This window comes from Rhodanobacter ginsenosidimutans, assembly GCF_042655685.1.
Taxonomy (GTDB): Bacteria; Pseudomonadota; Gammaproteobacteria; order Xanthomonadales; family Rhodanobacteraceae; genus Rhodanobacter; species Rhodanobacter ginsenosidimutans.
Genome location: NZ_JBHSMM010000002.1, coordinates 336,878 through 559,068, shown reverse-complemented (window position 1 = coordinate 559,068; position 222,191 = coordinate 336,878). Strand labels below are relative to the sequence as shown.

Sequence of the window (222,191 nt, the reverse complement as noted above, 5' to 3'; positions counted from 1 at the left end):
GCCATCACCATCGGCAGTGTCGAGCGCGGCCAGCGCTACCAGGGCCTGGTGGCGTTGCAGCATGCCGAGTTGGCGGGCGCGCTGGAAAATTACTTCGTCCAGTCGGAACAGTTGCCTGCGCGGATCGTGCTGGCTGCCGATGGCGAACATGCCGTGGGCCTGATGCTGCAGAAGCTGCCGGATGAAGGCGGCCGCGATGCCGCGCATGACGACGACGCATGGAATCGGGTGGCCCACCTCACCGCCACGCTCGGCAGCGCGGAAATGCTGGCCACGGCACCGGAGCAGTTGCTGTACCGGCTATTCCACGAGGAGTCCGTGCGGATGTTCGAGCCGCGCCCGTTGGCGTTCGGTTGCACCTGCAGCCGCGAGCGGGTCGGCGCGATGCTGCGCTCGCTCGGTCGCGACGAAGTGGAGGCGGCATTGGCCGCGCGTGATGGCGAAATCGAGGTGATCTGCGAGTTCTGCGCCCAGCAGTACCACTTTGACCGCATCGATGCCGAGCACCTGCTCAGCGAAAGCGCGGCGCCCGGCCAGTCGCAAACGCCACAATGACAGCGGTCGCAATGATTGCCGTGCTCAGCTGAGGGGCGGCGCCTGCAGCGATTTCCAGGCTTCGGCCGGCTGCGGGCGGGCAAACAGGAAGCCCTGGGCGAAACGGCAGCCGATCTTCAGCAGCGCCTGCCGTTGCGATTCTTCCTCGATGCCCTCGGCGATCACCTGCATGTGCAACGAATCGGCCAGCGCCTGGATCGCACGCACCACGGCCAGGCCCTGGGTTTCTTCGCCGTCGGTGGGCAGCGCGGTGATGAACGAGCGATCGATCTTCAATGTGGCGAACGGGTACTGGTGCAGGTAGCTGAGCGAGGAATAGCCCGTGCCGAAGTCGTCCAGCGCGATGCCCGCGCCGTGGTCGCGCAGGTTCTGCAGCATCCGTTTGACCTGCGCGGGATTCTCCAGCAGCGTGTGTTCGGTCACCTCGATTCGGATGTGCGAGGTGGGGACGTTGTATCGCTCGAACAGCTCCAGCAGGCGCTGGTCCGTATCGATGGTGCGGAAGTGCCGGCCGGACACGTTGATGCTGATGAAGCCGTGTTCGCCCACCAGGCGGTTGGCCTGTGCGCAAGCCTGTTCGAAGATCTGCCAGTCGATGAGTTCGACGCAGCCGGTCTCCTCGGCAATCAGCAGGAAATCGGCCGGAAGCAGCAGCCCGCGCTCGGGATGGTTCCAGCGCAGCAGCGCTTCGTAGCCGATGGTGCGGCCATCGGCCAGTGACACGATGGGCTGGTAATACGGCACGAATTCGTTGCGAACCAGTGCGTGGCGCAGGTCGCCCTCCATATCCAGCAGCGACAGCGCTTCGCGTCGCAGGCGGTCATCGAACACGGCGGAGCGATGGCGGCCACCGTCCTTGGCGTTGTACATCGCCGCATCGGCGTCGCGCAGCAACTCCTCCGGCTGGCGGTAATGCGCACCGGGCAGGGCGATGCCGATGGAGGCGGAGGTGAAGATCTCCTTGACGCCCAGCCGGAACGGCGTTTGCAACGCACTGATGATGCGGTCCGCGACCTGGGTGGCGGTGGCGGCGTCGTCCATGTCTTCCAGCAGTACCGCGAACTCATCGCCGCCCAGTCGGGCGACCACGTCGCGGGTCTTGAGGCAGGCGCGTACGCGGCCGCCGACCTGGAACAGCAGGTCATCACCGACCAGATGGCCGACCGAATCGTTGATGACCTTGAAGCGGTCCAGGTCGATGAACAGCACCGCGAACAGATCCTGCGGGTTGGCCAGGTTGCGTTGCAGTGCCTGCTCCAGCCGCTGCAGGAACAAGGTGCGATTGGGCAGGCCGGTGAGCGAGTCGTGCAGGGTCTCGTATTTCAGCCGGCGCTCGACGCGCTCGCGTTCGGCGATCTGCTCGCGCAGGTCGCGGTTGGCCAGGGCCAGTGCATGGGTGCGCTCGGTGACGCGGCGCTCCAGCGTGGCGTACGCCTGTTTCAGCGTGGCGCTGGCGTGCTTGCGCTGCAGCGCGGTGGCGATGTGATAGCTCACGAAGGTGAGCAATTCCTGGTCGCGCTCGGTATAGGTGTGCTGTGGCGAATAGCTCTGCACGGCCAGCACGCCCATCACTTTTTCGCTCCACACCAGCGGCACGCCGAGCCAGCATACGGCGCGGGTGCCGAAACTTTCGATCTCGCCTTCGGCGATCAGCTGGTCGATGGCGGCGCCGTCCACCAGCAGCGGCTTGCCGTGGCGCAATACGTATTCGGTGGCGCCACGCCCGTGCGTGCGCGGCGGGCGCGTGCTGTCGATCTCGTCGACCGAGTAGGGAAACACCAACTGCTTCTTGTCGCCGTCGACCAGAGCGATGTAGAAGTTTCGCGCGTACAGCAGGCCGCCCACGGCCCGGTGCACGGCGGCGTAGAAGTTTTCCAGGCTTTCGGATGCGTTGGCCAGTTCGGCGATGCGGAACAGCGCCGCCTGCAGGCGTTCGCCGCGCTGCCGCTGCAATACCTGTTGGCGCAGCACGCGGTTGGCTTCGCGCAGGGCGGTGGTACGGTCGGTGACGCGCTTTTCCAGGTCGAGATGGGCGCCGTGTCTTTCCAGCGCGGTCTGCACGTGCTGGGCCACATAGCTCAGCAGCTCCAGGTCGCGCTGCGAATAATGGATATCGGCGCGATAGCTCTGCATCACGATGCCGCCGACCACCCGGTCGTCGCGCACCAGCGGCACGCCGAGCCAGTGCTCGCAATAAGGGCCCACCGGCACGAAATGGCCGGTGAGCTGCTGCGACAATTCCTCGATCGATCCCATCAGCGGGCGACCGCCCTGCAGCAGGTTCCAGGTGAGGCTGTTGGGCATGTCGCTCAGCGGAATCTGCTCGTCGGGCGCGGGTGGTTCGGCGTCCACCGTGTCGACGTAATAAGGAAAACGGATGCTGTCGGTGGCGACGTCGTACAGCACGATGTAGAAGTTTTCCGCATACATCAGGCTGCCCAGGATGCCGTGCAGCGAGCGCATCAGTTCGGGCATGTCGTGTTCGGCGCCGGCCTGCTCGGCAATCGCGTAAAGCGCCCGCTGCAGCCGCTCCGCCTGCGCCAGCCGCGAGATCGCGTCGTAGAGGCGGCTGGTTTCAGCCAGTTGGCGCAGCCGGGTGTCGGCGATGCGCCCGAGCCAGGCAAGTTGTGCGTTGGCCGCGTCGGACAGCGGTGCCCCGTGGGACAACAGGGTCAGTGTTCGCGCGGTCTGGCTGTCTTCGGCCAGGTCGATACCGCCGGATGTGGCGCTGTTGGCGGGCTCGTTCGTCGGGTGCCAGCACAGTTGACCGTCGATGCCGAGGTCCGACAGCATAAGCTCGCAGATGCCCATGACGCTGGCCGCGTCGGGAGCTTCGAGCAGTTGCTCGAACGCGCGGCGCGACAGGTTGTGTTCCCCGAGGAGGGGAATGGGCGCGGGCAGACGGGAGGTCAACGAGGCACTCATCAGGTTTGCTGTGAATCCGGCCAATCCCGGAGCAACGACGAAAGGGGTTTTATATCCGTTCAGCAGTATGGCCGCCAGTTCCAGCGGCGGGAACCCCCGGGTCAAGGCTTGGTCTATCCGTGGATATCAAGGGATGTCGCTGTGCGCTGGTTTGCGTTTTTTGTGTTTCACGGTTGTTAGTAAAACGTAAATCACGCTATGATCCTCCGTAGCCGTTATATAGAGTTGCCGACGCCACGCCATGTATCGCTTGTTCGCCCTGTTGCTGATTTCCCTGCTGCCGTTTACGGCGGCGGGCGAGTCCGCGCCTGGCGCCGATGCACAGGCGCAGTACCTGCTGCAGCAGCAGGATGCGGTCGGTCCCGCAAACACCTCGGCCGTACCGCTGTGGCGGAACAACCACGGTCAGTGGTTGAGCCTGCGGGCGAGTCATTCGGATGCGACCATGCCGGCCTCGCTGGCGTTTCGCGGCTTGGCGCCGGGCAACGTGTTCAGCAGCGGCCTTCAGTACCAGTTGGCGCCCGGCGTGCAGGCGCATGCCGATGTCAGCCAGCGTTCGTGGGTCAACCATCCGGCACGTTTGATCGACAGTGAAGTGGGCGCCACGTACAACAACGGACGTTACAGCGTGGGCCTCAGTCTGGGTGCCAGCGAAGCACCGCAGCGCACGGTGTTGCCGCGCGTGCTGCCGGGTGTGGCGCCGGGTGTGGATGGCTTGTCCGCGTTTGACCGCAGCGAGCAATTGAATGCACACGGCCGCGTGGCCCTGGGCAGCACCACCGGTATCGACCTGGGTGCCAGCGTGGGGCGTATCCGGCTGTTGCCGGGCAACCTGTTGGGCATCGATACGCTGGACCAGAAGGCGTTGAGCTTCGGCGTGGACAGCGGCCCGCTTTCCGGCACCCTGGTCGGCCGCACCATGCAGCCGCTGGCTGGCAACGCTGGCGCGCTGAGCGCGGATCAACGCTGGAGCAGCATCGACCTCGGCGTGACCGTGCGCCTGCCGTGGCAGGGTGCGTTGAGCATCGGCGCACAGAACCTGTGGTCATCCGGCAACCCGGTGAACACGCCGGTGGGTCCGGAGCCCGATCAGTCGCGCACGCCGTACGTGCAATACCATCAGGATCTGTAAGGCGTCATTCGGTTAGTGACACCACGCATCATGCCGTCCTCGCGACGGCATTTTTGTGGGCGGCGCATCCGGTGCTCAATCCTGCTGGCGAATACGCAGGTCGCCGCTGAATGTTTCGACGGTGATACTGCCGCGACCACCGCCGATCCGCGTTTCCAGGCTGCTGCCCGGCCCGTGGCTGGCTTCATCCGGCTTGCCGAAGTCGCTGCGCAAGTCCCCGCTGAACGTGCTGGCGTGCAGCGTTGCGGAGGTGGCCGCTGGCAGTTGCAACTGCACGTCGCCGCTCATGCTGTCGATGCCCAGCTCGCCACCTTCGGCCAAAGCCCCTTTCAGGCGGACATCGCCCGATACCGTGCTGAGTGAAAAGCTTTGCCAGGGGCCGCCCGCGGCTTCGATCCCGCCGGACACGGTCTGCAGCTTCACCTTGCCGCCCAGCACCGGCGCCAGGATGTCACCACTGACGGTCTGCAGCTCGGCATCCTGCGCGTGGCCGGACAGCTCGATGTTGCCGCTGACGCTTTCCACCTTGAGTGATGGGGTCATGGCATTGATGCGGGTTTTGCCGCTGACCGTGTTCACGGCGATGGCGCCGCCGTCGATGCCTTCGATGCTCGATGTCGCGCTGACGACGTGTACATCCACGGAGGCGGAACGCGGCAGATGCACGATCAACGAGGTCGGCTCCATCGTCTTGTCACGGCCCCAGTCGAACCAGCCGCCACCGCCTTCGGGTTCGACTTTGAGCGAGAGCGTCGGCCCCTGGCCGGTGATGGCAAGCGGCTGGGCGCCATCGCCCAACTCACCGCTGACCTGCAGCTCCGGCCGATCCCAGCCGATGACGCTGACCGCGCCTTTGACATTGCTGATCTCGAGATGGGTGCGGGCGCTGGCGGCGTGGCGCAGGTCGATGGGTGTGCCGGCGAGCGCCTGGCCCACGCACAGGCACAGCAGCAGCGGAACAAGGCGAGTGGTTTGCATGGTCATTCCTGGGTGATCAGCCGGCATCGCGCATCCGCCCCTGCCATTGCGCCTGTTGCAGGCGGGTGCGCTCCAGCAGCCGCCGCAGGGCAGGGGAATCTGGCGCCTGTTGCAGGGCCTGCTGCAATTCCATCCGTGCCGCAGCGAGTTCGACGGCGGCACCGGTGAGGCGGGGGTCGGAGGGCTTCCAGACGGGCGCAGCGACGTCGGTACGGACGACATCGGGTGCGTGCCGCATGGGCCAGAGCTGCCAACCGATGCCGGCGACCAGCAGGGCCGAGGCTGCCAGGCCGGCCAGGGCGAGCCGCTGGCGTGACCGGCGCGGTGGCGCCTTCGCCGTCGTTTCAGCGGCGGCGGCAGGCCGATCGAGCGCTGCATCGATGGACGGCCAAAGGTCGTGCTGCGGCATTAAGGGTTGGCGCAAGTCGCGCAGTTGGCGTCGCCATTCGAATTCGTTCATCGCGGCTCTCCCAGAGCGTTGCGCAACAGCAGGCGGGCGCGGTGCAACTGTGCCTTTGAGGTGCCGACGGCCACACCCAGCTCGTGGCCGATATCCTCGTGTCGCCAGCCTTCGATGTCGTGCAGGACCAGCACTGCGCGTGCGCCCGGCGGCAACTTGCCGATCGCCCGTTGCAGCTCGTCGCGCTCGGCGGCGCAGAACGGGGCTTCGCCCAGATCGGGCAGGTGGTCGTCGTCGACCATGCGTACCGGGTCGGCGCCGCGCGCGCGGATATCCATCAAGGCCACATTGACGGCGAGCCGGTACAGCCAGGTGCCGAACGCGCTTTCGTGGCGAAAGCCGGGCAGCTTCTGCCAAGCGCGCACGAAGGCCTCCTGGGTCAAGTCCTCGGCCCGTGCATGGTCGTAGCCGGCCAGCCGATGCACGGCGCCGTAGATCCGGCCGATGTGCAGGCGGTATAGGCGCTCGAAGGCATGGCGGTCACCGGCGGCGGCCGCGTGTACGTCGTCCGTGTCGATGGCGTCGATCGGCGCGGGCGACATGGGTTTTCCGAGGTCGGGGCAGGCAGCGATCATATCGCCAGCATGGATGCGCCGCGTTGCGAAAACGTTTGAACGCGTCGGCCGGTTATGCGCTCAGGCGGGGATCAGCGTGGCGATCATGTGCTCGACATAGGCATCGAACTCATCGTGACTGAGCCGGGGCAGGCCCAGGGTGAAGTTCAATTGCAGGAAGCCGACGTAGGCGGCGTAGGTCAGCCGCGCCCGGTTGAGCGCATCGGCCGGTGCCAGGCCAGCCTGGCGGTAGGCGGTTTCCAGAAACTCGGTGCGACGGCTGGAGACGCGCGCCATCACCGGTACCACCAGCGGGTGGTCCAGCGCCTTCAGCAAAGCCGCGTAAACCCGGTGCGGCTGCAATTCGTGCGCCACCCGGCGGAACAGCTCGGGCAGGCGTTCGCGCGGGTCGGCGATCAGCTCGATCTGGCTGATGATCTCGCGCTCGCCATATTGCTCCCAGCGTTCCAGCGTGGCCTGCAGCAGCGCCTCGCGGGTGCGGAAGTGCCAGTAGAAACTGCCCTTGGTCACGCCCAACCGCCGTGCCAGCGCTTCCACCGCCAGGGCGCCCACGCCCTGTTCGGCGATCAATTGCAGTGCGGCCAGCTCCCAGTCTTCGGCGGAGAGGCGGTTTCGTTCCGGTTTGCTGGTCGCATTCATCCGCGTATGGTAGCCCCGACGCGGGGTTTTGTAATGGCAAAAAACGCAGGCATGGCTTGCTGACGGAGGCTCTGGACGTTCACCCGCGCCGCAGTCCATACTCAGTCGTATGGTAAATCCTGTCGAAAACACCGATCGCCTGTCATCCGTGCTTGCCGCCGACGGCCTGAAGCTGGCCGTGGAAACGGTCCATCCGGCCGGCAACCCCACCTTGTTGTTCGCGCATGGCTTCGGCCAGACACGTGGCGCCTGGACGACCACGGCAGCGGCCCTGGCGGCGCAGGGATGTCGCTGCGTGAGCTTCGATCAGCGCGGCCATGGCGACAGCGGGCGCAACCGTGATGGCGGCTACCACATCGAACAGTTTGCCGATGACCTGGTCCGCGTTGCCCGCGCACAACCCCAGCCACCGGTTCTGGTGGGCGCGTCGATGGGGGGATTGCTGGGCATGGCCACCGCCGCCGAGGTTTCGCCGCGGCCGTATCGCGCCCTGGTGTTGGTGGATATCACGCCGCGCTGGGAAGCCGAGGGCGTTGCCCGCATCGTGACCTTCATGAAGGCGTATCCCGACGGTTTTGCCGACATTGCCGAGGCTGCCGAGCGGATTGCCGCTTACCTGCCGCAGCGGCGCGAGCGCAAGAGCAGTGAGCAATTGCGCCCGTTGTTGCGGGAGGGCGCCGACGGACGGCTGCGCTGGCACTGGGACCCGATGCTGCTGGACATGGTGCACGAGAGTGAGCGCCATCAACCGCGGCTGCTGGCCGCGGCCGCGAATATCGACGTGCCGGTGCTGTTGCTGTCCGGTGGGCGCAGCGACGTCGTCTCCCGTGCCACGGTGGAGGAATTCCTGCAGGTGGCGCCGGGTGTGCAACACGTGGAATTGCCGCACGCCACCCACATGGTTGCGGGTGACGCCAACGATGCGTTCACCCGTGAAATCGCCCGCTTCGTGCAAAGTCTTGATCAACCCGTTGCCCGCCAAGCCGCAGGCAACCCCCAAGTCGTGATGAGGTAGTGAGATGACCGTGATACTGACCGTACTGGCAGCGTTGATCGCGTCGTGTGCCTGTGCCTACCACCGCAGCAGCCTGCGCACGTGGGCCATCGCCACGGTCGTGACCACCGTGATCGTGGGCCTGGTGCTGCAAACACCGTGGACGATGGTGATCCTGCTGGTGATCGAGGGCTTGATCGCGGTGCCGTTGCTGATGGTGGGTTTCCGCCGCCAGCAGATCAGCGCGCCGCTGCTGAAGATGTTCGCCAAGGTCACGCCGAAACTTTCGGAAACCGAGCAGACCGCGCTGGAGGCGGGCACCGTGGGGTTCGAGGGCGAACTGTTCTCGGGCAAACCGGACTGGTCGCAACTGCTGCGTGAGCCGAAGCCGGTGCTGAGCGCGGAGGAGCAGGCGTTTCTCGACGGCCCGGTTGAAGAACTCTGCGCGATGATCGACGACTGGCAGATCACCCACGAGCTGGCCGATCTGCCGCCGGAGGTGTGGGACTTCATCAAGAAGAACCGCTTCTTCGGCATGATCATCCCGAAGCAATACGGTGGCCTGCAATTTTCCGCGCTGGCGCACTCGGCCGTGCTGCAGAAGCTGGCCAGCATCTCGGCCACGGTGTCTTCCACCGTCGCCGTGCCGAACTCGCTGGGCCCGGCCGAGCTGCTGCTGCATTACGGCAGCGACGAGCAGAAGAACCATTACCTGCCGCGGCTGGCGGTGGGCGAGGAGATTCCCTGCTTTGCGCTGACCGGCCCGTACGCCGGCTCCGACGCCACCTCGATCACCGACCATGGCGTGGTCTGCAAGCAGATGGTCGATGGCGTCGAGACGCTGGGCATGCGGCTCACCTTCGACAAGCGCTACATCACGCTGGCGCCGATCGCCACCGTGGTCGGCCTGGCGTTCCGGCTGTACGACCCGGACAAGCTGCTGGGCGAAAACGAAGACCTGGGCATCACCCTGGCGCTGTTGCCGCGCGCCACGCCGGGCCTGGAAATCGGGCGGCGGCATTTCCCGTTGAACATCCCGTTCCAGAACGGCCCGCTGCACGGCAAGGATGTGTTCGTGCCGCTGTCGGTGCTGATCGGTGGGCCGAAAATGGCCGGCCATGGCTGGCGCATGCTGGTTGAGGTGTTGTCGGTGGGCCGCGCCATTTCGCTTCCGTCCAACGCCACCGGCGCCATGCGCACGTCCACGGCGGCCACCGGCGCGTATGCGCGCATGCGCAAGCAGTTCGGCCTGGCCATTGCGCGTTTCGAGGGCGTGGAGGAAGCGCTGGCGCGCATCGGTGGCCTCACCTACGCCACCACGGCGTTGTCGCGCGCCACGGCCGCGGCGGTCGATCGCGGCGAGAAGCCGGCGGTGACATCGGCCATCGCCAAATACCACGCCACCGAATGGGCGCGTCAGGTCGCCAGCGACACCATGGACGTGCACGGCGGCAAGGCCGTGCAATTGGGGCCGAAGAACTACGCCGGCCGCGGTTGGGCCAGCGTGCCGATCGCGATCACGGTGGAAGGCGCCAACATCATGACGCGCAGCCTGATGATCTTCGGCCAGGGTGCGATCCGCTGCCATCCCTACGTGTTGAAGGAAATGCAGGCGCTCTCGATCGCCGACCGTGGCGAGCAACTGCGCGTGTTCGATCGGGCCCTGTTCGGCCATATCGGTTTCGGCATCTCCAATGCCGTGCGCAGCCTGGTGCTTGGCTTGACCGGATCAGCCATTGGCGAGGCCGCCGGCGATGCCTACACGCGCCGCTATTACCGCAAGCTCAACCGCTATTCCGCCGCGCTGGCGTTGTGCGCCGACGTGGCCATGGGCGTGCTGGGCGGCAAGCTCAAGTTCAAGGAAAAGCTGTCGGCGCGGTTGGGCGACGTGCTGAGCTATCTGTACATCGCCAGCGCCATGCTGAAACGCTACGAGGACAACGGCCGGCCCGAGGCCGATCGGCCGCTGCTGGCTTGGGCGTTTCACGAGTGCGTGTGGCGGATGCAGATGGCGCTGGATGGCGTGATCCGCAACTTCCCGGTGCGGCCAGTAGCGTGGATGCTGCGCGTGCTGGTGTTTCCGTTCGGCCGGCGCGAAGTGCCGCCGTCCGACCGGCTGGGGCGCCGGGTGGCGGCGATCATCACGGCGCCGGGAGAGGCGCGCGACCGCCTGCTTGAATGGATCTACCTGACGCCCACGCCGAACAACACCGTCGGTCGCATGGAAGCCTTGCTGCCCCAGGTGATTGCTGCCGAGCCGGTCGAGCGGAAGTTCGGCAAGGCGCAGAAGGCGGGCCAGTTCAAGTCGCACGACTATGTCGGCCAGCTGCACGAGGCGCTGGATCAGGGCGTCATTTCGACGGCCGAACTGGAGTTGCTGAAGCGGGTGCGCGAAGGCGTGTTCGAGTTCATCTCGGTGGACGACTTCGATACGTCCGAATTGCGCGCCAAGGTGACCCGGGCCGACCGCGGGCAGCAGGCCGCGGCCGGGAGCGAGGCTGAAAACGGCACGGCCTGATCTTCGCCGTGAGGCAAGGCGCGGCCATTGCAGCATGGCCGCGCCGTCTTTGTAACGCGTTCAGTCCGTTGCCATCGCGCAGCGGTTGCGGCCGCCGTCCTTGGCCCGGTAAAGCGCGCGATCGGCAGCCTGGATCAGCTCCTCGTCGTCCGCCGTTTCCTCCCACAGCGCGATGCCGATGCTGGCGCTGATGTTCGCCTCGAAGGGGCCGTGGCGGCCTTCCAGCGGATACGGTCGGGCCAGCAGGTCGCACACTTGCTGGCAGCGTTCCAGGATTGGCGCCACGTCGGTGACGTCCTCCAGGATCAGCGCAAACTCGTCGCCGCCCAGGCGCGCCACGGTGTCGTTGGAGCGCAGGTGCCCGCGCAGGCGCATGCCGATCGCCTGCAGCAGTGCATCACCGGCGGGGTGTCCGTAGGTATCGTTTACCGCCTTGAACCCGTCGATGTCCATCAACGCCAGCGCGAACGGGTGGTGCTGGCGCGCGCCTCGTTGCATGGCGGTCTGCAGGCGGTCGTGGAACAGCACGCGGTTGGGCAGGCCGGTGAGCATGTCGTGGGTGGCCTGGTGTCGCACTTGCGCCTCGACCCGCTTGCGCTCGGTGATTTCCACCTGCAGCTGCTGGTTGCGTTCAGTCAGCTCGTCCATTGCCTGCTGCAACTGCACGCGGGCGGAATAGAGGTCGAGGAAGACCCGCACCTTCGACTGCAGGATCGCGTCGTTGATCGGCTTGGCGATGTAGTCGACCGCGCCGGAGCGGTAGCCCTTGAGGCGATTGAGATCGTCCGCGTAGGCGGCAGTGACGAAGATGATCGGCGTGTCGCGCATCTGCTCGGTCTCGCTGAGCAGCGCGGCCACTTCGAAGCCGTCCATGTCCGGCATGTTCACGTCGAGCAGGATCAGCGCGAAATCGTGGTCCAGGCACAAGGCCAGCGCCTCGTTGCCGCTGCCGGCCTCCAGCAACTGGGCGCCGCAGCGCGCCAGCAGGCGGCGCATGGCGACCAGGTTGGCCGGGGTGTCGTCCACCACCAGGATTTTCGGGGATATCGCCGTGTTCACGTCATGCACAACCGGTTGATCAGGGGAGCCATTTCATCCAGCGCCAGGCAATGGTCGGCGCCCGCCAGTTCCAGTGCCGCCCGCGGCATGGCGGGCGCTGCAGCGTCGTCGGGCTGCTGCACGATGGCGACGCCGCCCGCGCGCCGCACGCACGTCAGGCCCGCCGCGCCATCGGCGTTGGCGCCGGTCAGTATTACAGCGATCAGGCCTGCGCCGTAGGCTTCGGCGGCGCTGCTGAACAATACGTCGATCGAGGGCCGCGAGAAGCCGACGGGTTCATCGATTGACAACGCGAATCGGCGGCCGCGCTCGATCAGCAAATGGTAATCAGGCGGCGCCACCTGAACCATGCCGCCACGCACCGGCTCGCGTTCGCAAGCCTCGATCACCGGCAGGGTGCTGTGCTGCGCCAGCAGCTGGCACAAGGTGTGGGGGCTGCTGGCGGCGTGGCTGCACACGACGACGGATGCCGGCAGCCGATGGTCGAGCGCCCCGAGCAGTCGCGCGAGCGCGCCCGGCCCGCCAGTGGAGCAACCGATGACGATGGTTTCAACCGCCTTCATGATCGTGAACCGGCTCGGGGCAACGGCGGAACAGGCGCAGCGAGCTGTCCAGAGCCTCGAAGTCGCGTGCGGCGGGCGCCAGCGCCAGGTTCTCGCGCAGACCGAGGCACAGGAAGCCCCCCGGCAGCAGGCTGTCGCGGAACATCGCCAGCACGCGATTCTGCAGCGGGTTCGAAAAGTAGATCAGCACGTTGCGGCAGAGCACCAGCTGCGCCTCGCAGAACACCGCGTCGGTAACCAGGTTGTGGTCGGCGAAAACCACGTTGCGGCGCAGGCGCTGATCGAGTTTGATGAAGTCGTAGCGCGCGCTGTAATAGTCGGCCAGCGAGCAGGTTCCTCCGGCCGCCTGGTAGTTGCGCGACCACGCCTGCGCCTCCCGCGCCGGATAGATGCCTTCGCGTGCCTGGCGCAGCGCGGCGTCGTTGAAGTCGGTGGCGTAGATCTGGCAACGGTCGTACAGCCCGGCTTCTTCCAGCAGGATCGCCAGAGAGTAGATTTCCTGCCCGCGGGCGCAGCCCGCCTGCCAGATCGTGATGCGCGGATGTACCGACAGCGCAGGCAGCACCTGTTCGCGCAACGCGCGAAACACGGGCGGATCGCGGAACATGTCCGAGACCGGCACCGACAACCCCTCCAGCACCTGCGGCAGGAAGGTGGGGTCGTGCAGCAGACGCCCGGTCAGCGTGCTGATGTTGGTGGTGTGGTGCTGCTCGACCAGCTGATAGACGCGCCGCTTCAGCGAGGCGGGTGCGTATTGCGCGAAATCGTAGCCGTGGCGCTGGCGCATCGCGCTCACGAACAGGTTCAACTCGATGTCGTCGAGTTCGGGGTCGATGCCGGACAGATTCAACGCGACCGGGTTCATTGCGGCAGCCACACGCGAATCATCGAACCGAGCTTGTCGATGTCGATCGGCTTGGAAAGGTAATCGCTGGCACCGGCCTCGATGCATTTCTCGCGATCGCCGCGCATCGCCTTGGCGGTGAGCGCGATGATCGGCAACTGCGCCAACGCAGGCTGGGCGCGGATCGCCCGTATCGTCTCGTAGCCATCCATGCCCGGCATCATGATGTCCATCAACACGATGTCGGGTGGCGGGTTCTCCGCCAGCGTCTTCAAGGCCTTCTCGCCATCCTGCGCCATCGTGGCCAGCAGGCCCCAGCCGCGCAGCACCTTGGACAAGGCGAAGAGGTTGCGCATGTCGTCGTCCACCAGCAATACGCTGTGGCCTTTCAACTCGTCGCCGACCGGCGCTTTCGTGCTGGAGCGGTGGCCGTTGTGCTGGATGCTGTGCAGGAACAGGCTGACTTCATCCAGCAGGCGTTCGGGCGAGCGCGCGCCCTTGACCACGATGGAGTCGGTGTACTGGCGCAGCTTGCGGCTCTCCTCGCGGTCGAGTTCGCGCCCGGAATAGATGACCACCGGCGGCACGCCGCTGTCGCTGTCGGCCATGTGCTGCAGCATCTCCACGCCCGACATGCCGGGCAGGCCCAGGTCGAGCACGATGCAGTCGTAGCGGGTGTGGCTGGCCTTCTCCAGCGCGTCCTCGGCGGATTCGGCCTCGTCGATGTCCAGGTCGTCGCGATGCAGCATGGTGCGCACCGCCGTGCGGGAGTCGCGGTCGTCATCCACGATCAGCAGATGCCGCGTACGGCCCTCGGCAAAATGCAGCAGGCGCTCGAACGCCGCGCCGATCGCTTCGCGGCTCACCGGCTTGGTGAGGAACCCCACGGCGCCCATCTCGCGGCCGCGGTTGGCATCGCCGGAGGCGGAGATGAAATGCACTGGCAGATGGCGGGTGGCCTCGTCGGCCTTCAGGCGCTCGATCACCGTCCAGCCGTCCATCCCCGGCAGCATCACGTCGAGCAGGATGCCGGTCGGTGCGTATTCGTGCGCCAGCGCCAGGCCGGTTTCACCATCGGCGGCCGCCAGTACCTGGTAGCCCTTGCGATGGATCATGTCGGTCAGGATGCGCGCGAAGGCGGGGTCGTCCTCGATCACCAGGATCGTGGTCCGGCCCGGTACCAGGTGATGCCGGTCGTCCTCGATCGCTTCGGACCGCAAGGTCGGCAGTTGCGGCTGCGGCGCCGGCGTCCACGGTGTCGGCGACGTCGAATCGCCCGGCATGGCCGCCAGCTCCGGCGGCCGCTCCGGCAACACCACGGTGAACACGCTGCCCTTGCCGGTTTCGCTTTGCAGCACGATGTCGCCACCCAGCAGCTCGACAATGCGCAGGCAGATGGCCAGGCCCAGGCCGGTGCCGCCGTATTGGCGGCTGGTGCTGGCGTCGACCTGTTCGAAGGCGTGGAAGATGTGTTCGAATTTTTCGCTGGGAATGCCGATGCCGGTGTCGATGACGCTGATGGCCAGCAGTGGCTGGCCGGCGAATTTTTCCGACAGCGCAAGGGCGGGGTCGGGCCGCCCGATGCGGATGCTGACGCCGCCGCTCACGGTGAACTTGAACGCGTTGCCGATCAGGTTGTTGGCGACCTGCTCCAGCCGGGCGCCGTCGGTGCGCAGCACGGCCGGAAGGTCGGCGTCGATGGTGACGTCGAAATCGAGCTTCTTCTCCTGCGCCACGTGACTGAAGGTGCGCCGCAGGGAGCGTTCGAAGTCGGCCAGCGGCAGGTCGTCGATGACCAGCTCCATCTTGCCCGCTTCGATCTTGGACAGATCCAGGATGTCGTTGATCAGCCGCAGCAGGTTGCTGCCGGCGTCGTGGATGATGCGCGCCGACTCGATCTGCTCCGCATCCAGGTTGCCGGTGTCGTTGTCGGCCAGGCTGCGCGACAGGATCAGCAGGCTGTTCAGCGGCGTGCGCAGCTCGTGCGACATGTTGGCCAGGAAATCGGACTTGTACTGGCTGGCGCGGGCCAGTTCCTCGGCCTTGTGCTCGGTATCCAGTTGCAGGTCTTCCAGCACCTGGCGCTGCCGGTTCAGGCTGTCGGTCTTGTCGCGCAGCTCCTCGTTCGACGCCTGCAGCTCCTCCGCCTGCACCCGCAGCTCCTCTTCGGATACGGTCAGCCGCTGCGATTGCTCTTCCAGCTCCAGCGTCTTGATGTGCAGCGCCTCGTTGCTCTGGCGCAGTACTTCCTTTTGCTGGCGCATCAGCAATTCCGACGCGCGCAAATCGTCGGCCTGCTGCTGGCTGCGTTCCAGCAGCTCCTGCGTGTTGATGGCGCGGCTGAGGTTTTCCTGGGTCAGCGCAATCAGCGGCAGCAGTTCGGTCAGCAACTCCATCGGCGAGCCGGTGATCGGCTCGAAGCCGGCCAGCTCCAGTACGCCGGTGACCTGGCCGCGGTACAGGATGGGCTGGATCATCACGTGCGAAGGCACGGCTTCGCCACTGGCCGAATGCACCCGCACGTAAGTCTCGGGTACCCGATCGAGCACGATCGGCGCGCGCTCCTGCAGGCACTGGCCCACCAGGCCGTCACCGGAGGCATAAGTCTGGATGGGATCGGACGATGCGTGCAGGCCGTAGGCGCCGCGCAATTCGAGCCGCTCGTGGCGCGCGTCGTGGGTGTAGTACAGCGCCACGCCGGTCTTCAGCAGTGGTGCCAGATGGCTGGTCAGCGACTGGCCGAAATCCCGGTAGGTGGTGGCTTTCTGCAGGTCCTGGGCGATCGTGGCGAGATGCGATTTCACCCAGTCCTGGTCGGTGGTGGCGATCACCATCTGCTTGAACACTTGCAGCGCCCGCGACAGCTCGCCGATTTCGTCGGGGCGGCTCAGTCGCGTCACCGTCATCGAGGTGTCGCCGGAGGCCACGCGATTCATCTGCCGCGTGATCTGCAATACCGGCAGGATGATCAGCCGGTTGGTCAGGCGTATGACATACAGGCCGAACAGTACGCCGGCCAGCGCCGCCAGCAGGGTGAAGATGCGCAGCTTGTCCAGCGCGCCGACGAGGCCGTGATGCCGCTGCTCCAGCAGCTTTTGCTCGGTCTCGGACATCCGCCCGAGCAGGTTGGCGACGGTGCTTGCCTGCGCGGCATGCGACGCGAGCCGCTCGGCCGCAAGCCGGTGCCAGTTTGCGTCGGCGTCGGCCGGCCCGGCGGCGGTCATGGCGTCCATGGTCTGGTTCAGGCCATTCGCCCATTGCGTCCCGACCGTCTGCAGCTGATCGACACGGCCTTGTTGCAGCGGGTTGTCGGCAACCAGGTCACGCAACCGCGCGAGGTTTTCGTCGAATTGGCTGCGGCCGGTCTTGAAGGTGGTCAGGTCGGCCGGCGCTGCGGACAGGGCGTAGCCGCGGGCACCGGTCGCCATGGCCTGGCTGGCCTGTTGCGTGTCGGCAATGGCCAATCGGACCTCGTAGGTGTGCTTTGCCCAGCTGCGGGTGATTTCCTGGCGTTGCAGCGCACCCAGGGTCACCACGCTGGTCAGCATGAACAAGCCCAGCAGCGGAACCACCGCCAGCAGGATTTTCTTCTGGCCCGGAAGCCGGGTCAGCCATCGATTTCGTGATCTTGTCTGCATGCCCCCACCCGCCGTCTGGAAGGACGTCCCCTGCGCCCCACCTCGTGTTTCGCAGGTGGATCCGACATCGCGAAGATTAGCGTAGGCCCTGCCGGGAAAACAGCGTGGTTGCGGCTTGGATGCCTCTCAGCGGCGGCGCCATGCCGGTGGTACGAGCGTGCCGCGACGGTATGCCACGGCAAGCAGGCCCAGCGAGCACAGCAGACACAGCGTCAGCGTGACCACCGACGCCTCCGCGCCAAACACGCCGCCGCTCAGCCAGTCCGGCCCGGTCCGTTGCGACACCAGCCAGCCGTCCGCGCTGAGTCCCGATACCGGGATTCCGTAGATCGTGCCCTGCGCAAAATTCCAGGCTGCATGCACGCCCATGCATAGCGGCAGCGAGCGGGTCACGTGGTAGAGCAGGCCGAACAGCAGGCCCGCTTCAATGGCGATGGCTGACGAACTCCATGCGGTGGCGCCGGGGTTGTGGGCGTGGGCGAAGCCAAAGAACAATGCCGAAATCAGCAGTGCGGCCCAGGTGCCCAGGCCCTCCTCGGTCACGCGAAAGAGCACGCCACGAAACATGATTTCCTCGCCGATGCCGGCACCCAGGCCCGTCATCAAAAGCGCCGGCAGCCACGCGGCATGCGGGTTGAAGCCGATGACGTGGTAGCTGCCCAGCAGCCACAGCAAGCCCACCGCCGCGCTGAACAGCAAGGTGCCGGCGAGAATGCCCAGCACCCCCTGCGGCAGCAGTTTGCGCGGCGCCAGTTCGTGCAGTGGGCGATGCTCGATCAGCCTGACCAGCACGACATAGGCCAGCACCGTCGGCACCACGCGGATCAGGAACTGTGCCAGACCGAGCATCGGCGTCGTCGCGCCCTTGCCGGCCAACATGGCCTTGTCTATCCCGAACAGCAGGTGCAGCGCGATGCCGGTCAGTGCCGAAAAAACCACGAACAGCGCCACGAAAATCACGATGCGCGCCAGCGGTGAATACAGCATCCAGCGTTTCCACTTCGTTGCCGAATCCGGGGTAACGAAGGCAACGTGAGCGGTTGGCATGCCAGGTGTCTCCATGAAGTGGGTGCCGCGACAGCGTGACGAGTGGCGGTGGCCCACGGTAGTGACAGCTGTCACGCGGAATGGCTCACACGTCGACGGCCGCCGCGTGTTCGCGGGTGTTGGCGAAACGCACCTGCGGCCAGCGCTCCTGCGCCAACTGCAGGTTGACCCGCGTGGGTGCGATGTAGACCAGTTCGCCGGCGCCGTCGATGGCGAGGTTCATCGCGTTCTTCTCGCGGAACTCCTCCAGCTTCTTCTCGTCGTCGCAATGCACCCAGCGTGCGGTGCTCACGGTGACAGGTACGAAGGTGGCATCCACGTTGTATTCGTCCTTCAGCCGGTAGGCAACCACCTCGAACTGCAGCACGCCGACCGCGCCCAGGATCAGGTCGTTCGACATCAACGGGCGGAAAAACTGGGTGGCGCCTTCCTCGCTCAACTGCGCAAGGCCCTTCTGCAGCGCCTTCATCTTCAGCGGGTCGCGCAACTGGGCGCGGCGGAACAGCTCCGGCGCGAAGTTGGGGATACCGGTGAAGCGGACAGGTTCGCCCTCGGTGAAGGTGTCGCCGATGGTGATGGTGCCGTGATTGTGCAGGCCGATCACGTCGCCGGGGTAGGCGGTTTCGACGATCTCGCGATCCGATGCCATGAAAGTCAGTGCATTGGCGATGCGCACTTCCTTGCCGGTACGCGTCTGCATCATCTTCATGCCGGCGTTGTAGGTACCGGAGCAAACCCGCATGAAAGCCACGCGGTCGCGGTGCGCCGGGTCCATGTTCGCCTGGATCTTGAACACGAAGCCGGAGAGTTTCTCCTCCTCCGGCTCGATCTCGCGCGTGGTGGTGGCACGCGGCTGCGGCGACGGTGCGTTCTCGACGAAGAAATCCAGCAGCAATTGCACGCCGAAGTTGTTCACCGCCGAACCGAAGAACACGGGCGTCTGCTTGCCGGCGCGGTACTCGTCGATATCGAACGAGGGCGCCGCGCCCTGCACCAGTTCCAGCTCCTCGCGCAATTCGCGCATCGCCTCGTCGCCGATGCGCTCCAGCAGGCCGGGCGCGTCAAGGCCCTTGAAGATGGTCGAATCCTGGCGGGTGAAATTCTTGCCCGCCTCGAAGATGTGCACCTCGTCCAGCGCCAGGTGGTACACGCCCTTCAGCCGCTTGCCCATGCCGATCGGCCAGGTCAGCGGCGCGCAGGCGATGCCCAGCACCGACTCCACCTCATCCAGCAGTTCGATCGGCGAACGGCCCTCGCGGTCGAGCTTGTTGATGAAGGTCATGATCGGCGTGTCACGCAGCCGGCACACCTCCATCAGCTTGATCGTGCGCTCCTCCACGCCCTTGGCGCAGTCGATCACCATCAGCGCCGAATCCACCGCGGTCAGCACGCGATAGGTGTCCTCGGAGAAGTCCGCGTGTCCCGGCGTGTCGAGCAAGTTGATGATCTTGCCCTCGTACGGAAACTGCATCACCGACGAGGTCACCGAAATGCCGCGCTCCTTCTCCAGCGCCATCCAGTCCGAGGTGGCACTGCGCGACGTCTTGCGACTCTTCACCGAGCCAGCCATCTGGATCGCACCGCCGAACAACAGCAGCTTTTCCGTCAGCGTCGTCTTGCCCGCGTCAGGATGGCTGACGATGGCGAACGTGCGGCGGCGACGGGTTTCCTGGAGATGGGAGGGCATAAGGCGTGGGTCGATGCGATGCGAACCGGGCATTCTAGCGCGAAGCAGGCTGACCCTCGACGTGGATCGGATGCCGAAGATTGCGAAACTGGCGACGTCGCGAGCCAGTGATTGGTTGAATGTCTGCCATCGGCGGCGGAAACGGAGTTTGGCAAATCCACCTGCCGGGTAAATGAGAAAGCCCGAGGATGGCCCCGGGCTTTCTTTGCGACTGGTCGAACGAGCGCCGCTACTTCGCCTCCTTCTCCATCAACTTGTCGACCATGCTGGCGGGCACTTCCTGGTAGTGGTCGAAGATCATCGAGAAGTTGCCGCGGCCGCTGGTGGCCGAGCGCAGGAAGTTGATGTAGCCGAACATCTCCGACAGCGGCACGAAGCCCTGCACGAAGGCTGATGTGCCTTTCTGGCCCTGCTCGGTGATGTTGCCGCGGCGGCGGTTGATGTCGCCGATGACGTCGCCCAGGTAGGCCGCCTCGGTGACCACTTCCAGGCTCATGATCGGCTCCAGCAGTTTCGGCTTGCTGAGCCGCTGTGCCTCGCGGAAGCACTGGCGGGTGGCGATCTCGAATGCGAGTGCCGATGAATCGACGTCATGGTATTTGCCGTCGATCAGACGCGCCTTGAAATCCACCACTTCGTAGCCGGCGATCTGGCCTTCCTGCGATTCGGTCTTGATCGCGTGTTCGACCGCGGGGATGTACTCGCGCGGCACGCGGCCACCGACCACCTCGTCGGAGAAGACCACGCCCGAGCCCGGTTCGCCCGGCTCGAAGATGATCTTCACCTCGGCGAACTGGCCGGAGCCGCCGCTCTGCTTCTTGTGGGTGTAGGTGTGTTCGACGGCCTGGCCGAAGGCTTCGCGGAAGCTCACCCGCGGTTTGCCCATGCTCGCTTCCACGCCCAGTTCGGTGCGCATGCGGTCGATGGTGATTTCCAGGTGCAGCTCACCCATGCCCTTGAGCACGGTCTGGCCGGTTTCCTGGTCCACTTCCATGCGCAGCGACGGGTCGGCCTTGACCATCTTGTAGAGCGCGGTGGAGAGCTTGTCGACGTCGTTGCGGCTCTTCGGCTCGACCGACACGCTGATCACCGGATCGGGGAAACGCATGCGTTCGAGCAGCGCCGGGTGCGCCGGATCGCTCAGCGAGTCGCCGGTCTCGGTGTCCTTCATCGACACGAAGGCGCAGATGTCGCCGGCGCGAACCTCGTCGATCTCTTTCGTATCGTCGGCCTGCACTTCGACGATGCGGCCCACGCGCTCCCTCTTGCCGCGGGTGACGTTGAGCAGGGTGTCGCCCTTCCTGATCACGCCGGAGTAGATGCGGCAGAAGGTCAGCGTGCCGAATTGGTCGTTGATCACCTTGAACGCCAGCGCGCGCGCCGGCGCGTCGTCGGTCACCGCCTGTTCGCCGACGACGTTGCCGTCCTCGTCGACCATCGCGATGCCGCCGTTCTCGCCGGGGTAGGGCAGGTAATCGACCACGGCGTCCAGCAACTGCTGCACGCCCTTGTTCTTGTAGGACGAGCCGCACAGCACCGGTACCAGTTCACCGGTGACGGTGCCCTTGCGGATGCAGTGCTTCAGCAGCTCGGGGTCGAACTCGCCGGTGTTGAGCAGCCGCTCGAAGGCGTCGTCATCCAGCGCCAGCGCGCTTTCCAGCAGGTCCTGGCGCAGCTTGGGCAACTGCGCGATCCAGTCGTTGTCGACGGTGGAATCGAATTTCAGACGATCCTTCAGCTGTTCCAGCGGCACGCTTTCCCACGCGCTGTCCTTGTCGTCGGAGGCCCAGATGTAGCCCACGCCGGCGACCAGGTCGGCCATGCCCACGAATTCGTCACTGCTGCCCAGCGGCACCTGGCACAGCAGCGCGTTGGCGCCCAGGCGCTCGCGGATGCCCTTCACGCAATGCGCGAAGTTGGCGCCGATGCGATCCATCTTGTTGACGTAGCACAGCCGCGGCACCTTGTACTGGTCGGCCAGGCGCCAATTGGTTTCGGTCTGCGGTTCCACGCCGGCGACGCCGTCGAACACCACCACGGCGCCATCGAGCACGCGCAGCGATCGGTTCACCTCGATGGTGAAGTCGACGTGTCCCGGGGTGTCGATGACGTTGATCTGGTGGCCCTTCCACACCGCCGAAACCGCGGCCGACTGGATCGTGATGCCGCGTTTGCGCTCCTGCTCCATGTAGTCGGTGGTGGTGGAGCCCTTGCCGTCCTTGGTTTCGTGCGTGTTGACGATCTGGTGCTTCTTGCCCGTGTAGTACAGCACGCGCTCGGTGGTCGTCGTCTTGCCGGCGTCGATGTGGGCAATGATGCCGATGTTGCGATAGAGGGCGAGGGGTTTCTGGCGAGCCATGAGGTGCTCCAAAGGACGATGAACGCAGACAGACGAGTCACATGCCGCCGAGGCGCCGGGAATTCAAGAAAGGTGTGATCAGCGGCGGACGGAATGGCGTGAAGTTGCAGGATGGTTCCTCCCCTGCATGGCAGGGGAGGTCAGGAGGGGTTCGCTTGACCTTCAGATCAAGAGCGACCCCACCCCAGCCCTCCCCTGCAAACAGGGGAGGGAGTCAGGGCGGCAAGTCGCCAGTAACGCCGCGAAAGGTCACCACCAGGACGTCGCGGTGGGCCGGTTTGTCGGGATCAAGCGGGGTGACGGCGGTAACGCCGTGGAAAACCCGCGCATCGTCGACCAGCGCGGCATCCAGCGGCCGGGTGAGGGTGAAGCTGCCCAGCTCGTGGCGATCGGGCGCATGGATCGTGGTGGTGCCGCTGGCGATGTTCTGCCGGTCGATCAGCAGCACCAGCACATAGTCGACGCCGTCGCGATGCACACCCTCCGGCGTGGGTTCGCCATCCTCGCCGCGACGCGCCTCGATGCGGAACTGGTGCGTTTCGATATGCCAGTGCTTCGCGGCCGGTGCCAGCGAACCGAAGAAATCGCGGCAGAAATCCAGGATGCGATGCAGGCTGGCGCCGTCGGCCAGCGCAGGCAGGATGGGGTCGAACCAGCGCTGGATGTCGCCCTGCAGATGGTTGTAATTGCGGCTCTGGAAATGCGGCTGGGCCGGCTGCCGCCGTATCTCGCCCTCGCGTTCCGCGGCAAAGGTGGCGTAGCGGCGGCGGCGATGGCGACCGCTGGCGGCGAGGTAGGTGTCCGGCGACAGGTCGTTCCAACTGTCCGCGAAAGCGTCCCAGTCGTCGAGCGCCTCGCCGTGCAGCAGCGTGCGCATCACCTGCGCGGTGACGAACGCAAACCCCTCGTCCCGCAAGTTGGCGTGCAAGGCGGGCAGATCGAGGGGATGGTTCATCGACGTAATTTAGCAGGGCCGGGGTGACGCGGCGATGGCTGGTTTCCCCGCAAGCCCCACCCTGTCCTCAATCCTCCCCCCAACGGGGGGGAGGTCACAGCGGCTCAAGCTTCTGCGCCTGACCTCAGCTTCGAAAGATTCCGTAATCCCCTCTCCCCTGCGGGGAGAGGGCAGGGAGAGGGGGACACGCCGCGGGAAAGCCACAACGAAGCGACCCGAAAAACCAAACCAAAAGCACCACCCCCACAAACCCGCGATAATGCGGGGATGACCTCCATGCAATTCGACCTCCAGGCCACCGATGGCGCCGCCCGCCGCGGCCAACTCCGCTTCGCCCGCGGCACCGTGGAAACGCCGGCCTTCATGCCCGTGGGCACCTACGGTTCGGTCAAGGCGATGACCCCGCGCGACGTGCGCGAGACAGGCGCCGAGATCATCCTGGGCAATACTTTCCATCTGTTCCTGCGGCCGGGGCTGGAGATCGTCGAGAAGTTCGGCGGGCTGCATCGGTTCATCGGCTGGGACAAACCCATCCTCACCGATTCGGGCGGTTTCCAGGTTTTCTCGCTGGCGCACAAGCGCAAGATCACCGAGGAAGGGGTGATGTTCGCTTCGCCGGTGGATGGCTCGAAGGTGTTCCTGTCGCCCGAAGTGTCGATGCGGATCCAGACCACGCTGGATTCGGACATCGCGATGATCTTCGACGAATGCACGCCGTATCCGGCCGCAGAGAAGGTGGCCAGCGATTCGATGGAGCTGTCGCTGCGCTGGGCCGCGCGCTCGCGCCAGGCGTTCGATGACCTGCAACGTGCCAATTCAAAGCCGCCCAACGCCCTGTTCGGCATCGTGCAGGGCAGCGTGTACGAGAACCTGCGCCAGCGTTCCGCGGCGGGGTTGGTGGAGATCGGCTTCGACGGTTACGCCATCGGCGGCCTGGCGGTGGGCGAGACGGAGGACGAGCGCAACCACGCGCTGGACTTCACCGGGCCGCTGCTGCCGCGCGACAAGCCGCGCTACCTGATGGGCGTGGGTCGCCCGGAAGACATCGTGGAAGCCGTGCGTCGCGGCGTGGACATGTTCGATTGCGTGATGCCCACGCGCAACGCGCGCAACGGTTTCCTGTTCACCGCCGAGGGCACGCTGCGCATCCGCAATGCGAAGTTTGCCGACGACACGCGGGTGATCGAGGAGGGCTGCGATTGCCATGCCTGCGCCAACGGTTTCAGCCGTGCCTACCTGCGCCACCTGGATCGCTGCAACGAGATCCTGGGCAGCCAGCTGGCCACCATGCACAACCTGCGCTACTACCAGCGGCTGATGGCTGGCCTGCGCGAGGCGATCGCGAACCGGACGCTGGACGCGTTCACCGCGGAGTTTTACGCACGGCGGCAGGGCGCGGCCGCGCTGTAGGAGCGGCTTCAGCCGCGACGCTTCTGCTTTGATCCAACGAAGGGCATCGCGACTGAAGTCGCTCCTACAAAAATCTCCGTCCCCTCGGGCGGTGCGGCGAGCCCTTGCAACCGGCAATCGGCGCCCTCAGTAGGGTTCGGCGGGCCAGTTGACCGTGCCGGAAGGCGTCGTGCATGGCTCCGGGGCGCATGTCATAATCAATGATCTTTTATCAGGCGTTCAGCTGATTTGCCGGGCTGCGTCATCACTTGCGAGTTAAAACCATGAGTCTTCCGATTCCCTTCGTGATTGCCCAGGCGGCGGCGCAGCCGGCCGGTGGCGGCGCGTCCATGATCATCATGATGGTGGTGCTGTTCGGCCTGATGTATTTCATGATGATCCGGCCGCAGATGAAGCGGCAGAAAGAGCATCGCGCGCTGATTTCGGGCCTGGCCAAGGGTGACGAGGTTGTCATGAATGGCGGCATCGCCGGCCGCGTGGACGAGGTGGGCGAGACCTTCCTCACGGTGGAGATCGCTGCCAACGTGAAGGTCAAGGTGCAGAAGAGCGCCGTACAGCAGGTGTTGCCGAAGGGCTCGCTGAAATCGGCTTGACCGCTGGTCCGCAACGCGCCGGTTCGATGCCGGCGCTTTCCCAACGATAGACGCTACCGCCGCGGCCGATGCCGCGGCTTTGATGGGTGCATGGCATGAGTGATTTCCCCCGCTGGAAGTACGCGCTGGTCGCGCTGGTGATGTTGTTTGGCGTCATCTACGCGCTGCCGAACGTGTTCCAGCCGATACCGGCCGTGCAGGTCACCGCGAACCGCGATGCACCGCCGATCGACGAGGCCGTGCGGCAGAAGGCCGCGGCAGCGCTGCAGCAGAAGCATGTCGTCGCCGGCGAGGTGCTCGTGTCGGAGGATGGCCACCTGCTGGCCACGTTCGCCAACAGTGACGTGCAGAAGACCGGCGCCGACGTGATCAAGGACGCGCTGGGCGACGGCTACACGGTAGCGTTCAAGCTGCAGCCGACGGTGCCGCGCTGGCTCACCGCCATCGGCGCCAACTCGATGCCGCTGGGCCTGGACTTGCAGGGTGGCGTGCACTTCCTGATGCAGGTCGATCAGGACGACGTGATCGACAAGCAGGAAACCAGCTACGCGGACGACATCCGCAACCTGATGCGCGAAAAGAAACTGCGCTACGTGTCGGCCAACCGCAACGCCGGGCGTGGCAACGGCATTGCCGTGGCATTCCGCACCGAGGCCGAGCGCAACACCGCGGCCGACGCGATGGCCGTGGCGTTTCCCGACCTCAACGTGACCAACGGGCCGGACACGGACGGCCACTTCGTGGTCACCGCCAAGGTCAAGCCGGACAAGCTGCGCGAGCTTGCCGCCAACACCATCAAGCAGAACCTGGGCACGCTGCGCAACCGCATCAACGCGCTGGGCGTGTCCGAGCCGCTGATCCAGCAGCAGGGCGAAGACAAGATCGTGGTGGAGCTGGCCGGCGTGCAGGATCCGGCCGAGGCCAAGAAGCTGATTGGCGCCACCGCCACGCTGGAATACCGCGCCCAGGGCGGCTCCGACGCGCAGGCGGCGGAAGCGGCCCGCACCGGCAACGTACCGCCGGATGCGCGCCTGTATTACGAGCGCGGCACGGGGCGGCCGATCCTGCTGAGCAAGCGGATCATCGCCACCGGTAACGAGTTGATCAACGCCACCTCGTCCTTCGATTCGCAGAGCGGTTCGCCCTCCGTGTCGGTGACACTGAACGCGACCGGCGCCAAGAAGATGCTGGACTTCACCAGCGGCAACGTCGGCAAGCGCATGGGCGTGGTCTACGTCGAGCGCGTCGTCGACACCAAGGTGGTCGACGGCAAGGAAGTACGCGTTCCCAAGATCACCCAGGAGGTGATCAACTACGCCACCATCAACGGCGTGTTCGGCAAGGATTTCCAGACCACCGGCCTGGGCAGCGCGAAGGAAGCTTCCGATCTGGCGTTGCTGCTGAAGGGCGGCGCGCTGGCCGCGCCCACCGACATCGTCGAGGAGCGCGTGATCGGTGCCAGCCTGGGCCAGGACAACATCGAGAAGGGCTTCAAGGCGGTGATCCTGGGCCTGGCGCTGGTGCTGCTGGCCGCCGCCTTCTACTACAAGCTGTTCGGTCTGGTGGCTGACGTGGCGCTGTTCTTCAACCTGGTGGTGTTGATCGCCATCATGTCGATGATCGGCGTGACCCTGACCATGCCCGGCGTGGCCGGCATCGTGCTGACGCTGGGTATGGCGATCGACGCCAACGTGCTGATCTGCGAACGCATACGTGAGGAATTACGCAACGGCTGTACGCCGCATGCGGCCATCCGCGCGGGTTACGAGAAGGCGTGGTCCACCATTCTGGATGCGAACGTCACCCACCTGATCGCTGCACTGGCGCTGACCACGATGGGCACCGGCGCGATCAAGGGCTTCGGCGTGACGCTGATGATCGGCATTCTGACCTCGCTGTTCACCTCGGTGACGCTGACCCACGCGTTCACCGCGCTGATCCACGGCCACCGCAAGCTCAAGACGCTGTCGGTCTAAGGAATCGTCATGGAAATTTTCAATCACGACAGCAACATCCACTTCCTGGGGATGCGCAAGTACACCGTCGCCATCGCCATTTTCCTGATGGTGGCCTCGGTGGCGCTGATCGCCACCAAGGGCCTCAACTACGGCCTGGATTTCACCGGCGGCGTCTCGATGGTGGTGGACTACGACCAGCCGGTGGAGATCGCCGACGTGCGCGCGGCGCTGGAAAAGGGCGGCCTCGACCATGCCGTGGTGCAGGCCCTGGGTGGCACCCGCGAGGTGTCGATCCGCATGCAGCCCAAGGATGATCCGGCCGCCTTGCAAAGCGCCGATGGCAAGGTCAACCTGGACCGCATCGCCGCCGACGTCACCCGCACCCTGCAGGCTGCGCGCCCCGACGCCAAGCTGAAAAGCCGCGACTACGTGGGCTCGGAAGTCGGTGCCGAATTGCGCAGTGACGGCACGGTGGCCGCGATCTTCGTGATCCTGGGCATCATGGCCTACCTGTGGATCCGCTTCGAACGCCGCTTCGCGATCGCGGCGGTGATCACCGAAGTGCACGACACGCTGGTGACGCTGGGCATCCTGGCGCTGGTGCAGCGCGAGTTCGACATGACCGTGCTGGCCTCGGTGCTGGCGGTGATCGGCTACTCCATCAACGACAAGGTGGTGGTGTTTGACCGCATCCGCGAGCTGTTTCGCCTGGCGCGCAAGGCCGAGCCGGAGGAGATCCTCAACCGCTCGATCAACAACACCTTGTCGCGCACCATCATCACCTCGCTGTTCACCGGTATCACGATGGGCGCGTTGTACTTCTACGGTGGCCCGGTGGTGCACGGCTTCGCCATCACCATGCTGATCGGCATCGTGGTCGGCACGTTGTCGTCCATCTTCGTCGCCAGCCCGATCCTGCTGTGGCTGGGCGTGTCGAAGAAGGACCTGATGCCCGTCACCAAGGAAAACCCGGAGCTGGCGCGGCGCCCCTGAGGTCACCCCAATCCGCAAAAAAAACGGTACCAGCAGGTGCCGTTTTTTTTTGGGGGGTTTCCTGTAGGAGCGGCTTCAGCCGCGATGCTCTCGTTTCGAAGCCCGGGACAAGGGCATCGCGGCTGAAGCCGCTCCCACATTCAAGGTGGGGTTCATTCCAGCAAGCGCTTTCCATAGGCGAAATGATCGCCCCAGTACGGCCCGTCCAGGTCATCCAGGCGTACCGTGCCGCCGCTGTTGGGCGCGTGCACGAAGCGGCCCTTGCCGACATACACGCCGACATGGCTGATCGCGCCCCCGATGTCGAAAAACACCAGGTCGCCGCTGGCCAGCTGCGTCATGCGGTTGACCTTGCGGCCCTGCATGGTGGACATGGCATGCGACGTGCGCGGCAGGGAAATACCGGTGGCGGCGCGGTAGATGTAATCGACCAGCCCGCTGCAATCGAACCCGCTGTCGGGGGTATTCCCGCCCCAGCGGTAAGGCGTGCCGACGAGGCCGATGGCCCGGAACAGCACGTCGTTGGCCTCGCCCGCGCTGGCCGCCGACGGCGCGCGCGGCGGCAGGTCGGCGAGCGCGGAATGCGAGGTCTTGAAGGTGGGTTGGCGTTTGTGTGGTGTGCTGGCGCAGGCGACCAGCAGCAACGCCATGCCGCCCAGCAATCCGTAGCGCACGGCACGCCATGGCAATGGTGCGACAGCGTGGCAGACGTTTGGCTCAGGATTCACGGGAGCCCCTCGGTGGCGACGATCTCGAGGTTATCAAATCAACCACTTGGAAGGAAGTTGTGAGAAACAAGACGAATTTTGCGATATCGGGAACGGCAGCCACCGTCGTCATCGCTAACGCGGCCGTACTTCGACGAATTTGTCGGACAGCGTGTTGCCGTTGATGCCCCAGGCCCGCAGGCGGTAGCGACCGGGGCGCAGGTAGAGCTTGGTCACGGTGTCGCCCTGCAGGAAGGCGTAGCGATCGGCGGCGATGGCGTCGTCCGGCTCGTCCGGATAGTGCGCGTCGACGACACAGGGCACGACCGCCTTGCACAGCGCGGTGCTGATGTTCAGTGGGCGTCGCTCGCCGTCCAACGTCAGCCATGGCGGTCGCTGCGCATTGACCTCGTGCGCCAGCATCGGCAGGGCGCGCGTGGTGTTGTGGATCATCGTCCAGGTTTGGGTGTAGCCGCTTTCGACGGCGCCCATGCCCGAGGCCGGCAGGATCACGTTGAGATCGTACTGATCGGGGTGCGCGCTCCAGGCATGGCCGTCGGCGCGGTTGAGCAGCGCGGTCGGCCCGGTCGGTTCGAAGCGTGTCACCAGTTGCTGGTAGGCCTCGTCCGGTTCGGCGGGAATCTGTTCGCGAAACTGGGTCTGGTCGACTGACAGCGGCACCAGGCCGGTCAGTTTCTGCAGGCGCATCGCCATCGAATCGATCGCGCCCAGCCGCCCGCGCGCCTTGTCGATGTGGGCGTAACCCGCGTGCACGAACAACTTGGCTGCCGGATCGTGCGCAAAAACCTTCTTGTAGAGGTTTTTTGCCTGCCCGGTTTCGCGCGCCTGACCCTTGGCGCCCTCGGTGTCATAGGCGACCACGGTGAACCCGAGTCGCAGCGCCTGGCGCACGATCTCGCCGTAAAGTGGCTCATGCAGGTAGTCGCTGCCGTCGGTTTTCAGCGGGTAGCCGCGTTTGGCCAGGTCGCGGTCCTCACCCAGCGCCTCCACCGCGAAATAATCGAAGCCCAGGGCGCGCAGTCGTGGCAGCAGTGCCAGTGTCAACTCGCGCGTGTGCGCATCGTGGTGGGCTTCGTTGACCATCACGATGCGCCGGTCGGTGGCCAGCCCGGCAACCACATCGACGGCGCTGGCGGCCTTCCATGCGTCGGTCGTTGGCAGCGTGGTATCGGCCGGCACGTGGCTTTTCAGCGGAAAGTCGCGCACCGCCTCGTTGTAGAACCCCAGTTCGTTCTCGACCGAGGCGAACATCTGCATCGCCAGCTGTCGTTCGTGCGGTGCGAACTGCGGCATTACCTTGAGCACGTAGACGTAGCGGGCCAGATCGTTCGGCTGCTCGTTGAGCGTGCGGAAAAACGTGATTTCGGACGCGCTGAACGACTGCGCGAACAGCGGCGCGGCCGCCAGCAGCGCCATGCAGCCGATGGCGGATATCGAGCGTATTTGCATGCGCAAGCCTCCGGACTTTTTCGAGAGCCTGCACGCGGCACGCCCGTTGGGCAAGCTGCGCGCCAGCATTGCGCGTCGTTCCATGCGGCCGGGGTGCCCCGTGGGTGCCGGGGGGATTTTTACCGTGGCGATCGCGTTGACGCCACGATCCCGGCCGGCAGGCGACACTTCCTGCATCTTTCCAGGAAAAACATCATGGCGTCCCATCCTGACTTGATCGTGCTCGGCGCCGGCTCCGGCGGGCTGGCAACATCATTTCGCGCCGCGGAGCATGGCGCGCGCGTGGCGCTGGTCGATCCGGCCGAGCTCGGCGGCACCTGCGTGCATCGTGGTTGCGTGCCGAAGAAGGCGCTGTGGTTCGCGGCGCAATGGGAGCAGGCGCAGCGGCTCGCCGCCGCGGTGGGTTTTGCGACCCAACCCGGGCCGCTGGACTGGGCGCGTTTTCGCACGGTGCGGGCGCGCTACATCGACGGGATCGAGCAGCGCTACGGCGAGCGGCTGCAGCGGGCGAACGTGCAGCGGTTCCGCCAGCGGGCGCGGTTTGCCGGGCCGGACGTGGTCGAACTCGCCGACGGCACCCGCCTGCGGGCGCCGCACATCGTGATTGCCACCGGCGGGCGGCCACGCACGTTGTCGTTGCCGGGTTTCGATCTGGGCATGGTGTCGGACGACGTCTTTGCGCTGTCGACCTGCCCGCGCCGCGTCGCGATCGTGGGCGGCGGCTACATCGCGGTGGAGTTTGCCGGCCTGCTGCAGGCGCTGGGCAGCGAAGTGACGGTGCTGGCGCGCGAACGACTGCTGCAGGGTTTCGACGACGAACTGGTGCAGGCGCTGGCGGTGCACATGCACGCGCAGGGCATTGACGTGCACTACAACACCGACGTGACGGCGGCCCGCCGCACGGACGCCGGCATCCTGCTGGACGATGCACCGGCCGGCGTGGTCGGCCCCTTTGACGCGCTGTTGTGGGCGGTGGGCCGCGTGCCCAATACCGACGACCTGGGCCTGGCGGCCGTGGGTGTCGATACCGACGAGCGGGGCCGCGTGCGGGTCGACGCGCGGCAGAAAACCAGCGTGGAGGGCATCCTGGCGATCGGCGACGCCAGCACCGACAGGGCGCTGACGCCGGTCGCCGTGGCGGCGGGGCGCCATCTCGCGGATCGCCTGTTCGGTGGCCAGCCCGATGCGCAGTTCGATGGCGGGAACATTCCCAGCGTGCTGTTCAGCAAGCCGCCGCTGGGCACGGTGGGCATGACCGAGGCGCAGGCGCGCCGGCATCACGGCGATCAGGTGGTGGTCTATCGCAGCCGCTTCACGCCGATGCAATGGGCACTGGCCGGCGAGCAGGGGCAGAGCCTGATGAAGCTGGTCTGCGTGGGTGCCGAGGAGCGTGTGGTCGGCATCCATGCGTTGGGTCCTGGCGCGGACGAGATGCTGCAGGGATTTGCCGTGGCGTTGAAGGCGGGTTTGCGCAAACGCGACCTGGACGCCACGCTGGCGATCCATCCCACTTCGGCGGAAGAACTGGTGTTGACGCGTTGAGTACCATGGCGGCCATGGACACTTTTACCTTGCGTCGCGGCCGCGTGCCGCTGCTGATCAGCCTGCCGCACGACAGCAGTTTCATTCCCCCCGCCATCGCCGCGCGCATGCGGCCATCGGCGCACCGTTCGCCGGATACCGACTGGCACGTGGGGCGGTTGTACGAACCGCTGGCGCAGGTGCTGGAAGCCAGCGTGTTGCGCCCGCTGGCGTCGCGTTACGTGGTCGACCTCAATCGCCCCGCCGATGGCCATGCGCTGTACCCGGGTCAGCGCGAAACCGGCTTGGTGCCGTTGATCGGCTTCGATGGCGAACCGCTGTACACCGCGGCCGAGCCGGTCGATGCGGCGGAAGTGCAACAACGCATCGATGACTACTGGCGCCCCTATCACCAGGCGCTGGCCGACGAGCTGGCGCGGTTGCACGCGGCGCACGGCCGCGTGGTGCTGTGGGAAGGCCACTCGATCCGCAGCGAGGTGCCTATGCTGTTCGAAGGCCGCCTGCCGGATTTCAACCTCGGCACGGCCGCCGGCGCCAGCTGCAGTCCTGCTTTGCAGGCGCAGCTCGAAGCGTGCCTGGCCGCGCAAACGTGCTTCAGCGTGGCAGTCAACGGGCGCTTCAAGGGTGGCTACATCACCCGCCATTACGGTGCCCCGGCAAGCGGCGTGCAGGCGGTGCAACTGGAGCTGGCGCAGCGTCACTACATGGACGAGCAGACGTTCGCCTACGATGAGGCGAAGGCGCCGGCGGTGCAGCAGCTGATCGAGAAACTGCTGCGGATCTGCCTGGCGTAAGTCGTCAGCGACGGATGGTTCAGGGCGCGGATGCGCCGATCGCGGCCACGCACTTCAGTTCGATGGCGATGGGCGTGGGCAGGGAGGTGACGCCCAGCGTGGTGCGGCAGGCGTCCACGCCGGCGAAGTATTCCGCGTAGAGGCGGTTGTACGCGGCGAAGTCACGTTCCATGTCGGTGAGGAACACGGTGACGTCGACCAGGTCGGTCCAGGCTGCGCCACCGGCTTCCAGTACGGCGCGCACGTTGGCGAACACCTGGTGGCACTGCGCTTCGAAGTCGTAGCCGGTCAGCCGCCCGGCCGCATCGTGGACGTTGCCCGGTATGACATTGTCGCTTGGCTGGCGCGGGCCCACGCCGGACAGGAACAGCAGGTTGCCGACGCGTCGCGCGTGCGGGTACGCACCGACGGGCGCGGGTGCGGTGTCGGTGCGTACGATGCCGCTCACGCGGGGGCTTTCCAGCGCTCGGCCAGGTTCACCAGCGAGCGCTCGTAGGACTCCCGCGATTGCTCGTGCCCGCGCACATCGAGGCCCAGGTCCTGGATGCAGCCGTCGTCCAGGCCGTAAATCCAGGCGTGCACCGCCAGCTCCTGGCCGCGATCCCAGGCCTCGCGTACCACCGTGGTGCGGCACACGTTGAGCGCCTGCTCGATCGCGTTCAGTTCGCACAGGCGCGCATGGCGTATCGCGAAGGCCTCGGCGGAGTCGAGCTTGTCGGTGTGCTTCATCGCGATGTCGTCGATGTGTCGCAGCCAGTTGTCGATCAGGCCCAGGTGCGACTGCTTGAGCACCGCACCCACGCCACCGCAGCCGTAATGGCCCACCACCAGGATGTGCTTGACCTTGAGCACGTCCACCGCGAACTGGATGGTGCTCAGTGCGTTGAGGTCGGTGTGCACCACCACGTTGGCCACGTTGCGGTGGACAAAGATCTCGCCCGGTGGCAGGTCCACGATCTGGGTGGCCGGCACGCGCGAGTCGGAGCAGCCGATCCACAGGTATTTCGGTGCCTGCTGTTGCGCCAGCTTCTCGAAGAAGTCCGGTTCCTGGGCGGTGACGTTCGCGGCCCAGCGCCGGTTGCTGGCGAGCAGATCTTTCAGTGAGTTCATCGATGGTCCTGTGCAGTGTTCAAAAGTGTATGCAGATGTTTTTGGGCTCGGTGAAGAAGTGCAGCGCGTCGCTACCCCCTTCGCGGCCCAGGCCCGATTGGCCCATGCCGCCGAATGGCGTGCGCAGATCGCGCAACAGCCAGCAATTGATCCAGACGATGCCGAAGGCCAGCGCGCCGGCCAGCCGATGCGCGCGCGACAAATCCTGCGTCCACAGCGAGGCCGCCAGGCCGTAGCGGCTGTCGTTGGCGATCGCCATCGCCTCGGCCTCGTCCTCGAACGGGATCAGGCTGACCACCGGACCGAAGATCTCCTGCTGGTTCGTCGCCGTAGCGTTTCCCAGCCCTTCGATCACCGTGGGCGCGATGAACCAGCCTTCGGCGCAGCGGCCGGGCAGCCGCACAGCGTTACCGCCGCAAAGCACGCGGCCGCCTTCGGCGCGGGCCTGCGCGATGCAGCCCAGCACCTTGTCGTGGTGGGCCTTCGAGACCATCGCACCCAGGTCGCTGTCCGCGTCATCCGGGTCGCCCACGCGCAGCGCCTGGACGCGCGCCAGATAGCGGCTGCGGAACCCGTCGTAGATCGATCGCTGCACCAGCAAGCGCGAGCCGCACAGGCAGATTTCGCCCTGGTTGGCGAAGCCCGAGCGCACGATGGTGTCCATGTTGGCGTCGGACAGATCGGCGTCCGCGAACACGATGGCCGGATTCTTGCCGCCCATCTCCAGCGACACCTTCTTGAACTGCGGCGCCGCGGCGGCAGCGATCGCCGCGCCGGTGGCGGTGCTGCCGGTGAAGGAGATCGCGCGGACCTGCGGGTGTTCGACCAGCGCCTGGCCCACGGTGGGGCCGCGACCGTGCACGATGTTCAGCACGCCGGCAGGAAAGCCCGCCTCGATGCTCAGCTCGCCCAGAAGCGCGGCGGTGCAGGGCGTGATTTCCGAGGGTTTGGCCACCACCGTATTGCCGGCCGCCAGCGCGGGCGCGATCTTCCAGCTGAACAGGTACAGCGGCAGGTTCCACGGGCTGATGCAGGCGACCACGCCCAGTGGCTGGCGCAAGGTGTAGTTGATGGCGCCGCTGCCCGGCACGCCGCTTTCCATGGCGTGCGATTCGCTGCCCCAGCTGGTGATGGCGGCGGCGAAGTGGCGCAGGTTGCTGACCGCACGGGGGATGTCCAGGCGACGGGCCAGCGCCACGGGCTTGCCGCTGTCGCGCGATTCCAGCGCGGCGAATTCCTCCAGCCGTGCTTCGATCAATGCGGCCAGCCGCAACAGCAAGGCAGCGCGCTGCTCGATCGGGGTGGCGGCCCATGCCGGCGCAGCCGCGCTGGCCGCCGCCACGGCGGCGTCGACGTCACGCGCATCGGAATCGGGGCATCGGGCGAACACCTGGCCGGTGGCCGGCTCGTGCACATCCAGCCATCGATCGATGAGCGGTGCCTGCAGGCGACCGTCGATCAGATTGGCTAATTGCAGCGATGGCATCCGCCAAGCTTACGTCCAGCGGCCCGCAATTGCACCGAACGCGGGCGTATGCAACGGCCGTGAAGCCGCGGCATCAGGGCATTTTTCCGCTACAGCGAGCGGGTGCGACCACCGTCCACGGGCAGGTTGATACCGGTGATGTAGCTGGCGGCGGGCGAGGCCAGAAAGGCGACCGCCGCGGCGGTTTCGGCGGGGTCGGCGAAGCGACCCATCGGGATCGCCGCCGCCATCCCTTGCTGCACGTCTTGCGCGCTGCGGCCGCTGGCCTGCGCTTTTGCCGCCACGATCTGCGCAATGCGCGGCGTATCGGTGGAGCCGGGCAACACGTTGTTGACGGTGATGCCGTCGGCGGCCACTTCGCCCGCCAGCGTCTTGGCCCAGTTCGCCACCGCGCCACGCGTGGCGTTCGATACGCCGATGCCCGCGATCGGCTCCTTCACCGAGGTGGAGATGATGTTGACGATGCGGCCCCAGCCTGCCGCACGCATGCCGGGCAACACGGCCTGCGCCAGCGTGTGGTTGGCCAGCAAGTGCCGGCGGTAGGCATCGAGAAAGGCGGCCGGTTCGGCGGTGGCGATGTCGCCTGGCGGCGGACCACCGCTGTTGTTGATGAGGATGTGCACCGGATGCGCCGCCACCAGCTCGTCGGCCTGGCGGCGCAGCGTGTCGGTATCGGCCACGTCGGCGACCAGGAAACCGTGTCGTTGCGCGGCGTGGCTGCGCGGCAGTTCGTTCGCCAGCGCGGCCAGCACATTGGCGCGCCGCGCCAGCACCGTCACATCGGCGCCCAGCAGCGCCAGCTCGATGGCGCAGGCCCGGCCGATGCCTTGCGATGCGCCGCAAACCAGTGCGTGGCGTTCCGTCAGATCAAGTTGCATCGGCGTTCTCCCTCGGGCGCGGGACGCCCGTCGATTAAGGCGACGCTGATTAAGTATCGCCGCCGTCATGATGACTGGAAGGCCCGCAGGTGGTGTTGCGTGGCGCCGGCAAGACTGGCCGTCTTGCCAAGCCGTGCGGCATCGCCTGCGGGCCTTCCAGTCATCACCTCATCATTTCAAATTCAACCGGTTGAGGCCCATCCTCTCTGTCCGCACACCTTCGGCCCGCCGCCTCGACAGACGGCCAGTCTGCCTTCGCCGACGGTCCTGTGGTCTGCGAACAGAGAGGGTGGGTGACGGCGGTGATACTTAATCAGCGTCGCCTTAATGCAGCAACAGACGCATCGCCAGCGCGCCAAGCCAGCACAACCAGCCCAGCCAGGGGCTGTAACGCCAGATGGCGCGCCAGCGGTTGATGGATGCGTCTTCCAGCGCCGGCAGGGCGGGCGAGCGCAGCGCGTATTGCATGCGCATCCAGGTGCGCATCGCGCTGGCCTTGCCGTTTTCCGGTTCGGCGATGATTTTCCACTGCTGCGGGTAGCGCTGGCGCAGCAAGGCAGCCACCCGGAAATGGGCGGCGTACGAGAGCACGAACAGCGCGACGCCGGCGAGCAGCAAACCGAGATAGAGGACGATCACGGGCTGCGGGCCCGATCGCCATTGTCACCGTGGTTGCTGTCGCCAGCGTCATGGCTCCATGGCGTGGGCAACGCGGTGCGCAAGGTGCTCAACACGCCGTTGCCCTCGGGCGCCTTCTTGCAGATCGCGTTGTCTATGGCCTTGGCATAGGTGGTGTTCATCATGCCGACCCACAGCGTGCCGTCCGGCCCGTGCGGCACGCTGAAGCTGCCGGCGGAGTTCATGTTCAAGGTGGCCTTGGTGCTGAAGGCGGCGGGTGATTGTTCCCAGTAGGTCTGCCCGGACTGCTGCGCGGCAGAGCTGTAGACCAGCAGGTAGCGCGCCTTGTCGCTGCCTACTTCCAGGCTGCCAAACGCGCCGGTGGTTTCCTCGCCCCAGCCCATGTGTTCGCACAGGTCGATGTCCTTGGAGCGGATCGGCTGGAAGCCGCCATCCAGCAGCACGATGGTCGGTGCAAACAGATAGCTGCTGTGCAGCCAGCGACCGTTCAATTCGGATTTAAGCGCTACCCGGTACGGCAGCTTGGCGTCCGCTGGCAGTCGGAACGCCAGGAAATAACTGTGCGCGCCGTTGAGGTTGGCCACCATGCCGCCGCTGCCCAGCGTGAATTTCTGCGGCTGCCACGGCAGCATGCGCTGGTAGGAAAAGTCGGCAAAACTGCTGCAGCACGGGGTCGCCTGCAGCAGGCGTTGCATCGCTTCGTCACGGGTGTTGCCGGTATCCGTCGACGGCCGGAGGTTGGGCGGCAGCAGCGTTTTCACGCTGTGGCAACCGGCCAGCAGGACGCCGAGGAACAAGGCAAGCAGCAGGGGCAATCGATGGGTCATGGCCAGTCGTTACTCAGAATTCCGCCAGCCCCGCCGCACGCGGGAAGGGGATGGCATCGCGGATGTTGGCCAGGCCGCACACATACACCAGCAGGCGTTCGAAGCCGAGGCCGAAGCCCGCATGCGGCACGGTGCCGTAGCGGCGCAGGTCGCGGTACCAGCCATACGTGGTGGCATCGAGGTTGAACTTTTGCATGCGGCGGTCGAGGTAATCCAGCCGCTCCTCGCGCTGGGCGCCGCCGATGATCTCGCCGATGCCCGGCGCCAGCACGTCCATCGCCGCCACGGTTTTCTCGTCATCGTTCAAGCGCATGTAGAACGCCTTGATCGCCTCGGGGTAATTCATTACGACCACGGGGCGGCCGATATGTTTCTCGGCCAGGTAGCGCTCGTGCTCGGTCTGCAGGTCCACGCCCCATTCCACCGGGTATTCGAACTTCTGCCCGGATTTCTTCAGGATGGCAATGGCGTCGGTGTAGTCGATGCGCTCGAACGGCTGGGCGATGAATGCCTCGATGCGGCTGATCGCCTCCGGCAACACGCGCTCGGCGAAGAACGCCATGTCGTCGGCGCGCTCGTCCAGCACCGCCTTGAAGATCGCCTTCAGGAAACCCTCGGCGCAATCGGCATCGGCGTTGAGGTCGGCAAAGGCGATTTCCGGCTCCACCATCCAGAACTCGGCCAAGTGGCGCGGGGTGTTGGAGTTTTCGGCGCGGAAGGTGGGGCCGAAGGTGTAGACCTTGCTCATCGCCAGGCAATACGCCTCCACGTTGAGCTGGCCGGACACGGTGAGGAACGCCTCACGGCCGAAGAAATCCTTGCGGAAATCGATCTTGCCGTCCGGCGTGCGCGGCAGATTGGCCAGATCCAGCGTGGACAACCGGAACATGTCGCCGGCGCCTTCCGCATCCGAGGTGGTAATGATCGGCGTATTGATCCAGAAGAAGCCCTGTTCGGTGAGATGGCGGTGGATCGCCGTCATCATCGTGTGGCGCACCCGGGTCACCGCGCCGAACAGGTTGGTGCGCGGACGCAGGTGGGCGACCTCGCGCAGGAACTCCATCGAGTGCTGCTTGGGCTGGATCGGGTAGGTTTCCGGATCGTCGACCAGGCCGGTGACGATCACTTCGCTGGCCTGGATCTCGAACTTCTGCCCCTTGCCCTGCGACGGCACCAGCGTGCCGCTGACGATCACGCCCGCGCCGGCGGTGAGGTGCTTGATCTCGCTGTCGTAGTTGCCCAGCGTGGCCGGCACCACCGCCTGGATCGGGTCGAAGCAGGAGCCGTCGGTGACATTGACGAACGACAGCCCGGCCTTGGAATCGCGTCGCGTACGCACCCAGCCGCGCACGGTGACCGCGCTGCCCGCGTCGATCGCGCCGGACAGCGCCTGTTTCACGCTGCAAATGCTGGGGCTGACTGCGGCCATCGATTGAAACTCCTGGGCGGGCACCGCATCTGGGTGCAAGGGTGGAAAGCGGCGGCGCCGGCCGGCGCGCGCCAAACCACCATGATAATGTAGGCATTGCCCGGGCCGCGAATGTCCGGGCGCCAGTCCGAGGTCTTGTCGCACCATGAGCATCACCATCACCCCCGCCGCCAACGAACGCATGCGCCATTTCCTGGCCAGTACGCCCGCCGCTGCCGGCGTGCGCTTCGGGGTCAAACGCACCGGCTGCTCCGGCTTCGCCTATGTGGTGGACCTGGCCGATACCGTCGGTGACGGCGACCAGAGGGTCGAGGTGGACGGCTTGCCGCTGATCATCAACGACAGCAGCGTGGCGCTGGTCGAGGGCGTGGTGATCGATTTCCAGCGCCAGGGCCTGAACGCCAGCTTCGTGTTCCACAACCCCAACGCCACCGGCGCCTGCGGTTGCGGCGAGAGCTTCACGGTCAGCTGAGCCGGCCGCGGGCGCAGCGCGCGCCTCGTTCCCAACGACTTGCGCTTCAATGACTTGCGGGTTGCCGCTGCGCCGGCTTACAATCCCGCTTCTGTCCGCGCCCTTTCTGGCGGGCAGCACACTTGCCTCACCGCCACGGCGGGAGGCTGCGAGGCCATCCGGCCGCATCCACAAGGAGTCAACCCACAATGACCCTGCGTCATTACGAGATCGTGTTTCTGGTCCACCCTGACCAGAGCGAACAGGTTCCGGCGATGATCGAGCGCTACAAGTCGCTGATCGAAGCGGACGGCGGCAAGATCCATCGTCTCGAGGACTGGGGCCGCCGTCAGCTGGCCTATCCCATCGTGAACCTGGCCAAGGCGCACTACGTGCTGCTCAACATCGAAGTTGGCCAGAACGCGCTGAACGAACTGGAGTCGGGTTTCCGCTTCAACGATGCCGTGCTGCGCCACCTGGTGGTGCGTCGCGACGAAGCCGATACCGAGCCGTCCTTCATCCTGAAGTCGAAGGAAAAGGACGACGCCAAGACCACCCGTCGCCGTGACGACGAGGGTGAGGGCGAAGGCCGCGGCCGTGACCGCGACGACAACCATCGCGACAGCGACGACTGATAGGAACCCAGACCATGTCCAAGTTTTTCCGCCGCCGCAAGTTCTGCCGCTTCACTGCCGAAGACGTGAAGGAGATCGACTACAAGGATCTCAACACCCTGCGTCAGTACGTCACCGAGAACGGCAAGATCGTTCCCAGCCGCATCACCGGCACCAAGGCGCGCTACCAGCGCCAGCTGGCCACCGCGATCAAGCGCGCCCGCTTCCTGTCGCTGCTGCCGTACACCGACAACCACGACGTCTGATGACGTCGGGGGAATAGGGAATCGGGAATAGGGAATCGGTTGCTCCGTAGCGCCGCTTTTCCCATTCCCTATTCTCCATTCCCCATTCCCGAAATTCGGACACCCGTCCTCTGGCTGCGCCGGGCCACACCGGTGCTAACGAACAGGAATTCCCATGGAACTCATTCTTCTGCAGAAAGTCCGCAATCTCGGCAACCTTGGCGACAAGGTCACCGTGAAGCCGGGCTATGGCCGCAACTTCCTCCTGCCGCAGGGCAAGGCCGTACGCGTCAACGCCGCCAACCTGGAAGCGTTCGAGCAGCGTCGTGCCGAGTACGAGGCCAAGGCCAACACCATGTTGAGCGAAGCCGAAGCGCGCAAGGCGAAGCTGGCCGAGGCCTCGGTCACGATCGGCGCCCACGCCAGCGCCGAAGGCAAGCTGTTCGGCTCGGTCGGCCCGCGCGATATCGCCGCGGCGCTGACCGCCGCCGGCAACGACGTCCACAAGGGTGAAGTGATTCTGGGCGAAGGCCCGCTTCGCAACACCGGCGAGTACGACGTGGTGATCAGCCTGCACGCCGACGTGCAGACCACCGTCAAGGTGATTGTCGTCAGCGACAAGTAAGCGTTGTTGCTGTGAAGAAAAACGGGCGCCGCAAGGCGCCTGTTTTTTTTGGGAATGGGGAATAGGGAATCGCAAAGTGCCGCGAAACCCCACCGTTCTCCCTGAGCGTAGCCGCGCAGCGGCGGAGTCGAAGGGTATGCCTCGGCTTTCGCCGCACGCTGCGTTCAACCTGCCCGCGGAAACCGGACCACCATCCTCCCGCTCTTATCCACAACAACCCACAGGTTTTCCACAGAGTTGTTGTCTCGACGGCTGAGACGTCGCCGCGCATGATGGTAGGTATGTCCATCCGCGAGGTGTCGGCGCGTTGCGCACCGGTCGTGGGGTATTTTCCGAGGTAAATCGATGTCCTTCGTTCCCGAGCGCAAATCGCCTTCCACCGCCGTCGAGGCGCTGCGCGTGCCGCCGCATTCCATCGACGCCGAACAGGCGGTGCTGGGCGGGCTGATGCTGGCGCCCGATGCGCTGGATAAGGTGGCCGACCGGCTGGCGGAAATGGATTTCTACCGCAAGGATCATCGCCTGATCTGGCGCGCCATCAACGAATTGGCGAACAAGGGCATGCCCTGCGATGCGGTGACCCTGGGCGACTGGTTCGAGAGCAACGGGCTGGCCGAGATGGTCGGCGGCGCCAGTTACCTGATCGAACTGGCCAACAGCACGCCCAGCGCCGCCAACATCGCCGCCTACGCCGAGATCGTGCGCGAGAAGTCGGTGATGCGGCAGCTGATCGACGCGGGCACCTCGATCACCGAGGACGGCTACCGGCCCGAGGGCAAGAGCGTGCAGGAGGTACTGGAAAGCGCCGAACAGCGCGTGTTCCACATCGCCGAATCCGGTGCGCGCGGCAAGAAGGATTCCGTCTCCATGCGCGAGGCGGTGAAGGACGCCTTCCGCCTGCTCACCGAACGCTACGAGAACCGGGGCCAGCTGACCGGCATCACCACCGGCTTCACCGACCTGGACAACCTCACGTCGGGCCTGCAGCCCTCGGATCTGATCATCGTGGCCGCGCGCCCCTCGATGGGCAAGACCGCGTTTGCGCTGAACATTGCCGAGACCGCCGCGCTGCGCAGCAAGAAGGCGGTGGTGGTGTTCTCGATGGAAATGTCCGCTTCGCAGCTGGCGTTTCGCCTGATCTCCTCGATCGGCCGCATCCACCAGCAGCACCTGCGCAACGGTGACCTGGAGGAGGAGGACTGGCCGCGGGTTTCCAACGCCATCGCGATCCTGTCCGAGGCGAAGATCTTCATCGACGACACGCCCAGCCTGTCACCGGTGGAGCTGCGTTCGCGCGCGCGCCGCCTGCACCGCGAGCATGGCGGCCTGGGCCTGATCGTGATCGATTACCTGCAGTTGATGCAGGTGCCCGGCAACAAGGAAAACCGCGCCACCGAGATCTCCGAAATCTCGCGCTCGCTGAAGGGTCTGGCCAAGGAGCTGAACGTGCCGGTGATCGCCCTGTCGCAGCTGAACCGCTCGCTGGAGCAGCGCGCCGACAAGCGCCCGATGATGTCCGACCTGCGCGAATCCGGCGCCATCGAGCAGGACGCCGACGTGATCATGTTCATCTACCGCGATGACTACTACAACAAGGAATCGCCGGACAAAGGCATGGCCGAGATCATCATCGGCAAACAACGCAACGGCCCCACCGACACCTGCAAGCTGACCTTCCTGGGCCACTACACGAAGTTCGAGAACTATGCGGCGGATTCGTTCGTGGGGAGTTTTGATTAGGGCCGGGATGAGTGATTCGGGATTCGGATGGGCTGCTTCGCTCCCTCTTCCCCGGGCGCAGCGCGGGGGAGAGGGTTGGGTGAGGGGGTGCCACACCTCGAAGCGCCAGCGCCAACCACGCGCGGCGAAAACCTACAAGCATCCCCGTCATGGTGTCTCGCCGTCTGCGATGACTGCCGTCTAAGCTTCAACGCCTCACTACACCGCTGGATTCCGCATGGCCAAAGCCAAGACCGCCTACGTTTGCACCGATTGCGGTGCCGAGCACAGCAAGTGGCAGGGCCAGTGTGTGGAGTGCGGTGTGTGGAACACGCTCAGTGCGGTGGTGCTGGCGCCCTCATCGCCCGCGTCGGCCGTGTCGGCGGGCGCGCAGCGCTCCAATTACGCCGGTCATGCGGCTGGCTCCGCCAAGATCACACCGCTGACCGAGGTGGCGCTGACCACCGAGGCGCGCACGCTGACGGGCATCGGCGAGCTGGACCGGGTGTTGGGTGGTGGCCTGGTGCAGGGTTCGGTGGTGTTGATCGGCGGCGATCCGGGCATCGGCAAGTCGACCTTGCTGCTGCAGATGCTGGGCACGCTGGGCGCGCACCTGCCCAGCGTGTATGTCACCGGTGAGGAATCGCTGTCACAGGTGGCTTCCCGCGCGCAGCGGCTGGACCTGCCGCTGGCGCCGTTGCAGGCGCTGGCCGAGACCTGCATCGAGCGGATCCTGGAACAGGCGTTGACGACGCGGCCGCGGGTATTGGTGATCGATTCGATCCAGACCATCTGGACCGAGCTGCTGACCGCCGCGCCCGGTTCGGTGTCGCAGGTGCGCGAGTCGGCGGCCAAGCTCACCCGCTTCGCCAAGGAGACCGGCACCAGCGTGTTCCTGGTCGGCCACGTCACCAAGGAGGGCGGTATCGCCGGCCCGCGCGTGCTGGAGCACATGGTCGACGCGGTGCTGTATTTCGAGGGCGAATCGGGTTCGCGCTTCCGCGTGCTGCGTGCGTTCAAGAACCGCTTCGGCGCGGTCAACGAGCTGGGCGTGTTCGCGATGTCGGACAAGGGCCTGCGCGAGGTGCCCAATCCGTCGGCGATCTTCCTCTCATCGCATGCGGGTCCTACCCCGGGCAGCGCAGTGATGGTGACGCGCGAGGGCACCCGGCCGCTGCTGGTGGAAGTGCAGGCGCTGGTCGACCAATCGTCGCTGGGCAATCCGCGCCGCGTCACGCTGGGGCTGGAACAGAACCGGCTGGCGATGCTGCTGGCGGTGCTGCACCGGCACGGGGGCGTGGCCGCCTATGACCAGGACGTGTTCGTCAACGTGGTGGGCGGCATCCGCGTGCAGGAAACCGCGGCCGACCTGCCGGTGCTGTTGGCGGTGCTGTCATCCCTGCGCGACCGGCCGCTGCCGGAGCACATGATCACCTTTGGCGAAGTCGGTTTGTCGGGTGAGATCCGCCCGGTGCCCAATGGCGAGGAGCGCCTGAAGGAAGCGGCGCATCACGGCTTCCGCCAGGCGATCGTGCCCAAGGCCAACGCGCCGAAGAAGGGCAAGGTGGGCGACATGCAGGTGATCGGCGTCGAACGCCTCAGCGAAGCGATCGACGCCTGCCGCTGAAGCTTGTGTAGGAGCGACTTCAGTCGCGATGCTCTCCACCAATCCAGAGCAGAAGCATCGCGGCTGAAGCCGCTCCCACAGACATCGCGCTGGCGCACGATGCTTTGTCGAATCCCTAATCCCTAATCCCTAATCCCTAATCCCGGCTTCTTCAATACACGCCTTGATCGATCATCGCGTCGGCGACCTTGCGGAAGCCGGCGATGTTGGCGCCCAGCACCAGATTGTGCGGCTGGCCGAATTCCTCGGCGGCGGCGGTGCAGCTCTGGTAGATGCCTGACATGATCTCATGCAGCTTGCCGTCGACCCGTTCCATGGTCCATTGCTGCATGCCGCTGTTCTGCGCCATTTCCAGCTGGCTGGTGGCGACACCGCCCGCATTGGCCGCCTTGCCCGGGCCGTAGGCGATCTTGCTTGCCAGCAGCACGTCGATGGCGTCGGCGGTGGAGCCCATGTTGGCGCCTTCGGCGATGCAGGTGACGCCGTTGGCCAGCAGCGCCCTGGCATCGGCGGCGGTGACCTCGTTCTGCGTGGCCGAGGGGAACGCGGCATCCGCCTTGATCCGCCATACGGCATGGCCGTCGTCGGGGTAATCGCCGCGCGGGATATAGGTGGCGTCGGGGTGGTGTGCCGTGTACTCGCTCAACGAGGCGCGCTTGACCTCCTTCAGCAGCTTCAGCGTTTCCAGGTTGATGCCGGCCGGGTGGTGGATCGTGCCCAGCGAATCGGAGCAGGTGATCGGCCGCGCACCCAACTGGTACAGCTTCTCGATGGTGTAGATCGCCACGTTGCCGGCGCCGGACACCAGGCACACCTTGCCCTCGAAATCCTCACCGCGCGCCTGCAGCATGTGCTGCGCGAAATAGACCGTGCCGTAGCCGGTGGCTTCCTTGCGCCCCAGCGAGCCGCCCCAGTTCAGTCCCTTGCCGGTCAGCACGCCCTCGTAGTGGCCGGTGAGGCGCTTGTACTGGCCATAGAGATAGCCGATTTCGCGCGTGCCCACGCCGATGTCGCCGGCGGGTACGTCGGTGGTCGGGCCGATGTGGCGGTACAGCTCGTTCATGAAGGACTGGCAGAAGCGCATCACCTCGGCGTCGGATTTGCCCTTGGGGTCGAAATCCGAACCGCCCTTGGCGCCGCCGATGGACAAGCCGGTAAGGGCGTTCTTGAAGATCTGCTCGAAGCCCAGGAACTTGATGATGCTGGCGTTGACCGACGGGTGGAAACGCAGGCCGCCCTTGTACGGGCCCAGTGCCGAGCTGAATTGCACGCGATAGCCCTTGTTGACCTGCACCTTGCCGGCGTCGTCGGTCCAGCAAACCCGGAAGAAGATCTGCCGCTCCGGCTCCACGATGCGCTCGATGATGTTGTGCTGGCGGTAGCGCGGCTCGGCGTCCAGCAGCGGCTGCAGACATTCCAGAATTTCGCCGGCAGCCTGGTAAAACTCGGTTTGCGCCGGACTGCTCTTGCGCAGGCGCGTCAGCGTCTCATGGATGAAGGACATCAAGGATTCCCCGGGAAGAAGTGTCGGAAGGCAGGCATCGCCGAGCCGCAATGTATTAATGCGTTAGTGCGATAGCCTGCAATATAGTGCGATGCACAAACCGCGCGCAACCGGTGCGTGCAGCGGGATGACCGACCGGGCCGCGTCCGCGCCGCGCCCGGCAGGCTCCTAAGAGGTGAACACCACCGTCTTGCTGCCGTTGAGCAGGATGCGGTCGTCGAGGTAGTGACGCAGGGTGCGCGCCAGCACGCGGCGCTCGATATCGCGGCCGATGCGGATCATGTCCTCGGCGGTATCGCGATGGGTGACGCGCTCGATGTCCTGCTCGATGATCGGGCCTTCGTCCAGCTCGGCGGTGACGAAATGCGTGGTGGCGCCGATCAACTTGACCCCGCGCCGGTGCGCCTGGTGGTACGGCCGGGCGCCCTTGAAACCGGGCAGGAAGGAGTGGTGGATATTGATGCAGCGGCCGGCCAGCTTCGTGGTCAGCTCATCCGACAGCACCTGCATGTAGCGGGCAAGCACCACCAGATCGCACTGGCTCTGCTCGATCACCTGCCACAGCAACGCCTCCTGCGCGGCCTTGTGGTTGCGGTCGGCGGGCAGGTAGTGGAACGGGATGGCGTCGAGGTCGAGGTGGCGATACGTCTCGCGCGGATGGTTGGCGACGATGCCGGCGATATCCATCGACAGCTCGCCGGTGCGCCAGCGGTACAACACGTCGGCCAGGCAGTGGTCGAACTTCGACACCAGCAACAGCACGCGTCGCCGTTCGCTGCGGTCGCGCAGCTGCCACTGCATGTCGAAGCGCTCGGCGATCGGGGTGAAGGCGGCCTGCAGCCCGGCCAGCGTGGCATCGGCGGCCAGCGCCTCGAACACGATGCGCATGAAAAAGCGACCCGTGTCGGTGTCGTCGAATTGCTGCGCTTCCAGGATGTTGTTGCCCTGCGCCGCGAGATGGCCGGATACCGCCGCCACGATGCCCGGGCGATCCGGGCACGACAACGTCACCACGAATTGCGCTGCCGCCATGTCAGATATTCCGGTGCAGGACCAGCTCCAGCACCGCCTTGCTGCCGAAGAACGCCAGCGCCAGCACGGTCATGCCGATCAGGGTGAGATTGACCGCGCGGGTACCGCGCCAGCCCTGGCGCCAGCGGCCCAGCAGCAGGGTGCCGAACACCAGCCAGGCGAACACCGACAGCACTGTCGTATGGACGAGATGCTGGGCGCGGATGTTTTCGATGAACAGCGCGCCGCTGAGCAGGGCCACGGTCAACAGCGCGAAACCGCCGGCGATCAAGCGGAACATCAAGGCCTCGGTTTGCGTCAACGGCGGCAGTGCACGCAGCCAGTTGCCGAAATGCCGGGCGCGCAGCGCGCGTTCCTGCACCGCCAGCAGGATCGCCAGCACGGCCGCGATCGACAACACGCTGAAGGCCAGCAAGGCCAGCGTCACATGCAGCTTGATCGGCCAGTCCATCTGCAGCGGCGCCGTGGGCGCCGCCACGAAACCATCCAGGAACAGGAACGACGCCGCCAGCGGAAACACCACCACGCCCAGCGCCGCCACCGGGCGAGACAGGTTCACCAGCAGCGTCAGCGCGGCCACGACACAGGCCACCAGCGAGAGCGATGCGAAAAAATGCAGGTCCAGCGCGCCGCGGTGTATGCCCAGCAAGATGCCTGCGTGCAGCAGCACGGCCGCCCCCGCCAGGCACAAGGCAAGCCGGTTGAGTGGCTGTCCGCCGCTCAGCAACGGGCGCGCCAACCCGCCCGCTGCAGCGAGGTAGAGCACGACAGCAAGCAGCGCGAGCATATGGACGGACATAGCCGTGAAGTGTCGCACACGGCATGGGCGAGTGCAGCAGGGGCTCCGCGCATGCTTCCGGGCATGCGCATCGACAAGGTCGGGCCGGGAGCGGCGGACGTGTCTGGTATATTTGCGGGCTAGCCCCAGCTCGTGCCCTCATCATGTTCGAATCGCTCAGCCAACGCCTTTCCACCACCGTCAACCGTCTGCGCGGCCGTGGCCGGCTGACCGAGGAAAACATCCGCGAATCGCTGCGCGAGGTACGCATCGCCCTGCTGGAAGCAGATGTGGCGTTGCCCGTGGTGCAGGCCCTGATCCAGCGGATCAAGGTGCGCGCGGTGGGCCAGGACGTGATGAAGAGCCTGTCGCCCGGCCAGGCGCTGATCAAGGTGGTCAGCGACGAGCTGACCACGGTGATGGGCAGCGCCAACACGGAGCTGAACCTTGCCCAGCAGCCACCCGCCGTGGTGTTGCTGGCCGGCCTGCAGGGCGCGGGCAAGACCACCACGGTGGCCAAGCTGGCGCGGCTGCTGACCGAGCGCAAGAAGAAAAAGGTGATGGTGGTCAGCTGCGACGTCTACCGTCCCGCCGCCATCGAGCAGTTGCGCACCCTGGCCGGTCAGGTCGGGGTGAGCTTCTTCCCCTCCGACGCAGGCCAGGACCCGGTCGCCATCGCCAAGGCGGCGGTCGCTGCGGCTCGGCGCGAGGTGGTGGACGTGCTGATCGTCGACACCGCCGGCCGCCTGCACGTGGACGAGGCGATGATGGCCGAGATCAAGGCGCTGCACGCCGCGATCACCCCGGTCGAAACCCTGTTCGTGGTCGATTCCATGACCGGCCAGGACGCGGCCAACACCGCCAAGGCGTTCAGCGATGCCTTGCCGCTGACCGGCGTGATCCTCACCAAGACCGACGGCGATGCCCGCGGCGGTGCGGCTTTGTCGGTGCGTTATGTCACCGGCCGGCCGATCAAGTTCCTTGGCGCGGGCGAGAAGACCGACGCGCTGGAACCGTTCCACCCCGACCGCCTGGCCCAGCGCATCCTGGGCATGGGCGATGTGTTGTCGCTGGTGGAGGAGGTCGAGCGCAAGGTCGATCAGGACAAGGCGCAGAAGCTGGCCCAGAAGGTGATGAAGGGCAAGCGCTTCGACCTCAACGACATGAAGGATCAGCTGGAGCAGATGGGCAACATGGGCGGCCTGGCCGGCCTGATGGACAAGCTGCCGGGCATGGGCAACCTGCCGGACAGCGTGAAATCCAAGGTCAACGACGGCGAGATGAACCGCATGATCGCCATCATCTGCTCGATGACCAAGAAGGAGCGTCGCCATCCCGATCTGCTGAATGGCTCGCGCCGCGCCCGTGTGGCGCGCGGCTCCGGCACCCAGCCGGCTGACGTCAACCGCCTGCTGAAACAGTACATGCAGATGGAAAAGATGATGTCCAAGCTGTCCAAGGGCGGCAGCAAGGGCCTGATGCGGCAGATGCGCGGCGCGATGAAGGGCATGGGCGGGATGGGCGGTTTGCCGCCGATGCGCTGATGACGCAGGGAAGGGGCTTTTCCCGTTCCCTATTCCCTTTTCCCCATTCCCCCTCTAAAATGCCCCGTTTACCGCGCACGGTTCCCGTGCCGCTGCCGCATGGTGCGGCAACTCTGGAGTTTTACTATGGTCAAGATTCGTCTTTCGCGCGGTGGCGCCAAGGGCCGTCCGTTCTACCACGTTGTGGTGACCGATCAGCGCAACAAGCGCGACGGTCGCAACATCGAGAGCGTGGGTTTCTACAACCCGGTTGCGTCGGGCAAGGACAAGCGCCTTGAGCTGAACGTCGATCGCGTCAACGAATGGGTGGGCAAGGGCGCCCAGCTGTCCGACAAGGTCGCCGCGCTGGTCAAGGAAGCGGGCAAGCTGCAGCAGGCTGCCTGAGCGTGACGGCAGCCGGTCGGCGCGTCCTGATCGGGCGCATCGTCGGGCTGTATGGCGTGCAGGGCTGGCTCAAGATCGAATCCTGGGCTGAGCCGCGCATGCGGATCTTCGATTACCAGCCGTGGCTGCTCAGTGCAGCGCCCGGCGTGGAAACGCAGGTCAGCGGTGTCAAGGGTCGCGAACAAGGCAAGGGCATGGTGGCCCAACTGCCGGGTGTCGATGACCGTGAGCAGGCAGCGGCGTTGATCGGCAGCGACATCTACGTCAGCCGCGATCAGTTGCCGCCGCCAGCCGAAGGTGAGTATTACTGGGTCGACCTCGAAGGACTCGAGGTGGTCACCACGGAAGATGTGTCGCTGGGGCGGGTCAGTCACCTGTTCGCCACCGGTGCCAACGACGTGGTGGTGGTGAGGGACGGCACGCGCGAGCGGCTGATTCCCTTCGTCCAGGGTTCGTATGTGCGATCGGTGGACTTGTCCGCGGGCCGCATGGTGGTGGACTGGGATCCCGAATTCTGACGTCGCCGGATCGAAAGGTCGCCGGATTGAAAGCCGGGGACCGGGCGGCAGAGGGCAAGGATTCATGCGTATCGATGTCGTCAGCCTGTTTCCCGACTTCGTGCGCGAGTGTGCCGCGGTCGGTGTGGTGGGACGCGCGCAGCAGCGGCAGTTGCTGCAGGTGGAAGCCTGGAACCCGCGCGACTACACCAGCGACCGCCACCGTACCGTGGATGCCAGCTCGTACGGCGGCGGCCCCGGCATGGTGATGATGATCGAGCCGTTGCGCGCCACCCTGGCGGCTGTGCGCGGCGCGGCGCCGGAACCGGCGCATGTGATTTACCTCAGCCCGCAGGGACCGCGGCTGACGCAGGGCAGGGTGGAGGCGCTGGCCAAAATGCCGCGAATCACCCTGCTTTGTGGACGTTATGAAGGTGTGGACGAGCGGTTGCTGGCGCATGAGGTCGACGAAGAGCTTTCCATCGGCGACTATGTACTGTCCGGCGGCGAGCTGGCGGCGGCGGTCATCATCGACGCGGTGGGTCGCTTGCAGGAAGGCGCATTGAACGACGCGCTGTCAGCCGAGCAGGATTCATTCGCCAATGGCCTGCTCGACTGCCCGCACTATGCAAAACCGGTGCAGGACGCACTGGGTACCGTACCGGAGGTGCTGCTTTCCGGTGACCATGCGGCAATTGCCCGCTGGCGCCTGAAGCAGTCGCTGGGACGAACCTGGTTGCGCCGCCCCGACTTGTTGTCACGCTGCGTACTGGACAAGACCTCCCGTGCGTTGCTGGATGAATTCCGCCGCGAACACGCCAGCCAGGCGCTGTCGCGACAAAACGAAGCGGTCGATGATTGACCGCAGTTATTGAAAATACACAGGTGTTGCCATGAACAAGATCATTGAACAGTTCGAAGCCGAGCAGATTACCCGTCCCTTGCCGGAATTCGGCGCTGGCGACACCGTGGTGGTCAACGTCAAGGTGAAGGAAGGCAACCGCGAGCGCGTCCAGGCGTTCGAGGGCATCGTCATCGCCAAGCGCAGCCGCGGCCTGCATTCGGCCTTCACCGTGCGCAAGATCTCGCACGGCACCGGCGTGGAGCGCGTGTTCCAGGCGCACAGCCCGTCGATCGAGTCGGTCACGGTGAAGCGCAAGGGCAAGGTCCGCGGCGCCAAGCTGTATTACCTGCGTGGTCTGGAAGGCAAGGCCGCCCGCATCAAGGAAGACGTGGCCGCCGCCGCCGCGATCAAGGCCGCCCACAAGGCTGCCGTTGCCGCCGCTGCTGCTGCCGCCGAGTAATCGGCACGCACAGCTTCGGCTGGCGATAAAAAAACCCGCGCTCATGCGCGGGTTTTTTGTGCGCGGAAGAATGTCCTCCGCCATTCGCTCCCCGTTTGGATATCCGTTACAGCGGATGCCGCGTGGGCGATTCTGCCTTACAGCCGCTGCGGCGGCTGCAGGAAGTTGCCCTGCACGAAGTCCACGCCGCAGGCGAACAGCAGCGAGGTGCTGGTGGCGTCCTCGACCCATTCGGCAATCGTCTGGCGGTTCAGCTCGCGTGCCTGCTGGCAGATCTCGGTGACCTTCTTCTGGTTTTCCGGGTGCCGTGGCAGTTCCGCCATGTAGCTGCGGTCGATCTTCACGTAGTCGGCGTCGACGTGGTTCAGCAGCTGGAACGAATTCAGGCCCGAGCCGAACTGCTCCAGCGCGAACTTGCCGCCCAGCTTCTTCCAGCCGTTGACGAATTCCTGGGTGGGCCGCAGCAAAGTCATGACCTTGCTCTCGGTCATTTCCAGCACGATGCGACCGTGCTTCAGGTTGGCGGCGGCCAGTTGTTCGCCCAGCCACGGGAGCAGGTGCTCATCCTGCAGCGAGGCGGCAGTGAGCTTGACGAAGAACGTGGTCGGCTGGCCGTGTTTGTCGCGCTCGCGCAAGGTCTTGATCGTCTGTTTCAGCACCCAGCGGTCGATGTCGCCGTTCAAGCCATGTTTTTCGGCGATCGGCATGAAGAATCCGGGCAGCACCTCGCCCTGCGGACCGTTCATGCGCAGCAGGATTTCCGAGAAGTCGCCCTCGGCGTCCTGCAGGCTGATCGCCTGCTGGTGATAGAGCATCAGGCCATCGTTGGCCAGCGCATCCTTCAACAGCCCCAGCCAGTACTGCTCGCGCTCTTCGTCGGCCTTCTCGCGGGCGGCCGGGTCATGCAGCTCCACCTTGCCGCCGCCCTGGCTCTGCGCGTTGCGCAATGCCTGGCTGGCCTGGTTGAGCAGCAGGTCGGTGTTGGCGTTTTTCTCGCCCAGCAGGCTGCCGCCGATGCTGGTGTTGACGGTGATGGAGCGGCTGCCGGCGTCGAAGATTTCATTGCTGACGCTGTGCTGCAGCTTGCTGATCCACTCGCGGATGGCCTCGTCCTGGCGCGAATCGAGCACCACGCCGAACGTGTGCTCGGCCAGCATGCCGGCCACGTCGGTGGAGCCGAGCAGGATGCGGATGCGGTCGGCAAAGCCGGCAATCAGCTCGTCCGCCTTGCCCAGGCCGATGCTGGCCACGATCGACGACCAATTGTCCGGTTCGATCAGCAGCAATGCCTGGCCCTTCTTGCCATTGGCGGCGGCGGCGACGGCGGTGTCGATCCGCTCCAGCGTGTGGGCCCGGTTGAACAGGCCGGTGACCGGGTCCCGCTGCAGTTGCGCCAGCGTTGCCGGGTCGACCAGCTGGCGCCGGAACACGATCTGCAGGCAGGGCTCGCCCTCGAACGTGGCGGGGGCGAATTCCACCGTGGCATCGAAGTGGCTGGCGTCGGCGCGGCGTGCGCGCAGGGACAACTGGTTGGGCAGTTTCTCCTGCCCTTGCGGCCCGCGCAGGATCGCCTTGAACTCGTCGGCGTGGGTCGAGTCGATCATGTCCAGCACGGGCATGCCGAGCAGGTCGTCGAACTCGTCGTAGCCGAAGGTCTCCAGGTAGGCGCGGTTGGCGCGTACGTGCATGCCCTCGTGCACGTAGGCGATGGCGTCGGTGGAGGAGTCGAGCAGTGCGTCGCAGCGGCGTTCGGATTCGCGCAGCGAGGCTTCCAGCCGGCGCAGTTGCCGGCGCGCCTGCAGCGAATCGAACTCGCGCTGCAGCACCGCGGTGAGCTGCTTCGGATGGGTACGCGAGGCCACGCCGCGGGCGCCTCCCACAAACAGGTCCGCCACCAGCTGGTTGTCCATCGAGTTGACCAGGCCCAGCAGCGCGTAGTCGCGGCCGTAGGCGTCCATCAGTTTCACTACCTCGCGCAGCGACAGCGTGGTGATGGCCGGGTCGAACATCACGATATCGGGCCCCAGTTCATCCAGTGCGGCCTGCAACTGTTCGGCATTGGTGGCGCGGGCGGGGCGTACGGCGATACCCGAATTGCGCAGCAGGCTGATGATCTGCTCTGCCTCCTCCAGCGAGTTTTCGATGAAGAGGATCTTGATGACGAGGTCTTTTTTCATGGATGGCCGGGAAGAAGGTGGTCGTCACGAATCGTGTTGCAGGCATCAGGAATGCCCCGTGGCCCTATGTTTGTAACGGATAAAGCCCGCGGCTGCCAGAAAAAAACGCAGCCGGCGCTCAGAGCGGGCGCTTGGACGTATCGCCGCCTATTTCGCGCACCAGTCGCGGCACCAGGTAGCCCGGCAATCGCGCCCGCAACGCTTCCAGCAGTGCTATCGCCTCGACGTCGCCGACCTCGAAATGCGCGGTGCCGTGTACCCGATCGAGCTGATGCAGGTAGTACGGCAGCACCCCGGCGGCAAGCATCCGCTCGGACAGGTCGGCCAGCGTGTCGGCGTGATCGTTGATCCCTCGCAGCAGTACCGATTGATTGAGCAAGGTGGCGCCGGCGTCGCGCAGCCGCGCGCAGGCCGCGTCGACACCCGGGTCGAATTCATTGGCGTGGTTGGCGTGCAACACCACCACCTTCTGCAACGGCAGCGAAGCCAGCCACTTGAGGAAGGCGTCGTCGATCCGCTCCGGCAGCACCACCGGCAGGCGCGTGTGGATGCGCAACCGCTTCACGTGCGGGATATCGGCCAGGCCGTGGGTCAGGTCCTCCAGCTTGCTGGTGGCCAGCGACAGCGGATCGCCGCCGGAGAGGATCAGTTCGCTGATCGACGGGTCGGCCTTCAGTTGCGCCAGCGCATCGCGCCATTGCGAGGCGGCGGCAATCTCCTCGCCATAGGGGAAGTGGCGGCGGAAGCAGTAGCGGCAGTTCACCGCGCAACTGCCACTGGCGATCAGCAGGGCCCGGCCCTGGTACTTGTGCAGGAAACCCTGGCCGCTGCGCGACGCCATGTCGCCCACCGCATCCATCGTGAAGCCGGCCACCCGATCGTGCTCGGCGCGTTGCGGCAGCACCTGCAGCAGCAGCGGGTCGGCGGGATCGCCGTGGCGCATTCGCGCCACGAAACCACGCGGCACGCGCAGGGCGAAGCCGGCGTCGTCGGGTGGGATCAGGTCGGTACGATCGCCCAGGCCCACCGCCTGCAACAGCTCCAGCGGGTCGGTGATCGCGTCCCGCCACAGCGCGCGCCAGTCGGGCGCAGCAGACGATAGGCGGGAATGGGGGCTTGCGGTTATCATATCGGGCCTTGAATCGGGCGGTGACGCCCGTGACATCCATCCATTTTAGCCGCCCCTCGGGCGAAAACGACTCCGGAGCAGACAGCGCATGGCGACCCTTGGCCTCAACGACGTCAAAACGGGCAAGAAGATCCTTCACAACGGTGATCCCTGGATCATCACCGAAGCGGACTTCGTCAAACCCGGCAAGGGGCAGGCGTTCACCCGCATCCGCATCCGCAACCTGAAGGATGGCCGCACCACCGAGCAGACGTTGAAATCCAGCGATTCGTTCGAGGAAGCCGACGTCACCGATACCGACATGCAGTTGTCCTTCATCGACGGCATTGGCAAGGACCGCGTGTGGAACTTCATGAACATGGAGACCTTCGAGATGGTCCCCGCCTCGCTGGCCGCGATGGGTGATACCTGGAAGTGGCTGAAGGGCGAGGAGGAGTGCGTGGTCACCCTGTTCAACGGCAACATCGTGGCCGTGCAGGCGCCGAAGTTCGTCGAACTGAAGATCGTGGAAACCGACCCGGGCGTGCGCGGCGACACCTCGGGCGGCGGCGGCAAGCCGGCCACGCTGGAGACCGGCGCCGTGGTGCGCGTGCCGCTGTTCGTCAACCAGGACGAAGTGATCAAGGTCGATACCCGCACCGGCGAGTACGACAGTCGCGTGAAGTGACGCGTGGGCCCGCGCCTGCACACGGCGCGGCCAGCACGTCGTCGCGGGAATGACGATCCAGAGGGGGCGGCGGCCGCAAGGCTCCGCCCTTTATCGTATTTACAAGCAAGGTGAGTGAGCGATGAGCCAGATACCCCCGCAACCCGTCGACCTGATGATCGAGGCGCGCTGGGTGGTGCCGGTGGAGCCGCACGCGGTGGTGCTGGAGGACCACGCCGTGGTGGCCGATGGCGGCCAGATCGTCGCCGTGTTGCCCATTGCCGATGCCCGCGCCGCGTATGCACCGCGCGAGCGGGTCGAGCTGGGCGAGCACGCGCTGATCCCCGGCCTGGTCAACAGCCACACACACAACCCGATGACTTTGCTGCGCGGGTTGGCCGACGACCTGCCGCTGATGGTGTGGCTGCAGCAGCACATCTGGCCGGCCGAGGCGAAAGTGATCGGGCCGGAGTTCGTGCGCGACGGGGTGGAGCTGGCGGTGGCCGAGATGCTGCGCGGCGGCACCACCTGCGCCAGCGAGAACTACTTCTTTCCCGACGTGATCGGCGCCACCTACCGGCGCATGGGTTTCCGCGCCGTTGTCGGCCTGCCGGTGATCGAATTCCCCACCGCCTGGGCCACCACCCAGGACGATTATTTCGCCCGCGCCGTCGCGGTGCACGACAGCTTCCTCAGCGACAACCTGATCAGCACCGCGTTCGCGCCGCACGCGCCGTATACGGTGTCGGACGAAAGCTTCGAACGCATCCGCGTGCTGTCTGATCAGCTCGACATTCCGGTCCATCTGCACCTGCACGAAACCGCGCACGAGGTGGACGAGGCGAAGGCCAAGAGTGGCCTGCGTCCGTTCCAGCGGCTGCAGAAGCTGGGGCTCGTCAACGACCGCCTGATCGCCGTGCACATGACCCAGGTGACCGAGGGCGAGATCGCCGCCTGTGCCGCCGCCGGCGTGTCGGTGGTGCATTGCCCGGAATCCAACCTGAAGCTGGCGTCGGGCTTCTGCCCTGCGGAAAAATTGCGCCAGGCCGGCGTCAACGTGGCGCTGGGCACGGACGGCTGCGCCTCCAACAACGACCTGGACATGTTCGGCGAAATGCGTACCGCGGCCCTGCTGGCCAAGGCCGTGGCCGGCGACGCGGCGGCATTCGATGCGGCCTATGCATTGCGGGCCGCCACGTTGCATGGTGCGCGGGCGATCGGACTGGGGGCGTGCATCGGTTCGATCGAGGTGGGCAAGCAGGCCGATCTCGCCGCCGTGCGGCTCAGCGATCTGGAGACCCAGCCGCTGTTCAACGTCGTCTCGCAACTGGTTTACGCCACCGGCCGCCACCAGGTCACCGACGTGTGGATCGCCGGCCAGCGAAAACTGGCCGCGCGCGAGCTGCCCGACATCGACACCGCCGCCATCCTGGCCAAGACCCGCGCCTGGCGCGAACGCATCGCCGCCGCCTGATCACCGCATCCCACGGAGCCTTCCATGAACCGTTACCTGGTCTATCTGCTGCGCCGACCCGACGTCGATCCGGCGGTGGTGCCTTTGCACATCGCTTTCCTCGACGACTTGCGTACGCAGGGCAGGATCGAACTTTCCGGTGGCTTCAGCGACAAGTCCGGCGGCGCTTATCTGCTGCGCGCGGATGACCTTGCCGAGGCCCAGGCCATCGTGCAGCGCGACCCCGCGCACACCAGTGGCGGCTGGATCATCACCGTGCACGAATGGCAGGCGCGGTAAACTGCGCTTTCCCCGAGAGGTTTTGTGATGTCGACCGCATCCCCCGAACGCGCCGCCGATAGCCGTCACGACGGCAATGTCAGCGCCGCCGAAATCGCCCGTTTCGATACCCTGGCCGCGCGCTGGTGGGATCCCGATGGCGAGTCCCGCCCGCTGCACGATCTCAACCCGGTGCGCTTCGCCTATATCGCCGAACGCGTCGAGCTGGCGCAGGCGAAGGCGGCCGACGTGGGCTGCGGCGGCGGCCTGCTGAGCGAGGCACTGGCCCGCGCCGGCGCCCGCGTCACCGGCATCGACCTGGGCGAGAAGGTAGTCGAGATCGCGCAATTGCATCTGCACGAATCGGCGTTGTCGGTGGATTACCGCGTGCAGTCGTCCGCCGAGCTGGCCGCGGCCGAGCCGGCCTCGTTCGACGCCGTGTGCTGCATGGAACTGATCGAGCACGTACCCGATCCGGCCGCGCTGGTGACCGATCTTGCCGCGATGCTGAAACCCGGCGGCCAGTTGTTCATGTCCACCCTCAACCGCACGCCGGCCGCGTTCGGCGCCGCCATCGTGGGCGCCGAATACGTGATGCGCATGCTGCCGCGTGGCACCCATCACTACGCGCAATTCCTGAAACCGTCCGAGCTGGGGCGATTGCTGCGGCACGCCGGCCTGGAGCTGGAGGACGTCAGCGGCCTGGGCTACAACCCGCTGGCGCGCAAGGCCTGGATCAGCCGCTTCACCGCGATCAACTACGTGCTCAGCGCACGCAAGCCGCTATGACGCCGTTGCCGGAAAACATCCAGGGCGTGCTCTTCGACCTGGACGGCACCTTGCTCGACAGCGCGGCCGACCTGTACGGCGCGCTGGTCGAACAGTGCGCCGAGGAGGGCGAGGCCGCGCCCGCTTACGATGCCGTGCGCCAGGTGGTATCACGCGGTTCGACCGCGATCCTGCAGCAGGGTTTTCCGCGGCGCGACGACGCCGAACGCAAGGCGCTGCTGCCCCGCTACCTGGCGCTCTACCAGCGCATGCTGGCGCAGCAGACGCGGGCGTTCGACGGCGTGGATGCGTTGCTGCAACAACTTGAACAAGAAGGCTTGCGCTGGGGCATCGTCACCAACAAGCCGGGCTTTCTTACCGACGAGCTGGTGCAGCGGATCGGCTGGACGTCGCGCGCCGCCGCAGTGGTTTCCGGCGACACCCTGCCGGTGAAAAAGCCCGACCCCGCACCCGTGCTGCTGGCCTGCGAGCGGGCAGGGCTGCAACCGGAGCGCTGCGTCTTCGTGGGCGATGATCGTCGCGACGTGCTGGCCGGCGAGGCGGCGGGGCTGTACACGGTGGCGGTGAGCTGGGGCTATCTCGACGGCGGCGATCCGCACAGCTGGGGCGCCGACGCGGTGGTGGACCAACCCGCGCAACTGGCCGCGTTGCTGATGCCGTCATCGGTCGCCGCATGAGCGACGGAGACACAAGCAACGCAGCGTGGCAGGGCTTCATCGACAAATGGCTGGCGGCGCAACCCCAGCAGCGTGTGGCGCTGGTGTTCGTCGATGGCCATCGCCATCCCGGCCATATCGCGCTGGCCGCGCTGGAGCAGGAACTGCTTGATGCCGCCTACGGCATCCGCGAGCCGCAGGTGGCCGCTGCCAAACTGGGCTGGTGGGCGGAAGAGTTGTCCGGCGCGGCCAGCAGTGGCGGCCGTCATCCGCTGACCCAGGTATTGTTCGACGACGAGCGCGCGCACGCGATCGCCGCCGAGCAGTGGGTGGCGCCGGTGCTGGCGGCGATGGCCCAGCTCGAACAGGGCACCGCCGCGGATTTCGCCGCCCAGCTGGATGCGGCCATGCCGCTGCATGGCGCGCTGGCGGCGCTGGAAACCGCGTGGTGGTATGGCGCGGCGGCTCCGAGTGATCGTGCTGCAAGGCTGGCCACGCTCGACCACTTGCTGGATGCGCTGCTGCGCACCGAGGTCGACGCCGGTCGCGACCGCCTGCCGCTGTCGATGGCCAACCTGGCCCGTCACGGCTTGAGCCGGGCGCAGCTGGGTCAGGCCAGCGCGGCGCGGCAACAGGCGATCCAGGATCAACTGCGCGAGCTGCTGCAGAGCTGGCGCGAAGCGGCCCACCTGCCCGGACCGCTCAGCGTGTTTCGTGCGCTGGCCTCCAGCCACGGCATGCGGATGGCGCAACGCGCGGCGCGTGCGCCCGATGCGCTGGCCAGCCTCGGTGCGGAGCGTCCGCGCATCCGGCCGGTGACTACATGGCGCGCATGGCAGGCCGCGCGCGCGTGGCGCCGCAACGCGTCGTGAGCCGTGGCGAAAACGCAGCGTTTCCGCCGCGGCTATTGCACCGGGGCGCTGATGCCTCAAACTTGAACGTCGCGGCGCCATGCATCCCCGCCACGACGATCCCCAGGACAAAACCATGACCAACCAGGAAAACACCGCCCGCCTGCTACCCGATGTGGCCGTGCACGCACAGCCGCATCTCGCCGGCGCGCTGGACTGGGTCGGCATGGCCGAGATCCAGGTGCCGGTGCGTTTCGATGCCGGCGATGGCGATGTGCAGCGCGCCAGCGCGCGGGTTGGCGCCTTCGTGAACCTGAAACGGCCGGACAAGCGCGGCATCCACATGTCGCGGCTGTACCTGCAGGCCGAGCAGGCACTGAGCACGCAAACGCTCAGCGCCGAGACGCTGCAGGCGCTGCTGCGCGGTTTTCTCGACTCGCACGCCGATCTGTCCGACCGTGCCTGCCTCAGCATCCGTTTCGAGCACCTGGTGCGCCGGCCTGCGTTGCGTAGCGCCAACAGCGGCTGGCGCGCCTATCCGGTGACCATCGAGGCCAGCCTCACCGGCAGCGCGTTCCTGCTGGAGCTGGGCACCGAGGTGGTTTATTCGTCCACCTGTCCGGCGTCGGCGGCGTTGTCGCGGCAGTTGATCCAGGACCAGTTCGCCAGCGATTTCGCGGCCGACGCCACGCTCGATCGCGCCGCGGTGCTGGAATGGCTGGGCAGCGAAAAAGGCATCGTGGCCACGCCGCATGCGCAGCGCAGTGTCGCCTGTCTGCGGGTGCGTCCCGCGGCGGGTGCGCCGTTGCAACTGATCAGCCTGATCGATCGCGTCGAGGCGGCACTCGGTACGCCGGTGCAGACGGCGGTGAAGCGCCAGGACGAGCAGGCCTTCGCGCTGGCCAACGGCGGCAACCTGATGTTCTGCGAGGACGCGGCCCGCCGTATCCAGAAGGCACTCGATGCCGATGCCGCACTGGATGATTTCCACATCCGCGTGGAGCATCAGGAAAGCCTGCACCCGCACGACGCCGTGGCGTATGCCAGCAAGGGCGTCGACGGCGGCTACGGCGGCGTCAAGTTCTAGCGCTGTTTCGCCGGCGCCGCGCTACGCCGGTTGTATCTGTTTTGCGATGGGTGATGTGCCGTGGCTGGTGCCTCGTCCCTTGCGCTCTCGATCGAAGACACCATGCAGACCCGCGCCGAAAACATCCCCTTGTCCGTCGCCCCGGAAGCGTCGCCCGAGCGCACGCAGTTCGCCGTACTCGGCGGCATCAGCGTGGCGCACATGCTCAACGACATGATCCAGTCGTTGATCCTGGCGATCTATCCGCTGCTTAAAAGCGATTTCCACCTCAGTTTTGCCCAGGTCGGCCTGATCACGTTGACCTACCAGCTCACCGCCTCGCTGCTGCAGCCGCTGGTGGGCATGGTGACCGACCGCAAGCCGATGCCGTATTCGCTGCCGATCGGCATGGGCTTCACCTTGAGTGGCCTGCTGCTGCTGTCGGTGGCGCCCACCTTCCCGATCCTGCTGCTGGCGGCGGCGCTGGTCGGTACCGGCTCATCAGTGTTCCATCCGGAATCCTCGCGCGTGGCGCGGATGGCCTCGGGCGGGCGGCACGGCCTGGCGCAATCGCTGTTCCAGGTCGGCGGCAACACCGGCTCGTCGCTGGGCCCGCTACTGGCGGCATGGCTGGTTGTGCCGCACGGGCGCGGCAGCGTGGCGTGGTTCTCGCTGGCGGCGTTGCTGGCGATCGTGGTGCTGCTGCAGGTGGGCCGTTGGTACGGCCGCCACCACCTCACCCGCGGCAAATCGCGGTCGCGGCATCTGGCGGTGGTGGCGTTGCCGCGCAACAAGGTGATCGCGGCGCTGGGCGTGCTGGGCCTGCTGATCTTCTCCAAGTTCTTCTACCTGGCCAGCCTCAGCAGTTATTACACGTTCTACCTGATGCACAAGTTCGGCGTCTCGGTGCAGAGCGCGCAGGTGCATTTGTTCGTGTTCCTGTTCGCGGTGGCGATGGGCACGCTGGTGGGCGGCCCGGTGGGCGATCGCATCGGGCGCAAGTGGGTGATCTGGGTTTCGATCCTGGGCGTGGCGCCGTTCACCCTGGCGCTGCCGCACGTGGGGCTGATGTGGACCGGCGTGTTGACGGTGATCATCGGCCTGATCCTGTCCTCGGCGTTCTCGGCCATCCTGGTCTACGCGCAGGAACTGGTGCCGGGCCGCGTGGGCATGATCTCGGGCCTGTTCTTCGGCTTCGCCTTCGGCATGGGCGGCATCGGCGCCGCCGTGCTGGGCGCGCTGGCCGACGTGCACGGCATCGAATATGTCTACGGCCTGTGCGCCTTCCTGCCGCTGATGGGCCTGATCACGGTGTTCCTGCCGAACATCGAAAAGCGCGCCCACGCCTGACGCTTTTGCAGGAGCGCACCCTGTCTGTCCACAAGGGACTTCCTTCGGTCGTGCGCGATGCTCTGTCCTTCGGCGGTCTGTGGGAGCGGCTTCAGTCGCGATGCTCTAAGGCAGCACGAAACCAAAAAGTATCGCGACTGAAGTCGCTCCCACAGGGGCAGAAATCACTTTCGTTCCGCAGCGCTCTTGTCGCGGATGGCGCGGAATTCGGAATCCTTGCTCCAGTCCGGCCATGCATCGGAATTGGCCAGGTCGTTGCCTACCGTGTAGAGCAACTGCAGGTCGCGCGCCATGCCGGTGAATGACCAGTCGGCCTGCCATTCGTCGGCGGGCTGGTGGTAGCGCTTTTCGGTGTAGTCGTCTTCGGCCGCCTTGCCCGCGGCAATGCCGCCATCGACCCAGTCATTGCCCGAGCCGAACGAGACGGCGGGTACGCCGCGCTTGGCGAACGAGAAATGATCGGAGCGGAAGAAGTAGCCGGCTTCCGGTTTCGGGTCGGGCGTGTAGACCATGCCGTAGGACTTCGCCGCCGCGATCAGGTCATCCAGCAGACCCAGCCTGGCGCTGCCGGAAATGGTGAAGTTGCGGGCGGGGCCGTGAGGATCGAGTGCATCGACGTTGAGTACGCCGGCGGTTTTCGCCAGCGGGTACAGCGGATTGGCGGCGTAGTACTCGGAGCCGAGCAGGCCTTTTTCCTCGGCGGTGACGTTGAGGAAGATCACCGACCGTTGCGGTCGCGGACCATGGGCGAACGCGCGGCCCAGTTCGATCAGCGCCGCGGTGCCGGTGGCGTTGTCCACGGCGCCGTTGTAGATGCGGTCGCCCTTGGCGTCGGGTGCGCCGACGCCCAGGTGATCCCAGTGCCCGCTGTAGATCACGGTTTCGTCGGGGCGCTTGCTGCCCTCAACGCGGCCGACGATGTTGTGCGAGGTGATCACCTTGGTGTCGGCCTTGAAATGGGCCGAGAGGCTTTCGCCTTTCAGCACCACCGGGCGGAAATCGCGGGTTTGCGCTTTTTGTTTCAGCGCCTCGAAATCCAGCCCCGCGCCCTTGAACATGGTCACCGCCAGGTCGCGCTGGATCCAGCCTTCCAGCTCGGGATGCACCTCGGCCGGCTTGTCGCGCACGATGTCGAACATCGTGTTGGTGTTGGAATTCTTCACCGTGGCCCAGCCGTAGGATGCGGGCGCGGTTTCGTGGATCACCAGCATGCCCAGCGCGCCTTGCCGCGCGGCTTCCTCGTACTTGTAGGTCCAGCGGCCGTAGTAGGTCATGGCCTTGCCGCCGAAGTCCCCCTTGCCGGTTTCGAAATCGGGGTCGTTGATCAGCACCACGGCGATCTTGCCGTGCAGGTCCACGCCCTTGTAATCGTCCCACTGGCGCTCGGGTGCCTTGACGCCGTAGCCCACGAACACCAGCGGCGCATCGGCGATGGTTACGCTGTCGCTGCCGTTGGTGGGGGCGCGCACCGCGATCTGTTCACCCTGGGTCAGCGCTTGCGGCTTGCCGTCGATGGTGAGCGTCAACGCCGGCGTGCCGACGATCGCGCTGCGCAACAGCGGCACGGCCTGGGTCCAGGTGCGCTTGCCGTCGACGATGTCGCCGCCGGGCTGCACGCCGGCGGCCTTCATCTGCGCCACCACGTAGTCGATGGTGCGCGTCTCCGCCGGCGTGGCCGGGCCGCGGCCCTCGAACGCGTCGGAGGACAGCGTCTTCACTTCCGCGGACAGGCGCTGGGTGCTGAAGGTCGGCGGGGCGGCGGCGATCGCCAGCGTGCAGGTGGACAACGCCAGCGTGGAGAGGATCAGTCGTTTCACGGGCAACTGCCTGTCGGAAAGGTTCTCCGATAGTAGTCAGCGGGGCGGGGCGTATCCATGTGTCGGTGGGCATGGTCGACCCACCGGCGCGGCCTAATTCGAGGGCGATACCTGCAGCCGCAGATAGCCTTCGGCCACCAGTGCGTCCAGGTTCGCGGTCAGCGGCAGGTCGGTGGTTCCGGCCGCCGGCGTGTGCAACTGGCGCACGCCGACCCAGCTGTTGCGGCCGTTGTGCTTGGCCGCGTACAGGCACTGGTCGGCCAAGCTCACCACGTCTTCCCAGCTGAACCGCCACGGCTCGCTGGGCAGCACGGGGTAGCTGGCAAAGCCGATCGAGCAGGTGCGGCGGATGAACACGCCGTTGCCGAGGTCGAATTCGTGCTGCGCCATCAGGCGGCGGATGTGCTCGGCGATCACCGGCCCCGATTCGCTGTTGGTGCGGCGGGCGATAACCAGGAATTCCTCGCCGCCCCAGCGTACCGGTGTATCCGTTTCGCGGATGGCGGCGAGGGTGATGTCGCGCAGCTGCGCCAGCACGCGATCGCCTGCCGCGTGCCCGTAGTGATCGTTGACGTCCTTGAAGTGGTCGATGTCGATCAGCAGGAACAGCAGGTTGATGTTGGCGGCGGGGCCTTGGGCTGAGTTCGGGCCGAGCTCGCGATACAGGCGCAGTACCGAGGCGACGTCACGGCCCACGTTTTCCAGCGCATAGCGGCGGTTTTTCATGCCGGTAAGCGCATCGGTGATGGTCTGCCGCTGCAGTGCGCAGTTGGCTTCCTCGAGCGCGTGGTTCGATGCGGAAAGCTCCTCGGTACGCTGCTCGATCAGGCGCGCCAGCTCGCGGTTGCGCCGCTGCAGCACGGCGGAGCGCAGCTGGATACCCAGCGCGGCCACCAGATAAGCCAGCACGAAATAACCCAGATAGGCCCACCAGGTGCGATACCACGGTGGCAGCACCTGGAAGGCAAATTCCGCGTCCGCGCCGATGTTGCCGCGGAAATCGCGCGAACGCACGCGGAAGCGGTAATCGCCCTCGTGGATGTTGGTGTAGTCGCGATAGGTTTCCGTGCTCCAGTCCGACCAGCGCGCATCGGCGCCTTCCAGTTGCACCTGAAAGGTGTTGGCGGCGCGCGCGCGGAAATTCGGCGCGGCGTAATCGAAGCGCAGGCTGTTGTTGCCCCATGGCAACTTCAGCGTGGGCGGGGTGGTGCTTGCGCCGCCCCACAACACATGGCCGTTTCCGTCGGAAATCTTGCGCAGCAAGGTGGGCAGCGGCTTGTCCGGCGGCGGGGTGATCGAGGAGTCCAGTCGATACAGGCCGTCGCTGGAGCCGAACCAGGTGATGCCGTCGGGCTCGGCGTAGAGGGTGTACATCTCCACCCCGGACAGCGCGCGCAACGGTTGCGGCTCCCAGTGGTAGTGGCCCTTGGCATCGGCCACGGCCACGCCGGTTTCGCGGATGGTCTTGGTGCCGTCGGCGGTGTACATCCAGATGTGCCCGGGCACGCTTTCGCTGAGTCGTGAAAGCCGCCTTGCACCCTGTGGGAACAGGCTGGCGAACGCGGTATCCGGTTGCAGCCTGGCGCGCTTCTCGTCGTAGAGGTAGATGCCCTGGGCGGTAACCACGCGCAATCCGGCGGCGAGCGACATCACGAACGCATAGTTGGGGCCGGCGACCGAATCACGGTGCTGCTGGAACGACTGCGTATGCGGTGGCACGCCGTCGCCTGGCTGCCATCCGTCCGGCAGGGCAACGCGGATGGCGCCGTTGCTGAGCGTGCCCAGCCAGAGGTTGTCGTGGTCATCGTGGGCCAGGGAGCGGATGTCGCCGGAAATGCCGGGAATCCGGCCTTCGTCGATCCACTTGCCGCCATCGCGGCGCATCACCGCCAAGCCGTTGCGCAGGCCCACGAAGACGCGCGAGGGGTCGCGTACCGAACGCAGCAGCGAAAAGGCCACGTCACCGGAGGTGCATACCTGCGCCGCGCAGGGTTTGGCGGCGCCATTCCTCACTTCCACCACACCTTGCGAAGTCGCCGCCAGCAGCGAGTCGCCCATGTCCAGAAAGCTCCAGACCTGCGCGCGGACACCATCCAGCGCCGCGAACTCCGCGTTGCCGTCGACTCCGCTGTGCAGCAGGAACAGGCCCTTGGTGGTACCGACGTAGAGCTCGCCCCGGAAGCGCTGCATCGCCAGCACGGTGCCATCCAACCCGGAGTTGCGCGAAAACAGGGTCAGCGGGGATGCCACGTCGAGGCGGCTGAGGCCGTTGTCCAGTGCCAGCCACAAGCCATGCTCCCGGTCCTGGAACATCGACAGGACGGTGTCGTTGATGAGGCCTTCGTTGCGGCGTAGCCGCTCCAGCAGGTGGCCCATGCGGTCGACCAGCAGCACGCCGCCCTGCAGGGTGCCGACGGCCAAGGTGCCATTGGCAAGCCATTGCGCGTCGTACAGCTGGTCGTCGCGCAGGATCTTGTTTGTCTCGTTGGGCCAGGTGGCAAGGCGGCCGTTGTCCAGCACAAGCCAGCCCCGCTCGCGGGTGCCGACCAGCAGCGGCCCGTCGTGGTCGGCCTCGTTGCCCCAGGCCACCAGCGCGTGGATCCTTTCGTGCGCAAAACGCGCACCACCCTTGACCATCTTCAGCTGGTCACCAACGACCTCCATCAGCCCACGACCCTCGGCGCGCACGTAGAATCGGTCGCGCACCTTGAAGAAATAATCGAACGGGGTGGTGGCCGTCCAGACGTCCATATGCTTGTCGCGCAAGCGGAACAACTGGGCCACCGTGCCGAAATAGACCCCGTCGTCGGTGACGAAAATACGCCACACGTCGGCGAAATTGCGATAGGCAGGGGCGATGCGGTCGAGCAGGGAGACGTAGTGCATGCGGCCATGCACATCGGGTTCGAGGTAGCCGAACTCGCCGATGCACCCCACGTACACGCGGCCGTTGGCGTCGACCGCCAGTGAACGCACGGAGCTCTGGTTGGGCACGGGGATGCGGCGCCAGCGGGTGCCGTCGTATTCCAGCACGCCATCATCGCTGTTGCCCACGTAGATCACGCCGCGCCGGTCCTGCGTCACCGCCCAGTTCTGCGGTGCGGCGCCGTAATCGAGCGGGCTGAAGTTCTGCAGCAACGGCACGCCGGCCTCGGCGGCGTGTTTGCTCTCGATGGTGGATTCCGCGTTGGCTGGGTACGCGCAAAGCCACAGCGAGGCCAGCAAAGTGGCGATTTTCATCCACGCCATGCTGGCGCGCCTTGCACAGGGCAAGGCGCGCACAGCAGGGCCAACAACGCATGGCGCCGTCGACGGGTGGATGACCACAGTCATGCTGAACGTGACTCCGGCTGATTTTGCTCAGCCATCGTTAAAGACAAAGCTTCCCCGCGGCCCGATCCGTGCCGATAGTGAGTCGGCCATGGCCGCAGCTTCCCCATCAACGCTGTTTCTCGTCCAGCTTCCGGTTTCAAACCTGCCCCTGCCGGCTCCGGCACAAACATCCATCGGGCGATGGGTGCACGGATACCTGAGCGGCCATTATTGGCAAAACTTTAGGTGTTGGCGCAAATGGGGCGCCCCCGGAGGGTGGCTGGCGCGCCGAAGGGCAGGGTGGCCAGGGCGCGCCATCGAAGGCACTGAGGCCTCCGATGGCGACGGTTGGAGCGGGACTCAGTCCTTGCCGATGACCTGGCCGTTGCTCGGGTCCAGCCGCAGCTCCACCTTGTTGCCCGCTGCATTTTTTGCCTTGGCCTTCCAGACGCCGTCATCGAAGTCCACGTCGTGGACATCGGTATAACCCTGGGTGGACAGCGACGCGCGCACATCCGCCTCGCTCAACTTCGATACCTCGTCCTCCGGGTACACCTTGCCGGTGGCCGGGTCGATGCGCACATCCACGTCGTTGCCATCCGCGCTTTTCGCGTCGGCGTGCCACATGCCGTCCTTGAACTCCACGTCATGGATCTTCGTGTAACCCTGCTCGGTCAATTTGGCCTGCACCTGCGGTGCCGTCATCGACTGTGCGAGCGCCGCCGCGGAAACGCCCAGGCCCAGAGTAAAAGCCAGCGAGGCGGCTCCGGCTTTCAGCCAAGGCGTGGTTGGCGTGGTGTGCAAGATCGTCTGCATCATGGGGGTTTTCCTCGTGGTGGAAGAAGCGAAGAGTGTTGGGCGCTGTCCATCAAGTTGCGGTGAACAAGTGCGAACCGCCACCCAACACGTTTTGCACATCGCCAAGACACCGGGCGGGCGAGACTTGATGACGGTCGGCGTGCATGCCGACGCCTTGGGACCACTTGCATGGCCAATACCAATCTTCCGCAATTCGGCGCTGCCGGCACCGACAACAGCCGTGACACCCGATCGGGAACCGAACAGTTGACTGACCAGCAGCGCAGACAGACGCCGACGGATGTCGCTGGTTCCCAGCCACCTGCAAAGCCAGCGTCCGCATCAATACTGTCGCGCGATGCCACGGAGCCGCGGCAGGTACCCGCCACGACACCCGGCATGGACTACGCGCTTGCCTATGGCGGCCACCACAACACGGGGTATTCACCCTCCAACGCCACCTGAAACTTTCGGAGCAGCCCATGGCCAACAACAACCCATCCCATCACGCACAACCCGGCGAACGGGGGCAAGGCGGTTCCCAGGCGGGAGCCGTTTCGTCGCCGGCACCCCGCGGCGGGGGCGGTGGGCAGAGCGGTACCGGCCAAGCCACGCCACATCACGGCCTGCAACAACCCGGCGGCGACGCCGCGCTGAATCCGCCCGTCGGTGGCCGGGAGCCAGCATTGGACGGTAGCCCCGACTACCAGTCCGGCGGCACCCAGCAGGACCGCGCGCAGAAGGACGAGGAGCGCAAAGCCGACGAAAACACCAACCCCTCACCCACCAGCGGCGGCGCCGACCCCGCGCCCGGGTCGCAGGGTGGCCAGAACCCGTAAGCCACCAACATGCATCCGCAGGAGTTCCAGATGGACGACAACACCCTCAACGACCACCATCACCCCACCGCCGGCGAGAACGTGCAGAGTCAGGGCGGCATCGGGCGCAAGGCCGCTTCGGCGGCCGGCGACAGCGTGAATCCGCAAGCCGGCTCGCCACGCGGCGCCGTCGATGTCCCGGGGCCTTCGCTGGACGAGGGCGGCGGCCAGCGCCCGCACGACGGTCGCGCGGACCACGGGCTCACTGGTGATGATGGCCAACATTCATCGACCGACAGCCGTGGTACGCCAGCTGCGAGGCAGCCGGGGGATGCATCGGATCTCGGAGCCCAGGGCGACCAGCGCCGCCATGCGATACCCGGCGACCCCGCCGAGCGCGTTACCGGGGCGGACACGCCAAACGACGGCGGTATCGCCGGCTCGCCCGGAGGCCCGAAGAACGCGCCCGAACGCGTGCCGGGACAAAACCGCGACTCGGACGCCACCACTGATGGCAGCCAGAGCGGCAACGACCGCCAGCGCGATTCGCAGATCTGATTTCCCGCGCGACCCGGCAACCTGCGGCCCACGCGGATCGCCGAGCATGCCGAGCGATTCGAGAAAGCGGCCAACGCGTCGGCGCTGGAAATCAAGGCACTCCGCGACGCCAATATGCTCGCCGCTGTGGGTATGTCGCCGGCCGATGCGTCACGCGTGGCAGCCGCGTCACCGGCGAAGGCATGCAACTCGTTCGATGACTGACGGGGATAGGCGGGCGCCTATACGCCGTCGCGCCGCCCGCCGCTGCACCTGTACGCCCTGCAGCGAGCACACGGAACAGCCCCGCGCCCGACTATTTTCCTCACAGATTAGTCGCTCCCGCGGCTACGCTACACCGACGCGGGAGGGGAAAATGAATCTGATGCCTGAAGACCAAGCTGTTGAGGATGCCGCTCTTGATTTCGTGAGCCAAAATCGTCGACGGATTGCTAGGCAGTTGACGGACTTAGCGATCTATCCCGCAGAGAGGGATCCCGTAGCAGTCTTTATGGCCGGCTCGCCCGGTGCAGGGAAAACTGAGGCTTCGCAAGCTCTCATCGAAAAACTGGGCGGGCCCGTTTTAAGGATCGATCCGGACGACTATCGCAAGCTCATACCTGGGTACACCGGCAAAAACTCAAACCTCTTCCAGAGAGCTGTCGGCAGGATTGTCGAGAAGGTCCTAGACGAAGCGTTTGGAAATAGGCAAAGCTTCATCCTTGACGGAACGTTGTCGAACTATGAGGTAGCGTTCAGAAACGTGAGCCGGGCTCTGGCGAAGGGCAGGGTGGTTCAGATTTTGTATGTTTTTCAGGAACCTTGCCAAGCTTGGCGGTTCGTAAAGGATCGAGAAGCGTTAGACGGACGTAGCATTCCTGTAGACGTATTCATCAGTCAATACTTCGCGGCCCGAGATGTGGTAAACAAGTTGAAAGCGGAACTTGGAGGTAAGGTTAAGGTCGATCTCATCATCAAGAATCTTGATGGCGGCAATCGAGTGTACGAAGGCAACATTCAAGCTATTGACGGTTACGTTAAAGAAACCTACAATGTTCGGTCCCTAAGCGATGCGCTAGGGATACTCAATGGGAGCTAGCATGTTCTTCGGAAATAAGAAGCTTGCGTCGACCCCCTTATCCGATTTCATTCGGAACGCTTCCTCGGCGGACAAGAAGCGTGTTTACAAGGAAGTGATCGAGAAATCGACGCAGGAACAGAGAAAGTTGATCGATACCGTGCGTAGTACTCAGCAACGGCTTGTTCACGCCGGCTGACGCGGTGTAATGCGATTGTTCGGATGAAAGCCCCGTCTAAGAGCGGGGTTTTTTGTTGCCTGTGCCCCAGCCTTACATAGGACTTACACAACGACTTAGGCCACCCGGTGAGGGTGGCCTAAGTCGTTGATATGCATGGTGGCCGGGGACGGAATCGAACCGCCGACACGGGGATTTTCAATCCCCTGCTCTACCAACTGAGCTACCCGGCCGGAAACCTGGAACCATGGGCGAACCGTGCGGTTGCCAATGATGCGTGGGAGCCGCGCATTAGACCGAATGCGCGGGTTTTCGTCAAGACTCCGTGTCTGGCGGGACGAAGCCGGGCGGCATGGCGGACTCGCCGCCGAACAGGAATTTCTCCATTTCCCCGCTCAGGTACTTGCGCGCTTCGGCGTCGAGCGGGTTGAGTCGGTACTCGTTGATGAGGATGGTCTGGCGTGCCAGCCATTGCTGCCAGGCGGGCTTGGAGATTTCGGCGTAGATGCGCTGGCCCAGCGGGCCGGGCCAAGGGGCGAAGTCGAGGCCTTCGGCGTCGGCGTCGAGCTTGGCGCAGTGAATGGTACGGGTCATGGGGTTTCCTGGAAGCTTCGCGGAATTTTGCGGGAGTGCGCTGCGTTGTGCCCTGATCGGTATCAAGCGCATCGCGCACGGATGCGTGTCTACGCGGTGTTCTGCAGCAGGGTGCGGACTGGCGCCGGCAGGCCGAGCGCGGCCAGTTCGGTGGCGCTGCACCAGCGCAGGTCGGGATTATCGGCGATGGCGGCGTGTGCCGTCGTCCGATCGAACAGCAGCGGCTCGATCGCGAGCCGGTAGTGGCTGAAGACGTGGGTGAAGGGGGCCAGCGCCTGGGCGTCGTCGATCCGTGCGTGCCGTTGCGCGAGGCGCCAGGCGTCGTCGGTGCTGGCGGCTTCGGGCAGGCTCCACAGGCCCGACCAGACGCCTTGCGGGCCGCGTCGTTCCAGCAGCACGCGGCCATCGCGGTCGCGCAGCACGAGCATCACGGTGGCGCGGGTGGGCAGGGCTTTCGATGGTTTGCGGCTGGGCAGTTCCACGGTGAGGTTGTCGCGGTAGGCAATGCAGTCGCTGGCCAGCGGGCAAGCGTCGCAGCGCGGGCGCGAGCGCACGCAGAGCGTGGCACCCAGATCCATGATGGCTTGCGTGTAATCAGCCAGCCGCGCGGTTGGCGTGTGGCTGTCGGCGTGCAGCCACAGCAACTTTTCCACCGCGCTCTGGCCGGGGTGGCCGTGGATGCCGTGGTAGCGGGTCAGCACGCGCTTCACGTTGCCGTCGAGAATGGCGAAGCGCAGGCCATGGGCTTGCGCCAGGATCGCGCCGGCAGTGGAGCGGCCGATGCCGGGCAGGGCGCTGAGGGCGACGAAATCGCGCGGCAGTTCGCCGCCGTGCTGCTGGACGCAGATCTGTGCGGCGCGGTGCAGGAAGCGCGCGCGGCGGTAATAGCCAAGGCCGGACCACAGCGCCAGCACGGTGTCTTCGTCCGCGGCGGCCAGGTCGCGCAGCGTGGGCAAGGCTTCGGTGAAGCGCTGGAAATAACCGATGACCGTGGCGACCTGGGTCTGCTGCAGCATGATTTCCGACAGCCACACGCGGTAGGCGTCGCGGCCGTCAGCATCGCCCGACTGCCATGGCAGGTCCTTGCGGCCATGCTGGTCGAACCAGTGAAGCAGGCGCGCCGCGACGGTCGGCGCGCCTCGGGTCGTGCTGCGGGTCACCTGGAAACCGCCGGCTTTTTTCCCCGCACGGGGGCGGGTGATGCCGGGGCGGCGGCACTGGCCGCTGCGGGCACTTCGTCACCGGCACGCAATGTGAGGCCTTCGATGGTGATGCCGCCCATGTCGATTTTCGCGATGTCGGCGCGGCCGCTTCCCGGTGGCACGGTCAGCTGGGTGTTGTCGCCACTGCCCACGTGGCGCCACCAGCGTGCCAGCGCCAGCGGCGGCAGTTGCAGGTCGGCGTGGTTGTCCGGGCCGTCGAGCTTCAGCGAAAGCAGCAGCGGTTTGCTCTGGTTGGCGGGGGTCAACGCCAGCGAAATCGCGTATTGCCCGGCCGTCGCATGGTCGAGTGTGCCGGCGAGGCTGGCGGCAGCATCGGCGGCGCCATGCCAGCGTGCGCTGCCGGCCAGTTGCATGTGGGTGGCGACGCCTTGCGAAAGGTACAGGGCAATGTTTTCCAGTTGCAGCGCGTTGCCCTGGATGCGCGGCGTGGCCGAGAGGCGCAGCTGGAGCGGCATGCCGTCGGCGGTGTTGGCGGAAATGCTGAGCGGGAATGGCACGCCGGACGCGAGGCTGCCCGCTTCCAGCGAAAGATTGCCCAGCAGCAGCTGATCGCCGCGCACCACGCTGCCGTGATCGATGCTGACGCCAGTGTCGATGCGCGGAATGTCTGGCGGCGTGTCCGGGCCGCGCGCGGGCAGCGCGTTGATCCAGGCTTGCAGTGCATCGAGATCCACGCGGGGCGAGTTGATCTCCAGCCGGGTGATGACCGTGGGGCCGCCGAGCAAGGTGCGCCAGGGCAGCGCCAGGCGTCCGCCGGAAGCCAGCAGGATGGGGCGGTTCGCCCCTTGCGCGTTGATGGTGATGCCGTGCAGGTCCAGCGCTGGGCGCGGGAACAACGACGGGCTGGCCGGGCGCGAAAGGTTGAGCTCCAGCCCCGCGTTGGCGGCCTGGTTCTGCAACATCGCGGTGAAGCGATCGGGCTGCAGCAGGAAATAGACCGAGCCCACCAGCAGCAGCAACACCGCCAGGGCGCTGGCGCCGACGATCGCAAGTATCCGTCGCAACCGTGGGCTCATCGCTCAGCCTCGCGCCGGCAAGATGGCCGCCACCGGCACGTGGCGCTGGCGGCCCCGGATGGGCGCCGGCTCAATCACGACCGAGGCTGGCCGGCAGCAGGCCGTCGACATAGGCCTGGGCGTCGAAGGTGCGCAGGTCGGTGGCGCTTTCGCCCAGCCCCACGAAGCGGATGGGCAAGCCGAACTCGCGCGCCAGCGCGAACACCACGCCGCCTTTGGCGGTGCCGTCCAGCTTGGTCACCACCAGGCCGGTGACACCCACGATCTCGCGAAACTGGCGTACCTGGTTGACCGCGTTCTGGCCAGTGGTGCCGTCGATCACCATCAACACCTCGTGCGGCGCGTCGGCGTCGATCTTCTTCAGCACGCGGGCGATCTTGCCCAGCTCGTCCATCAAGCCGCCCTGCGTATGCAGCCGGCCGGCGGTATCGGCGATGAGTACATCGGCGCCGCGTGAACGCGCAGCCTGCAGGGCGTCGAAGATCACGCTGGCCGCGTCGGCGTCCTGGCCTTGCGAAATGACCGGCACCTTGTTGCGTTCGCCCCAGGTTTTCAGCTGCTCCACGGCGGCCGCGCGGAAGGTGTCGCCGGCGGCCAGCATCACCGCGTGCTTCTCGTCGCTCCAGCGGCGCGCCAGCTTGCCGATGGTGGTGGTCTTGCCGGCACCGTTGATGCCCACCACCAGCACCACGAACGGCTGCTTGCCCGATACCTGCAGCGGTTTCTCGACGGGCTGCAGCAGCGCAACCAACGCCTGGCGCAGCGCGTCGAGCAGGGCTGGCGCATCGGCGAATTCGCGCTTGTGCATGCGTTTGCGCAGGGCTTCCACCAACGCGGTGCTGGCTTCCACGCCCACGTCGGCGGTGATCAGCGTGGTTTCCAGCTCATCCAGCAGATCGTCGTCGAGCTTGGGGTTGCGCACGAACAAGGTGCCGAGGCCGCGGGCGAACGAGTTTCCCGCCAGGCGCTCGCGCCAGCTGCGTTTGGCCGGCGCCTCGGCGCTGACGGCCACGGCCGTTTCTGCGGCGGCAGCTTGTTCGTCGGACGCGGGTGCCTCGGTCAGCGCTACCGGCAAATCCTGCGGATGGCTTTCGGCGGCGACGACATCGGCCTTGGTGTCGACCTGCGGCTCCTGCGCGTCCTCCGTTGTGGCCGATGCGGTTTCGGTCGGCTTTTTCTTCCAGAATTTGAGCATTGCGGGCGCGATTCAAAGACAATGGGCGGCATGCTATCACCCCAACCTGTACTGCCCGCTGAGGATGTTTCGGCCGTCCCGCATGCCTGCCGCCGCGATGGGTGGCGCTGGTGAGCACTGCCCGCCACGGGGCCCCCGGCCGCATCCGCATCATCGGCGGCAACCTGCGCAATTCGCGGCTCGATGTGGCGGACATGCCGGGCCTGCGGCCCACGGCCGAGCGGCTGCGGGAGACCCTGTTCAACTGGCTGGCCCCCACCATCGCCGGTGCGCGTGTGCTTGATTTGTGCGCGGGTACGGGCGCGCTGGGCATCGAGGCCTTGTCGCGCGGTGCAGCCAGCGTGCAGTTCGTCGAGCGTGAGGCGCGGGCGGCGCGGGCGATCGAGCAGAATCTGGCCCGGCTCAAGCAGGCCGGCGGCGCGGTGGCGGCAATGGATGCGGAGGCTTTCCTGCGTGGGACGGGGCGGCCGCATGATCTGGTCTTGCTGGACCCACCGTTTGCGCTGGGGTTGTGGGAAGCGCTGGCGCAGCAACTGGAACAGGGTGGCTGGCTGGCCACGGCGGCGTTGATCTACGTGGAATCGCCGCGCGCGGTGACGCCGACCCTGCCGCCGAACTGGCAACTGCAACGGGAGAGCCATGCCGGCGATGCGCGCGGGGCGCTTTATCGCCGTGCCTGACCGGCACGCCGCGCCATGCCGCCGGTGCATCCGTTAAGCTAGGGCTCCGGGTGGTTTCCCCGTCCAGGCTTCAGGGCCCTGGCCTTCATTCACAGGCGTTGTTGAACTCGTGAACAAACCTTTGGGCAATCCGCGTCTGGCTGTCTATCCAGGCACGTTCGATCCGATCACCAATGGCCATGCCGACCTGGTGTCGCGCGCCGCCACGTTGTTCGATCACGTGGTGGTGGCGGTGGCCGACAGCTCCAGCAAGGGGCCGGTTTTCAGCATCGCCGAGCGGATCACCCTGGCGCGGCTGGCGCTGGCCGATCTGCCGAACGTGGAAGTGCGCGGCTTTGATTGCCTGCTGGCCACCTTCGTGCAGGACATCGGCGCCGGCGTGATCATCCGCGGTTTGCGCGCGGTGTCGGATTTCGAATACGAATTCCAGCTGGCCAGCATGAATCGCCACCTGATTCCGCAGGCTGAGACGCTGTTCCTGACGCCAGCCGAGCAATACAGTTTCATTTCGTCCTCGCTGGTGCGCGAGATCGGCCGCCTCGGCGGCGAGATTTCCGGTTTCGTGCATCCGGCGGTACAACAGGCCATGCGTCAACGCTGGCAGAAGAGCCGCACCGGCTCAAACAACCAACCCGAAAAAGAAGGTGACCACCATGCGTAAGTTCGCTCTCCTCGCCGCCGTCGCGCTGGCTGCTGCTTTGACCCTGTCCGCTTGCAGCAAGCATGAGGACGAGCAGCAGGCCGCCTCCGCCCAGGCCGCCCAGGTAACCCGCCCGGCCGACAAGAACGACACCGAAGGCTGGAACAAGTACCTGGTGCAGCTGCTGCAGAAGAACCTGCAGGGCATGAGCGCGTCGCAGCCGTACGCCTACCTGGTCACCCCCGGCGACACCGATGAGGCCAAGGCGCAGAACGACCGCCAGCTGTCCACCGTGCAGGACACCGTGGCGCGCGGCGTGCTGCCGGGCAACCTGCTGGCCTTTGCCGGCCCGGATTCGGCCAAGACCGCCGACCTGGTCGTGACCGCCTTCACCGGCGCCAAGGCTGGCTCGTTCAAGGACGTGATCGTGCTGTTCATCGGTGACCAGGCCGACCAGCAGCGGGTGGAAGAAGCGATCAAGCCCACCGGCGCCACGTTCCGTTTCGTGCAGATGTGATCAGGCGGGCGGGGACGGGCACGCGCTTTCGCGGCCCGTCCCTCGCCCGTCGGCTTTCCCATGTCCCTGAAAATCCTCGACACCTGCGTCAATTGCGATGTTTGCGAACCGGCCTGCCCCAACAAGGCGATCTCGCTGGGCGAACAGTTCTACGTGATCGACCCGGCCCTGTGCACCGAGTGCGTGGGCCATCACGACGAACCGCAGTGCATGGTGGTCTGCCCGGTCGAGTGCATCATCACCGACCCCGAGCACATCGAGTCGCATGATCAACTCGATCTCAAGTATCGCCAGCTGATGGCGATGGAGCCTGCTGCATGATTTTTTCGCCGCGTTGGTCCGTGCTGCCCTCACGCGTCTTCCTGGCCAGCCTGCTGTTTACCTGCGGCGCGGCGCTGGCCGCCGATGGCGCACCCCGAACGACGCCGGCGACAACCACTGCGGTGGCGCAGCCTGCCCAGCGCCCGGGGCATTCCGCCGTCGCCAGCGCGAACTTCCTGGCGACCGACGCGGGGCTGGAGATCCTGGCCAAGGGCGGCAACGCGTTCGACGCCGCGGTGGCGGTGGCGGCCACCCTGTCGGTGGTGGAGCCGGAAAGCTCGGGCATCGGCGGTGGCTTCATGGCCGTGCTGCATCGGGCGAAGGATGGCCACAACGTTTTCATCGACGCACGCGAGACGGCACCCGCGGCTGTCGACCCCAAGGATTACCTCAACCCCGACGGCACGCCCAATCGCGATTCGGCCTTGAAGGGGCCGCTTTCGGCGGGCATTCCCGGCGAGCCGGCCGGTCTGGTGCTGATCGCCGAGCGTTATGGAAAGCTGTCGCTGGCCCAGTCGCTGGCGCCTGCGATCCGGCTGGCCCGCGACGGCTTCAAGCCTGACCCGCGGCTGCGCGAGGCGATCGCGGGGCAGCAGAAAGACCTGCTGCGCTGGGCCGCTTCGGCGGCCAAATTCCTGCCCGACGGCAAACCGCCGGTGGAAGGGAAGCTGTGGCGCGACCCGGACCAGGCGAAGACGCTGGAAGCGATTGCCGCGCATGGCAACGACGGCTTCTATCGCGGCCCGACGGCGAAGAAGCTGGTGGACGCGGTGCGCGCCGCCGGCGGCAACTGGACCCTGGCCGACCTCGAGAGCTACCAGGCCAAGGAACGCCAGCCGATCAGCGTCGATTACCGCGGCTATCGCATCATCACGGCGCCACCACCGTCGTCCGGCGGTGTGGCGATCGCCGAGATCCTCAACATCCTGTCCGGCTTCGAGCTGGAGAAGCTGGACCAGGCCCATCGCGTGCACCTGATCGTGGAGGCGATGCGCCGCGCGTTCCGCGACCACAACGACTACCTGGGCGACCCGGATTTCGTGAAGATGCCGCTGGACATGCTGCTGTCGCCGTTCTACGCCGACGGCCTGCGCCAGAGCATCCTGCCGGGCAAGGCCACGCCTTCATCGATGTTGCCGCACCGGACCGCGCGCGATCCGGGCATGCATACCACGCACTTCTCGATCATCGACAAGGACGGCAACATGGCCGCGGTGACGTCCACCGTGAATTACATCCTCGGCTCCACCTTCGTGGCCGAGGGCACCGGCGTGCTGCTGAACGACGAGATGGACGATTTCGCGCTGGTGCCCGGCAAGCCGAACGTCTACGGCCTGCTCGGCAGCGCGGCGAACGCGCCGGAAGGCGGCAAGCGGATGCTGTCGTCGATGTCGCCGAGCCTGGTGATCGGCGCCGACCGCAGCGCGGTGATCGGTTCGCCCGGCGGTTCCACCATCATCACCCAGGTGCTGGAAGGCATCCTGCATTTCATCGATGGCGAAAGCGCGCAGCAGATCGTGGCGCACAAGCGCTTCCATCACCAGTTCCTGCCCGACGTGGTGGACGTGGAGCCGGGCATGTTCGACAAGGCGACCAGCGCCGACCTTACCGCGATGGGTTACACCTTGAACGACCGCAAGCCGTGGGGCTTCATGAACGTGGTGACGTGGGACCATCGGACCAACAAGCTCGATGCCGCCAGCGATCCGCGTCGGCCCTCCGGATCGGGCAGGGTGCAATAGGCGGCTGGCGGTCCGGAACGATCGCGCGTGGTGCGGGTGGCGATCGTCCGCGGCCTGCTTGGCCCATACCTTGCTTGAGACGGGGTCGTGGCCGCGCCCGGCGCCATTTTCGGCTGTCGGTTGTTGATCGTCCCGTGTTCGTGGCAGTGGAGTATCAATTTGTGACGGAACTGGTCCCGCCCGCAGGCAATATCGCAGCCACAGGCGTTCGAGTGTGCGTCGTTCGTCGACATGCGCGCCGGGGATGTTCGCGTCCGTTCTTTTTGCTTGGGGCGCCGGGCTGATGTTGCCGGCATGGGACGACGCCATGCGCGGGCGCCTGTTGCGGCTGGTGGGGGCGTTGCTGTTGCTGGCCGGCATCGGCTGGGCCGCGACCACCGAGCGCGGCATCATCACCTATCGCGAAGCAATGAGCCGCCATGGTGGGCAGCTGGTCGACCTGGGCGCATCCGCCCTGCCGCAAGCGGGCCAGGCCGGCTATCTCGCGCGGTTGAGCGGGGTGCCGCGGGTGGTGGTGGCGCCGCGTGATCCGGAGTTCAACCTGCGCCGGGATACGCCCGTGCTGATCCGCCACGTGGAAATGTTCCAGTGGCGCGAGGTCCGCTTCGGCGGCAATACCGACTACGAGCTGGACTGGGTGGATCAGCCGGTCGATTCCAGCAAGTTCGAGCGACCGGCCGGGCACGCCAATCCGGGCGCGTTCCCGATCGCCGCGCGCCAGTTCGACGCCGACCGGGTGCAATTGGGCGGCTTCGCGCTGGACCGCAGCCTGCTCCACGCGCTGCCCGGCGTGCAGCGGGTGGAGCCGGACGTGAAGTCATTGCCGGCCAATCTCGCGGCCACCTTCGTGCCGTACAACGGCTATCTCGTGACCAGCGCCAACCCCGGCGATCCGCACCGAGGTGATTTGCGGGTGAGCTGGGAGGAGGTTCCGCTGCAGCACGTGACCGTGGTGGCGCGCATCGATGGCGACCGCCTGGTGCCCGCGACGAAGACCACCGACGGCAAGGGCTTTGCGGTGGAAGTGGGCGACCGCTCGTTGCTGGACATGTTCCCCGACCTGCCCGAACCACCCACGTTCATCTACCTGTGGCGGGTGCTTGCCGTGCTTCTCGCCGCGCTGGGCGCGTACCTGATGCTGTCGGGCCACCGCGGGATCCAGCGTGATTTTCCGCTGTCGCTGGCGGTGGGCACGCTGGTGGTCAGCGCCACGGCGACGGTGCTGTGGCTGGGCAGCGACACGCTACCCATGCTGTGCTGGCTGCTGGTGGCGCTGCTGAGCGTGCTGGCAACGATCTGGTATTTGCGGCATACCAGTTGAGGGGCGGGATTGGGGATTGGGGATTGGGGATTCGCAAGAGCGAATGGTAGGAGCGACTTCAGTCGCGACACGCTTCGCCTCGAAGCAAAAGCGTCGCGACTGAAGTCGCTCCTACCTATCCCGCGGGGTCTCGCGGATCAGTTCTCGGTCTGGCCGTTGGCGCTGGCGTAGACCTGGTCAGCCCACTGCGCGGCTTCGAGATAGATGGTGGCCATGCGCTGGATGCGCTGCGGCTGCGCGTGTTCGCTGGTCATCTTGCCCGCTTCCCACGCCAGGATCTGATCCAGCAGCGGCCCGAACGGACCGGCGCGGCGGGTCAGCGCGTCGCTGATTTCCGGCACCAGCCGCAGGTGGGTGAGCAGGAACTCCATCGGCGCGCACATCAGCGTGTCCAGCAGCGAGAACAGGCCTACGGTGAAGGCCATTTCCTCGTGGCCGTGCGGCATGCCGCTGGCCAGCTTTTCGCACATGTGGGCGCGGATCAACGCGGCGCGCAGCAGCTCGGGCGGTCGATCGTCCATGCTGCACAACGACATCGTGTCGATCCAGTTGCGCATGCGGGTGACGCCGAAGAAGATCGCCGCCTGCTGCACCGACTTCAGTTGCCGCGGCAATGCGAAATAAGCGGAATTGACGCAGCTGAGCAGCTTGTAGCTGAGCACCGCATCGTCGCGGATGATGTTGCCAAGCTCCACCGGCCCTGGATTGTTTTCCTGCAGCGCGCGCATCAGGCGCAGCATGCTGAGGCGGCTGGCGGTGAGCACCGGCACGGCCACCGGCTGCGGAATCAGCAGGTAGCGACCCTGGATTGCCTGCAGGGGCAGTTCCAGGCAACGCTCGTAAGTGGCGTGATCGTTGACCTGATCGGCAACCACCCAGATGCCGCGGGCGTGCAGCAGTTCGGTGCGCTGGCGCAGTACTTCGGGCGACAGCAAGGTGGCGTCCAGCCGCACGAACTGCACGATCTGCATCAGCGATTCGATCGCCAGACTGCCGTCCAGCTCCAGGTCGCCGGCATCGAGCATCAGCTGGCAGCCGCGCTGCGACATCAGTTGCAGGCGCTTCATCAGCGGGGTGTTGTCGGCTACCTGCGGCTGCAGCAGCAAGCCGATGCGCGGCTGGTGCAGCAGCACGTCGGAATCTTCGGGCAGCAGTTCGGTGGGCAGGTTGAGGAAGGCACGATTGCCGCGAACCAGCCGGGTGAGCGCGCCGTCGGTCAGCGTGGAAAGTACGCGTTGCAGCAGGGTCTGTTCGTCGTCCGGTTCGCGATGGAAGGTGATTTCGTAGGCAAACAACTGCCGCTCACGGTCCAGCATGGGTACGCGCAATACCGGTAGCGGGGTGGTCATCGCTATGGGCAGGGGGATGTTGGCGGCGTCGGGCAAAGCAGACATAGGGAGAGAGCCGTTCGGGGAAACGTCGAGTTTGCTCATGCTTCTTCAATCGCGATAAATACGAAAACACGCGTGCTACGTTTTTGCGACAAGGGCGGCACAGTCTGCGATGAAGCGGACTGCATCATGGTCAGGCCTGAGCCAGCACTTGTGATCGGAGGCCGCCGCGGAGTCCGCCGGTGGGGCCATACAAGCCGGTTTCGCCGGCGTGTCCGGTCAGTACCGACAGTGCCTGGCGTACCTGGCCAAGGCGCTGGTTCACGGCGCGGCCGTTGCTCTGGTTGAGTTGCTGGCAGTGGCGCAGGGCCAGCAGCACCTGTGACCAGGTGGCGTCCAGCTTGGCCGCGGCGGCGGGCGCTTCGCGGCTCAACTGTTGCCGCTCCGCGTCGAGCTGCTCCAGCTGCAGCATGAGCTTCTGTTTGCTGGCGCCGGCTTCACCGAGCGCGTCGCTGTTGCCGGCATTCAAGGCCGTGCGCTCGTTCTCCAGCACTTGCGTCAGCTGCGTGATGGCCTGCTGCATGTCGCTGAGTACGGCACCCAGTGCATCGCTCAGTTCGCCCTGCAGCGGCCGGTTCATACGGCACCTGCGCCGATCTGGCGCTCGAATGACAGCATGCGGTCCGCGATCCGGCCGGCGTCGATCTGGTAATTGCCGTTGGCCAGTGCCTCGCGGATCTGTTCGACCCGCTTGGTGTCGATGGCGGACGACGTGTCCAGGCGCGCGGCTTCCTGCAGTGCCCGGGCTGAATCGGTCAACTTGAGTTGATCGTCCGACTGGGGCGTTACGGCGGCGCTGCTGCCGGCGGCAGCGGTGGTGGAGGCCGATGCCGATGCATTCCCGGTGGCGCCGGTTGCCTGGGGAAAATTCGGCAAACCATTGTTTTGAATGGAAGTGGTCATCGATCCTTCTCGCTGCAATATGAACCCTGTGTCTGACAGATCGGCCGGACCGGGGGAAACTTTAGTGGCGGTTGACGGTCAGGGCAGGGCGGTGACCACGCCGGGCGCGCTGACCATGGCGTCGACGATCTTGCCGGAGTTTTCGTTGCGAACGCGCAGGCGGGCGCCATTGTCGCCGCTGCCCAGCGCCACACCGTCGGCACGAACCTCAATGCTACCGAGCCGGGCTACTACCTGTACATGGTCGCCCGCGCGCACCATGCGTCGTCCGCCCAGTGCGCCGGGGCTCAGTACGGTGTCTTTTGGCAGTGCCCGCGACAAGGTTCGGCCGGCCACCTGTTGCAGGTTTTCCACGTAGCCGTAACCGAGACGGGTGATGTCGCGCTCTTCCGGGCGTACGTCGGCCAGGCTGAGGCCGTCGCCGCGTTGCAACGCGTGGCTGGTCACCAGCACGGTCCGGAACAGCTCCAGCTTCACCGGCACCCGCACGCTCCAGTGGCGTGGCTGCGTGCATTGCACCTGCACGCTCATGTGTGAGGGCGGAGTGGCGCGGTCGGGTACGGTGGCGATCAGCGGTTGCGCGCAGTCGTCCAGCTTCAATCGCATGTCCAGCGCTTCGGTGTGCACCACGACGCGGTTGCCGGGCATTGCGTAGTGTTCACGCACGGCCTGCTCGGCGGCGGCTCGTATGGCGTCGGGCGGCTGGCCCGCCCAGGCGGGAGTGGCGCAGATGCCCGCCCACGACAGCACGCACCACATGGTGGTGTGCTGGAGGCGGGAACCTGGCGCGCCTTGCTTCATGCTTCCGCCAGCAGCGTGCCCAACTGGGCCAGCAATGCCTCGCGTCCGGCTTCCAGTTGTTGCGACAGTTGCGAGGCTTCCTCCAGCTGGCCGTCGCAGACCAGGGTGATGAAGCGCTGGCTCTGTTCGCACAGCAGGGTGCCGCTTTCGTCGAGCGCCGCACTGGCCGGTTTGTCCGGGTGCTGGGCGGTCAGGCGACGGACGGTGCGGTTGAGGGAATGGGTGTCGAACCAGCGCCGGTCCAGCGCGCTGGGGTCGAGCAGGGCCAGCTCCATGGCCTGGCGCAGGCTTGCGGCGCTCTCGCGCACGGTCAGGCTGAGGCTTGCCGCGTCGTTGCCGCTTTCGCTTTCCAGCCAGTCCAGGCCCAGCCGGTGCGCCAGCAGTGCGGCGCGGTTGAGTGATTCGGCCTGGCGCCGTGCCTCGATACCGCGGCGCTGCAGCGCGCCCAGGGCGGCCTGCGCCGTGGTGGCGCGCGCATGTTGCGCGTCATGGTTTTGCAGCACGCCGGCCACGCGGCCGTGGGCCGTGCGCAGGGCTTCGCCGCCATCGTGCAGGGCGGTGGTGGCCTGGCCGACGCCGGTTTGCGCACGCTCCAGTTGTTGCAGGCCATGCTGCACGTCGCCGTCCAGTTGCAACGAGAAATCACCGATGGAGCCGGTGACGGTCTCGATCTCGGTGGTGGTAAGCGTGGTTTTTTCCGCCAGCTGCTTCACCTCGTCGGCGACCACGGCGAAGCCGCGGCCCGCCTCGCCGGCGCGGGCGGCTTCGATGGCGGCGTTAAGCGCCACCAGGTTGGTCTGGTGGGCGATTTCCTGCACCACACCAGTAAGTTTGCGGATCTGCGCCACCTGTTCGGCCAGCCGGCTCTGGTTGCGGTTCATCGCCGACAGCGCGCTGCGCAGCAGGCGCAACTGGCCGTCGAGTTCACTGACGCTGCCTTCGCCGGCCTGCCCGGCCTTGGCGGCCAGGTCCAGGTCGGTGCCGATCTGGCGCAGTGCCGTCGAGATCCCGGCGCTGCCATCCGTCAAGCGATCGACGCTGCCGCGGCTTTCGGTGGCGGCCTTGTCCAGCGCGCTCTGCTCGCGCGAAAGCTGCTGCACCGCGGCCAGCACCAGGCTTTGCTGCTCCATGGCCTGCAGCGCAACCGCTGCCGGCGGCTGGCTGGCGGCACGGGCCAGCAGCGGCGCGATCACCCGCGCGGTACGCGGATACTTGCGTCGCAACGCCGCGACCTGCTTCTCGTCGCCAGCGGCGGCTGCCTGCACCAGGGCGGTGAGGTGCGAGTTCCAAATCAAGCTCATGGGCAAACGGTGACCTTTAAATAGGCAAGGGTGCTATGGATGAATCGTCAACTGTCATCGAAACTTGAGCAAGCAAGTCATATGCCACCTTGACCCTTGGGCGTGGCGCACGGACTTTGCCTCAAGTGCGCCGCCTGATGGCCGATAGATTCAACTGGAACCGCGCGGTGCGGTTGGGCGTCGAGGAATCTGCATGAGCGGCACGCTACTGGACACGGTGGAACGGCATACCCGGCTGGCCGGGCACAACCGGGTGGCGATGCTGCTGTTCACGCTGGGCGACCAGCAACTGTTCGGCATCAATGTGTTCAAGGTGCGCGAGGTGCTGCGCCGGCCGCCGCTGGAGCGCATGCACGGCGTGCATGAATTGCTGGCCGGCAGCTGCGATTACCGCGGCCAGACCATTCCGGTGATCGACCTGGCCGCGGCGCTGGGCTATGCGCCGTTGCGCGACGTGGATTCGGCTCACCTGATGGTCACCGAGTTCAGCCGCTCGATGCAGGGCTTCCTGGTGTCCGACCTGCAACGGATGGTGCATTGCGATGGCGAATCGCTGGTGGCGCCATCTGGCGCGCTGGGGTTTGGCGCGCGGGTGAATGCGGTGACCCGCATCGACGGCGCGCTGATGGCGGTGATCGACGTGGAGCACGTGCTGGCCAGCATCGACTCGGGCCCAGCCGAGCTGTCGGCGCAGATGCAGCGCCTTTCCGACGACACCATGCTGAGCCCGCGACGGATCATGGTGGTGGACGATTCGGTGATCGCCCGGCGCCGGCTGGTGGCCTTGTTCAAGCAGATGAATATCGAATGCGTGGTGGCGCAGGATGGCCGCGAGGCGCTGGAGCGGCTGCTGGAACTGGTGGATGCCGATCCCGCCGACGGCGTGAAGCTGGTGGTATCCGATATCGAGATGCCGCGGCTCGATGGCTACGCGCTGACCCGCGCCATCCGTGAAACCCCATCCCTGCGCCAGCTCAAGGTGGTGCTGCACAGTTCGCTCAGCGGGCTGTTCAACGAGGCGATGGTGAAAGAGGTGAACGCCGACCGCTTCGTGGCGAAGTTCCAGCCTGACTTGCTGGCCAAGGCGGTGCTGGATTTGTTGCCGGAGCACGACGAAGAGGCGTAAAAGCCCCCCTTCCGCCCTGTCGGGCACCTTCCCCCGCAAGCGGGAGAAGGGAGTGGCTGGAGCTTGCGACGTTTCCCTTCTCCCGCTTGCGGGAGAAGGTGCCGACTGCGAAGGCAGGATGCCGAAGCGAACGGCGAAGCCGGCCCGAAGGGCGTGCCGCAGGAGCGGCACGTAAGGCGGATGAGGGGGCTCTTCCGACAGCGTCAACAAACCGTCTTTACCCCGGCGCCTCATTTCTGACGCGCCGTCGCAACACCCGCAAACCCAGTCCCAGCAAGGCTTTCACCGCGGTGGCATGCAATTTGCCTCCTGCTCCGTGCAGCAACAGCACGCGGAGCGAAACGATGAGCCTGACCCCCGACAACCTGTTTGGCATCCATACCCGGGCCCTGGACCTGTGGCAGAACCGTACCGAAGTTCTGGCCAACAACCTGGCCAATGCGGACACGCCGGGATTCCAGGCGCGCGACATCGATTTCCGCAAGGTGCTGGCCGCGGCCAGTGACAGCGCGGGTGCGGCGGGCAACGTGGCGTTGCAGGCGCCCACACCCGGGCAGATCGGTGCCGGTTCGACGACGGCGGCCGCCACGCAGCTGTCCTGGCGCAATCCCACCCAACCCAGCATGGACGGCAACACCGTCGACGAGCAGGTCGAGCAGGCCGCCTTTGCCGCCAATGGCGTGCATTACCAGGCGAGCCTTTCCTTCATCACTGCGCAGATCCGCATGTTGCGCACCGCCATCGAGGGCCAAGGCTGATGTCTCTTTTCTCCATATTCAACGTGGCCGGCTCCGGCATGGCCGCCCAGTCGACCCGGCTCAACACCGTGGCCAGCAACCTCGCCAACGCCGACAGCGTGGCCAGTACGCCGGAAGCGGCCTATCGCTCGCGCGAGCCGCTGTTTGCGGCGGTGCAGAAGCAGTTCGGCAGCCAGGCGGTCGACAACGGCCAGGGCGTGCAGGTGCTTGGCGTCACCGAGAGCCAGGCGGCCATTCCCAGCCGCTACGAGCCGGGCAACCCGCTGGCCAACGCCGACGGCTATGTCTTCTCCAGCAACGTCAATCCGGTCGATGAGCTGGTCAACATGATTTCCGCCTCGCGTTCGTACCAGAACAACGTCGAGGTCATGAATTCCACCCGCCAGCTGATGCAGAAGACATTGGATCTGGGCAAGTGATGCAACCCCTTTCGAGGCACATGAAATGAGCGACATGGCAATCAACGGCGTGGGTTCGGCGGCGGCCACCGCGGCGACCAGCAGCAAGGACAAGGCACTCAGCCAGTCCGATTTCCTGAGCCTGCTGGTGCAGCAGATGCGCAACCAGGACCCGACCCAGCCGATGGATTCATCGCAGATGGTCAGCCAGCTGGCGCAGATCGGCCAGGTGTCCGCGACGCAGTCGTTGAAGACTTCGTTCGATGCGCTGAGCGCCTCGATGCAGGGCAACCAGCTGTTGCAGGCCAGCAGCATGGTCGGGCGCAGCGTCACCGTGCCGTCGGCCGCGGGCAAGTTGCAGGACGGCGGCCTGGATGGCGCGGTGAACGTGCCCGATGGCGGCGGCACCGTGCTGGTGCAGATCACCGATGCGGCCGGCAACGTGCTGCGCACGTTGAACCTGGGTACGCCGGCATCGGGCCTGGCGTCGTTCCACTGGGACGGCAAGGGCGATGACGGCACCGTGCTGGCGAACGCCACGTACGGCCTCAAGGCGCAGGCGGGCAACACCGCGGTGCCGACCTACGTCAGCGGCAAGGTGGCCGGTGTGGGGATGACCGGCGCTGATGGCGCCTATCTGGATGTGGACGGTTTTGGTGGGGTCCTGCTGAGTCAGGTCGCGCAGATCAACTGACGGCCCCACGGGGCTACAACACTTAAGGAATTTCCCGATGGCTTTCAATATCGCACTGAGCGGCCTCAACGCGGCATCCGCCGATCTCGAGGTCACCGCAAACAATATCGCCAACACCGCCACCACCGGCTTCAAGGGCTCGCGTGGCCAGTTCGCCGAGCTGTTCAGCGCTGCCGGCCCCAACCTCAGCGCCACCAAGATCGGCAGCGGCGTGCGGCTGACCAATGTGGCCCAGCAGTTCACCGCCGGCAGCATCGAGACCACCGACAACAGCCTGGATTTCGCGATCAGCGGCGACGGCTTTTTCACCCTGAAGGACGGCAAGGGCTACTCCTACACCCGGGCCGGTGCGTTCCAGAAGGACCCGAGCGGCTTTGTCACCAACTCCGCCGGCCAGCGCCTGCAGATCTTTCCGGCCAACGCCAACGGCACCTTCGACAACAGCACGTTGTCCGACCTGCAACTGCTGACCTCGCAGAACGCGGCCAAGGCCACCGGCAACGTGCAGATGTCGCTGAACCTGCCCTCGGACGCTACCCCGCCGGCGGTGGCGTTCGACCCCAACGATGCAACCAGCTTCAATCAGTCGACCCCGTTCACGGCCTACGACTCGCTCGGCGCCACCCACAGCGGCACCGTGTATTTCGTCAAGGACGCGGCGGCCAATGTGTGGAACGCCAGCCTGTATATCGACGGCCAGCAGGCCGGCGCGTCGCAGCAGCTCACCTTCAACAGTAGCGGCGGGCTGGTGGCGCCGGTGGGCGGCAAGCTGAACTTCGGTGCAGTGAACGTCAGCCCCGGTTCGGACCCGATGCAGCTGAGCCTGGACCTGGCCAAGGCCACCCAGTTCGGCAACACCTACGCCGCCAGTGCGATCAATCCGGACGGCTACCCCACCGGCATCCTGTCCAGCATCGACGTGTCCGCCGAGGGCGTGGTGCAGGCGAAGTATTCCAACGGCCAGACCACCTCGCTGGGGCAGCTTGCGCTGGCGCAGTTCTCCAACCAGCAGGGCCTGCGTCAGCTGGACAACACCAACTGGGCGGCGTCCTACGACTCCGGTACGCCGGTGATGGGTGCGGCCGGCAACGGTACCTACGGCGTGGTGCAGGCCGGTGCGCTGGAGGCTTCCAACACCTCCGACCTCACCGCGCAGCTGGTCAACATGATCAAGGCGCAGCGCAACTACCAGGCCAATGCGCAGGTGATCCAGGCCGACAACAAGTTGACCCAGACCATCATCAACATCGGCAACTGAGCCCCGGCCCTTCGCTGACCCACGGAACCTGACCCATGGACCATTCCCTCTATGTAGCCATGACCGGCGCCACGCAGATGATGCGGGCGCAGTCGGAGGTGGCGCACAACCTCGCCAACGCCGACACGGTCGGTTTCAAGGCGCAGATGTCCGCGTTCCAGCCGCTGGCGGTGCAGGGGCAGGGCCTGCCCACGCGCGTCAACGGCGTGGCCTACGGGCAGGGCGTCGACATGCGCCAGGGCGGCCAGATCGACACCGGTCGCGAGCTGGACGTGGCGGTGCAGGGCGAGGGCTGGATCGCGGTGCAGGCACCCGACGGCAGCGAGGCGTACACACGCGCAGGCAGCCTGCAACTCACCGCCGATGGCCTGCTCACCGATGACCGCGGCAACCCTGTGATGGGTGACGGCGGACCGATCACCGTGCCGCAAAGCACGCAGATGTCGATCGGCGCCGACGGCACGCTGTCGGTGGTGCCGATGGGCCAGACGCCCGAAACCATCGCTGCGGTCGGCCGCCTCAAGCTGGTCAATCCCGGCGTGGATCAACTGCAGCAGGGCACCGACGGCCTGATGCACCTGGTCGGTGGCGGCAACGCCCCCGCGGACCCAGCGGTCACCTTGAAGTCGGGCGCGCTGGAGTCGAGCAACGTCAACCCTTCCGAAACGCTGGTGCAGATGATCCAGCTGTCGCGTCAGTACGAATTGCAGATCCGCTCGATCAAGAGCGCCGACGAAAACGCGCAGTCAGCCTCGCGGCTGCTGCAGATGGCCTGATCACTTTCACATAGACACCCAGACGTCCAAACGGAGTCAATGACATGTTCTCTTCCCTGTGGGTAGCCAAGACCGGCCTCGATGCGCAGCAAACGCGCATGGACGTGATTTCCAACAACCTGGCCAACGCCAACACCACCGGCTACAAGAGCGCCCGCGCCTCGTTCCAGGACCTGGTCTACCAGAACCTGCGCCAGCCCGGCGGCCAGACCACCGAGCAGACCCAGGCGCCCTCGGGCCTGATGCTGGGTACCGGCGTGCGCGTGGTCGGCAGCGAGAAGCTGTTCACCCAGGGCAACATCGAGCAGACCGGCAACGCGCTGGACGTGGCCATCCAGGGCCGCGGCTTCCTGCAGGTGACGATGCCCGACGGCACCATCGCCTACACCCGCGACGGCTCGCTGCACCAGGATGAGAACGGCCAGATCGTCACCGCCAACGGCTACTCCATCGATCCGCCGATCAGCATCCCGGCCAACGCGCAGAGCATCACCATCGGCAGCGACGGCACCGTCAGCGTGAGCCTGGCCGGCCAGGCCGCCACCCAGCAGATCGGCACCGTGCAGCTGGCCGACTTCATCAACCCGGCCGGCCTGCAGCCCAACGGCGACAACCTCTACCTGGAAACCGCGTCCAGCGGCTCGCCGCAGATCGGCCAGCCCGGACTCAACGGATTGGGCACGCTGGAGTCGGGTGCGCTGGAAAGCTCCAACGTCAACGTGGTCGAGCAGATGGTCAACATGATCCAGACCCAGCGCACCTACGAAATGAACTCCAAGGCCGTGTCGGCTGCCGACTCGATGCTGCAGTACCTGACCAACAAACTCTGAGTGATGCCGTGATGTTCACCCGCTGCCGAACCCTGACCGCTCTTTGCGCCCTGGCCCTGCTGGCCGGTTGCGCTGGTGGCCCCACCGCGCGCGACGACGCGCAATGGGCGCCCACGCCGCCGCCCGCGCAGCCGACGGTGGCGCAGGCGGACGGGTCGATCTATCACGACCAGCAGAACATGGAGTTGTTCGCCGACCCGCGCGCGCACCGCGTCGGCGACATCCTCACGGTGGCCCTGGTGGAAAGCACCCAGGCCAGCAAGAAGGCCACCACCACCACCAGCAAGAGCGACAAGGCGAACATCGCCTCGCCCACCGTCCTCGGTCATGCCTTGTCGATCGGCGGCAAGGTGGCGGACATCGGGCTGGATGGCGAGCGCACCTTCGACGGCGCCGGCTCCAGCACCCAAAGCAATCAACTGGTCGGACAACTCACCGTCACCGTGGCGCAGCGCCTCACCAACGGCAATCTGCTGATACGCGGCGAAAAGTGGCTGACCATCAACCAGGGCCAGGAGCTGGTGCGCATCTCCGGCATCGTGCGCCCGCAGGACATCGGCCAGGACAACGTGGTGCCTTCAACCCGCGTTGCCGACGCCCGCATCAGCTACACCGGCCGCGGCACGCTGGCCGACGCCAATACGCGAGGCTGGTTGTCGCGGTTCTTCAATTCCAAATGGATGCCCTTCTAAATGAACGTCCATACGTCCATAAGCCTCACGGCTGCCCCGAAGCACGAAGGCACGAACCTGCACGGCACGCTCGCCCCCTCTCCCCCCCGGGGAGAGGGTTGGGGAGAGGGTGCCCCAATCTCCCTCACCTCCATCTACAACGCGCTTTCCAAGTTCAGCCGCCGCCTCATCGGACACTTTCGCAAGCCCGCCCCCTCTCCCCAGCCCTCTCCCCGCCGGGGAGAGGGGGCAGGTCTGCGCTTCGTATTCGGCTGCACTTCCGCTCTTGCTCCCTCCCCTGCTCGCAGGGGAGGGTTGGGGAGGGGTGCTCTTGCTCTGGTGCACAAGATCAAAAGCTTCACCCCCTCCCAGCCTCCCCCTGCACGCAGGGGGAGGGGCCTCATCGCCGCCTCCCTCGCACTGTTGCTGTTGTTCATCGCCCCCGCTCACGCCGACAAGATCCGCGATCTCGCCCAGGTCGCCGGCGTGCGCAGCAACCAGCTGATCGGCTACGGCCTGGTGGTGGGCCTGGATGGCAGCGGCGACCAGACCACGCAGGCGCCGTTCACCACGCAAAGCCTGGAAAACATGTTGCAGCAGTTCGGCATCACCGTGCCGGCGAATGCGCGACCGCAGTTGAAGAACGCGGCCGCGGTGATGGTGACGGCGGAGTTGCCGCCGTTCGCCAAGCCCGGCCAGGCGATCGACGTCACCGTGGCCTCGATCGGCAACGCCAAGAGCATCCGCGGCGGCCAGCTGCTGATGACCCCGCTGCGCGGCGCCGACGGCAATGTCTACGCGATTGGGCAGGGCAGCGTGGTGGTGGGTGGCATCAGTGCGCAGGGCAAGAGCGGTTCCAGCGTGCAGGTGAACATTTCCGCCAGCGGGCGCATTCCCAATGGCGCCTCGGTGGAGCGCACCGTGCCATCGTCGTTTTCCGGTGGCGGCAATTTGACGCTGAACCTCAACACCGCCGATTTCACCACGGCCGCGCGCATCGCCACGGCGATCAACCAGGCCTACGGCGCCGGTACCGCGCAGGCGATCGATGGCGGTTCGGTATCCGTGCGCGGGCCGCAGGACCCGTCGCAGAAAGTGGCGTGGATGGGTGCGATCCAGAGTCTTGAAGTGCAGCCCGGCGATGCGCCGGCGCGGGTGGTGGTCAACTCGCGCACCGGCACCGTGGTGATCGGTTCGGACGTGCGGGTGAGTGCGGCGGCGGTATCGCATGGCGCCATCCAGGTGACCATCGGCGAGCAGCCGCTGGTCAGCCAGCCGGCGCCGTTCAGCCAGGGCCAGACCGCGATCGTGCCCAGCAGCAACGTGCAGGTCAGCGAAGACAACGGCCACATGTTCAAGTTCGGCCCGGGCGTGAGCCTGGACACCATCGTGCGCGCCGTGAACCAGGTGGGCGCCGCGCCCAGCGACCTGATCTCGATCCTGCAGGCATTGAAGCAGGCTGGCGCGCTTCATGCAGAGCTCGTGGTGATTTGATCAAACCGTCAAGATCATGACAGCCATCAACCCCAACAATCCTGCCCTCGATACCTGGACCGAAATGTCCGGCTTCCAGCAGTTGCGTGCGCAAGCGCGCAGCGATGGCGGCAAGGCGGCGTTGCCGGCGGTGGCCAAGCAGTTCGAGTCGATCTTTACGCAGATGATGTTGAAGTCGATGCGCGACGCCAACGCCTCGATCGGCGAAGGCATCGGCGACAGCAAGGCGGGCGATTCGTACCGCGACATGTTCGACCAGCAGCTGTCGTTGACCCTGGCCAATGGCCGCAACGGCCTGGGCATCGCGAAGATGCTGATCCGCCAGCTGGGCGGAAAGCCCGATGCCGCGCCGGCCGCGCTGACGCCCGCCGACCTGGCCGCCACGCAGGCGTTGAGTGCAAGCGCGCCCGGCACAAGGACGGCGCGCGACGTCAGTGAGGTGATGAACGCCAACGTGCGCGCGCTGCTGCAACTGGGCAGCGATGCCGACAACGACGCCGCCTCCAACGCCATGCCGTCCGTCACCGACACCAACCCCGGCTGGCGCGACACGCTGGACAAGCTGGCCCAGGGCGCGGCGAACGTGGCCGGCACTGCCGCCCGCTTGCTGCCTGGTGGCGACCCGGTGAATTTCGTGCGTGCGCTGGCGCCGCACGCCGCCGCGGCTGCGCAGAAGCTGGGTGTCTCCACCCGCGCGCTGCTGGCGCAGGCCGCGCTGGAAACCGGCTGGGGCAAACACCTGCCCCGCGGTGGCGACGGCAGCAGCAGCAACAACCTGTTCGGCATCAAGGCCGGCAGCAGCTGGGACGGCGACAAGGTCACCGTGCCCACGCTTGAATACGAAAACGGCGTGGCCGTACGCAAGCGCGACCAGTTCCGTGCCTACGATTCGCCGTCCGATTCGTTCGCCGACTACGCCCGCCTGATCAGCGACAGTCCACGCTACGCCCGCGCCCTGGGCCAGGGCGAAAACATCGCCGGCTTCGCCCACGCGCTGGTGCGCGGCGGCTACGCCACCGACCCGTCGTACGCGCAAAAGATCACCGCCATCGCCAACAGCCCGCAGATGCGCGAGGCCTTGGCGGCGCTGCATCTCGATGGGGTGGCGCAATGAACCGGCGCATCGCGAACGCTGTTGTAGGAGCGGCTTCAGCCGCGACGCACTTGCGCGAATCCGATGGAAGCATCGCGACTGAAGTCGCTCCTACAGCTATCGCATCTCTCGCCGTTAACGGTGGCGTGCGTTGCCGTGTATCCGGCACACCGAGGAAGATCCATGGTTGACATGCTCAACACCGGCGTCTCCGGCCTGCTCGCCGCCCAGGTTGGCCTGAGCACCGTCGGCCACAACGTGGCGAACGTCAACACCAACGGTTACAGCCGTCAGCAGGTGTCGTTCGGTACCGCGCTGCCGCAGGGTGTGGGCGGCTATTTCATCGGCAGCGGCGTCAACACGGTGGCGGTGCAGCGCGCGTACAGCCAGTTCCTCAACACCTCGCTGTGGTCGGCCACGTCCAGCTCCAGCCGCGCCGACACCATGGCCGGCCTCACCGGCCAGATCAACAACCAGTTGTCCGGCAGCAGCAACCTGCAGACCTCGCTGGACAGCTTTTTCGGCGCGGTCAACGACACCGCCAATGCGCCGTCGGATACCGCCTCGCGCCAGGTCTTGCTGGCGCGCGCAGGCGGGTTGGTGAGCACGTTCCAGTCGCTGTCCGGCCAGTTCAACCAGCTCTCCAGCCAGGTGCAGCAGCAGATCGGCGACGCCGTCAATTCGATCAACAGCTACAGCGACTCGATCGCCAAATTGAACGGCCTGATCCGCTCGTCCGTGGCCACCGGCGGCACGCCGCCCTCCGACCTGCTCGACAAGCGCGACGCCCTGGTGAAAGACCTGGCGGCGCAAGTGGGCATCACGGTGGTGCCGCAGAACGACAACACCATCAACGTGTTCGTGGGCAACGGCCAGGCGCTGGTGTCGGATACGCAGTCATACCCGCTGGCCACCGCGCCGAACGTCTACGACGCCACCCGCCAGGAAGTGGTGGGCGCGGCCTCCGGCAGCGTGCTGAGCGGGCGCATCAGCGGCGGCGCCCTGGGCGCCTTGATGGATTTCCGCAGCAGCGTGCTGGACCCGGCGCAGACCCAGTTGGGTCGCACAGCGCAGGCACTGGCCAGCGCCTTCAACGCCCAGCACATGCAGGGCGTGGATCTGAACGGCGACGTGGGCGGCCAGTTTTTCAGCGTGGCCGGCCCCACCGCGCAGGCAGCCAGCAGCAACAACGGCACCGGCAACGTGGACGCCAGCATCAGCGACATCAGCAAGCTCACCGGCGCCGATTACACCCTCAGCTACGCCGGTGGTGCCTGGTCGCTGCGCGATACCAATGGCAACAACGTGGCGATGGGCGGCACCGGTACCGCCGCCGATCCGTTCACGGCAGGCGGCCTGAGCATGGTGGTGCCGGCCGGTGCCGTTGCCGGCGACAGTTTTCGCATCCAGCCCAGCCGCAATGCGGCCGCCAGTCTCGCGGTGGTGATCACCAACCCGGACAAGGTTGCCGCCGCCGCGCCACTGGCCATCAAGAACGGCATCAACAACACCGGTACCGCCACGGCCAGCGCCAGCCTCGATGGCGGCGCGCTCAGCGGCGGTGTCGTGCAGTTCACCTCCGCCACCACGTACACCGTGGACGGCGGCGCCGTACAAACCTACACGCCGGGGCAGCCGATCAACGCCAACGGCTGGAACCTGCAACTCAGCGGCACGCCGCAGAACGGCGACAGCTTCACCCTGACGCCAAACAGCAACGCGCAGGGCGACAACACCAACGCGCTGATGCTCGGCAAGGTGGCCAACCTGGGTGTGCTCAACGGCGGCGTCACCAGCGTGGGCGGTGCCTACAGCCAGCTGGTGGGCCAGGTCGGCAGTGCCGGCGCCGTGGCCAACGACGAGAAGACCACGCAAACAGCCGTCTATAACCAGGCCTACGGATCGCAGCAAAGCGTCTCGGGCGTGAACCTGGACGAGGAGGCCGCCAACCTGGTGCGTTTCCAGCAGGCCTATCAGGCGTCGGCGCAGGTCATCACCACCGCCAACAGCATGTTCACCGCGCTGCTCAGCGCCGTGCAGGGGTAAGCCATGCGAGTTTCCACCAGCTGGATGCAGCAGCAGTCGGTCGGCAGCATGATGGATCGGCAAAGCGACCTGTCCAACCTCAGCACGCAGTTGAGCACGGGCAAGCGCATCAACCAGCCCTCCGACGATCCGGTCGGCGCGGCGCGCGCGGTAGACCTTACCCATCTCGGTGCCGACAACGCGCAGTACCAGCGCAACATCACCTCGGCCAACGCGCGACTGGGGCTGGAAGACCAGAGCCTGTCCAACGTCACCAACGTGTTGGGTCGCGTGCGCACGCTGCTGCTGCAGGCGGCCAACGGTTCGCAGACGGATGAAACCCGCGGCGACATCGCCGCCGAAATGGTGCAGCTGCGCCAGCAGTTGCTGGGCCAGGCCAACAGCAAGGATGGCCAGGGCGACTACATCTTCGCCGGCAACCGCACCGGCACCGAGCCGTTCGCCTCGCAAGGCAGCGTTACCTACGTGGGTGACGACGGGCAGCGCATGGTCGCCGCCGGTCCCGGCCTGCAGGTTGCCACGGGCGATCCGGGCAGCGCGGTGTTCGGCAATATTCCCAGCGGCAACGGCACGTTTGCCGTCAGCGCCGGCACCGCCAATACCGGCAGCGTGGTGGCGGGCAGCACCAGCGTCAGCAACCCCAACGCCAACCCTTCGGCGTGGGATGGCGGCAGCTACAGCATCGTGTTCACCGCGGCCGATACGTTTGAAGTGCAGGACGGTGTCGGCACCGTGCTGGACACCGGTACCTACGACCCGATCAAGGGCGGCAGCATCACGTTCCGCGGCGCGCAGGTTGCCTTCCAGGGCACGCCCGACGTGGGCGACAGCTTTGCGCTTGGCGCATCGCAACCGCAAAGCGTGTTCGCCACGCTCGACAACATCATCAATGTGCTGCAGACGCCCAATGGCGGCGACAGCAAGATGCAAAACGCCATCAATACCCAGTTTTCCAGCCTCGATCAGGCGATCGACAACATTTCGCGCACCCGCGGCAAGGTGGGTGCGCGGATGAATGCGCTGGATCAGCAGTCGGGGCTCAACGATGACTTGAGCCTGCAGTACAAGAGCGCGCTTTCAGACGTGCAAAGTGTCAACTACTACGACGCAATCAGCCAGCTCGGCGCGCAAACCACCGCGTTGCAGGCTGCGCAGCAGACCTTTACCAAGGTGCAAGGGTCAAAATTATTTGATTATTTGCGTTGACAAGACTCAAGTTCCGATGTGTTGAGTCGAAACACTGAACAAGGCGGAGGCATTCCCGAGTGAATCCCCGTCCGATTGTCTGGGCCGGCCATCGTCGGCACACAACCCCGATTCGGAGATACTCCCATGGTCATGAGCGTTATTACCAACATCAGCTCGCTGAATGCCCAGAAAAACCTGGCCACGTCGCAGAGCAAGCTGTCCACCGCGATCGAGCGCCTGTCGTCCGGCATGCGCATCAACAGCGCGAAAGACGATGCCGCCGGCCTCGCCATTTCCACCCGCTTCACCACCCAGATCAACGGCCTGAACCAGGCCGTGGCGAATGCCAGTGACGGCATCTCGCTGGCGCAGACCACCGAGTCGGCGCTGAACGAGGTGACCAACAACATGCAGCGTATCCGTACGCTGGCCGTGCAGTCCGCCAACGCCACCAACTCCGACAGCGACCGCGCCGCGCTCGATGCCGAAGTGCAGCAGCGTCTGGCCGAGATCACCCGCATCTCCACGCAGACCACGTTCAACGGTCGCCATGTGCTGGACGGCTCCTTTGGTACGGCGGCGTTCCAGATCGGCGCCAACGTGGGCGAGACGATTTCGGTGAACCTGGAGCAGGGCGCCGGTGCCAGCCAGATTGGCTTGATCGCCAAAACCGGCAGCAGCGCGGCATTTTCCGCCGGCGTGAAGATCGACGGCGACCTCGTCGTCAATCTGGCCGATGGTGGCGGTGTCGGTGTAGCCAAGACGGCAAACGTGGCCAAGGGCACTTACACCTCGGTGGAGGCCTTGGCGACGGCGATCAATGAGGCCGTCGTGAAGGCGGGCGGAACGGGCACCGTGGCGACCGTCGATGCGACCACCGGCAACCTTGTTCTTGCCGCGGCCACCACGGGTGGCGCCCTGACATACACCGGCGCCCAGGCTGCCGCTGGCAAGATCGGTACGGCTGCCCTGGCGACGGGTACCGTGGCGGGTTCGGCCGACAGCGTCGGTGACATCAAGCTCGCTGCGAACGATCTCACCTTCCAGGTGGGCGACGGCTCGGCGGTGGCTCTCGACGCGAAAACCTATCACGGTGTGCAGGAGCTGGCTGACGCGATCAACTCCAAGGGCCTCGACGGCTTGCACGCGTCGGTGGACGCCGACAACAAACTGCAGCTGACGTCGCAGGAGACCCTGGTCATCGGTGGTTCGGCGGCGGGTGCCACGGCAAGCAAGCTGACGGCAGGCTCCTACACGCCGGATGGTTCGCTCGCCGGTGCCAGCATCAAGACCGTGGCCGGTGCGAATGAAACCATCAGCCGCATCGACGCGGCGCTGTCCACCATCAGTGGCATGCGCAGCGACCTGGGTGCGGTACAGAACCGCTTCACCTCCACCATCGCCAACCTGCAGACCATTTCGCAGAACCTGAGCGCGTCGCGCAGCCAGATCCAGGATGCCGACTTCGCCGCGGAAACCGCGAACATGTCCAGTGCCAACATCCTGCAACAGGCCGGTGTCTCGGTGCTGGCGCAGGCCAACGCCAGCACGCAGAGCGTGTTGAAGCTCTTGCAGTAACTGCTTGACCCGAGACGGCTGCGGATGGTCCGCAGCCGTCTTCCCCATTACAGGAATCGACGTCCATGGCTATCACGGTAGGCTCCACCACACCCACCACGGGTTTGCTGACCTCCATGGGCGTGGGTTCCGGCCTGGACGTCGCCACGTTGGTGGACAAGCTGGTGGCTGCCAAGAAGGCGCCGCAGCAGGACCAGATCACCAACCAGGCCGCCCTGGCCAATACCCAGTTGTCCGGACTGGGCCAGATCGGCGCCGCGCTTTCCGCGCTGCAATCAGCCATGGCCTCCCTCACCGATGGCAGCGCCTTCAACGCGCGCACAGTGAGCACGGGCGATGCGGATGTGCTGAGCGCCATCAGCAGCGGCAGTCCGGTCAGCGGCAGCTACAAGATCGATGTGAGCCAGTTGGCTACCTCGCTCAAGGCCTCCTCGGCCGCGTTTGCCAACAGCAGTGCCGCAGTAGGCACCGGTACGCTCACCCTCACGGTGGGTGAGCAATCGATGAGCCTGGACCTCAGCGATGGCAACAACTCGCTGGCGCAGGTACGCGATGCGATCAACAAGGCCAGCGACAACCCCGGCGTCACCGCCACCATCGTCAACGGCACCGACGGCGCCCATCTGGTTCTGAGCGGCAGCCGCACCGGCGTCGCCAACGGCTTCACCGTCAGTAGTACGGGTGGCGATGGCGGCCTGGCGGCACTGAACTACGATGCGGCCGCCAGCAGCGGCAACGCGCTCAACGTGATCACCGTGGCGCAGGACGCCGAGTACACCATCGATGGCCTGGCCGGCCACAGCGCCACCAACAGCGTTGCCGGCGCCGTCGATGGACTCACGTTCAACCTGGTCAAGGCTGGCGAGACCACCGTGACCGTGGCCAACGACAACAGCAAGGCCACCAGCGCGCTGACCAATCTGGTCAATACCTACAACAGCTTCGTGGGGATCTACCAGAACCTCACCAAGTACGACGCCACCAGCAAAACCGCCGGCGCCATGATCGGCGATGCCACCATCAACGGCATCAGCAACACGTTGGCGCGACTGGTTGGCGGCAGCGCCAATGGCAGTTCGCTGTCCGAGCTGGGCATCTCGCTGCAGGTGGATGGCACGCTCAAGCTGGACAAGGATGCGCTGACCAAGGCCATGAGTGACGGTGGCAAGCTCGCCGGCAAGCTGTTCGGCGGCGACGACGGCTTTGCCGCGAAGCTCAACAGCCAGCTCGACCAGTGGGTTGGCAGCAACGGCGTGCTGAACAGCCGCACCGACAGCATCAGCCAGCAACTGAAAGACCTTTCGGTGCAACAGACCACGCTGAACACCCGCATGGCTGACCTCACCGCGCGCTACCAGGCGCAGTTCACCGCGCTGGACACGTTGATGTCCAAGCTCAACAGCACGAGCAGCTACCTGCAACAGCAGTTCGATGCATTGAACAACGTCAACAAGAAGTAACTCCAAACCTATTCGCAGGAGATGCAGTCATGGGATTCGGCTACGGCGCAGGCGCCTACCAACAGATTCGCTCGCACGGCGGTGTGGAGTCGGCTGACCCGCATGGCTTGATCACGTTGCTGATGGACGGCGCGCTGGAGCGCCTCATCAAGGCGCGCGCGCACATGATGCGTGGCGAAGTGGCCGCCAAGGGCGAAGCCATCGGCCGTTGCATCGAGATCATCGGCGGGCTGCGCGACAGCCTGGATCTCAAGGTCGACCCGGTGAACACCGGCCGGCTCGATTCGCTTTACGAATACATGAGCCGTCGCCTGTTGCAGGCCAACCTGCGCGACGACGCCAGCCTCATCGACGAAGTCAGCAAGCTGCTGCAGCAAGTGCGTGACAGCTGGGTGCAGATCGCCCCGTCCGCCACGCAGCATGCCGCCAACGCATGAGCACCCCGGCCGTGACCAACGAAATCGGCATCATCGAGCAGGCCTTGCAGCTGAGCCGCGACATGCTCAGTGCCGCCCAGGCGCAGGAATGGGAACAGCTGGCCAGCCTGGAAGCCCAGCGCGAGCCATTGCTGCGTCGCGAGCATTCCGCCGACGTGGTCGAGCAACTGGGCGAAATCCTGGCCTGCGACCGCGAGCTGCGCACCCTGGTGCGCCAGGCCCGCGACGAGGCTGCCGCACAATGGCAGCGCCAGAGCGGCCAGGCGCGCGCGATCCGCGCCTACGCGCAGGCCTAGGCGGGTATCGAAGCGTTGTTGTAGGAGCGACTTCAGTCGCGATGCTCTTGCTCGGGATCTCCAAAGCAGAAGCATCGCGACTGAAGTCGCTCCTACAGGTTCACGGTTCACAGCCGCCCCCGCAGCTGCGCCGCCGCTACACTCAGCCCACGCCACCATATGACCGGGGATCACGATGGATGCCAATAGCTGGGACGAGTTCGAGCAGCGCGTGAGCTGTGACGAGAGCCTGCATGTGGACAGCGAAGCCATGCCCTGGCCAGACGCCCAGGCGCACCAGGCGCGGCTGGCCGAGCGCAACCTCAACACTTTGTCTGCGGTCGCTGCACTGGAAGAGCGTTACGCCGAAACCGACGATGACAGTCCGCTGATGCTGGAGATCCAGCGGATGGACGCCAAGCTCACCGCACTGGTCGATATCGTCAATCACCTGCTGGTACCCGCCAGCGTGCTGCCGCCACGGCAGGCCCTGCGCTTCAACGCCGTCGGTGCGGTGCTGCCTGCGGCGCTGGTGCCGGGTGATACCTTGGTAGTGCGGTTGCGTTTCGATGTATGCCGCAGCCTGCCGCTGGAGCTGGCGGCCAGGGTGGAGCGTCGGTTGGACAACGGCCACGTGTTTGTGGTGTTCGCCGCGCCGGGTGACGTGCTGGGTGACGCGATTGAGCGACTGGTTTTTCGCCATCACCGACGCAAAGTGGCAGAAACGCGCCAACTGACGTCCTGAGGCAGTTGCGGACAGGTGTCAGGCCGTGACCACGGTCACACTTCGCCTTGCTGGCGCGAACCTTTGTTGACGCTCGCGTCACGACGACGATGTCGATCGTGTTTCCTCCCTCTATAAATTCAACGCTAATTGATTCAATCATTTAGCGCGGTTCCTGGCTGTTTCCCAGCCACTCCGGCGGCGTGCCGGAGGGATGAAAAGCTGACACACGACGTTTTGCCGTCACCAAAAAGTCGTCGTTGGCCCCCTTGTTGCAATGTGTCCATCGAGCCCGGCGACGTAAACCCGCCGCATCGATGAACGGCCTCCCGCGAGGGGTCAGGCCACAGCAAAAGGCAACAGGGGTATCACCATGCAGAAATTCGACTTCCTGGTTATCGAGTCCGACCGCTCCCGTGTGGATGCCGTGATGTCGGCACTGCATTTCCTGGGGTATCGACCACAGCAGGGTGACCAGTGCACGGATGCGGACGAGTCGATGCAGGCGTGGCGCGGCGTGTATGTCGGCCAGGTGAGCGACGAAGCGGAAGCCGAACGCCAGCTTGCCCTGCTGGGTGACACGGCGGCGCATGTGCCGATGCTGCTGGCCGACGACTCCGCCTGGCTGGGCCGCTTCACCGCCACCTCTTCACCGTTCACCACCCGCGTGGCCACGCTGGCTTTCCCACTGCGCTACGAGCAGATGGCCGAAGCGATGCGCGCCATGTATGCGCGCCTGCTGGGTGGCCAGGGCAACGGCATCCGCTTCGTGGGGCACTCCACACCGATGAACCACGTCAACGCCTTGATCCGCCAGGTGGCGCCGTTCGACTCCAGCGTACTGGTGCTGGGCGAGTCGGGCACCGGCAAGGAAATGGTGGCGCGCTCGATCCACGACAGCTCCCCGCGCCGCGACAAACCCTTTGTGGCGATCAACTGCGGCGCGATCCCCGCCGAGCTGCTGGAAAGCGAATTGTTCGGCCATGAGAAGGGCTCGTTCACCGGCGCCATCAACACCCGCAAGGGCCGTTTCGAGATGGCCGAGGGCGGCACGCTGTTCCTCGACGAGATCGGCGACATGAGCCTGCCGATGCAGGTGAAGCTGTTGCGCGTGCTGCAGGAGCGCGTGTTCGAGCGCGTCGGCGGCAACAAGACCCAGCATTGCGACGTGCGCATCATCGCCGCCACCCATCGCAACCTGGAGCAATCCATCACCGACGGGAAATTCCGCGAGGATCTGTTCTACCGCCTCAGCGTGTTCCCGCTGGAGTTGCCGGCATTGCGCGAGCGGCTGGACGACCTCTCCGTGCTGATCACCGAATTCAACCAGCGGCTGGCCCGCCGCGGCCTGGGCGTGGTGCGCTTCGGCACCACCGCGATGCATGCGTTGCAGGCTTATCCATGGCCCGGCAATGTGCGCGAGCTGTCCAACCTGGTCGAGCGCATGGCCATCCTGTTCCCCCACGGCGAAGTGCGCGCCAGCGACCTGCCCGAGAAATACCGCGGCCAGCAGGTCTGCGATGACGTACGCAGCTCCGACCTGCTGGCGATGATGGAGGGCCGCGCCCCCGTCGTTGCCGACATCAGCGAAGCCCGCCCGTCCGTGTCCACCATGGGCCTGTTGCCGGAGGACGGCCTGGACCTGAAGGATCACCTGGCCGACATCGAAGTGGGCCTGATCCGCCAGGCACTCGACGCCACCGGCGGCGTCGTCGCCCACGCCGCCCGCCTGCTGCACATGCAGCGCACCACGCTGGTGGAAAAGCTGCGCAAGTACGGGTTGCAGGGGAGCATGGCGGCGTAAGGCTGGGAATCGAGAATGGGGAATAGGGAATCGCAAGAGCGTCGCCGCGAGCGGACTCTTGTGGTTTCGCTGTCATCCCCGTTCACGCTGCGCGCGATGCACGCCGGCAGACACGCCTCGACTCCGGCCTCCGCTCAGGGCGAACGCTTGGGGAAGGCGATCTGGCTGACAAAACCGCCAACCCCACGCCTTTGCGATTCCCTATTCCCCATTCCCGATTCCCGGCAACAACTGGCACGCCTCGTGCATCCACCTCATGCAAACCCGACACGTGTCGGGATTTCGTCACCCGCCCGCTGTAGATGAGGCAGCCATGAGTACGATCGAAGTCAACAACCTGCTTGCCCAGATGCGCCAGATGACGGCGCAGGTGCGTCCGGCGGAATCCGCGTTCAAGGCGGCTCCGGCAGTGGGGCAGGCGGGCCAGCCTGATTTTTCCGCCTTGCTGAAGCAGTCGATCGCGTCGGTGGGGCAGACCCAGATGGAAGCGGGCCGCATGGCGGCAAGTTTCGAGCGCGGCGATGCCGGCGCGGATCTGGGCCGCACCATGATCGCGATGCAGAAGGCCGACTTGTCATTGCGCAGCATGGTCACCGTGCGCAACAAGCTCGTCGATGCGTACAAGGACATCATGAACATGCCGGTCTGACGCACTTCGTCCACCGCCGACTCCCTTCATAGAAAACGAGCAGCCCCATGGCCGACAACGGCATCGCGACCACCGACAACAACGGTCGCCTTGATACCTTCAAGCAGCTTTCCCGCAACCCGGCGGCGCGCCAGCTCATGTTGCTGGTGGCCGTGGCCGGCGCGGTGGCGCTGGGGGTTGCCGTGGTGCTGTGGTCGCGCGGGCCGAACTACGGCTTGCTGTATGCGGGGCTCGGGCAGAACGACGCCGCCGCGATCACGCAGCAGCTGCAATCCACCAACACGCCGTTCAAGCTCAGCAGCGATGGCTCGTCGATCATGGCGCCGGCCGCCGACCTGGCCGCGCTGCGGCTGAAACTTGCCGGCCAGGGCCTGCCTCAGGGCACGGCCTCATCCACCGCCACGGGTGGCGATTCGCCGTTCGGCATGAGCGACCTGGCCGAGCGCACCCGTTACCAGCAACTGCTGGAGACCGACCTGGGCAACACCATCGGCGGGCTGCAGTCGGTACGCTCCGCGCGCGTGCACCTGGCCTTGCCTAAGCCGTCGGCCTTCATCCGCGACAACCGCCCGGCCACCGCCTCGGTGCTGGTGACGCTGTACCCGGGCCGCCAGTTGGACGCCGGCCAGGTGGCGGCGATCGTGCACCTGGTGTCTGCCAGCGTGCCGGATCTGGATACGCGCCAGGTGTCGGTGATCGACCAGCAGGGCCAGTTGCTCACCACCGACCCGGACAGCCCCGGCGCCATCGGCGACAGCCGCCTGCGCCTTTCCACCCGTATCGAGAACACCTACGCCGAACGCATCGAACAATTGCTGACCCCGCTGGTGGGGCCGGGCAGGGTGCGGGCGCAGGTGTATGCGGATCTGGATTTCAGCCAGACCGAGAAAGCCACCGAAACCTTCGGCCACGACCACCCGGCGCTGCGCAGCGAGCAGACCAGCAGCGAACGCCGCGGCGATGGCGCCCAGGGCGGCGTGCCCGGCGCGCTGAGCAACCAGCCGCCCGCGTTGGTGGCCCAGCCGACCGCGGCCAATCCGGATGCGGGCGCCGCCAACGCCAAGCCCGATCCGAAGGCGGCCACCGGCACCACCACCACGACCACCAGCACCGCCGATACGTCCAGCAGTGCCACCCGCAATTACGAACTGGACCGCACCATCAGCCATGTCAGCGATCCGGCCGGGCGGTTGGCGCGGCTCACCGTGGCGGTGGTGCTGGACAACAAGCTGGTCAGCGGCGGCACCACCGAGGGCGGCGATCCGAAGCCGGCCACCAGCGTGCCGTTCACCGCGCAGGAGTTGCAACACCTCACCGACCTGACCAAGAACGCCGTGGGCTTCAACGCCGCGCGCGGCGACAGCGTCAGCGTGGTCAACCAGTCGTTCCAGCGCGGTCCCTCGCCCGAGGCCTTGCCGGATACGCCGTTCTGGCAACGGCCAGGCATGATGGATCTGATCAAGCAGGGCGTCGGTATCCTGCTGGCGCTTCTGGTAGCGTTCGGCGTGCTGCGACCGCTGTTGAAAGGGCTGTTGCGAGGGGAGGCTCCGGCGCGTGCATTGCCGTCGCCGATGCCGCAGATTTCCGTACGCGTCGATGACGAACCGCAGGACGCGGACGAGCCGGCGCGGTTGCACAACACACCCGCGCTTGCCTACGAGCAACGCGTGGGAGCGGCTCGCCGGATGGTGACCGAAAATCCGAAACAGGTGGCTCAGGTGGTAAAGAACTGGGTGAGCGAAGATGGCAGTTGATCAATCCAAGATTTCCGGTGCGCAGCGTGCGGCCATTCTGCTGCTGACGCTGGGCGAAGAGGACGCTGCCGAAGTGCTCAAGCACCTCAGCGCGCGCGACGTGCAGGCGGTGGGGTCGGCCATGGCCGCCCTGTCCGGTGTATCGCGCGAGCAGGTCGAGGTGGTGCTGGACAAGCTCGACGCCGACATGGGCCAGCAGACCGCGCTGGGCGTGGGCACCGAGGAGTACATCCGCAAGATCCTCGTCAACGCGTTGGGTGAGAACAAGGCTGGCGGCCTGATCGACCGCATCCTGCTGGGTCGCAGCAGCAAGGGCCTGGAATCGCTGAAGTGGATGGAGAGCCGCGCCATCGCCGAGATGATCAACCAGGAGCATCCGCAGATCATCGCGCTGGTGCTGGCGCATCTCGAACCGGACCAGGCCGCCGAGGTACTTGGCTACCTGCCCGAGCGCGTGCGCAGCGACGCGGTGATGCGCATCGCCACGCTCGACGGCGTGCAGCCGCATGCGCTGAACGAGCTCGATGAAATCATGGAGCGTCAGTTCTCCGGCACCACCAAGAAACTGAAGTCCGCCAACGTGGGCGGGCTCAAGGCCGCCGCCGACATCCTCAATGCGATGGAGTCCAGTCGCGAAACCGAGTTGATGGGTGCCATCCGTACTCACGACGAGGCCCTCAGCGGGCGTATCGAGGACTTGATGTTCGTGTTCGAGGACCTGGCCGAGCTGGACGACCGCGGCATGCAGACGCTGCTGCGCGAAGTGCCGTCGGGCACGCTGATCACCGCATTGAAGGGCGCCGAACCGGCCATCCGCGAAAAGATCTTCGCCAACATGTCCAAGCGCGCCGCCGACATGATGCGCGACGACCTGGAAGTGAAGGGTCCGGTGCGCCTGAGCGACGTCGACGCGGCGCAGAAGGAGGTGCTGGTGATCGCCCGCAAGCTGTCCGATGCCGGCCAGCTCAACCTGTCCTCCAGCGGCGATGAGTTCGTCTGATGGTCGCGGTCGTCGGCAACGGGCCTGATGTGCAGCGTTGGGAATTGCCCAACGTGGGCAACGGCGAGTTGCCGAACCGCCGCAAGGACGACCCGCCGCAGCCGACCGTGCGCGATCTCGAAGCGCTGGAGCAGCAGGCGCGCGAGGAAGGCTATGCCGCCGGCCGTGCCGAAGGGCTGGCTGCCGCGCGACAGCAATTGCAACAGAACATGGTGCGCTTCGACGCACTGTGCGAGGCCGCCGCCCGTCCGCTGCAGGCACTCGACGACCGCACCGAGCAGGAGCTGGCGCGGCTGGCGATCGTGATGGCGCGGCGCGTCGTGGCGCGCGAGCTGCAATTGTCCCCCGACCTGATCGCCAAAGCCGTGCGCCAGGCCGCCGCGGCCTTGCCCGCGGCCACGCGCGACCTGCGCGTGCATATTCACCCCGATGACCTGGCCTTGCTGCGCGAGCTGGGCGCGGTCGAAAGCCATTGGCAACTGCACGCGGACGCCAGCCTGACGCGCGGCGGCTGCCAGCTGGAAAGCGAACGTTCCCGCCTCGATGCCACCGTCGAAGCACGCCTGGCCGCGGTGGTCGATGCGGCGCTCGGTGACGATGTGGACGACGAGGCTGGCGCATGAATGCCCAGGTCGACACCGTCGCGCGGCAGCTGTCGTGGCAGCAGAAGCTGGCCCGGCGCACGGCGCGCGCGGAGACCGTGCGTACGCTGGCGGTCGAAGGCTGCCTGCGGCGGGTCGTGGGATTGACGCTGGAGGCGGAAGGTTGCGAAGCGGCGCTCGGCGCGCGCTGCCTGGTCGACACCGCCGACGGCGCGCAACTGGATACCGAAGTCGTGGGCTTTGCCGACGAACGGCTGCTGCTGATGCCGGTCGGCGACATGCACGGCGTATTGCCCAACGCCCGCGTCCGCCCCTGCGCGCACACCCGCGGCCTGCCGGTGGGTCATGCGCTGCTGGGCCGTGTGGTGGGCGCCGATGGCATACCACTGGATGGCCTGGGCCCGCTGGAATCCGATGAACATGCGGCGCTCAAGAGCGAGCCGATCAACCCGATGGCACGCAAGCCCATCGATGCGCCGCTGGACGTGGGCGTGCGTGCGATCAATGCCTTGCTCACCGTGGGCCGCGGCCAGCGGCTGGGCCTGTTCGCCGGCTCCGGCGTGGGCAAATCCACCTTGCTGGGCATGATGACGCGCTACACCAACGCCGACGTGGTGGTGGTGGGGCTGATCGGCGAGCGCGGCCGCGAGGTGAAGGAATTCGTCGAGCACACGCTGGGCGAGGAAGGCCGCCGCCGCGCCGTGATCGTGGCCGCGCCGGCCGACGCGCCGCCGCTGAAACGCTTGCGCGGCGCGCAGTACGCCACCGCCATCGCCGAGTGGTTCCGCGACCGCGGCATGCGCGTGCTGCTGCTGATGGACTCGATCACCCGCTACGCCCAAGCGCAGCGCGAGATCGCGCTGGCCATCGGCGAGCCGCCGGCCACCAAGGGTTACCCGCCCTCGGTATTCGCGATGATGCCGGCACTGGTCGAGCGCGCCGGCAACGATGCGGACGGCCGCGGTTCGATCACCGCGTTCTACACGGTGCTTACCGAGGGCGATGATTACCGCCACGATCCGATCGCGGATGCGGCGCGCGCCATTCTGGACGGCCATATCGTGCTGTCACGCGACCTGGCCGAAGCCGGGCATTACCCGGCCATCGACATCGAGGCGTCGATCAGCCGCGTGATGCCCGCCGTGGTGGCACGCGAGCATCTGCGCGCGGCGCAGCGTTTCCGCCAAGTCTATTCCGCCTATCGCCAGCAGCGCGACCTGATCGCCGTGGGCGCGTACCAGAAAGGCTCCGACCCGCAGGTCGATCTGGCCATCGACATGTGGCCGCAACTGCGCGCCTTCCTGCAGCAGGAGGTGGATGAACCGATGACGCTCGAGATGGCCATCACCAAACTCGATGAACTGGCCGAGCAGGTGCCCGGATGAGTTCGCGCGCAGTGCAATTGCAGCCGGCGGTGGACCAGGCGAAACAACGCACCGAGGAGGCGCTGGCGCAACTGGCCTTGCAACAGCAGCAGCTGGCCAAAGGCGAGCACCAGTTGGGCGAGCTGAAGCGCTACCGCCAGGAATACGCCAGCAACGGCGACGGCAGCCTGACCGTGAGCGCTCTGCTGAACCGTCAGAAATTCGTCGAGCGCATCGACCAGGCGATCGCGCAGCAGACCAGCGAGGTTGCCCGCCTGCAGCGCCTGCTCGACCAGGTGCGCGGCCGCTGGCACCAGGCGCATGCGCGCGAAAGCGCGCTCGACAGCGTGATCGAACACTGCATCGAAGAGGAGCGCCAGGCCGCCGACCGCCACGAGCAGGCCGAGATCGACGAACGCATGCAATACCGGCGGCCACGCTGATGGCGCGGATCTTGCCTTTCATTCAGGGTATGCAGGGTGCGCCGGGCGCGCACCTGCCGCCTGTTTTTCGCTACCCGGCGTGCGCACGGCCTGTTGTCGCCCACGCACGCCACTGCTGACGGAGTCACTTCGCCATGACCGCTACCGCCGCTGTTCTCCCCGCCGCCGTTCCGCGCGCCACACCGACGCCCGAGCCGCGCGACGCGGCATCCAGCCCCGGCAAGTTCGATCAGCAACTCGACGCCGCCCGCCAGAAGCAGGCCTCGCCCGCTGACGACGGCAAGAAGGCGCCGTCCGGTGATCAGGCCGGCAAGACGGCGGACACGCCGCCTGCCGCGAGCGCACCGGCGGCCGTACCCGCCAAGACCGTCGCCGGCACCGCGGTCGAGACAACCGCGATCACCAAGGACACCGACGACGACGCGCCGGCCGATGGTGACACCCCGGCCGCGGCGCTGGCCAGTGCGATGCTGGCCCTGCTCGGGCCTGCCACCACCACCTTGCGACCGCCGCTTGCTGGCCTTGCCGACGCGAAGGTCGGTCTCGCCGGCAAGGCCGTGGCTGGCGACGCCGGCGCGGCGGCCCTGCTGAAATTGAACACGGCCGCCACCGGTACCGCCGCCAACGCGACCGCAGACATCACGGCCTTGCCGCCAGGTGCCGGGATCATGCTTGCCGCGGGCGAGGCCCGGCTCGCCGCCAGCGAAACCCGGCTCGCCGCCGTCGACAAACCCGGCGATGCGGCGACCCAGCCAGCCGCCGCGCTGACGTCGCACAGCACAGGCACCCAGGCGGCGCCGACGGTGCATCAATTGCAGATTCCCACACCCGCGGGCGGCCACGGCTTTGCCCAGGAGCTTGGCCAGCAAGTGGCCTGGCTGGGTGGGCAGGACGTCAAGCAGGCACGCATCCGGTTGAATCCGGAGGATTTGGGCCAGCTCGACATCAAGGTCAGCGTCAACCACGGTCGGGTCGACGTGGTGTTCAACGCGCAACACCCCGGTGCGGTGGCGGCCGTGCAGCAAAGCCTGCCGCAGCTCGACCAGATGCTGGGCCAGCACGGACTCTCGCTGGGCCACACCGAAGTCGGCCAGCATGACCGCGGCAGCCACAACGGTGGTGAACATCAAACCGCCGAAGGCGCCGGAATCGATGACGTCGGCGACATCCATGGCCTGGCGGCATCACCCGTTTCGGTCGGCTTGCTGGATGCGTTTGCCTGAGGCGGGAATGGAAAATAGGGAATAGGGAATCGCAAAGCAGCGCCCGCCACGGGCATGCATGTTCCTGTCGCACAGTTTTGTCGTCCCTGCGAATTCCCATCCCGGCACCAAAGCGTCACGTCAACCTGCCGCCAGGCGTCAAGAAAGCGCCACGTTGCCCGCGCGTCTCCGCCAGATCCTAGCTGCCATGCGCTTTTCGCCGATGGCACACGGTTTGCTTCTGATGGGCATCGCCCGGTTGCACGGGCTTTCCCCTGAAACTGAGACCGAGGTTTTCCATGGCTGTAGCCGACGAAGGGCGGGTTGAGGCACCACCTGCACCGAAGAAGAAAAGTCCCCTCGCGATGATCATCGGCCTGGTGCTGCTGCTGTTGGCGCTTGGCGGTGGCGGCTTCGCCTACAAGACGATGCACGCCAAGGCCGAGGCCAAGAACGCCAACCCGGCGTCGAAGGCGGAGCTGTACCTGCCGCTCGATCCGCCGTTCGTGGTCAATTTTCGCGACGATGAGTCGCTGCGCTATCTGCAGGTGGGCATCACGCTGATGTCGCATGACGCCGATGCGCTGGCCGCGGCCAAGGCCGCCGACCCGGTGATCCGTGATGCGCTGGTGTCGCTTTTCAGCAGCCAGGAATACTCGATCATCAGCAATACCGCCGGTCGCGACAAGCTGCAGGCGCAGGCGCTGGCGGCGGTGCGCAAGATCGTGCAGGCGCGCCTGGGAAGGCCCGGCGTGGATGCGTTGTACTTCACCAGCTTCGTGATGCAGTGACCGGGACGCCGCGATGAGCGATCTGCTTTCCCAGGACGAAATCGATGCGTTGCTGGACGGCGTCGAAGGTGGCGATGTCACCACCGGCACCGACGAGCCGCTGCCGCCGGGCACCGTGCTTTCGTACGACTTCACCCAGCAGGACCGGCTGGTGCGCGGGCGCCTGCCCACGCTGGAAATGGTCAACGACCGTTTTGCGCGATTCTTCCGCACCGCGATCTTCAACGTGTTGCGCAAGACCTGCGAAGTGTCGGTGCTGGGCGTGAAGATGGTGAAGTTCACCGAGTACGTGCATGGCCTGGCGGTGCCCAGCAATTTGAACCTGGTGCGTATCAAGCCGCTGCGCGGCAGTGCGCTGGTGGTATTCGAGCCGCGGCTGGTGTTCACCGTGATCGACAACTTCTTCGGTGGCGATGGCCGCTACCACGCGCGCATCGAAGGCCGCGATTTCACCGCCACCGAAAACCGCGTCATCCAGATCATGCTGACCGAGCTGTTCGGCGCGATGACCGAAGCGTGGGCACCGGTGCTGGGGCTGGATTTCGAGTACATCAACTCCGAGATCAACCCGCAGTTCGCCAACATCGTCAGCCCCACCGAAACGGTGGTGGTGTCCCGCTTCCACGTCGAGCTCGATGGCGGTGGCGGCGAAATCCATCTCACCTTGCCGTACGCGATGGTCGAGCCGATTCGCACCTTGCTGGACGCCGGCGTGCAGAGCGATCGGGTCGATCGCGACGATCGCTGGGCCGAGTTCCTGCATGAGGAAGTGCTCGACGCCGAGGTGGCGCTGAGTTCGCTGCTGCTCGAAACGCGGCTCAGCATCGGCGAGTTCCTGCACCTGCGTCCGGGCGACGTCATCCCGATCCAGTTGCCCGAACTGACCACCGTCTATGCCGAGGACGTGCCGGTGTTCCGCGGCAGCTACGGCCAATCCAACGGCCGCAATGCGGTGCGTTTCCATACCCAGGCCGGGCGGCGCGAAAGGCGCATGTCCGGCGATCACCAGACAGAGAAGAAGCCAGCATGAACCAGTCCACCGAAGACAGCGCGGTTGCCGACCCGAGCGAACGCGTCCAGTTCGATTCCCTGCAGAACCTCCCCGGCGGCCTGGGCGAGGTCAACCTCGACATGATCCTGGATGTGCCGGTGACCCTGGCGATGGAAGTGGGGCGCACCCGCATCAGCATCCGCAACCTGCTGCAGCTCAACCAGGGCTCGGTGGTGGAACTGGATCGTGCCGCCGGCGAACCGCTGGATGTGTTCGTCAATGGCACCCTGGTGGCGCACGGAGAAGTGGTGGTGATCAACGAGAAGTTCGGCATCCGCCTGACCGACGTGATCAGCCCCGCGGAACGCGTGCGCAAACTGCGATGAATACCCTGGCCCTCATGCTGGCGGTGGCACCAGCCGCCGCCGAATTCGATCCCGCCAGCGAACTGGTGCGGGTGATCCTGAGCCTGTTCGGCATCATTGCGTTGATCGTGGTGGCCGGCTGGCTCACCCGCCGGTTGCAGCGCCGCCCCGGCATGGGTGGGCGCCGCATCCGCTGCGTGGAAACCTTCGCGGTGGGCGCGCGCGAGCGCCTGTTGCTGATCGATGCCGACGGCAAGCGCCTGCTGGTAAGCATGGGCGCAGGCGGTACCCGCACGCTGCACGTGTACGACGGCGAAGTGCCCGCGCCAAGCGAGCCGGATCCAATCAAGCCCCTGCCCAGTGCCAGCGACCTGCTGGCACGCTGGAAGCGCCGCTCATGAAGCGTTGGCGCTGGATCATCGCAGCACTGCTGGTGGTGCTGCCGCTGGGCGCGTGGGCGGTGACGCCGGGCATCCCGGTGTTGAACGTGCAGACCGCCGCCGACGGCGCCAAGAACTGGACGCTGTCGCTGCAGGTGCTGGCGCTGATGACGGCGCTGACGCTGTTGCCGGCGATCCTGCTGATGATGACGTCGTTCACTCGCATCATCATCGTGCTGGGTTTCCTGCGTCAGGCATTGGGCACGCAGTCCACGCCACCCAACCAGGTGCTGCTGGGGCTGGCGCTGTTTCTCACCCTGTTCGTGATGTCGCCGGTGCTGACCAAGGCCTACGACGAGGGTGTGAAGCCATACATGGATGGCAACCTCAGCGCCGAGCTGGCATTGCCGGCGGCCACCGCGCCGTTCAAGCACTTCATGCTGGACCAGACTCGCGACGCGGATCTGCAGTTGTTCACCCGCTTGGCCAAGGAAAAACCGTACGCCAGCAAGGCCGACGTGCCGTTCAAGGTGGCGATGCCGGCCTTCCTCACCAGCGAGTTGAAGACGGCGTTCCAGATGGGCTTCCTGCTGTTCGTGCCGTTCCTGATCATCGATCTGGTGGTGGCCAGCGTGCTGATGTCGATGGGCATGATGATGGTCTCACCCATGATCATCTCGCTGCCGTTCAAGATCATGCTGTTCGTGCTGGTCGATGGCTGGACGCTGCTGCTCGGCACCCTGGCGGGGAGCTTCTACACGTGACCGCGCAGGCTACGCCATCTGTAGGAGCGCACCCTGTGCGCGATGCTTTTGCTTGTGTCGCACCGATGACCTGTAGGAGCGACTTCAGTCGCGACGCTCTCTGGTCAAGCAAGAGCAAAAGCTTTCGATCGCCTTCGAGCGCCAACGGCGATCGAGAGCTCTCGCTCTTGCTCGACCAACCAAAAGCGTCGCGACTGAAGTCGCTCCTACAAAAATCCAGAGCAAGAGCATCGCGCACAGGGTGCGCTCCTACAGGGGTGTGCACACCACGGAGCAACCCATGACGCCTGAATCCATCATGGAGTTTGGCCAGCACGCGCTGTATGTGGCGATGCTGGTGGCCGCGCCGTTGTTGCTGACCGCGCTGGCCGTGGGTCTGCTGATCGGCGTGATCCAGGCGGCCACGCAGATCAACGAGATGACCCTGAGCTTCATCCCCAAGCTGATTGCGATGGCGCTGGTGGCCTTGGTCACCGGGCCGTGGATGCTGCGGGTGCTGGTTCAGTTCACCAAGCAGTTGATCGAAAGCCTGCCGAGTGCGATCAGATGACAGGGCTGGATCTGGCGCAGCTGCCGGCCTGGATGGGTAGCCTGTTCTGGGCGTTGGCGCGGGTCAGCGGGCTGTGCCTGGTGGCGCCGATTTTCAGCGCCACGGTGATCTCGGCGCGGATCCGGGTGGGCGTGGTGGTGGTGTTGACGCTGGTGCTGGCGCCGATGGCCTCGGCCACGATCGATCCGTTGAGCGCCGAAGGCGTGGCGACGATGGCGGGGCAGGTGTTGATCGGCGCGGCCATCGGTTTCGTGTTGAAGCTGGTGTTCGAGGCGGTGTCGCTGGGCGGGACCCTGATTGCGCAGAGCATGAGCCTGGGTTTCGCCGAAGTGGTGAACCCGCAGGCCGGCGGCAGCTCGCCGGTGTTGAGCCAGTTCTACCTGATACTGGTGACGCTGCTGTTTCTGGTGATGGACGGCCACTTGCGCCTGATTGCGCTGCTTGCCGACAGCTTTCATACCTTGCCGCCGGGCGTGCCGGCGATCAACGCCAATGGCCTGCACGCGGTGGCCAGTTTTGGCGCGGAGCTGTTTGCCGGCTCGGTGCGGGTGGCGTTGCCGGCGATGACGTCGCTGCTGGTGGTGAACATCGGCTTTGCGGCGATCAGCCGCGCGGCGCCGTCGATGAACCTGTTCGCGGTGGGTTTTCCGATCACCGTGTCGCTGGGTTTCGTTGCGTTGTGGTTGTCGCTGCGCAGCCTGCCCGGTGCGTTCGAGGCCTTGCAGGGCGACGCCTGGTCGCTGATGCGCAACCTCATAGGGAGCTGACGCCGTGGCTGACGACAGCGACCAGGAAAAAACCGAACAACCTACCGAAAAACGCCTTCGCGAATCCCGCGAAAAGGGCGAGGTTCCGCGATCGCGCGATCTGTCCGGCGCGATGGTGGTGCTGGCTGGCGTGGCGGCCCTGATGAGCAGCGGCCCCAGCGCGTACCTGCATGCGCAGCGGATTTTTTCGCTGGGGTTGCACTATTCGCGCGACGCGCTGTTTTCCGACGCGTTGCCCGGCCGCGCGCTGGTGGCGGCGATGCACGAGGCGATGGTGCTGTTCTGGCCGGTGGCGGCGGCGACGATGCTGGCCACGGTGGCGGCGCCCTTGTTGCTGGGCGGACTGAATTTCAGCGCCAAGGCGCTGGAGCCGAAGTTCGAGCGGCTCGACCCGATCAAGGGGCTGGGCAAGATTTTCGCCATGCGTGGCCTGGTGGAGCTGGGCAAGGCACTGCTGAAACTGTTGTTTATCGGCACGGTGCTGGCCTTGCTGCTGCGCCACTGGCAGGGCGAGCTGCAGGCGACTGGCAGCGGTTCGGTGACGGCCGGCATTGCCCAGTCGATCAGCCTGATGGGCAGGGCCGCGCTGTGGTTCGGCTCGATGCTGGCGCTGATCGGCGGCATCGACGCGCTCTACCAGAAGTACGACCACAGCAAGAACCTGCGCATGACCAAGCAGGAAATCAAGGACGAGATGAAGGAGAGCGAGGGCAACCCCGAGATGAAGGGGCGCATCCGCCAGGTGCAGCAGGCGCAGGCACGCCGCCGCATGATGGAAGACCTGCCCAAAGCCGACGTGGTGGTGGTCAACCCCACCCACTTCGCGGTGGCGCTGCGCTACGACGATGGCCACATGGGCGCGCCCCGGGTGATCGCCAAGGGCGTGGACGTGCTGGCCCAGCAAATCCGCCTGGTGGCGGGCTCCCATCACATTCCGATGGTCGAAGCGCCGCCGTTGGCACGCGCCTTGTATGCAACCACGGAAATAGGGCGGGAAATTCCTGCCGCCCTGTACGTGGCGGTGGCGCAGGTACTGGCCTACGTCTACCAGCTGAAGCAAGCAACGGCGCAGGGCGAGACACCGCCCGCGGCACCGGTCCCCGACGTCGATCCTGAACTGATGGGGCCTTATCGCGACACATGACGAGTCAAATCCATGACGGGTGCAGACGTACTAGGCAATTTCAAACACTTCGCCCGACGGGGAATTGGCGCACCAGTGATGATGCTGGTGATGCTGGCGATGCTGATGTTGCCGCTGCCGCCGTTCCTGCTCGACATGTTGTTCAGCTTCAATATCGCGCTGTCGCTGGTGATCCTGCTGGCGGTGGTCTACGTGATGCGGCCGCTGGAGTTCGCGGCGTTTCCCACCGTGGTGCTGATGGCGACCTTGCTGCGCCTGGCACTGAACATCGCCTCCACCCGCGTGGTGCTGCTGCACGGCCATGATGGCCCCGGCGCCGCCGGCAAGGTGATCGAGGCGTTCGGCGAGTTCGTCATCGGCGGCAACTTCGCCGTGGGCCTGGTGGTGTTCATCATCATCACCATCATCAACTTCGTGGTGGTGACCAAGGGCGCCACCCGCGTGTCGGAGGTGACCGCGCGGTTCACGTTGGACGCGATGCCCGGCAAGCAGATGGCGATCGACGCCGACTTGAACGCCGGCCTGCTGACCCAGGAACAGGCGCGCGATCGCCGCCAGGAAGTGCGCGAGGAGGCGGACTTCTACGGCTCGATGGACGGTGCCTCGAAATTCGTGCGCGGCGATGCCACCGCCGGCATCCTGATCCTGATCATCAACATCGTCGGTGGCTTCTTCGTCGGCGTGATGCAGCACGGCCTGTCGGCCGGTGAGGCCGCCTCCACCTACACCTTGCTGACCATCGGCGACGGCCTGGTGGCGCAGGTGCCGGCGCTGATGCTGTCGGTGGCCGCGGCGATCATCGTCACCCGCGTGTCGAAATCCCAGGACATGGGCAAGCAGGTGTTCGGCCAGGTGTTCGGCCAGCCGCGCGCGCTGGGCGTGGCCGCTGCGGTGCTGACCGTGATGGGCGTGATCCCCGGCATGCCGAACGTGGCCTTCCTGCTGCTGGGCGCGGCCTGCGCCGGTGCCGCGTGGCTGCTGCTGAAACGCGAGCGCGATAGCCGCGCCCAATTGGCCGAAGCCGTGGCCGAAGCGCCGCAAGCTACCGCGGCGCCCGAGCGTCTGGAACTGGGTTGGGAGGACGTGGCCAGCGTCGACCCGCTGGGCCTGGAGGTGGGCTACCGGTTGATTCCGCTGGTCGACACGCACCAGGGCGGCGAGCTGATGGGGCGGATCAAGTCCGTGCGCCGCAAGCTGTCGCAGGAGCTGGGCTTCCTGGTGCCGGCGGTGCATATCCGCGACAACCTGGATCTGGGCCCCAACACTTATCGCATCACCCTGATGGGCGTGCCGATGGGCGAGTCGGAGGTGCACACCGAGCGCCTGATGGCGATCAACCCCGGCCAGGTGCACGGCACCCTGCAAGGCATCGCCACGAGGGACCCGGCGTTCGGCCTGGAAGCGGTGTGGATCGACAGCGGCCAGCGCGATCTGGCCCAGAGCTACGGTTACACCGTGGTCGACCCGGCCACCGTGATCGCCACCCATCTGTCGCACATCCTGCAAAACCACGCGCACGAATTGCTCAGCCACCAGGACGTGCAGCAGCTGCTGGACCGCCTGGCTGCCACCGCACCGAAACTGGTCGAGGACCTGGTGCCGAAGCGGCTGACCCTGGGCGCCGTGGTGAAGGTGCTGCAGAACCTGCTGGCCGAGCGCGTGCCGATCCGCAATATGCGCAGCATCGTCGAATCCTTGGCGGAACATGCCACTCATAGTCAGGATCCCGGCGTTCTGACCGCCGCCGTGCGCGTGGCGCTGGGTCGCCAGATCGTGCAGGAGATCACCGGCCTGGGTACGGAGGTGCCGGTGATCACGCTGGCGCCGGAGCTCGAACAGATCCTGATGAACTCGCTGTCCGGCGGCGGCGTGGCTGGCGCCGCGGTGGAACCGGGCCTGGCCGACCGCCTGCAGCAGAGCGTCGCTGACGCTGCGCGTCGCCAGGAAGTCACCGGCGAACCGGCCGTTTTGCTGGTTGCGCCACAGTTGCGGCCATGGCTCGCACGCTTTACCCGCCATGTGGCACAAAACCTGCACGTACTCGCTTACAACGAAGTGCCTGACAACCGCCGCGTGCGGCTGGTCCAGGCACTGGGTCAATAAGAACCGGGAGCAGGCATCGTGAATCGAGAATCTTCGGCAAGGAATGGCGGCATGCGGAAACAGGAACAGCCTCACCTCTCCGCGACGGGTCGCCACGCATCGGCTCTTGCCCATTCCCGGTTCCCCATTCCCCATTCCCGTGTCCGGAGCACGCCATGAAGATCAAGCGTTTCGTTGCCAAGGACATGCGCCAGGCCATGCGCGAAGTGCGCGAGGAGCAGGGTCCCGATGCGGTGATCCTGTCCACCCGCCGGCTGGCCGAAGGCATCGAGGTCATCGCCGCCATCGACTACGACGAGGCCCTGATCCGCGAAGCCACGCGGCACAGTGTCATGCCGGCGCAGGAATCCGACGCCGTGCCCGCCGCAGTCATCCCCGAGACGGCACCGGTCGAAATGGCGCCGATAGCCGCTGTTGCCGCCGCACCGCGGCCGGTTGCGCCGCCGGTTCGTCCGCTCGCTGCGGTCAGCCCGGCTCCTTCCGCGATGCCGCCCCGGCCGTATCCGAGCCGCATGGAATCGCAGATCACGATGCCGCCGCTGGTGGCCGTGGATTCCGTCGCCGCCGCGCAGCAGGTGAACGATCGTACGGCGCAGGACACCGCCCGCCTTCGCGCCGAACTGGGCAGCATGCGCGAGATGCTGGAGATGCAGCTTTCCAGCCTGGCCTGGAACGACATGGACCGCCGCCAGCCGCAGCGCGCGCGGGTACTGCGCGAACTGACCCGGCTCGGCATCGAGGCCGACGTGGCGCGTGCGCTGGTTGCCGAACTTCCCGATCAATTGAGTGCCGAGCAGGCGCGCTACCTGCCGCTGGGCATGCTCAGCCGCAGCCTGGTGATCAGCGGGCGCGGCTTGTCCGACGCCGCCGGCGTGACCGCGCTGGTCGGCCCCACCGGCGTGGGCAAGACCACCACCATCGCCAAGCTGGCCGCGCGTGCCGTACTTCGCCATGGCGCCGACCAGGTGGCACTGATCAGCACCGACCATTACCGCATCGGCGCCGCCGCCCAACTCGAACATTACGGCCGGCTGCTCGGCGTGCGCGTGTATCCCGCGCATGACGTGGCCAGCCTGCGCAAGGTGCTCGGCCTGCTGCAGGGTCGCCAGACCGTGCTGGTGGATACTGCCGGCGTGGCCGGCAACGACCCGCGCATGGCCCAGCAGATGGACGTGCTTGCCGCCGCCGGCGGGTTGCGCGCCTGCCTGGTGCTGGCGGCGAATGCGCAGTCCGATGCGTTGGAACAAGCCATCCGCGCCTACGAACCGCTGGCGCCGCAGGCCTGCATTCTCACCAAGCTGGATGAGGCGCCCAGCCTCGGCGGCGCGCTGTCGGTGGTGATCCGCCACCGCTTGCCGCTCGACTACACCACCGATGGACAACGCGTGCCCGAGGACATTGCCGAGGCCAACGCGCGCACGCTGGTGTGCCGTGCCGCGCAATCGTTGAAAAGCAATGCGCCGGATGAGAGTCTGATGGCAGAACGGTTTGGCCTCGCGGTGGCCAGCGCATGAGTGGAGTATTTGCAATGGACCAGGCCTCCGGTCTGAAGAACCTGTTTTCCGCGATGGCAGGTGAACCCAATGGTCCGGCAGGCACGGGGCAGGGTGATGGCCTGCTCGAGATGCCGGGCAAGCCACGCCGGCGCTGCCGCGCCATCGCCGTCGCTGGTGGCAAGGGTGGCGTGGGCAAGAGCACCGTATCGGTGAACCTGGGCATGTCGCTGTCGATGGCCGGCCACGACGTGATGCTGCTGGATGCCGACATGGGCCTGGCCAATGTCGACGTGCTGCTCGGCCTCACGCCGTCGCGCCACATCGGCCACCTGCTCGATGGCGAGTGCGGGTTGGAAGACCTGATCCTGGAAGCGCCGCGCGGTTTGCGCGTGATTCCCGCCGGCTCCGGCGCACGCCGCCTGGCGCAGCTGGACAACGGCGAGCACGCGGCCGTCATCCGCGCGTTCGACGAACTGCCGCACCCGCCGCAGTACCTGCTGGTCGACACCGCCGCGGGGCTGTCCGACAGCGTGGCGATGTTTGCCGCCGCCACCGACGACGTGATGTTGGTGGTGTGCGATGAGCCCGCTTCCCTCACCGACGCTTACGCCATGATCAAGGTGCTCAGCCGCGACTTCGGCGTGCGCCGTTTCCGCATGGTCGCCAACATGGTGCGCAACGAGGGCGAGGCGCGCCAGCTGCACCAGAAGCTTTCGCGGGTGAGCGACCGTTTTCTCGACGTGGTGATCGATTTCACCGGGTGGGTGCCGCACGACGAGCGTCTGCGACAGGCCATCCGCCGCCAGTGCGCGGTGGTGGACCTGTGGCCGTCGAGCCGTTCGGCAATGGCATTCAAGCAATTGGCAGGTGCGGTCGATACATGGGCAGAACCCGAACGCGCTGGCCATGGCCGCATCGCCTTCTTTGGCGGTCAGCCTGTGTCGTCAACGGGGTGGTGAGATGAACGTGGCATCGGAGTATCTGCAACATTCCCGCGAAAGCGCCGACGAACTGGTACGTCGGCATGCACCGCTGGTGCGACGCATCGCCTATCACCTGATGGGGCGGTTGCCGACCAGCGTTGACGTGGGCGACTTGATCCAGGCGGGAATGATCGGTTTGCTGGAAGCATCGCGCAATTACGCCCTCGACCGGGGCGCCAGCTTCGAGACGTATGCGGGCATCCGTATCCGTGGCGCCATGCTGGACGAGCTGCGGCGCACCGACTGGACCCCGCGCTCGGTGCATCGCAAGACCCGCGAAGTGGCCGAGGTGGTGCGTCAGATCGAGGCCGAAACCGGCACCGAGGCGGAGGACGCCGAAGTGATGAAGCGCCTGGGCATCGGTGCCGAGGAATACCACCAGGTGCTGGCCGATGCGGCCTGCGCCCGGTTGCTGAGCCTCACCGCACCGGACGACGGCGAGGAGAGTGCCGCGCTCGACGTGGCCGACGAATCGGGCCTGAGCCCGGCGGACAGCATCGAACACCAGGGCATGCGCGATGCGCTGGCCGACGCGATCACGGGCTTGCCCGAGCGCGAGCAGCTGGTGATGTCGCTGTACTACGAGCAGGAATTGAACTTGAAGGAAATCGGCGCCGTGCTCGGCGTGAGCGAATCGCGCGTCTGCCAGATCCATGGCCAGGCGGTGATCCGGTTGCGCGCACGGCTGGGTGACTGGCGCGATTGAACACGCGATCAAGCGGGTACGACTGAACAAACGGCACCGGCGAACCAGGTCCGGTAGCTCGACCCGAAAAGCACAAACGGAGAACGTGGTTTGGACAAGAACATGAAAATCCTGGTGGTGGACGACTTCTCCACCATGCGGCGCATCGTCCGCAACCTGCTGGTCGAGCTGGGTTTCAGCAACCCGCTGATCCAGGAGGCCGACGATGGCGAGAACGCGCTGGTCATGTTGCGCAACCAGCCGTTCGACCTGGTCGTGACCGACTGGAACATGCCCAACATGACCGGCATCGACCTGTTGCGGGCGATCCGCGCCGAACCGGCCCTCAAGGGGCTGCCGGTGTTGATGGTCACCGCCGAGAACAACCGTGACCAGATCATCGCCGCCGCGCAGGCGGGCGTGAATGGCTACATCGTCAAGCCGTTCACCGCGGTCACCTTGAAAGAAAAGCTCGGCAAGATCTTCGAACGGATCGCTGCCGCCGGAGCCAATGCATGAACGCCATCCTGCCGTTGTTGAACGCGGAGAACCTGCCGCCCGAACTGCGCGACCTGCTCAACAGCCCTGACGGCCCCGCCTTCGAACAGGCGCTGGACGTGATGGTGCGCGACCGCGAGAAGCGGCTGTTCCGCGCGCTGGGCCAGCTGGCCCGTGACCTGCACGGCGCGATGAGCCGGCTCGGTGGCGAGCTGGCCAACGAAGGCATTCCGGGCAGCGTCGCCGACGCGCGCAAGCACCTCAATGACGTGCTGGAAATGAGTGCCCAGGCCGCCCATCGCAGCATCGACTTCGCCGAACGCATGCGCCCGGCCGCCGAATCGCTGGCCCACAACGCGAATGAGGTGCTGTCCTTCACCGACAGCAAGAGCGACCCGGCCGCGGTGTTGGCGCATGAGGCCCGCGATTTCGCGGTCAGCTGCAGCGAGGGCCTGACCGACATGGTGATGGCGCAGTCGTGGCAGGACCTGTCCGGCCAGCGCATCAAGAAGGTCGTCAACTTCATCGAGAGCGTGGAATCGTCCCTGCTTGAACTGGTGCGCCTCACCGGTGCGCTGGCAGGCAGCGAGGCGCCGGCCAGCGTGGTCAAGGTATCCAGCCAGGACGACGCCGATCGCCTGCTCAGCGAATTCGGGTTTTAAGGTGCGCCAGCCGTGACCGCAGAGTTCGACAACGAGCTGCGCCAGGATTTTCTGGTCGAAGCCGGTGAGCTGGTACAGGCGCTGGGCGAGCAGTTGATCGGACTGGAAGCGAACCCGCACGACAGCGAGTTGCTGAATGCGGTGTTCCGCGCCTTCCATACGGTCAAGGGCGGCGCGGGTTTCCTGGCGATCGAGCCGATGGTGCATCTGTGCCATCACGCCGAGGACCTGCTCAACGGCGCCCGCAACGGCGCCGTGATTCTCGATGCACCGTTGATGGATGCGCTGCTCGAAGCGCTGGACCTGCTCAACGACATGATGGCCGCGCTGGGCGCCGACGCGCCGCTGGCGATGCCGCCACCGGCCTTGCTGCAACGATTGAACCGCGCCGCGGCCACGCCGGTCGCCGCACCGGCACCCGTCGCGGCCCCGATCGAGGCGAGCGGTGGCAACGCCGCCATCGACGACAGCGAGTTCGAGGCGCTGCTGGACAAGATGTATGGCAGCAACGCGCCCGGCACGGTCGAGCCGGCACCGGTCGCCGTCGCTCCGGTCGTGCCCGCGCCTTCATCCGGTAGCGCCATCGACGATGACGAATTCGAAGCCTTGCTGGATGCCTTGCACGGTCAGGGCGGCCAGCCCGGCGCGGCGCCTGCATCGGCGCCACCCGTCGTCGCCGTGCCCGCCCCGGCACCCGCGGCCGTGCCTGCACCGGCACCCGCACCCGCGCGTCATGCTGCTACGGCGGAAACCACCGTGCGTGTCGATACCGCGCGGCTGGATGCGTTGGTCAATCGCGCCGGTGAACTGGTGCTGGTGCGCAACCGCCTGCTCAGCCTCGCGGCGAACAGCGCGGACGAGGCGTTGGTGATCGCCGCCAATGAACTCGATCGTGTCGCCGATGAATTGCAGACCGCCGTACTCGGCATGCGCATGCAGCCGGTGGGGCGACTGTTCCAGCGTTTTCCGCGCATCGTGCGCGACCTGGCGCGCCAGCTCGGCAAGAACGTGGAGCTGGTGCTGGAAGGCGAGGGCACCGACCTCGATCGCAGCCTGGTCGAAGCGCTGGCCGATCCGCTGATCCACCTGCTGCGCAACGCGCTCGACCATGGTGTCGAGACACCCGACGAACGCAAGCGCACCGGCAAGCCCGACAAGGCGCGCGTGTGCCTGTCCGCCAGCCAGCGCGGCGAACACATCGTGATTTCCGTCAGCGACGATGGTCGCGGCATGGATGCGAACGTGCTGCGCCGCAAGGCGATCGAGAAGGGCCTGATCAGTACCGACGAGGCGGCGCGGCTGTCCGATGTCGAGTGCTACGAGCTGGTGTTCCGCCCCGGTTTCAGCACCGCCGCGGTGGTGTCCGACATCTCCGGCCGCGGCGTGGGCATGGATGTGGTCAAGACCCGCGTGGCGGAACTGGGTGGCAGCCTGAAGGTGCAATCGCGCCTCGGCCACGGCAGCGAACTCGAATTGAGTGTGCCGCTGACGCTGGCGATCCTGCGCGTGCTGATGGTGCGCGTGGGCGAGCGCCTGCTGGCGCTGCCGATGGGCAACGTCGAGGAAGTTTTCGAATTGAGTGCCGGGCAGGACCGCATGCTCGACGGCCGCATGGTGGCCAACCACCGTGGCCGCGCCTTGCCGCTGGCCGACCTGGCCGGCTGGACCGGCTCGGCGACGACCGCCGGCCGTCACGTGGTGGTGCTGCACATCGGCCATCTAAGGCTGGGTTGCCTGGTGCATGCGGTGCTCGGTCGCGAGGATGTCATGGTCAAACCACTGGGCCCGCTGTTCGAGGACGTCCCCGGCGTAGCCGGCGCCACGGTGACCGGCGATGGCCGGTTGGCGCTGGTGCTGGACCTGGCCGGCCTCGCCGACGAACGCGGGCAATTGCTCCCCTCATTGCGCGCGGTGGGTTGATACGACATGGATATGGTCAGCCTGATAGGCACAATTCTTGGCTTCGTCGTGATCATCCTCGGCACGGTGCTGAAGGGGTCCACGGTGGCGGCATTGTGGAACCCTGCGGCGTTCGTGATCGTGTTTTTCGGCACCCTCGCGGCGCTGCTGGTGCAGAACCAGGGCAAGGTGCTGAAGCATGCGTTGAAGATGATGTCGATGGTTTACAAGCCGCCGCGGCATCAGCCCGGCGACCTGATCAGCCGCATCATCGGCTGGAGCGAAATATCGCGCCGGCAGGGTCTGCTGGGGCTGGAGCCGCAGATCGAGGCCGAGTCCGATAGCTTCATCAGCAAGGGCCTGCAACTGCTCGTCGACGGTGGTGAGCCGGAGGCGATCCGCAGCGTGCTCGAGGTCGACCTGCAGACGCGCGAGGCCGTCGACCTGGCCGGCGCCAAGGTATACGAGAACGCCGGCATCTATTCGCCCACGCTGGGCATCATCGGCGCGGTGATGGGCCTGATGGCGGTGATGCAGAACCTGGCCGACCCAAGCAAGCTGGGCCACGGCATTGCCGCGGCGTTCGTGGCCACGATCTACGGCGTGGCGCTGGCCAACATGTTCATGCTGCCGATGTCCGCGCGGCTGAAGAGCCTGATCAACAAGCAGTCGCAGATGCGCGAGATCCTCATCGAAGGCCTGGTGTCCATCGCCCAGGGCGACAACCCGCGGCAGATCGAGGCGCGGCTGCAGGGCTACCTGCCGTGAGAAGGAAGCACCACGAGGAGCACATGAATCACGAGGCGTGGGCGATCCCCTATGCCGACCTGATGACGTTGCTGCTGGCGTTCTTCGTGGTGATGTATGCCGTCTCGGTGGTCAACGAGGGCAAGTACCGGGTGATGTCCGAGTCGATCGTGGAGGCGTTCAACGGCTCCAGTCACGTGATCGCGCCGATGCCCTCGACCAAGGTGCGCCCGCACAATATCCAGCCGGCCATCGCGGCGCCCGCCGGCCAGCCCGGTTCGTCGATCGTGCCGATCGCGGTGCCCATTCCGCCCCATCCGGTGCCGATGCACGGCGAGGGCCGTGGCGCGCATGCGGGTTTCAAGCAGGCCACCGCGCAGGAAAACCTGAAAGACATCGCCGAGCAGGTGCAGAAGGCGTTGCAGCCGTTGATCGACAAGCAGCAGGTGGTGCTGCGTCGCACCGAGGACTGGCTGGAAATCGAGATCCGCACCGACATCCTGTTTCCCAGCGGCGTGGCCGAACTCGCGCCCTCGGCCAGCGCGATCCTGCGCAGCCTGTCGGGGATCCTCGCGCCGTTCGCCAACCCGTTGCGGGTGGAGGGCTACACCGACGACGTGCCCATCCGCACCATGCTCTATCCCTCCAACTGGGAGCTGTCGGCGGCGCGTGCCGCCACCGTCGCGCGGCTGTTTTCCGAGCACGGCGTCAATCCCGACCGGTTGGGCATCATCGGCTGGGGCGAGGTGCGCCCGGCGGCCGACAACAGCACGCCGGAGGGGCGCAACCTCAACCGGCGCGTGCTGGTGGTGGTCTTGAGTGATCACAATGCGCCGAGCCGGTTCTACACCGATTCGCCCAAACTCGAAGCCGCCCACGCTGACGAGCCAAGCGTTGTCATGGCCGCCTCCGCGATACCCGGCGAGCTGCCCACGGCACGCGTCACCGCCGCCAGCGACGCGGCGGCCGACGGCGAAGTCCCCGCGGCGCAGGCCGCTGGCCCTACACTGCGCCAGGTGGTGGTTGCGACCGCCGTCGAAACCCCGTCCGCTGGAGGCGCCGCAGACACGGTGGTGCCGGCACCGACGGCGGCCGGGGTGCGGGTGCCCACGGCCAGCGCCGCCCCGATGGGCGGGGCACCGCGGCGCAATCCACCGGCTGCACCTCTTCATTGATGGCGTCCCGCAACGCTGGAGTACACGCATGAATGCCGTTGCCACCACGTCCGAACCGAACTCCGGGCATTGGCTGTCGTTCCAGATCGGCAGCCAGCTGTACGCGGCGCCGCTGGTCGAGGTGAGCGAGGTGATCCGGGCCGGTGAACTGACCCCGGTGCCCGGTTCCGCACCCGATCTGCTGGGTATCCGGCATCTGCGCGGGCGCATCGTGCCGGTGCTCGATGGCCGCCTGCGGCTGGGCCTTCCCGCTTCGCCCGCCGCCGATCCGGCGCAAGTGCGCGTGGTGATGCTGTCGCACGGCAGCCATCAGGTTGGCCTGCGGGTCGATGAGGTGGGCGAATTGCTGAACACCGACGGCACCGAGATCGCACCGCCGCCGCCCGATCGCGCCAGCCGCCATGATGACCCGGTCAGCGGCATCCTCAACTGGCAGGGCGGCTTCGTGGCCCTGCTCGACGTGCGTCGCCTGTGCCGGCTCAGCGGGGAGAGCGATGATGCTGCTTGAGATCGCCGTCGTCGTACTGCTGGTGTTGGCGGTGATCCAGTGCGCGCTGCTGGTGCTGGCAAGGCGCGAGGTGCGCCAGTTGCAGCAGCAGCTTGAGCCCATGCGCCAGGACATCGCCACGCTGTCGCAACAGCTGGCGCACATCGGCCACACCGACGTGCCGACATCGATGCTGGTTACGGCGCTGGGCCGGATGGAGCGACGCATGGGCCTGCTGGAACAGAAGCAGCCCGTGGCGCCGCAAAGCACCGGCTCGTACGAATTGGCACAGCAACTGGCCCGGCAAGGCGCCGACGTCGACGAACTGGTGGCGCGCTGCGGCGTCACCCACGCCGAAGCCCTGCTGATCCGGCAAATGCAGACCGCCGGTCACTGAGGCAGGTCCCGCCGGTAGGAGCGTTCCCTGTGCGCGAGCTCTTTGCGGGATTCGGGATGACCAGACATTCGTCTGTTGAAAGCCGGGATTCGCAAAAGCATCGCCCGCAGGGTGCGCTCCTGCAAAAGTCGCGGCCGGGTGAGCTATTCCTCGGCGGCGTCGTAGACCGCGGCGAGTACTGAAGCAGCGGAGGCGTAGAGCAGCGTCGGTACGTCGTCGCGCATGCGTAGGGCGGCCAGCAGGGCCGCGATCTGCGGGTCGTGGTGAACGGGCAGGCCCAGCATGCGGGCGCGGGCGAGCAGCGTTTCCAGCGATTCGGGCGGCATCGCCCTGGTTTCGCTCGCGCTGTTGCCCAGGCGCAGGCTGACCTTGCGCTGTGGCGGCGGCAACGGCGTGTTCATGCGGTGGCCTGCAGCAGCAGGGCGCTGTGCCGACCGGGTGGTTGCGGCATGCCCACCTGGCAACTGAGCTGATCCAGCAATACGCCGCAGGCGGCCAGGCGCTGCTTCAACGGCGTGAACTGGCGTTCCAGCTTGTGCGCGGTTTCCGCGTGTTCGGCCCACAGTCGTACCGACAGGCGCGGTTCGCGCAACTGCAGTTCGCCCTGCACCGGGCCCAGCGCCGGCAGGTCCAGCGCGAAGCCCAGGGTCCAGCCCTGGCTGCCTTCGGCGGCGTCGTTGACGAACTCCAGTTGCACCTGCAGCACGTCGCGGCCGTCCTTGCCCTCCAGCGGAATCTCGATCATCCAGGCGGGCAGCGGGCCGGCGTCCAGTTGCGCCACTTCCACCCGCGCCAGCGCGGCCTTGACGTCGCCGTGCAGCCGGTTGATCAGTGGCTCGACATCGTTGTCGACGGCAAGCTGCGGCAACGGCAGCCGGGGTTGTGCCTGGACGCCGCGTTGCAGCAGCGGCGGCGCGGTGTCGCTGCGGTTGGGTGCGGGCGGTGCGGCCGCGCGCTGGTCGAGCAGGCCGGCCAGGCGCAGCAAGGCACCTTTCCAGTCATCCTGGGCCAGCGCCGGATGGTTGCCCTGCGGTTGCGCCAGCCGCGATTCGAAGAACAGCCCGCTCTGGTTGATCGCCTCGCGCAGGCCTTCGCCGCGGGTAACGTCCGCCGGCGTGCGGACGGATTGTTCAAGCAAGGCCAGCGCCGTGCGCAGGGCCGGCGGCAACTGGCGCACCACGGGCCGCTGCGCCAGTGCGCCCAGCGTGGCCAGCAGCGGTGCGTAGCCATTCTGCTGTGGCAGCCGCTCGCGCAGCGCACGTTGGACGGCGGGGTCGGCGGTCGGTTGGGATGACAATATTTCGAGCTGGGGCTGTGCCCCGAGGCTCAATACCCGTACCTGGAATTGCGGCGGCAGCTGGCCGCTCGGCACATCCGCCTGCACGGTCGCGGCGCCTACCTGCATCACCAGCAGCCCCTGCGGATCCACGCCAAGCGGCCGCGCCGACAGCACGGTGCCGATGCGCCAGCTTTGCGCGGTGGTACCGGCGGCGGCGCCGGCCCATGTGAGCGCGGCAAGGCTGGTGGGCTGGATGATCAAGAGAAGTCCTGGCAGTGGCGGACGGCATTCGGATGGAGTCGTCTCGAAGGGCATCGGCCACCTCCGGGGAAACTTGAGCTCGATTTATTGTGACGGAGCGCACTCATTGGCGCTCAAGCGATCGCCGCCACCGCCGATAAGCCAAACATCGATACGGAAGAGCGGGCGGTTCGACATGGCTGGCAAGCGGACAAGGCAGAAAGGGCAGGGCGGCGCCGCCAATCCGGGTGCTCCCGAAGCGCCGGCGGTCGAGGTGGCAGACGAGGTTGCCGCGCCGTTGACCCTGGCACTGCCGGCGGATTTCCGCATCGCGGCCCAGGCCGCGTTCAAGCAGCAACTGATCGACGCGCTGGACCATGACGCCATCGTGCTGGACGGCGCTGCGGTGGAGCGTGTGGATACCGCTGCGCTGCAGTTGCTGGTGGTGTTCCAGCGCGAGCTCGATGCACGCCAGCGCGCGCCCAGCTGGCAATCGGCCAGCACCGTCCTGACTGAAGCGGCCGAGGTGCTCGGCCTGACACAGACTTTGAAAATGCCAGCCCCCGAGCTGGCCTGAACCGAGGTAGCAGCATGGCAAAGATTCTCGCGGTAGACGATTCGGCTTCGATGCGCGGCATGGTGGCTTTCACCCTGCGTGGCGCCGGCCATGAAGTGGCCGAAGCCGAAAACGGCCAGCTGGCGCTGGACGTGGCGCGTGGCTCCAGTTTCGACCTGGTGCTGGCCGACGTGAACATGCCGGTGATGGACGGTATCGCGATGGTGCGCGAGCTGCGTGCGATGGACGCCTACAAGGGCGTGCCGATCCTGATGCTGACCACCGAATCGCATACCGAGAAGAAGATGGAAGGCAAGGCCGCCGGTGCCACCGGCTGGCTGGTCAAGCCGTTCGATCCCGAACAGCTGCTGGCTACCGTCAAGCGCGTGCTGGGCTGAAACGATGAGTTCGGTCGACCTGACACAGTTCCACAAGACCTTTTTCGAGGAGAGTCTTGAAGGGCTCGACGCGATGGAAGCGGCGTTGCTGGCGCTGGATTCGGGTTCGACCGACGGCGAGCTGGTGCACACCATCTTTCGTGCCGCCCATTCCATCAAGGGCGGCGCCGCCACGTTCGGCTTCACCGACGTGGCGGCGTTCACCCATGTGGCCGAGTCGCTGCTGGAAGAAGTACGCAGCGAACGCCGCAGCATTGATACCGAATTGATCGACCTGCTGCTTCGCTCGGTCGATTGCCTGCGCGGCATGCTGGCGCGCTCGCGTGGCGGCCAGCCCGTGGCCAACGCCGAGAGCGAAGCCTTGCGCGGCGAGCTGGTGCGCCTCGTCAGTGGCGAGACTGCGGTGGCGGTGGTTGCCGCGGCGGCGCCCAAGGCGGTGGTCACCGGCTGGGATATCGACTTCTCCGCGCTGCCGCACCTGCTGCAGACGGGCAACGAGCCGCTGCGCGTATTCCGCGAGCTGCAACAGCTCGGTCGGCTCGAAGTGCTGCGTGCTTTCCTGGTCGATGGCGCACCGGCGCAACTGGCCGATTTCGATCCCACGACGTGCTACCTGGGCTGGCAGCTGCGCCTGCATGGCGACGTGGCCCGTGCCGACGTGGATGCCGTGTTCGACTGGCTCGACGGCGACTGCGTGCTGGCGATCAAGCCGCTGGATGCGGCGCCCGTGGCGGCAACCAGCGAAGCGTCGGCACCTGCCGCGCCCGCTGCTGCGCCAGTCCCGGCGGCGGCCACGAAGGGCGCGGTTCGCGATACGGCGGTGGCATCCAGCGAAGGCAGCTCGATCCGTGTGGGCATCGACAAGGTCGATGCGCTGATCAACATGATGGGCGAGCTGGTGATCACCCAGTCCATGCTCAGCGACATCGGCGAAAAGTTCGACATGTCGCAGCTGGAGCGCCTGCGCGAAGGCCTGGTGCAACTGGAGCGCAACACGCGCGAGTTGCAGGAAAGCGTGATGCGCATCCGCATGCTGTCGATCGCGTCGGTGTTCAACCGCTTCCCGCGGCTGGTGCGCGACTTGGAGCGCAAGCTCGGCAAGCAGGTGCGGCTGGAGCTGCACGGTGAAAACACCGAGCTGGACAAGACGGTGCTGGAGAAGATCGGCGACCCGCTGGTGCACCTGGTGCGCAACGCGATCGACCACGGCCTGGAATCGCCCGAGAAGCGCAAGGCCGCAGGCAAGTCCGAAACCGGCACCCTGAAACTCAATGCGTACCACGAAGGCGGCAACATCGTGGTGCAGATCAGCGACGACGGCGCCGGACTCAACCATGCTGCCATCGTCGCCAAGGCCCAGCAGCGCGGCCTGATCGCCGCGGGGCAGGAGTTGAGCGATGCCGAAGTGGCCGAGCTGATTTTCCAGCCCGGCTTCTCCACCGCCGCCCAGGCCACCGACCTTTCCGGCCGCGGCGTCGGCATGGACGTGGTCCGCCGCAACGTGCGTGATCTGGGTGGCACCGTCGGCGTGCGCAGCGTCACTGGCAAGGGCAGCACCTTCACCATCGCCTTGCCGCTGACGTTGGCGATCATCGACGGCCTGGTCACCGCAGTGGGCGACGAACGCTACATCGTGCCGTTGATCTCCATCGTCGAATCGCTGCGCCTGAAGGCCGATACGGTGCGCAACATCGCCGGCGGTGGTGAGGTGTTCCTGTTCCGCGACGAGTACCTGCCGATGATGCGGCTGTACAAGGCATTCGGTTGCGCCGATGCCGTCAGCAGCATCGAGAACGGCATCGTGGTGGTGGTGGAAGAGGAAGGCCGTCGCGTGGGCCTGCTGGTGGACGACCTGCTCGGCCAGCAACAAGCGGTGGTGAAATCGCTGGAGGCGCATTACCAGCGCGTGCAGGGCATTTCCGGCGCCACCATCCTCAGCGATGGCTCGGTGGCGTTGATCGTGGATGTAAGTGGAGTAGTACGGCTCGGCCAGAGCCAGGGGCAGCGCCGGAAAGCAGCCTGACATTCAACCGGTGAGGGCGGACGCGCGGGGAATACCCGTCACACCGCCGGAAACGTTTCCAGATACCCGGCGCATCGGCGCCGATACCGTCAGCAGGTCGCGATGCGGCCGGCTGGCACCTTCCTTCGCGTTATTTGCTGTTTCTGAGGTTCGTGTCATGTCGTTCCTGAAACGCTGGTCGTTCAACCGCCTGAGCCTCAATGCACGGGTGGTGCTGGTGGTCGTGGTGGTGATCGCGGGATTGATCGGCCTCACCGTGATGAATGCCTTCGAGAGTCGCGCGCTGCAGATGAACGGCCTGCAGAACACGCTGCGCAGCGAGGTGCAGACGGCGATTGCGGTGGCCACCAACTTCCATGACCGGGCTGGCAAGGGCGAATTCAGCGAGACGGAGGCACAGCGCCTCGCGCTGGCCCAGATCCATCAGATGCGGTGGGACGACGGCGCGGGGTACGTGTTCGCGTTCGATGCCAACTATGTCCTGACCCTGCACCCGGTATGGCTGGACAAGCTGGGCAAGAGCGTTCGCGACGAAACCGACCCGCACGGCCATACGCTGTTCCAGTCGATGCATGACGCCGATCTGCGTGATGGCCATGGTGTCACCCGGTACGACTGGCTCAAGCCCAGTACCGGCAAAGTCGTTGGCAAGATCACCTACTCGCAGCTGTTCAAGCCCTGGGGCATGCACTTTGGTGCCGGCGCCTATTTCGACGATATCGACGCGCAGTTCCAGCACTCGTTGATGGTGAACCTGGCCAAGGCGGGCCTGGTGGCCTTGCTGGTGATCCTGCTGGTGTGGTTGTCGATGCGCAGCATCCGGCAGAGCATCGGTGGCGAGCCGGATTTCGCGGTGAAGATGGCCTCGCGCATCGCCGATGGCGACCTGGTCATCGACGATGAAAAGACCTTCGCCAGCGGCAGCCTGCTCGACGCGCTGGCGCGGATGCGGCTGCGGCTGACCACCATCGTGGGTGAAGTGCAGCACGGTTCGCAGGCAGTCAGCACGGCGGCGCACCAGATTGCCAAGGGCAATGACGACCTCAGCCAGCGCACACAGGAGCAGGCGTCCAGCCTGGAGGAAACTGCCGCCTCGATGGAGGAAATGACCTCCACCGTGAAGCAGAACGCGGAGAACGCCAGCCACGCCAACCAGCTGGCCCGCGGCGCGCGCGAGCAGGCCGAGCACGGCGGTGAGGTGGCGGCGCGGGCGGTCGAAGCCATGGGCGAGATCAACGCCTCCAGCCGCAAGATCGCCGACATCGTGGGCCTGATCGACGAGATCGCGTTCCAGACCAACCTGCTGTCCTTGAATGCTGCCGTGGAAGCGGCGCGCGCCGGCGAGCAGGGCCGCGGCTTCGCCGTGGTCGCCAGCGAGGTGCGCAATCTGTCGCAGCGCAGTGCCGCGGCGGCGAAGGAGATCAAGGGGCTGATCAGCGAAAGCGTACGCCGGGTGGAAGCGGGCAGTGCGCTGGTCGACGAGTCCGGCGCGGCGCTGACCGGCATCGTGGACAGCGTCAAGAAAGTCACCGACATCGTGGCCGAGATCGCCGCTGCCAGCCAGGAGCAATCCAGCGGCATCGACCAGGTCAACCGCGCGGTGATGCAGATGGATGAAGTCACCCAGCAGAACGCGGCCCTGGTGGAGGAAGCCTCCGCCGCCGCCCGCGCGATGCAGGAGCAGGCCAACGAATTGCGCCAGCAGATGACGTTCTTCCGGGTGGACAAAACCGAGCGGACGACACCTGAGGCAGCTCCGCCCAAGCGTGTGGCGGAAACCGCGGTACCACCGCGACGCCAAGTGGCGGCCCGCCCTGATGTGATGCGGCCGGCCATGGCCGGCGAGTGGACAGAATTTTGATGTGCGCGTTGCCGAGTGTCGTCGCTCGCCGCACCTGACTTTTTTCATCATCTTTGGATTTACAACATGTTTTCGTTGAAACGTTGGTCGTTCAATCGCATGAGCCTCAATGCACGGGTGGCTCTGGTGGTTGTCGTGGTGATCGCGGGGCTGGTTGGCCTTACCGTGATGAATGCCTTCGAGAGCCGTACGCGGCAGATGGAAGGGCTGGAGCGCACCTTGCGCAGCGAGATCGAATCGGCCATCTCGGTGGCTACGGCTTACGATAAGCGGGCAGCCGCCGGCGAGTTCAGCGCTGCCGAAGCCAAGCGTCTGGCATTGCGACAGATCGAGGACATGCAGTGGGACGAAGGCACCGGCTACATTTTTGCCTTCGATACCGGCCTGACCATGCGCATGCATCCGCTGAAGAAAAAGCTGGTCGGCCAGAGCATTGCCAAGGAAACCGATGCCAAGGGCAAGCCGCACTATCGCCTGATGGTGGAGGGCAACCTGAAGAACGGACACACCCTGATCCGCTATACCCAGATCATGCCGGACGGCAGCGGCAAGGACAAAATCACCTACAGCCAGTTGTTCAAGCCGTGGGACCTCAATTTCTCGGCCGGCGCCTATTTCGACGATATCGATGCGCAGTTCCAGCACTCGTTGATGATGAACCTGGCCAAGGCGGGCCTGGTGGCCTTGCTGGTGATCCTGCTGGTGTGGCTGTCGATGCGCAGCATCCGGCAGAGCATCGGTGGCGAGCCGGATTTCGCGGTGAAGATGGCCTCGCGCATCGCCGATGGCGACCTGGTCATCGACGATGAAAGGACCTTCGCCAGCGGCAGCCTGCTCGACGCGCTGGCGCGGATGCGGCTGCGGCTGACCACCATCGTGGGCGAAGTGCAGCACGGTTCGCAGGCAGTCAGCACGGCGGCGCACCAGATTGCCAAGGGCAACGACGACCTCAGCCAGCGCACGCAGGAGCAGGCGTCCAGCCTGGAAGAAACCGCCGCCTCGATGGAGGAAATGACCTCCACCGTGAAGCAGAACGCCGAGAACGCCAGCCACGCCAACCAGCTGGCGCGCGGCGCGCGCGAGCAGGCCGAACACGGCGGTGAAGTGGCGGCGCGGGCGGTCGAAGCCATGGGCGAGATCAACGCCTCCAGCCGCAAGATCGCCGACATCGTGGGCCTGATCGACGAGATCGCGTTCCAGACCAACCTGCTGTCCTTGAATGCCGCCGTGGAAGCGGCGCGCGCCGGCGAGCAGGGCCGCGGCTTCGCCGTGGTCGCCAGCGAGGTGCGCAACCTGTCGCAGCGCAGTGCCGCGGCGGCGAAGGAGATCAAGGGGCTGATCAGCGAAAGCGTGCGCCGGGTGGAAGCGGGCAGTGCGCTGGTCGACGAGTCCGGCGCGGCGCTGACCGGCATCGTGGACAGCGTCAAGAAAGTCACCGACATCGTGGCCGAGATCGCCGCTGCCAGCCAGGAGCAATCCAGCGGCATCGACCAGGTCAACCGCGCGGTGATGCAGATGGACGAAGTAACCCAGCAGAACGCGGCCCTGGTGGAGGAAGCCTCCGCCGCCGCCCGCGCGATGCAGGAGCAGGCCAACGAATTGCGCCAGCAGATGACGTTCTTCCACTTGACCCCGGACGAGGCGGCACCTGCCGCCCCGGCGCCCGTATCCGCTCGCCCTGCGCGGGCGCAGCCGCGTCGCGTGACCAAGGCCATGCCGGTGCGCACCGCAGCATTGGTGGCCCCGGGCGACTGGACCGAGTTCTAGGGCCTCGTCCCCGCAGCTATCCCCGGGAGCGGCACGCTGCCGCTCCCTTCTCCTTTTCCACGGAAATAACCATGAATTCTGTTTGGATGTCGGCCCGGCACGCGATGCCGGTGCTTGCGCTCGGTAGCGCATTCGCGCTGGCCACCCCAGCCGCCAGCGCCGGCGATTTCAGCTTCGGCGGCAAGGTGTTTGCCGATATCAGTCAGCTGCAGAAACAGGACCACGCGGCGGGTACCGACACCCGTGCGTGGGACGTCGATCTGAAGCGCCTGTACCTGGATGCGGATTACGCGTTCGACCCCGCGTGGTCGGTCCATGTCACCACCGACGTGAACTGGCTGCGCGGCGAGCGCGACCCGGACGTATGGCTGAAGCACGCCTACGTGCAGCGGCAGTGGGACGGCGGCACCCGCCTGCGCGTGGGCGTGGACGACATGCCCGCGCTGGCGCTGACCAGCAAGTGGTACGGCTACCGCTACATCGACCCCATCGGCACCTCGATCCAGAAGATCGACAGCGCCGCCGATTGGGGCGTGCACCTGACAGGCGTGCTGGCGCCGAAGGTGGATTACGCCGTGTCCGTGGTGACGGGCGGCGGCTACAAACACCCCACCCACGGCCGCCGCGCCGACGTCGAGGCGATGGTGACGTGGCATACCAGCGAACACACGATGCTGGCGCTGGGCGGCTTCGATGGCCAGCTTGCCGCCAGCGCGGATGCGCGGCCGCTTTACCACACCGCGCGCCGGCTCGACCTGCTGGCAGCCTATGCCAGTGACGTCTGGCGCCTGGGCATGCGCTACAGCTACGCCAGCAACTGGACCACGCTGTACAGCGTGAACAGCGAGCGCAACGGCAGCTGGTCGGCCTGGGGCAGCGTGCAGGTGGCGCCGCAATGGAGCGTGTTCGCCCGTTACGACCGGGCCCAGCCCACGCGCCTGAACGATCCCTCGCGCCGCGCGATGTACGCCAACGCCGGCGTGCAGTGGCAACCGGTGAAGCGTCTGCGGCTGGCGCTGGCGTTCAAGCGCAACGCCCTGCGTCGCGACAACGGCGAGATCCGGCGCAGCAATGAAGCCGGTATCTGGAGCGAATACTCGTTTTGAACCGGAGCGGCGCCATTCCGGCCCCGCTCAAGTTTCCCCTTCAGGCGCCGACAAAGTCAGGGCAGCAGGACGTCTGCAGGCGTCCGTCAACAGGTAGCAGGCCATGCACGAAAACAACCAGGACGCGGCAACAACGTTGCAGCAGCTCACTTTCACTCTCGCCGGCGAGGAATACGGCGTGGACATCCTGGCCGTGCGCGAGATCCGCGGCTGGTCGCGGGTGACGCGCATTCCACAGACTCCGGAGCATCTGCTGGGGGTGCTCAACCTGCGCGGCGCGATCGTGCCGATCATGGATCTGCGCCTGCGCTTCGGCCTGGAGCGGGAAAGCTTCGGCGACAACACGGTGGTGATCATCGTGGCGGTGGATGAGCGGCTGTTCGGCATCGTGGTCGACGCGGTGTCCGACGTGGTCGACATCGACCCGGCCGCGATCAAGCCCGTGCCGGACATGGGCGCCGTGGTGGATACCCGTTACCTGAAAGGTCTGGCCACCCATGTGGAACGCATGGTGATGCTGCTGGATGTGGAAAAACTGATGCGTCCTGAAGACGTTGAAACCCTGGACGCCGCCATGCCGGATGTCCGGGATGTCGAAGTTGCTGCCTGAATCGGGAACAGAAATGAAACTAAAGACATTCATGGCGCGCTTTACCAAGATGCCCACGCTGAGCGTCAAGGCCCGCCTCATCGGCGTGCTCGGCCTGCTCGGCGCGATGCTGATTGGCGGCGCGATCATCGGCCTCGGTGCCATGCAGATGCAGAACGACGGCACGCGCGAGATCTACGACGGCCAGATGGTGCCGGCCAACCTGGTGGCCACCATCACGCAGCGCTCGCTGATGTCGTACATCGCGCTGGGCGAAGCGGCCTCGCTGATGAGTCAGCCCGACCAGATGAAGCAGAAGATCGACGACTTCAACAAGGCGCAGGCCGAGATCGCCGCGCTGAAGAAGAAGTTCGCCGCGGTGCGCAAGACGCCGGAGATCGAAAAGCTCTACAAGGACTGGACCTCGACCGACGGCGACCTGGAGTCGAACAGCAAGGACCTGCTCGATGCCCTGGCCGACAAGGACGAGGCGTCGCCCGACCTGCTCAACATGCAGGTGCGTCCGCTGATGCTGATGCGCCAGGCCACCCTGGCCAAGATCATGCAGGCGCAGCAGGCCGCCGCGCTCAATATCTTCGACGAGCAGGTGAGCCGCTACCAGAAGATCCGGGCCCTGACGCTGGCTGCGCTGGCCGGTGGCCTGCTGCTGGCGCTGGTTGTCGCAGTGCTGCTGATCCGCTCGATCACCGGCACGCTGAGCCGCGCCGTGGAAGTGGCGCACGCCATCGCGGAGGGCAACCTCGGGCATGAAATCAAGGCGGGCCGCAACGACGAACTGGGCAAGCTGTTGAATGCGTTCCGCACCATGGACGATCGCCTCAGTGCGATCGTGGGTGAGGTGCGCCAGGGCTCCGAGGCGGTCAATACCGCCGCGCAGGAAATCGCCCGCGGCAACGACGACCTCAGCCAGCGTACCCAGGAGCAGGCATCCAGCCTGGAAGAAACCGCCTCGTCGATGGAGGAAATGACCTCCACCGTGAAGCAGAACGCCGAGAACGCCAGCCATGCCAACCAGTTGGCCCGCGGTGCCCGCGAGCAGGCCGAGCGCGGCGGCGAAGTGGCCAGTCGCGCGATCCTGGCGATGGGCGAAATCAATGCCTCCAGCAACAAGATCGCCGACATCGTGGGCCTGATCCAGGAAATCGCGTTCCAGACCAACCTGCTGGCGTTGAACGCCGCGGTGGAAGCGGCGCGCGCCGGTGAGCAGGGTCGCGGCTTCGCCGTGGTCGCCACCGAGGTGCGCAGCCTGGCGCAGCGCAGCGCCGGCGCCGCCAAGGAGATCAAGGGGCTGATCGCCGACAGTGCCGAGAAGGTGCGCAGCGGCTCCGAGCTGGTCGACCAGTCCGGCAAGGCGCTGGCCGAGATCGTGGACAGCGTGAAGAAGGTCACCGACATCGTGGCCGAGATTGCCGCGGCCAGCCAGGAGCAGTCGGCCGGCATCGACCAGGTCAACAACGCCGTCATGCAGATGGACGAGATGACCCAGCAGAACGCCGCGCTGGTGGAAGAGGCTTCGGCCGCCGCCCGTGCGATGCAGGAGCAGGCCGGCGAACTGAGCCGCCAGGTCGGCTTCTTCCACCTGAGCGAGGACGGCGACGACGTGGACGCCGCCGCGGCACAGGCGCGCACGCAGAAAGTGGCGGTGGCCACCGAGGCCGTGTTCGCCGCCATGCGCAATGCGCCCGCATCGAAAACGTCGCCGGCAACCGCCGACGCCGGCAATGCGAGCGGTGCCTGGAAGGAGTTCTGAGTGAGCGTGTTGTCCGCCCCGGCTAAGAATGATCCGGCTGCGGCGGGCAGCAATGGCCCCGTGCTGCAAACCGCGGAGTTCGAGTTTCTGCGCCGTTTCGTGCTGGAGCACTGCGGCATCTCGCTGGGCGACCACAAGCATCAGCTGGTGCAAGGTCGCCTGCAGCGGCGGCTTCGCGCCCTTCGCCTGAAGGGTTTTGCCGAGTATTGCGACGTGTTGCGGCATGACCCGCAGAGCGAACTGGGTGAACTGGCCAGCGCCATCAGCACCAATGTCACCAGTTTTTTTCGCGAAGTGCATCACTACGAACTGCTGGAGAACGAGCTGCTTCCCGCGTGGCTGGCACACAAGCAGCGTGCCGGTGACCGCTTGCGCATCTGGTCGGCCGGGTGTTCCAGCGGCGAGGAGCCGTACGCGCTGGCGATGGTGCTGGCCGAGGCCCTCGCGCGCAACAACAGCACGCTGGACGCGAAGATCCTGGCCACCGACCTGTCGCCGCAGGCACTGGCCACCGCCCGCAGGGGCGTCTATCCGCTGGACCGCCTCGGCGGCATCAGCGCGGAGCGCTGCCGTCGCTGGTTGCTGCGCGGCACCGGCGAGTACGAAGGCCTCGCCAGCGTGCATCCGCAGCTGCGCGAGCTGGTGACGATCCAGCCGCTGAACCTGCTGCATGACTGGCCCATGAGTGGGCCGTTCGATGCCATTTTCTGCCGCAACGTGGTGATCTATTTCGATCAGCCCACCAAGCAGCGCCTGTTCCGCCGCTACGCGCAGTTATTGCCGGTGGGTGGTTACCTTTTTCTCGGTCATTCCGAATCGCTGCATGGCATCAACGACGATTTCGAACTGATTGGCCGCACGGTCTACCGGAAACGCGGATGAATATTTCGACCTTCGCGAAACCCACGGCGCCGCCGCCGCGTGCGCTTCCCGGTTTCGAACATCTGCGTCGCTACTGGGACCCGGTCAGCGCGTGCATGACGGTGAAGGTCCTGCCCGGCGAGCTGTATGTCAGCACCCAGGAAGAGCTCGTCACCACGGTGCTGGGTTCGTGCGTATCGGCCTGCATCCACGACGCGCGCCGGGGTATCGGCGGCATGAACCATTTCATGTTGCCCGAGCCGCTGGGCGAACGCGATGGCTGGTCGTCCACCATCAGCCGCGCGGCGCGCTACGGCAGCGACGCGATGGAGCAGCTGATCAACGGTGTCCTCAATGCCGGCGGCCAGCGCGTCGACCTGCAGGTGAAGATTTTCGGCGGTGGCCGTGTGCTGGCCCAGCTCAGCGACGTGGGGCAGCGCAACATCGAGTTCGTGCAGCGCTACATCGAAGTCGAAAAGCTCAATCTGTGCGCCTCCGACCTGGGCGACATCTACCCCCGCCAGGTGCAGTTTTTTCCGCAGAGTGGCCGCGTGCGGGTACGCCAGTTGCGCCGCCGCGACGATGTGGCGCTGGTGGCCGACGAGCGCGGTTACCTCAAGCGTTTGGCAAATGATCCGATAAAGGGTGAGGTCGAGTTGTTCTAGCGACCGCGGCGGCAGGCACGCGGATTGACAGTGCTGTCGCATGCGACAGGGTTTGGATTACGGCAGGGTGATGGACAACATGGAAAGAGTGCGTGTTCTGGTGGTCGATGACTCCGCATTGGTGCGCAAGCTGATGTCGACCATGCTTGCCTGCGATCCGGCGATCGAGGTGGTCGGCACCGCTGCCGATCCGTTGATCGCGCGCGAGAAGATCAAACAGCTGAACCCGCACGTGCTCACCCTGGACGTCGAGATGCCGCGCATGGACGGCCTCACCTTCCTGGAGAACCTGATGCGGCTGCGACCGATGCCGGTGGTGATGGTGTCGTCGCTGACCGTCGAGGGCGCGGACGTGACCTTGCGCGCGCTGGAACTGGGTGCGGTGGATTTTTTCGCCAAGCCCGACAGTGACCTGGCCAGCCGTTTCGGCGAAAGCGCGCAGGAGATCTGCCACAAGGTGAAGATGGCGGCCACCACGCGGCCGCGCGCGCGCACCGCCGTGCGCAAGCTGGACGTGCCGCCACGCCTGTCGGCCGACGCCGTGCTGCCGCGCGCGCAGACCGCGGGTACCCGTGGCGGCAGCCCGCTGATCGCGGTGGGCGCATCCACCGGCGGCACCGAAGCGGTGCGCGTGCTGCTGGAAGCGATGCCACCGGATGCGCCGCCGATCCTGGTGACCCAGCACATCCCGGCGGCGTTCAGCGGCCCCTTCGCGGCGCGGATGGACCGCTGCTCGGCGATGCGCGTATGCGAGGCCCGCGACGGCCAGCCCATCCAGAGCGGCCATGTCTACATCGCGCCGGGCAGCCACCACCTGCTGGTGATGTGGGACGGCGCGCGCTACGTGTGCCGTTTGCACGACGGCCCGGCGGTGAACCGGCACAAGCCCAGCGTGGACGTGCTGTTCCGTTCGCTGGCGGCCAGCGCCGGGGCGGCCACGGTCGCGGTGCTGCTTACCGGCATGGGCGACGATGGCGCGCGCGGCCTGCTGGAATTGCATCAGGCTGGCGCCACCACCCTGGTGCAGGATGAAGAAAGCTCGGTCGTCTGGGGCATGCCCGGTTCGGCCTGGAAGCTCGGTGCGGCTAGCGAAATGCAGCCGCTGGACCATATTGCCGCGCGCCTGCTTGCGCTGACGCGCCAAACTCACGTAAGCGCCACGAGCGCCTGACCTGCGGATCGTCACTCATGCTTTTCACTGCCCCCAGCGCCACCAAATATCCCGTCTACGGCGGGCTTGCCAGTGCGGTTGCCTTGCTGCTTGCCCTGTTCGTGCGCGAAGCCTGGCTGGCGCCGTTGCTGATCGTGCTTCTCACCATCGTGTGGATCATCGAAAGCCGGACACGCAACACTGAACAGGTGCCCGCGGCGGCGCCCGGCAACATCGAGCCCGTGCGCGAGGCGCTGGATGACATGCGCGGCGCAGTGGTGGACGAGTTGGGCCACGCCACCCGCGAGCTGCACCAGGGCCTGGACCTGCTGCGCGATGCCGTGCTCGAACTCGGCGGCGGCTTCGACGGCTTGTCCAACAAGACCGCGCTGCAGCAGTCGCTGCTGAAACAGATCATCGGCGGGCAGGAGGGTGGTGTCTCGGTGCAGGATTTCGCGGCGCGCACTGCCGACCTGCTGCAGCATTTCGTGGGCATGATCGTGCAGATGTCGCGCGAGAGCCTGCGCATCGTCTACCGCATCGACGGCATGGCCAAGGAAATGGACGCCGTGTTCGGCCTGCTGCGCAACGTCAACACCATTGCCGAAGAAACCAACCTGCTGGCGCTGAACGCGGCGATCGAGGCGGCGCGCGCGGGCGAATCCGGTCGCGGTTTCGCGGTGGTCGCCGGCGAGATCCGCAACCTGGCCAGCAACTCCAACCAGTTCAACGAGCAGATCGGCAGCCACGTGGAGCGTGCGCGCGCCGCGATGGAGCAGCTGCGCGGGCTGGTGGGCACCATGGCCTCGCAGGATCTGAACGTGGCGCTGTCGGCCAAGGGCGGCATCGACGCGATGATGGCGCACGTCACCGAGAGCGACGCGCGTACCAGCGCCGTGGCCGACCAGGTCGTCGAAATCAGCCGTGGCCTGGGCAGCGACGTGTCCACCACCATCCGCTCGCTGCAGTTCGAGGACATCCTCAGCCAGCTGATCAACCAGACCCGCACGCGCCTGATGGAGCTGCAGGAAGTCACCGCCGAGTGCACCCGCGACATCGAAGAGCTGGCCTGCGGGCCGGACGACGCCGAAGTGCTGCAGGCCCACGCGCAGCGCCTGCGCAGCCGCCTGGCCATCCAGCGCGAGAAAGCCCGGCTGCGTTCGCGCGGCCCGGCCTTGCAAAGCTCGATGGACGCCGGCGAGATCGAGCTATTCTGAGGAACCCACCATGATCGTCCACCACGACAGCGACAACGATTGCCTCACCCTGCAACTGGGCGAGCGCTTCGACTTCAGTATCCACCGTGAATTCCACGACGCCTGCCTGCGCGACGGTGTCGCCCGCAGCTATGTCATCGACTTCAGCGAAGTGAGCAGCATGGACAGCTCCGCGCTGGGCATGCTGCTTCTGCTGCGCGAGCATGCCGGCGCGGACAAGGCCGACATCCGCATCGTCAACGCCGGTACCGAACTGCGCGGCACCTTGCGCGTGGCCGGCTTCGACAAGCTGTTCGTACTGCATTGAGCGGGCGCCCGCGTGGCGGGCCGCGCATCCATCCGTCAGTGGGTCATGGGATGGCGGGCATAAAAAAGGCTCCTTTCGGAGCCTTTTTCGTTTCCATCGGTGCGCTTTGAAGACTTACCAGATGCGCACGTCCGTGATCGTGGCGGTGAACGCGCTCATGCCGTCCTTGTAGCGGAACAGGCGGCCCACGTCGAAGCTGACCTTGTCGCCCGGGCCGATGTTGCCGGTGCCGGCGGGCCACACGTCCTTGCTCTGCAGGACGTTGCCCTTGTCGTCCTTGATGTCGATGCGGATCTGCCCCGCGGCTGCTTCGGCGCAATGGTTGACCAGGTCACCGCGCAGGGTGATGCGCGTGGACGAACCCACGCTGGTCATGGCCGGCGAGAAGTTGGCGATAGCGAAATCCTTGACGGCGCAGGCCGCATGCGCACCCATCGGCAGCAGAAACAAGGCAGTGGCGGCAAATAGTATTTTCATAGGTGAGTGTCCATCCGTACAAAGCCAGAACAAGTCGATATACCCATGATCGGCCACGCCGCCGGATTCTTTAGCCGCACCCACGACGATGCACGCCGCACGCCGGCACCGCCCGTTTTCAGCGGTGGCCGGGCGCAGCGAGGCGGCTCGGCGTCATCGCCGGGCGGTGTTCTTTTCTACGGAGGGATGGCGTTTACGCCGGTGCGATTGTCGCCGTTCGTATCACCGGGGGAGGCCACCGCATGCGCGGCGGCGGCCCCGGCTGGTGCTTACCAGGTGCGCACGTTGATGATGCTGACGGTGTAGGTGTCCATGTCCGACTGGTAGCGGAACAAGCGGCCGAGGTCGAACTTGGCCGTTTCGCCCGGGGCAATGTTGGACGTGCCGGCCGGCCAGCCTTCCTTGCTCTGCAGCACCTTGCCGCTGGCGTCCTTCGCTTCGATCCGGATCTGGGCTGCCGAGGCGGTGGCGCAGTGGTTGGCCAGCTCGCCGGCGAGGCGCAGGCGCATGGAGGAGCCGGAACCGGGAACCTGCGGCTTGAACTCGGTGATCGTGAAATCGGTGGGCGAGCAGGCGGCATGGGCAGCCAGCGGCGACAGCAACAGCAGAGCGGAGGCAAGCAGAATTTTCATGGGGACGGATCCATCTGTGGGGGGACGCCGATGTGGGTCGGCATACTCATGGCGGCAATCCGTCGAAAATCTTTAGCTCTTTTTGTTCGCCGCTTCGGTGGCCGGGGCGCCGTGCTCGATGAACCACAGGCCGGCGAACAGCTTGGGGTCGATCGAATAACCTTCGGCGGCGCGCGCGAACAGCCAGGCACCGGCGTCGCGCCGCGGTACTTCGTGGACGACGATGTTTTCCGTTTCGTCGCCACCGCCCGGGCCGACTTTCTCCAGCTCCCACGCCCGCACGAACGCGATCATCTCGGTACTCATGCCCGAGGACGACGGACCGGTGTGGATAAACTCCACGCGCTGGCAGCGGTAGCCGGTTTCCTCTTCCAGCTCGCGCTGGGCGGCCAGCAGCGCGCCCTCATCGGCCTGGTCCGGCAGGTCGCCGACCAGGCCGGCCGGCATCTCGATGGTGTTTTGCAGGATCGACACCCGGTACTGCTCGACGAACAGCACCTTGTCCTCCGGCGTTACCGCCAGGATGATCACTGCGCCGCCGGGGTTGTTGCGCTCGGCGTACTCCCAGCGGCCACGCTTGCGCAGGCTGAGCCAGCGGCCTTCGCACAGGGTTTCCACGGGAGCATGCGCGTCGGCCGGCACATTTTCAGCTGGGGTCATCGTTGTCGCCTGTCAAAGGGATACGGCCATGGTGATACCGCGCGGCGCGGGCAACAACCGGGCGTCAACGCAGCAGGGCACGCAGGCGGCTGCGGGTGAAGGCGCCGAACCGCAGCTGTTCGCACAGCGCTTCCAGTACGGCGGGGTCGGCGGGGCGCCGCTGCAGCGCTTCGGTCGTGGTCATGCCCGGTGCGTCCAGCGCGATCCGCGTCAGCCGCCGGTAAGTACGCGCGTTCTCCGCGTGTTCGCGCAGCTTGACGGCGCAGCTGGCCGCGCCACGCAAGCGCAGGAAGGCCACCTCGTCGATGCGGTCGAGCAGGTTGTCGAGGCTGCCGAAATGGGTGAGCAGCGCCGCGGCGGTTTTCGCACCCACGCCCGGCACGCCGGGGATGTTGTCGATCGCGTCGCCGCACAACGCCAGGTAGTCGGCGACCTGATGCGGGTGCACGCCCAGCTTTTCATGCACACCGCCCGGACCCCAGCGCAGGTTGCGCGCGTAGTCCCACTGTTCGTCGTGTTCGCCCAGCAACTGGCCGAAATCCTTGTCGGCCGACACGATGACGCTGCGCCAGCCCTGCATGCGCAGGTTCCAGGCGGTGCTGCCGATCAGGTCGTCGGCTTCGTAGGCGTGGTCGATCATCATGCAGATGCCGAGCGCCTCGGTCACCGCGCGACATTGCACGAACTGGCGCTCCAGCGACGGCGGCGGCAGTTCGCGGTTGGCCTTGTAGGCGGGGTAGATCGTGTTGCGGAACGAACTGGTCAGCGAAGCGTCGAACGCCACCGCGATGTGGTCCGGCTGCGCCCGTTCCAGCAGTTCGCACAGGAAGCGGGTGAACCCGTGCACGGCGTTGATCGATTGCCCGTCGGCATCGAAAAACTCGTCCGGCATGGAATGCCAGGCGCGAAAGACATAGAGGCTGCCGTCCACCAGGTGGACGGTGGACGGCATCACGCTGTCCATGTGCTGAGCAGGTCGTCCAACGCGGGCCGGTCGCGATCGGCGATGTCCGCCTGCGGCGTGCCGATATGGACGAAACCGATCACCTGTTCGTTGTCGGCCAGGCCCAGGATGGCGGCGGCATCGCGGTCGTAGGCAGCCCAGCCAGTGAGCCACTGCGCGCCGAAACCCAGCGCATGGGTGCCCAGCAGCAGGTTGTGCGCCACGCAGCCGGCGGACAGCTGCTGCTCGATGACGGGCACCTTGGCGTGGGTGTCGATATTCGCCACCACCACGATCACCAGCGGCGCAAAGAGGTAGCGCCGTCGATCCTTGTCGAGCTTGGCGTCGGAGATGTCCGGATGCTTGGCGAGCGACAGCGCCACCAGCTTTTCGCCGAATTGCAGCTTCGCCTCACCCTGCAACCGGATCAGGCGAAACGGCACCAGCTTGCCGTGGTCGGGCACCCGCACCGCTGCCTCAAGCAGGGTGCGCAAGGTGGCTTCATCGGGAGCGGGCGCGCCCAGTTGCGGCGCGGGGACGGAGTGGCGTTGTTGCAACAGTGTCAGTCCGGAAAGCATGGGGAACTCGATGATGCGGGAACGCCCATGCTAGGAGTGGATGCGCTGGAAGCCAAGCAATTACCGGGACAACGTGAACGCGCCCGGCAGCAGTGCATCCACCGTGGTTTCCGACATGTCGCCGCGCAGATTGGCCAGCAGCACCGGCATCCGCGCATCGCACAGTTCGGCCATCACCTGGCGGCAGGCGCCGCAGGGGCTGGCCACACCATCGGTATCGGTAACCACGGCCAACGCGGCGAAGTCGCCGGGCTGGCAGCCGGCCGCCACCGCGTTGAAAAGGGCGGTGCGCTCGGCGCAGTTGCACAGGCCGTAGGCGGCGTTTTCCACGTTGCAGCCCTGGAATGGACGGCCATCACGGGTAAGCAGCGACGCACCTACCTTGAACTTCGAATACGGCGCGTAGGCCCGGTCACGCGCCTCGCGTGCCAGGGTCAGCAGGTCTTCGGACGTTTCGCGGGGTAGCGACACCGGCTATATCCATGCAGACAGCGGGAGCGTCGGCGGCGGCAGGGACATCACACGCCAGGCAACTGCGCCCATGGGCACGCTAAGATAACCCAACTCTCCAGCAGGGAACGTCCGATGTCGATGACCGTAGCCGCCTTGAGTGAAACCGCCGCAGGGGAACGACGCGTGGCGATCACGCCGGAGATGGCCAAGAAATGGCGGGCCCGCGGTGTACGTATCCTGCTGCAGCATGATGCGGGGCGCGCCGCCGGTTTTCCCGATGCGGCCTATGCGGACGTGGAATTCGCCGACGCGGCCGCGGTGCTGGCGCAAGCGGATCTGCTGGCCTGCGTGCTGCCGCCTGACGATGCGGCGCTGGCGCAGTTGCGGCCGGGCAGTGTAGTGGTGGGTCAGTTGCGCCCGCACGGCGCATCCGCGCGCATCGCGCAACTCGTCGACGCCAAGCTGACCGCCTTTTCGCTGGAACTGCTGCCGCGAACCACGCGGGCGCAGGCGATGGACGTGCTCAGTTCGCAGGCGGCGGTGGCAGGTTACCGGGCCATGCTTATCGCAGCCGAGGCCTCGCCGAAATTCTTCCCGATGCTGACCACCGCCGCCGGCACCATCCGGCCGTCCAAAGTGCTGGTGATCGGTGCCGGCGTGGCGGGGTTGCAGGCGATCGCCACGGCACGCCGGCTGGGTGCGCAAACGGAAGGCTACGACGTGCGCCCGGAAACCCGCGAACAGGTGGAGTCGCTGGGCGCGAAGTTCCTGGAGCTGGGTGTCAGCGCCGCTGGCAGCGGCGGTTACGCGCGCGAGTTGTCGGCGGAGGAACGCGCCGCGCAGCAGCAGGCCCTGGCCGAGCACCTGAAATCCATCGACGTGATCGTGACCACCGCCGCGGTGCCGGGCCGACCGGCGCCGAAGATCCTCAGCGCGGCGATGGTCGAGGGCATGAAGCCGGGCGCGCTGATCGTGGATCTCGCCGCCGAAGGCGGTGGCAACTGCGAACTCACCCAGCCGGGCCAGCGGGTGGAGCACGCTGGCGTGGTGATCCTGGGGCCGCTCAACCTGCCGGCCGGTGCGCCTTTGCACGCCTCGGAAATGTACGCGCGCAACGTCTTCAACTTTGGCGAGCTGCTGCTGCGTGACGGCGCGCTGGCACCGGATTTCGAGGATGAGCTGGTGGCCAAGAGCTGCGTGAGCCACGCCGGCGAGGCCCGTTTCACGGCGTGAGTGTCGTGCGGTAGGCCGGGTGATTCGCCGCGACGATGAGGTCGCGGCTTCCGGTTCGGTCAGACCATCACTGCGGATGTGATGGTGGCGACGGTTGGTCCGATGAAGGCGGTTGCGCCGCGGGCGCCGTCGGTTCGCGCCATTCCAGCCGCTGTTTCGGCGTCAGCGCGCGCCACTCGCGTATGAGGCGCTCGCGCTGCGGCGGCGGCAGGCTCTGGAAATGCTCGAACGTGGCGTGCAGTTGTTCGCGCTGCTCGCGCGGCATCTTGTGGAACTCGCGCATGTTGGCGCGGGCCTGCCGGCGCTGCTCGGGTGTCATCTGCTGCCAACGGGCGATGCGCTCGCGGATTTCCGCGCGCTTTTCCGGTGGCAGCGTGGCCCAGTGTTCGGCGCGACGGAGCATGTGCGCCCGTTTGCGTGGCGACAAGCTGTCCCACTCCTGCTGCAGCGGTGCCAGCACGTCGCGCTGGGCGGCGGAAAGGCTGCTCCAGGATGGCGGCGGCGTACCCGCGTCGTCCTGCGGTGGGGCGGCAAAGGCATTGCCAAGCGCGCCGGCCAGCAGCAGGGAGAGTGCGATGCGGAGTAGTGGTTTCATGACTCAGCGCGTCGTCGGGTGGTGGTCGGCAGCAGCCAGCCAGGTGTAGAAATCGAGGTTCTGGTAGAGCACCGGATCGGTCTTGTCGGCATCCGGCGGCAACTCGTTGTCGAGGTCGGTGGCTGCCTCGACGGTGGTGGCTGGCCGGTTGCTGCCTTGCGGCAACGGTTGCCACAGCATCAGCGACGCCAGGGCGATCACCGCCACGGCGCCGGACGGAATCAGCCAGCGGCTGACCTGGTGCGATGGCTTGCCTGCCGTCTCCAGCGCCTGCCGGCGGGCCGCGCGCAAGCGCCCGGCGGTTGCCGGGTCGACGCGTCGGCCAGCTTCGCGGTAAAGCTCGCGGGCGCGCTGTTGCAGCCGCTGGTCGGACAGGTCGCCCGCCAGGCTGCCGGATCGATCACCAGGCCGGGTGGACTCGGTGTCGGGCATGTTCATCGCCAGTTCTCCAGTTGGTCGCGCAAGGTGTGCATGGCGCGCGACAGATGGGTTTTCACGCTGCCTTCGCTGCAGCCCATGGCTTGCGCCGTTTCCTTGCCGTCGAGGCCTTCCAGCATGCGCAGCATGAAAGCTTCGCGCTGGCGCCTCGGCAAGGTGTTCACCGCGGCGGCCATGTCTGCATAGGACTGCACGTCGTGCAGCCGGTCGAGCGGGCCTGGGTTCTGGTCAGCGGGCTCCCATACCGGGAGTTCGTCGCCATCCTTGTCGTGGCCGCCGCCGAGCCAGCCCACCACGATCGAGCGCACCTTGCGCCGCCGCTGCAGGTCGACCACGCGCCGCCGCAGGATGCCCCAGAACAGCGGCGCCCATTCTGCGGCGGGCTTGTCCCGGTAGTGCTTCACCAGCCGCAGCATCGCGTCCTGCACCGCGTCCATGGCGTCTTCGCGGTGACGCAACTGCATCTCGGCCATGCGGAACGCGCGGCGCTCGACCTGCGCCAGGAACGCGTCCAGCGTGGCCGGTGTCGCCTCATCGAGCACCATGTCCGCGCCAAGCGCGTCGACCGCCGTATTCATGGCTGGCGCGCCCGTGTCGTCGCGTGCTGCATTTTCGGGCTCCATCGTTCGACTCCATAGCTTGAACGCGCCAAGCTCGCGCCGGTTGACGGACAACCGTATGATGCGTGAACCAAGTTCCTGACAGGGTGGGGTCATGATCGACGGTTTCCTGGCACTTTACATCTTCATGCTGGCCGCGTTCTGCGGTTACGAAATCATCGCGCGGGTGCCGGTGATCCTGCATACGCCGTTGATGTCCGGCTCCAACTTCATCCACGGCATCGTGCTGGTGGGCGCGATGATCGCGCTCGGTCATGCACAGACCCCGTTCGAGATAACCATCGGCTTCGTGGGCGTGCTGCTTGGCGCCGGCAATGCCGCGGGTGGCTACGTGGTGACCGAGCGCATGCTGGAGATGTTCAAGTCGAGCAAGCCGGGCGCCGGCAAGGGAGATCAGGGATGAGCCTGCTGCCGACCTTGATCAAGGCGTGTTATTTCCTCGCCGCGCTGCTGTTCATCCTGGGGCTGAAACGCATGAGCTCGCCGCGCACGGCGCGCGGCGGCATCGTGTGGGCCGGTGTGGGCATGCTGCTGGCGGTGCTGGCGACGTTCTTCCTGCCAGACATGCACAACCGCAGCCTGATTGTTGCCGCCGTGCTTATTGGCGTCAGCGCCGCGTGGTGGACCGGTCGGCGCGTGGCGATGACGGCGATGCCGCAGATGGTGGCTCTGTACAACGGCATGGGCGGCGGCGCGGCGGCGGCCATCGGCGCGGTCGAGCTGATCGGCTACGCGCGTGCGTTGGGGCTGCTGCACGTGGTGCCGAATACCTCGCCGCTGCAGCCGGAGAGCTGGGCGATAAACGGTCTGCCGCCGATGCTGTCGCCGGTGGAGCTGTCGCTGGGCGTGCTGGGTGCCTTGATCGGCACGGTGAGTTTTTCCGGTTCGCTGGTCGCTTTCGCCAAGCTGCAAGGGTGGATGGACAAGCGCTTCGTGTTCCCCGGCCAGCGCGTGGTGAACATGCTGCTGCTGGCCGCCGCGGTTGTGGTGGGCGTGGTACTGGCGTCCGGCCATGTCAGCGGGCCTCTGATCGCACTTTTCTTCGTGCTGGCGTTGCTGTTCGGCCTGCTGATGACGTTGCCGATCGGCGGCGCCGATATGCCGGTGGTGATCTCGCTGTACAACGCGTTCACCGGCCTGGCCGTGTCGTTCGAGGGTTTTGTGCTGGGCAACGAGGCGATGATCATCGCCGGCATGGTGGTCGGCGCGGCCGGCACCTTGCTGACCCAGTTGATGGCCAAGGCGATGAACCGTTCGATCGGCAATGTGCTGTTCGGCAGTTTCGGTGCGGCCGGTGGCGAGGCGCAGGCGATCGAGGGCGCGCAAAAGCCGGTCGAGGCCAGCGATGCGGCGGTGATGATGGCCTACGCCGAGCGCGTGGTGATCGTGCCCGGCTACGGCCTGGCGGTGGCGCAGGCGCAGCATAAGGTATGGGAGTTCGCCCAGTTGCTGATCAAGCGCGGGGTGAAGGTGAAATTCGCCATTCACCCGGTGGCCGGCCGCATGCCCGGGCACATGAACGTGCTGCTGGCCGAGGCGGGCGTGCCCTACGACCTGATTGCCGACATGGACGAGATCAACCCGGAATTCCCCGCTACCGACGTGGCGCTGGTGATCGGCGCGAACGACGTGGTGAATCCGCTGGCCAAGACCGACCCGGCTTCGCCGATCTATGGCATGCCGATTCTCGACGTCAGCGCCGCGAAACACGTGATCGTGATCAAGCGTGGCAAGGGCACCGGCTTTGCCGGCATCGAGAATGCGCTGTTCTACGCTGACAACACCCGCATGCTGTACGGCGATGGCCAGGCTGCCGCGGGCCAGCTGGTGAACGAGCTGAAATCGCTGGACGACTGAGCGCGCGTGATGCGATCGAGGAAAACCACGGAAAGTGGTTTTCCTCGACAGTGCCGACGCGTCAGTTGCTCCGCCGGGGCCGGCTTGCGAGTACCGCAGCCAGCCCGGCGGCGACCAGGTACCAGCCGGCATCAGCCGCCGAGAAGCCCATCCGCGCCAGTTGCAGCAGCATGCCGGCGCCCGCCGTGCGCAGCGCGTCGACGATACCCATGCCCATGTTGGCGGCAACCAGCGCACCAGCCATCAGCACATTGACGTACAGCGCCGCCAGCAGTGCGGCGAGCGCGGCAAGTAACGCCGCGAAGCGGCCCGGCGACTGCACCCAGTGCCGTATGGTCCATGCCAGCACCACGGCAAACGGCAACGCCAGCCAGGACGTGGCGTGGCCCGCGTAGAGAGCGGCCACCATCCACACGGCGCCAGCCGCGAGTCCCAGCATGGCAGCGCAGACGAGGGCGAACAGCGCGCGGAAAACGGAATGCACGCTCATGAATGCGACGGGCGCGAAAGAATGGCGGTCACATTGATTCCCCGGATAAAGCCCCGATCATAACGCGAGCGCGAAGAGCCACGCCCGTCGCGGGCGGCTGACTGGCTCTCGCTTGATCTGGAACAAGCAGCCCGGGGCGACGGGCGGCATAATAGAGCGCCGGCGCGGTGTCTTGTCGCGCCCATTGATTCGGGTTGGACAGTGGTATGAGTGGTTTCAGTTTGAGCAGCGAACCTTTCACCCTGTTGCGTGATTGCAACGCGGTGATGGTGCCGCAAGGTGAGGTGATCACCTTGCCGGCCGGTCAGATCGGCTACATCACGCAGGCGCTGGGCGGCAGTTTCACGGTCTATGTCGACGGCAACCTGTTCCGTATTGCGGGCGACGATGCCGATGCACTGGGCAAGCCGCCACCGGAGGCGATCGAAGTGGCTGCCGATGCCACCAACGAGGACGTTGAAAAACTGGCCTGGGACCAGTTGCGCACCGTGTTCGATCCGGAAATCCCGGTAAACGTGGTCGACCTTGGGCTGGTTTACGACCTCAGCCTGGAGCAGACCGCCGAAGGCGATCGCAAGGTCTACGTGAAACTCACCCTGACCGCACCCGGCTGCGGCATGGGCGACATCCTGGTGGACGACGCGCGCACCAAGCTGGAGATGATCCCCACCATTATCGAGGCGGACGTGGATCTGGTATTCGATCCGCCATGGAGTCACTCGATGATGTCGGACGCGGCGAAACTCGAAACCGGCATGCTCTGACCCAAGCGTGCAACCCCGGCCGGCGACCTGGCCAGGCCTCAGCGCTCAACAAACACCGTAATTCCTCTCCCCCAAGGGAGAGGTAGCTTTTTTGGCTGGCCGGAGTGCTCAGCTCCACATATCGCGCCCAAAGAAAAAGCCCGCAGGCGTCCAGGACACCTACGGGCTTGATACTTTTCAATCGGTGCGGCATGGATCACTGCACGCCCGTTGCAACACGCAAGCGCTAAATCAGATCGCCAGATCCTTTTCCTTCTTGCCCGCCTTCAAGGCATCGTTGTACCAGCGCGGGCGCTTGCCGCGGCCGGACCAGGTCTGGGCCGGGTCGGCGGGGTTGCGGTATTTCGGTGCCACCGGACCGGTGCGACGGGACTTGCCGCGGCTCTGGCCGAAAATGTCCTCGAAGCTGTAACCCTCGGCCTTGATCAGCGCGTGGACTTTCTCGCGCAGCTTGACCACCTTTTCCTTGCGCAGCTCCGTCTGGCGCGTTTGTGCCTTGCTGATCAGTTCGTTGAGCTGGTTATGGTTGAGGTTCTTGATATCGACGGCCATGGGGAACTCCGGGAGTGGTTATCAGTAATGTGGAATTGGCTGCAACGGGGTGGAACAAACGAAGTGCCACTGCATGATTCTCCACGAAAAGAAAATTGAATGCAAAGCAGGCGCCCATTAGCTACACGCGTCCCCTGTGACGATTAACTCGATCACATCGGTTTCACGTGGTCCGGGGGCGCCGTAATGCATTGCCGTGTAGTTAATTTGCGGCCGCCGCCCGATAACGGGGCGGCATTCGTGTGCTGTCGTGACAGGTACTTTGTACCCGCTGCGCGAATCAGACAAGCAGGTCGAATAGCTGTTCCTGGGTAATGGCCCGGCTCTCGGTTTCGGTACGCCCGCGATATTCAAGCGTGCCCGCGGTGAGGCCGCGGTCGCTGATCACCACCCGGTGCGGAATGCCGATCAATTCCATGTCGGCGAACATGCCGCCGGGACGCAGGCCGCGGTCATCCAGCACGGTTTCGATACCGCGTGCATTGAGTGCTTCATAGAGTGCCTGCGCTGCTTCGCTTACCGCCGGCAGGTGCTTCGGGTTGATTACGCAAACCGCGACACGCCATGGCGCCATCGCTTCGGGCCACACGATGCCGGCGTCGTCGTGGCGCTGCTCGATGGCCGCCGCCACGATGCGGCTCACGCCAATGCCGTAGCAGCCCATGGTCATTACCTGCGTCTTGCCCTGGTCATTCAGCACCACGGCGTCGAGTGCTTCGGCGTATTTCGTACCGAGCTGGAATACGTGGCCTACTTCGATACCCCGCGCAATATGCAGGATGCCTTCGCCATCGGGTGAACGATCGCCCTCGACCACATTGCGGATATCGGCGATGCGGGTGACGCGCACATCACGCTCCCAGTTGGCGCCCGTGTAATGGGTGCCGTCGGCATTGCCGCCGCAAACGAAATCGGCGAGCACGGCGGCGTCGCGATCGACAATGACCGGAATCGAATCAGGCAGTTTCACCGGCCCGATGGAGCCCGGGCGGGTTCCGACGGCGGCGAGGATTTCTTCCTCGCTCGCCAGTATCGATTCGCCACCCAGCTCGTCGAGCTTCGCCGCCTTGACCTCGTTGACCTGGTGGTCGCCACGCAGGCACAGCGCGACGAGCCCGTCGCGTCCGCGCAGCAGCAGGGTCTTCACACAACGGTCGGGTGAGACGCCGAGGAATGCAGCGACGTCCTCGATGGTTTTCTGGGTGGGCGTAGCCACTTGCTGCAACGCCGTCGTGGCGGCCGGGCGCTCACTGGTGGGCGCCAGCGCTTCTGCTTTCTCGATATTGGCCGCGTAATCGGAACCGTCGGAAAACGCGATGGCGTCCTCGCCCGAATCGGCCAGCACCTGGAACTCGTGGCTGGCATTGCCGCCAATCGCGCCGGTATCCGCCTGCACCGCGCGGAAGCTCAGCCCAAGGCGGGTGAAAATGCGGGTGTAGGCCTGATACATCACCGCATAGGTGGCGGCCAGCGATTCCTGCGTGAGGTGGAAGGAATAAGCGTCCTTCATCAGGAATTCGCGCGCGCGCATTACACCGAAGCGTGGGCGGATCTCGTCGCGGAACTTCGTCTGGATCTGGTAGAAATTGACCGGCAGCTGCTTGTAGCTTTTCAGCTCGTTGCGGGCAAAGTCGGTAATGACTTCCTCGTGCGTGGGGCCGTAGCAGAACTCCTGCTGCTTGCGATCCTTGATTTTCAGCAGCTGTCCGCCGAATTTCTCCCAGCGGCCGGTTTCTTCCCAGAGTTCACGCGGCTGCACCGACGGCATCAGCAGTTCGATCGCGCCGGCGCGGTTCATTTCCTCGCGCACCACGTTTTCGACCTTGCGCAACACGCGCAGCCCCAGCGGCGACCAGGTGTACAGGCCGGAGGCCAGCCGCCGGATCATGCCGGCGCGAAGCATCAGCTTGTGGCTGGCGATTTCGGCGTCGGCAGGGATTTCCTTGACGGTGGCCAGGTGGAATTGGCTGAGGCGCATGCGAGTGGATCCGGCGGAGGGGAAAGGCGCCGATTATAGCCGTCAGACCGCGCTGGAAGCCGCTATGCAGCGTGAATGCGGGTTTTTCGCCGGCGCGTTTGAAAGGCGCGCCGATGGGGGTGAACGTAAATCAGTTGGCCTGGCAATATTGCTGATATTGCGCTTCGTCCGCCGCGATCTGCTGCTTGCGCTGGGTATCGTCCAGCGCCGTCGATTTTCCGGCCTGCTGCATCACCACCGGGCCGGTGCCCTTGAGCATCTTCAGATTGTTCTGCAGGGAGTCGCAAAGCGTCTTGCGGTTGGCGGGTGTGTCCGCGATCGGCTGGCTGGACGCCGGGGCGGGCTGTGCTTCGGTGGTAGCTGCCGGCGTTTGCGCCTGCGGGTCTTGCGCGGGCGCCGCGGCGGATTCGACCGTCTTTATCCTTTTGAAATCGACACCGGAGGCCGGTGCGGTCTGCGAGTAATGCACGGTGCCTTGGCTGTCGGTCCATTTGTAGACCTGCGCCACGGCCAGCGGCGTTAGCAGCATCAGCGCCACGGCGATCAACGAACGTTGCATGGAGTGTCCCCTGGATGAGATACGCAGGCCGTCCTTGTTATCACTCCGGCGATCGGGACTCAAGCGATGGTTTACACTTCGCGCATCCTGTCACGGTTTGATTCATGAGCGAGCAAATGCCAGTCCGCGCGCCTCGGCACCGGGGTATCTACCTGTTGCCCAACCTGTTCACCACCGGGGCAATGTTTGCCGGGTTCTACGCGATCATCGCCAGCATCAGCGGCTTCTATTCCGATGCGGCAGTGGCGGTGTTCTTCGCCGCCGTGCTCGATGGCATGGATGGCCGGGTGGCAAGAATGACCGGCACCCAGAGCGAATTCGGCGTGCAGTACGACTCGCTGTCCGACTTGATCAGCTTCGGTCTGGCGCCTTCGCTGGTGCTGTACACGTGGTCGTTGTCCGCGCTGAAGGATTTCGGCCCGCTGTGGGGCAAGCTGGGCTGGGCCGCTGCCTTCATCTACGCCGCCTGCGCCGCCTTGCGGTTGGCGCGGTTCAATACCCAGGTCAGCGTGATCGACAAGCGCTATTTCCAGGGGCTGGCCAGCCCCGCTGCGGCCGGTGTCTGCATGTCATTCGTGTGGAGCATGGAGAAATTCGACGTGCCGGGTGCCGAGCTGTGCTTCGTGGTGCCGTTCATCGCCGTGATTACCGGTTTGTTGATGGTGAGCCGGTTTCGCTATTACAGCTTCAAGTCGCTGCCGACCGGCGATCGCCAGCGGGTACCGTTCGGCTGGATGGTCGGTGCGGTGCTGTTGCTGGCGCTGCTGATTCTGGACACGCCGCGGGTATTGCTGGCGGGGTTCACGATTTACCTGTTGTCCGGCCCGGTAATGACGCTGTGGGGTTTGGCCGAGCACCGGCGGCGGGGACGCCGCGGCAACGCATGAACGCGGCCGCGAGCCATGTCGACGCCGTCCATCGTGCGCGGGTGTTGCGCGCGCTGGGCATGGTGCCGTGGGTACGCCGCGCCGCGCCCACGCCGCTGGCTACGCAAGAAGACATCACGGCTGCGCCGCCGGTGCAGGGCGACGATGCGCCAGGCGCCTGCGTGGTGGTCTTGCCGGGCGGCTGCGCCATGCGCGAGCTCGACCTGCTGGGACGCACGTTCGGTGCCTGTGGTGCCTGGCTGGCGCGTGCCGCGCGGGTCAGCGTGAATGCGGCAGGCGAACTGGCGGAGGCACCGCCAGCGGCGCGCGCGTATTTGGTGTTCGGTGAAACCCAGGCCCACGCGCTGGGTCGGAGCCTGCCGGCCGAGGTGATGCAGCGCGCGCAGATCGTGCTGGTCGACGAGCCGTCGCAGGTGCTGTCGCACGCAGCCTCCAAGCGGCGCTTGTGGACCGCAGTGCGCACGCTGCACCGTGCGCTGGCTGGCGTCACGGGCTGACGTCGTGGTCGCGCTCGCTCATCCCTCGGCCCGGATGCGCACGATGACGGCGGACGATCTTGTCGCTGTTGGCGAGATCGAGCTGGCCTCGTATGAATTCCCCTGGTCGCCGGGCGTCTTTGCCGATTGCCTCAAGGCTGGCTATCCGTGCTGGGTGCTGGTCGTGGACGACGTCACTGCGGGCTACGGCATCCTTTCGATGGGCGCGGGCGAGGCGCATGTGCTGAACATCTGCATAAGCCCGCAACGGCGCGGCCAGGGCCTGGGCCGTTACCTGTTGCGCAGGCTGCTGGACAGCGCGCGCTGGAACGGCGCCGAGCGCGTGTTTCTGGAAGTGCGGCCGTCCAATGCCGATGCCCGGGCACTGTACGCGTCGATCGGGTTTCGCGAGATCGGTCGGCGGCCGCGCTACTACCCGGCACGTAACGGACGCGAAGAGGCGATCGTGATGGCGCTCGATCTGGCTGCAAGCCATATCGAGAAATAGGCGAGGGCGCTTCCGCTCCTGCTGCCTGGCGCGAAAAGCCCCTCTCCCCCAGCCCCTCCCCCGCAAGCGGGGGAGGGGAGCTCAGCCGCCCAGCTTCTGCGCCTGCTCGCGCAGAGCGCCCAGCGTGGTGTTCCAGTCGGTGATGCGCTGGCGCTCCTGGGCGACGACTTCGGCCGGGGCGTTGGCCACGAAGTTGGCATTGCCCAGCTTGCCCTCGCACTTCCTGATTTCGACTTCGATGCGGCTGATCTCCTTGGCCAGGCGCACCTTCTCCGCTTCCAGATCGATCAGCCCGGCCAGCGGAATCATCACCCGCAGCGCGCCCACCACAGCGGCAGCCGAAGCCGGTTCGTCGGCGCCGGCTTCGATCCATTGCGGCGTTTCGGTACGGGCGAGGAAGCTGATCTGCGCCGCGAACTTGGTCACCCGCGCGTGGTCGCTGGCGTCACCGTCGGCGAACAGCAGCGGGATGGTCTTGGCCGGCGAGATGTTCATTTCCGAACGGATCTTGCGGATGCCGGACAACACGTTCTTGAACCACTCGATCTCGCCCGTCGCCGCGTGATCCGCCGCGATGTCGTCGGCCTTCGGCCACGGCCGGTGGATCAGGCTTTCCTCGGTGAGGCCGAGCTTTGGTCCCACATCCTTCCAGATTTCTTCAGTGATGAACGGGATCACCGGATGCAGCGCGCGCAACACCGATTCCAGCACCACCAGCAAGGTGTGGCGGGTGGAAGCGGCGGCAGCGGCATCATCGCCATTCAACGCAGGCTTGGACAGCTCCAGGAACCAGTCGCAGTACTCGTTCCACACGAACTCGTACAACGCCTGCGCCAGATGGTCGAAGCGATAGCTGACGAAGTGCTGCTCGACCTCGGCCAGCGTCTGCTTCAGGCGGGTGAGAATCCACCGCTCCGCCTCGGTAGCGGGCAGGCCTTGGGGAGCGGCGATCTGGCCCTCGGGCAGATTCATCAACACGAATCGCGCCGCATTCCACAACTTGTTGCAGAACGCCTTGTAGCCTTCGGCGCGCTTGATGTCGAAGTTGATCGTGCGGCTGTAGCTGGCCAGCGCGGCGAAGGTGAAGCGCAGCGCGTCGGTGCCGATCGCGGGGATGCCGTCGGGGTAGTCCTTGCGGATGCGCTTCTCGACCTTGGCGCGCACCTGCGGGATCAACAGCGATTTGGTGGATTTGGCCACCAACGGCTCCAGCGCGATACCGTCGATCAGGTCCAGCGGATCCAGCGTGTTGCCCTTGGACTTGGACATCTTCTGGCCTTCCGCATCACGCACGATGGCGTTGATGTAGACCTCGCGGAACGGAATCTGCCCAGTGAAATACTTGGTCGCCATCACCATGCGGGCGACCCAGAAGAAGATGATGTCGAAGCCGGTGACCAGCACCGCGCTGGGCAGGAAGATCTTGTCCTGTTCCCAGTTGGCGACGATTTCGCCGCGCTCGTTCTTCACCGGGCCATCGGCCGGCCAGCCCAGGGTGGAGAACGGCCACAGCGCCGAGGAGAACCAGGTGTCCAGCACGTCCTCGTCCTGGCGCAGCGCACCAACCGGTGCGGTCGTGGCGCTGGCGCGCGCGTCGGCCTCGTCCTCGCCCACGAAGATGTTGCCGGCCTCGTCGTACCACGCCGGGATGCGGTGGCCCCACCACAGCTGGCGGCTGATGCACCAGTCCTGGATGTTGCCCAGCCATTGCGTGTAGGTGGTGCTCCAGTTCTCGGGCACGAACTTGATTTCGCCCGAGCGCACGGCATCCAGCGCAGGTTCGGTGATCGCCTTGCGGCCGCCTGGACGTCCATCGGCCAGCATCTCCGAGGTGAGATCGACGAACCACTGGTCGGTCAGCATCGGCTCGATCACCGCGTCGGAACGCTGGCTCACCGGCACCTGCAGCTTGTGCGGCTTGGTCTCGACCAGCAGGCCGGCGGCTTCGAGATCGGCCAGCACGGCCTTGCGCGCGTCGTAGCGATCCAGACCGCGGTATTTCTCCGGCGCGTTGTCGTTGACCTTCGCGTCGAGCGTGAAGATTTCGATCGGCGCCAGCTTGTGGCGCTGGCCGACCGCGTAATCGTTGAAGTCGTGCGCCGGCGTGATCTTCACGCAGCCGGTACCGAAATCCTTGTCCACGTAGTCGTCGGCAATCACCGGAATCTGCCGGCCGGTCAGGGGCAGGTGCAGCATCTGGCCGATCAGGTGCGCGTAACGCTCATCCTCCGGGTGCACCGCCACGGCCACGTCGCCCAGCATGGTTTCCGGACGCGTGGTGGCCACCACGAGCGAGGCTGCGCCGTCGGCGGTCATGTAGCGGATCGACCACATGTGGCCGTCCCGCTCGACATTGTTCACTTCAAGATCCGACACCGCCGTGCCAAGCACGGGGTCCCAGTTCACCAGCCGGTTGCCGCGATAGATCAGGCCGGCGCGATACCAGTCGATGAACACCTTGCGCACCGCGGCCGAGAGGCCTTCATCCATGGTGAAGCGTTCGCGCGACCAGTCGGCGGCGGCACCGATGCGGCGCATCTGGTTGGTGATGGTGGAGCCGGACTCTTCCTTCCATTTCCACACCCGCTCGATAAAGGCCTCGCGGCCCAGGTCGTGCCGGGTCTTTTCCTCGACGGCGAGCTGGTTCTCCACGATCTTCTGGGTGGCGATGCCGGCGTGATCGGTGCCCACCTGCCACAGCGTGTTCATGCCGCGCATGCGCTGATAGCGCACCAGCATGTCCATCACCGTCTGCTGGAATGCATGGCCCATGTGCAGCGTGCCGGTGACGTTCGGCGGCGGCAGCAGGATGCAATAGGGCTCGCCCTGGCCCGACGGCTTGAACGCGCCGCTGGCTTCCCAGCGGGCATACCAGGTGGACTCGATCTGGGCAGGCTCGAAACTCTTTTCCATCAGGTTGGGCTCGGTGGCGCGGGCAGAGCCGGCGCTTGGATCAGTGGGGAAAACGATGATTGTACGGGGCGGGAGCGAGGCTGCCAAAAGGCGACTCACTCAAAGCCGCCTTACACGCGCCAGGCGTGGTGAGCGGCGAGCCTGCGATGGGGAATCCCCACGATGCCAGTCAGGTCTTAAAGCAGTTCGATGCCGAACCGCCGCACCAGCAGCGCAAACAGCCAGAAGCACACCAGCGTGATCACCACGCACGACAGCAGCGTTGGCCAGAAACCGAGCCGTGGCAACAACACTGGAAACGCCAGGAACATCGGCAACGTCGGCACCACGTACCAGAAGGTGTACCAGGCGTGGTTCGCGATTTTCACCTGCGGCTGGCGCTCGACCTGCAACCAGATCAGCGCCAGCACGGTGACCAGTGGCAGCGCGGCGATCAGGCCGCCGAGGCGGTCGCTGCGTTTGGCGACTTCGGAGACGAGCACCACGACGGCGGCGGTGATCAGGTATTTGGTGACCAGCCACACCATGGTGTGCTCCCTGGAAGATGTTCAGCGGCGCAGCGTGCGTCCGTAAGCGTGCACTTCATCGACCAGTACTTTGACGTGCTCGGGCTCGACCTCGGGCGTGATGCCGTGGCCCAGGTTGAACACATGGCCGGGGTGGTTGCCGTAGCTGTCCATCACGGCGCGTACCTCGCGGCGGATCACCTCGGGGCTGGCGCGCATCACGGCCGGATCGAGGTTGCCCTGCAGCGCGACCTTGCCGGCTACGGCACGGCGTGCGTCGGCCAGGTCCATCGTCCAGTCGACGCCGAGCGCGGCGCAGCCGCTGTCGGCCATTTCCGCGAGATGCTGGCCGGCGCCCTTGGAAAACAGCGTCACGGGCAAGTCGCGCGAGGCCGGGTCGGCTTTCAATGCGGCCACGATCGAGGTCATGTAGCGCAGCGAAAATTCGCGGAACGGGGCCGGGCCGAGCAGGCCGCCCCAGGTGTCGAAAATCATCAACGCCTGCGCGCCCGCGTGAGCCTGCGCGATCAGGTAGGCGGCAACGGAGCGGGCCAGGGTGTCGAGCAGTTGGTGGGCGAGTTTCGGCTCGTTCCAGCACAGGCTCTTGAGCGTGGCGAAGTCCTTCGAGCCACGGCCTTCGACCATGTAGCAGGCCAGCGTCCACGGGCTGCCGGAGAAGCCGATCAGCGGCACGCGGCCGTGCAGCTCCTGCCGGATCAGCCGCACGGCGTCCATCACGTAGCGCAGTTCGCCGTCCATGTCGGGCACCGCGAGTTTCGCGATATCGGCCGCCGTGCGCACGGGATGCGCGAACTGCGGGCCTTCCCCTTGCGCAAACGACAGGCCCAGGCCCATCGCGTCGGGAATGGTGAGGATGTCGGAGAACAGGATCGCCGCATCGAGCTCGAACCGCTCCAGCGGCTGCAGTGTCACTTCGCAGGCGTATTCGGGGTTCTGCGCCAGCCCCATGAAGCTGCCGGCGCGTTCGCGGGTGGCGCGGTATTCGGGCAGGTAGCGGCCGGCCTGGCGCATCACCCAGATGGGCGTGGTGTCGGTGGCTTCGCGGCGCAGCGCGCGCAGGAAGCGGTCGTTTTTCAACGCGTCGGTCATTTCAACGTCCGTAGGGGCCTTCCTGGCCTTGGCTGAACATCAGGCGGAAGCCGCGCTTGAGTTGCGCGTCGCGGGTTTTCTCGAAGGCGGCAATGGCCTCGTCGCGCTCCAGGTATTGCTCGCGCTTGAGCGTGGCGCGGCCACCCTGCGTGCCGGATTCGCGGTACAGCGTCCAGCCGCCGAGCAGGTCCTGCTCCAGCGTGATCTGGACATAGCGTGGCGCGTCGGCGTTGACGGGCACGGTTTGCAGGTAGAGGCGCATGGTTTCCAGAATGGAGCAAGGCGCGTTGCCGGACCGCGGAGTTTATCGCACTGCCGACCTGCCCGATGCCGCGCTAGGCCGGCATGGCCGCCTGCAGCACGGCCAGTACCTCGGTTTCATCCACGCCACCGACGATTTCGGCCTTGCCGATACCGCGCCACAGGATCAGGCGCAGCTGGCCGTTGGCGTTCTTCTTGTCCAGCCGCATCAGCTCCAGCAGGTGCTGCGGGTCCATGCCGGCGGGCACCGTCGTGGGCAACCCCAGTCGCTGCAGCAGGCGCTGCAGCCGTTCGCGGTCGACCGCCTCGCTCATGCCCAGCCGCTCGGACATCTTCGCGGCCAGCACCATGCCCACCGCCACGCCTTCGCCGTGCAGCAGGGTGGTGTAGTGGCCGGCGGTTTCCAGCGCATGGCCGAAGGTGTGGCCCCAGTTGAGCAAGGCGCGCTCGCCCTGTTCGGTTTCGTCGCGGGACACCACGCCGGCCTTGTAGCGCACCTTGCGGGCGATGGCTTCGATCACCAGCGCGGTGTCGTGGGCCATCAAGGCGTCGGCGTGTTCTTCCAGCCATTCGAAGAAAGGTACATCGCCGATCGCGGCACCTTTCACCACTTCGGCCAGGCCGGCACTGTATTCGCGCTCGGGCAGGCTGGCCAGGGTGTCGATATCGGCTACCACGGCGCGCGGCTGATGGAAGGCGCCGACCAGGTTCTTGCCCGCGGGCAGGTTGACGCCGGTCTTCCCGCCCACCGAGGAATCCACCATCGCCAGCAGCGTGGTCGGCATCTGGATGAAGTCGATGCCGCGCATCCAGCACGCGGCGCTGAAGCCGGCCAGGTCACCCACCACGCCGCCGCCCAGCGCGATCACGCAGGCGTCGCGGGTGGCGCCCAGGTCGGCCAGCGCCTGCAGTGCGCGCTCCACGTTGGAAAACGATTTGTGCGACTCGCCGTCGTCCAGCAGGAACGATGACCACTCCAACCCCTCCAACCCCTGCGTCACGCGCTGCAGGTACAACGGCGCGACGGTGGTGTTGCTGATCACCAGCGCATGCCGGCCGCGCAGCATGGCGCGCCAGCGGTCGCGGTCGGCGAGCAGGTTGTGCCCGATCCAGACCGGGTAGCGGCGCTCGCCGAGGGCAACGTCAATCGTGGTGGTGGGGTGCGAATCGTTCATGCGGTTTGCGATGGCCTGATGGGTTGGCGCTGCCAATGGTGGTTGATCAGATCGATGCAGCGGTCGCCCGCCGTGGCGACGGTGGTGCTGCCGCCGGGGATGGCGAGGTCGGCCATCTGGCGATACAGCGGCTCGCGGATTTCCGCCATTGACTGCAGCCGTGCGCGGCGATCCGTGCGGGCCAGCAGGGGGCGATGGGTGTCGCGCTCCAGCCGTTCCAGTTGTTGCCCGATGCTGGCCTGCAGCCACACCACAAAGCCACGCGTGGCCAGCCTGTCGGCGTTTGCCGGGTCCAGCACGGCACCGGCGCCGGTGGCCAGCAAGATGTCGCCGCGGGCGGTGATGGCATCCAGCAGCAGGCTCTCGCGCTGGCGGAAACCCGCCTCGCCCTCGATCTCGAAGATGGTGGGGATGTCCACGCCGGTCTGTCGCTCGATCTCCTGATCCAGGTCGATGAACGAGAGGCCATAATGACTGGCCAGCCGCCGTCCGACGGAGGTTTTTCCCGCTCCGGTGGGGCCGATGAGAAAGAGGCTGGACGACGGATTCATCCGTGAACTTTAGCAGCAGAAGCTGATATGACCGAACGCGTTTTACTGGCTGGTTGTGGCGATCTGGGCTTGCGTGTGGCGCGGCAACTGCTGGGCCGTGGCGACCGTGTCTGGGCGCTGCGGCGGACGCCGCCGGTCGGTGACACCAGCGGCATCCATTGGCTGCGCGCCGACTTGCGCCATGCCGAAACGCTGCGCGACCTGCCGCCCGGAATCACCCGGCTGGTCTACCTGCCCACGCCCGACCGGCGCGATGAGGCGGCCTATCGCGCCACCTTCGTCGACGGCTTGCGGCATCTGCTGCAGGCGCTGGACGCCGACGCGCTGCGGCGGGTGCTGTTTGTTTCGTCCACGGCGGTTTATGGCGCGCACGGCGGCGAGTGGGTGGATGAAACCACCGCGCCGGCTCCGCCGGGTTTCAATGGAAAGGCCTTGATGGACGCCGAGCATTGGCTCGCGGCGCAGCCCGTTTCGTCGGTAACGCTGCGGTTGGCTGGTTTGTACGGGCCGGGTCGGCTGCAACTGGTCGAACGGCTGCGCGCCGGGCAGGTGCAGGTGCCGCGTGAGCATCCGCACTGGGCCAACCGCATCCACGTCGACGATGCCGCAGCCGCGATCACGCATCTGCTGACGCTCCCCGCGGCGCAGTCGCTGTACCTGGGCGTGGACGACACACCGTTGCCGCTGGCTGTGCTTTACGATCATCTGGCCCGCCTGGCCGGCGCACCCTTGCCGGCCGAGGGGCCGGCGCCGGCCGGTGTCGGTAGCAAGCGGCTCGGCAATGCCCGCTTGCGCGCCAGCGGCTGGGTGCCGCAATGGCCGGATTCGCGTGCCGGCTACGCTGCGTTGCTCGACAAGTGACCCACTACGGAGAACCGTCATGGCCAGCACCGTTCCGCATCATCAGGTCAGTACCACCAACGACATTCCCGGCTACCGCATCGTGCGTTCGCTGGGCATCGTGCGCGGCATCACGGTGCGTTCGCGCAGCGTGGTCGGCAATATCGGTGCGGCATTGCAGACCATCGTGGGCGGCAATATCTCGATCTATACCGAGCTGTGCGAGAAGGCACGCGAGGAAGCGTACGAGCTGATGCTGCAGCACGCCGCGGCGATGGGTGCCAACGGCGTGGTGGGGATGCGCTATGACGCCAACGACGTGGGCCAGGGTGTTACCGAAGTGCTTGCCTACGGCACCGCCGTGCAGGTTGAAGCGTCAACGTAAGGTGATTTTGCAATGCGGCTTGTCACCCGCACGGAGCGCGGGCCAGACTCGGGCTTCAGGATGGGGGAGCGCATCGTGCCGCTTGCACGATTCAATCGGAGATTGACGCCATGTCGGTAGCCAAGGTCATTGAAATCAACGCTTCGTCCAGCAAGGGCGTGGAAGACGCCGTGCAGCACGGTTTGAAGAAGGCGGCGGAGTCGGTCAAGAACATCAAGGGCGCCTGGGTCAACGAGATCAAGGTGGTTACCAGGGACGACGGCACGGTGACCGAGTGGCGCGTCAACATGAAGGTCAACTTCGTCGTCGACTGATTCGGCGGGATGTTCGGGGCGGGGCAGGCAACCCTGTCCCGAACCCCGAAAGCGCGGGCTCAATCGTGGCTGAGGCCGGTGACGTGGCGCTCGTCGTCGTACTCCACGCAGCTGTCGGCCAGCGCGGGCAGGGTGGCCAGGGCGTGGCGGCTCAGTCGTTCGAAGTGCGACAGGAAGCGATCCATGGCGTCCGCATCCATCGCCAGTGGCGCATGGCGGGCCATCAAATCCTCCTCCTGCTGGCCGCGCCAGCGGCGCACGATGTTCCAGTCCGGTGCCTGCAGCACGATCAGCGCGTCGAACTTGCGCCATAGCGGCTGGTAACTGCGCAATTGCTTGTTCACCCAGCGGCGCCAGCTTCCGTCGGCGTCTTCACGGCGCTCCAGGTCGTTGATCGGGGGGAGCAGCGCCGATTGCGCCTGCGGCCGGATGCCCAGCGCCCAGCCTTCCACGATCACCAACTTCGGCGCGCGCTTGATGCGCGGCCAGCGCGACGGTGGAAAACGGGTGTCGCGGCCCTTGTCGAAACGCGGATGGGTTACCGGCAGCTTGTCCGACGCATGCGGCAGCGCCGCCAGCACCGACATCAGCAACTCGATCTCGTGGGTGCCCGGCACGCCGCGCGTGCGGAGCAGCGGATGCACCTGTTGGGACAACGCCTCGCGTTCGCTGCGGGCGTAGTAGAAATCGTCCAGCGAAAGCACTTCGGTGGCCCAGCCGCGCGCCTCGGCCTGTGCCTTCATCACCCGCGCCAGGGTGCTCTTGCCGCTGCCCTGCAGGCCGGAAAGCGCAAGCACGTATGGCCGCCGCGAACGGGCGATGCGGCCGGCGTAGTGATCCAGCAAGTGGCCGGCAAGTGCCTCGTTCTGGGTGTCCGCGAGAGCCTTCATTCGTACCGCGCCGTGACGTGCGGCTGCACCGTGCAGCGGGCGGCGGATCCCCGCCGTGTGGCGCGGGCTGGGGGGGGGATTGAGCTAATATGTGAGGTATCCATCTGCCCCATGATGGCGCGCGCGGGCCACGATTCAAGGAAAAGTTTCAAAAGCCATGCTTAATTCCGAGATGTTGCACATTTTCCAGCAGTTGCTGGAGGAGGCCCGGGCCAGCGGCGACCCCGAGCCGACCGCGATGAACCTTGCCACGGTGGATGCTTCCGGCCGCGTGGCTTCACGCATCGTGCTGCTCAAGGGCGTGGATGAGCGCGGGTTCCGCTTCTTCACCAATTACGCGAGCGACAAGGGCTCCCAACTGGAAGCGCACCCGCAGGTGGCGTTGTGCTTTCACTGGAAGCAGATCCGCCACGGTGTGCAGGTGCGCGTGGAAGGCCATGCCCGCAAATTGCAGGACGAAGAATCCGACGCCTATTTCGCCACCCGCGCGCGCGGCAGCCAGATCGGTGCCTGGGCGTCGCTGCAATCGCAAACGCTGCCTGATCGACAGACTTTCGAGCAGCGGGTGGAACGCTACGAACAGGAATTCGCCGGCCGCGACGTCAGCCGCCCGCCGCACTGGGGCGGCTTCGTGGTCGAGCCCGACACGCTGGAGTTCTGGTACGGCGCGGAATTCCGCCTGCACGAACGCGTGCGCTGGAACCGCCACGGCCAGACCTGGACCCATCGCCTGTTGTACCCATGAACGGCGGCGCCCAACCCGGTCGGCTGGTCGACCAGAACGGCTTCACGGTCGCCACCCGTGGCCGCGGCTTCAGCGAGATCACCCGCGACGTAGCCGACCTGGTGGCCGCCAGCGGCGTGCAGACGGGTATCGCGCAGGTGTTCACGGCGCACACCAGTTGCTCGTTGCTGATCTGCGAAAACGCCGATCCCTCGGTACGCGGCGACCTGGAGCGCTGGATGGCGCGCGTCGTACCCGATGGTGATCCGATGTTCCGTCACGACACGGAGGGCCCGGACGACATGCCCGCGCATATCCGTTCGATCCTCAGCGGGGTAAGCCTCACTGTGCCCGTCGGTGGCGGTCGCCTGCGGTTGGGCACCTGGCAGGGCATTTACCTGTGGGAGCATCGGACGCACCCGCATCAGCGCAAGGTCACCGTGACGGTCCTGGGATGCTGACGACCCGGGCCATGCCGCTGCACGCCATGTGTCTGACGCCATACATGCCCGACGCCTACCCCCAACGCATCGTCTGCCTTACCGAGGAACCTACCGAGGTGCTCTACGCGTTGGGCGAGGCGCACCGCATCGTCGGCATCTCCGGTTTCACCGTGCGTCCACCGCAGGCGCGGCGGGAAAAGCCCAAGGTTTCGGCTTTCACCAGCGCGAAAATCGGTGAGATCCTGAAGCTGGAGCCCGACCTGGCGATCGGCTTCTCCGACATCCAGGCCGACATCGCGCGCGAGCTGATCAAGGCGGGTGTCGAGGTGTGGATCAGCAACCATCGCAGCGTGGACGGCATCCTCGCCTATATCCGCCGGCTGGGCGCGATGGTGGGTGCGGCCGCCAAAGCCGAGGCGTATGCGCAGCAGGCGGAGCAGCACCTGGCCGATATCCGCGCTGCCGTCGCCAGCTTGCCGCGGCGGCCGAAAGTGTATTTCGAGGAATGGGACGAGCCCATCATCACCGGCATCCGTTGGGTCACCGAGATCATCGGCATCGCCGGCGGTGACGACTGTTTCCCCGAGCTGGCCCGCGAGCCGCTGGCCAAACAGCGCATCCTGCCCAACGGCGACGAGGTGGTGCGGCGCGCGCCGGACATCATCCTCGGCTCATGGTGCGGCAAGCGTTTCCGGCCGCAGAAAGTCGCGGCACGAGCGGGCTGGGACGCGATTCCCGCGGTGCAGACCGGCGACCTGTACGAGATCAAGTCGCCGATCATCCTGCAGCCGGGGCCGGCCGCGTTGTTCGATGGACTGGACGAAATCCATCGCATCATCGCCGCATGGGCGCTCCGCTGAACCGGCTTCAATCAGGCGCCGGCCTCAGGTAAAAGCTCAACGCGCCAATGCCAGCCGCATGCCCAGATCCAGCAGCGGCGCGGCGATCAGCATGCGCGCCAGCAGCAGAGCGATCATCACCGCCATCGGCGCGAAATCGATCATGCCCACCACCAGCCGCCCGCGCAGCGGCCGCATCAACGGCGCCACGATGGTATCCAGCAACCGCAGCACCGGATGGCGCTGGTCGACCGCGAACATGCTCAGCAACGACCACGCGAAAACCAGGATCAGGTAGAACATCAGCGCGAAATCGAGCAGCTCGGCCAGCGACAAAACCAGCAACCCGGCCACTCCGGGCATCATGCCCGTCACCGCGAACAACACCCAGCGTTTCAGCAGCATCGCCAGCCATGCCAGCAGCAGGGCGGCCAGGTTGATCCGCCGCCAGTTGGGGATCACCCGCCGCACTGGCGCCAGTACCGGGTTGGTGTAGCGATAGACGAACTGGCTCAGCGGATTGTGGAAATCCGCCCGGCAGGCTTCGGCCAGCACTCGTAGCAGGAGCAGGGTGACGGCGGCATTGAAGGCCAGTTCGATCAGCAGGCCCAGGGCATTCAGCAGGTAGCTCACGTTGGCTCATCCAGGCTGGCGGCAAGTTCGACGCCGCGCTTCCTGGCCGCGCCCATGGCATTGGCCACAATGAGGGGCAGACCGTCGGCGGCAAAGCTCTCCAGCGCGGCCTGCGTGGTGCCGTTGGGTGAGGTGACGCGCTGGCGCAAGGTGGCCGCGTCTTCGCCGCCTTCCGTCAGCATGCGGCCGGCGCCCAGGCAGGTCTGTGCGGCCAGCGCGCGCGCTGCGTCGCGCGGCAGGCCCTGCGCCACGGCCGCGGCTTCCATCGCCTCGACCATGGCAAAGAAATACGCGGGGCCCGAGCCGGACAATGCCGTGACCGTATCCATCAGGGCCTCATCATCGATCCAGCGGGTGACGCCGGCGGTACCCAGAACTTCCTGCGCCTTGGCCTTTTGCGCCGCGCTGACCGCCGCATTGGCGCACAGCCCGGTGGCGCCTGCGCCGATCAACGCGGGCGTATTGGGCATGCAGCGCACAATCGGCAAGGCGCCAAACCAGCGTTCAAGCTGGTCGATGCGCACGCCGGCGGCGATCGAGATGAGCAGGGGCGATTTGGCCTGCAGGATATCGCGCAGGTCGCCCTGGATGGCCGGCATGACCTGGGGCTTTACTGCCAGCACGACCACATCGGCGCCGGCTGCGGCGGCCTTGTTGTCACCATGGCAGGTCACGCCCAAGTCGCGCGTCAACGCCTCGCGGGCCGCGGCCATGGGCTCGGCAACGTTGATGTCGCCCGGGGCAGCGCCATGCTTCAACAATCCGCCGATCAGGCTGCGCGCCATGTTGCCGCCGCCGATGAAAGCAATCTGTGTCATGAAAATCCTCGTTGATGGGCCTTGCCGCGATGCCTGCTGCAGGCGCTTTTTTGCCTTGTTGCCGATGACCGCTCCCGGCGGTGCGTCGCGCCGAAAGTGAGATCTGTACATCTATACCGAAACGCTTGAAGTGGCGGCTGCCCGGTTTTGCACGCCGGGCTGCCTAGCCTAACCGAGCCGGCCATGGCGGGGAAAACGGCCGGCATGCCGGCGTCGTCGGACGGCTACCCTGGCGCCACGTGCAAACTGCGTCGAAAGTTTGCAATGTCCGCCCGGGAAACAGTGGCCGCGCAGCGGCTTGCGCGAGTAGTATCGAAGCGGTCGCAAGGGGAAGGGGTACCCGGTTGTCGGATCGCGCCGGCGTCTGCGCTGGCGAGGGTCGCCCCGGTGAACTTCGCCCCCGTTTCATGCGGCACCAATCCATGCATCCAGACGATCGGTTTTGAGGGGAACGATAGATGGACATTGCCGAACTGCTTGCGTTCTCGGTGAAAAACAAGGCTTCGGATTTGCACCTTTCCGCGGGCCTGCCGCCGATGATTCGCGTCGACGGCGACGTCCGCCGCATCAACATCCCGGCACTGGAACACAAGGAAGTGCACTCGCTGATCTACGACATCATGTCGGACAAGCAGCGGCGCGATTACGAGGAGTTCTACGAGACCGACTTCTCGTTCGAGATTCCCGGCCTGGCGCGTTTCCGCGTCAACGCGTTCACCCAGAACCGCGGCGCCGGCGCCGTGTTCCGCACCATTCCGTCCGAAGTGCTGACGCTGGAGGACCTGGGCTGCCCGCGCATCTTCAAGGAGCTGATCGAGCAGCCGCAGGGCCTGATCCTGGTGACCGGGCCGACCGGCTCGGGCAAGTCCACCACGCTGGCGGCGATGGTCGACCACATCAACAAGACCGAATACGGCCACATGCTGACGGTCGAGGACCCGATCGAGTTCGTGCATACCTCGCAGAAGTGCCTGGTCAACCAGCGCGAGGTGCATCGCGACACGCACGGTTTCAACGAGGCGCTGCGCTCGGCGCTGCGCGAGGATCCCGACTACATCCTGGTCGGCGAATTGCGCGATCTGGAAACCATCCGGCTGGCGCTGACCGCGGCGGAAACCGGCCACTTGGTGTTTGCCACCGTGCACACGAGTTCCGCGGCCAAGACCATCGACCGCATCATCGACGTGTTCCCCGCGGGCGAAAAACCCATGGTGCGCTCGATGCTGTCGGAGAGCCTTCGCGCGGTGATCTCGCAGTCGCTGCTGAAGAAGGTGGGTGGAGGCCGTATCGCGGCGCACGAGATCATGGTGGGCATCCCGGCCATCCGCAACCTGATCCGCGAGGACAAGGTGGCGCAGATGTATTCGTCGATCCAGACCGGCCAGCAGTTCGGCATGCAGACCCTCGACCAGTGCCTGCTCGACCTGGTCAAGCGCGGCGTGGTGTCACGCCAGCAGGCGCAGGGGTATGCGAAGAACAAGGACAGTTTCAAGTGAGGCCGGGAATCGGGAATCGGGAATGGGGAATCGTTGAAAGGCCCCGCGCCTTGCGCGCTTGTGGCTTGAACGTTCCTGCGTCCCGACGCCGATTCGTGCTGGATGCCGGTTTTCCGATTCCCCATTCCCGATTCCCGATTCCCGGGGTACAGCCATGAGCGATTTCGATTTCACCTCGTTCCTGAAACTGATGGTGCACAAGAAGGCATCGGACCTTTTCATTACCGCCGGTGTGGCGCCGTCGATGAAGGTGCAGGGCCGTATCGTGCCGATCACGCAGAGCCCGCTGTCGGTGCAGCAGGCGCGCGACATGGTGTTGAACGTGATGACGCCGGGGCAGCGCGAGGAGTTCGAGAAAACCCACGAATGCCAGTTCGCGATTTCCGCGCAGGGCGTGGGCCGCTTCCGTGTCTCGTGTTTCTACCAGCGCAATTGCGTGGGCATGGTGCTGCGCCGGATCGAGTCGAAGATCCCCACGCCGGAGGAATTGAACCTGCCGCCGGTGATCAAGCAATTGGCAATGACCAAGCGCGGCATCATCGTTTTCGTGGGCGCCACCGGCTCGGGCAAATCGACCTCGCTGGCCGCGATGATCGGCTACCGCAATGCCAACTCGACCGGCCACATCATCACCATCGAGGACCCGATCGAATACGTGCACAAGCACGAGGGCTGCATCATCACCCAGCGAGAAGTCGGCATCGATACCGACAGCTGGGACAACGCGCTGAAGAACACGCTGCGCCAGGCGCCGGACGTGATCATGATCGGCGAAATCCGCACGCGCGAAGGCATGGACCACGCGATCGCGTTCGCCGAAACCGGCCATCTGGTGCTGTGCACCCTGCACGCCAACAACGCCAACCAGGCGATGGATCGCATCCTGCATTTTTTCTCGGAAGACCGCCGCCAGCAGTTGCTGATGGATCTTTCGCTCAACCTGAAAGGCATCGTGGCGCAGATGCTGATTCCCACGCCCGACGGCAAGTCGCGGCGGGTGGCGGTGGAGATACTGCTGGGTACGCCACTGGTGCAGGACTACATCCGCCAGGGCGACATCCACAAGCTGAAGGAGGTGATGAAGGAATCCACCTTGCTCGGCATGAAGACCTTCGACCAGAGCCTGATCGAGCTTTATCAAGCCGGCGAGATTTCCTACGAGGACGCATTGCGCTATGCAGACAGTGCCAACGAGGTGCGCTTGCGCATCAAGCTGGCGCAAGGTGGCGATGCGCACACCCTCGCGCAGGGGCTCGACGGCGTGGCGCTGGAGGAGGACCGCGACCCGAACAACATTGGCTCGGGCAGCAATCTGCTGAATCGCTGAACTTCGCAGACTGTTTGCCAAAAAAAGGGAGCCGCGAGGGCTCCCTTTTTTTGGCCGCATCACCGCGGCACCACGCTGACGACAGCTGTTGTTTTACTGGCCAGCCGACGCATTCACCGTTATGCCGCTGGCATCCACGCTCTTGACGCCCTTGACGGACTTGGCCACGCGAACCGCGTCCAGCTTTTCCTGCGCCGAACCTACGGTGCCGCTGAGGGAGACCGTGCCATCAACGGTGGTGACCGATATGTCGGTCGCCTTCACGGTCTTGCTGGTGCCGAACTCGGATTTGACCTTGGTGGTGATCCAGGCATCGGCCGCCTTGTCCGGCACGGTCTGGTTGCTGTGCTGCATTGAGTCGTTGGCGCTGGCATCCTGTGCCGCGACCTGGCTGAGCGGAATCAGCGCAAATGCGGCGGTCAGGCCAGCGGCCAACACGGTGCGACGAATCATGGACTGGTTACGCATGGGCTCTCTCCTGCGGTGGGGGGATCTGTCGATATGACAGCCGGTCGCCAACATCCCGGCGTCCGTGAGCACATGGCAACAGCCGCGCCGTGAACCTCGCGTGGGGACGAAAAGCTCCGGTTCAGCCCGCGATCACCGACGCGAAGAGAGAGTTACGTGCATGTTTTCCTGCCGTTACGGGATCAATTGCGCGACTGCAGTTTCGACAGCAGGCGCAGCAATTCCAGATACAGCCAGACCAGTGTCACCACCAGCGCGAACGCGCCGTACCACTCCATGTATTTCGGCGCGCCCGACCGGGCGCCGGTTTCGATCAGGTCGAAATCAAGCACCAGGTTCAGTGCGGCGATGATCACCACCACGATACTGAAGCCGATGCCCAGGGTGCTGTTGCCGCTGATGAAGTCCATCGAGTGGCCGAAGAAGCCCATCACGAAATTGGCGAGATAGAGAAGAAGCACGCCGCCGGTGGCCGCGACCACGCCCAGCTTGAATTTCTCGGTGGCGCGGATCAGCCCGCTGCGGTACGCCAGCAGCAGCGCCGCCATGGTGCCGAAGGTGAGGCCGACGGCCTGCATCACGATGCCGGGAAAACGCACTTCGAAAATGGCCGACAGCGCGCCGATGAAGACGCCTTCCACCAACGCGTACAGCGGTGCGGTGAACGGCGCCCAGGTTTTCTTGAAGGTGGTGACCAGGGCCAGGATCAGGCCGCCGATCGCGCCGCCGAGAATCAGCGGATAGAGCGCGGGCGCACTCTCCGGGCCGCTGAAACGGCTCCAGCTGTACATCGCCCCGACCAGCACCAGGATCAGCAGCAGCCCGGTCTTGTTGACCGTGCCGTTGATCGTCATGGTGCTGTCGTCATGGGCAACCAGAGCGCCGCTGGCCGCGTCCAGGAAGGTGTTCTTGTTGATGGCCGGATTGCCGCTTTGCATGATGAGCTCCTGAAGAAGTAGTGCTCATCTTAGAGCCTGCGGCGCGGAAGTCGACCGGTCCGGCCGCACCGGCGCCAAAGGCGGCGCCGGGCGGCGGAAAGCGGCTATTTCAGGACGGTCTGGCTGGTGATCACCATGCCATCGTCGTCGACGTGCATTTCCGCGTCGATACTGTCGACGCGCTCGGCCTGGGCCTTCATGACGGCGAACTGGGCTTTGGAACGAGCCGCGTTGGCGGCGGCCTCGGTTGCCGCGTCATCGTTGTCGGCACCCAGCGAGGAGTCGTCGCCGCGACTGATGGTCGCAGTTGCGGCGGCCAGGCTGTCGGCCTTGTCCTCCATCAGTTGCAGCCAGCTCAGGTACATCGCGCCGTTCAGGTGCATGCGCAGCATGCGCCCGGCGTCGCCCACCGGCGTGTTCAGGGTTTCGGCGAGCTTGGCGTCTTCGCCGGCACCGATGCCGATGGCCAGTGCATGCGGATTCATGGCCAGCCACGCCGGCTGACCCACCATGTTCGCCAGGTCCTGCGGCAGCGGTACCGGCTTGCTGTCCGCGGCGAGTTTCAGCCGCGCCAGCGACGGCACCATCATCTGGCCGGTGGCGAGCAGGCCGGTGGGGTTGGAGGTGGCCAGCACAAAGCGTCCGCTGAAGGTCGGCAGCGAGGTGTTTTTCGCGGCCACCATGGTGTCCAGCGCCACCCGCAAACCGAGCATGTCGCCGAACGGCGGAATGGCTGCCTGCTGCATGGCGGCGCCGAGCTTGGCGAACTCGTCATTGAGATCGGTCAGCTTGGGGCAGGTGAATGGCTTGGCGGCTACCGCATCGGCCTGTGCCGACCAGAACGTGCGCAAGGACATGACCGGCAGCGCAATGCTGAGGTCGAACGGCGCGGTGCCGGCCGTGCCCAGACCTGGCAGATCCACCTTGAGCTTGGCAAAGGCCTCGCTGATGTCAGGTGCCAACGCGATGTCGAAGCGGGCATCCTGGTGTTTCGGGTCGAGCCGCGTGTAGCCAAAGCTCATCGCAGGCACGCGGGCGGCGATGCGCGCCGCGTCGATGGCGCAGCTGGGCGGCGTCTGCAACTGGTTGGCCACCGGTTCACCGGTCTTGGCCGACTCGGCCTTGGCCCGGGCCTTCTCGATGGCGCCGAACAACGGGTCGTTGCCACTGGCCAGCAGCGGCAGGGCGCGGGTCAGATCCAGCTGGCCGACCAGCCAGTCCTTGTAGCCCTTGGCCTTGGCCAGGGTCTTCAGGCGGCCATCATCCTGCAGGCTCTTTTTCGGCCGATCCAGGCCCAGCGCCTGACGCAGCAGGCTCGGTGTCGCCGTGTCGGGCAGCAGGGCGATGACGGCCTGCTTGCCGACGATGGCCAGGATCACCTCGGTGCCCGACGCGGTGGAAACGTGGCGACGATAAGCCTGCTTGTCTTCCTGCGCGGTATCGAGTTTCTTGCCGTAGGCGGTTTCGAGCCGGGTGACGAACCCCTCGAACATCGCCGGGTCGCTGAGGTCGAACCGCAGCACCGGAGCCAGGCCCAGGCCGTAAAACGCGGCACGGCCCTTCACGTCGATGCCGGCGTGTGCGGCAAAGGTTTCGATGGTCTGGCCTTTCAGCTCGGTGCCGAACGCGCGCAGCAGGCGCGCGGTATCCGGATCCTTGGCGGCCATGTCGTCAGCCATGGCATTGAGCTGGGCCAGTTGGGCCGGCAACTGCGCGTCGGCCTGGGTCAGCAGGGCGGTGCGGGTGTCATCGTCCAGCGTCGCCAGGTTGGCCACCGCATACGGCGTGTCGGCAGGTACGAAAGCCAGCGGTGCGTTCTTGTCCTTGTGCGAGCAGGCCACCAGCATGAAGCCGGCCAAACCCAGCGCGATGAAGCGCATCGTCGATCGCATGATGAAACCCCTGATGGATAGGTGGAAAGCGCGGCTATTATGCCCGTTTCCACCCGTGCCGCATCGCAACACCGAAGCGGCGGCGCGCGCCATCACGTACCGCCGGATGCTTTCTCAGCGGGCCAGCACTTCGCACAACACGGCCATGCGCACGAACACGCCGTTGCCCACTTGTTCGAGGATGCGCGACTGCGCCCCATCGGCCACTTCCGACGCGATCTCGATGCCCCGGTTGAGTGGCCCGGGATGCATCACCAGGCAGCCCTTGGCGGCACGCGCCAGACGGCGTGTGTCCAACCCGTAGTGGTTGAAGTACGCGGCCTCATCGGGCAAATCCACGCTGGCCATGCGCTCTTTCTGCAGGCGCAGCATGATCGACACATCGGCGCCCTCGATCGCGGCGTCGAAGTCGTTGTAATAGCGGCAGTGGGGGAATTCGTCTGCCGCCGGCATCAGGCCCGCGGGGCCGCACAGGCGGATTTCCTTCACCCCCAGCACGGTCAGCGCGTGGATGTCCGAGCGCGCGACGCGCGAGTGCTTGATGTCGCCGCAGATCACCACTACCAGGTTCTCGAAATCCGGCCGGTGCTGGCGGATCGTGAGTACATCGAGCAGGCCCTGGGTGGGGTGGGCGCGGTTGCCGTCGCCGGCGTTGACCACCGAGACACCGCTCATCGCGTGGCGTACGAGTGCGTCGGGCGTGCCGGCTTCCTTGTGCCGCACGATGATCGCATCCAGGTGCATGGCTTCCAGCGTATGCAGCGTGTCGTACAACTCCTCGCCCTTGCTGGTGGACGAAAAGCTCAGGTCGAAATTGATGACGTCCGCGCCCAGCCGGCGCGCGGCCAGTTCGAACGACGTGCGGGTGCGGGTGGAGGGTTCGAAGAACAGGTTGAGCACGGTGCGCCCGGCCAGCACGTCCAGCTTTCGGGTGCCGTGTGCGCAGGCGTCGCGCAGGGCTTCAGCCCGATCGAGCAGGCGCTCGATGCTGATGCGGGGAAGGTGTTCCAGGGTGGTGAGGTGGCGCAGGCGAGGGCTCATGGAATCGGGTCGACAGGTGGGCGGGATCAGCGTGGTTCGGCGGTGGCCGCAACCGGCGGTTCGAGGAGCCAGTGCTCCAGAATGACGGCGGCGGCCTCGGCATCGATGTCGTCGGCGTGCCGGCGACGTTTCAGGCCGACGGAGCGGGCATGCGCGAAGCGGCGCGCCGCTTCCTGCGAACTGTGTCGCTCGTCGACAAGGACCACGGGCACGCCGTAGCGCTCATGCAATTGCGTGGCGAACCGGCGCGCACCGCGGCTGGCCGGTTGTTCGGCGCCATCGAGCGTCAAGGGCAGGCCGACCACGAAGGTGTCCGGCAGCCAGGTCTTTTGCAGCGTGTCGATGACATGCCATTCGATGTTGCCGTCGCGCACTTGCGCGGTGGCCACGGCGCGGGCGCTGCTGGTGATCGTGTTGCCGACGGCGACGCCGATGATGCGGCTGCCGACGTCGAAACCCAGCGCGCAACTCATGCGTGGCCTGCGTACATGGAAAGCTGACGCGGGTCCACGCCAACCAGAGCGGCGGCTGCGGTCCAGCGGTCTTCCAGTGGCGTCTCGAACAGGATGTGGCTGCTGGCTTCGGCGGTGAGCCAGGCGTTGTCCAGCAGCTCCTGCTCCAGCTGCCCCGCTTCCCAGCCGGCATAGCCCAGCGCCATCACCGCCTGCCGCGGACCTTCGCCGGCGGCGATCGCCACCAGGATGTCGCGCGAGGTGGTGATCGACCACTCGGTGCTGACGCGGTAGCTCGACTCCCAGTTGCCGGTTTCGCGATGCAGCACGAAACCGCGCTCCTGTTGCACGGGGCCACCGATCAATACCGGTGAATCGGCCATTTCGATATCGGCGCAGTCGAGCTTCATTTGCGCCAGCACGTCGCCCAACCGGTACTCGGACAGGCGGTTCACCAGCAGGCCGACCGCGCCGTTCTCGTCGTGCTGGCACAGCAGGGCCACGCCGCGCGAAAACGGCGGATCGGCCAGGTTCGGCATGGCGATCAGGAAATGGCCGGTGAGAATGTCGGCGGCAGGCGTGCTCATGTGCTCATTGTAAGCCCGGCGCGCCGAATAACGTGCGAACGGGAAGTGACCGCCATGCCGGTTCTAGTGATTGCGCAGCACGTCGCCCGGCAGGAACTGCCAGGTGCGCGTGATGTACAGCTCGTCCACGGCGGCGTCCCTGGGCAGGGCCGGGAAAGGCGCCGCCAGCCGCACGATGCGTTCGGCCGAGGCATCCAGCAGCGGATGCCCCGAACTCTTGATTACCTCGATCGTCTTGATGCTGCCGTCGCGGCGCAGGCCCACGGTGAGCACCAGGTCGCCGTACAGCTTGCGCTCGCGCGCCTGCTCCGGGTAGTTGAGGTTGCCCACGCGCTGCACCCGGTCGGACCATCCGCGCATGTAGCTGGCGTAGACGTACTCGCGGGTGCTGGCGGAGATGAATTTCTTCTTCGGCCGCTTCGCCAGCGCCTCGGTCTGCTCGCGCAGCTCGGCGGCCAGCTGCGCCATCGTCTGCTGGCGTTGCAGGTCGGCGGCGGTCTGTGTCTGCGGTTGCGGCGCGACCTTGGTCTGCGCCGAATCGCTGGTCACCGCGAACGCGCTGGTGCCGGTGGTGGTGACCATGTGCGTGGGCGTGGCGTCGCGCGGAGCGGGTGTGGTCGCCTCCGTTGCCTTGGCCGCCGTGCCGGGGTCGGGCTTGGATAGCGCGCCGGAGTGCCGCTGCGACGGCCGTGCGGCCCGATCGCTCACGCCGCCGCCGCTGTTGTTGGCCTGGGCCAGGAAGTCCGCCTGGTCCGGCGCCCGCTGGTTGGCCACGTTGACCAGCGTCACATCCAGCGTGGGCAGCGCGGGCGTGGGTTTGGTGAAGTGGAACGTGATGCCCAGCAACAGCACGCCGTGCAGCAACAGCGAAAACAGCATGGTGGCGCCGATCGCGTTCGGCGTCTCGTTGACGGTGACGGCATTCACGCGGCGCGCGTTCCGGCAACGCGCTGCTCGATGACATCGAACAACTGGCCGGCGATATTGAGGCCGAACTGGTGATCAAGCTCCCGCACGCAGGTGGGCGAGGTCACGTTGATTTCGGTGAGGTAGTCGCCGATCACGTCCAGGCCGACGAACAGCAGCCCGCGCCGGCGAAGCTCGGGCGCCACCTGCGCCACGATCCAGCGATCACGCTCGGACAGCGGCACGCCTTCGCCACGCCCGCCGGCGGCGAGATTGCCGCGGAACTCGTTACCTTGCGGTATGCGCGCCAGCGCATACGGCACGGGTTCGCCGTCGACCACCAGGATGCGTTTGTCGCCGGCAGTGATTTCCGGAATGTATTTCTGCGCGATGGTGAGCTGTCGGCCGGCACCGTGGGCATCGCCGCCGAGCAGGGTTTCCAGCATCGAGTTGAGGTTGCTGTCGCCCGCCTTGACCCGAAAGATGCCCCGGCCACCCATGCCGTCGAGCGGCTTCAACACCACCTCGCCGTGTTCGGCGGCAAAGCGGCGCAGTTCGTCGGCGTCGCGCGCCACCAGGGTCGGCACGATGCACTGGGGGAAATCCATCGCGAACAGTTTCTCGTTGCAGTCGCGCAGCGCCTGCGGCTTGTTCACTACGGTGACGCCGGCGCGCTGGGCAACTTCGAGCACCAGGGTGTCGTTGATGAACTGAGCATCCACCGGCGGGTCCTTGCGCATCAGTACGACATCGATGTCGCGCAGGTCGCGCCATTGCGGCTCGCCCAGCGTGTACCAGTCGCGCGGATCGTCGCGTACCTGCAAGGCAGCCAGTCGCGTCCACGGCACGCCGTCGCGCAGGGCCAGGCTGGCCTGCTCGAAGTAGAGCAGCGAGTGCCCGCGACGCTGCGCCTCGAGCAGCATCGCGAAGCTGGTGTCCTTGGCGACCTTGATGGTGCTGATGGGATCCATCAGCACCGCGACCGAAAGCGTCATCGTATTTCTCCGTGGCGGGTATGGCGGACCGAGTGGCCCGCGGTCGCCATGTCATGCGTGAATGGTCGCCGAGACCACGCCATCGCCACAAGCGATTCCGGCCCTGCCGTGTGCGTTGCCTGCCGCTCACCGCCACATGCTGCCGATTTGCGTCACACTCGACATCGCCGAGCGGAGCGCTCTGTCATCATTGCTTGACAGTCTCGGCGAGCAGGCGGTAAACAGCAATGCGCGAGAGGCATTGCCCGAAAGCCTGTTTTCGAGCGGCCTTATCTTTGCTGAATTTGTGCATGTACCCCAGCGGCATAGTAGTTGCTTGCCATCAAGGTCCATGCTGAGCTCGGTGCGCCACAGGGGGAGCTTGAGTGAATTTGAACGTGAGCGTTAACGGCCTCGCTGGACTGAAGGTCATGGTGATCGATGACTCCAAGACCATCCGCCGCACCGCGGAAACCTTGCTCAAGAAGGAAGGTTGCGAAGTGTTGACCGCGGTGGACGGATTCGAGGCATTGGCCAAGATCTCCGATCAGAAACCCGCGATCATCTTCGTCGACATCATGATGCCGCGGCTGGATGGTTATCAGACCTGTGCATTGATCAAGAACAATCCGCAATTCCGCAGCACCCCGGTCATCATGCTGAGCTCGAAGGATGGTCTGTTCGACAAGGCTCGCGGCCGCATCGTGGGCGCGGAACAGTATTTGACCAAGCCGTTCACGCGCGACGAACTGCTGGGTGCCATCCATAGCCACGTCGGCTCAGCGCATACCGCCGGCTGACTGCAGAGATCCAGGGGGTTCTGTGGCAACTATTCTCATCATCGACGATTCGCCGACCGACGTGCGTGTCTTCACCACGTTGCTCGAGCGCGCCGGTTATACCGTCATCGCGGTCAGCACCGCCGAAGACGGCATTGAACGCGTAAGGGCCGAGCTGCCCGACCTGGTCATCATGGACGTGATCATGCCCGGCATGAACGGCTTCCAGGCCACCCGCATCCTCACCCGCGACCCGGCCACGGCCGGCGTCCCGATCGTGATGATCACCACCAAGTCGATGGAAACCGATCGCGTGTGGGGGCTGCGCCAGGGCGCGCGGGCCTTCATCACCAAGCCGGTGAATGAAAAAGAGCTGCTGGCCAGCATCAGCGGGTTGCTGCCGGGGGCGGCATGAACCAGGCGGTCAACCTCACGCCTTTCGAGATACTTGCCCATTTCGAGCGGAAGTCGCTGGCGCACGCCTCGGCTTCGCCCGACACGCTGGAGGCGCCGGGGCTTTGGCGCGGCATCGGCTTCCGGGTGGGCTCGCGTCTGCTGGTCAGTGGCATCGACGAGATCAGTGAACTGCTGGCGGTGCCACTGCTTACGCCGGTGCCGGGGACGCAGCCATGGCTGCTCGGCGTCGCCAACGTGCGCGGCAACCTGGTCCCCGTCATTGACTTCGCCCGCTTCCTGTTCGGCGAACGCACGCTGCATACCGACCGTACGCGCCTGCTGATCGTGCGCCAGAACGGCGGCAACGTGGCGCTGCTGGTGGACGAGGTGTTTGGCCAGCGTACGGTCGACCAGGAACAACGGACTCAGGCGATGAACGAGGACGATCCGCGCCTTGTTCGTTTCGTCGATGGCCGCGTGGGGGAGCAGCAGCTGGCGGTTTTCAGCATGAACCGGCTGGTGCGCGCACCGGATTTTCGACAGGCCGCGGCCTGACGCGTCACATCGAATACAAGAAGGACCGGGATCGGTTGGGACCGGAATCAGGGGCAACTGCTCCGCTGAGCGCCGCCACGAGCGGCGCTGCCAGAAGCGCAGACGGGTGAGGTGAACATGAGCACTACAGGGGGCGTTAGCAGGGAACGGGGTTACACCCTCCTTATCGTCATGCTGCTGGCGGCGATCGGTTTTGCGGCGGTGGACTTTTTCCTGCTCAACCAGCGCAACGGCGAGGATCGGCAAGCGATCGCGCTGACCACGCAGATCCAGGTGCTGTCGCAGCAGACTGCGAAATTCGCGCTTGAGTCCGCCGACGGCAACGTCGATTCGTTCAAGGAACTGGAAAGCACGCGCAACGCCATCGATTCGGCGGTGCAACGGTTGAGCAAAGGCGATACCGCCGGTGGCATGCGTGCCTACGGCAACAACGACACCACGCCGTCCGGTCGCGCGGTAACCGCGTTGAGCCATTCCTGGAGCCAGCTCGACGCCGATATCGGCAAGATCCTGTCCAACAAGTCCGTGGTGCTCGATTCGGCCCAGCGCGCCGCCACGCTGTCGCGCGAGATACCGCTGCTCAACTCCAGCATGGAGCAGGTGGTCAACATCCTGCAGCAGCGCAACGGCAGCTCCGAGCAGATGCTGGGCACTTCGCGCCAGATGCTCTCTGCTGACCGCATCATCCGCCGTGTGCAGGAAGTGTTGCAGGGCGGTTCCACCGCCCAATCCGCGGCCGACGGACTCGCCCGTGACGCCCAGCTCTACGGCACCGTGTTGAAGGGGTTGCTCGAGGGCAACAGCGGCAGCGGCGTAAAACCGGTCAGCGACGCCAATGCGCGCAAGATCCTTTCCGACATGGATGCCAGCTGGGAAAAGCTGGCCGATCCGCTATCACGGCTGGTCGCTGCCGCCAGCAACATCGCGGACGTGAAGCACGCCGGCAACCAGGCATCGCTGGATTCGCAGACCGTGCTGTTGCGCGCCAACGACCTCTCCGAGCAGATCGGCAAATTGCCGTTGCGCAGGCTGTTCCCGAACGTGTGGTGGGGCCTGCTGGCAGCGATTGGCGCGGTGGCCTTCGCGCTGTTGCTGGTGGTCAGCCTGGTGCGCGACCAGCGCCGCCGCTTCGCCGAGAGTACCGAGCTGAACCAGCGCAACCAGGAGGCGATCATGCGCCTGCTGGATGAGATGGGATCGCTCGCCGAGGGTGACCTCACCGTCAAGACCACCGTTTCCGAGGACATCACCGGCGCCATCGCCGACTCGGTGAACTACGCCATCGACGAGCTGCGATCCCTGGTGACCACGATCAACGAGACCTCCGAGCAGGTGTCGTCCTCGGCGCAGGAAACGCAGACCACCGCCCGCCAGCTGGCGAACGCGGCCGAGCAGCAGGCACAGCAGATCAGCACCGCGACCTCCGCGATCAACCAGATCGTGAGTTCGATGGACAACGTGTCGCGCGATTCGGCCGAGTCGGCCGACGTGGCCGAGCGCTCGGTGAAAATCGCCTCGCACGGTGCCGAGGTGGTACGCGAAACGATCTCCGGCATGGACTCCATCCGCGACCAGATCCAGGAGACCTCCAAGCGCATCAAGCGGCTGGGCGAATCCTCGCAGGAGATCGGCTCGATCGTGGAACTGATCAACGACATTGCCGAACAGACCAACATCCTGGCATTGAACGCGGCCATCCAGGCCGCGTCGGCCGGTGAGGCCGGTCGCGGTTTCGCGGTGGTGGCGGACGAAGTGCAGCGACTGGCCGAACGCTCCACCAGCGCCACCAAGCGTATCGAGACGCTGGTGCAGACGATTCAGTCCGATACCAACGAAGCGGTGAACTCGATGGAGCAGACCACCGCCGAGGTGGTCGCCGGTGCGCGACTGGCGGAGGACGCAGGCAGCGCGCTGGGTGACATCGAGCGCGTTTCGCACGATCTGTCCGCACTGATTCAGAGCATTTCCACGGCGGCAAGGGAGCAGTCGGCGGCGGCCACCGATATTTCGGTATCGATGAATGCGATCCAGGAAATCACCTCGCAGACATCGCAAGGCGCCAGCCAGACAGCGGATTCCATCGGTACGTTGGCGCAGTTGGCGAGCGATCTTCGCCGCTCGGTGGCGCATTTCAAGTTGCCGGATTGACATGAGCACTTTGAAGGGGGGCATTCTCGCTGGTGGCGTAATGCATCGCTGCGCAACCGCTGAGAGAGGCGCATGAGACTTCAAGACCACATCGATTTCACCACGCTGCAGTGGGTCAAGCCCCAGCTGGACGAAGCACTGTCCAGCGCCCGTGACGCGTTGGCGACCCATGTCGAAAATCCCGCCGATCGCAGCGTCATGCGTTCGTGCGTGGACCAGTTGCATCAGGTGCGTGGCACCTTGCAAATGGTGGAGCTGCATGGCGCCGCCATGGCGGCGGCCGAGATGGAAGAGGTTTCCCGCGCGCTGCTTGACGACCAGGTTGCCAATCGCGAAGACGCCTACGCCGTATTGATGCGTGGCCTGATGCAGTTGCCGGACTATCTCGAGCGCCTGTCCGGCGGACATCGTGACGTGCCGGTGGTGTTGCTGCCGCTGCTCAACGACCTGCGCGCGGCCATCGGGAAACCGCCGCTGTCCGAGTCGGCCCTGTTCCATCCCAATCTCGACGCCTTCCTGCCGGAGCAGGCGCCCGCCGCCATGAGCGAGTCGCATGCCGAGGCGCGTCGTGGCGAATTGACCGCGCTGCGGCTTCGCTTCCAGCGACAGCTGCTGGGCTGGTTCCGTGGCGAGGATCCGACGCGCCAATTGGCCGGCATGCGCACCACGCTGCTGGAAATTGCCGCGCGCTGCTATCACGTGCACGGTCGCCGGTTGTGGTGGATCGCGGCGGGAGTACTGGAGGGCCTTGGGCAAGGCTTGTTCAAGAACCGTACGACCGAAATCCGCCAGCTGATCGGCAAGGTCGATCGCAATATCCGCGAGCTGGTCGAACACGGCGAGGACAGTTTGCGCGGTGGTGACGCCGACGAACTGGCGTGCCAGCTGCTCTATCTGGTGGCGCAATCGCCGCAGCGCAGCCCGCAGATGGAGCTGCTGCAATCCACGTACGCGCTCGATCGCCAGGTGCCTGACGCCAGCGAACTGGAGCACGCGCGCGGATCGATGGCCGGCCACAACCGCGCCTTGCTCGACTCCGTGTCGCGCGCGCTGAAAGATGATTTGTTGCGGGTGAAGGAAGCGCTGGATCTGTTCCTGCGCCAGGTGGATGGTGACCCGGCCCAATTGGCTGCACAGGGCGAAGTGCTGGAGCGTGTCGGCGACACCCTCGGCATGCTGGCGCTCGCGGTGCCGCGGCGGATGGTTGTCGAGCAGCGACAGGTTCTCGACGAGATCGCCAATCACATGCGCAGTGCCGACGAGGCCGCGTTGCTCGATGTTGCCGGCGCGCTGCTCTATGTCGAGGCATCGCTGGACGACCACATCGAAAGCCTTGGCGCCGAGGGTGTGACGGAAGGCGACGAAGGTGTGGTCGGCGTTCCCCGCAGCGAGGCCATGGGCATCGTCGTGGCGTTGATGCAGGAAGCGATCAGCAACACCGGCAAAGTGAAAGACGCGATCGTGGCGTTCAGCGAATCCGGTTGGCAGCACGAGCATCTTGCCGGCAGCCCGGCGTTGATGGATGAAGTGGCCGGTGCATTGCGTATGCTGTCCACGGCACGCCCCGCCGAGCTGGCCGAAGGCATCAGCCGCTTCATCGGCAATGAGCTGCTGCTCGATCGACGCGTGCCCGATGGCGCGCAGATGGATCACCTGGCCGATGCGCTGGCCGCGCTGGAGTATTACCTCGAGGCTGCCCGCGAACATCGCGGTGGCCTGGAACATATCCTTGATGTCGCCGAGCACAGTCTGGGCCTGCTGGGTTACTGGCCGCCGCCGGCTGCCCGCGAATTGCCCGAGACCCCGCCGCCGGTGGCCGCCGATGCATTGCCGACGAACGACGAACATGTCGAGCTCTCCGAATCGGTGAGCGTGCATCCGGGCGACAGCATCGATGAGCTGATCATCGGCGAAGACACATCCTCGCCGCGCTCCGCGCAGGATATCGATGGCCTGCGCCTGGCTGAAACCGAATCCCTGAAACCCGAGTCGGCCGAAAGCGCTTCCGACGAGGACTGGGTCGAAATCGAAGAGGAGATCGTCGAGCAGGTTCCGGTCACCGATCCGCTGGCGGCCACCGCCGGCTTCAATGCCAACGCCGAAGGCATCGATGACGATATCCGCGAAATCTTCCTGGAGGAGATGCAGGAGGAAATCGACAACCTCACCGAGGCCGAAAAGGTCTGGCTGGACGATCCAGCGCAGTTGTCCTCACTGACGGCCATCCGCCGCTCGTTCCACACATTGAAAGGTTCGGGCCGCCTGGTTGGCGCCAGCGTGCTCGGCGAGTTCGCATGGAAGGTCGAAAGCACGCTCAACCGCGTGCTCGACAACAGCATCGAACCGCATGAAGGCGTGCAGGCGATGGTGCACCGCGCCATCGATGCGCTGCCGCAGTTGCTGGCCGCGCTCAAGGGCGAAGGCGCGCTGAAGGCACCGCTCGGCGCCATCATGGACGTGGCCGAACGACTGGCCGCTGGCGAGGAGGGCGCGCGGGTCGAGGGCCATCCGTCGGTTGTTACCGAAACGGTTCGCCGGGTGGTACGCCGCCGCGTGCCGCGCATGGACGCGGATGCGGCAGCGATTCCGCAGGCCGGCATCACCGACGCCCACACGTTGGCAGGCGCGCCGGACGATGACGTCGAACCGGTTGAAGCGTTGCCGTTGCCGGTGATGCCGCCGGTGGACCCGGTTCTGCTGGAGATCCTGCGCAGCGAAGTGGCCCAGTATCTGCAGACGATACGCGGCGCCATCCAGCGCGCGGGCACCGAACTGCGGGTGGGCGAAGAACTGCTGCGCGCCGTGCATACCTTGCACGGGGCCATCGCCATGGTCGACATCGCCTTGCTGATGCAGGTGTTGTCGCCGCTGGAGGGTTTGCTCAAGCGCCTGCGCGCCGCCGATGTGCCGTTGTCCAGCGAAGGCATCCGCCTTCTGGGCGAGGCCGCCGACGTAGTCGATACCGTGATGGAGCAATTCGACGCGGCCGATCCGCAGTTGCCCGTCGTGGATGCGCTGGTCGACGAGATCGTGGCCATGCGCGACTTGTACTCCGAGTCACAGGTTGCCCACGTGGTGTACGAGTCCCGCCCCGACGACCTGGAAGATGCCGCGGCATTGGGTGCGGAGCATGATCTGGACGCCTGGACGCCGTCGTACGAACTGGACGCGATGCCAGTCGACAACGACGAAGCACCGGCCATCGCCGACGAGACACCTGCCGACGAGACATTGTCGGAGGCATCGCCGGCTGCCGCCTTTGTTGACGGCGCCGAGCCTGCGGCCGATGCCGACGATGCGCACCACGAGACGTTTGCCAGCGAGTTGATGGCGGCGCTGGATGCGTTCGAACCAGGGGAAACCCGCGACAGCGATATCGAAGACGCTCCCGTCGACGATGCCGTACGGATGGACGACGAGAACGCCGCCATCGACGCGCAGCAAGACGACCTGGACGACGCCGGGCTGGCCGAGGAGCTTGCCGCGGAGCTGGAGGCCGTCGAGCGTGAGGCTGCTGCACGCGAAGCCGCCGAGCGTGAAGCTGCGGAGCAGCGCGAGGCCGAAGCGCGTGCATCGGCAGAACGTGAAGCCGCCGAGCGCGAAGCGGCTGGACGCCGTGCGCGTGAGGCACGCGAACTCGCCGAGCGCGAGGCGTCGGAGGCTGCTGCATTGGCGCGGCAGACGACCCACGCCGTCGATGCCGGTGCGGTATCCACAACCGTGGAAGGCGGCGCCGATGAGACGCCCGCCGCCAATGCCCTCGATGACGACTTGCTCGAAGTGTTCCTCGATGAGGCACATGAGATCCTGGATCACGCCGATGACGTGCTGGCGCAGTGGCGCGCCGAGCCGACTGAACTTGGCTACGTCGGCGAGCTTCAGCGCGACCTGCATACGCTCAAGGGCGGCGCGCGCATCTCGGGCCTGGGGTCGATCGGCGATCTGGCCCACGCGATCGAGACACTGCTGGAGAAGCCGGTCGACGCGTCTGGCACCGCCTCGTTGATCGGCGCGTTGGAATCCAGCTTCGACCAGCTCAACGCGATGGTGCAGCAGGTGGCGCATCGCCAGACGATCGAATACCCGCAGGCGGCGATCGACCGGCTGCTGGCGCTCGCCGGTGAGGAAGGTTTCACCAACGACGACGTGCTGGCAGCCATTGCGATGCCCGAGGCGGCAGCGCCGGCGTCGCCGGTGGCGGCGTCCGGTGAGCGGACACCAGACGGCGATCTGCCGGGGCTGTTGCCCGAGGTGGAAGAAGAAGTCCGCTCGACGCAGGAACAGATCCGCGTTCGCGCCGACCTGCTGGACAGCCTCGTCAATCATGCCGGCGAAGTGGCCATCTACCGTTCGCGGCTGGAGCAGCAGGTTGCCGGCTACCGCTTCAACCTGGTCGAGCTGGAACAGACCGTGGCCCGCTTGCGCAGCCAGTTGCGTATGCTGGAAATCGAGACCGAGGCGCAGATCATCGCGCGCTTCCAGCGCGAGCATCGCGAGGCGGGCCTCACCACCGTGTTCGATCCGCTCGAGCTCGATCGTTATTCCCAGCTGCAGCAGTATTCCCGTGCGCTGGCCGAGTCGGTGTCCGACTTGGTCTCCATCCAGAGCACGCTGGACGAACTGACGCGCCAGGCCGAAACCCTGCTGATCCAGCAGTCGCGTGTAAGCACCGACCTGCAGGATGGTCTGCTGCGTACCCGCATGCTGCCGTTCGACACCATGGTTCCCAACCTGCGCCGCACCCTGCGCCAGGCCGCCCAGGAAGAGGGCAAGCACGCGCAGCTCTATGTGGACGGTGCGCACGGCGAAATGGATCGCAACCTGCTCGACCGCATCAAGGCGCCGTTCGAGCACATGCTTCGCAATGCCATCGCGCACGGCATCGAAACGCCGGACGAACGACGCAAGGTCGGCAAGCCGGCCGAAGGCGCGGTGCATATCCGGGTGGCACGCGAGGCGACCGAGGTGGTAGTGCGCGTCAGCGACGATGGCCGCGGCCTCGATCGCGAGGCGATCCGCGCCCGTGGCATCGAGCGCGGGCTGCTTCGTGCCGACGCCAACCCCAGCGACGATCAACTGCTGGGTCTGATCACCCAGGCCGGTTTCTCCACTGCGGGCAAGATCACCCAGCTGGCCGGCCGCGGCGTCGGCATGGACGTGGTGGCCAACGAGATCAAGCAACTGGGCGGCTCGTTGTCGATCGAATCGACCGCGGGCAAGGGCACCACGTTCGTACTGCGCCTGCCGTTTACCCTGGCGGTGACGCAGGCGATCCTGGTACGCATCGGCGAGGCCACGTTCGCCATTCCGATGACGTCGGTCCAGGGTGTCGCACGGATTGACGCCGATGAGATGACGGCGCTGCTGGAGCAGGGCGAGCCCACGTTCTCCCATGGCAATGAGTCCTACGCCATCCACGATCTGGCCGAACTGCTCGGGCTGCCGCCCGGGTTGCCGCCCGAGGGCGAGCAGCAGCCCCTGCTGCTTACCCGTGCCGGTGACTTGCGTGCGGCCATCCGGATCGACGCGGTGCTGGGCTCCCACGAAATCGTGGTCAAGTCGGTGGGCCCGCAGATCAGTTCGGTGCCCGGGCTGCTCGGCGCCACCATCATGGGCGATGGCTCGGTGCTGATCATTCTGGATCTGGCGCCGCTGGTCCGCCACGGCATCACCCGTCGCGAGCAGCGTCTGGCAGAGGGGCTCAGTGCCCTGCAGGCGCCGGTCATCGAGGAAGTCCGGGTGCGGCCGCTGGTCATGGTGGTGGACGATTCCATCACCATGCGCAAGGTCACCAGCCGCGTGCTCGAACGCCATGAATACGAGGTCAGCACCGCCAAGGACGGTGTCGATGCGGTCGAGAAACTGCACGAGCGCGTCCCTGACCTGATGCTGCTGGATATCGAGATGCCACGGATGGACGGCTACGAGCTGGCGACGTTGATGAAGGCCGACCCGCGCCTCAGCGGCGTGCCGATCATCATGATCACCTCGCGCAGCGGCGACAAACATCGCCAGCGGGCACTCGACATCGGTGTGGAGCGTTATCTCGGCAAGCCGTATCAGGAGGCCGACCTGCTGACGCAGATCGGTGAGGTGCTGGAGCTGCATGCGTCGGAGCCGGCCCATGACTGAATCCGGCCCGGGGATCGCATTGCTTTTCGGCGATGGCGAACTGGGCGACCAGTTGCGCCTGGCACTGCAGGAGCATGGCGCGCGGATCGTGCACGAAGGCAGCATGGCCAGCCTCAACCGCGACCTGCTGATGGAAAGCGGGGCCGAGGTCGTGGTGGTGAATCTCGACGACGAGAACGACGACGCGCTTGATCGCCTCTATGACGTGATCGACGGCGATACGCCGCGCGTGGTTTTCAATGACGGCCAGGCCAGCCGCGCGCTTGAAGGGTGGGATCGCGCCCGCTGGGCGCGCCATCTGGCGGCCAAGGTCATGGCCTCCGCCGATGTCGACCCGCCACGGCCGCTCACCGCCGCCAGCCTGGTCGTGCCCGCTGCGACCCCGTCAGTGGCCGAAAGCGCCGAGCTCACGGTCGACACGGTTCCTGCCGCTGAAGAGGCCGTCACGACGGCCGTATCCAGCGCGACGGAGACCGACGGTGACCTGGGTTTCGACGAGCCCGCATCGATCGATCAGGGCATCGATGGGCCCGAGAGCGCCGATTCCAACAGCCTCGAAGCCGAGCTCGAGGCCATGCTGGCCTCCGATGCCTTGTCGACGGGCGAGGACGAATTCGGCTCAGGCCTGCGTTATTTCGAAAACGCACCGGCATTGCACGATGGTGAGTTCGGTGATGTGGCTGGCGAAGCGGCCGAGGCCTCCGACGCCGTGAATGAACCCGCCGCCGAGGACAGCGTCGGTACCGAACCGGTTGCCGCAGCGGCCACGAGTTTCGATTTCGATCACCTGCCGACGGACCTGTCCCTGGCTGGTGACGCTGCACTTGTCTCCGAAAAAGCCCCGGCACCCACCGTGGTGAGTGCGCCCGACAGCTGGGCCTTGCTGGATGATGACGCTCCCGTCGCACCCGCGCCGGCGCCCGCCACGGTATCCGCCACGGATTTTGGCGTGGTGAAACAGACTGCAGCCGAATTCCTTTCACCCGAGGTCGAGCACGCGGCACCGGCCACCGAGCCGGTGATGAGCCTGCAGTTGCTGACGATGGAAGAGGCGGTGGCGCCGCAGCCCTACTCGCAGGACAGCGAGATGCACCTGGACGACAACACTCGCCGTCTGCATCGGGTCGTGTTGCTGGGGGCGGCGGCTGACGGGCTGGATTCGGTGTGCGAATTCCTTTCGGCGTTGACGGCACCCACGCGATCGACGTTTCTGCTCACCCAGCACCTGGGTGCGCAATCGATATCGGGGCTGATGGAAGTGCTGTCGGTCGGCGGCGGGCCATTGCCCGTCCGGCTGGCAACCGACGGTGACCATGCCGTGCCCGGCGAGTTGTTGGTGGTGCCGGCGGCGTCCCAGGTTTCGTTGCGCCGCGACGGCGCGATAACCGTACAGGCCAACGAGCCCGATGCCGGCAACGAGTCCTCGATCGATGCCAATTTCAGCACGGTCGCCACTATTTTCGGGCGCGACGTGGTGTCGATCGTGTTCGCCGGAAGCTCCACCGACGCGGTTGCCGGCGCCCAGGCCGTACACGATCTGGGTGGCGAGGTCTGGGTCGAAGCCGCGTCCGACGTGCAGTATTCCGATATGGTCGGCAGCATTTTTGCCGAGCGACTGGTCAGTTTTTCCGGTGCCCCGCATGAGTTGGCGGCGCACTTGATCGAGGTGTATCCATGAGTGATCCGCTGCCGCGCGAAATCCGCTGCATCCTGGTGCCGGTTGGCCATATGCGCTTGTTGTTGCCCAACGCCACCGTGGCCGAGGTCATCACCCTGCCCGAGGCGGAGTCGGTAGCCGGTGCGCCGGCGTGGTTGCTCGGGCGCATTGCCTGGCGTGGCTGGCGGGTACCGCTGGTGTCGTTCACCCGGCTTTGTGGCGCGGAAGAGGGCGACGCCGAACTCAGTTCCCGCGTTGCCGTGCTGAAGACACTGGGTGGCAATGCGCAGATGCCGTTCATGGCGCTGGTCACGCAGGGTTTCCCGCGCCTTACCACGCTCAACGCCGAGCTGATCATCCCGACCCACGACGGCACCCAATTGCCGCCGGGTATCCGTGCCCGGGTGCTGGTGCGTGACGATGTCGCGGTGATCCCGGACATGGAAGGCATCGAGGCGGAACTTCTGGCCTTGCTGCAGCAGGTTGATGCCGTGGGGTCGGATGAGACGACCGAAGACCACGTCGACTTCGAACGCATGGACTCCGCGTCCGCGCCGTCGTCATGGGCTGATTCCGACGATTGAGGCGTCAGGCGTCGCCGTGCAGTGCCTGCAACGCCGCAAGTGCCGCCATTCCCGCCGTTTCTGTGCGCAGGATGCGCGGGCCGAGGCGCAGGCCGGCAAAACCGTGCGCCGTGAGGGCCTGTATATCGCGCTCACCAAGGCCGCCTTCGGGACCGATCACCAGCGAGCCACCAGCCGGCCCGAAACGGAGATCGCGCGCGTTTTGCGTGCCTTCGGGTAACAGCGCCAGGCGCAGCGCGCCGTCGTCGGTCAGCTGATCCAGCCAGGCCTGCAGCGGTTGTGCGCCGAGGACCTCCGGCAGTCGCGCCCGTCCGCTCTGTTCACAGGCGCTGGCGACCACCGAACGCCAATGGGCCAGGCGCTTTTCCGCACGGGCGGCATCGAGTTTCACCTCCGAACGCTCCGTCAGCAGCGGCACGATCCGCGCCACGCCCAGCTCCGTGGCTTTCTGCATGATCAGGTCCATCTTCTCGCCACGCGCCACCGCCTGCGCCAGTGTCAGCCGCAGCGGTGATTCCGTCCCCGCCGGTTGGCCAGCGGCCACGCGCACCACGACCTCGCGCTTGCCGGTGCGCTCGATGGTGGACGGGTAGTCGCTGCCGTCACCGTTGAACAAAGTCAACGGATCGCCGGCAACCAGACGCAGTACGCGCGCGACGTGTTCACCGGCTTGCGCCGGCAAGGTCAGCTCGGCGCCGGCCATCAGCGGTACATCAACGTGGATACGAATGGTGCGCATGGGAGCGATCCGCGAACGAGTGAGTCAGCCTGCCACGGCACGTTCGATACCGGCGATCGCGGTATCGACCAGCAAATCGATTTCCTGTTCCGTCACGACATAAGGGGGCATGAAATACACCACGTTGCCCAGCGGCCGCAGCAACACACCCTGCTGCAAACCATGCAGGTAGACGCGCATGCCGCGCCGCTCCTTGCTGTCGAACGGCCGGCGGGTGGCTTTGTCGGCCACCAGCTCCACCGCGGCGATCATGCCGGTCTGGCGCACATCAGCCACATGCGTATGGTCGCGCAGCGGGGCCAGTCGTTGTGCCAGATGGGCGGCCAGCACCCGGTTGCGATCAAGTACGGGCTCGTCGCGGAAGATCGCCAGGGTTTCCAGCGCCACGCGACAGGCCAGCGGGTTGCCGGTGTAGCTGTGCGAATGCAGAAACGCCTTGCCGGCGCTGTATTCGGCATAGAACGCGTCGTAGACGTCGTTGGTGGTGAGTGTCACCGAGAGCGGCAGGAAGCCGGCGGTGAGCCCTTTCGACAGGCACATGAAATCCGGTGACACGCCCGCCTGCTCGCAGGCGAACAGGCTGCCGGTGCGGCCAAAGCCCACGGCGATCTCGTCGGCGATGAAGTGCACCGAGAACTCATCGCACAGCGCGCGCAGGCCGACCAGATAATCGGGGTGGTACATGCGCATGCCGCCGGCGCACTGCACCAGCGGCTCGACGATCACCGCGCAGGTTTCGTGCGCGTGGCTTTCCAGCAGCGTGCGCAACTCGCGCAAGCGGCGGGCGGCCGTCTGCTGCGGGCTTTCACCTGGCTCGCCTTCGTAGGCATCCGGCGAAGGTGTCAGGAATGGCGTCAGCAGCAACGGCGCATAGGTTTTGCGGTACAGCGCCACATCGCTCACCGACAACGCGCCCAGCGTTTCGCCGTGGTAGCTGCCGCTGAGCGCGATGAAGCGGGTCTTCTCGCCGTGGCCCTGGTTGAGCCAATAATGGAAGCTCATCTTCAGCGCGACTTCCACCGCCGAGGAGCCGTTGTCCGCGAAGAACACCTTGTCCAGCCCGGCCGGCGTAATGGCGACCAGCTTCTCGGCCAGCTCAATCGCCGGTTCGTGGGTGAAGCCGGCGAAAATGACGTGCTCCAGCGTGCTTGCCTGGTCGGCCAGCGCGGCGGCGATGCGGGGATTGGCGTGGCCAAAGATGTTGGTCCACCACGAGCTGATGCCATCGAGATATCGGCGGCCTTCGGCGTCGATCAGCCAGGCACCTTCGCCGCGCACGATCGGTACCAGCGGTACGCTTTCGTGGTCTTGCATCTGGGTGCAGGGGTGCCACACATGTTTCAGGTCGCGTGTGGCCAGTGCGACGTTGCCGCTTGCGGGGTGAGTCATCCGGTTATCATCGGCCCTGCGCCGTGATCACTCAAGTGTTGCGGCTTTTCATCTGGAAGCGCCTTGACGTATCTGCGGAAAATCCTGCTTGGCTTCGGCGTCGTGCTGCTGGCCGTGGCGGTCTTGCTGTGGTTTTTCCCGGCGCGGTGGGCGGTGGCGCTGATCGCGCCGCAACTGCATGGCATGCAATTGCAGCAGGTTACCGGTTCGGTGTGGCAGGGCAACGCAGGGCAGTGGCGCGATCGCGAAGGCCACGATCTGGGGCGTGTGCAATGGCAACTGTCGCGCCGCGCGCTGTGGGGCGATGTGCGTCTGCAGATCGACATCGCCGGGCCGCAGCTGGATTTCAGTGGCAATGTGCGCAGGATTTCATCGGACACCTACGATTGGCGGAACGTACGGGCACGTGTGGCATTGGGCGCGCCTTGGCAAAGCTGGCTGACCAGCATCGGCACACCGCGCGGCGAAGTACAATTGTCAGTCGACCGTGCGCTGCTGCAAAACGGCTGGCCCATGGATTTGCAGGGCACGGCACATTGGCGCAATGCCACGATCCAAGGTGCTAACGACGAGGTGGCGTTGGGCGACTGGCAGCTGCAGGCACAGGCGCGCGACGGGTGGATCAAGGCACAATTCCGCAGCTACGGCGACGGGCCGCTGCGCGGGCACGGCCATCTGCAGGGCAATCTGCTCGGCTGGCGATTGCAGGCGACATTGCAGCCGCATGGTCCTGATCGCGCATTGCGCCAGTTGCTGCATCGATGGGGCACCGTCGGTGCCGACGGTGCCGTACATGTCGACCGCCGTGGCGGCCTGGCCATCTGAATAGATTTTCCACGAACAGGAAACAACATGGATTCCGCAACACTCGCTCAGGCGCTTGCCGCCGCCAAGGAAGCTGCTGCCGCCGCCGGTGAGGTCATTCGCCACTACTGGCAACAGGGCGTGGCGGTGGAACTGAAAGAAGACGCCACCCCCGTCACCATCGCCGACCGCGAGGCGGAGCAGGCGATCCGCAAGATCTTGCAGGCGGCGTTGCCGCAGGCGTCCATCTACGGCGAGGAATACGGCCTGGATGGCGAGCGCGGCGGCCTGATGTGGCTGGTCGATCCGTTGGACGGCACCAAGAGCTTCGTGCGGCGCACGCCGTTCTTCTCGACCCAGATCGCGTTGATGGAAGGCAATGAGCTGATCCTCGGCGTGTCCAGCGCGCCGATCTACGGCGAGGTGATGTGGGCCAGTGCCGGCGGCGGCGCGTGGATGGATGGCGAGCGGGTGCAGGTGGCGGGCACGTCGGCGATGGCGCAGGCATCAGTCTCCACCGGCAACGTCAAGACGCTGACAAGCGATGCGCGCTGGGATGCGCTGGGCGCGTTGATCCGCGACAGCAACCGCATTCGCGGCTACGGCGATTTCTGCCACTACCACCTGCTGGCGCGCGGCGGGCTGGATCTGGTGATCGAGTCGGACGTGAATATCCTGGATATCGCGGCGCTGGCGGTGATCGTGCGCGAGGCCGGCGGTGTGTTCACCGAACTGGACGGCGCCCCGTTGACGCTCGATACGCGCAGCGTGCTGGCGGGCACGCCGGCCATCCACGCACAGGCGCTGCAGCGGCTGCGCCTCTGAATCGCGTCGGCTGACGTCGCGCGGCGTTCGATTTCTGCGGTGCGGGCTTCTAGAATGGGCGGATGCCGAAACTGCCGATCATCCACGCCACGCGCGACGTCACCCACGGCCGTTTTCAGGTCGAACAAGTCGATCTGGAATTTTCCAACGGCGTGCGGCGCACCTACGAGCGCCTGAAAGGGGGCGGCCTGGGCGCGGTGATCATCGTGCCGATGCTGGACGACGACACCGTGCTGCTGATCCGCGAATACGGCGGCGGCGTGGGCCGTTACGAACTGGGTCTGCCGAAAGGCCGCCTCGACCAGGACGAGACCGCCGAGCAGGGCGCCAACCGCGAGCTGAAGGAAGAGGTCGGTTACGGCGCGCGCAAGCTGAAAATACTGCACAACCTGTCGTTGTCCCCCTCGTACATGACGCACATGGCGCATGTGGTGCTGGCGCAGGATCTTTACCCCGAGCGGCTGCCTGGCGACGAGCCCGAGCCGCCTGAAGTGGTGCCCTGGAAAATGTCCGAATTGCACACCCTGCTCGGTCGCGACGACGTCACCGAGGGGCGTTCGATCGCCGCGCTCTACATGGCGCACGAGTACCTGGCTGGCCGGTTCAAGCGGTCATGATCGCGCTTTCGTTGGCGCAGAAAGTCGGTGCCATCACGCGCGCTGCCGGCGACGCCATCATGGCGATTTACAGCGGCGATTTCGCGGTGCAGACCAAGGCCGATGCGTCGCCGCTCACCGCCGCAGACCTGGCCGCGCAGCAGGTGATTGCCACGGCGCTGGCCGAGCTCGATCCGCCGCTTCCCATCGTGTCCGAAGAAGCCCGTGCGGCGGATTGGTCGCAGCGCCGGCAATGGTCGCGTTACTGGCTGGTCGATCCGCTCGATGGCACGCGCGAGTTCGTCAAGCGCAACGGCGAGTTCACCGTCAACATTGCCCTGATCGACAACCACCAGAGCGTGCTGGGCGCGGTGCTGGCGCCGGTCACCGGTGATCTCTACGTGGCCGCGCGGGGCGCCGGTGCCTGGCTGCAGCAGAAGGCCGACGGACCGTGGCAACCGATCCACGCCCGCTCCTTGGCACAGCCGGCCACGGCTGCCGGCAGCCGTTCGCACGGTGGCCCCGAGCACGCCTTGCTGAGCCAGTTGGTGGGCGACGATTACGAACGCCTGCCGATGGGCTCTTCGCTGAAGTTCTGCCTGATGGCGCGGGGTGCTGCGGACGTCTATCTGCGGCTTGGACTCACCAGCGAGTGGGACACCGCCGCCGCGCAATGCGTACTGGAGGAGGCGGGTGGTGCGGTGCTCGACTTGGCCGGTGCGCCGTTCCGCTACAACCGCGGCGAATCACTGCTGAATCCGGAATTCCTGGCGGTCGGCGATGGTTCGGTCGACTGGTCAGCGCGCCTGCAAGCCGCCACACGGGATTGATGGGGTGACCCGGCGCGCCTCCGATCCGAGTGCGCTGGCTGGCGTACCGCACGGTCTGCCTGCGTGGAAACGTTCGCAGCGGTTACAGCAGCGTGCGGCCGCCACCGGCTTCGAATGGACCGATCCGCAACCGGTGCTGGACAAGCTGCGCGAAGAGATCGAGGAAGTGCGCGCCGAGTTCATCGCTGGCGCCGACCCGGCGCGGCTGGAAGACGAGATTGGCGATGTGCTGTTCGTGATGGTGAACCTGGCGCGCCACGCCGGCGTGGATTTTCCGCGCGCGTTGCGCCACGCCAATGCCAAGTTCGAGCGACGCTTCCGGCAGATGGAACAACTCGCGGCCGACGATGGCGTCGAGTTTGCGAAGTGCAGCCTGGCCGAGCAGGAGCAGCTGTGGCAACGCGCGAAATAGGCGGAACGGCAATCATGAAAAAACGCGCGAAGGTTGCCCTTCGCGCGTTGCGTTTCACGACAGGTGTCGTCTTGGGTTACTTGGCGGTTGCCGGAGCCGTGGCACCCTGGGCGCGACGCGACTGCCACTCGGCGCGCATTTTTTCCTTCGTCGCCTGCATCTTCGCCTCGTTGGCGAGGCTCTCGTCCAGCCCCTTGCGCAAGGTAGTGATCGCCTGATCCACGTTGGCGGGACGCGCCTGCAAGCGGGCCAGGTGGTGATAGACGTAATTGCGCACGCGCGGGTTCTGCGACCTGGCCAGCACGTCGTTGTACACCGCGGTCAGCTCCTTGCTGCGCCCGGACTCCATGTACAAACGCTCCAATTGGCGCAGGTCGCCGATCACGCCGCCGCGATCCTTGTTGAAGCCATGGCGCTGCATGCCGTGGCGATACTTGCCATGGTCGCGCATGGCCTGGACGCCATGCCCGTGACCGGTGGTGCCCTGCGTCGTCGCAGCGGGAGGCGTCGTGGCTGGGGCGTTTTGCGCGATGGCGAACGACGCGGAACCGGCCATCAGCAGGGTCAGCGCGGAAGCGAGCAGTGTCTTGCGATGCATGGTGGATCTCCGTCGGTAGGTGGGGAGAAAAAACGTGCGGTCGCCATGCGCGTTGACAGGTGCATTCAAGCGCCGCTCAGTTTCGCCACCGACTAGCCCAACCAGTGCCACGTCAGATACACCAGCGGCGCTGCCACCAGCAGAAACGGAATCGACACCGCATGCAGCAGCCGCAGGCCGTGCGGCTGTCGCGCCAGGCGCAGCGCGATAAGGTTGGCGAGCGAGCCGGTCACCAGGCCGAAGCCACCCACGTTGACCGCCACCGCCAAGGCCATGGCATCCGGCGCGCGATCGAGCAACAGGACCGTGGCCGGCACGTTGCTGATCGCCTGGGATGCCACGATGGCGCCGAGGTAAACCGTCAATGGCTGGTTGAAATCCATGGTTTGCAGGGCACCGCGCACCCACGGCAATTCGGCGAAATGCCCCAGTCCCAGGAAAATGGCCGCGAACGTCAGCAGCAGCAACCAGTCCATCCGCCGCAGGCTTGCGCGCGCGCCCAGCACAAACAACAGCAGCAGAATGGCGGCGCCCAGCGGGGCGTGGCCGTGCTCCATCAGCACCACCATGCCGGTCAGCGCCAGCGCGGAGCACACGCCGAGGCGGACGGAAATCGGGGTGCGGTCGAGTCGGTCGGTGGTCAGCGCCACCCGGCCGCGTGGCAACCAGAACACGGTGAGCAATGCCACCATCGCCAGCATCACGGCGGCGGCCGGCAACATCGCCGCGATGAACTGCGCGAAGCTCAGCGCCGAGTGTTGCCACAGCAGCAGGTTTTGCGGGTTGCCGATCGGGCTCAGGGCAGAGCCCGCGTTCACCGCCAGCGCTTCCAGCACCACCATGCGCGACACCGGCAGATTCGACATCGTGCCGATCGCCAGTGTCAGCGGCACCACCAGGAACAGGCTCACGTCGTTGGTCAGCACCATCGACAACACGGCAGTGGCGGCCACCAGGCCCAGGCCGAGCCCGCGCAGCGAATGCGCATGCGCCATTACCGCCGCCGCGGCATGCTGCACCAGGCCGCTGTCGCGAATGCCCTGGATCGCCAGCAGCAATCCTGCGAGCCCGGTCAGCGTGGGCCACTGCAGCCAGCGCTGGTAGTCGGCAGTGGGCCGGGGGTCGAACAGCGCCAGGAGGCCGGCGAAAACGGCGAACAGCAGCAATAGCCATTCGTCGCGCAAGCAGGTGCGCCACGATTGTCGTGGCGGAGCGTCAGGCGTCATGGCCAACGGCGACTGTGGATGGGTGTGTCATCAGCTGGAGGAAACCTCACCCCTCCCGCAACAGGCGCATCGGTGGCGTGCGACTGACCTTGCGCGTGCCAACCAATCCCAGTGCCATTACGACCAGCGCCGCAGCGATGGCGGCCAGCGCCAGCGGTGCCAGTGGCGGCGTGAAGTGCTCGATATGAAACACGGCGCGGCCCAGCCACCAGCCCGCACCGGCGGCGCCCAGCGCGGCGGTGAGGCCGGCGATCAATCCGAGCAACGCAAACTCGCAAGCCGCCGCCACCCGCAATTGGGCGCGGCGGGCGCCCAGCGTGCGCAACAGCGCGGCTTCGTGCTGGCGTTCTGCCGCGCTGGCGGCGAGTGCGGCGGCCAGTACCAGGGCGCCGGCGAGCAGGCTGAAACCAAGAATCCAGCGCACGGCATTGCCCACCCGGTCCACGATTTCGCGCACCCGGTCGAGCAGCGAATCCACGTCGATCAGGCTGAGGTTGCCGTAGTCGCGCGACAGTTGCGCCAGTCCGTCGGCGTGGCCGGGCGGCAGGTAGAAGCTGGCCAGCCAGGTATGCGGCAGGTCGCCGGCGTGGGCCGGATCCAGCATCAGGAAAAAGTTGACCCGGAACGAACTCCAGTCGACCTTGCGGATGCTGGTTATCGTCGCGTCGATGCTGCCCTCGCCGATGTCGAAGCGCAGCGTGTCGCCCAGCTTCAGCGCAAACATGTCGCGCCACGTGGTATCGACCGACACCTCGGCCTGCACCGGATGCGGCCCCGGCCACTGTCCGGCGATCACCTGATTGCTGGGCGGCAGCGCATCGGCCCATGACAGCCGCAGCTGGCGATCCGCGCGGTCGTCGGCGCGTTCGTCCTCGAAGTGCACCTGGTCGATCGGCTGGCCATTGATCGACGTGAGCTTGCCCACCGCCAGCGGCATCATGTTGAGCTTCTCGCCGCCGATCGCCTCCAGCGCCCGGGCAAAACCTTCGCGCTGATCGTCCTGCAGGTTCATGGCGAACCAGTTCGGTGTGTCGGCCGGCAGCTCCTGGCGCCAACCCTGCAACAAAGACGGCGCCACGATCGCCAGCAACAGCAGCGCGCACAGGCCGAGGCTGAGCGCGGTGGCCTGGATCAGGCTCAGCGTGCGTCGCCGCGCCAGTGCCGCCAGCCCCAACCGCAGGCCGGGATGCGCGCCCGGCGCCACGCGTCGCGCCAGCCACAGCATCAACGCTGCCAGCAGCGCAGCAACCACGGCCACGCCGAACAGGCTGGCGGCGAGGATGCCGGCCAGCGTCAGCGACTGGCTTTGCGCCCAGATCAGGCCCAGCGCCACCAGCACGGGTATCAGGTACAGCGCATCGAAGCGTCGCGTTTTCCGCGTGGCGCTCTGGCGAAACACCGCCACCGGCGGCACCTCGGCCAAGCGCGCCAGCGGTGGCAACGCGAAACCCGCCAGCACGGCGAGGCCCATGGCGGCCGCGGCGAACGACGGCGCCAGCGGCAATGAGGTGGGCACCGATCCGAACAGCGTGCTGGCGAACAGCCACGCCAGCTGCGACAAACCAAGAGCCAGCACGGCCCCCAGCACGGTGGCCGGAATGGCCAGCGCACCCAGTGTGCCCAGCAGCAAACCCATCACCTGCCGGCGCGGCGTGCCCAGGGCGCGCAGCAGGGCGACTTCGGCGGTCTTGCGCCGCGCATAGCGTTGCGCCGACAACGCGATGGCGATGCCGGCCAGCAGTGCCGACAGCAGGGCAGTGAGGCGCAGGAAGGCGCCGGCGCGATCGAACGAGGTGCGCATGCGCTCCTGCGTCTGCTCGGGCGTGATCAGCTGGGCGCCTTGCGGCAGCGCGGAGGCCTGCACCTGCTGGCGCCACGCGTCCACCGCGCCTGGTTCACCCGCCAACAGCAATTGATGGCGGGCGCGGCTGCCGGGAGCGAGCAGGCCGGCCTGCCGCGCGTCGGTCAGATTCATCAGCGCCCGTGGCGCCAGCGCCAGCAGCTGGCCGCCATCGGGTTGGCGCTGGAGTTCCGCGGCAATGGTCAACTCGCGTCCGCCCAGTTGCAGCGGCTGCCCCACTTTCAGGTTGAGCGCGACCAGCGCGCGGTGATCGAGATAGACCTGACCCGGGGCGGGCGCGTGGCCCACGTGGCTGCGGCCCGTCGCGTCGCCGAGTTGCAGCGTGCCGCGCAACGGGTAGCTCGGCCCGGCTGCCAGCACGTCGAGCAACTGGGTCTGCTCACCGGCAAAAGCCACGCTGGGGAAACTGGCGCTGTGTGCAATCTGCAAGCCGCGCTGGCGCGCCGCATCGGCGTAGCTGTGGGGCAACGCCTGCGGCGAGGACAGGCCGATGTCGCCACCGATCAGCTCGGCCGCGCCCGCCACCATGCCGCGCTCGATCCGTGCGGCCAGCGTGGCCACCACGCCCAGCGCCACCACCGCCAGCACCAGCGACGCGGCCAGCGTGCGCAGTTCCGGCAAATGCCATTCCCGCCGCAAGCTGCGCAAGGCCAGCCACAGCATCCTCATGAGTGGGTGCCCGTGGCCACGACGCGGCCTTCTTCAAGCTCGATCCGCCGGTCACAGCGCGCTGCCAGTTCGGCGTCGTGGGTCACCAGCACCAGCGTGGTGTGGTGATCGCGGTTCAACGCAAACAGCAGGTCGCAGATGTGGTGGCCGGTGCGCTGGTCCAGGTTGCCGGTGGGTTCGTCGGCAAACAGTACGCGCGGCCCGTGCACGAAGGCGCGGGCGATCGCCACGCGCTGTTGTTCGCCCCCGGAAAGCTGTGCCGGATAGTGCCGCCGCCGCGACGTCAGCCCCACCGCGTCCAGTGCCTGGCGCGCACGCGACCGCGCATCGCCAGCACCTTCCAGTTCCAGTGGCAGCATCACGTTTTCCTCGGCGGTGAGCGCCGGCAGCAGGTGGAACGACTGGAACACGAAACCCACCAGGCGCCGGCGCAGGTCGGCGCGTGCTTCCTCATCCAGCGATTCCAGCGCGTGGCCGTCCAGATGGATGCCACCGCTGCTGGACGTATCCAGCCCGGCCAGCAGGCCGAGCAGGGTGGTTTTGCCAGAGCCCGACGCGCCCACGATGGCGAAGCTTTCACCGGGAAGGATCTGCAGGTTCACCCCGCGCAGGATGTCCAGGGCGCCCTCGGGGCCGACGACCGACTTGCTAACATCGCAGGCCACGACAAGCGGATGGGAAGAATCACTCATGCATCGAAGCCCTGGTTGGAGGATATGGAGCGTATGGGTGTTGCTTTGTTGCATCGGTGTCGGCAGCGCGCAGGCGGCCACGCCGAAAACGGTATTGGTGCTGGGTGACTCGCTGTCCGCCGCGCACAACATTCCGGTCGAAGCCGGTTGGGTGCACTTGCTGGACACGCGTCTGGGCAAGATGGTGCCGGAATGGCGCGCGGTCAATGCCAGCATCAGCGGCGAGACCTCGCTCAGCGGCCGCAACCGCCTGCCGGCGCTGCTGCAGAAATACCATCCGGACGTGCTGGTGATCGAGCTGGGCGCCAACGACGGGCTGCGCGGTTTGCCGTTGACTGCGCTGCGCGACAACCTCGACGCGATGATCGTCATGGCGCAGAAGAGTCGCGCGCGGGTGTTGCTGGTGGGCATCGAATTGCCGGTGAATTACGGGGCCCGCTACCGTGACGGCCTGCGCGCGGTTTACGCCGATCTGGCCGCCACGCGGAATCTGGCGTTGGTGCCGTTCCTGCTGAAAGGTGTCGCGATGGACCCGGCATTGATGCAAAACGACGGCCTGCACCCCGTGGCGGCAGCGGAACCGACCGTGCTGGAGACCGTGTGGGAGGGGCTGTACCCCCTACTGAAGCTGTCGCGTCCCCCTCGTTCCTGAACGGCCCCCCGAGCCGTCCACCGCCATTTCACGCATCCCTCACCGGGCAACCGTTTAGATCTTCACATTTGTGAAACCACTGAACGCGAGGACGACTATATGACCGTACACGACGAGCAAGCCGGGTTGATCCTGTTGGTCGAAGACAATCGCCAGATCGCCGAGATGGTGGGCGAATTCCTTGAACGCCGTGGTTATTCCGTGGATTACGCCGCCGATGGCGTCAGCGGCCTGCACCTGGCGGTGTCCAACAGCTATGACGTGATCGTGCTCGATCTGATGTTGCCGGGGCTGGACGGGCTGGAGGTCTGTCGCAAGCTGCGCAAGGAGGCACAGAAATCGACGCCGGTGCTGATGCTTACCGCGCGCGACACGCTGGACGACAAGCTGGTTGGCCTGGAAGCCGGCGCCGACGATTACCTGGTAAAGCCGTTCGAGGTGCGCGAACTGGAAGCGCGCCTGCGTGCCCTGATCCGCCGCGATCGTCGCCAGGTATCCACCGAGGTGCTCACCGTGGGCGACATGACCCTGGACACCGCCACGCTGCGTCTGACCCGCGATGGCCAGGAACTGGTGGTGTCCCCGATCGGCCTGAAGCTGCTGGCGATCCTGATGCGCGAATCACCCCGCGTGGTCAGTCGCCGCGATATCGAGCGCGAGATATGGGGCGACACCTTGCCCGACTCCGACACCTTGCGTTCGCATCTGTACAATTTGCGTCGCGTCATTGACAAGCCCTTCCCACGGCCCCTGTTACATACCATTCATTCGGCCGGCTACCGCCTCGCGGATCTCGATTCGGAGGTGGCGCTGTCCGCCCAGACGGCTTGATACCGACACGGCGAAGTCAATGGACGAAAGGGTGAAAACGACGCCCACCTATCGGGTGGGCGCCTTCCGCCGGCGCATCGCCTGGGTGTTCGGCCTGCAACTCGTGGCCGTCGTGATCATCTGCATCATGGGCATTTATGACGTGGCGCCGACGCTCGCCGTCGTCACCGTCATCGTCATCACCACCGTGCTGGGCTGGTTCGCCACCCGCCGCGAATGGCGACCGGTGCGGGCGCTGGCCCGGCTGGTCGCGGGGTGGGATGGACAGCAGCCCGACCCGAATGCGCTGCAACTGCACAAGCTGTCCACCCATACCGACGCCGACGTGGCGTCGCTGGCGCGCGGGCTGCACGGGTTCGCCACCCGCATCGCCGGTTACAACCAGCGCGAACGCAACTTCACCCGCGACGCCAGCCACGAATTGCGCAGCCCGCTCACCGTGATCAAGATGTCGGTGGACATGCTTGCCGACGAAGAGGGCATGACTGATTTCGGCACGCGCTCGGTGAACCGCATCCGCCGCGCCACCCGCGAGATGGAAGTGCTGGTCGAGGCCCTGCTGATCCTGGCGCGCGAGTCCGATACCGTCATCGACAACGAACGCTTCGTGGTCAACGACGTGTTGCAGCAGGAGCTGCAATCGGCCCGCGAACTGCTGATTGGCCGACCGATCGAACTGGAACTGGAAGAACCCGCACGGTTCGCGCTGGAGGGCTCCTCACGAGCGTTCTCGGTCCTGTGCTGGCAGTTGATCCGCAACGCCTGCCAGCAGACCGAACAGGGTCGCGTCATGATCACCGTGACGCCCGGCGTGGTCAGCGTCAGCAACCACGAGTCGTTGCAGCTGGTGGATGACACCCACCCCAAGCGGATGCACGGCGCCGACCGCCATGGCTTCGAGCTGGCCATCGCCCAGCGCATCAGCGACCGCTTCGACTGGCCGCTGGAGCTGCAGACCCATCCGGGTCACGAGAACATCGCCCGCATCCGCTTCCCGCATCCGCTGCCGGGCTAGCCCGACAGCAGACGTCGCGTCCCCTCAGCGCTGGAGCGATGGCGAAACAGTAAACGCGCAGCCCGTCTTCGCCTTCACGTCTTCCAGCGTGACGCCGTCGTTGAGCTCGATCAGCGTCAGCCCCTTGCCCTTGGCCACCTCGAACACGCACAGGTCGGTGATGATCAGATCCACCACCTGCTTGCCGGTGAGCGGCAGGTCGCATTGATCCTTGATCTTGGGGCTGCCGTCCTTCGCGCAGTGCTCCATCAGCACCACCACGCGCTTCACGCCACTGACCAGATCCATCGCGCCGCCGGGGCCTTTCACCATCTTGCCCGGCACCATCCAGTTGGCCAGATCGCCGTGCGCGGAAACTTCCAGCCCGCCCAGGATCGACAGGTCGATATGGCCGCCGCGGATCATCGCGAAGGAATCGGCACTGGAGAAGAAACTGGAGCCAGGCAGGGTGGTGATGGTCTGCTTGCCGGCGTTGATCAGGTCCGGGTCGAGCTGGTCCTCGGTGGGGAACGGGCCGATGCCGAGCAGGCCGTTCTCCGATTGCAGCGTGACGCTGACGCCTTCCGGGATATGGTTGGCCACCATCGTGGGAATGCCGATGCCGAGGTTCACGTAGAAGCCGTCGCGCAGCTCCTGCGCCGCGCGCCTGGCCATCGCCACGCGGGTGGGGTTTTCCTTGCCGGCGACGACGCCCGCAATGGTGCGGAACTCGATCCGCTTCTCGTATTTCTCGCCCTGCACAATGCGGTCGACGTAGATGCCCGGCACGTGGATGTTGTTCGGGTCCAGCTCACCCACCGGCACCAGATGCTCCACCTCGGCCACGCAGGCCTTGCCGCAGGTGGCGATCATCGGGTTGAAGTTGCGCGCGGTCTCGCGGAACACCAGGTTGCCGTGGGCGTCGCCCTTCCACGCCTTCACGATCGACAGGTCGGCATGGATGGCTTCCTCCAGCACGTATTCCTTGTCACCGAACACCTTCGTCTCCTTGCCCTCCGCCAGCTTGGTGCCGAATGCAGTGCGCGTGTAGAAACCGGGGATGCCGGCGCCGCCGGCGCGCAGTTTCTCGGCCAGCGTGCCCTGCGGGGTGAGGTGCAGCTCCAGCTCGCCGGCCAGCGTCTGCCGCTCGAATTCCTTGTTCTCGCCCACGTAGGACGCGTACACGCGCTTCACCTGATGGGTCTTCAGCAACGGGCCCATGCCGAAATCATCCACACCGGCGTTGTTGCCGACGATGGTCAGGTCTCTGGTGCCGGCCTCCAGCAAGGCGCCGATCAGGTTTTCGGGGATGCCGCACAAGCCAAAGCCACCGGCCGCGATCGTCATGCCATCGAACAGCAGGCCGTCGAGGGCTTGCGTGGCGCTGGGATAAACCTTGTCCATTGCACGTATTCCTGCAGGAAGAGTCGTCCTCCAAGAATACGACGGAATGGTTCGGCGGGCTTTGTGGGAGCGGCTTCAGCCGCGATGCTTTTGCTCTGAAGCCATACCAAACCCAAAAGTATCGCGACTGAAGTCGCTCCCACAAACATCGAGAGCATTGCGGCTGAAGCCGTCCGTAGTGCGACTTACCGAATCTTTTGCAACTGCGCAGGCGTCAGCGCGCCACTGATGCCGGTGCGGCTGCCGTCGGCGCGGATCACCAATACCCGCGGGGTTTCCCCACCCCAGTTCGGATCGAGCAGGAAATTGATGCGTTCCGGGCTGGCTTCGGCGTAGGCGCGGGCGGGGTAGGTGGCCATCTTCATCTTGCGCAGGCGTGCTTCGATCACCGGGCGCTGGGCGGTGATGTCGTCGGTGGTGACGGTGATCAGTTTGATCGACTTCGGATGCGCACGCTGCAAGGTGGCCAGCGCTTCCAGGTTGGATTCGCAATAGGCGCAATCCAATGACCAGAGCGCGATGATGCGCTCGCCGTGGGCGGGCGGTTGCAGCAGTGCCGGCACGTCGGTGCCCGCCAGCGGTTGCAACGAGGCGGCGCTGGCGAGGGTGGGGATCACCAGCAGCAAGAGGGCCAGCAGGCGTTTCATGGTGTCGACTCCGTGGCGATCAGGCGGAAGCCATCGGCGGTGTTCCATGCCGCGAATACGTGCCCGTTCTTCTGCAGCAGTTGCGGCGAGCCAACGGCGACGGTGCTCTGGGCGATGTCGCGGGCGGGGCCGAAATGCGTGCCGTTATCGGTGGAATGGCGCAGCATCAGTGAGTAGCCGGCGGCGCTGACCTGGTTCCACACCACCCAGACATCGTGGCCGTGCACCGCCACGTCGGCATGGCTGGCGCCGGCCTGGGCGATGGCCAATCGATGGTGTGGCGGGTGGCCGGGGTCGAGTTGGCCGTACCAGATCGTGGGCTGTGTCTTCGCCTCGTACCACACGGCATGGCGGGTGCCGTCGGCGCCGATGGCCAGGCCCGGGCCGTGGTGCGGACAGCCGGCGATATGCCAGTCGCTGAAGGTGGCGCGTGTGGCGGTTGCGGCTCGCCCTTGCGTGGTCAGCACGGCGTAGGCGTGGTCGCGGATGTTGTCGCCGTAGATGCTGCGGAAGAAGGCGGCGACGTCACCTTGCGGCGTCGTTGCCAGGGCGATGCGGCAGCATTCGCAGCTCTGGTCGACCAGCTTGCGTTCGGGAACGAAGGTGACCCCGCCGTCGTCGGACCAGCTGTAATACACCGCCGCCCCAAGGTACGGTTTTTTTGCGGCTTCCGCGGCCAGCAGGTCGCGCTTGTCGATCCAGGCGATCACGATGCGGCCGTTGCCGTCGACCGCCAGCGCGTCGAAGCGGTGAGTGATTTCGGCGCGGTCGTGATGCACGGTGATGGGCGTGGAGAAGTGCGCGCCGCCATCCAGCGAGCGGGCAAACCGCACGAAGCCGGTCCATGGCTTGGCGCGCGGCTGCGACCAGCTCACGTAGATTTCGTCATGCGGGCCGAACGCCAGCTTGGGGCGGTTCTCGCCTTCGGCGTAGATGCGTTCGGCCTGGGCGTTCACCAGTATCGGTGCGCTGAGGCTATGGCCGTCATCGTCGGAATGGCGCAGTTGCACGTGGCCATCGACTGCATCCACCACCCACAACCGGCCGTGGCTGTCGAAGGCGGTGCTGGCGCCCAGCTCCGGCGCTTTCGCCATCTGGCCCATGTCGTGTGCGAGGACCAACGGCGAGAGCAGGCACAGCAGGATGGCTAGCAGATGGCGCATCAGATTTCCTCGCGGTGAGCTTTGCTCCCTCCCCTGCAAGCAGGGGAGGGTTGGGGAGGGGTAACGCTCTTGATCGTGAGGCAAAAGCGTTACCCCCTCCCAACCTCCCCCTGCCTTGCAGGGGGAGGAGCAGAAGCGGTGTTCACAACTCCCAGCGCACCTCGCCAAACCAGGTTCGGCCAGCGTAGGGGTGGTAAACCCAGTAATGAGTATCGGTGAGATTGTCCACGCCCAGTGAAGCGGTCCAGTGTGGCGCGAAGGCCCAGCGCAACTTGGCGTCGGCGACAGTGAACGCGCTGACGGCGCCGTAGGTGTCGACGAAATCGCTGTTGTCCAGCGTGCCGTACTGGCGGCCAGAGCGGCGCACACCCAGCGAGGCATCCCAGCCGGGCGCGAAGCGGTAATCGGCGAACAGGTTGGCGCGCAGCCTGGGGATGCGCGGGAAGTCGTTGCCCTCGGCCCGCGGGAACTGGCGGTCGCGCAAGGTCATGGCGTCGTTGAGTGCGAGGCTGGCGGAGATGTCGAGTCCGGACGTCCAGACGTCCGTCAGCACCAGCTCGCCTTCGATGCCGCGTGAGCGTACGAGGTCGATGTTCTGCACGCTGGTGACGGTGGGCGTCACGGTGATGTCGGTTTGCGAATACAGCGAATCGGTGATGCGATCCTGGTACAGCGACACGCGCCAGTGGCCCTTGTCCAGTTGGTGGGTGAGAGTGAGGTCGGCGGATTGGTCGCGCTCGGGGCGCAGCGCCGGGTTGTTGTTGACGATGGCATTGGCCGAGATCGAACCCTGGAACAGCTCCGATACGGTGGGGTAGCGCACCGCCTTGCCGTAGGCCAGCCGCAACTGCCAGTCGCTGGCGAAATCCCAGGCTAGCGAGGCCTTGGGTGAGAAGTCGGTGCGCTGGCGGTTGGCGTAATGCAGGCTGTCGTCCGCATTGCCCAGCACGCCGCCATAGGCGCGCCATTGTTCCAGCCGCCCACCCACGGTGAGCGCCCAGGCTGGCGCGAACGCCCACACATCCTGCAGGTAGGCTGCGCGCGTCTGGGTGCGGCCGGCGAAGTGGCTGACCTGCGGGCCGTCGGCTGCGCCCGTCCACCACTGGCTGCTGTTGCGCACGCGTGAATCCAGCAGGTAGCGATCGCCATGCACGCCGGCATAGAGCATGTGGCTGTCGCCGACCGGTCCGGAACTGCGCAGGTCGAAGGTGTCCCAGCCCGAGCCGCCCTTGTCCGCCACGGTGCCAGCGGCACCGGTTGGCGTCAGCGCATTGCGGCTTTGCGAGCGCAGGAAGTCGTAGTGGCTGGCGACAGCCGTCCAGCGCCAGTCGTTATCGAACTTGCCATTGAGTTCGACGCCGTAGAGCGCGTGGGAGTCGTTGGCGGAGGACGGTGCCAGACCGCTGGATGGCAAGGTCCAGGTATTCCCGTTGGCGCTGATGACGCCTTCGTCGACAAGTTCGCCGGCCGCATTGCGGATCAGGCTGCGCGTGCGGTCGTCGGCGCGGTTGTGCCACCAGCCGAGGGTGAACAGGGCATCGACGTGCTCGGCAAGTTTCACGCCCAGCTTCAGCTTGGCCTGAGTCTGCACCGTGTGCTCGATGGTGTTGGCGCCATAGACCAGTCGCGGCGACCCGTTGGGATTGCGGTCGTTCGTGGCGCCTGTCACCGGCACTGCGACGGCGGCATCGCCACCGGCGCGGGCGGTGGCGTACTGCATGGGTTGGCCGTGGTTGTCGAGCCGGTTCACCGATAGCAGCCAGCTCCAGCGGCCTTGCTGGTTGCCCAGCGTGGCGGAAAGCTGGTGGCCGTTGTAGTGACCGCCGGCGCCGTACGCGTCGCGGTAATCCTGGCTGAAGAATTGCGAACTGGCGTTGGCCATCAGGCGGTTCGGCAGGATGGTGTGGATCAGTACCGTGGTGCCCAGCGAGTTGCCGGGGTACAGCGCGGAGTAAGGGCCGTACAGGATGTCGACCGCGCCGATCTCCTGCGGTGCCACCATGCCCCAGCGCGGCGCGCCATCCCAGCCGTTGGTCATCAGGTTGGAAAGCAGCAGGCCGTCGGCGTAGAGCAGGCTGCGCGCGCTTTGCAGGGTGCCGGTGTTGCGACCGCTGATGACGGCGTTGGGGTCGCCGATATAGCGTTTGCGCACGATCATGTTCGGCGCGTATTTCAGTGCGTCGGCGCTGTCGCTGACGTTCTGCCGCTGCAGTTGGGCCCGGTCGACCCGCACCTGCACGCTTTCGGCGCTCATCACCTGGGTGTCGCTGGCGTGTACCGAGACCGGTGTCAGCGTGGTGGCTGCGGTGACGGTGTCGCTGGCCATCACCGGGCTGGTGGAGATCGCGAGTGCGGCTGCGCACAGACCGAGCGGGATGGCGTTCAAGCGGGACTCTGGATGGGGGTCTAGGGTTTCAGGATAGTCCGATGGCGCGCGCGCAAAAGATGGCGCGTTGTCGCAGTGGGGTGCGGACGTTGATGGGATGCGCGGGCATGACGAAAGGTGCCCGCCGCGGATTTTTGTAGGAGCGGCTTCAGCCGCGATGCTCTAGCCTTGGAGCTCCAGAGCAGGAGCATCGCGACTGAAGTCGCTCCCACAATCAGTCGTCGCGGTCGGGGCGTTCGCGCACGGGGTGCTTGCTCAGTTTGCGCTGCAAGGTGCGGCGGTGCATGCCGAGCCGGCGGGCGGTTTCGGAGATGTTGCCGTCGCATTCGGTCAGCACGCGCTGGATGTGTTCCCACTCCAGCCGGCGCAGTGCCAGCGGTTGTTCGGGCGTATCGGGCAAATCGCTGTCGTCGCTTTCGTTGTCGCCGTCGAGCAGGGCGCGTACGACCGCGTCGGCGTCCACCGGCTTGGCCAGGTAATCGTGGGCACCACGCTTGATCGCCTCCACCGCGGTGGCGATCGAGGCGTAACCGGTCAGCAGCAATACTCGGATGTCCGGCACCAGCGTGTGCAGTTCGGGGATCAGGCGCAGGCCGTTGTCCTCGCCCAGCTTCAGGTCGAGCACGCAATAGCGTGGATGATGCCGACGCGCCAGCGCGCGGGCCTCGTCGAAGCTGGTGGCGGTGATGACCTCGAAGCCACGCGATCCCAGCGCACGCGCCAGCACGCGGACGAAGGTGGTGTCATCGTCGACCAGCAACAACGGACGGCCGGACAGCGGGCTCGGTGATTCGGTCATCATGTTCTCCATTCAGTTCCGCCATTTTGCCGCAAGTGTGGCGCGGGAAGGGGTTGCCGGTGCCGAATGATGCGCGACGCGATGGCGTGGGTCAGCGGATCACGGCGTTTCAGCGATCACCGCCAGCGGCAGGCGCAGGCACACCTCGGCGCCATTCCCGCTGTTGCGCGCGATGAGTTCGCCGTTGAGCCGCTCGGCGGTGGCTTCGGCCAGCGCCAGGCCGATGCCCAGGCCGGTCTGTTTCTGCGAGATGCCCAGCGCCATCTGCTGGCCGGCTGCCACGAACCCGGGGCCGTGGTCGCGCACGCTCAGTTGCAACCACTGGTTTTCGTGGTGCACGTCCAGCTCCACCTTGTGCGATTCGTGCACCGCGGACGCGTCGGCGGCGTTGTTGAGCAGGTTCAGCAAGGCGTGGCGCAGGCCCGGCGGCGTGCGCAGCACGATGGCGGCGGTGGCGGGGTTCAGTTGTACGGCGAGCTCCGCCTCGGGCCGCAGCAACTGGAAGCGCTCCAGGCAGCCGTGGATGAATTTCGCCACGCTCAGCCGCTCGGGTTCCTGCGACAGCTGCGCCTGGCCGAACGCCACCATCTCGCGCAGGATCGTGCGGCAGCGATCCACCTGGCCTTCCAGCAGCGCCAGGTCGTCGGTGAGCGGGGTGTCGGCGGCGTGTTCGCGGCGCAATTCCGGCAGCAGCGTGCGCATGGTCGACAACGGCGTGTTCAACTCGTGCGCGGCGCCAGCCGCCTGGGTGGCAATGGCCAGGATGCCTTCGTCGCGCAAGGCACGCTCGCGCACCCGCTGCACTTCCTGCTGCTGCAGGCGCAGCACGTTCGCCAGCCGGTTGATGAAGAAGCCCAGCAGCAGCGCGCTGATCACGAAGTTCACGCCCATGCCCGCCACGTGCAGCGAAAACCGGCCGCTGGCGTTTTCGTGCATCGCCGTCGGCAGCGGCACGTGCCAGTACAGCAGCACCAGGTAGGCGATACCGGCGAGCGTGGAGACCATTGCGATCGCCCGCGCGGACAACGCGGCGGCGGACAGCGCGATCGGCACCAGCAACAAGGTGATGAACGGGTTGCTGGCACCGCCGGTGAAATACAGCAGGTAGCCCAGTATCAGTGTGTCGAAGGCGATGTGGCCGATGGTTTCCGCCTGGCGCACCGGCCATGGCTGACGCAACCGCCAAGCGGCGAAAACCGCAAACACCGCCAGCAGCCCGATGCCGATCAGCAACGGCAACAGCGGGATCGGCAACTGCATCCACCACGCGCATACCAGCACCGCCACGCATTGCCCCGCGATGGCGCACAGGCGCAGCCACGCCAGCGTGCGGGTGAGGGCGAACGGTCCGACGCGTTGGGTCAGTCGATGCATGGGTCGGCGCGCTCGCTGATGGGTCAGGGGGAGGGCGGAATCGTTTCGCTGTGAACCGGAGGCAGCGGATCGTTGTTGTTGGCCGCCTCGGAATGGCTGGCGGACAATTTCTTCATCAACGGCAGCATCGCCAAGGCGATCAAGGTGCAGATCACGCCCGCCACGCCGAGCTGGTTGAACAGTTTGGTATAGATCGGCAGCGACACCATCGGATCGACCACATGCTGCGGGATGCTGGCAAAGTTCGCCACCACGCTGCCCAGATATTGTGCGATGCCCGAGGCGACGTAATACGCGCCCATCATGAAACCGCCCATGCGCGCCGGCACATAGCGGGCGATCATCGCCAGGCCCAGGCCGCTGACCAGCAGTTCGCCCAGCGAATACAGCCCGTAGCCACCCACCATGAACCACGACGAGATCTGGCCGTTGACGGCGAACTTCGCGCCCACGCCATACATGAAAAAGCCGGCGGCCACCGCCGCGAAACCCCAGGCGAACTTCACCGCCACGGCGGGATTCTTGCCCACCTTGCCCATCGCGTTGTAGATCAGCACCAGTACCGGGCTCAGCAGCACGATCCAGATCGCGTTGAGCGACTGGAACTGCTCGGGAATCCAGTTGAACAGGTGCAGGCCAAACACGTCGAAAGACAGGTCGACGTTCTTCTGCGCAAACAGGTTCAGCGAGGTGGACATCTGCTGGTAGAAGATGAAGAAGAAGATCGTCTGCACGGTCAACACCAGCGCGGCGACGAGACCGGCACGTTCGTGCTGCTGGCTACTGCGGATCAGGTGGATGAAGATGCCCAGGATCGCCACGCCGGCCGCATACACGCACACGCGCGCCACCGTCTCGCTTTGCAGGATGAAGGCGGCAATGAACACCATCACCGCGCCGGCGGCCAGCACGCCGCCCAGGCGTTTGAAGTTCACCGGCTCGCCATCCGCGGGCGCGCCCACGTGCGCCAGCGTGCGATGCATCAGCGAGTAATTGATCAGCCCCAGCAGCAGGCCGATCGCGCACACGCCGAACGCGGTATGCCAGCCCCAGGCGTCGCCGTATTTGGCGCCCACGTAGTCACGGATCCACGGCGTCAGCAGCATCGAGATGGTCGAGCCGATGTTCACCGCCATGTAGTAGATGGTGAATGCGCTGTCGATCTTGGTGTCGTCGCCCTCGTAGATCTTGCGCACCAGATTGCCGGCGTTGGGCTTGAAGAAGCCGTTGCCCACGATGATCACGCCCAGCGAGCAATACAGCAGATACGGGTGGCTCGAGGGAATCCACAACATCGCGTAGCCAAACGCCAGCACCACCGCGCCCAGCAACATGGTGCGGCGGGTGCCGATCAGCTTGTCGCCGACCCAGCCGCCGATCGCCGGTGTGGCGTAGATCAACGCCGCCGCCGCGCCCCACACCAGGTTCGCCTTGCTGTCGACGAAGCCCAGCCGCTTCACCATGTAGGTGACCATCAGCACCTGCATGCCGTAGAAGCCGAAGCGCTCCCACATCTCGATCAGGAAGACGGTGCTGAACGAGCGGGTTTGTGAAACCGGGGGGTTCTGGGTTGCCATTGACGATTCCGTACACGATTCAAAACAACAGTGCGGCAGGCACAGGTACATGCGCGGCCGTACTGCACCACAACCGGGCGAGGGTACCCCACTTCGGCGCAGGCGCTAGCTGCACTGCGGCGTGACAGCGTGGGCAAATCGTGGACGATCCGGCCTGGTTTTCAATGTTGCACCAGGCCTGCTGTGGCATCATCGACGCTCGGCGCCATCGCCACCTGACCGAGAGTTTCATCCGCCATGCCCCATGGTTTCAGCAGCGAGGCCGCGTTCCGGCCACAGCTTTCCGATGGTCGATCGCGCAGTGGGGACGCCGTATATGGCTGCTGAAGGTTTTCGCGGGCCACGGCAAGTCTGGAACGCCTTCCGCTGGTCGATGAAGGGCCTGAAGGCCGCCTGGCGGCACGAGGCCTCGTTCCGGCTGGAGGCGTGCCTGGCCATCGTGGTGGTGCCGCTGGGTATGTGGCTGGGGCATGGGCCGCTGGAGAAGCTGGCACTGGTCGGCCCGCCGCTGCTGGTGCTGTCGGCGGAGTTGCTCAACTCGGCGATCGAGGCGGTGGTGGACAAGGTCTGCCCGGAGATCCACGAGCTCGCTGGCCGCGCCAAGGACATGGGCTCGGCGGCCGTGTTCGTGCTGATGATGCTGGTGGTGTTGAGCTGGGTGCTGGTGCTCGGGCCGCGCTTTTTCGGCTGAGACACAGGCGGTGACACGCGGCGGGACCGCGTTGCGCCGTGTTGCAGGGGGACAAATCATGGCTTGCAAAAAAACCTGTCTGCGTGGGGCCTTGGCCGCGTTTGCCGCAAGCCTGTGGCTGCTTTCCGCTGCCGCACAGGGCGCCGTGGCGCCGTTGTCCACCCACGGCAACAAGGTGCTGATCGGCGGCCAGCCGGGCAGCGTGTCGGGCAACAGCTTTTTCTGGAGCAACACCGGCTGGGGCGGTGAGCGCTTCTACAACACCCAGGCCGTGGCCTGGCTGAAAAAAGACTGGAACGCCGGCATCGTGCGCGCCGCCATGGGCGTGGATGCGCCTGGCGGCTATCTGGCCGATGCCTCGAACAGGCAGCGCGTGGCGACCGTGGTGGACGCCGCGATCGCCAACGACATGTACGTGATCATCGACTGGCACTCGCACCATGCCGAGCAGTACCGCGCGCAGGCGATCGCCTTTTTCCAGGACATGGCGCGCACGTACGGCCATCGCGACAACGTGATCTACGAGATCTACAACGAGCCGCTGGACGTTTCGTGGCACGACGCGCTGAAGCCGTACGCCGAAGCCGTGATCGGCGCCATCCGCGCGATCGACCCGGACAACCTGATCGTGGTGGGCACGCCGCACTGGTCGCAGGATGTGGACGTGGCCGCCAGCGATCCGATCACCGGCTACGCCAACATCGCCTACGCCCTGCATTTTTACGCCGGCACACATGGCCAGGCGTTGCGGGACAAGGCACAGGTGGCGCTGGACAAGGGTGTACCGCTGTTCGTGACCGAATGGGGCACGGTCAACGCCAATGGTGATGGCGCGGTGGCCGAGGGCGAGACCGCCGCGTGGATGGCCTTCCTCAGGACCAACCACATCAGCAACGTCAACTGGAGCATCACCGACAAGGCTGAGGGCGCCGCGGCGCTGGTGCCCGGTGCCAGCGCCACCGGCGGCTGGGCCGAGGCGCAGCTCACCGCGTCGGGGGCGCATGTCCGGACGATCGTGCGCAGCTGGCCGGCGCTCGATGCGGGCGGCTGGCCGCGGCGTCGGTTGCGCATGTCCACGATTGCCGACCGGGGCGCTGCCGGCCAAGCTGTGATAGCCGCCGCGCAAGAGCCGTGATGTGACATCCGGCTTGCCGAGGCCCGGCTCGCGTCGATTTGCGCGGGCCGGGCGGTAATGCTGCAATGGCGCCTCCACCGACCGGAGCCGCCCATGAAACTTCTTCGCCCTCTCGTGTTGCTGCTGCTCGCCTTCAGCCTCACCGGTTGCGGCTACAACGCGATCCAGAAGCAGGATGAGGCGGTCAAGGCCGCCTGGTCCGAGGTGCTCAACCAGTACCAGCGGCGCGCCGATCTGGTGCCCAACCTGGTCAACACGGTCAAGGGTTACGCGCAGCACGAGGAGAAGGTGTTCGTCGAGGTGACCCAGGCGCGCGCCAAGGTCGGCAGCCTGCAGATCAACGCCGATTCGCTGGACGACCCGCAGAAGATCCAGCAGTTCCAGGCGGCACAGGGCGAACTGGGCAGCGCGTTGTCGCGCCTGATGGTGGTCAGCGAGAACTATCCCGAGCTGAAGGCCAACGGCCTGTTCCAGAACCTGCAGGCGCAACTGGAAGGCACCGAGAACCGGGTCACCGTGGCACGCAACCGCTACGTGCAGGCGGTGCAGCAATACAACGGCATGATCCGCACCTTCCCCAACAACCTCACCGCCAAGATGTTCGGCTACAAGGTGAAGCCCAACTTCAGCGTGGACAACGAGAAGGCGATCTCCACCGCGCCCACGGTTGATTTCGGCACTACGGCGCCGGCACCTGCCGCCACCCGTTGATGGGTTTCCTGCGCACGCCGCGCTGGTGCGCCGTGCTGGCGCTGGCGTTGCTGTGGCCGCTTCTGCTGCAGGCAGCCGACAGCGTGCCGCAACTGAAGCGCCACGTCACCGACCTGAGCGGAACACTCACGGCCGCGCAGGTCGACCAGCTCGATCAGCAACTGGTGGCGCTGGAGCGCAGCAAGGGCGCGCAGCTGGTCGTGCTGATGGTGCGCAGCACCGGCGGCCAGGACATCGAGAGCTACTCGCTGGCGGTGGCCGAAGCCAACAAGATCGGCCGCAAGGGCACCGATGACGGCGTGCTGCTGCTGGTCGCCAAGGACGACCGCCACGTGCGCATCGAAGTGGGTTACGGCCTGGAAGGCGCCATCCCCGACGCCGCCACGGCGCGGATCATCCGCGAATATATCGCGCCGAAATTCCGCACCGGTGACTATTCCGGCGGCATCGGCGATGCGGTCGGCGCGCTGACCCAGTTGATCGATGGCGAACCCTTGCCTCCGCCGGTGCAGGGCAACGCCGAGCGCGAGCGGCCCGGCCTCGGCCTGCAGGGCGGCCTGATGGTCGGCCTGTTTGCCGCTCTGTTCCTGCGCAACCTGCTGGCGCGTGCGCCGTCGTGGCTGCGCGCGCCGGTGGGCGCGGTGCTGGTCGGCGGGTTGCTGTGGCTGCTGATCTCGATCGGCGCCGGCATCGTCGGCGCGATCGTCGGCGGCCTGCTGATGCTGCTGCCCGGCGGCGCGGCCCGCTCGATCGGCCACGGTGGCTGGGGCGGGTTCGGCGGTGGCGGCGGCTTTGGTGGCGGTGGCTTCGGCGGTGGCGGTGGTTTCAGCGGCGGTGGCGGCAGCTTCGGCGGCGGCGGTTCTTCGGGGAGCTGGTAATGGGGCGCGTGCGGCGGTTATGGGCAAACCTGTGCGGCGGCTGGTTCCAGTTGCGTCGACGCTTCCCGGCTGCGTTGCTGGACGATATGGCCGCAGCGATCACCGAGGGCGAACGTACCCACCTGGGCGAAATCCGTTTCGTGGTGGAGTCGCGACTGGCGCCGCTGGATGTGTTGGCGGGCCTCGACGCTGCGATGCGTGCCCGGCAGCTGTTCGCGCAGTTGCGGGTGTGGGACACCGAGCTCAATACAGGCGTGCTGTTCTACGTGCTGATGGCCGAGCACCGCATCGAGATCGTCGTAGACCGTGGCATCGCCGCGACAATGGCGGCCGACGAGTGGGATGCGATCTGCGCGCGCATTCAGCAGCACTACGCCGGCGGGCGATGGCGCGAGGGCAGCCTCGAAGGCATCGCTCGCGCCAATGCCCTGCTGGCGCAGCATTTTTCCGGCACCGACCGCGCCAATCCCGACGAGTTGCCGGATCGGCCCGTATTGCTCTGAGCCGGACTCCGGCAAGACGCCTCCATGGCGGCATGGCGGGTTTACCTGACTGGCGTATCGGTCATGCGCCCTTGCCGATGTGCTTTTCCAGAAAGGCCTGCAGACGGTTGTAGAACTCGATGTTGTTCTTCTCGTCGTAGAAACCGTGGCCTTCGCCAGGCTTGCTCAGCCATTCGTAGGGTTTGTGCGCGGCATCCAGTGCGGCGCGCATCGCCTTGGCTTGCGCGAACGGTGCGCGCTTGTCGTCCTCGCCGTGGATCAGCAGCACCGGTACGTCGATCTTGCCGGCCAGTTTGTCGGGGGAGTTGGCGGCAAGGTCGGCATCGTCCTTGCCGATCACCGTCTTGAGGTAGCTGCGACCGGACTCGTCGCTCTTGATGTCGCCCTTCTTGTACATCATGGCCAGGTCGTAGATGCCGGCGTAGCCGACGGCGCACTTGAACATGCCTGGCGCGCGGATGGTGGTCATCATCGCCGAGTAACCGCCGAAACTGCCGCCGTAAACGCAAATGCGCTGAGGGTCGGCATATTTCTCGGCAATCGCCCACTTCACGCCATCGATCAGATCCTGCTGGATGCGGGTGCCCCATTTCAGGTAGCCGGCCTCCAGAAAATCCGCGCCACGGCCGCCTGAACTGCGATAGTTCACCTGCAGCACCAGATAGCCGCGATTGGCCAGGAACTGTGCGTCGGTGTCGTAGAACCAGTCGTCCTGCACCCCGACCGGGCCGCCGTGTGGCAGCAGGACCATCGGCAGATTGCGCGGATTGACGCCGTTGGGAATCGTCAGGATGGCGTCCAGCTCGACGCCGTCATCGGTCCTGAAATGCAGCGGCCGTCGCTCGGCCATTTTCGTCGGGTCGATCCACGGTGCCACGGCGAACAACTGGGTCACCTTGTAGACGTGCGTGTCGATCACGAAATAGGTTCCCGGGTCGCGGTCGCTGCTGACCGAAAACAGCAGCTTGCCGCCGTCCTCGCTGTAGTTGATGAAATTGACCAGCTTGCCGGGGAACTTCAGGCTGAGCGCCTGGTGCAGTTTGCCTTCTGACGAGGTGGCGTCGATGTAGGTGACCATCGGCAGGCCGGTGGCGGGTGTCGTGGCAAATGGCCGGTAGGGCAGAGCCGTCCACTGGATATTTCCGATGCTGCTGAAAGCGTCGCTGGCGAGCGTCTTGCGGTTGCCGCCGTCCTCGTCCTGTTCCACCAGTGAAAGCGGCCCACCGCCGGCGTCGTATTTGGCGTAGATACGCTTCCCGTCGGGGGTGGGAAATAGCGGGGTAAAGCTGCCCCCGATCGTGGCCGCGCTCAACTGGAGCCAGCCATGGGGTCCCTGGCGATAGACGACATAATTCCAGCTGTCGTCACGGCCGTACGCATAGACGGCCTGCCCAGCGGCGTCCACCATGAAACTCAATCCACCCACGCCGATCTTGCCGATCAGTTTCCGGGTATTTCGGCTTGCGTCGACGTCATACAGGGTGCTGTAGTCATTGTTGTCCCAGTTCTGCGTAGCCATGTAGAAGTGGCCATTGACAGGTGTAGGCAATCCATCGACGAAACCCCAGCCGCGGTCGGTACCGCGCGTCGCCGCCCGCGTGCCGAACTTGCTCTCGAAACCGTACAGGTAGTCCTGATGCTTGCCATCGATATCGGTGGCGAGGATTTCGCCGGTGCTTACCGGCTTGTCGATCGAACCGTATTGCTTGCCTTTTTCCACCACCAACCGGGTATTGCTGACCCACGTGATGCCGGTGGCGAGCTCGTACTTGGGCAGGCGCAGCATGCTTATCGGCCGGGTCATGTCGTCCAGGTCGTAGACCGCCAACATGTGCGAGTCGCCGTCGATTTCGTTCATGTTTACCGCCAGGTGCTTGCCGTCTGGCGAGAGCGTCGGCATGGACAGCAACGCGTGACGCGCGAAGTTCTCGACCGGGATCAGGTCGGTCGCTGCAGCGACGGCAGGCAGCAGCAGGCAAAACGCGGACAGTGCCGTCCGCATGACGCGATGAGACATCGGTTTTCCCCTGGTACGTTCCGTGTGAAGGCTTACGCCGCGACAGGCGCGGCGATCCGGTCGAAGGTGCAACTCGCAAACCTGCCATCCGTCCCACCCCCCGGTGGAACCGGTCTGCTTCGGCGGATTCTAGCCACAGGAAAAGGGGTTCGTAAGTGGGTGTCCGCCTATTCGCGGCCCGCTACACTAGGCAATTGTTTGCCAGCCTGGCCGCCATGTCCCAGCCTCACATCGTCGCGTTCGACCCGGTTGCCTTTCAGCTTGGTCCGGTCCAGGTCCACTGGTACGGGCTGATGTATCTGCTCGGGTTCTTCTTCGTGGCGGTGCTGGGCGAGTACCGCCGCCGGCACGGCCGTTTGCCGGTGACCCGCGACGCGCTGGGCGACCTGTTTTTCTACGGCATGATGGGCGTGATCGTGGGCGGGCGCGTGTGGTACATGCTGTTCTATTACGAGGGTGGCATCGGCTGGATCTGGCGCGATCCGTTGGCGCTGTTCAAGGTGTGGGATGGCGGCATGAGTTTCCACGGCGGCCTGCTGGGCGTGCTGGCCGCGGGCTGGTGGTGGTCGCGGCGGCAGAGCCTGCATTTCTTCGACACCATCGATTTCGTAGCGCCGCTGGTGCCGATCGGCCTGGGGCTGGGCCGGCTGGGCAACTTCATCAACGGCGAGCTGTGGGGCAAGCCCACGACGCTGTCGTGGGCCATGATTTTCCCCAATGCGCATGCGGAGGATGTGGCCTATGCAACCAGCCATCCCGCGCTGTGGCCCACCTTGCAGCAATACGGTGGCCTGCCGCGACATCCATCGCAGCTGTACGAGATGCTGCTGGAAGGCGTGGCGATGTTTGTCATCGTGTGGCTGGTGTCGTTGAAGCCGCGACCGCGTTATCTGGTCTCCGGGCTGTTTGCGCTGCTCTACGGCTGCTTCCGCTTCGCGGTGGAATTCGTGCGCGTGCCCGATCCGCAGCTTGGCTACCTGTTCGGCACGTCGTGGGTGACGATGGGGCAGATGCAGTCGCTGCCGCTGATCGTCATCGGCGTGGTGCTGATCGCGATGTCACGCCGGGCCCCGACGCTGCCGTTGGCGAACGCCTGACAGGCGATTCGCCGCAAAAAAAATTGTAGGAGCGACTTCAGTCGCGATGCTCTCGCTTTGAAGCTCCAGAGTAGAAGCATCGCGACTGAAGTCGCTCCCACATTCAGCCCATTCAGGGGTGGCGTCAGAAGTTGCGGTCGCCGCCCAGGATGTCGCCCAGACCGCCCAGGATGGAACCTTCGCCACGCCGCTGACCGCCACCCTGCGGCGCCGCCGCCAGCATGCGGCCGGCCATGCGCGAGAACGGCAGCGATTGCAGCCAGACCGTGCCGGGGCCGGTCAGCGTGGCCAGGAACATGCCTTCGCCGCCGAACAGCATGCTCTTGATGCCGCCTACCGGATGGACGTCCATGCTGACGCCGTCATGGAACGCCACCACGCAGCCGGTATCCACATCCAGCCGCTCGCCCGCCGCCAGTTCGCGCTGCATCACGGTGCCGCCGGCGTGCACGAAAACCCAGCCGTCGCCTTCGAGCTTCTGCATGATGAAACCCTCGCCGCCGAACAGGCCGGTGAGGATCTTGCGCTGGAAGAAGATGCCCAACTGCACGCCGCGGGCGCCGGCCAGGAACGCGTCTTTCTGGCAGATCAGCCGGCCGCCGTGGTCGGATAGTTTCATCGCCATCACGGTGCCGGGGTAGGGCGCGGCGAACGCCACCTTGGCCTTGCCCTGGCCGCGGTGGGTGAACACGGTGGTGAACAGGCTTTCGCCGGTGACCACGCGCTTGCCGGCGGAGAGCAGCTTGTCCATCAGGCCGCCGCCGGACTGGCCACTGCTGGCGCCGTCGCCAAACACGGTATCCATCTGCACCGCCGACTCCTTGTACATCAGTGCGCCGGCCTCGGCGATGGCGCTTTCGCCAGGGTCGAGCTCGATCTCCACGAACTGCATGTCGGTACCCACGATGCGGTAGTCGATCTCGTCGGCGCGGCTGCCGCTCATGGATGGCGGCATCGGCGGCGGCACGAGGGTGACTTCATCGGCCAGCGCGGCCACGCTGCGGATCGGCTTCCATTCGGCAAAACCCTCGCTCCAGCAGTAGCCGTCGGGCTGGCGCCGGGCCTGCGCCTTCGCCGCGGTATCGTCGAACGGGCCCAGCCGCTCGGTGTTCTTGCCGTAACTGAAGTACCACTGCGCCATGGCGTCGCTCTCGTCGTTGGAAAAGCCCGAGTCTAAGCCCGGTTCGGACCGTGCGGGAATGGCGCGGGGCGGTCGTGCGGTTCGCGTAAGGGGCGCCGCCACCTATACTTGCCCGATGCGCGCCTATCTCGACCTGCTCCGCCACGTCCTC

At 65.9% G+C, this 222,191-nt stretch carries 218 protein-coding genes, 1 tRNA gene and 1 pseudogene (2 of these 220 running past the window's edge); 133 read left to right on the top strand and 87 right to left on the bottom strand.

Annotated elements, in window-relative coordinates; translation table 11 throughout:
* Positions 1–555, top strand: partial view of an Hsp33 family molecular chaperone HslO gene (gene hslO / locus ACFPK0_RS12435; protein ID WP_056608309.1) — the 3' portion only. 345 nt of this gene lie to the left of the window's left edge; the window shows 555 of its 900 coding nt (coding positions 346–900); its start codon lies off the left edge, out of view; it ends in the stop codon at positions 553–555.
* A gap of 24 nt (positions 556–579) precedes the next feature.
* Here hslO and ACFPK0_RS12430 read toward each other — a convergent pair whose 3' ends face one another.
* Positions 580–3,480 (bottom strand): bifunctional diguanylate cyclase/phosphodiesterase, encoded by a 2,901-nt coding sequence (locus tag ACFPK0_RS12430; protein ID WP_056085387.1) that lies wholly within the window; start codon positions 3,478–3,480, stop codon positions 580–582.
* 241 nt (positions 3,481–3,721) lie between these two features.
* Here ACFPK0_RS12430 and ACFPK0_RS12425 point away from each other — a divergent pair, with 241 nt between their 5' ends.
* The gene (locus ACFPK0_RS12425; protein ID WP_056085385.1) at positions 3,722–4,612 is read left to right on the top strand and encodes a hypothetical protein; all 891 of its coding nucleotides are present in this window, start codon (positions 3,722–3,724) and stop codon (positions 4,610–4,612) included.
* 75 nt (positions 4,613–4,687) lie between these two features.
* On the opposite strand, the gene ACFPK0_RS12420 is transcribed toward ACFPK0_RS12425, so the two are convergent.
* The 4 genes from ACFPK0_RS12420 to ACFPK0_RS12405 all read right to left on the bottom strand — a co-directional run bounded on the left by ACFPK0_RS12420 (position 4,688) and on the right by ACFPK0_RS12405 (position 7,264).
* Entirely contained in the window at positions 4,688–5,590 is a 903-nt protein-coding gene (locus tag ACFPK0_RS12420) for a DUF4097 family beta strand repeat-containing protein (protein WP_056085593.1), read from the bottom strand.
* 16 nt (positions 5,591–5,606) lie between these two features.
* Complete coding sequence (locus tag ACFPK0_RS12415) at positions 5,607–6,050, bottom strand: hypothetical protein (protein ID WP_377341108.1); 444 nt, start codon at positions 6,048–6,050, stop codon at positions 5,607–5,609.
* Entirely contained in the window at positions 6,047–6,592 is a 546-nt protein-coding gene (locus ACFPK0_RS12410; RefSeq protein WP_056085592.1) for an RNA polymerase sigma factor, read from the bottom strand. Before ACFPK0_RS12410 ends, ACFPK0_RS12415 begins: the two co-directional genes overlap by 4 nt.
* Positions 6,593–6,685: 93 nt before the next feature.
* Positions 6,686–7,264 (bottom strand): TetR/AcrR family transcriptional regulator, encoded by a 579-nt coding sequence (locus ACFPK0_RS12405; protein WP_007080640.1) that lies wholly within the window; start codon positions 7,262–7,264, stop codon positions 6,686–6,688.
* Positions 7,265–7,373: 109 nt separating this feature from the next.
* Between ACFPK0_RS12405 and ACFPK0_RS12400 the strand changes: the two genes are divergently transcribed.
* Positions 7,374–8,279, top strand: coding sequence for an alpha/beta fold hydrolase (locus ACFPK0_RS12400; RefSeq protein ID WP_377341105.1), 906 nt, complete (start codon positions 7,374–7,376; stop codon positions 8,277–8,279).
* Between the two features lie 4 nt (positions 8,280–8,283).
* A complete protein-coding gene (locus ACFPK0_RS12395) occupies positions 8,284–10,776 on the top strand; it encodes an acyl-CoA dehydrogenase (RefSeq protein WP_056608300.1) in 2,493 nt (830 codons plus the stop codon).
* A 60-nt stretch (positions 10,777–10,836) separates the two neighbouring features.
* Here the strand turns inward: ACFPK0_RS12395 and ACFPK0_RS12390 are convergent, their stop codons facing one another.
* The 8 genes from ACFPK0_RS12390 to ACFPK0_RS12355 all read right to left on the bottom strand — a co-directional run bounded on the left by ACFPK0_RS12390 (position 10,837) and on the right by ACFPK0_RS12355 (position 22,928).
* Positions 10,837–11,844, bottom strand: coding sequence for a diguanylate cyclase domain-containing protein (locus tag ACFPK0_RS12390; protein ID WP_377341102.1), 1,008 nt, complete (start codon positions 11,842–11,844; stop codon positions 10,837–10,839).
* Positions 11,832–12,398, bottom strand: a complete 567-nt coding sequence (locus ACFPK0_RS12385; protein ID WP_377341100.1) for a chemotaxis protein CheB — start codon at positions 12,396–12,398, stop codon at positions 11,832–11,834. Before ACFPK0_RS12385 ends, ACFPK0_RS12390 begins: the two co-directional genes overlap by 13 nt.
* Positions 12,385–13,263, bottom strand: a complete 879-nt coding sequence (locus ACFPK0_RS12380) for a CheR family methyltransferase (RefSeq protein ID WP_056085377.1) — start codon at positions 13,261–13,263, stop codon at positions 12,385–12,387. The genes ACFPK0_RS12385 and ACFPK0_RS12380 overlap by 14 nt, the downstream gene beginning before the upstream one ends.
* The gene (locus ACFPK0_RS12375; RefSeq protein ID WP_377341097.1) at positions 13,260–16,880 is read right to left on the bottom strand and encodes a response regulator; all 3,621 of its coding nucleotides are present in this window, start codon (positions 16,878–16,880) and stop codon (positions 13,260–13,262) included. Before ACFPK0_RS12375 ends, ACFPK0_RS12380 begins: the two co-directional genes overlap by 4 nt.
* 126 nt (positions 16,881–17,006) lie before the next feature.
* Positions 17,007–17,927, bottom strand: a complete 921-nt coding sequence (locus tag ACFPK0_RS12370) for a CPBP family intramembrane glutamic endopeptidase (protein ID WP_056608291.1) — start codon at positions 17,925–17,927, stop codon at positions 17,007–17,009.
* Between the two features lie 85 nt (positions 17,928–18,012).
* Positions 18,013–19,614 carry a peptide chain release factor 3 gene (locus tag ACFPK0_RS12365; protein WP_056085372.1) on the bottom strand — a complete coding sequence of 534 codons (1,602 nt, stop codon included), beginning with the start codon at positions 19,612–19,614 and terminating at the stop codon, positions 18,013–18,015.
* 229 nt (positions 19,615–19,843) lie between these two features.
* On the bottom strand, positions 19,844–21,973 hold the full coding sequence (gene fusA, locus ACFPK0_RS12360; protein ID WP_377341094.1) for an elongation factor G: 2,130 nt from the start codon (positions 21,971–21,973) through the stop codon (positions 19,844–19,846).
* A 214-nt stretch (positions 21,974–22,187) separates the two neighbouring features.
* Entirely contained in the window at positions 22,188–22,928 is a 741-nt protein-coding gene (locus tag ACFPK0_RS12355; RefSeq protein ID WP_377341092.1) for a 2OG-Fe dioxygenase family protein, read from the bottom strand.
* Positions 22,929–23,195: 267 nt separating this feature from the next.
* Here ACFPK0_RS12355 and tgt point away from each other — a divergent pair, with 267 nt between their 5' ends.
* The 4 genes from tgt (at position 23,196) to secF (ending at position 27,882) form a co-directional block, all read left to right on the top strand.
* On the top strand, positions 23,196–24,338 hold the full coding sequence (tgt, locus tag ACFPK0_RS12350; protein ID WP_377341090.1) for a tRNA guanosine(34) transglycosylase Tgt: 1,143 nt from the start codon (positions 23,196–23,198) through the stop codon (positions 24,336–24,338).
* A gap of 263 nt (positions 24,339–24,601) precedes the next feature.
* The gene (gene yajC / locus ACFPK0_RS12345; protein WP_056085367.1) at positions 24,602–24,931 is read left to right on the top strand and encodes a preprotein translocase subunit YajC; all 330 of its coding nucleotides are present in this window, start codon (positions 24,602–24,604) and stop codon (positions 24,929–24,931) included.
* Positions 24,932–25,026: 95 nt separating this feature from the next.
* On the top strand, positions 25,027–26,907 hold the full coding sequence (gene secD, locus ACFPK0_RS12340) for a protein translocase subunit SecD (protein WP_377341088.1): 1,881 nt from the start codon (positions 25,027–25,029) through the stop codon (positions 26,905–26,907).
* Between the two features lie 9 nt (positions 26,908–26,916).
* Positions 26,917–27,882: a protein translocase subunit SecF gene (gene secF / locus ACFPK0_RS12335; RefSeq protein ID WP_056085365.1), complete on the top strand. Its 966-nt coding sequence runs from the start codon at positions 26,917–26,919 to the stop codon at positions 27,880–27,882.
* A gap of 152 nt (positions 27,883–28,034) precedes the next feature.
* Here the strand turns inward: secF and ACFPK0_RS12330 are convergent, their stop codons facing one another.
* Both ACFPK0_RS12330 and ACFPK0_RS12325 read right to left on the bottom strand, forming a co-directional pair.
* Complete coding sequence (locus tag ACFPK0_RS12330; RefSeq protein WP_235578773.1) at positions 28,035–28,532, bottom strand: C40 family peptidase; 498 nt, start codon at positions 28,530–28,532, stop codon at positions 28,035–28,037.
* Between the two features lie 192 nt (positions 28,533–28,724).
* Positions 28,725–30,059: a hypothetical protein gene (locus ACFPK0_RS12325; protein ID WP_377341085.1), complete on the bottom strand. Its 1,335-nt coding sequence runs from the start codon at positions 30,057–30,059 to the stop codon at positions 28,725–28,727.
* 195 nt (positions 30,060–30,254) lie between these two features.
* Between ACFPK0_RS12325 and gorA the strand changes: the two genes are divergently transcribed.
* Together gorA and hutG are read left to right on the top strand one after the other, a co-directional pair.
* Positions 30,255–31,601, top strand: a complete 1,347-nt coding sequence (gorA, locus tag ACFPK0_RS12320; RefSeq protein WP_377341083.1) for a glutathione-disulfide reductase — start codon at positions 30,255–30,257, stop codon at positions 31,599–31,601.
* Positions 31,602–31,615: 14 nt separating this feature from the next.
* Entirely contained in the window at positions 31,616–32,395 is a 780-nt protein-coding gene (gene hutG / locus ACFPK0_RS12315) for an N-formylglutamate deformylase (protein ID WP_377341081.1), read from the top strand.
* Between the two features lie 19 nt (positions 32,396–32,414).
* Here hutG and ACFPK0_RS12310 read toward each other — a convergent pair whose 3' ends face one another.
* From ACFPK0_RS12310 to asnS, 7 genes are all read right to left on the bottom strand, one after another.
* Positions 32,415–32,843, bottom strand: coding sequence for a RidA family protein (locus tag ACFPK0_RS12310; RefSeq protein WP_377341079.1), 429 nt, complete (start codon positions 32,841–32,843; stop codon positions 32,415–32,417).
* A complete protein-coding gene (can, locus tag ACFPK0_RS12305) occupies positions 32,840–33,505 on the bottom strand; it encodes a carbonate dehydratase (RefSeq protein WP_056085359.1) in 666 nt (221 codons plus the stop codon). Before can ends, ACFPK0_RS12310 begins: the two co-directional genes overlap by 4 nt.
* 19 nt (positions 33,506–33,524) lie before the next feature.
* On the bottom strand, positions 33,525–34,991 hold the full coding sequence (locus ACFPK0_RS12300) for an aldehyde dehydrogenase (protein ID WP_377341075.1): 1,467 nt from the start codon (positions 34,989–34,991) through the stop codon (positions 33,525–33,527).
* An 89-nt stretch (positions 34,992–35,080) separates the two neighbouring features.
* Positions 35,081–35,869: an SDR family oxidoreductase gene (locus ACFPK0_RS12295; RefSeq protein ID WP_377341073.1), complete on the bottom strand. Its 789-nt coding sequence runs from the start codon at positions 35,867–35,869 to the stop codon at positions 35,081–35,083.
* Between the two features lie 324 nt (positions 35,870–36,193).
* On the bottom strand, positions 36,194–36,508 hold the full coding sequence (locus tag ACFPK0_RS12290) for a hypothetical protein (protein ID WP_377341071.1): 315 nt from the start codon (positions 36,506–36,508) through the stop codon (positions 36,194–36,196).
* Positions 36,505–37,335, bottom strand: a complete 831-nt coding sequence (locus tag ACFPK0_RS12285) for a MalM family protein (RefSeq protein WP_056085353.1) — start codon at positions 37,333–37,335, stop codon at positions 36,505–36,507. Before ACFPK0_RS12285 ends, ACFPK0_RS12290 begins: the two co-directional genes overlap by 4 nt.
* 13 nt (positions 37,336–37,348) lie before the next feature.
* Complete coding sequence (gene asnS, locus ACFPK0_RS12280; RefSeq protein WP_056085585.1) at positions 37,349–38,764, bottom strand: asparagine--tRNA ligase; 1,416 nt, start codon at positions 38,762–38,764, stop codon at positions 37,349–37,351.
* A gap of 145 nt (positions 38,765–38,909) precedes the next feature.
* On the opposite strand from asnS, the gene ACFPK0_RS12275 reads away from it, so the two are divergent.
* The 6 genes from ACFPK0_RS12275 to radA all read left to right on the top strand — a co-directional run bounded on the left by ACFPK0_RS12275 (position 38,910) and on the right by radA (position 44,045).
* Entirely contained in the window at positions 38,910–39,236 is a 327-nt protein-coding gene (locus tag ACFPK0_RS12275; RefSeq protein WP_056085351.1) for a HesB/IscA family protein, read from the top strand.
* A gap of 188 nt (positions 39,237–39,424) precedes the next feature.
* Entirely contained in the window at positions 39,425–39,850 is a 426-nt protein-coding gene (gene rpsF / locus ACFPK0_RS12270) for a 30S ribosomal protein S6 (protein WP_007081974.1), read from the top strand.
* 14 nt (positions 39,851–39,864) lie between these two features.
* Positions 39,865–40,095: a 30S ribosomal protein S18 gene (gene rpsR / locus ACFPK0_RS12265; RefSeq protein WP_007081973.1), complete on the top strand. Its 231-nt coding sequence runs from the start codon at positions 39,865–39,867 to the stop codon at positions 40,093–40,095.
* A gap of 154 nt (positions 40,096–40,249) precedes the next feature.
* On the top strand, positions 40,250–40,699 hold the full coding sequence (rplI, locus tag ACFPK0_RS12260; protein ID WP_056085349.1) for a 50S ribosomal protein L9: 450 nt from the start codon (positions 40,250–40,252) through the stop codon (positions 40,697–40,699).
* A gap of 345 nt (positions 40,700–41,044) precedes the next feature.
* Positions 41,045–42,439, top strand: coding sequence for a replicative DNA helicase (locus ACFPK0_RS12255; RefSeq protein WP_056085348.1), 1,395 nt, complete (start codon positions 41,045–41,047; stop codon positions 42,437–42,439).
* Between the two features lie 217 nt (positions 42,440–42,656).
* Positions 42,657–44,045: a DNA repair protein RadA gene (gene radA, locus ACFPK0_RS12250; RefSeq protein WP_377341066.1), complete on the top strand. Its 1,389-nt coding sequence runs from the start codon at positions 42,657–42,659 to the stop codon at positions 44,043–44,045.
* A gap of 151 nt (positions 44,046–44,196) precedes the next feature.
* On the opposite strand, the gene gdhA is transcribed toward radA, so the two are convergent.
* The 3 genes from gdhA to ACFPK0_RS12235 form a co-directional block, all read right to left on the bottom strand.
* Positions 44,197–45,549 (bottom strand): NADP-specific glutamate dehydrogenase, encoded by a 1,353-nt coding sequence (gdhA, locus tag ACFPK0_RS12245; RefSeq protein WP_056085343.1) that lies wholly within the window; start codon positions 45,547–45,549, stop codon positions 44,197–44,199.
* Positions 45,550–45,717: 168 nt separating this feature from the next.
* Positions 45,718–46,581 (bottom strand): formyltetrahydrofolate deformylase, encoded by an 864-nt coding sequence (purU, locus tag ACFPK0_RS12240; protein WP_056085341.1) that lies wholly within the window; start codon positions 46,579–46,581, stop codon positions 45,718–45,720.
* Between the two features lies 1 nt (position 46,582).
* On the bottom strand, positions 46,583–47,380 hold the full coding sequence (locus ACFPK0_RS12235; RefSeq protein ID WP_056085338.1) for a cytochrome C assembly family protein: 798 nt from the start codon (positions 47,378–47,380) through the stop codon (positions 46,583–46,585).
* Between the two features lie 143 nt (positions 47,381–47,523).
* Here ACFPK0_RS12235 and ffh point away from each other — a divergent pair, with 143 nt between their 5' ends.
* The 5 genes from ffh to rplS all read left to right on the top strand — a co-directional run bounded on the left by ffh (position 47,524) and on the right by rplS (position 51,088).
* The gene (gene ffh / locus ACFPK0_RS12230; RefSeq protein ID WP_056085336.1) at positions 47,524–48,903 is read left to right on the top strand and encodes a signal recognition particle protein; all 1,380 of its coding nucleotides are present in this window, start codon (positions 47,524–47,526) and stop codon (positions 48,901–48,903) included.
* A 126-nt stretch (positions 48,904–49,029) separates the two neighbouring features.
* On the top strand, positions 49,030–49,287 hold the full coding sequence (gene rpsP / locus ACFPK0_RS12225; protein ID WP_007080137.1) for a 30S ribosomal protein S16: 258 nt from the start codon (positions 49,030–49,032) through the stop codon (positions 49,285–49,287).
* A gap of 2 nt (positions 49,288–49,289) precedes the next feature.
* Complete coding sequence (gene rimM / locus ACFPK0_RS12220) at positions 49,290–49,805, top strand: ribosome maturation factor RimM (protein ID WP_377341062.1); 516 nt, start codon at positions 49,290–49,292, stop codon at positions 49,803–49,805.
* A gap of 64 nt (positions 49,806–49,869) precedes the next feature.
* Entirely contained in the window at positions 49,870–50,646 is a 777-nt protein-coding gene (gene trmD, locus ACFPK0_RS12215; protein WP_377341060.1) for a tRNA (guanosine(37)-N1)-methyltransferase TrmD, read from the top strand.
* A 31-nt stretch (positions 50,647–50,677) separates the two neighbouring features.
* A complete protein-coding gene (gene rplS / locus ACFPK0_RS12210) occupies positions 50,678–51,088 on the top strand; it encodes a 50S ribosomal protein L19 (protein ID WP_056608238.1) in 411 nt (136 codons plus the stop codon).
* A 137-nt stretch (positions 51,089–51,225) separates the two neighbouring features.
* On the opposite strand, the gene ACFPK0_RS12205 is transcribed toward rplS, so the two are convergent.
* A complete protein-coding gene (locus ACFPK0_RS12205; protein WP_056085328.1) occupies positions 51,226–53,265 on the bottom strand; it encodes an EAL domain-containing protein in 2,040 nt (679 codons plus the stop codon).
* A gap of 118 nt (positions 53,266–53,383) precedes the next feature.
* Entirely contained in the window at positions 53,384–54,394 is a 1,011-nt protein-coding gene (gene epmB, locus ACFPK0_RS12200) for an EF-P beta-lysylation protein EpmB (RefSeq protein ID WP_056085326.1), read from the bottom strand.
* A gap of 88 nt (positions 54,395–54,482) precedes the next feature.
* Between epmB and efp the strand changes: the two genes are divergently transcribed.
* From efp to ACFPK0_RS12160, 8 genes are all read left to right on the top strand, one after another.
* On the top strand, positions 54,483–55,061 hold the full coding sequence (gene efp, locus ACFPK0_RS12195; protein ID WP_056085324.1) for an elongation factor P: 579 nt from the start codon (positions 54,483–54,485) through the stop codon (positions 55,059–55,061).
* 121 nt (positions 55,062–55,182) lie between these two features.
* Positions 55,183–56,514, top strand: coding sequence for a TRZ/ATZ family hydrolase (locus ACFPK0_RS12190; RefSeq protein WP_056085323.1), 1,332 nt, complete (start codon positions 55,183–55,185; stop codon positions 56,512–56,514).
* A 24-nt stretch (positions 56,515–56,538) separates the two neighbouring features.
* A complete protein-coding gene (locus tag ACFPK0_RS12185) occupies positions 56,539–56,793 on the top strand; it encodes a YciI family protein (protein ID WP_056085321.1) in 255 nt (84 codons plus the stop codon).
* Between the two features lie 27 nt (positions 56,794–56,820).
* Entirely contained in the window at positions 56,821–57,561 is a 741-nt protein-coding gene (gene ubiG / locus ACFPK0_RS12180; protein WP_056085319.1) for a bifunctional 2-polyprenyl-6-hydroxyphenol methylase/3-demethylubiquinol 3-O-methyltransferase UbiG, read from the top strand.
* Positions 57,558–58,238, top strand: coding sequence for a phosphoglycolate phosphatase (gene gph / locus ACFPK0_RS12175; RefSeq protein WP_056085318.1), 681 nt, complete (start codon positions 57,558–57,560; stop codon positions 58,236–58,238). The genes ubiG and gph overlap by 4 nt, the downstream gene beginning before the upstream one ends.
* A complete protein-coding gene (locus ACFPK0_RS12170; RefSeq protein ID WP_377341054.1) occupies positions 58,235–59,089 on the top strand; it encodes an isoprenoid biosynthesis enzyme family protein in 855 nt (284 codons plus the stop codon). Before gph ends, ACFPK0_RS12170 begins: the two co-directional genes overlap by 4 nt.
* A 115-nt stretch (positions 59,090–59,204) precedes the next feature.
* On the top strand, positions 59,205–60,155 hold the full coding sequence (gene folE2 / locus ACFPK0_RS12165) for a GTP cyclohydrolase FolE2 (protein WP_056085584.1): 951 nt from the start codon (positions 59,205–59,207) through the stop codon (positions 60,153–60,155).
* A 102-nt stretch (positions 60,156–60,257) separates the two neighbouring features.
* The gene (locus ACFPK0_RS12160) at positions 60,258–61,484 is read left to right on the top strand and encodes an MFS transporter (RefSeq protein WP_056085314.1); all 1,227 of its coding nucleotides are present in this window, start codon (positions 60,258–60,260) and stop codon (positions 61,482–61,484) included.
* A gap of 164 nt (positions 61,485–61,648) precedes the next feature.
* Here the strand turns inward: ACFPK0_RS12160 and ACFPK0_RS12155 are convergent, their stop codons facing one another.
* The 3 genes from ACFPK0_RS12155 to ACFPK0_RS12145 all read right to left on the bottom strand — a co-directional run bounded on the left by ACFPK0_RS12155 (position 61,649) and on the right by ACFPK0_RS12145 (position 67,429).
* Positions 61,649–63,301 carry a M28 family metallopeptidase gene (locus ACFPK0_RS12155; protein WP_377341051.1) on the bottom strand — a complete coding sequence of 551 codons (1,653 nt, stop codon included), beginning with the start codon at positions 63,299–63,301 and terminating at the stop codon, positions 61,649–61,651.
* A gap of 93 nt (positions 63,302–63,394) precedes the next feature.
* Entirely contained in the window at positions 63,395–66,541 is a 3,147-nt protein-coding gene (locus tag ACFPK0_RS12150; protein ID WP_377341049.1) for a diguanylate cyclase, read from the bottom strand.
* Between the two features lie 432 nt (positions 66,542–66,973).
* Positions 66,974–67,429: a PepSY domain-containing protein gene (locus ACFPK0_RS12145; protein WP_377341219.1), complete on the bottom strand. Its 456-nt coding sequence runs from the start codon at positions 67,427–67,429 to the stop codon at positions 66,974–66,976.
* A gap of 171 nt (positions 67,430–67,600) precedes the next feature.
* On the opposite strand from ACFPK0_RS12145, the gene ACFPK0_RS12140 reads away from it, so the two are divergent.
* The 4 genes from ACFPK0_RS12140 to ACFPK0_RS12125 all read left to right on the top strand — a co-directional run bounded on the left by ACFPK0_RS12140 (position 67,601) and on the right by ACFPK0_RS12125 (position 69,865).
* Positions 67,601–67,876: a hypothetical protein gene (locus ACFPK0_RS12140; RefSeq protein ID WP_377341047.1), complete on the top strand. Its 276-nt coding sequence runs from the start codon at positions 67,601–67,603 to the stop codon at positions 67,874–67,876.
* Positions 67,877–68,097: 221 nt separating this feature from the next.
* Positions 68,098–68,250, top strand: coding sequence for a hypothetical protein (locus tag ACFPK0_RS12135; protein ID WP_377341045.1), 153 nt, complete (start codon positions 68,098–68,100; stop codon positions 68,248–68,250).
* 30 nt (positions 68,251–68,280) lie between these two features.
* The gene (locus ACFPK0_RS12130; RefSeq protein ID WP_377341043.1) at positions 68,281–68,787 is read left to right on the top strand and encodes a hypothetical protein; all 507 of its coding nucleotides are present in this window, start codon (positions 68,281–68,283) and stop codon (positions 68,785–68,787) included.
* A 355-nt stretch (positions 68,788–69,142) separates the two neighbouring features.
* On the top strand, positions 69,143–69,865 hold the full coding sequence (locus tag ACFPK0_RS12125) for a zeta toxin family protein (protein ID WP_377341041.1): 723 nt from the start codon (positions 69,143–69,145) through the stop codon (positions 69,863–69,865).
* Positions 69,866–70,179: 314 nt separating this feature from the next.
* On the opposite strand, the gene ACFPK0_RS12120 is transcribed toward ACFPK0_RS12125, so the two are convergent.
* From ACFPK0_RS12120 to ftsY, 5 genes are all read right to left on the bottom strand, one after another.
* Positions 70,180–70,255 (bottom strand) — tRNA-Phe (locus tag ACFPK0_RS12120).
* An 82-nt stretch (positions 70,256–70,337) separates the two neighbouring features.
* Positions 70,338–70,616 carry an oxidative damage protection protein gene (locus ACFPK0_RS12115; RefSeq protein ID WP_056085305.1) on the bottom strand — a complete coding sequence of 93 codons (279 nt, stop codon included), beginning with the start codon at positions 70,614–70,616 and terminating at the stop codon, positions 70,338–70,340.
* An 89-nt stretch (positions 70,617–70,705) separates the two neighbouring features.
* Positions 70,706–71,776, bottom strand: a complete 1,071-nt coding sequence (gene mutY, locus ACFPK0_RS12110; protein ID WP_377341039.1) for an A/G-specific adenine glycosylase — start codon at positions 71,774–71,776, stop codon at positions 70,706–70,708.
* Positions 71,773–72,855 (bottom strand): AsmA family protein, encoded by a 1,083-nt coding sequence (locus tag ACFPK0_RS12105; RefSeq protein WP_056085299.1) that lies wholly within the window; start codon positions 72,853–72,855, stop codon positions 71,773–71,775. Before ACFPK0_RS12105 ends, mutY begins: the two co-directional genes overlap by 4 nt.
* Before the next feature lie 70 nt (positions 72,856–72,925).
* Positions 72,926–74,050 (bottom strand): signal recognition particle-docking protein FtsY, encoded by a 1,125-nt coding sequence (ftsY, locus tag ACFPK0_RS12100; RefSeq protein WP_082520292.1) that lies wholly within the window; start codon positions 74,048–74,050, stop codon positions 72,926–72,928.
* Between the two features lie 101 nt (positions 74,051–74,151).
* Between ftsY and rsmD the strand changes: the two genes are divergently transcribed.
* The 6 genes from rsmD to ACFPK0_RS12070 all read left to right on the top strand — a co-directional run bounded on the left by rsmD (position 74,152) and on the right by ACFPK0_RS12070 (position 79,271).
* Positions 74,152–74,730: a 16S rRNA (guanine(966)-N(2))-methyltransferase RsmD gene (gene rsmD / locus ACFPK0_RS12095; protein ID WP_377341036.1), complete on the top strand. Its 579-nt coding sequence runs from the start codon at positions 74,152–74,154 to the stop codon at positions 74,728–74,730.
* A gap of 121 nt (positions 74,731–74,851) precedes the next feature.
* Positions 74,852–75,391, top strand: a complete 540-nt coding sequence (gene coaD / locus ACFPK0_RS12090; RefSeq protein ID WP_056085296.1) for a pantetheine-phosphate adenylyltransferase — start codon at positions 74,852–74,854, stop codon at positions 75,389–75,391.
* The gene (locus ACFPK0_RS12085; RefSeq protein ID WP_056085294.1) at positions 75,384–75,887 is read left to right on the top strand and encodes a hypothetical protein; all 504 of its coding nucleotides are present in this window, start codon (positions 75,384–75,386) and stop codon (positions 75,885–75,887) included. Before coaD ends, ACFPK0_RS12085 begins: the two co-directional genes overlap by 8 nt.
* A 60-nt stretch (positions 75,888–75,947) precedes the next feature.
* The gene (locus tag ACFPK0_RS12080; protein ID WP_056085292.1) at positions 75,948–76,208 is read left to right on the top strand and encodes a YfhL family 4Fe-4S dicluster ferredoxin; all 261 of its coding nucleotides are present in this window, start codon (positions 75,948–75,950) and stop codon (positions 76,206–76,208) included.
* The gene (ggt, locus tag ACFPK0_RS12075; RefSeq protein WP_377341033.1) at positions 76,205–77,950 is read left to right on the top strand and encodes a gamma-glutamyltransferase; all 1,746 of its coding nucleotides are present in this window, start codon (positions 76,205–76,207) and stop codon (positions 77,948–77,950) included. Before ACFPK0_RS12080 ends, ggt begins: the two co-directional genes overlap by 4 nt.
* A 283-nt stretch (positions 77,951–78,233) precedes the next feature.
* Positions 78,234–79,271: a TMEM43 family protein gene (locus ACFPK0_RS12070; RefSeq protein ID WP_056085581.1), complete on the top strand. Its 1,038-nt coding sequence runs from the start codon at positions 78,234–78,236 to the stop codon at positions 79,269–79,271.
* A 137-nt stretch (positions 79,272–79,408) separates the two neighbouring features.
* Here ACFPK0_RS12070 and ACFPK0_RS12065 read toward each other — a convergent pair whose 3' ends face one another.
* From ACFPK0_RS12065 to ACFPK0_RS12045, 5 genes are all read right to left on the bottom strand, one after another.
* Entirely contained in the window at positions 79,409–80,665 is a 1,257-nt protein-coding gene (locus ACFPK0_RS12065) for an EAL and HDOD domain-containing protein (RefSeq protein ID WP_377341030.1), read from the bottom strand.
* Positions 80,666–80,795: 130 nt separating this feature from the next.
* Positions 80,796–81,242: a flagella synthesis protein FlgN gene (locus ACFPK0_RS12060; protein WP_377341028.1), complete on the bottom strand. Its 447-nt coding sequence runs from the start codon at positions 81,240–81,242 to the stop codon at positions 80,796–80,798.
* On the bottom strand, positions 81,239–81,565 hold the full coding sequence (flgM, locus tag ACFPK0_RS12055) for a flagellar biosynthesis anti-sigma factor FlgM (RefSeq protein WP_056085284.1): 327 nt from the start codon (positions 81,563–81,565) through the stop codon (positions 81,239–81,241). Before flgM ends, ACFPK0_RS12060 begins: the two co-directional genes overlap by 4 nt.
* Positions 81,566–81,643: 78 nt before the next feature.
* Positions 81,644–82,324, bottom strand: coding sequence for a flagellar basal body P-ring formation chaperone FlgA (gene flgA, locus ACFPK0_RS12050; protein WP_377341026.1), 681 nt, complete (start codon positions 82,322–82,324; stop codon positions 81,644–81,646).
* A 38-nt stretch (positions 82,325–82,362) separates the two neighbouring features.
* Positions 82,363–83,667 (bottom strand): methyl-accepting chemotaxis protein, encoded by a 1,305-nt coding sequence (locus ACFPK0_RS12045; RefSeq protein WP_056085282.1) that lies wholly within the window; start codon positions 83,665–83,667, stop codon positions 82,363–82,365.
* Positions 83,668–83,860: 193 nt separating this feature from the next.
* On the opposite strand from ACFPK0_RS12045, the gene ACFPK0_RS12040 reads away from it, so the two are divergent.
* The 44 genes from ACFPK0_RS12040 (at position 83,861) to ACFPK0_RS11825 (ending at position 126,175) form a co-directional block, all read left to right on the top strand.
* Positions 83,861–84,793 carry a chemotaxis protein gene (locus ACFPK0_RS12040; protein ID WP_056608179.1) on the top strand — a complete coding sequence of 311 codons (933 nt, stop codon included), beginning with the start codon at positions 83,861–83,863 and terminating at the stop codon, positions 84,791–84,793.
* A 344-nt stretch (positions 84,794–85,137) separates the two neighbouring features.
* Entirely contained in the window at positions 85,138–85,551 is a 414-nt protein-coding gene (flgB, locus tag ACFPK0_RS12035) for a flagellar basal body rod protein FlgB (protein ID WP_056085579.1), read from the top strand.
* Entirely contained in the window at positions 85,551–85,970 is a 420-nt protein-coding gene (flgC, locus tag ACFPK0_RS12030) for a flagellar basal body rod protein FlgC (RefSeq protein WP_377341022.1), read from the top strand. The genes flgB and flgC overlap by 1 nt, the downstream gene beginning before the upstream one ends.
* 25 nt (positions 85,971–85,995) lie before the next feature.
* A complete protein-coding gene (locus ACFPK0_RS12025; RefSeq protein ID WP_056085275.1) occupies positions 85,996–86,643 on the top strand; it encodes a flagellar hook assembly protein FlgD in 648 nt (215 codons plus the stop codon).
* 37 nt (positions 86,644–86,680) lie between these two features.
* Entirely contained in the window at positions 86,681–87,901 is a 1,221-nt protein-coding gene (flgE, locus tag ACFPK0_RS12020) for a flagellar hook protein FlgE (protein ID WP_056085273.1), read from the top strand.
* 35 nt (positions 87,902–87,936) lie between these two features.
* The gene (flgF, locus tag ACFPK0_RS12015) at positions 87,937–88,677 is read left to right on the top strand and encodes a flagellar basal-body rod protein FlgF (RefSeq protein WP_056085270.1); all 741 of its coding nucleotides are present in this window, start codon (positions 87,937–87,939) and stop codon (positions 88,675–88,677) included.
* A 44-nt stretch (positions 88,678–88,721) separates the two neighbouring features.
* Positions 88,722–89,507: a flagellar basal-body rod protein FlgG gene (gene flgG / locus ACFPK0_RS12010; protein WP_007080096.1), complete on the top strand. Its 786-nt coding sequence runs from the start codon at positions 88,722–88,724 to the stop codon at positions 89,505–89,507.
* A gap of 11 nt (positions 89,508–89,518) precedes the next feature.
* The gene (gene flgH, locus ACFPK0_RS12005) at positions 89,519–90,199 is read left to right on the top strand and encodes a flagellar basal body L-ring protein FlgH (protein WP_056085268.1); all 681 of its coding nucleotides are present in this window, start codon (positions 89,519–89,521) and stop codon (positions 90,197–90,199) included.
* Between the two features lie 399 nt (positions 90,200–90,598).
* Entirely contained in the window at positions 90,599–91,672 is a 1,074-nt protein-coding gene (locus ACFPK0_RS12000) for a flagellar basal body P-ring protein FlgI (protein ID WP_082520319.1), read from the top strand.
* Positions 91,673–91,688: 16 nt separating this feature from the next.
* A complete protein-coding gene (gene flgJ, locus ACFPK0_RS11995; protein WP_377341018.1) occupies positions 91,689–92,786 on the top strand; it encodes a flagellar assembly peptidoglycan hydrolase FlgJ in 1,098 nt (365 codons plus the stop codon).
* A gap of 162 nt (positions 92,787–92,948) precedes the next feature.
* On the top strand, positions 92,949–94,811 hold the full coding sequence (flgK, locus tag ACFPK0_RS11990; protein ID WP_377341016.1) for a flagellar hook-associated protein FlgK: 1,863 nt from the start codon (positions 92,949–92,951) through the stop codon (positions 94,809–94,811).
* Between the two features lie 3 nt (positions 94,812–94,814).
* Positions 94,815–96,017 (top strand): flagellar hook-associated protein FlgL, encoded by a 1,203-nt coding sequence (gene flgL / locus ACFPK0_RS11985; RefSeq protein ID WP_377341014.1) that lies wholly within the window; start codon positions 94,815–94,817, stop codon positions 96,015–96,017.
* Positions 96,018–96,143: 126 nt separating this feature from the next.
* Positions 96,144–97,577, top strand: a complete 1,434-nt coding sequence (locus ACFPK0_RS11980) for a flagellin N-terminal helical domain-containing protein (protein WP_377341012.1) — start codon at positions 96,144–96,146, stop codon at positions 97,575–97,577.
* Between the two features lie 65 nt (positions 97,578–97,642).
* Positions 97,643–99,037, top strand: coding sequence for a flagellar filament capping protein FliD (gene fliD / locus ACFPK0_RS11975; protein WP_377341010.1), 1,395 nt, complete (start codon positions 97,643–97,645; stop codon positions 99,035–99,037).
* A gap of 29 nt (positions 99,038–99,066) precedes the next feature.
* Positions 99,067–99,474 (top strand): flagellar export chaperone FliS, encoded by a 408-nt coding sequence (gene fliS / locus ACFPK0_RS11970; protein ID WP_056608158.1) that lies wholly within the window; start codon positions 99,067–99,069, stop codon positions 99,472–99,474.
* Positions 99,471–99,770: a flagellar protein FliT gene (locus ACFPK0_RS11965; protein WP_377341007.1), complete on the top strand. Its 300-nt coding sequence runs from the start codon at positions 99,471–99,473 to the stop codon at positions 99,768–99,770. Before fliS ends, ACFPK0_RS11965 begins: the two co-directional genes overlap by 4 nt.
* 175 nt (positions 99,771–99,945) lie before the next feature.
* Positions 99,946–100,494, top strand: a complete 549-nt coding sequence (locus ACFPK0_RS11960; protein ID WP_056085254.1) for a PilZ domain-containing protein — start codon at positions 99,946–99,948, stop codon at positions 100,492–100,494.
* A gap of 352 nt (positions 100,495–100,846) precedes the next feature.
* Positions 100,847–102,277 (top strand): sigma-54 dependent transcriptional regulator, encoded by a 1,431-nt coding sequence (locus tag ACFPK0_RS11955; protein WP_056085251.1) that lies wholly within the window; start codon positions 100,847–100,849, stop codon positions 102,275–102,277.
* Positions 102,278–102,590: 313 nt separating this feature from the next.
* Positions 102,591–102,926 (top strand): flagellar hook-basal body complex protein FliE, encoded by a 336-nt coding sequence (gene fliE / locus ACFPK0_RS11950; protein WP_056085249.1) that lies wholly within the window; start codon positions 102,591–102,593, stop codon positions 102,924–102,926.
* A gap of 47 nt (positions 102,927–102,973) precedes the next feature.
* Entirely contained in the window at positions 102,974–104,680 is a 1,707-nt protein-coding gene (gene fliF, locus ACFPK0_RS11945; RefSeq protein WP_056085247.1) for a flagellar basal-body MS-ring/collar protein FliF, read from the top strand.
* 10 nt (positions 104,681–104,690) lie between these two features.
* A complete protein-coding gene (fliG, locus tag ACFPK0_RS11940) occupies positions 104,691–105,680 on the top strand; it encodes a flagellar motor switch protein FliG (protein WP_200946384.1) in 990 nt (329 codons plus the stop codon).
* Positions 105,680–106,303, top strand: a complete 624-nt coding sequence (locus ACFPK0_RS11935) for a FliH/SctL family protein (RefSeq protein WP_377341003.1) — start codon at positions 105,680–105,682, stop codon at positions 106,301–106,303. The genes fliG and ACFPK0_RS11935 overlap by 1 nt, the downstream gene beginning before the upstream one ends.
* Entirely contained in the window at positions 106,300–107,667 is a 1,368-nt protein-coding gene (gene fliI / locus ACFPK0_RS11930; RefSeq protein WP_056085242.1) for a flagellar protein export ATPase FliI, read from the top strand. The genes ACFPK0_RS11935 and fliI overlap by 4 nt, the downstream gene beginning before the upstream one ends.
* A complete protein-coding gene (gene fliJ, locus ACFPK0_RS11925) occupies positions 107,664–108,089 on the top strand; it encodes a flagellar export protein FliJ (RefSeq protein WP_056608142.1) in 426 nt (141 codons plus the stop codon). The genes fliI and fliJ overlap by 4 nt, the downstream gene beginning before the upstream one ends.
* A 134-nt stretch (positions 108,090–108,223) precedes the next feature.
* The gene (locus tag ACFPK0_RS11920; protein ID WP_377341000.1) at positions 108,224–109,312 is read left to right on the top strand and encodes a flagellar hook-length control protein FliK; all 1,089 of its coding nucleotides are present in this window, start codon (positions 108,224–108,226) and stop codon (positions 109,310–109,312) included.
* Between the two features lie 278 nt (positions 109,313–109,590).
* Positions 109,591–110,082: a flagellar basal body-associated FliL family protein gene (locus ACFPK0_RS11915; protein WP_056085236.1), complete on the top strand. Its 492-nt coding sequence runs from the start codon at positions 109,591–109,593 to the stop codon at positions 110,080–110,082.
* Positions 110,083–110,095: 13 nt separating this feature from the next.
* Positions 110,096–111,112, top strand: a complete 1,017-nt coding sequence (gene fliM, locus ACFPK0_RS11910) for a flagellar motor switch protein FliM (protein WP_056085235.1) — start codon at positions 110,096–110,098, stop codon at positions 111,110–111,112.
* The gene (fliN, locus tag ACFPK0_RS11905) at positions 111,109–111,459 is read left to right on the top strand and encodes a flagellar motor switch protein FliN (RefSeq protein WP_056085233.1); all 351 of its coding nucleotides are present in this window, start codon (positions 111,109–111,111) and stop codon (positions 111,457–111,459) included. The genes fliM and fliN overlap by 4 nt, the downstream gene beginning before the upstream one ends.
* The gene (locus ACFPK0_RS11900; protein WP_377340997.1) at positions 111,456–111,839 is read left to right on the top strand and encodes a FliO/MopB family protein; all 384 of its coding nucleotides are present in this window, start codon (positions 111,456–111,458) and stop codon (positions 111,837–111,839) included. The genes fliN and ACFPK0_RS11900 overlap by 4 nt, the downstream gene beginning before the upstream one ends.
* Entirely contained in the window at positions 111,836–112,582 is a 747-nt protein-coding gene (gene fliP, locus ACFPK0_RS11895; RefSeq protein WP_007080071.1) for a flagellar type III secretion system pore protein FliP, read from the top strand. Before ACFPK0_RS11900 ends, fliP begins: the two co-directional genes overlap by 4 nt.
* Positions 112,583–112,862: 280 nt before the next feature.
* Positions 112,863–113,132, top strand: coding sequence for a flagellar biosynthesis protein FliQ (gene fliQ / locus ACFPK0_RS11890; RefSeq protein ID WP_007080070.1), 270 nt, complete (start codon positions 112,863–112,865; stop codon positions 113,130–113,132).
* Complete coding sequence (gene fliR, locus ACFPK0_RS11885) at positions 113,129–113,899, top strand: flagellar biosynthetic protein FliR (RefSeq protein WP_377340994.1); 771 nt, start codon at positions 113,129–113,131, stop codon at positions 113,897–113,899. Before fliQ ends, fliR begins: the two co-directional genes overlap by 4 nt.
* A gap of 4 nt (positions 113,900–113,903) precedes the next feature.
* A complete protein-coding gene (gene flhB / locus ACFPK0_RS11880) occupies positions 113,904–115,043 on the top strand; it encodes a flagellar biosynthesis protein FlhB (protein WP_377340992.1) in 1,140 nt (379 codons plus the stop codon).
* A 12-nt stretch (positions 115,044–115,055) separates the two neighbouring features.
* Complete coding sequence (flhA, locus tag ACFPK0_RS11875) at positions 115,056–117,146, top strand: flagellar biosynthesis protein FlhA (RefSeq protein WP_056085226.1); 2,091 nt, start codon at positions 115,056–115,058, stop codon at positions 117,144–117,146.
* A gap of 155 nt (positions 117,147–117,301) precedes the next feature.
* The gene (gene flhF, locus ACFPK0_RS11870) at positions 117,302–118,660 is read left to right on the top strand and encodes a flagellar biosynthesis protein FlhF (protein ID WP_056608130.1); all 1,359 of its coding nucleotides are present in this window, start codon (positions 117,302–117,304) and stop codon (positions 118,658–118,660) included.
* A 14-nt stretch (positions 118,661–118,674) separates the two neighbouring features.
* On the top strand, positions 118,675–119,601 hold the full coding sequence (locus ACFPK0_RS11865; RefSeq protein ID WP_056085223.1) for a MinD/ParA family ATP-binding protein: 927 nt from the start codon (positions 118,675–118,677) through the stop codon (positions 119,599–119,601).
* A 1-nt stretch (position 119,602) separates the two neighbouring features.
* A complete protein-coding gene (locus ACFPK0_RS11860; RefSeq protein WP_007080064.1) occupies positions 119,603–120,331 on the top strand; it encodes an RNA polymerase sigma factor FliA in 729 nt (242 codons plus the stop codon).
* A 90-nt stretch (positions 120,332–120,421) separates the two neighbouring features.
* Positions 120,422–120,829 (top strand): chemotaxis response regulator CheY, encoded by a 408-nt coding sequence (locus ACFPK0_RS11855; protein ID WP_007080063.1) that lies wholly within the window; start codon positions 120,422–120,424, stop codon positions 120,827–120,829.
* The gene (locus ACFPK0_RS11850; RefSeq protein WP_056085221.1) at positions 120,826–121,470 is read left to right on the top strand and encodes a protein phosphatase CheZ; all 645 of its coding nucleotides are present in this window, start codon (positions 120,826–120,828) and stop codon (positions 121,468–121,470) included. Before ACFPK0_RS11855 ends, ACFPK0_RS11850 begins: the two co-directional genes overlap by 4 nt.
* 12 nt (positions 121,471–121,482) lie before the next feature.
* Positions 121,483–123,390, top strand: coding sequence for a chemotaxis protein CheA (locus tag ACFPK0_RS11845; protein ID WP_377340988.1), 1,908 nt, complete (start codon positions 121,483–121,485; stop codon positions 123,388–123,390).
* A gap of 6 nt (positions 123,391–123,396) precedes the next feature.
* Positions 123,397–124,137: a flagellar motor protein gene (locus ACFPK0_RS11840; RefSeq protein ID WP_056085217.1), complete on the top strand. Its 741-nt coding sequence runs from the start codon at positions 123,397–123,399 to the stop codon at positions 124,135–124,137.
* Positions 124,134–125,291, top strand: coding sequence for a flagellar motor protein MotD (gene motD / locus ACFPK0_RS11835; RefSeq protein ID WP_200946378.1), 1,158 nt, complete (start codon positions 124,134–124,136; stop codon positions 125,289–125,291). The genes ACFPK0_RS11840 and motD overlap by 4 nt, the downstream gene beginning before the upstream one ends.
* Positions 125,292–125,319: 28 nt before the next feature.
* Positions 125,320–125,799, top strand: a complete 480-nt coding sequence (locus tag ACFPK0_RS11830) for a chemotaxis protein CheW (protein ID WP_056085213.1) — start codon at positions 125,320–125,322, stop codon at positions 125,797–125,799.
* Positions 125,789–126,175 (top strand): DUF2802 domain-containing protein, encoded by a 387-nt coding sequence (locus ACFPK0_RS11825; RefSeq protein ID WP_056085575.1) that lies wholly within the window; start codon positions 125,789–125,791, stop codon positions 126,173–126,175. The genes ACFPK0_RS11830 and ACFPK0_RS11825 overlap by 11 nt, the downstream gene beginning before the upstream one ends.
* Positions 126,176–126,318: 143 nt before the next feature.
* Here the strand turns inward: ACFPK0_RS11825 and ACFPK0_RS11820 are convergent, their stop codons facing one another.
* A complete protein-coding gene (locus ACFPK0_RS11820; RefSeq protein WP_056085211.1) occupies positions 126,319–126,576 on the bottom strand; it encodes a hypothetical protein in 258 nt (85 codons plus the stop codon).
* Positions 126,573–127,715: a flagellar hook-length control protein FliK gene (fliK, locus tag ACFPK0_RS11815; RefSeq protein WP_056085209.1), complete on the bottom strand. Its 1,143-nt coding sequence runs from the start codon at positions 127,713–127,715 to the stop codon at positions 126,573–126,575. The genes ACFPK0_RS11820 and fliK overlap by 4 nt, the downstream gene beginning before the upstream one ends.
* Before the next feature lie 175 nt (positions 127,716–127,890).
* Between fliK and ACFPK0_RS11810 the strand changes: the two genes are divergently transcribed.
* The 13 genes from ACFPK0_RS11810 (at position 127,891) to ACFPK0_RS11750 (ending at position 141,965) form a co-directional block, all read left to right on the top strand.
* Entirely contained in the window at positions 127,891–128,271 is a 381-nt protein-coding gene (locus ACFPK0_RS11810) for an STAS domain-containing protein (RefSeq protein WP_056085207.1), read from the top strand.
* A gap of 14 nt (positions 128,272–128,285) precedes the next feature.
* Positions 128,286–128,648 carry a response regulator gene (locus ACFPK0_RS11805; protein ID WP_007080053.1) on the top strand — a complete coding sequence of 121 codons (363 nt, stop codon included), beginning with the start codon at positions 128,286–128,288 and terminating at the stop codon, positions 128,646–128,648.
* Positions 128,649–128,652: 4 nt separating this feature from the next.
* Positions 128,653–130,671, top strand: coding sequence for a chemotaxis protein CheA (locus ACFPK0_RS11800; protein ID WP_377340982.1), 2,019 nt, complete (start codon positions 128,653–128,655; stop codon positions 130,669–130,671).
* Between the two features lie 157 nt (positions 130,672–130,828).
* Positions 130,829–132,532, top strand: coding sequence for a methyl-accepting chemotaxis protein (locus ACFPK0_RS11795; protein ID WP_377340980.1), 1,704 nt, complete (start codon positions 130,829–130,831; stop codon positions 132,530–132,532).
* Between the two features lie 66 nt (positions 132,533–132,598).
* Positions 132,599–134,299, top strand: a complete 1,701-nt coding sequence (locus tag ACFPK0_RS11790; protein WP_377340978.1) for a methyl-accepting chemotaxis protein — start codon at positions 132,599–132,601, stop codon at positions 134,297–134,299.
* 71 nt (positions 134,300–134,370) lie between these two features.
* Positions 134,371–135,405, top strand: a complete 1,035-nt coding sequence (locus ACFPK0_RS11785) for a hypothetical protein (RefSeq protein ID WP_156458912.1) — start codon at positions 134,371–134,373, stop codon at positions 135,403–135,405.
* Between the two features lie 103 nt (positions 135,406–135,508).
* Positions 135,509–136,015, top strand: a complete 507-nt coding sequence (locus ACFPK0_RS11780) for a chemotaxis protein CheW (protein ID WP_377340975.1) — start codon at positions 135,509–135,511, stop codon at positions 136,013–136,015.
* A 13-nt stretch (positions 136,016–136,028) separates the two neighbouring features.
* Positions 136,029–137,765, top strand: a complete 1,737-nt coding sequence (locus ACFPK0_RS11775; protein ID WP_377340973.1) for a methyl-accepting chemotaxis protein — start codon at positions 136,029–136,031, stop codon at positions 137,763–137,765.
* Positions 137,766–137,771: 6 nt separating this feature from the next.
* Complete coding sequence (locus tag ACFPK0_RS11770) at positions 137,772–138,647, top strand: CheR family methyltransferase (protein WP_377341213.1); 876 nt, start codon at positions 137,772–137,774, stop codon at positions 138,645–138,647.
* A complete protein-coding gene (gene cheD / locus ACFPK0_RS11765; RefSeq protein ID WP_377340970.1) occupies positions 138,644–139,291 on the top strand; it encodes a chemoreceptor glutamine deamidase CheD in 648 nt (215 codons plus the stop codon). Before ACFPK0_RS11770 ends, cheD begins: the two co-directional genes overlap by 4 nt.
* Positions 139,292–139,370: 79 nt before the next feature.
* On the top strand, positions 139,371–140,462 hold the full coding sequence (locus ACFPK0_RS11760) for a protein-glutamate methylesterase/protein-glutamine glutaminase (protein WP_082520147.1): 1,092 nt from the start codon (positions 139,371–139,373) through the stop codon (positions 140,460–140,462).
* Between the two features lie 17 nt (positions 140,463–140,479).
* On the top strand, positions 140,480–141,658 hold the full coding sequence (locus ACFPK0_RS11755; RefSeq protein WP_056077263.1) for a methyl-accepting chemotaxis protein: 1,179 nt from the start codon (positions 140,480–140,482) through the stop codon (positions 141,656–141,658).
* A 10-nt stretch (positions 141,659–141,668) separates the two neighbouring features.
* Entirely contained in the window at positions 141,669–141,965 is a 297-nt protein-coding gene (locus ACFPK0_RS11750) for an STAS domain-containing protein (RefSeq protein WP_056077265.1), read from the top strand.
* Positions 141,966–142,079: 114 nt separating this feature from the next.
* Here ACFPK0_RS11750 and ACFPK0_RS11745 read toward each other — a convergent pair whose 3' ends face one another.
* From ACFPK0_RS11745 to cdd, 6 genes are all read right to left on the bottom strand, one after another.
* Entirely contained in the window at positions 142,080–142,442 is a 363-nt protein-coding gene (locus ACFPK0_RS11745; RefSeq protein ID WP_056077267.1) for a hypothetical protein, read from the bottom strand.
* Between the two features lie 269 nt (positions 142,443–142,711).
* Positions 142,712–143,074 carry a hypothetical protein gene (locus tag ACFPK0_RS11740; protein WP_056077270.1) on the bottom strand — a complete coding sequence of 121 codons (363 nt, stop codon included), beginning with the start codon at positions 143,072–143,074 and terminating at the stop codon, positions 142,712–142,714.
* A 72-nt stretch (positions 143,075–143,146) separates the two neighbouring features.
* Positions 143,147–143,734, bottom strand: coding sequence for an NUDIX hydrolase (locus tag ACFPK0_RS11735; RefSeq protein WP_056077273.1), 588 nt, complete (start codon positions 143,732–143,734; stop codon positions 143,147–143,149).
* A 64-nt stretch (positions 143,735–143,798) separates the two neighbouring features.
* Entirely contained in the window at positions 143,799–144,686 is an 888-nt protein-coding gene (locus ACFPK0_RS11730) for a 5'-3' exonuclease (RefSeq protein ID WP_377340965.1), read from the bottom strand.
* Positions 144,686–145,255, bottom strand: coding sequence for a nitroreductase family protein (locus ACFPK0_RS11725; protein WP_056077280.1), 570 nt, complete (start codon positions 145,253–145,255; stop codon positions 144,686–144,688). The genes ACFPK0_RS11730 and ACFPK0_RS11725 overlap by 1 nt, the downstream gene beginning before the upstream one ends.
* Positions 145,256–145,315: 60 nt before the next feature.
* Positions 145,316–145,726 (bottom strand): cytidine deaminase, encoded by a 411-nt coding sequence (gene cdd / locus ACFPK0_RS11720; RefSeq protein ID WP_056077283.1) that lies wholly within the window; start codon positions 145,724–145,726, stop codon positions 145,316–145,318.
* Between the two features lie 114 nt (positions 145,727–145,840).
* Between cdd and ACFPK0_RS11715 the strand changes: the two genes are divergently transcribed.
* The gene (locus ACFPK0_RS11715) at positions 145,841–146,941 is read left to right on the top strand and encodes an NAD(P) transhydrogenase subunit alpha (RefSeq protein WP_056077286.1); all 1,101 of its coding nucleotides are present in this window, start codon (positions 145,841–145,843) and stop codon (positions 146,939–146,941) included.
* A gap of 67 nt (positions 146,942–147,008) precedes the next feature.
* Here the strand turns inward: ACFPK0_RS11715 and ACFPK0_RS11710 are convergent, their stop codons facing one another.
* The 3 genes from ACFPK0_RS11710 to ACFPK0_RS11700 are packed head-to-tail and all read right to left on the bottom strand — an operon-like array spanning position 147,009 to position 148,552.
* Positions 147,009–147,536, bottom strand: coding sequence for a DUF3106 domain-containing protein (locus ACFPK0_RS11710; RefSeq protein ID WP_056077289.1), 528 nt, complete (start codon positions 147,534–147,536; stop codon positions 147,009–147,011).
* Between the two features lie 3 nt (positions 147,537–147,539).
* The gene (locus tag ACFPK0_RS11705) at positions 147,540–147,974 is read right to left on the bottom strand and encodes a hypothetical protein (RefSeq protein ID WP_200945306.1); all 435 of its coding nucleotides are present in this window, start codon (positions 147,972–147,974) and stop codon (positions 147,540–147,542) included.
* Positions 147,971–148,552, bottom strand: a complete 582-nt coding sequence (locus ACFPK0_RS11700; protein ID WP_056080677.1) for an RNA polymerase sigma factor — start codon at positions 148,550–148,552, stop codon at positions 147,971–147,973. The genes ACFPK0_RS11705 and ACFPK0_RS11700 overlap by 4 nt, the downstream gene beginning before the upstream one ends.
* A gap of 136 nt (positions 148,553–148,688) precedes the next feature.
* Between ACFPK0_RS11700 and ACFPK0_RS11695 the strand changes: the two genes are divergently transcribed.
* A complete protein-coding gene (locus tag ACFPK0_RS11695) occupies positions 148,689–148,997 on the top strand; it encodes an NAD(P) transhydrogenase subunit alpha part 2 (protein ID WP_056077291.1) in 309 nt (102 codons plus the stop codon).
* Complete coding sequence (locus ACFPK0_RS11690; protein ID WP_056077295.1) at positions 148,994–150,451, top strand: NAD(P)(+) transhydrogenase (Re/Si-specific) subunit beta; 1,458 nt, start codon at positions 148,994–148,996, stop codon at positions 150,449–150,451. The genes ACFPK0_RS11695 and ACFPK0_RS11690 overlap by 4 nt, the downstream gene beginning before the upstream one ends.
* A 61-nt stretch (positions 150,452–150,512) precedes the next feature.
* Here ACFPK0_RS11690 and ACFPK0_RS11685 read toward each other — a convergent pair whose 3' ends face one another.
* The gene (locus ACFPK0_RS11685) at positions 150,513–150,941 is read right to left on the bottom strand and encodes a hypothetical protein (protein WP_056077297.1); all 429 of its coding nucleotides are present in this window, start codon (positions 150,939–150,941) and stop codon (positions 150,513–150,515) included.
* A 206-nt stretch (positions 150,942–151,147) separates the two neighbouring features.
* Between ACFPK0_RS11685 and sufT the strand changes: the two genes are divergently transcribed.
* On the top strand, positions 151,148–151,705 hold the full coding sequence (gene sufT / locus ACFPK0_RS11680; RefSeq protein WP_056077299.1) for a putative Fe-S cluster assembly protein SufT: 558 nt from the start codon (positions 151,148–151,150) through the stop codon (positions 151,703–151,705).
* Between the two features lie 231 nt (positions 151,706–151,936).
* On the opposite strand, the gene ACFPK0_RS11675 is transcribed toward sufT, so the two are convergent.
* The 3 genes from ACFPK0_RS11675 to ACFPK0_RS11665 form a co-directional block, all read right to left on the bottom strand.
* Entirely contained in the window at positions 151,937–152,257 is a 321-nt protein-coding gene (locus ACFPK0_RS11675; RefSeq protein WP_056077304.1) for an H-NS histone family protein, read from the bottom strand.
* A gap of 280 nt (positions 152,258–152,537) precedes the next feature.
* Positions 152,538–154,235, bottom strand: coding sequence for a proline--tRNA ligase (locus ACFPK0_RS11670; protein WP_377340959.1), 1,698 nt, complete (start codon positions 154,233–154,235; stop codon positions 152,538–152,540).
* Positions 154,236–154,365: 130 nt separating this feature from the next.
* Positions 154,366–154,794, bottom strand: coding sequence for a DUF4124 domain-containing protein (locus tag ACFPK0_RS11665; RefSeq protein ID WP_056077310.1), 429 nt, complete (start codon positions 154,792–154,794; stop codon positions 154,366–154,368).
* A 104-nt stretch (positions 154,795–154,898) separates the two neighbouring features.
* Between ACFPK0_RS11665 and ACFPK0_RS11660 the strand changes: the two genes are divergently transcribed.
* Genes ACFPK0_RS11660 through rimI form a run of 3 tightly spaced genes read left to right on the top strand, consistent with a single transcriptional unit; the run spans position 154,899 to position 156,665 of the window.
* A complete protein-coding gene (locus tag ACFPK0_RS11660) occupies positions 154,899–155,681 on the top strand; it encodes a CDP-alcohol phosphatidyltransferase family protein (protein WP_056077313.1) in 783 nt (260 codons plus the stop codon).
* Positions 155,678–156,178: a hypothetical protein gene (locus ACFPK0_RS11655; protein ID WP_377340956.1), complete on the top strand. Its 501-nt coding sequence runs from the start codon at positions 155,678–155,680 to the stop codon at positions 156,176–156,178. Before ACFPK0_RS11660 ends, ACFPK0_RS11655 begins: the two co-directional genes overlap by 4 nt.
* Positions 156,179–156,221: 43 nt before the next feature.
* Complete coding sequence (rimI, locus tag ACFPK0_RS11650) at positions 156,222–156,665, top strand: ribosomal protein S18-alanine N-acetyltransferase (protein ID WP_235577460.1); 444 nt, start codon at positions 156,222–156,224, stop codon at positions 156,663–156,665.
* Between the two features lie 81 nt (positions 156,666–156,746).
* Here the strand turns inward: rimI and ACFPK0_RS11645 are convergent, their stop codons facing one another.
* The 6 genes from ACFPK0_RS11645 to ACFPK0_RS11620 all read right to left on the bottom strand — a co-directional run bounded on the left by ACFPK0_RS11645 (position 156,747) and on the right by ACFPK0_RS11620 (position 163,181).
* Positions 156,747–159,578: a valine--tRNA ligase gene (locus tag ACFPK0_RS11645; protein WP_377340953.1), complete on the bottom strand. Its 2,832-nt coding sequence runs from the start codon at positions 159,576–159,578 to the stop codon at positions 156,747–156,749.
* Positions 159,579–159,754: 176 nt separating this feature from the next.
* The gene (locus ACFPK0_RS11640) at positions 159,755–160,105 is read right to left on the bottom strand and encodes a DUF3147 family protein (RefSeq protein ID WP_056077320.1); all 351 of its coding nucleotides are present in this window, start codon (positions 160,103–160,105) and stop codon (positions 159,755–159,757) included.
* 21 nt (positions 160,106–160,126) lie between these two features.
* Positions 160,127–161,194, bottom strand: a complete 1,068-nt coding sequence (hemE, locus tag ACFPK0_RS11635; protein WP_377340951.1) for a uroporphyrinogen decarboxylase — start codon at positions 161,192–161,194, stop codon at positions 160,127–160,129.
* A gap of 1 nt (position 161,195) precedes the next feature.
* Entirely contained in the window at positions 161,196–161,456 is a 261-nt protein-coding gene (locus ACFPK0_RS11630; RefSeq protein WP_056077325.1) for a WGR domain-containing protein, read from the bottom strand.
* Between the two features lie 73 nt (positions 161,457–161,529).
* A complete protein-coding gene (gene aroB, locus ACFPK0_RS11625; RefSeq protein WP_377340948.1) occupies positions 161,530–162,630 on the bottom strand; it encodes a 3-dehydroquinate synthase in 1,101 nt (366 codons plus the stop codon).
* Positions 162,627–163,181, bottom strand: a complete 555-nt coding sequence (locus tag ACFPK0_RS11620) for a shikimate kinase (RefSeq protein ID WP_377340946.1) — start codon at positions 163,179–163,181, stop codon at positions 162,627–162,629. Before ACFPK0_RS11620 ends, aroB begins: the two co-directional genes overlap by 4 nt.
* 27 nt (positions 163,182–163,208) lie before the next feature.
* On the opposite strand from ACFPK0_RS11620, the gene ACFPK0_RS11615 reads away from it, so the two are divergent.
* From ACFPK0_RS11615 to ACFPK0_RS11605, 3 genes are all read left to right on the top strand, one after another.
* Complete coding sequence (locus tag ACFPK0_RS11615; RefSeq protein ID WP_377340944.1) at positions 163,209–164,042, top strand: SDR family oxidoreductase; 834 nt, start codon at positions 163,209–163,211, stop codon at positions 164,040–164,042.
* A gap of 19 nt (positions 164,043–164,061) precedes the next feature.
* Positions 164,062–164,406 (top strand): YbjQ family protein, encoded by a 345-nt coding sequence (locus ACFPK0_RS11610; protein WP_377340942.1) that lies wholly within the window; start codon positions 164,062–164,064, stop codon positions 164,404–164,406.
* A gap of 110 nt (positions 164,407–164,516) precedes the next feature.
* Positions 164,517–164,720 carry a dodecin family protein gene (locus ACFPK0_RS11605; RefSeq protein ID WP_007080015.1) on the top strand — a complete coding sequence of 68 codons (204 nt, stop codon included), beginning with the start codon at positions 164,517–164,519 and terminating at the stop codon, positions 164,718–164,720.
* 59 nt (positions 164,721–164,779) lie between these two features.
* Here the strand turns inward: ACFPK0_RS11605 and ACFPK0_RS11600 are convergent, their stop codons facing one another.
* A complete protein-coding gene (locus ACFPK0_RS11600; RefSeq protein ID WP_056077340.1) occupies positions 164,780–165,610 on the bottom strand; it encodes a hypothetical protein in 831 nt (276 codons plus the stop codon).
* A 157-nt stretch (positions 165,611–165,767) separates the two neighbouring features.
* On the opposite strand from ACFPK0_RS11600, the gene pdxH reads away from it, so the two are divergent.
* The 3 genes from pdxH to ACFPK0_RS11585 are packed head-to-tail and all read left to right on the top strand — an operon-like array spanning position 165,768 to position 167,637.
* Entirely contained in the window at positions 165,768–166,355 is a 588-nt protein-coding gene (pdxH, locus tag ACFPK0_RS11595; RefSeq protein ID WP_056077344.1) for a pyridoxamine 5'-phosphate oxidase, read from the top strand.
* Positions 166,352–166,795, top strand: a complete 444-nt coding sequence (locus ACFPK0_RS11590; RefSeq protein ID WP_377340939.1) for a secondary thiamine-phosphate synthase enzyme YjbQ — start codon at positions 166,352–166,354, stop codon at positions 166,793–166,795. The genes pdxH and ACFPK0_RS11590 overlap by 4 nt, the downstream gene beginning before the upstream one ends.
* A gap of 44 nt (positions 166,796–166,839) precedes the next feature.
* Positions 166,840–167,637: an ABC transporter substrate-binding protein gene (locus tag ACFPK0_RS11585; protein WP_377340937.1), complete on the top strand. Its 798-nt coding sequence runs from the start codon at positions 166,840–166,842 to the stop codon at positions 167,635–167,637.
* 36 nt (positions 167,638–167,673) lie between these two features.
* Here ACFPK0_RS11585 and ACFPK0_RS11580 read toward each other — a convergent pair whose 3' ends face one another.
* Positions 167,674–168,249, bottom strand: a complete 576-nt coding sequence (locus ACFPK0_RS11580) for a YggT family protein (RefSeq protein ID WP_056602404.1) — start codon at positions 168,247–168,249, stop codon at positions 167,674–167,676.
* The gene (proC, locus tag ACFPK0_RS11575; RefSeq protein ID WP_377340934.1) at positions 168,246–169,067 is read right to left on the bottom strand and encodes a pyrroline-5-carboxylate reductase; all 822 of its coding nucleotides are present in this window, start codon (positions 169,065–169,067) and stop codon (positions 168,246–168,248) included. Before proC ends, ACFPK0_RS11580 begins: the two co-directional genes overlap by 4 nt.
* Positions 169,068–169,525: 458 nt before the next feature.
* Between proC and ACFPK0_RS11570 the strand changes: the two genes are divergently transcribed.
* Together ACFPK0_RS11570 and ACFPK0_RS11565 are read left to right on the top strand one after the other, a co-directional pair.
* Complete coding sequence (locus ACFPK0_RS11570) at positions 169,526–170,563, top strand: type IV pilus twitching motility protein PilT (protein ID WP_056077357.1); 1,038 nt, start codon at positions 169,526–169,528, stop codon at positions 170,561–170,563.
* A 154-nt stretch (positions 170,564–170,717) separates the two neighbouring features.
* On the top strand, positions 170,718–171,890 hold the full coding sequence (locus ACFPK0_RS11565; RefSeq protein ID WP_377340932.1) for a PilT/PilU family type 4a pilus ATPase: 1,173 nt from the start codon (positions 170,718–170,720) through the stop codon (positions 171,888–171,890).
* A gap of 93 nt (positions 171,891–171,983) precedes the next feature.
* Here ACFPK0_RS11565 and ACFPK0_RS11560 read toward each other — a convergent pair whose 3' ends face one another.
* The 8 genes from ACFPK0_RS11560 to gshB all read right to left on the bottom strand — a co-directional run bounded on the left by ACFPK0_RS11560 (position 171,984) and on the right by gshB (position 179,169).
* Positions 171,984–172,358, bottom strand: coding sequence for a BON domain-containing protein (locus ACFPK0_RS11560; protein ID WP_056077362.1), 375 nt, complete (start codon positions 172,356–172,358; stop codon positions 171,984–171,986).
* Between the two features lie 182 nt (positions 172,359–172,540).
* Positions 172,541–173,296: a Bax inhibitor-1/YccA family protein gene (locus ACFPK0_RS11555; RefSeq protein ID WP_056077366.1), complete on the bottom strand. Its 756-nt coding sequence runs from the start codon at positions 173,294–173,296 to the stop codon at positions 172,541–172,543.
* Between the two features lie 104 nt (positions 173,297–173,400).
* Positions 173,401–175,188: a hypothetical protein gene (locus tag ACFPK0_RS11550; RefSeq protein ID WP_056077370.1), complete on the bottom strand. Its 1,788-nt coding sequence runs from the start codon at positions 175,186–175,188 to the stop codon at positions 173,401–173,403.
* Positions 175,189–175,302: 114 nt separating this feature from the next.
* Positions 175,303–176,229 carry an aspartate carbamoyltransferase catalytic subunit gene (locus tag ACFPK0_RS11545; RefSeq protein WP_056077374.1) on the bottom strand — a complete coding sequence of 309 codons (927 nt, stop codon included), beginning with the start codon at positions 176,227–176,229 and terminating at the stop codon, positions 175,303–175,305.
* A gap of 26 nt (positions 176,230–176,255) precedes the next feature.
* Complete coding sequence (gene ruvX, locus ACFPK0_RS11540) at positions 176,256–176,702, bottom strand: Holliday junction resolvase RuvX (RefSeq protein WP_377340928.1); 447 nt, start codon at positions 176,700–176,702, stop codon at positions 176,256–176,258.
* Positions 176,699–177,268 carry a YqgE/AlgH family protein gene (locus ACFPK0_RS11535; RefSeq protein ID WP_377340926.1) on the bottom strand — a complete coding sequence of 190 codons (570 nt, stop codon included), beginning with the start codon at positions 177,266–177,268 and terminating at the stop codon, positions 176,699–176,701. Before ACFPK0_RS11535 ends, ruvX begins: the two co-directional genes overlap by 4 nt.
* A 63-nt stretch (positions 177,269–177,331) precedes the next feature.
* Complete coding sequence (locus ACFPK0_RS11530) at positions 177,332–178,195, bottom strand: cell envelope integrity TolA family protein (protein WP_377340924.1); 864 nt, start codon at positions 178,193–178,195, stop codon at positions 177,332–177,334.
* Positions 178,192–179,169, bottom strand: coding sequence for a glutathione synthase (gene gshB / locus ACFPK0_RS11525; protein ID WP_056077385.1), 978 nt, complete (start codon positions 179,167–179,169; stop codon positions 178,192–178,194). Before gshB ends, ACFPK0_RS11530 begins: the two co-directional genes overlap by 4 nt.
* A 410-nt stretch (positions 179,170–179,579) precedes the next feature.
* Between gshB and pilG the strand changes: the two genes are divergently transcribed.
* The 7 genes from pilG (at position 179,580) to ACFPK0_RS11490 (ending at position 191,399) form a co-directional block, all read left to right on the top strand.
* Positions 179,580–179,948, top strand: a complete 369-nt coding sequence (gene pilG / locus ACFPK0_RS11520) for a twitching motility response regulator PilG (protein ID WP_007079998.1) — start codon at positions 179,580–179,582, stop codon at positions 179,946–179,948.
* A gap of 22 nt (positions 179,949–179,970) precedes the next feature.
* Complete coding sequence (locus ACFPK0_RS11515; protein ID WP_007079997.1) at positions 179,971–180,342, top strand: response regulator; 372 nt, start codon at positions 179,971–179,973, stop codon at positions 180,340–180,342.
* Positions 180,339–180,878, top strand: a complete 540-nt coding sequence (locus ACFPK0_RS11510) for a chemotaxis protein CheW (protein WP_056077388.1) — start codon at positions 180,339–180,341, stop codon at positions 180,876–180,878. Before ACFPK0_RS11515 ends, ACFPK0_RS11510 begins: the two co-directional genes overlap by 4 nt.
* A 117-nt stretch (positions 180,879–180,995) precedes the next feature.
* Positions 180,996–183,026, top strand: a complete 2,031-nt coding sequence (locus ACFPK0_RS11505; RefSeq protein WP_056077392.1) for a methyl-accepting chemotaxis protein — start codon at positions 180,996–180,998, stop codon at positions 183,024–183,026.
* Positions 183,027–183,098: 72 nt separating this feature from the next.
* Positions 183,099–189,158, top strand: a complete 6,060-nt coding sequence (locus ACFPK0_RS11500; protein ID WP_377340920.1) for a hybrid sensor histidine kinase/response regulator — start codon at positions 183,099–183,101, stop codon at positions 189,156–189,158.
* A complete protein-coding gene (locus ACFPK0_RS11495) occupies positions 189,151–190,836 on the top strand; it encodes a chemotaxis protein CheB (protein ID WP_377340918.1) in 1,686 nt (561 codons plus the stop codon). The genes ACFPK0_RS11500 and ACFPK0_RS11495 overlap by 8 nt, the downstream gene beginning before the upstream one ends.
* Complete coding sequence (locus ACFPK0_RS11490) at positions 190,833–191,399, top strand: chemotaxis protein CheW (protein WP_056077400.1); 567 nt, start codon at positions 190,833–190,835, stop codon at positions 191,397–191,399. Before ACFPK0_RS11495 ends, ACFPK0_RS11490 begins: the two co-directional genes overlap by 4 nt.
* 4 nt (positions 191,400–191,403) lie before the next feature.
* Here ACFPK0_RS11490 and ACFPK0_RS11485 read toward each other — a convergent pair whose 3' ends face one another.
* The gene (locus ACFPK0_RS11485) at positions 191,404–192,138 is read right to left on the bottom strand and encodes a 16S rRNA (uracil(1498)-N(3))-methyltransferase (protein WP_056077404.1); all 735 of its coding nucleotides are present in this window, start codon (positions 192,136–192,138) and stop codon (positions 191,404–191,406) included.
* 24 nt (positions 192,139–192,162) lie between these two features.
* Positions 192,163–193,527 (bottom strand): adenosylmethionine--8-amino-7-oxononanoate transaminase, encoded by a 1,365-nt coding sequence (locus ACFPK0_RS11480; protein WP_056077406.1) that lies wholly within the window; start codon positions 193,525–193,527, stop codon positions 192,163–192,165.
* Between the two features lie 63 nt (positions 193,528–193,590).
* Here ACFPK0_RS11480 and ACFPK0_RS11475 point away from each other — a divergent pair, with 63 nt between their 5' ends.
* The 5 genes and pseudogenes from ACFPK0_RS11475 to ACFPK0_RS11455 form a co-directional block, all read left to right on the top strand.
* A complete protein-coding gene (locus ACFPK0_RS11475) occupies positions 193,591–194,352 on the top strand; it encodes a type II secretion system protein N (protein ID WP_377340913.1) in 762 nt (253 codons plus the stop codon).
* Between the two features lie 27 nt (positions 194,353–194,379).
* Positions 194,380–195,156: an inositol monophosphatase family protein gene (locus tag ACFPK0_RS11470; protein ID WP_377340911.1), complete on the top strand. Its 777-nt coding sequence runs from the start codon at positions 194,380–194,382 to the stop codon at positions 195,154–195,156.
* A gap of 62 nt (positions 195,157–195,218) precedes the next feature.
* Positions 195,219–195,773 (top strand): ADP compounds hydrolase NudE, encoded by a 555-nt coding sequence (gene nudE, locus ACFPK0_RS11465; RefSeq protein ID WP_056077415.1) that lies wholly within the window; start codon positions 195,219–195,221, stop codon positions 195,771–195,773.
* Positions 195,770–196,582, top strand: a complete 813-nt coding sequence (gene cysQ / locus ACFPK0_RS11460) for a 3'(2'),5'-bisphosphate nucleotidase CysQ (RefSeq protein ID WP_056602429.1) — start codon at positions 195,770–195,772, stop codon at positions 196,580–196,582. The genes nudE and cysQ overlap by 4 nt, the downstream gene beginning before the upstream one ends.
* A 22-nt stretch (positions 196,583–196,604) precedes the next feature.
* A pseudogene (locus ACFPK0_RS11455) lies at positions 196,605–196,994 on the top strand (MazG nucleotide pyrophosphohydrolase domain-containing protein); the annotation flags it as partial.
* A 76-nt stretch (positions 196,995–197,070) separates the two neighbouring features.
* Here the strand turns inward: ACFPK0_RS11455 and ACFPK0_RS11450 are convergent.
* From ACFPK0_RS11450 to ACFPK0_RS11435, 4 genes are all read right to left on the bottom strand, one after another.
* The gene (locus ACFPK0_RS11450) at positions 197,071–197,592 is read right to left on the bottom strand and encodes a hypothetical protein (protein ID WP_056077421.1); all 522 of its coding nucleotides are present in this window, start codon (positions 197,590–197,592) and stop codon (positions 197,071–197,073) included.
* A 92-nt stretch (positions 197,593–197,684) separates the two neighbouring features.
* Entirely contained in the window at positions 197,685–198,818 is a 1,134-nt protein-coding gene (locus ACFPK0_RS11445; protein WP_377340907.1) for an SLC13 family permease, read from the bottom strand.
* Positions 198,819–198,864: 46 nt separating this feature from the next.
* Entirely contained in the window at positions 198,865–201,348 is a 2,484-nt protein-coding gene (locus tag ACFPK0_RS11440) for an ABC transporter permease (protein WP_377340905.1), read from the bottom strand.
* Positions 201,345–202,040 (bottom strand): ABC transporter ATP-binding protein, encoded by a 696-nt coding sequence (locus tag ACFPK0_RS11435; RefSeq protein ID WP_377340903.1) that lies wholly within the window; start codon positions 202,038–202,040, stop codon positions 201,345–201,347. Before ACFPK0_RS11435 ends, ACFPK0_RS11440 begins: the two co-directional genes overlap by 4 nt.
* On the opposite strand from ACFPK0_RS11435, the gene ACFPK0_RS11430 reads away from it, so the two are divergent.
* From ACFPK0_RS11430 to ACFPK0_RS11420, 3 genes are all read left to right on the top strand, one after another.
* Positions 202,039–202,692 carry an arylesterase gene (locus tag ACFPK0_RS11430; RefSeq protein WP_377340901.1) on the top strand — a complete coding sequence of 218 codons (654 nt, stop codon included), beginning with the start codon at positions 202,039–202,041 and terminating at the stop codon, positions 202,690–202,692. The genes ACFPK0_RS11435 and ACFPK0_RS11430 overlap by 2 nt on opposite strands.
* Before the next feature lie 99 nt (positions 202,693–202,791).
* Complete coding sequence (locus tag ACFPK0_RS11425; RefSeq protein ID WP_007079979.1) at positions 202,792–203,523, top strand: response regulator transcription factor; 732 nt, start codon at positions 202,792–202,794, stop codon at positions 203,521–203,523.
* 19 nt (positions 203,524–203,542) lie between these two features.
* Positions 203,543–204,538 carry a sensor histidine kinase gene (locus tag ACFPK0_RS11420; protein ID WP_377340898.1) on the top strand — a complete coding sequence of 332 codons (996 nt, stop codon included), beginning with the start codon at positions 203,543–203,545 and terminating at the stop codon, positions 204,536–204,538.
* 24 nt (positions 204,539–204,562) lie between these two features.
* Here the strand turns inward: ACFPK0_RS11420 and ACFPK0_RS11415 are convergent, their stop codons facing one another.
* The 7 genes from ACFPK0_RS11415 to ACFPK0_RS11385 form a co-directional block, all read right to left on the bottom strand.
* Positions 204,563–205,921 (bottom strand): 3-oxoacid CoA-transferase, encoded by a 1,359-nt coding sequence (locus ACFPK0_RS11415; protein ID WP_377340896.1) that lies wholly within the window; start codon positions 205,919–205,921, stop codon positions 204,563–204,565.
* A gap of 185 nt (positions 205,922–206,106) precedes the next feature.
* Positions 206,107–206,568: a thioredoxin domain-containing protein gene (locus tag ACFPK0_RS11410; protein ID WP_377340894.1), complete on the bottom strand. Its 462-nt coding sequence runs from the start codon at positions 206,566–206,568 to the stop codon at positions 206,107–206,109.
* Positions 206,565–207,731 carry a sialidase family protein gene (locus tag ACFPK0_RS11405; protein ID WP_377340891.1) on the bottom strand — a complete coding sequence of 389 codons (1,167 nt, stop codon included), beginning with the start codon at positions 207,729–207,731 and terminating at the stop codon, positions 206,565–206,567. Before ACFPK0_RS11405 ends, ACFPK0_RS11410 begins: the two co-directional genes overlap by 4 nt.
* A 142-nt stretch (positions 207,732–207,873) precedes the next feature.
* Positions 207,874–210,117 carry a TonB-dependent receptor gene (locus ACFPK0_RS11400; RefSeq protein ID WP_377340889.1) on the bottom strand — a complete coding sequence of 748 codons (2,244 nt, stop codon included), beginning with the start codon at positions 210,115–210,117 and terminating at the stop codon, positions 207,874–207,876.
* Positions 210,118–210,331: 214 nt separating this feature from the next.
* A complete protein-coding gene (locus ACFPK0_RS11395; protein WP_056080690.1) occupies positions 210,332–210,916 on the bottom strand; it encodes a response regulator transcription factor in 585 nt (194 codons plus the stop codon).
* 99 nt (positions 210,917–211,015) lie between these two features.
* Complete coding sequence (locus ACFPK0_RS11390; protein WP_056602449.1) at positions 211,016–212,290, bottom strand: ATP-binding protein; 1,275 nt, start codon at positions 212,288–212,290, stop codon at positions 211,016–211,018.
* A 23-nt stretch (positions 212,291–212,313) separates the two neighbouring features.
* Positions 212,314–213,867, bottom strand: a complete 1,554-nt coding sequence (locus tag ACFPK0_RS11385; protein WP_056602451.1) for a peptide MFS transporter — start codon at positions 213,865–213,867, stop codon at positions 212,314–212,316.
* A gap of 316 nt (positions 213,868–214,183) precedes the next feature.
* Here ACFPK0_RS11385 and ACFPK0_RS11380 point away from each other — a divergent pair, with 316 nt between their 5' ends.
* The 5 genes from ACFPK0_RS11380 to ACFPK0_RS11360 all read left to right on the top strand — a co-directional run bounded on the left by ACFPK0_RS11380 (position 214,184) and on the right by ACFPK0_RS11360 (position 217,785).
* The gene (locus tag ACFPK0_RS11380) at positions 214,184–214,558 is read left to right on the top strand and encodes a diacylglycerol kinase (RefSeq protein ID WP_377340883.1); all 375 of its coding nucleotides are present in this window, start codon (positions 214,184–214,186) and stop codon (positions 214,556–214,558) included.
* A gap of 58 nt (positions 214,559–214,616) precedes the next feature.
* A complete protein-coding gene (locus ACFPK0_RS11375) occupies positions 214,617–215,693 on the top strand; it encodes a glycoside hydrolase family 5 protein (protein WP_377340881.1) in 1,077 nt (358 codons plus the stop codon).
* Positions 215,694–215,786: 93 nt separating this feature from the next.
* Complete coding sequence (locus ACFPK0_RS11370; RefSeq protein ID WP_056080696.1) at positions 215,787–216,404, top strand: LemA family protein; 618 nt, start codon at positions 215,787–215,789, stop codon at positions 216,402–216,404.
* Positions 216,404–217,282, top strand: coding sequence for a TPM domain-containing protein (locus ACFPK0_RS11365; protein WP_377340878.1), 879 nt, complete (start codon positions 216,404–216,406; stop codon positions 217,280–217,282). Before ACFPK0_RS11370 ends, ACFPK0_RS11365 begins: the two co-directional genes overlap by 1 nt.
* Positions 217,282–217,785 carry a TPM domain-containing protein gene (locus ACFPK0_RS11360; protein WP_377340876.1) on the top strand — a complete coding sequence of 168 codons (504 nt, stop codon included), beginning with the start codon at positions 217,282–217,284 and terminating at the stop codon, positions 217,783–217,785. The genes ACFPK0_RS11365 and ACFPK0_RS11360 overlap by 1 nt, the downstream gene beginning before the upstream one ends.
* A gap of 61 nt (positions 217,786–217,846) precedes the next feature.
* On the opposite strand, the gene ACFPK0_RS11355 is transcribed toward ACFPK0_RS11360, so the two are convergent.
* A complete protein-coding gene (locus ACFPK0_RS11355; RefSeq protein WP_377340874.1) occupies positions 217,847–219,802 on the bottom strand; it encodes an alpha/beta hydrolase family protein in 1,956 nt (651 codons plus the stop codon).
* A 215-nt stretch (positions 219,803–220,017) separates the two neighbouring features.
* Between ACFPK0_RS11355 and lgt the strand changes: the two genes are divergently transcribed.
* Entirely contained in the window at positions 220,018–220,899 is an 882-nt protein-coding gene (lgt, locus tag ACFPK0_RS11350) for a prolipoprotein diacylglyceryl transferase (protein WP_056080704.1), read from the top strand.
* A gap of 124 nt (positions 220,900–221,023) precedes the next feature.
* On the opposite strand, the gene ACFPK0_RS11345 is transcribed toward lgt, so the two are convergent.
* Positions 221,024–222,040 (bottom strand): TIGR00266 family protein, encoded by a 1,017-nt coding sequence (locus ACFPK0_RS11345; RefSeq protein WP_056077468.1) that lies wholly within the window; start codon positions 222,038–222,040, stop codon positions 221,024–221,026.
* A 115-nt stretch (positions 222,041–222,155) separates the two neighbouring features.
* Between ACFPK0_RS11345 and ACFPK0_RS11340 the strand changes: the two genes are divergently transcribed.
* Positions 222,156–222,191: the start of a thymidylate synthase gene (locus tag ACFPK0_RS11340; protein WP_056077471.1), read on the top strand. Its footprint extends 759 nt past the window's final position; the window shows 36 of its 795 coding nt (coding positions 1–36); the start codon lies at positions 222,156–222,158; its stop codon lies beyond the right edge, outside the window.

What these genes read in the sequence shown, in the direction of transcription:
- ACFPK0_RS12430 (WP_056085387.1), bottom strand. Translation starts at nt 3,480, where the DNA reads ATGAGTGCCTCGTTGACCTCCCGTCTGCCCGCGCCCATTCCCCTCCTC.
- ACFPK0_RS12425 (WP_056085385.1), top strand. Translation starts at nt 3,722, where the DNA reads ATGTATCGCTTGTTCGCCCTGTTGCTGATTTCCCTGCTGCCGTTTACG.
- ACFPK0_RS12420 (WP_056085593.1), bottom strand. Translation starts at nt 5,590, where the DNA reads ATGCAAACCACTCGCCTTGTTCCGCTGCTGCTGTGCCTGTGCGTGGGC.
- ACFPK0_RS12415 (WP_377341108.1), bottom strand. Translation starts at nt 6,050, where the DNA reads ATGAACGAATTCGAATGGCGACGCCAACTGCGCGACTTGCGCCAACCC.
- ACFPK0_RS12410 (WP_056085592.1), bottom strand. Translation starts at nt 6,592, where the DNA reads ATGTCGCCCGCGCCGATCGACGCCATCGACACGGACGACGTACACGCG.
- ACFPK0_RS12405 (WP_007080640.1), bottom strand. Translation starts at nt 7,264, where the DNA reads ATGAATGCGACCAGCAAACCGGAACGAAACCGCCTCTCCGCCGAAGAC.
- ACFPK0_RS12400 (WP_377341105.1), top strand. Translation starts at nt 7,374, where the DNA reads ATGGTAAATCCTGTCGAAAACACCGATCGCCTGTCATCCGTGCTTGCC.
- ACFPK0_RS12395 (WP_056608300.1), top strand. Translation starts at nt 8,284, where the DNA reads ATGACCGTGATACTGACCGTACTGGCAGCGTTGATCGCGTCGTGTGCC.
- ACFPK0_RS12385 (WP_377341100.1), bottom strand. Translation starts at nt 12,398, where the DNA reads ATGAAGGCGGTTGAAACCATCGTCATCGGTTGCTCCACTGGCGGGCCG.
- ACFPK0_RS12380 (WP_056085377.1), bottom strand. Translation starts at nt 13,263, where the DNA reads ATGAACCCGGTCGCGTTGAATCTGTCCGGCATCGACCCCGAACTCGAC.
- ACFPK0_RS12375 (WP_377341097.1), bottom strand. Translation starts at nt 16,880, where the DNA reads ATGCAGACAAGATCACGAAATCGATGGCTGACCCGGCTTCCGGGCCAG.
- ACFPK0_RS12370 (WP_056608291.1), bottom strand. Translation starts at nt 17,927, where the DNA reads ATGCCAACCGCTCACGTTGCCTTCGTTACCCCGGATTCGGCAACGAAG.
- ACFPK0_RS12365 (WP_056085372.1), bottom strand. Translation starts at nt 19,614, where the DNA reads ATGCCCTCCCATCTCCAGGAAACCCGTCGCCGCCGCACGTTCGCCATC.
- fusA (WP_377341094.1), bottom strand. Translation starts at nt 21,973, where the DNA reads ATGGCTCGCCAGAAACCCCTCGCCCTCTATCGCAACATCGGCATCATT.
- ACFPK0_RS12355 (WP_377341092.1), bottom strand. Translation starts at nt 22,928, where the DNA reads ATGAACCATCCCCTCGATCTGCCCGCCTTGCACGCCAACTTGCGGGAC.
- tgt (WP_377341090.1), top strand. Translation starts at nt 23,196, where the DNA reads ATGACCTCCATGCAATTCGACCTCCAGGCCACCGATGGCGCCGCCCGC.
- yajC (WP_056085367.1), top strand. Translation starts at nt 24,602, where the DNA reads ATGAGTCTTCCGATTCCCTTCGTGATTGCCCAGGCGGCGGCGCAGCCG.
- secD (WP_377341088.1), top strand. Translation starts at nt 25,027, where the DNA reads ATGAGTGATTTCCCCCGCTGGAAGTACGCGCTGGTCGCGCTGGTGATG.
- secF (WP_056085365.1), top strand. Translation starts at nt 26,917, where the DNA reads ATGGAAATTTTCAATCACGACAGCAACATCCACTTCCTGGGGATGCGC.
- ACFPK0_RS12330 (WP_235578773.1), bottom strand. Translation starts at nt 28,532, where the DNA reads ATGGCGTTGCTGCTGGTCGCCTGCGCCAGCACACCACACAAACGCCAA.
- ACFPK0_RS12325 (WP_377341085.1), bottom strand. Translation starts at nt 30,059, where the DNA reads ATGCAAATACGCTCGATATCCGCCATCGGCTGCATGGCGCTGCTGGCG.
- gorA (WP_377341083.1), top strand. Translation starts at nt 30,255, where the DNA reads ATGGCGTCCCATCCTGACTTGATCGTGCTCGGCGCCGGCTCCGGCGGG.
- hutG (WP_377341081.1), top strand. Translation starts at nt 31,616, where the DNA reads ATGGACACTTTTACCTTGCGTCGCGGCCGCGTGCCGCTGCTGATCAGC.
- can (WP_056085359.1), bottom strand. Translation starts at nt 33,505, where the DNA reads ATGAACTCACTGAAAGATCTGCTCGCCAGCAACCGGCGCTGGGCCGCG.
- ACFPK0_RS12300 (WP_377341075.1), bottom strand. Translation starts at nt 34,991, where the DNA reads ATGCCATCGCTGCAATTAGCCAATCTGATCGACGGTCGCCTGCAGGCA.
- ACFPK0_RS12295 (WP_377341073.1), bottom strand. Translation starts at nt 35,869, where the DNA reads ATGCAACTTGATCTGACGGAACGCCACGCACTGGTTTGCGGCGCATCG.
- ACFPK0_RS12285 (WP_056085353.1), bottom strand. Translation starts at nt 37,335, where the DNA reads ATGACCCATCGATTGCCCCTGCTGCTTGCCTTGTTCCTCGGCGTCCTG.
- asnS (WP_056085585.1), bottom strand. Translation starts at nt 38,764, where the DNA reads ATGGCCGCAGTCAGCCCCAGCATTTGCAGCGTGAAACAGGCGCTGTCC.
- ACFPK0_RS12275 (WP_056085351.1), top strand. Translation starts at nt 38,910, where the DNA reads ATGAGCATCACCATCACCCCCGCCGCCAACGAACGCATGCGCCATTTC.
- rpsF (WP_007081974.1), top strand. Translation starts at nt 39,425, where the DNA reads ATGACCCTGCGTCATTACGAGATCGTGTTTCTGGTCCACCCTGACCAG.
- rpsR (WP_007081973.1), top strand. Translation starts at nt 39,865, where the DNA reads ATGTCCAAGTTTTTCCGCCGCCGCAAGTTCTGCCGCTTCACTGCCGAA.
- rplI (WP_056085349.1), top strand. Translation starts at nt 40,250, where the DNA reads ATGGAACTCATTCTTCTGCAGAAAGTCCGCAATCTCGGCAACCTTGGC.
- ACFPK0_RS12255 (WP_056085348.1), top strand. Translation starts at nt 41,045, where the DNA reads ATGTCCTTCGTTCCCGAGCGCAAATCGCCTTCCACCGCCGTCGAGGCG.
- radA (WP_377341066.1), top strand. Translation starts at nt 42,657, where the DNA reads ATGGCCAAAGCCAAGACCGCCTACGTTTGCACCGATTGCGGTGCCGAG.
- gdhA (WP_056085343.1), bottom strand. Translation starts at nt 45,549, where the DNA reads ATGTCCTTCATCCATGAGACGCTGACGCGCCTGCGCAAGAGCAGTCCG.
- purU (WP_056085341.1), bottom strand. Translation starts at nt 46,581, where the DNA reads ATGGCGGCAGCGCAATTCGTGGTGACGTTGTCGTGCCCGGATCGCCCG.
- ACFPK0_RS12235 (WP_056085338.1), bottom strand. Translation starts at nt 47,380, where the DNA reads ATGTCCGTCCATATGCTCGCGCTGCTTGCTGTCGTGCTCTACCTCGCT.
- ffh (WP_056085336.1), top strand. Translation starts at nt 47,524, where the DNA reads ATGTTCGAATCGCTCAGCCAACGCCTTTCCACCACCGTCAACCGTCTG.
- rpsP (WP_007080137.1), top strand. Translation starts at nt 49,030, where the DNA reads ATGGTCAAGATTCGTCTTTCGCGCGGTGGCGCCAAGGGCCGTCCGTTC.
- trmD (WP_377341060.1), top strand. Translation starts at nt 49,870, where the DNA reads ATGCGTATCGATGTCGTCAGCCTGTTTCCCGACTTCGTGCGCGAGTGT.
- rplS (WP_056608238.1), top strand. Translation starts at nt 50,678, where the DNA reads ATGAACAAGATCATTGAACAGTTCGAAGCCGAGCAGATTACCCGTCCC.
- ACFPK0_RS12205 (WP_056085328.1), bottom strand. Translation starts at nt 53,265, where the DNA reads ATGAAAAAAGACCTCGTCATCAAGATCCTCTTCATCGAAAACTCGCTG.
- epmB (WP_056085326.1), bottom strand. Translation starts at nt 54,394, where the DNA reads ATGATAACCGCAAGCCCCCATTCCCGCCTATCGTCTGCTGCGCCCGAC.
- efp (WP_056085324.1), top strand. Translation starts at nt 54,483, where the DNA reads ATGGCGACCCTTGGCCTCAACGACGTCAAAACGGGCAAGAAGATCCTT.
- ACFPK0_RS12190 (WP_056085323.1), top strand. Translation starts at nt 55,183, where the DNA reads ATGAGCCAGATACCCCCGCAACCCGTCGACCTGATGATCGAGGCGCGC.
- ACFPK0_RS12185 (WP_056085321.1), top strand. Translation starts at nt 56,539, where the DNA reads ATGAACCGTTACCTGGTCTATCTGCTGCGCCGACCCGACGTCGATCCG.
- ubiG (WP_056085319.1), top strand. Translation starts at nt 56,821, where the DNA reads ATGTCGACCGCATCCCCCGAACGCGCCGCCGATAGCCGTCACGACGGC.
- gph (WP_056085318.1), top strand. Translation starts at nt 57,558, where the DNA reads ATGACGCCGTTGCCGGAAAACATCCAGGGCGTGCTCTTCGACCTGGAC.
- ACFPK0_RS12170 (WP_377341054.1), top strand. Translation starts at nt 58,235, where the DNA reads ATGAGCGACGGAGACACAAGCAACGCAGCGTGGCAGGGCTTCATCGAC.
- folE2 (WP_056085584.1), top strand. Translation starts at nt 59,205, where the DNA reads ATGACCAACCAGGAAAACACCGCCCGCCTGCTACCCGATGTGGCCGTG.
- ACFPK0_RS12160 (WP_056085314.1), top strand. Translation starts at nt 60,258, where the DNA reads ATGCAGACCCGCGCCGAAAACATCCCCTTGTCCGTCGCCCCGGAAGCG.
- ACFPK0_RS12150 (WP_377341049.1), bottom strand. Translation starts at nt 66,541, where the DNA reads ATGAAAATCGCCACTTTGCTGGCCTCGCTGTGGCTTTGCGCGTACCCA.
- ACFPK0_RS12145 (WP_377341219.1), bottom strand. Translation starts at nt 67,429, where the DNA reads ATGCAGACGATCTTGCACACCACGCCAACCACGCCTTGGCTGAAAGCC.
- ACFPK0_RS12140 (WP_377341047.1), top strand. Translation starts at nt 67,601, where the DNA reads ATGGCCAATACCAATCTTCCGCAATTCGGCGCTGCCGGCACCGACAAC.
- ACFPK0_RS12130 (WP_377341043.1), top strand. Translation starts at nt 68,281, where the DNA reads ATGGACGACAACACCCTCAACGACCACCATCACCCCACCGCCGGCGAG.
- ACFPK0_RS12125 (WP_377341041.1), top strand. Translation starts at nt 69,143, where the DNA reads ATGAATCTGATGCCTGAAGACCAAGCTGTTGAGGATGCCGCTCTTGAT.
- ACFPK0_RS12115 (WP_056085305.1), bottom strand. Translation starts at nt 70,616, where the DNA reads ATGACCCGTACCATTCACTGCGCCAAGCTCGACGCCGACGCCGAAGGC.
- ACFPK0_RS12105 (WP_056085299.1), bottom strand. Translation starts at nt 72,855, where the DNA reads ATGAGCCCACGGTTGCGACGGATACTTGCGATCGTCGGCGCCAGCGCC.
- ftsY (WP_082520292.1), bottom strand. Translation starts at nt 74,050, where the DNA reads ATGCTCAAATTCTGGAAGAAAAAGCCGACCGAAACCGCATCGGCCACA.
- ACFPK0_RS12085 (WP_056085294.1), top strand. Translation starts at nt 75,384, where the DNA reads ATGCGTAAGTTCGCTCTCCTCGCCGCCGTCGCGCTGGCTGCTGCTTTG.
- ACFPK0_RS12080 (WP_056085292.1), top strand. Translation starts at nt 75,948, where the DNA reads ATGTCCCTGAAAATCCTCGACACCTGCGTCAATTGCGATGTTTGCGAA.
- ggt (WP_377341033.1), top strand. Translation starts at nt 76,205, where the DNA reads ATGATTTTTTCGCCGCGTTGGTCCGTGCTGCCCTCACGCGTCTTCCTG.
- ACFPK0_RS12070 (WP_056085581.1), top strand. Translation starts at nt 78,234, where the DNA reads ATGTTGCCGGCATGGGACGACGCCATGCGCGGGCGCCTGTTGCGGCTG.
- ACFPK0_RS12065 (WP_377341030.1), bottom strand. Translation starts at nt 80,665, where the DNA reads ATGTCTGCTTTGCCCGACGCCGCCAACATCCCCCTGCCCATAGCGATG.
- ACFPK0_RS12060 (WP_377341028.1), bottom strand. Translation starts at nt 81,242, where the DNA reads ATGAACCGGCCGCTGCAGGGCGAACTGAGCGATGCACTGGGTGCCGTA.
- flgM (WP_056085284.1), bottom strand. Translation starts at nt 81,565, where the DNA reads ATGACCACTTCCATTCAAAACAATGGTTTGCCGAATTTTCCCCAGGCA.
- flgA (WP_377341026.1), bottom strand. Translation starts at nt 82,324, where the DNA reads ATGTGGTGCGTGCTGTCGTGGGCGGGCATCTGCGCCACTCCCGCCTGG.
- ACFPK0_RS12045 (WP_056085282.1), bottom strand. Translation starts at nt 83,667, where the DNA reads ATGAGCTTGATTTGGAACTCGCACCTCACCGCCCTGGTGCAGGCAGCC.
- ACFPK0_RS12040 (WP_056608179.1), top strand. Translation starts at nt 83,861, where the DNA reads ATGAGCGGCACGCTACTGGACACGGTGGAACGGCATACCCGGCTGGCC.
- flgB (WP_056085579.1), top strand. Translation starts at nt 85,138, where the DNA reads ATGAGCCTGACCCCCGACAACCTGTTTGGCATCCATACCCGGGCCCTG.
- flgC (WP_377341022.1), top strand. Translation starts at nt 85,551, where the DNA reads ATGTCTCTTTTCTCCATATTCAACGTGGCCGGCTCCGGCATGGCCGCC.
- ACFPK0_RS12025 (WP_056085275.1), top strand. Translation starts at nt 85,996, where the DNA reads ATGAGCGACATGGCAATCAACGGCGTGGGTTCGGCGGCGGCCACCGCG.
- flgE (WP_056085273.1), top strand. Translation starts at nt 86,681, where the DNA reads ATGGCTTTCAATATCGCACTGAGCGGCCTCAACGCGGCATCCGCCGAT.
- flgF (WP_056085270.1), top strand. Translation starts at nt 87,937, where the DNA reads ATGGACCATTCCCTCTATGTAGCCATGACCGGCGCCACGCAGATGATG.
- flgG (WP_007080096.1), top strand. Translation starts at nt 88,722, where the DNA reads ATGTTCTCTTCCCTGTGGGTAGCCAAGACCGGCCTCGATGCGCAGCAA.
- flgH (WP_056085268.1), top strand. Translation starts at nt 89,519, where the DNA reads ATGTTCACCCGCTGCCGAACCCTGACCGCTCTTTGCGCCCTGGCCCTG.
- flgJ (WP_377341018.1), top strand. Translation starts at nt 91,689, where the DNA reads ATGACAGCCATCAACCCCAACAATCCTGCCCTCGATACCTGGACCGAA.
- flgK (WP_377341016.1), top strand. Translation starts at nt 92,949, where the DNA reads ATGGTTGACATGCTCAACACCGGCGTCTCCGGCCTGCTCGCCGCCCAG.
- flgL (WP_377341014.1), top strand. Translation starts at nt 94,815, where the DNA reads ATGCGAGTTTCCACCAGCTGGATGCAGCAGCAGTCGGTCGGCAGCATG.
- ACFPK0_RS11980 (WP_377341012.1), top strand. Translation starts at nt 96,144, where the DNA reads ATGGTCATGAGCGTTATTACCAACATCAGCTCGCTGAATGCCCAGAAA.
- fliD (WP_377341010.1), top strand. Translation starts at nt 97,643, where the DNA reads ATGGCTATCACGGTAGGCTCCACCACACCCACCACGGGTTTGCTGACC.
- fliS (WP_056608158.1), top strand. Translation starts at nt 99,067, where the DNA reads ATGGGATTCGGCTACGGCGCAGGCGCCTACCAACAGATTCGCTCGCAC.
- ACFPK0_RS11965 (WP_377341007.1), top strand. Translation starts at nt 99,471, where the DNA reads ATGAGCACCCCGGCCGTGACCAACGAAATCGGCATCATCGAGCAGGCC.
- ACFPK0_RS11960 (WP_056085254.1), top strand. Translation starts at nt 99,946, where the DNA reads ATGGATGCCAATAGCTGGGACGAGTTCGAGCAGCGCGTGAGCTGTGAC.
- ACFPK0_RS11955 (WP_056085251.1), top strand. Translation starts at nt 100,847, where the DNA reads ATGCAGAAATTCGACTTCCTGGTTATCGAGTCCGACCGCTCCCGTGTG.
- fliE (WP_056085249.1), top strand. Translation starts at nt 102,591, where the DNA reads ATGAGTACGATCGAAGTCAACAACCTGCTTGCCCAGATGCGCCAGATG.
- fliF (WP_056085247.1), top strand. Translation starts at nt 102,974, where the DNA reads ATGGCCGACAACGGCATCGCGACCACCGACAACAACGGTCGCCTTGAT.
- ACFPK0_RS11935 (WP_377341003.1), top strand. Translation starts at nt 105,680, where the DNA reads ATGGTCGCGGTCGTCGGCAACGGGCCTGATGTGCAGCGTTGGGAATTG.
- fliI (WP_056085242.1), top strand. Translation starts at nt 106,300, where the DNA reads ATGAATGCCCAGGTCGACACCGTCGCGCGGCAGCTGTCGTGGCAGCAG.
- fliJ (WP_056608142.1), top strand. Translation starts at nt 107,664, where the DNA reads ATGAGTTCGCGCGCAGTGCAATTGCAGCCGGCGGTGGACCAGGCGAAA.
- ACFPK0_RS11920 (WP_377341000.1), top strand. Translation starts at nt 108,224, where the DNA reads ATGACCGCTACCGCCGCTGTTCTCCCCGCCGCCGTTCCGCGCGCCACA.
- ACFPK0_RS11915 (WP_056085236.1), top strand. Translation starts at nt 109,591, where the DNA reads ATGGCTGTAGCCGACGAAGGGCGGGTTGAGGCACCACCTGCACCGAAG.
- fliM (WP_056085235.1), top strand. Translation starts at nt 110,096, where the DNA reads ATGAGCGATCTGCTTTCCCAGGACGAAATCGATGCGTTGCTGGACGGC.
- fliN (WP_056085233.1), top strand. Translation starts at nt 111,109, where the DNA reads ATGAACCAGTCCACCGAAGACAGCGCGGTTGCCGACCCGAGCGAACGC.
- ACFPK0_RS11900 (WP_377340997.1), top strand. Translation starts at nt 111,456, where the DNA reads ATGAATACCCTGGCCCTCATGCTGGCGGTGGCACCAGCCGCCGCCGAA.
- fliP (WP_007080071.1), top strand. Translation starts at nt 111,836, where the DNA reads ATGAAGCGTTGGCGCTGGATCATCGCAGCACTGCTGGTGGTGCTGCCG.
- fliQ (WP_007080070.1), top strand. Translation starts at nt 112,863, where the DNA reads ATGACGCCTGAATCCATCATGGAGTTTGGCCAGCACGCGCTGTATGTG.
- fliR (WP_377340994.1), top strand. Translation starts at nt 113,129, where the DNA reads ATGACAGGGCTGGATCTGGCGCAGCTGCCGGCCTGGATGGGTAGCCTG.
- flhA (WP_056085226.1), top strand. Translation starts at nt 115,056, where the DNA reads ATGACGGGTGCAGACGTACTAGGCAATTTCAAACACTTCGCCCGACGG.
- flhF (WP_056608130.1), top strand. Translation starts at nt 117,302, where the DNA reads ATGAAGATCAAGCGTTTCGTTGCCAAGGACATGCGCCAGGCCATGCGC.
- ACFPK0_RS11865 (WP_056085223.1), top strand. Translation starts at nt 118,675, where the DNA reads ATGGACCAGGCCTCCGGTCTGAAGAACCTGTTTTCCGCGATGGCAGGT.
- ACFPK0_RS11860 (WP_007080064.1), top strand. Translation starts at nt 119,603, where the DNA reads ATGAACGTGGCATCGGAGTATCTGCAACATTCCCGCGAAAGCGCCGAC.
- ACFPK0_RS11850 (WP_056085221.1), top strand. Translation starts at nt 120,826, where the DNA reads ATGAACGCCATCCTGCCGTTGTTGAACGCGGAGAACCTGCCGCCCGAA.
- ACFPK0_RS11840 (WP_056085217.1), top strand. Translation starts at nt 123,397, where the DNA reads ATGGATATGGTCAGCCTGATAGGCACAATTCTTGGCTTCGTCGTGATC.
- ACFPK0_RS11830 (WP_056085213.1), top strand. Translation starts at nt 125,320, where the DNA reads ATGAATGCCGTTGCCACCACGTCCGAACCGAACTCCGGGCATTGGCTG.
- ACFPK0_RS11825 (WP_056085575.1), top strand. Translation starts at nt 125,789, where the DNA reads ATGCTGCTTGAGATCGCCGTCGTCGTACTGCTGGTGTTGGCGGTGATC.
- ACFPK0_RS11820 (WP_056085211.1), bottom strand. Translation starts at nt 126,576, where the DNA reads ATGAACACGCCGTTGCCGCCGCCACAGCGCAAGGTCAGCCTGCGCCTG.
- ACFPK0_RS11810 (WP_056085207.1), top strand. Translation starts at nt 127,891, where the DNA reads ATGGCTGGCAAGCGGACAAGGCAGAAAGGGCAGGGCGGCGCCGCCAAT.
- ACFPK0_RS11805 (WP_007080053.1), top strand. Translation starts at nt 128,286, where the DNA reads ATGGCAAAGATTCTCGCGGTAGACGATTCGGCTTCGATGCGCGGCATG.
- ACFPK0_RS11800 (WP_377340982.1), top strand. Translation starts at nt 128,653, where the DNA reads ATGAGTTCGGTCGACCTGACACAGTTCCACAAGACCTTTTTCGAGGAG.
- ACFPK0_RS11795 (WP_377340980.1), top strand. Translation starts at nt 130,829, where the DNA reads ATGTCGTTCCTGAAACGCTGGTCGTTCAACCGCCTGAGCCTCAATGCA.
- ACFPK0_RS11790 (WP_377340978.1), top strand. Translation starts at nt 132,599, where the DNA reads ATGTTTTCGTTGAAACGTTGGTCGTTCAATCGCATGAGCCTCAATGCA.
- ACFPK0_RS11785 (WP_156458912.1), top strand. Translation starts at nt 134,371, where the DNA reads ATGAATTCTGTTTGGATGTCGGCCCGGCACGCGATGCCGGTGCTTGCG.
- ACFPK0_RS11780 (WP_377340975.1), top strand. Translation starts at nt 135,509, where the DNA reads ATGCACGAAAACAACCAGGACGCGGCAACAACGTTGCAGCAGCTCACT.
- ACFPK0_RS11775 (WP_377340973.1), top strand. Translation starts at nt 136,029, where the DNA reads ATGAAACTAAAGACATTCATGGCGCGCTTTACCAAGATGCCCACGCTG.
- cheD (WP_377340970.1), top strand. Translation starts at nt 138,644, where the DNA reads ATGAATATTTCGACCTTCGCGAAACCCACGGCGCCGCCGCCGCGTGCG.
- ACFPK0_RS11760 (WP_082520147.1), top strand. Translation starts at nt 139,371, where the DNA reads ATGGAAAGAGTGCGTGTTCTGGTGGTCGATGACTCCGCATTGGTGCGC.
- ACFPK0_RS11755 (WP_056077263.1), top strand. Translation starts at nt 140,480, where the DNA reads ATGCTTTTCACTGCCCCCAGCGCCACCAAATATCCCGTCTACGGCGGG.
- ACFPK0_RS11750 (WP_056077265.1), top strand. Translation starts at nt 141,669, where the DNA reads ATGATCGTCCACCACGACAGCGACAACGATTGCCTCACCCTGCAACTG.
- ACFPK0_RS11745 (WP_056077267.1), bottom strand. Translation starts at nt 142,442, where the DNA reads ATGAAAATACTATTTGCCGCCACTGCCTTGTTTCTGCTGCCGATGGGT.
- ACFPK0_RS11740 (WP_056077270.1), bottom strand. Translation starts at nt 143,074, where the DNA reads ATGAAAATTCTGCTTGCCTCCGCTCTGCTGTTGCTGTCGCCGCTGGCT.
- ACFPK0_RS11735 (WP_056077273.1), bottom strand. Translation starts at nt 143,734, where the DNA reads ATGACCCCAGCTGAAAATGTGCCGGCCGACGCGCATGCTCCCGTGGAA.
- ACFPK0_RS11730 (WP_377340965.1), bottom strand. Translation starts at nt 144,686, where the DNA reads ATGCCGTCCACCGTCCACCTGGTGGACGGCAGCCTCTATGTCTTTCGC.
- ACFPK0_RS11725 (WP_056077280.1), bottom strand. Translation starts at nt 145,255, where the DNA reads ATGCTTTCCGGACTGACACTGTTGCAACAACGCCACTCCGTCCCCGCG.
- ACFPK0_RS11715 (WP_056077286.1), top strand. Translation starts at nt 145,841, where the DNA reads ATGTCGATGACCGTAGCCGCCTTGAGTGAAACCGCCGCAGGGGAACGA.
- ACFPK0_RS11710 (WP_056077289.1), bottom strand. Translation starts at nt 147,536, where the DNA reads ATGAAACCACTACTCCGCATCGCACTCTCCCTGCTGCTGGCCGGCGCG.
- ACFPK0_RS11705 (WP_200945306.1), bottom strand. Translation starts at nt 147,974, where the DNA reads ATGAACATGCCCGACACCGAGTCCACCCGGCCTGGTGATCGATCCGGC.
- ACFPK0_RS11700 (WP_056080677.1), bottom strand. Translation starts at nt 148,552, where the DNA reads ATGAATACGGCGGTCGACGCGCTTGGCGCGGACATGGTGCTCGATGAG.
- ACFPK0_RS11695 (WP_056077291.1), top strand. Translation starts at nt 148,689, where the DNA reads ATGATCGACGGTTTCCTGGCACTTTACATCTTCATGCTGGCCGCGTTC.
- ACFPK0_RS11690 (WP_056077295.1), top strand. Translation starts at nt 148,994, where the DNA reads ATGAGCCTGCTGCCGACCTTGATCAAGGCGTGTTATTTCCTCGCCGCG.
- ACFPK0_RS11685 (WP_056077297.1), bottom strand. Translation starts at nt 150,941, where the DNA reads ATGAGCGTGCATTCCGTTTTCCGCGCGCTGTTCGCCCTCGTCTGCGCT.
- sufT (WP_056077299.1), top strand. Translation starts at nt 151,148, where the DNA reads ATGAGTGGTTTCAGTTTGAGCAGCGAACCTTTCACCCTGTTGCGTGAT.
- ACFPK0_RS11675 (WP_056077304.1), bottom strand. Translation starts at nt 152,257, where the DNA reads ATGGCCGTCGATATCAAGAACCTCAACCATAACCAGCTCAACGAACTG.
- ACFPK0_RS11670 (WP_377340959.1), bottom strand. Translation starts at nt 154,235, where the DNA reads ATGCGCCTCAGCCAATTCCACCTGGCCACCGTCAAGGAAATCCCTGCC.
- ACFPK0_RS11665 (WP_056077310.1), bottom strand. Translation starts at nt 154,794, where the DNA reads ATGCAACGTTCGTTGATCGCCGTGGCGCTGATGCTGCTAACGCCGCTG.
- ACFPK0_RS11660 (WP_056077313.1), top strand. Translation starts at nt 154,899, where the DNA reads ATGAGCGAGCAAATGCCAGTCCGCGCGCCTCGGCACCGGGGTATCTAC.
- ACFPK0_RS11655 (WP_377340956.1), top strand. Translation starts at nt 155,678, where the DNA reads ATGAACGCGGCCGCGAGCCATGTCGACGCCGTCCATCGTGCGCGGGTG.
- rimI (WP_235577460.1), top strand. Translation starts at nt 156,222, where the DNA reads ATGACGGCGGACGATCTTGTCGCTGTTGGCGAGATCGAGCTGGCCTCG.
- ACFPK0_RS11645 (WP_377340953.1), bottom strand. Translation starts at nt 159,578, where the DNA reads ATGGAAAAGAGTTTCGAGCCTGCCCAGATCGAGTCCACCTGGTATGCC.
- ACFPK0_RS11640 (WP_056077320.1), bottom strand. Translation starts at nt 160,105, where the DNA reads ATGGTGTGGCTGGTCACCAAATACCTGATCACCGCCGCCGTCGTGGTG.
- hemE (WP_377340951.1), bottom strand. Translation starts at nt 161,194, where the DNA reads ATGACCGACGCGTTGAAAAACGACCGCTTCCTGCGCGCGCTGCGCCGC.
- ACFPK0_RS11630 (WP_056077325.1), bottom strand. Translation starts at nt 161,456, where the DNA reads ATGCGCCTCTACCTGCAAACCGTGCCCGTCAACGCCGACGCGCCACGC.
- aroB (WP_377340948.1), bottom strand. Translation starts at nt 162,630, where the DNA reads ATGAACGATTCGCACCCCACCACCACGATTGACGTTGCCCTCGGCGAG.
- ACFPK0_RS11620 (WP_377340946.1), bottom strand. Translation starts at nt 163,181, where the DNA reads ATGAATCCGTCGTCCAGCCTCTTTCTCATCGGCCCCACCGGAGCGGGA.
- ACFPK0_RS11615 (WP_377340944.1), top strand. Translation starts at nt 163,209, where the DNA reads ATGACCGAACGCGTTTTACTGGCTGGTTGTGGCGATCTGGGCTTGCGT.
- ACFPK0_RS11610 (WP_377340942.1), top strand. Translation starts at nt 164,062, where the DNA reads ATGGCCAGCACCGTTCCGCATCATCAGGTCAGTACCACCAACGACATT.
- ACFPK0_RS11605 (WP_007080015.1), top strand. Translation starts at nt 164,517, where the DNA reads ATGTCGGTAGCCAAGGTCATTGAAATCAACGCTTCGTCCAGCAAGGGC.
- ACFPK0_RS11600 (WP_056077340.1), bottom strand. Translation starts at nt 165,610, where the DNA reads ATGAAGGCTCTCGCGGACACCCAGAACGAGGCACTTGCCGGCCACTTG.
- pdxH (WP_056077344.1), top strand. Translation starts at nt 165,768, where the DNA reads ATGCTTAATTCCGAGATGTTGCACATTTTCCAGCAGTTGCTGGAGGAG.
- ACFPK0_RS11590 (WP_377340939.1), top strand. Translation starts at nt 166,352, where the DNA reads ATGAACGGCGGCGCCCAACCCGGTCGGCTGGTCGACCAGAACGGCTTC.
- ACFPK0_RS11585 (WP_377340937.1), top strand. Translation starts at nt 166,840, where the DNA reads ATGCCCGACGCCTACCCCCAACGCATCGTCTGCCTTACCGAGGAACCT.
- proC (WP_377340934.1), bottom strand. Translation starts at nt 169,067, where the DNA reads ATGACACAGATTGCTTTCATCGGCGGCGGCAACATGGCGCGCAGCCTG.
- ACFPK0_RS11570 (WP_056077357.1), top strand. Translation starts at nt 169,526, where the DNA reads ATGGACATTGCCGAACTGCTTGCGTTCTCGGTGAAAAACAAGGCTTCG.
- ACFPK0_RS11565 (WP_377340932.1), top strand. Translation starts at nt 170,718, where the DNA reads ATGAGCGATTTCGATTTCACCTCGTTCCTGAAACTGATGGTGCACAAG.
- ACFPK0_RS11560 (WP_056077362.1), bottom strand. Translation starts at nt 172,358, where the DNA reads ATGCGTAACCAGTCCATGATTCGTCGCACCGTGTTGGCCGCTGGCCTG.
- ACFPK0_RS11555 (WP_056077366.1), bottom strand. Translation starts at nt 173,296, where the DNA reads ATGCAAAGCGGCAATCCGGCCATCAACAAGAACACCTTCCTGGACGCG.
- ACFPK0_RS11550 (WP_056077370.1), bottom strand. Translation starts at nt 175,188, where the DNA reads ATGCGATCGACGATGCGCTTCATCGCGCTGGGTTTGGCCGGCTTCATG.
- ACFPK0_RS11545 (WP_056077374.1), bottom strand. Translation starts at nt 176,229, where the DNA reads ATGAGCCCTCGCCTGCGCCACCTCACCACCCTGGAACACCTTCCCCGC.
- ruvX (WP_377340928.1), bottom strand. Translation starts at nt 176,702, where the DNA reads ATGAGTTGCGCGCTGGGTTTCGACGTCGGCAGCCGCATCATCGGCGTC.
- ACFPK0_RS11535 (WP_377340926.1), bottom strand. Translation starts at nt 177,268, where the DNA reads ATGAGCACGCCTGCCGCCGACATTCTCACCGGCCATTTCCTGATCGCC.
- gshB (WP_056077385.1), bottom strand. Translation starts at nt 179,169, where the DNA reads ATGACGCTTTCGGTCGCGGTGCTGATGGATCCCATCAGCACCATCAAG.
- pilG (WP_007079998.1), top strand. Translation starts at nt 179,580, where the DNA reads ATGGTGATCGATGACTCCAAGACCATCCGCCGCACCGCGGAAACCTTG.
- ACFPK0_RS11510 (WP_056077388.1), top strand. Translation starts at nt 180,339, where the DNA reads ATGAACCAGGCGGTCAACCTCACGCCTTTCGAGATACTTGCCCATTTC.
- ACFPK0_RS11505 (WP_056077392.1), top strand. Translation starts at nt 180,996, where the DNA reads ATGAGCACTACAGGGGGCGTTAGCAGGGAACGGGGTTACACCCTCCTT.
- ACFPK0_RS11500 (WP_377340920.1), top strand. Translation starts at nt 183,099, where the DNA reads ATGAGACTTCAAGACCACATCGATTTCACCACGCTGCAGTGGGTCAAG.
- ACFPK0_RS11495 (WP_377340918.1), top strand. Translation starts at nt 189,151, where the DNA reads ATGACTGAATCCGGCCCGGGGATCGCATTGCTTTTCGGCGATGGCGAA.
- ACFPK0_RS11490 (WP_056077400.1), top strand. Translation starts at nt 190,833, where the DNA reads ATGAGTGATCCGCTGCCGCGCGAAATCCGCTGCATCCTGGTGCCGGTT.
- ACFPK0_RS11485 (WP_056077404.1), bottom strand. Translation starts at nt 192,138, where the DNA reads ATGCGCACCATTCGTATCCACGTTGATGTACCGCTGATGGCCGGCGCC.
- ACFPK0_RS11480 (WP_056077406.1), bottom strand. Translation starts at nt 193,527, where the DNA reads ATGACTCACCCCGCAAGCGGCAACGTCGCACTGGCCACACGCGACCTG.
- ACFPK0_RS11470 (WP_377340911.1), top strand. Translation starts at nt 194,380, where the DNA reads ATGGATTCCGCAACACTCGCTCAGGCGCTTGCCGCCGCCAAGGAAGCT.
- nudE (WP_056077415.1), top strand. Translation starts at nt 195,219, where the DNA reads ATGCCGAAACTGCCGATCATCCACGCCACGCGCGACGTCACCCACGGC.
- cysQ (WP_056602429.1), top strand. Translation starts at nt 195,770, where the DNA reads ATGATCGCGCTTTCGTTGGCGCAGAAAGTCGGTGCCATCACGCGCGCT.
- ACFPK0_RS11450 (WP_056077421.1), bottom strand. Translation starts at nt 197,592, where the DNA reads ATGCATCGCAAGACACTGCTCGCTTCCGCGCTGACCCTGCTGATGGCC.
- ACFPK0_RS11445 (WP_377340907.1), bottom strand. Translation starts at nt 198,818, where the DNA reads ATGACGCCTGACGCTCCGCCACGACAATCGTGGCGCACCTGCTTGCGC.
- ACFPK0_RS11440 (WP_377340905.1), bottom strand. Translation starts at nt 201,348, where the DNA reads ATGAGGATGCTGTGGCTGGCCTTGCGCAGCTTGCGGCGGGAATGGCAT.
- ACFPK0_RS11430 (WP_377340901.1), top strand. Translation starts at nt 202,039, where the DNA reads ATGCATCGAAGCCCTGGTTGGAGGATATGGAGCGTATGGGTGTTGCTT.
- ACFPK0_RS11435 (WP_377340903.1), bottom strand. Translation starts at nt 202,040, where the DNA reads ATGAGTGATTCTTCCCATCCGCTTGTCGTGGCCTGCGATGTTAGCAAG.
- ACFPK0_RS11425 (WP_007079979.1), top strand. Translation starts at nt 202,792, where the DNA reads ATGACCGTACACGACGAGCAAGCCGGGTTGATCCTGTTGGTCGAAGAC.
- ACFPK0_RS11420 (WP_377340898.1), top strand. Translation starts at nt 203,543, where the DNA reads ATGGACGAAAGGGTGAAAACGACGCCCACCTATCGGGTGGGCGCCTTC.
- ACFPK0_RS11415 (WP_377340896.1), bottom strand. Translation starts at nt 205,921, where the DNA reads ATGGACAAGGTTTATCCCAGCGCCACGCAAGCCCTCGACGGCCTGCTG.
- ACFPK0_RS11410 (WP_377340894.1), bottom strand. Translation starts at nt 206,568, where the DNA reads ATGAAACGCCTGCTGGCCCTCTTGCTGCTGGTGATCCCCACCCTCGCC.
- ACFPK0_RS11405 (WP_377340891.1), bottom strand. Translation starts at nt 207,731, where the DNA reads ATGCGCCATCTGCTAGCCATCCTGCTGTGCCTGCTCTCGCCGTTGGTC.
- ACFPK0_RS11395 (WP_056080690.1), bottom strand. Translation starts at nt 210,916, where the DNA reads ATGACCGAATCACCGAGCCCGCTGTCCGGCCGTCCGTTGTTGCTGGTC.
- ACFPK0_RS11390 (WP_056602449.1), bottom strand. Translation starts at nt 212,290, where the DNA reads ATGCATCGACTGACCCAACGCGTCGGACCGTTCGCCCTCACCCGCACG.
- ACFPK0_RS11385 (WP_056602451.1), bottom strand. Translation starts at nt 213,867, where the DNA reads ATGGCAACCCAGAACCCCCCGGTTTCACAAACCCGCTCGTTCAGCACC.
- ACFPK0_RS11380 (WP_377340883.1), top strand. Translation starts at nt 214,184, where the DNA reads ATGGCTGCTGAAGGTTTTCGCGGGCCACGGCAAGTCTGGAACGCCTTC.
- ACFPK0_RS11375 (WP_377340881.1), top strand. Translation starts at nt 214,617, where the DNA reads ATGGCTTGCAAAAAAACCTGTCTGCGTGGGGCCTTGGCCGCGTTTGCC.
- ACFPK0_RS11370 (WP_056080696.1), top strand. Translation starts at nt 215,787, where the DNA reads ATGAAACTTCTTCGCCCTCTCGTGTTGCTGCTGCTCGCCTTCAGCCTC.
- ACFPK0_RS11365 (WP_377340878.1), top strand. Translation starts at nt 216,404, where the DNA reads ATGGGTTTCCTGCGCACGCCGCGCTGGTGCGCCGTGCTGGCGCTGGCG.
- ACFPK0_RS11360 (WP_377340876.1), top strand. Translation starts at nt 217,282, where the DNA reads ATGGGGCGCGTGCGGCGGTTATGGGCAAACCTGTGCGGCGGCTGGTTC.
- ACFPK0_RS11355 (WP_377340874.1), bottom strand. Translation starts at nt 219,802, where the DNA reads ATGTCTCATCGCGTCATGCGGACGGCACTGTCCGCGTTTTGCCTGCTG.
- lgt (WP_056080704.1), top strand. Translation starts at nt 220,018, where the DNA reads ATGTCCCAGCCTCACATCGTCGCGTTCGACCCGGTTGCCTTTCAGCTT.
- ACFPK0_RS11345 (WP_056077468.1), bottom strand. Translation starts at nt 222,040, where the DNA reads ATGGCGCAGTGGTACTTCAGTTACGGCAAGAACACCGAGCGGCTGGGC.